Below are 226,514 nucleotides of genomic sequence, written 5' to 3' on the forward strand. Positions count from 1 at the left end.
CAACCTGTCCGAGCGGATCCTGTTCAACGAGCTGACCCCCGGTCAGATCGTGGTGGTCGACTGCGAGGGCGACCCGAACGACATCGACAAGTCCAAGCTCGTCTTCAAGGGCTCCGACCGGCCGGTCACCGTGCCGGACGCGGTCCCGGCCGACCTCGGCGGCAGCACCGCCGCGGCAGGCGCAGACGAGTAGGTAGTCGGCTGGTTCGACCAGCGGCGGCCCGGTGGCACCTGCCACCGGGCCGCCGTCGTGTGTCGCCGCTTCGGTGCGGATCCTCGAACCGGACAGTCGGATGCTTCAGCGCACCTGGTTACATTCCGCTCAACGAGGGCGCCGGAAGGACCCTGTCACCCGGCCGCCGGGCATGGGTCGGCACCCCGAGCGGTTGCACCGGGGGTGGCCGTGGTGGCTCTGGTGGCCAGGTAGTCGCGGCGCACCGCAGAGCGGGATCGGCGTACGCCCGGTAAGCCCGGAATGTGTGGCCTATCCGAGCCGTTGCACCCATGGCGGGGCACCCCACCGTTCGTGGTGTCACCTGCTTCTTCCCTCCGACGCGGCATCCACCCTCTCCGCAGTCCCGGGTGTCGTGTCGATCCCCCGAGCTGGAGGAATGACCATGACGACATTGATGCGTAAGGCCGCGCTGACCGCCGCCGGTGCCGTCTGTGCCGGTGGGATGATCAGCGGTCCGATGGCCGCGGTGGGGGCGACGAACAGCACCGACGCCCTGGCCACCGTGACGGAGCGCGGCCACGGCAAGGGCGAGCGGCAGCTGAAGGTCCGCTACCAGGCCCAGCCGAACTTCTACTACTGCGGTCCGGCCGCGGTGCGGAACGCCCTCAGCGTGATGGACAAGGACGTCTCGCAGGACGACCTGGCCCGCGAGATGGGCACCACCGAGCGGGGCACCGACTCGGCGTTCGTGATCACCAAGGCGTTGAACAACAAGGCCGGTAAGGACGTCTACCGCACCGTGGAGATCCCCGGCCAGGTCGCCGACGAGGCCGAGACCGAGCGGTTGCGCGAGGACATCGTCCGTACCGTCGACGACGACCGGAGCGTGGTGGCCAACGTCTTCGGCACCGCAGTCGACCTCGGCGGAGGCAGCCACTCGTTCGAGTCCGGCCACTACATCTCGGTGACCGGTTATCGGGACGGCGGCAGCCAGGTGAAGATCGCCGACTCGGCGGATCCCGCCAAGGCCGAGTACTGGATGGACACCGAGGTGCTGGCGGACTGGATCGCCAGCCGCGGCTACTCCGCCTGACCGAGCGACACCGACCGGGCCGGCATACCGGGACGGATCAGTGCCACACCAGGCAGAACTCTGCGGGCCGGCTCCTTACCCGGGAGCCGGCCCGCTACTGCGATCAGGTCGGGACCGGGGCCGGTGGACCGTCGCCGACCAGGCGGAACGCGCTTTCGCCGACCGGCTCGACCAGACCGTCGGTCACCAGACCGGCCAGTGCCCGCGCCCGCTGCACGTCGTCCGACCAGACCTGGTCCAGGCGTTGGTGCGGCACCGGGCCGGTCGCCTCGCGCAGCACCCCGAGCAGGAGGCCGCGTACCTGGCGGTCGGTGCCGGCGTACCGCTGCGGACGGCGCGTCGGGCCGTCCGGGGCGACCTGGCCGGACGCCCGCCACGCACAGGTCGCCTCGACCGGGCAGACACCGCAGCGAGGCGAGCGGGCGGTGCAGACCACCGCGCCCAGCTCCATGAAGGCGGCGCTGGCCAGGGCGGCGGCCGCCGGTTCGATCGGCAGCAGTTCCTCGGTGGCGACCAGGTCCGCCGGTCGGGTCGCCGGGCCGGCGTCCGGCTCCCCGGCGATCGCGCGGCAGACCACCCGCCGCACGTTGGTGTCGACCACCGGATGCCGCTGCCCGTACGCGAAGGCCGCCACCGCCCGCGCCGTGTACGTGCCGACCCCGGGCAGGGCGAGCAACTGCTCCAGTTGATCAGGGACCTGGCCGCCGTGCCGCTCCACGACGGCGACCGCGCACTCCCGCAGCCGGACCGCCCGGCGGGGGTAGCCGAGCCGCCCCCACATCCGGATCGCCTCGGCCGGGGTGTCCTGCGCCAGTGCCGCCGGAGTGGGCCAGCGTGCCAGCCACGCCTCCCATGCGGGCAGTACCCGGACCACCGGGGTCTGCTGGAGCATGACCTCGCTGACCAGGATGGCCCACGGGCTGACGTCGGGATGGCGCCACGGCAGGTCCCGCGCGTTGCGCTCGTACCACCGGCTCACCTGGCCGGCGAAGGTGGTTTCTGTCATCGCGTCGCCGATCATGCCACGGGTGCCGGATTCCGCCGACTGGACGGTCCGGGCGGGCCGCCACCGTCGGCGGACGTGGATCGGGGAGAATGCCCGGATGAACGAGCTCGCGATCACCGTCATCGGCCGGGACCGACCCGGCATCGTGGCCGACGTCGCCGAGGTGCTGGCCCGACTCGGGGCGAACCTCACCGACAGCACCATGACCCGGCTGCGCGGACACTTCGCGATGACCCTCATCTGTGTGGGCCCGGCCGCCGCCGAGGTGGAGGCCGCGTTGGTCACGCTGACCGCCGACGGTCAACTGCTGGCCACCGTACGCGAGGTGACGCCCGACGGGGAGACGGCTCCGGCCGGCGAGCCGTACGTGGTGGCGGTGCACGGGGCGGACCGGATGGGCATCGTGGCCGCGATGACCCGGGTGCTGACCGAGGCCGGCGGTAACGTCACCGACCTGAGTACCCGGTTGGTGGGGTCGCTCTACGTGGTGGTGGCGGAGGTCGAGGTGCCCCCGGGCGCGGCCGAGCCGCTCGCCGCCCGGCTGGCCGAGGCCGCCACTGATCTCGGTGTCGACGTCACTCTCCGTCCCGCCGAACCGGATCTGCTGTGAGCGGCGACGCGGGTACGCCGGACCTGACCGCCGAGGCGTACGCCGGGCTGGGGGAGTGGACGCCCGAGTCCCTGGGCACCGGCGCGGTGCTGCCGGTGGTCTCCGCCCCGCACACGGTGCTCAGCCGGGCCGGCGCGGAGGTCGACCCCACCGCCGAGGAGACCGTCCGGCTGGCGGCCGACCTGATCGCCACCATGAGGGTCTCGCCCGGCTGCGTCGGCCTGGCCGCACCGCAGGTGGGGGTGGGGGCACACGTGTTCGCGGTCAACGTGACGGGCCATTCCAAGGCGGTCACGGTGCACGGCACGTTCGCGCTCTGCAACGCCCGGGTGGTCGAGGCGACCCGGTGGAAGGCGGGCCGGGAGGGGTGCATGTCGGTGCCGGACCTGACCGGTGACGTCAAGCGTGCCAGCCGGCTCGTGGTCGAGGGGACGCTGCCGGGCAGCGGCGAGCTGGTTCGCCTGGTCACCGACGGTTTCGAGGCGCGGGCCCTGCAACACGAGATCGACCACTGCGCCGGGATGTTGTTCCTGGACCGGGTGGCCGGCGCGCACGCGATCTACCAACGCAAGGTGTATCTCTGACCGAGGGCGGGTCGATACGGTGAGTGACGAATCGGCGCTGCCGACGCCCCGCACCGTCGTGAATGGAGGGTGGGTTCCGATGGGTCCGGTCGACCCCGGCGCGTCGCTACCGTCCGTCGCGTGCGACGCCGCTACGGTGGTGGCATCATGCGTCTGACGGTCGGCCCCCTGTCTCCCGCGGTGTACTGGCGGCGTCGTGCCGTCGTGCTCGGCGCGGTCCTGCTCCTGCTGGTTGTCGTGCTCTACTCCTGCAACGGGCAGAGCAGCGAGCCCGGTGCGACCGGCGACGGTCAGCCCGATCCCGGGGTGTCGACCGGTGCGCCGGAGCCGACCGGGTCGGTGTTGACCCCGGAGACCGGCTCGCCTCCGTCAGGCGACGCCGGGACCGGCCCGACGACGCCCTCCGGCGATCCGGCGACCAGTCCGTCGACCGAGCCGTCGCTCAGTAACGACCCGCCGGTCAACAACACCTCGACCGATGACGGCACCTGCACCGACAGTGAGATCGTGGTGACCGCCCAGGCCCTGCCCGGCGAGGTGGTGCGCGGTGCCGCCGTCGATCTGCATCTGAAGATCCGCAACCGGTCGGAGCGGACGTGCAGTCGGGACGTCGGCGCGGACGCGCAGGAGATCTTCATCAAGTCCGGCGCCGAGGTGGTCTGGTCCTCGGACACCTGCGGTGCCGCCTCCGGGTCGGACACGCAGTCCTTCACGCCGGGCTTCGAGCGCTCCTACCAGGTCGGCTGGAACGGCAAGGACAGCAGCCGGTGCGCCGAGGGAGTGGCGAACGGCCCGGTCGTGCAGGCCGGGACGTACGAGGTCTTCGCGCGGGTGGGGACCCGGCTGAGTCAGCCGGCCAAGATCCGTCTGACGGGCTGACCGGGCGGGACCGGGCCGGGCCGGTGATCGCGGCCCGGGTCAGACGTAGCGTTCCAGGATGGACGCCTCGGCGAGCCGGGAGAGCCCCTCGCGTACGCCCCGGGCCCGCGCGTCGCCGACGCCCTCGACGGCCTGGAGGTCCTCGACCGTCGCGCCGAGCAGCCGCTGGAGGCTGCCGAAGTGCAGCACCAGCCGGTCCACCACCGCCACCGGCAGCCGGGGCACCTTGGCCAGCAGCCGGAAGCCGCGTGGGCTGACCGCTGCCTCCAGCGCGTCGGACGCGGCCGGGTAACCGATCGCCTTGGCGACGGAGACCAGGTCGATCAGCTCGGTGGCGCTGAGCAGGTCCAGCTCGACCAGGGCCTCGTCGAGGGTGCGGGGCTTACGGCCGGTGGGCAGGTAGTCCCGGATGACCAGGGTGCGGTCGGCGTCCACGCCGGCCATCAGCTCGTCGAGTTGCAGGGCGAGCAGTCGGCCGTCGGTGCCCAGCTCGACCACGTAGCCGGCGATCTCGTCGGCGATCCGGCGGACCATCTCCAGCCGCTGCACCACGGCGACCGCGTCCCGGACGGTGACCAGGTCCTCGATCTCCAGCGCGGAGAGGGTGCCGGAGACCTCGTCCAGCCGGAGCTTGTAGCGCTCCAGGGTGGCCAGCGCCTGGTTGGCCCGGGACAGGATGGCCGCCGAGTCGTCCAGCACGTGCCGCTGGCCGTTGACGTAGAGGCTGATGATCCGCATCGACTGGCTGACCGAGATCACCGGGTAGCCCGTCTGCCGGGCGACCCGCTCGGCGGTGCGGTGCCGGGTGCCCGACTCCTCGGTCGGGATCGTCGGGTCGGGCATCAGGTGCACCGCGGCCCGGACGATGCGGGTGCCGTCGCTGGAGAGCACCACCGCGCCGTCCATCTTGCACAGCTCACGGACCCGGGTCGCGGAGAACTCGACGTCCAGCGGGAAACCGCCGGTGCACAGACCCTCGACCACCTTGTCGTACCCGAGGACGATCAGTGCGCCGGTGCGACCGCGCAGGATGCGCTCCAGGCCGTCGCGAAGCGCGGTGCCCGGTGCCATCAGCGCCAGATTCGCGCGCAGCGGGTCGCCGACGCTGCCGCCCCCGGTCACGCTGACGCTGATCGGACGAGCGGGCGAGCCCACGGCACCGGTGCGGGCGTGGGGTGTCGCGCCGGCAGGCTTGGTGGCTTCGCGGTCGATCGGCACGGGCACAGTCTACGGACTGCCCTGCGGTGGGTGCTCCCGTGGTTACTGGGATGTGTCACGATTCGGCCCGTGCCGTCCGTCCCGTCCGTCGGAGACGCGGCTCACTCCGCCGAGGCCCGGGCTGCGGCCTGCAACGCCGCCCGGACGTCGCCCACCTCCACCACCCGCATCTGCTCCGGGCCGGCGCCGGTGCTCGCCGGGCCGCAACCAGGCGGCACCAGGGCCAGCCGGAACCCGAGCCGGGCCGCCTCGGACAGCCGGCGCGGCACCGCTCCCACCCGGCGTACCTCGCCGGTCAGGCCGACCTCGCCGATCGCCACCAGGTGCGGCGCGATCGCCAGGTTCAGGCCGCCGGAGGCGACCGCGAGCGCGACCGCCAGGTCCGCCGCCGGCTCCACTACCCGGATGCCGCCGACGGTGGCCGCGAAGACCTCCCGGTCGTGCAGGGTGAGCCGCTCGGTGCGGCGCTGGAGCACCGCCAGCACCATCGCCAGCCGGGCCGAGTCCAGCCCGGAGACGGTACGCCGGGGCGAACCGGCCACGGCGGCACCGATCAACGCCTGCACCTCGGTCACCAGTGCCCGGCGTCCCTCCATCGCCACCGTCACGCAGGTGCCCGGCACCGGCTCGCTGTAGCGGGTGAGGAACAGCCCGGACGGGTCGGCGAGGCTGCTGATGCCACCCTCGTGCATCTCGAAGCAGCCCACCTCGTCGGCGGCGCCGAACCGGTTCTTGACGCCGCGCACCATCCGTAGCGAGGAGTGCTTGTCGCCCTCGAAGTGCAGCACCACGTCGACCAGGTGCTCCAGCACCCGGGGACCCGCCACCTGACCGTCCTTGGTCACGTGCCCCACCAGCACGGTCGCGATGCCGCGCTCCTTGGCGACCGCCACCAGCGCGGCGGTGACCGCCCGCACCTGGGTCACCCCGCCGGGCACGCCCTCGGTGCCGGTGGTGGAGATGGTCTGGACCGAGTCGAGCACCAGCAGGCCCGGCTTGACCGCGTCGAGGTGGCCGAGCACCGCCGCGAGGTCGCTCTCGGCGGCGAGGTAGAGCTGGTCGTGCAGGGTGCCCATGCGTTCGGCCCGCAGGCGTACCTGGCTGACCGACTCCTCGCCGCTGACCACCAGCGAGGGGCTGCCCGCGCCGACGGCCCACTGCTGGGCCACGTCGAGCAGCAGGGTGGACTTGCCGACCCCGGGCTCACCGGCGAGCAGCACCACCGCCCCGGGCACCAGCCCGCCGCCGAGCACCCGGTCCAGCTCACTGACGCCGGTGGGGCGGGCGCGGGCCGGCGCGGCGCTGATGGTGGCGATGGGGCGGGCCGGCTCGGCGGGCATCCGGGAGCTGACCACACGGCCGGAGACGGTCGGGCCGGTGACGGTGCACTCGACCACCGAGCCCCATTCGCCGCACTCGGGGCAGCGGCCCACCCACTTGGGTGGCTGGTGCCCGCAGGCGTCGCACTCGTACGCGGGGCGGGGCTCGCGAGCGGCGGCCCTGCCGCGCCCGCCACCCGCTCCCCGGGCCGGGGTCGATCGGGAGATGCTCACCCGAGCGACGCTAACCCCCCGGTACGACGACGGCACCGTCGGCATGGGTTCACCACGCCGACGGTGCCGTCGGACATTCCGGCAGGACGGGTCAGTGCCCGCCTTCGCCCTCGAACTCGGTGTGCCGCTCGATGATCGGCGACGGCGGCGGAGCCGGGCTGAGCGGCACGGCCACCGGGGCCGGGCTGGTGATCGTGTTGCCGTCGCCGAAGTCGAAGCTGATCGTGACGTTCTGACCGGCGAGCAGTGCCGAGTTGAGCCCGAGGAGCTGGAGCACCTGCTCGCCCTCGGTGTTGAGCTGCACGTAGCTCAGCGGCGGGATCTCGATCCGGGCCGGGCCGCCGGCCGACGACTCGGTCTCGTCGGGGGAGGGCGTCTCGTCGGGGGAGGGCGTCTCGTCCGGCGACGGGGAACTGCCCGGGGAGGGGGTGCCCTCCGGGGACGGGTCCGGCGACGGGGAGCCGGTCGGCGAGGGCGAGGCGCTGGGCGAGGGGCTGGTCGCGGCCTGGACCGTGGTGAGCACGACCTCGCGGGCGTCCGACGAGGTGACGGTCACGGTGACCGGGTCGGGCGAGTCGTTGTAGAAGAGCGCGTTCAGGATCGCGTCGTCGCCGGCCTGGTAGCCCTCGACGCCGGGGTAGGAGATCAGCACGCTGCGGACGCCGTACCGGCCGTCCTCGGCCTGGAGGTCGACGCCCTGGATCGACGGGACCTTGTTCGCCGTCTCGGAGATCTGACCGGTGCCGCATCCCGACAGCAGCAGCATCCCGGCTGCCGCCGCGATCCCGGGCAGCAGTACGGCAGCCCGCCGGGAACCCCTGATCGAGCGCGTCACGTCGGTCCTCCTCGTCACGATCACACCCGGCGCCGTCGCCGGAACCGCTGGCCATGCCCCCGCACAGACCGCTTCCCAGCGTAGTTGGAGCTGATCGTGGCCCGCACGGCGACCCGGTGCTGCCACCTGCCGGGGGACGTGGTCAGACCAGTCGACCGCTCGTGACCAGCAGGACGACATCGATCAGGGCGACCAGCATGACCGCCCGGAAGGCCGCCGCCGAGCGGGCGCCGGGTCGGTCGGCGGTGCGTCCGGCGGACCAGGCGAGAACCAGGATGACCACGGCGGCGACGACCGCCGCGAGGCCCAGGCCGGACGGCGGACCGGGCGGACCCAGCACCAGCGTGACGGTCGCCGCGACGAGCAGCCCGACGGCGGCCGCCCGGCTGCCCGCCGGACCCACCCGGTGCGGCAGACCGCGCACCCCGGTCCGGGCATCGTCGGCGAAATCGGGCAGCACGTTGGCGAAGTGCGCACCGGCGCCGAGCAGGGCCGCTGCGGTGACCAGCCACCCCGGCGGCGTCGGCGCGCCGGGCAGCGCCAGCACCACGAAGGCGGGCAGCGCGCCGAAGGAGATCGCGTACGGCAGCACCGAGACCGGGGTCCACTTGAGCGGCCAGTCGTACAGCAGGGCCGAGACCAGCGCGACGACGGCGCAGAGGGCTGCGGCCGGGTTCGTGGTCAGGGCCAGCGCCACGGTGGTGGCGGCGGCCAGCACGGCGGCCACCGCGACGACCCGCCGGCTGACCGCACCGGCGGCCACCGGCTTGTCGGTACGCCCCACCGCGGCGTCCCGGTCGGCGTCGAGCGCGTCGTTCGTCCACCCCACCGCGAACTGGCTCGCCGCCACGGTCAGCGCCACCACGGCGATCCCGCCGGGCGGATGCCCGACGCCGGCCGCGAGCAGACCGGCCACTGTGGTGACGGCCGCCGTCGGTTCCGGATGGCTCGCTCTGACCAGCCCTAACACCGTGGACGACATAACGGAAGTCTGGTCGTTACCGGCTAGTCGTGCCACGCTCGGTGAATGCGTGACGCCGGCCTGAGCCTGCCCCGCAACGACCCGCGTCAGTACGACGACCTGGCCGGCGAATGGTGGCGACCGGACGGCGCGTTCGCCATGCTGCACTGGCTGGCCGAGGCGCGGGCGGCGATGGTCCCACCGGCGACGCGGCCCGACGCGCTCCTGGTCGACCTCGGGTGCGGCGCCGGTCTGCTCGCCCCGCACCTGGTCGGCAAGGGCTACCGGCACGTGGGGGTGGACCTGACCCGCTCCGCGCTGAACCAGGCCGCCGCGCACGGCGTGACGGTGGTCAACGGCGACGCCACCCGGGTGCCCCTCGTCGACGGCTGCGCCGACGTGGTGGCCGCCGGTGAGCTGCTGGAACACGTACCCGACTGGCGGGCCGTGGTGGCGCAGGCGTGTCGCCTGCTGCGTCCCGGCGGGCTGCTGGTGCTGGACACGCTCAACGACACCGCGCTGTGTCGGCTGGTCGCGGTCCGCATCGCCGAACGGCTGCCGACCGTGCCGCGCGGCATCCACGACCCACGGTTGTTCGTGGACCATCGTGAGCTGGTGGCCGAGTGCGCCCGGCACGGTGTGGACCTGCGGGTCCGGGGTGTGCGTCCGGCGGTGCCGGGCCTGCTGCGCTGGCTGCTCCGGCAGGTACGCGGCGCGGCGACCCCACCCGGCCAGACGCCGCGGATCGTGCCGACCGGTTCGCCGGCCGTGCTCTACCAGGGACGCGGGGTGTACGGCGGGTAGCCGGTCCGGGCGGGGGTAAGGGAAGCCGAGAAGGGGGTTCCATGAGTGAGCGTCAGCGAGCGAGTCGTCGGCTCGGTGCGTGGGTGTCTCATGGCGGCGCGGAGCGTAGCGGAGTGCCGGCATGAGTGAGCGTCAGCGAGCGAGTCGTCGGCTCGGTGCGTGGGTGTCTCATGGCGGCACGCAGCGCAGCGGAGTGCCGGCATGAGTGAAGCGTGGGACGCCGCGCGGAGGCTGTCGCCCCGGCTGGCCGCCCGGGCGGCGGAGCACGACCGGGACGGTTCGTTCCCGGTCGACGACTTCGCCGATCTCGGTGCGGCCGGGCTGTTCGGGCTGATGGTCCCCGCCGAGCTGGGCGGCATCGGGGCGACGTTCGCCGGGTACGCGGCCGTCGCCACCGAACTGGCGCGGGGCAACGGCGCCACGGCGCTGGTGTTCAACATGCACGCCTCGGTCACCGGCGCCCTGGGCGCGGTCACCGAGGAACTGGCCGAGGCGTTGGGCGTACCGGAGGAGGCGCTCGCCGCCCGCGACCGGTTGCTGCGGGCGGCGGCCGAGGGCGCGTGGTACGCGGTCGCGATGAGCGAGCGCGGCGCCGGTGCCCGGTTGTCCCAGCTCACCACGGTCTACGAGCCGGTCGACGGCGGCTGGCGGATCAAGGGCAGCAAGACCTTCTGCTCGGGTGCCGGTCACGCCGACGGTTACCTGGTGGCGGCCCGGAGCGCGGCCGACCCGTCGGTGGTCTCGCAGTTCCTGGTCCCGGCCGGTGACGGTCTGACCGTCGAGCCGACCTGGGACGCGCTCGGCATGCGCGCGACCGCCTCGCACGACCTGCACCTGGACGTCACCGTGCCCGCCGACCGGCTGCTCGGCGGGGTGGAGGGCCTGGCCCTGGTGGTCGCCCAGCTGATGCCGCACTGGCTGGTGGCCAGCTACGCCGCCGTCTACGTCGGGGTGGCGCAGGCGTCGATCGACGCGGCGGCGGAACACCTGCACGCCCGGGGTCTGACGCATCTGCCGGCGGTCCGTGCCCGGTTGGGGCGGGCCGACGCGGCGGTGGCGGCGGCGCAGCTCGCGGTCACCGAGGCGGCCCGTCGGGTGGACGAGGCGCCGGGTGACGCCGAGACGAACCGCTGGGTGTGGCGGGCCAAGCTGCTGGCCGGTACGACTGCGGCGGAGGTTGCCGCGTCCATGCTGGAGGCGGCCGGCACCTCCGCCACCCGGCGTGGTCACCCGTTGGAGCGCCTCTACCGGGACGCCCGTTGCGGATCACTGCACCCGGCCACCTCCGATGTCTGCGCCGACTGGTTGGGGATCGCCGCGCTCGGCGGTGACCCGGACCGTGACGGGTCGGCTCCTCGTTGGTGAGCGTGAGGAGCCCGAGCGAGCGGAAGGTGGGACGGTGACCGTACCGGTGATCGCGGGCGTGGGTACGGCTCATCCGCCCTCGGCCGACCAGCAGGAACTATGGGACAAGTTCTTCTCCCGGCACTACTCCGGCACCACCCGGGCGCTCGCCGAGCGGATCTTCGCGAACTCCGGGGTGACCCGCCGGCAGGCGGCGGTGAGTCCGCTGATCGAGGACGTCTCGGACTGGCCGACCGAGCGGCGGATGCGCCGCTACCAGGTGGAGGCGCTGCCGCTGGGCAAGGAGGCGGTCGGCCGTGCGCTGACCTCGGCCGGCCTGGACGCCGGGGACGTCGGTCTTTTCGTGGTCTGCTCCTGCACCGGGTACGCCACCCCGGGGCTGGACATCCTGCTCGCCCGTGACCTGGGTATGTCCCCGACGACGCAGCGGATGTTCGTCGGTCACATGGGGTGCTACGCGGCCCTGCCCGGGTTGGGTGCGGCGAGTGACTTCGTGGTCTCCCGGGGCCGCCCGGCGCTGCTGCTCTGCGCCGAGTTGACCAGCCTGCACCTGCAACCCTCGTCGGCCCGGGTGGACACCCAGCAGATCGTCTCCCACGCGCTCTTCTCGGACGCCGCCGTCGCCGCCGTGCTCCTGCCCGGTGGCCGGGGGTACGCGGTACGCGAGGTCACCTCGGTCACCGACACCTCCACCGCCGACCACATGACGTGGGACGTGACCGACACCGGCTTCCGGATGGGGCTCTCGCCGAAGGTGCCGCAGGTGCTGTCGACCCACGTACGCGGGTTGGTGGAGGACCTGCTGGCCCGGCACGGCGCCACGGTGTCCGGGGTGGACGGCTGGGCGGTGCACCCGGGCGGCCCGCGCATCCTCAACGTGGTGGAGCGCGAACTGGAGCTGCCGCCGACCGGGTTGGCGGCGTCCCGGGCGACGCTGGACGAGCACGGCAACTGCTCGTCCCCGACGGTGCTGCTGATCCTCGACCGTCTGATGCGGGCCGCGCCCTCGCCCCGCCGGGTGGTGATGCTCGCCTTCGGACCCGGTCTGACTCTCTACGCGGTGCTGCTGGAACGGCACATCTGACCGGGCGGGCGGCTACCCTGGAACTCATGCACGTCGATCCGGTGCATCGGCTGCGCGGCGCTCTGCTCGCCGGGATCGGTGCGGTCGCGCTGGTGCTCGGGGGCTGGTGGTGGCAGACGCAGGCACCGACCCCGAGCACCACGGTGTCGATCGGTTCCGGTGCCGCGGTCAGGCACGCGACGACGTGGCGGACGGCGCCCGGAGCGAGGATGAGCGTACTCGACTCGCGCACCGGCTCCGTCGTCTCGGTCTCTCCCGACCGGGCGTACGCGCCGCCCGACGGCCCGGCGGACGCCTCGTCCGACGCCGGCCATCGGAGCGTACGACGGGCGGAGGTCCAGAACGTGGTGTGGACCGAGTCGACGAAGCTCAGCGAGGGTGCGTCGGTGGTCCGACAGGCCCCGATCGGGTACGGCGAGTCGTTCCGGCTCCGCTTCCGGTGCGTCGGGCCGGGAGACCTGTTGGTGACGGTCGACGGAGCACGGGCGGCGGACCCGATCACGATCGGCTGCGACAGTGCGGTGGCCACGACGGAGGTGACCGGCACCGGCGGCCCGGTACGCATCTCGTTCTCCACCGCCGGTGCGGAGCCGTTGCACCTGGAGGCCCGCCTGATCGCCCCGTCCTGAGCCGTTCGGGCCTCTACTCTTCTCGGCATGCATGACGATCCCCGCCATCGGCTCCGAGGTGTCCTGCTGGCCGGTGTGGGGGTGGTGGCGCTGGCTGCCGGTGGCGTGTGGTGGCAGGCGACCGCACCGACCGGGTCGGGTGTCGGGGCCGGGCCCAGCAGCGTTTCCCAGGCGACCGGCTGGCGGGTGGATCCGCTCACCGGGGCCCGGCAGTATCGCGGTACCGACTCGCCCCAACCAGAGGTGACGGCGACGTTCCGGGTGGATCCAGCTACCGGCGCGTCGTTCTGGGTGGATCCGGCCACCGGTTCCTCGCTCGTGCTCGAAATGGATGGCGACAAGGTGCGCGTGCTGGCCGGGGCGGGTTCGGGTGACGTCAGCGCTCCCGAGACCGGAGAGTCGGGCCGGCGCCGGGGAGGCGGCGGCAACGTGGTGTGGTTCGACCGATCGGTGTTGCGCCCGGACGAGCCCGTGGTCCGCACGGCTCGGGTCGCCGAAGGTGACCAGTTGGTGTTGCGCGTCAGTTGCACCGGCTCGGGCGACGTCAACGTCGCCGTCGACGGTGCCCGGGGTGCGTTCTACCCACACCGGGTCGAGTGCACGGGGACGGTGTCGACGATCGGGATCACCGCTGCCGGTGGCCCGCTGCGGGTCACGTTCCATCCCGGCGAGGCGGCGCAGGCCCAACTGGTGGCCCGCCTGGTCTCCCGGTCCTGACATCGGTCGTGCAGGCCAGGCTGGGTATCGCGGCGGTGGCCGGGTCGGGTCCGGCCACCGACTCACCGGCCGGCTCTGCGAGGCGCGGTCGGTCAGCCCGCCAGGCGGGCCAGTTCGGCCTGGTAGTCGGTGAGGGAGCCGAGCTCGGGCACGACCAGGACGACCCGGCCGGTGCGGTCGGCGAGCAGGGCGGTCACGGTGTCCGGCCGGGCCGGCAGGTGCAGGAAGTCGCGGAGGCCGCCGGCCGGGTCGGCCAGCGCGCGGACGGCGGTGCCGGGCGGCGCGGCCCGGGGGCGGGTGGTGGCGACGGTGACCACGCTCACTCCGGGCGGTGCCGCCGCCGCTGCCTCGGCGACCCGCTCCGGGCAGGCGCAGCCGTCGACCAGCAGCACCACGGTCGGCACTAGGCCGCGTAGCGGCACCGGGGCCTGCCCGCCGTCGACCAGGTCCAGTGCGGGCAGTGACCGGCCGGTGAGCCGGACCGGTGCCGGGTCGGGGGTGCTGCTGGTGGTCGGTCCGGGCGAGCGGCCGGTGCGGGGCCAGGTGGCGGTGGCCAGACCGGCGACGGTCGCCACGACGGCGAGCAGCAGCGCGAGCACGGGCAACGCGGACGGACGCCACCGGCGGGCGTACCCGGCGGCTCGGCCGCGCAGCTCCCGGCGTAGCTCTTCGGCCTCGTCCGCGAGCGCGGCGGCATCGTCGGGTACGACCACCCGGCCCCACTCGGGCGGCAGGTCGGGCAACCCGGGACCGTCGGCGTCGGCCTTGTCCATCACCACCCCCTCGGACGGTTCCCGCGCCGCCTCCACCACCCTCTCGCCGGTCGCTCTCGACCGTCGCGGGTGCGCGTGCGCGGGCACCCTCCAGCGTCCCGTACCAGGCCCGGGTCCCGCTACCGCTGCCCACACTCCGCAACGGCGGGATATCATAGGGCGGGTGGCGTAGGCCCTGATGTGCGATGCCAGTCGTGATCTTCGATGTTCCTCACCGGACGACGTCCGGGGGTCATCTTCTGATTACGCAGAGTGGTCAAATCATTGTTTGGGCGGTCTGTCAAGCCGAAGAAATACCTCTCACAGGGCCCCTGAGCTGCGCCAACGGTCAGGACGGCGGTGAGACATCGGTGCCTGAGCGTGTTACCCTAGACACAGCGAAAGGGGTTTCGAACCTATGGTTTTCAGTGTCGGCGAGACCGTTGTTTACCCCCACCACGGGGCCGCACTCATCGAGGCAATCGAGACTCGGGTCATCAAGGGCGAGCCGAAGCAGTACCTCGTCCTGAGGGTCGCGCAGGGTGACCTGACGGTCCGGGTGCCCGCCGAGAACGCCGAGATCGTGGGTGTGCGCGAGGTGGTCGGCGAAGAGGGTCTCGGCAAGGTCTTCGACGTTCTCCGGGCTCCGCACACCGAGGAGCCGACCAACTGGTCGCGACGTTACAAGGCAAATCTGGAGAAGCTGGCCTCCGGTAACCCGCTGAAGGTGGCCGAGGTCGTGCGTGACCTGTGGCGCCGGGAGCGGGAGCGCGGGCTGTCCGCAGGTGAGAAGCGGATGCTCGCCAAGGCCCGCGACATTCTCGTCGGCGAGGTCGCGCTGGCCGAGAAGAGCACCAAGGACGAGGCGGAGACGCTGCTCGACAAGGTGCTGACCGAGGCCTAGTCCGCACAGCATCGTCGTACCCACTTCGTAGCGAAGAAACCATCGAGGACCGCGACGTGACCGCGCAGCTGAATCCGCGCGGTGACGTCGCGGTCCTCGTGCCTGCGGCCGGTGCCGGCGTACGCCTGGGGCCCGGCCGTCCGAAGGCACTCCGGCTGTTGGCCGGCGAGCCGCTGCTGGTGCACGCGGTCCGCCGGCTCGCCGCCGCCCCGTCGGTCCACACGATCGTGGTGGCCGCCCCGGTCGCCGACGTCGCGGCGGTACGCGAACTGCTCGCCCCGGTCGCGCCGGTGACGGTGGTGCCGGGCGGGGCGGAACGGCAGGCGTCGGTGGCCGCCGCCCTGGCCGCCGTGCCGGACGGCCCCGAGATCGTCCTGGTGCACGACGCGGCCCGTGCGTTGACCCCGCCGGCACTCGTGGAGTCGGTGGCCGCCGCGGTCCGGACCGGTCACGACGCGGTGATCCCCGTGCTGCCGGTGGTCGACACGATCAAGGAGGTCGACGCGGGCGAGGTGGTGCTCGGCACCGTCGACCGGGCCGCGTTGCGGGCCGTGCAGACCCCGCAGGGCTTCCGCCGGGCGGTGCTGACCGACGCGCACGCCGCCGCCGGTGACCCGCTCACCGACGATGCCGGGCTGGTCGAGAAGCGCGGGACACCGGTGTACTGCGTACCCGGGTCGGATCACGCCCTGAAGATCACCCGGCCCTTCGACCTGGCGCTGGCCGAGCACCTGCTCTCCGTCGGCGCCTAGCGCGTACCCTCGTTTCATGATCGTTCCTCGGGTGGCCATCGGCACCGACGTGCACGCCTTCGAGGCTGGTCGGCCGTGTTGGGTGGCCGGTCTGCACTGGCCCGACCAGGATGGCCTGGCGGGGCACTCGGACGCGGACGTCGCCGCCCACGCCGCCTGCAACGCGTTGCTCTCCGCCGCCGGTCTCGGTGATCTGGGCGCCAACTTCGGAGTGGACCAGCCCGAGTGGGCGGGTGCCAGCGGGGTGGCGCTGCTGACCGAGTCGGCCCGTCGGGTCCGGGCCGCCGGTTTCGCCATCGGCAACGTGTCGGTGCAGGTGGTGGGCGTACGCCCGAAGATCGGCCCGCGTCGCGCGGAGGCCGAGCGGGTGCTCTCCGAGGCGGTCGGCGCACCGGTCACCGTCTCCGCCGCCACCACCGACGGCCTGGGCTTCACCGGGCGCGGTGAGGGGCTCGCCGGCATCGCGGTGGCCCTGGTCCACGAGCAGGCGAGCTAGGCTCGCGCGATGTCCGCCGACGTCCCCACCGATCCGCCCGCCGCCGACGGCTACCTGGAGCGCGCCACCCTCCTCGGCGAATTGGGCCGTTACGACGAGGCCGCCGCCGAGCTGGGTTTCGCCCTCGCCCTCGACCCGGCCGCCGTCGAGGTGTCGACGATGCTGGCCCGGGTGCACCTGGCCGCAGGCCGCCCGGCCGAGGCGCTGACCGCCGCCGAGACCGCCGTGGCAGCCGCGCCGGGACAGCTCGCCCCACTCGTCGTGCGGGGCCTGGCCCTGGGCGACCTGGAACGGTACGCAGACGCCGCGCGTACCGCCGACGAGATCCTGGCGTTGGGGCCGGAGGACGCGTACGCGCAGCGCAGCGCGGCGGCGATCCTGGCCGGCTCCCGCAACGGACAGCCGGCGCTGAACGCGGCCTGGCACGGGGTGGAGCTGGCGCCCGAGGAGCCGCAGGCACATCTGGTGCTCGGCCTGGTGGCGGCCAACATGCAGATGTACGACCTGGCCGAGCGCGCGTACCGGGAGGCGCTGCGGCTGGACCCCCGGCTGGCCGAGGTGGGCGACGACGTCGGTGTGCTGCGGTTGGAGCAGCGCCGGTGGAGCGCGACGCTGGAACAGCTCGCGGAGGCGGCGGTGGCCAGCCTGCCGTCGAACGACCCGAACCGCCGCGACGGTACGCGAACCAACCCGAACCGGACCGACACCGTCCCGGACGACCTGAGCGGTCTCGACCAGTCCCGGAACGACCCGGAGACCCCGGACGGGCGGAAACCGGGCCAGAGTGGGCCTGGCGGGCCGACGGCGGGTCAGACCGGCCTGAGTTGGCCCACCGGCGGGCTGAGCTGGCCCACGGCGGGTCAGGGCGGGACAGGTCGGCCGGACCCCGTCACCGGCCAGCCGGACGGCCTGAGCGGGCCTGGCGGGGCCCAGGGCGGACCGGGTCAGGGTGGCGCGAATCAGGCCGGGGAGGGCGTCGGTCGGTCCGCCGACGGGCGGGACGAGCCGCCGACGTGGCCGTCCGAGAGCGGGTCGGCCGGCGGGTACCAGGGTGATCCCTTCGCCGCGCCGGGCGGCGCGGGTCCGGTGGGTCCGATCGCCGACCGCACCGTGCCGGCGGCGCTGCGGCAGCTCGTCGTCTGGGGCGCCGGATGGTCGGTGATCGCCGCCGTGCTGGTCGCCTGCTCGGCCGCCACCGGGTCCGGCTTCTCCCGCATGATGGCGCTGCTGGCCGCAGCCGGCGGCGGCTTCGTGGTGTGGCGGCAGGCGTCGCGGTTGCCCGGGCTGACCCGGACGGTCCTGCCGGTGCTGCGGCGCACCGACCGGACGCTCGCGTTCGCCGTCTACGGGGCCTGCGTGGCACCGGTGCTGATCCTGCTCTACGCCCTGCTGGGCACCCCGTGGCCGCTGGTGCTGGCGATCGGGGTGGCGATGGCCGCGCAACTCGCGATCATCACCCGACCGGTCGCCTGACCGGCCGGGTGGGTCGGGGCCGGGTCAGGGGCGGCGGGCCCAGGTCCAGGCGTACGCGTCGTCCTCGCACTCGCTCGCCGCGTCGCACAGGTCGAGTGGCCGGAACGTGTCGACCATGACCGCCAGCTCGTCGAAGAAGTCCACGCCGATCGAGCGCTCCGCGGCGCCGGGCTGCGGGCCGTGCGTGAAGCCGGACGGGTGCAGCGAGATGGACCCCTGCTCGATGCCGGAGCCGCGCCGGGCCTCGTAGTTGCCGCCGGTGTAGAAGAGCATCTCGTCGGAGTCGACGTTGTGGTGGTGGTACGGCACCGGGATGGCGCCCGGGTGGTAGTCGACCTTGCGCGGGACGAACGAGCAGATCACGAAGTTCGGCCCCTGGAACGTCTGGTGCACCGGTGGCGGCTGGTGGACCCGGCCGGTGATCGGCTCGAAGTCGTGGATGGAGAACGCCCACGGATACATGTGCCCGTCCCAGCCGACCACGTCGAACGGGTGGTTCGCGAAGACGTGTCGGGTCCACCCGCGACGGTGACGGACCAGCACGTCCACGTCGGTGCCGTCGACCAGCAGCGGCGTGTCCGGTCCCCGGACGTCGCGCTCGCAGTACGGCGAGTGCTCCAGGAACTGGCCGCGTACGGAGAGGTAGCGCTTGGGCGGGCCGATGTGGCCGGACGCCTCGACGGCGAGCAGCCGGGTCGGCGTGTCACCGGTCGGTACCAGCCGGTGCACCGTCGAGGTCGGGATGATCACGTAGTCGCCGGCGGTCACGTCCAGCACCCCGAAGGTCGACTCGACCCGTAGTGCCCCGGACTCGACGTAGAGGCAGTGGTCGCCGGTGGCGTCGCGGAACAGCGGGGAGGGCCGGTCGGCCAGCACGTACGCGATCCGGACGTCGTCGTTGGCGAGCAGGTAGCGCCGGCCGAGGACCGGGTCGGCGCCGGTGCCGTCGAGCTTGTGGGTCCGCAGGTGCCGGGGCTTGAGCGGCAGGTTGGGCGTACGGGTCACCGCCGGTGGGGTGAACTCCTCGGCGGCGACGATCGCGGTCGGCGCGTACCGGTGGTAGAGCAGGGACGAGTCGGAGGAGAAGCCCTCCTGGCCCATCAGCTCCTCGGTGTAGAGGCTGCCGTCGGGTTGCCGGAACTGGGTGTGACGTTTCCGTGGCACCTCACCGACGCTGCGGTAGTACGGCATCTCGCCTCCCGTCACCAGCGCGTCCGATAATCGGACGCTGTTGTCCGCTTCTTAGAGCGTCCCGTACATTCTTGTCTCGTGTCAACGCAGCTGCCCGCGCTCGTCACCGGACTGGTCGACGACGCCGCCGTCTTCCCGCCGGGCAGCGCGTCGCTGCCCGACGCCCTCGCCGCCCACCGGCAGCACCGCGCCGCCTGGTACGCCGACCTCGTCGGCCCGCTGCTGCTGCCGGCCTCGACCGTGGCCGCAGGTGAACTGGACGGACTCGTCGATCCCGGGCTCGCCATCGGGCTGATCGGCGACACCGGTCTCGACCGCCTGCCCCTCGCGCTCTCCTGCCTGCCTCCGCTCGGCGTGACCGCCCGGCAGATCGAGGCGCCCGTCGCGCGGCGTGGCGAGGACCCGCAGCCCGGCCTGGCCGAGCTGATGACGCTGACCGAACGGCTGGACGGCGTACCCGTCTATGCGGAGATCCCGCTGACCTTCGGGCTGATGGGGGCGCTGGACGCGCTGGCCGGGGCGCGGGCCGGTGGGCTGCCGGTCGCCGCGAAGTTCCGCACCGGCGGGCTCGCCGCCGAGCTGTTCCCCACCCCCGCCGAACTGGCCGCGGTGATCTGCGCCTGCCGGGACCGGCGGCTGCCGTTCAAGCTGACCGCCGGTCTGCACCACGCCGTGCGGCAGGTGGATCCGGAGACCGGTTTCACCCACCACGGCTTCGGCAACGTGCTGGCCGCCACGCTGGCCGCCGCCGACGGGGCCACGGTGGAGACCGTCGCCGATCTGCTCACCGTGCGCGACGAGCGACCGCTGGTCCAGGGCACCGAGGGACGCCACGACTCGGCGCGTCCGCTCTGGGTGGGCTTCGGCTCGTGCAGCATCAGTGAACCACTGACCGACCTGATCCGGCTCGGGCTGGTGAACGGAGGATTCGAGGCATGAGCGAGTGGGCACGGTGGAACGGAGGGTCGGCGTGAGCTGGGTGACGGGTGCCGAGGGCTCCGGGTACGGGACGCACCACCTGCCGTACGGGGTGTTCCGGGTGGATTCCGGCGAGCCCCGGATCGGCGTACGCGTCGGGGACCTCGTGTTGGACCTGGCGGGCGCGGAGGAGGCCGGCCTGGTGCTGGCCGGTGGCGCGTTGCGGCAGTCCACGCTCAACGCGTTCCTGGCGCTGGGTCGCCCGCAGTGGACCGCCGCCCGGCAGCGGATCACCGAGCTGCTCACCGACGAGGCCCACCGCGCGGCGGTGGAACCGCTGCTGGTGCCGCTGGCCGAGGTGACGATGGAACTGCCCTTCGAGGTGGCCGACTACGTCGACTTCTACTCCTCGGAGCACCACGCCTCGAACGTCGGACTGATCTTCCGGCCGGGCCAGCCGCCGCTGCTGCCGAACTGGAAGCACCTGCCGATCGGCTACCACGGCCGGGCCGGCACGGTGGTGGTCTCCGGCACCCCGGTGATCCGCCCGCACGGCCAGCGGCCCGGTCCGCAGGGGCCGGTCTACGGACCGTCCGCGCGCCTGGACATCGAGGCCGAGGTCGGGTTCGTGGTGGGCGTACCGAGTCCACTCGGCCGGCGGGTGGCCGCCGCCGACTTCGCCGACCACGTCTTCGGGGTGGTGCTGGTCAACGACTGGTCGGCCCGGGACATCCAGGCGTGGGAATACCAACCGCTCGGGCCCTTCCTCGGCAAGTCGTTCGCCACCTCGGTGGCCGCGTGGATCACTCCGTTGGACGCGCTGCGACACGCCTTCGTGCCCGCCCCGGAGCAGGACCCGCCGGTGGTCGACTACCTGCGTGAGGAGTCCCGCCTGGGGCTGGACCTGCGGCTCACGGTGCGCTGGAACGGCGAGGCGGTCAGCGAGCCGCCGTTCGCCGGCATGTACTGGACGCCGGCCCAGCAGTTGGCGCACCTGACCGTCAACGGCGCCTCGCTGCGCACCGGCGACCTGTACGCCTCCGGCACCGTCTCCGGCCCGCGCCGGGACCAGGTCGGTTCGTTCCTGGAACTCACCTGGGGAGGCACCGAGCCGGTCGTGGTCGACGGGGCGGAGCGCACCTTCCTCGCCGACGGGGACACGGTGACCGTCACCGCGACCGCTCCCGGACCGGACGGCAGCACCATCGAGCTGGGTGAGGTCACCGGCACGGTCACGCCCGCGAACTGACCCCAACCCGACACAATTCCTTGATCGCACTCGATGTGCGATCAAGGACCGTCACTCTCTTCGTTGATGCCCTCGGAATCGCGTCGCCACGACGCGCCGGGCCGGCCGGTGCCCCCCGTTCCGGTCGGCCCGGCCCGGTGGCGACACGTCACAAACCGAGGAGATGACGATGCACGAACTCGTGGGCGCGGTCTGGCGTACCAGCAGCCGCTCGAACGACCAGGGTCTCTGTGTGGAGGTGGCCGACAACCTGGCCCGTGTCCACGGTGTGGTGGGCATACGCGACTCCAAGGACCAGGCCGGGCCGGTCCTGGTGGTCAGCCCGCCGGACTGGACGTCGTTCGTCGGCGCGATCCGGTCCGGGCACTTCACCCGCTGACGCCGTCGGCCGTGTCCCGCGAGTGCCCCGCTCTCGTGGGACACGGCCGCTTCCCGGGACGCGTCGGCCCCGACCGGAGCGTGACGCCCGCACCCTCGGGGCCGTACCCCCGCGCACTCAGCCCGGCTGGATAGGGTGCCGGTCGGAGGTGCGGGATGGGGTTGACGACGGGCCGGCGACGGATCGTGGCGGTGGTGTCCGTGGCTGTCATGGTCGCGGTCACCGCGATCACCGCGTACCGCGTGCTCGCTCCGGCCGAGGTCAGCACGACCGCGCGGGGCGAGTATCCGGCCGCCGCCGACCGGGAGGCCGGGGTGGTCGGCCGGCTGCCGGTGGCGCCGCTGATCGTCGACGGCCGCCTCCGGGTGTACGCCGCACAGCGCCAGGTGTACGCCGACGGGCCGGTGGACGCCCGCCACCGGGGTACGCCGTACTGGTCGTACCGGCGGTGGCCGGCCGAGGTGAGCGGGGTCGTGGCGGACGGGACCACGGTGGTCAGCCACTGGTCGGACGGGAAGCTGGTGGCGCTGGACGCGCGTACCGGACGGGTGGCCTGGCAGGTCGACGGCCCGGTGCCCGCCGAGGGGTGGACCGCGCGCCGCACCGGTGCCGGGGCGGTCTGGAGCCCGGCCGGTCTCTTCCATACCGGAGCCGGCGGCGCGTCGACGCTCGTGGTCTCCGGGCCGGAGCGCCTCGCCGCCTTCGCGCTCGACGACGGCCGGCTCCTCTGGTCCACGGAGGTGGACGACGACTGCCGCAGCGACGTGGGCACCACCACGACCGGTCGGTTCGCCGTGGTGGACCGGTGCGGGGGGCCGACGGTGGTCGAGTTCCTCGACGTGCGCACGGGTACGCCGGTGGACCGCTGGGAGCCGCCGGGCGCCGCTGCCGAGTGGAGCGTCACGCCGGTCGGCTGCGTCACCGAGGGCGTGCGCTGTGGTGGCCTGCGCGTCACCGGCCCGGGTGACGACGGGGGGCGAGGTTGGCTGCTGGCCGCCGACGGCCCGGTGGCCGCACCCGCACTCGACCCGACCGACGCCGAACTGCACGGGGAGTGGGTCGTCCGGGCTGCGGACGGCGTGGTCACCGGACGCTCCGCCCGCGACGGCGACGAGGTCTGGCGGCGTGCCGACCTCGGGGCGGTCCGGATCGTGGCCGTCCAGCCCGGCCGCGTGCACCTGCTCACCGAGACGAACGACCTGATCACCGTGGACCCGGCCACCGGGGTCGAGCGGTCCCGCTTCGTGCTGAACGTGGGGGCCGACGGGGTGGGCTGGGCGCCCGGGGCGGCGTACGCGAGCGGCGGCTACCTGGCGCTGGAGCGGCTCCGGCAGCCGCCGGTTCCGGACGCCGACGACCAGCGCTACTTCCTCACCTCGGAGCCGCTGGTGCTGGCGGCTACCTGACCGGCGGGGCGACAGCGAGTCTCGGGCAAATCGGACAAAAGTTACGTATGCTCTCGGTGGGCTTCCGGGCCGGTCCGCTGGGGGATGGCGGATCGGCCCGGCACCGCTCGTGGTTCAGACCAGGGCGGACTCGGCGGCGGCCAGGAACGCGTCGTTCTCCTCCGGCGTACCGACGGTCACCCGCACCCCGTCACCCGCGAACGGCCGGACGATCACGCCCCGCGACTCGCACGCCTTGCCGAACGCCACCGACCGGTCGCCCAACGGCAGCCAGACGAAGTTCGCCTGACTGGTGGGCACGTCCGGGACGAGCTTGCGCAGCGCCTCGGTGACCCGGTCCCGCTCGGCCACCACCAGCGCACACCGTCGCTGCACCTCGTCGGCCTGGGCCAACGCGGCCAGCGCGCCCGCCTGCGCCGCCATGCTGGTGGAGAACGGCGTGACGACCTTGCGGACCGCCGCCGCCACCTGCGGCTGCGCGACGAGGAAACCGATCCGCAGACCCGCCAGGCCCCACGCCTTGGAGAGGGTGCGCAGCACCGCCACGTTCGGCCGGTCGGCGTAGGTCAGCCCGTCCGGCACCTCCGGATCCGTGACGAACTCCCGGTACGCCTCGTCGATGACCACCAGCACGTCGTCCGGTACGGCGTCCAGGAAGCGGTCCAGCTCGGCCCGGCGTACCGCGGTGCCGGTCGGGTTGTTCGGGTTGCAGACCAGGATCATCCGCGTCCGGTCGGTCACCGCCGTGGCCATCGCGGACAGGTCGTGCCCGTGCCCGGCCGCGTTGGGCACCTGCACGCTGGTCGCGCCGCTGGTCGCCGCGATGATCGGGTACGCCTCGAAGGAACGCCACGAGTAGACCAGCTCGTCACCGGGCAGACAGGTGGTCCGGACCAGGTGCTCGGCCAGCGCCACCGAGCCGCAGCCGGTCGCGATCCGGTCCGGGGCCACGTCGTACCGGTCGGCCAACGCCTGACGCAGCGCGACGACGCCCATGTCCGGGTAGCGGTGCACACCGGCGACCGCCTCGGCGACCGCCTCCACGACCCCGGGGAGCGGGCCGTACGGCACCTCGTTGCTGGCCAGCTTGATGGCCTCGGGCAGGCCCAGCTCCCGGGCCAGGTCGGCCGGGCTGCGTCCGGGTACGTAGTTGGGCAGTGCGTCCAGGTCGGCGCGGGTCAACCGGGGTGCCGGCTGTCGTCCGGTGTCGGTCATGGGGTGTCTCCCGATGTGTCGGCACGGTCGTCGGTGCTGCGGTGGTCGGGGCTGCGGTGGTCGGGGGTGCGGTCGTCGGGGGTGCGGGAAAGCTGGACCACCACGGTCTGTGCCCGCTTGTCGTGCAGGGCCTGCCGTAGCGGATGGTCGAAGAGCGGCGAGAGCGCGTCGATCAACTGGAGCAACAGGCCGAGGCCGCAGCAGTACCAGAGCAGCGTGGGCAGGCCGAGCGTGTTCCAGCGACGCAGAGCCCGACCGAAGCCCAGCGGTGCGTCCGCCTCCATCGGCACCGCCTTGACCCGGAGCAACCGCTTGCCGAAGGTCTGCCCGCTGGCCGCCATCGCCGGGACCTCGTACGCCAACCAGAGCGCGGTGGCCAGCAGCAGGATCACCACCACCAGCGAGCCGGCCTGGTCGCCCGCCGGGGGCAGCGGGTCGGTGGTGCGGTCCTGCGCCTCGACCCGCCGCCAGAACTCGTTCAGCGGAGTGGCGTACTCCTGCGCCAGCCGATAGACGAAGAAGCCGTTCACGAACACGTTGAGCAGGAAGACGATGCCGAAGTCGATCAGCCGGGCACCGAACCGGGCACCGAACGAGGCCAGCGGCAACCCGTGCGGCCGGGGCGGTGGTGGTGTGCCCGGCCAGGTCGGGTACGGCCAGCCGGGAGGCGGTCCCGAGCCGGGCGGCCAGCCCGATTGCTGTCCGGGGTGGCCGCCGTGCTGATCGGGTGTGCCGCCAGGTGGGCCCGGCTGTGGTCCGGGCGTGCCGCCGGGCTGGCCGGGCCAGCCGGGTGTGCCGGTGGGCTGGCCGGGCCAGGTGGTGTGCGGGCCCGGCTCGGCGGGTGCGCCGGTCGGCGAGGCGGTCCCGGCGGCCGGGGTCGCCGGCTCGGGTTCGGGCGTGGGCTCGGGTTCCGGCGGGGGTGGGCCTTCGGGTGGGGTGACGTCCACCGGGATGGGCGCGCCGATCCAACCCTCGCCGTCCCAGTACCTGCGGGTCTCGGGATCGGCGGGGTCGACGTACCAACCGGGTGCCACGCTCACGTCGCGGCCTCGCTGCGCTCGTTCACCTCGACACCTTAACGACGACGGTCCCGGCGAACTTGTCGTGGAGGCACTGCTGCCAGGGCTTGTCCCACAACTGCCAGAGCCCGTCGAGGTAACTGCCACCCGGCACCAGGGACCCGCCGACGAACTGCACGAGGTACCTCTTGCCGGCCGCCCGGCGGTCCAGGTCGTGCGTCGGGTCGAGCATCACCACCCGCAGGTTCATCACCCGCTTGCCGACGCTCTGCCCGCCGTTCCGGATCAGGTACTCCACGTGGTAGACCCAGTACAGCGCGAACATCACCACGAAGAGACCGACCTGGAGCAGCAGGAGCGGCAGCAGGAACTCGGTGAAGACCGTTCCCGGGTCCGGTTCGGCCAGGGTGCCGTCCGGGTTCGTCCGGGTCATCGCGCTGAACATCCGGAGCCAGATGAAGACGAAGGCCGGCACGAAGAGCACCATCAGCACCACGCCGGCGACCAACGAGTCGATCATGTACGCGGCCAGCCGCTCGCCGAAGCCGGCCAGCGGCTGCCCGCCCGGCCCGAGGACCGGTGGCGCCACTCCCGGTGCCCAGCCCGGCTGCTGCTGTCCGGGCGGACCCGCCCAGCCCGCGCCCGGCGGCTGCTGCGGTCCAGGTGGACCCGGCCAGCCGGGCGGTGGCGGATGACCGGGTGGCGAGTGGCCCGGTGGTGCGTACTGGGGCGGAATCGGATGCGGCGGGCCGAGGGGCGGCGGTGCGCCGCCGGCCGGGGGCGTAGGCCCGCCGGCCGGCGACGGGTGCACGGGAGGCTGGGTCACGCTGGACAGTGTTACAGGTTGCCGCGCTTCTCCTGCTCCCGCTCGATCGCCTCGAAGAGCGCCTTGAAGTTGCCCTTGCCGAAACCGAGGGAGCCGTGCCGCTCGATCAGCTCGAAGAAGACGGTCGGGCGGTCCTGCACCGGCTTGGTGAAGATCTGGAGCAGGTAGCCGTCCTCGTCCCGGTCGACCAGGATCTTGCGGGACTTCAACTCCTCGATCGGTACCCGGACCTCACCGATCCGGGCCCGCAGCTCCGGGTCCTCGTAGTACGAGTCCGGGGTGTCCAGGAAGTCGACCCCGGCGGCGCGCATCGCGTCGACGCTGGCCAGGATGTCGTTGGTGGCGACGGCGATGTGCTGCGCGCCCGGACCCTGGTAGAACTCCAGGTACTCGTCGATCTGCGACTTCTTCCGGGCGACCGCCGGCTCGTTGAGCGGGAACTTCACCTTGCGGGTGCCGTTCGCGACGACCTTGCTCATCAGGGCCGAGTAGTCGGTGGCGATGTCGTCGCCGACGAACTCCGCCATGTTGGTGAAGCCCATCACCCGCCGGTAGAACTCCACCCACTCGTCCATCCGGCCCAGCTCCACGTTGCCGACCACGTGGTCGACCGCCTGGAAGAAGCGCTTGGGCTGCACCCCGGCGTCGATCATCGGCTGCCGGTCCACGATCGGCTTGCGAGCGACGAAACCGGGCAGGAACGGGCCGGTGTACCGGGAACGGTCCACCAGGGTGTGCCGGGTCTCGCCGTAGGTGGCGATGGCGGCCAGCCGTACGGTGCCGTGCTCGTCGGTGACGTCGTGCGGCTCGGCCAGCCCCGTCGCGCCCTGGGCGGTGGCGTGCGCGTACGCGGCGTCCACGTCCGGCACCTCCAGCGCGATGTCCGAGACACCGTCACTGTGCCGGGCCACGTGCGCGGTGCCGGTGGCGTCGGGACGCACCGCCCCGGTGAGCACGAACCGGGCCGAACCGCTGGTCAGCACGTACTCGGCGTGATCGCGATAGCCCTGCTCCGGGCCCCGGTAGGCCACGCAGGTCATGCCGAACGCGGTGGAGTAGTAGTGCGCGGCCTGCTTGGCGTTGCCGACCAGGAAGCGCACGTGGTCCATGCCCTTGACCGGGAACGGGTCCTTGCTGGTGTCGTGGTCGACGGCGCCGACGAGGGCGTCGACGTCGACCTCCTCGGTCGACTGGGGTCGGTCGATCGCCTGGGTCATGGTGGCCTCCCTTGCGTACCGGCCGGCCTCGTGGGCCGACGGGGTCGTCTGCTGCTGCGAGCATCGCGGTGAGCGGGCTCACTGGGCAACACTCTCCGCCTACGCTGGTCAGGTTGCGCAAACGGTATGGTGTTCACGCATGAACCCTGGACAGGTTGTACAGCTCGATGCGCTGGACGCGAGACTGATCGAGTTGCTCGCGGAGGAACCGCGGATCGGTGTGCTGGAGTGCTCCCGCCGACTCCGGGTGGCCCGGGGCACCGTCCAGGCCCGGCTGGACAAGCTGGTCGGCCGGGGCGTGATCGCCGGCTTCGGACCGGACCTCGGACCCGCCGCCCTCGGCTTCACGGTGACCAGCTTCGTCACGCTGGAGATCAGCCAGCGGCTCGGGCACGACCCGGTGACCCGCCACCTCGCGGCGATCCCCGAGGTGCTGGAGGCGCACACCATCACCGGCTCGGGCGACGTGCTCTGCCGGATCGTGGCCCGGTCGAACACCGACCTCCAGCGGGTGATCGACCAGATCGTGGCGTACGAGGGGATCACCCGCGCCTCGACGATCATCGCGCTCGCCGAGCAGATCCCCTACCGCGTCCTCCCCCTGGTCCGCTCCGCCGTCGCATGAGCCCCCCGCCCAGCGGGTGCTGATGTAAGGAGGGGTGCTGATGTAAGGAGGGGTCCCCTGCTAACGCCTGGTGTATAGGAAGGGACCCCTGCTTACATCCGGGCGCGCTGCACGCGACGGTGCGGGAGTGGTCAGCGCTCGGCGAGGGCGTCGCCGAGCGGGGTGCGTCGGTAGCGGACGGCCCGGCCGGAACGTACCCGGCTGACCAGGCCCGCCCCGCGCAGCACGGTCAGGTGGTCACCGACCCCGCCCAGACTCAGCCCGAGTTGGGCGACGAGCTGACTGGTGGTGGCGGGCAGCGCGAGCGCCCGCAGCACCGCCGCACGGGACCGCCCGAGCAGGCGGTCCAGGTGGTCGTCCGGACGGCTCGGATCGGGTGGCCCGAGCAGTTCCGCCGCACCGTAGGCCGGGTAGACGATCGCGAACGGCCACGGCGGTTCGAGGTACTTGATCAGGATGCCGAATACGGTGGGGACGAAGAGAAGTCCCCGCCCGGCCAGCGAGTGCGTCTCCTCCTGGAGCGGGTCGTCGACCTCGATGGTGCCCACGTCGCCACCGGGCACCCAGCGCATCCGGGGATCCAGGCCCGCGATGGCCGCACCCCAGCCGTACGCGAGCAGCCGACCGGCCCGGTGCAGCAGGTCGCGTTCGAGAACCGCGCGCAGGCGGGGCCAGTCCGGCTGTACGAGTGTCGTCCAGGCCGCCTCGATCGCGTCCGCGAGCAGGTCCACCACGTGCGGCGACCGGTAGATCCGGAGGGCGTACCCGGGGGGTGTGGTGTGCGGGGCGACGAGGTTGCGGGCCAGCTCGTCCCGGGCCTGGGCGAGCGGGGTGGCCCGGACCACCGCCAGTTCGTCGGCGAAGTCCTGGGCGGTGTCGGCCGGTGGCGGATGGATGAAGTCGGCGTTGTAGCCGCCCCGGCGCATCAGCGCCAGCAGCGCGCCCACCTCCGGCAGCTCGCGCCGCAGCCGCTCGTACACCGGCCGTTGCCGGGCCACCCAGGGGGCGAGCCCGGGGGCGCTGTTCAGCCCGGCCAGCAGCCGCAGCGCGGAGACCGTCTCACCCAGCGGTGAGACGGCGAACCGGCTCGCCGCCAGGTCGGCCGGGGTCACCTCGATCCGCACACCACGACCTTTCGTTCCCTGGCGAAAGGATAGAGCCGGACCGGGTACGCGCACGAAGCTTGCCGGCGTGAACAGCACCAGCACCACCGCAGCTCAGCGGGCTGCCGAACGTCCGGCGACGTTCCGGGACGTCTTCGCCGTTAGCGAGTTCCGGGTGATCTTCGCCAGCTTCAGCGTCTTCATGATCGGCGAGACGGTGAAGATGCTCGCCCTGTCCGTGCTCGTCTACGAGCGCACCGGGTCCGGCCTGCTGGCCGCCCTGGCGTACGTGACCGGGTTCCTGCCGCACGCCCTGGGCGGGGTGTTCCTGCTGGCGCTGGCCGACCGGTGGCCGGCCCGAGCCATGATGGTCGGCTACGACCTGCTGCGGATGGTCATGGTGGCGGTACTCGCCGTCGGGGCGCTCTCCCCGTCGGCCATGCTCGGGCTGGTCGCGGTGGTGGCCCTCTTCGGCCCGGTCAGCAACGCCGCCCGCACCGCGCTGTTGCCCGAGGTGCTGCACGGCGACGCGTACGTGCTCGGACGCTCGCTGCTCTCGGTCGCCTCCGGCGGGACCCAGGTCGCCGGGTTCGCGGTCGGCGGGCTGCTACTCGGGCTCGTCGGCCCGTACGGTGCGCTCTGGCTGACTGCGGTGACCTGCGGGCTCTCGGCGCTGCTGGTGCGGATCGGTCTCACCCGACGCCCGGCCCGCATCCACTACGCCCCGATGGCGACCGACAAGCCGGCGCGCGGGGCGGTACGCGAGACCCTGCGGGTCAACCGGAGCCTGCTCGCCGACCGGCGGATCCGGGGACTGCTGCTCGCCCAGTGGCTGCCCGGCTCGCTGCTGGTGGGCGCGGAGGGGGTGGCCGTGCCGTACGCGGCCGACCTCGGGCCGGGCGCCAGCGCGGGCGTACTGCTGATGGCCGGGGCGGGCGGCATGCTCGTCGGTGACCTGCTGGTGGGGCGCTTCGTCGCGCCGGCCCGGCGGGAACGGTGGACGCCCTGGCTCGCGCTGCTGCTCGGCGTACCGATGCTCGCGTTCGTGGCCCGGCCGTCGCTGGTGCCGGCGGCAGCCCTGTTCGCGGTGGCGACCGCAGGCTTCGCCTACCAGCTCGGGTTGGCCCGACGGTTCCTCGACGCGGTGCCCGAAGGCCGGCGTGGGCAGGCGTTCGGGCTGGTGAGCACCGGCATGATGGCGATGCAGGGGCTGGCTGCGGCGGGTGCGGGCGCGCTCAGCGAGGTGCTCGCGCCGGGCCTCGTGATGGCGTTGGCCGGCGCGGCGTCGGCCACGGCGACGCTGATCCTGTGGCCGGTGCTCGCCCCGACCGGCCGCCCGCGTTCGGTCGGCGCGGGAGGTGCCGCCGCATGAGGTCGCGGCGTTCGGTCGCCGTGTGCTGCCGCCGTGCGCCGTCGCGGTGTGCGGTTGCGGTGTGCGGTTGCGGTGTGCGGTTGCGGTGTGCGGTTGCGGTGTGCGGTTAGGAAGGGACCCTTTTACCACCGGAGGCGTTAGCAAGGGTCCCTTCCTTTCACGACACGCGGGGTGGTGCGGGCGGTTGGGGGCGCGGGTGGCTACCGTGATCCGGTGGCGAAGGGCAGCGGGCTCGGCGTACGTGGCTGGCTGCTGCTCGGCCTCGCCACGGTGGTGGCGCTCGCCGCGACCGGCGTCTGGAACCCCTTCCCGACCATGTGGGACTGGGTGAACCGGCGACAGCCCATCTCCTCCCCTGATGTGCAGTGGCAGCAGCGCATCGGCGGCACCCCGCGCAGCGTCACGATCGCCGGTGAGGCGGTGATCGTCGAGCAGCGCACCCGCGTCGAGGCCCGCAGCCTGGCCACCGGCTCCCAGCTCTGGGAACGCAAGGCCGACTGGAGCGCGGTGGCCGGCGTCGGCCCGGAGTCCGTCGTCGCCGTGGGCAAGTTGCTGGTCAAGGGGTACGAGGTCCTCGACCCGAGTACCGGCGTGACGCGACGACGCGACGACGACGCGGTGGCCGTCTGGACGTACCGGAACCTGCTGCTCGACGCGCGCTGCGTGGAGGCCACCGACTGCACGCTGAGCGCCTGGGACCCGCGCGGCACCGCCCCGATCTGGACCGCGTTCCTGCCCGGGGTCAGCAGCGGCCTGCTCGCCGACAACCCGAACCTGCTGGACACCCGCCGCCTCGGCACGAACCGCATCCACGAGGAGGTGGCCGGCCCGGAGTCGGTGCCGCCGCTGCTCGGGTTCCCGGTCGACGGCCGGGTGCACGTGGTCGACACCGCCACCGGCCGGGTGCTCCAGAACGTCGAGCCCGGCCGGGACGAGCGGCTGGCCGTGATCGGCGGGCGCCTGCTGCACATCGCCGCCCGCTCGCAGGACGGCAACTGCTACTTCGCCATCACCGGCCGCGACCCGGCCACCGGCCAGGAGGCGTGGCGGCGGTCCGGGATCAACCTGCGGACCGCCGACAGCGCGGGCTGCGTGCAGCGGGAGGACCCGTACGGTGCCCGCAACGTGCTGATCGGAGTCGCGCCCGACGGCCGGGAGACGGTCCTCGACGGCTACGACGGGCGGCTGCTGCTGGTGGCCGCCGAGGGGGAGCGGGTACTGGCAGTCGACGACCGGTACGCCGTGGTGCGGACCGCCGACGGGGACACCGTCTCCGGCCGGGAACTCGGCACCGACCGGACCAGGTGGAACCGGCCCACCGGGGAGAAGACGGGCGCCGCGCTGACCCCGTACGCGACCGTGCTCACCGACGAGAAACCGAACCGGCTGGTGGCGCTCGATCCGCGTACCGGCCGGGAACTGGTCGTGCTGCGGACCTCCGCCAACGCCCTCGCGGTCGGCCCCGCCGGCATGGTGATCGGCGAGGGCCGCGAGATCGGGTACGTCCGCTTCGGCGCCACGGGCGACCCGGCACGCGACGGTAACGGGGGAGTACCGGGTCCCGCCGGTACCGGGCAGGTGCCGCAGCCCCAGGAAAGCTGCGGCCCCAAGAACGAACTCTGCACGGCTCCCGATTCCGGCAAGTGAGCCGGTCGGCGGGGCGGCCGAGTGCAACGCCCCACCACCTCACCCGGCGGGTGGGACCGACCGACCTGTCTGCCCTAGGCTTTGCGGTCATGAGCGAGCGCCAGCGAGCGAATCATCAATTCGGTGCGGTGATGGCCTCATGGCGGCACGCAGCGGAGCGGAGTGTCGTCATGAGCGAGCGCCAGCGAGCGAATAATCAGCGCAGTGCGGCGGTGCCTCATGGCGGCGCGGAGCGAAGCGGAGTGCGGTCATGAGCAGTGCCGTGGACTTCTCGTACGCCCCCCTGCTGCCGACCGGTCCCGACCAGACGGAGTACCGCCTGATCACCGACGAGGGCGTCGATGTCGTCAACGGGCCCGGTGGTCGGCGTTTCCTCACCGTGGACCCGGCGGCGCTGACCGCGTTGACCGCCGAGGCGATGCACGACATCGCGCACTTCCTGCGTCCGGCGCACCTGGCCCAGCTGCGGTCGATCGTCGACGACCCACAGGCCTCGCCGAACGATCGGTTCGTGGCGCTCGACCTGCTGCGCAACGCCAACATCGCGGCCGGCGGGGTGCTGCCGATGTGCCAGGACACCGGCACCGCGATCGTGATGGGCAAGCGTGGTCGGCACGTACTCACCGACGGCAGCGACGCCGAGGCGATCTCGCGGGGTGTGTGGCAGGCGTACACGAGGTTGAACCTGCGCTACTCCCAGCTCGCCCCGCTCACCATGTGGGAGGAGCGCAACACCGGCAGCAACCTCCCGGCCCAGGTGGATCTGTACGCGGAGGACCCGGATGGGCACCCGGACGCGTACAAGTTCCTGTTCATGGCCAAGGGGGGCGGTTCGGCCAACAAGTCGTATCTCTACCAGGAGACCAAGGCGCTGCTGAACCCCACGCGGATGATGCAGTTCCTGGACGAGAAGCTGCGGCTGATCGGCACCTCGGCCTGTCCGCCGTACCACCTGGCCGTAGTGATCGGCGGCACCAGCGCCGAGTACGCCCTGAAGACTGCCAAGTACGCCAGCGCCAAGTACCTCGACGCGTTGCCCACGTCCGGTTCGATGTCCGCGCACGGCTTCCGGGACCTGGAGCTGGAGGCCGAGGTGCTGGAGCTGACCCGCAACTTCGGCATCGGCGCGCAGTTCGGTGGGCGGTACTTCTGCCACGACGTGCGGGTGGTGCGGCTGCCCCGGCACGGGGCGTCCTGCCCGGTGGCGATCGCGGTGTCCTGCTCGGCCGACCGCCAGGCGGTTGCGAAGATCACCCCGTCGGGTGTCTGGCTGGAGCGACTCGAAACCGACCCGGCCCGCTACCTGCCCGATGTCACCGAGGGGCAGTTGGACGCCACCGAGGTGGTCCGAGTCGACCTGAACCGCCCGATGGACGAGATCCGCGCCGAGCTGTCGAAGTACCCGGTGAAGACGCGTCTGTCGTTGACCGGCCCGCTGGTGGTGGCCCGTGACATCGCGCACTCGAAGATCGCCGAGCGGCTGGACGCGGGCGAGTCGATGCCGCAGTACCTCCGCGACCACGCCGTCTACTACGCCGGTCCGGCGAAGACCCCGGAGGGGTACGCCTCCGGTTCGTTCGGCCCGACCACAGCCGGGCGGATGGACGCGTACGTGGAGAAGTTCCAGGCTGCCGGCGGCTCGATGGTGATGCTCGCGAAGGGCAACCGGTCGAACCAGGTGACCCGCTCCTGCGAGCAGCACGGCGGCTTCTACCTCGGCTCGATCGGCGGGCCGGCGGCCCGGCTCGCGCAGGACTGCATCAAGCACGTCGAGGTTCTGGAGTACGCGGAACTCGGCATGGAGGCGGTCTGGAAGATCGAGGTGGAGGACTTCCCGGCCTTCATCGTGGTCGACGACAAGGGCAACGACTTCTTCGCCGAGGTGACCAAGCCGGTCCTCAGCATCGGTCGCCGCTGAGCATTTGGAGTTTCTGTAGTTTCTGTAGTTTCTGCAGTTCGACATCTTCTCGTTTGAGCGGTATGCTCTCCGTCAAGCGAGAGGGAAGTTGATGCCGTCCATCGACGATATTGATGATGACACCGACCAGTACCTTGCCTTCGCGGCAGAGGTTGCTGGGCTGACCAAAGGACAGGTCGTCGCTAGGCTCGTGGTGGACGCGCGGAGGCGCGCGGGGGCGGGCAGGGAGGGACTCCGCCCCCCCGAGACTGACGAGCCGCATGCTGTTCGGGTCTATGCCGACTACGCAGGACACCGGACCTATGCGTCTTTCGTGCCGGGTCCCGGACGGATCGAGATCACCTCTGGGCCGCTCGCCGGGCAGATCTTCAGGACGCCGAGCCAGGCTGCTCGGAGGATCGTAGAGCACTACAAGCCTGATGTTTCCTCGTCGAGGAATGGTTGGGCCTTCTTCCTCGTCGAGGAGAGCGGCTTACCCCTCCAAAGCCTGCGGCATCGCTGAGGCCCGGCATGCGTGTGCACACCTTCGTTGACGAGACCAAGGAGCGCGGCCTGATCATGGCTGCCGCGACGCTCGGCCCCGACTCGCTGTCCAGAGCGCGCCAGGCGATCGCCAGGCTGACACTGCCGAACCAGCGCAGCATTCACTTCTGCAAAGAGCGCAACGACAGGCGCAGGTTGATAATCGCTGCTCTGCGCGTCTTGGATCCGATCATCGTGCTCTATGACGCGACCGGTCATCGTGATCTCCGGATCGGTCGGGAGCTGTGCCTACGGGCTCTGGTTGCGGACGCGGCAAAGATCGAGACCGAGCGACTTGTGTTGGAGCTCGACGACTCCCGTCGTGCCGCTGATGCTGCCGTGCTCAACCGGGAAATTCGGCTCGCGGGCATGATCGGGCAGATCCGCTATGACCATCTTCGTGCTTACGACGACCATCTGCTGGTGCTGCCCGACGCGATCGCATGGTCATGGGCCAGAGGCGGTGAGTGGCGCGCGATGGTGCGGCCCATGATCAGGGAAGTGCGCAATGTGTGAGAGGCAGGAGACGCGAGACCCGGCCCACCCACCGTCCGGAAGGCTGCCGGGTCCACTTTCAGGAGCTATTGCTCCTGACGGTTGAAGCATAACCCCTCTCGCTGACAGCCTCAACGGAACAGCCGGCAGCTCACCGTGCAGGCACAGGAATGCCAGGCGGGCGGTCCGGGCTGGCGAGGTGGCATCCTGCTGGGGCGATCATCTGCACGTCCCCGCCCGGCGGGGCAGGATGGAACGCGTGACGACTCCAGAGACGACGGGCTACCGGATCGAACGCGACTCGATGGGCGAGGTGGAGGTGCCCGCCGAGGCGCTCTGGCGGGCCCAGACGCAGCGGGCGGTGCAGAACTTCCCGATCTCGGGCCGGGGGATCGAGCCGGCGCAGATCCGGGCACTCGCGCAGATCAAGGGCGCGGCGGCCGAGGTCAACGGCGATCTGGGCGTGATCGACGCGAACGTGGCCGCCGCGATCGCCGCAGCCGCCGCGCACGTGGCCGACGGCGGGTACGACGACCAGTTCCCGGTCGACGTGTTCCAGACCGGCTCCGGCACGTCGTCCAACATGAACACCAACGAGGTGATCGCCACGCTGGCCGGGCGGGAACTGGGCAACGCCGTCCATCCCAACGACGACGTCAACGCCTCGCAGTCCAGCAACGACGTCTTCCCCTCCTCGATCCACCTGGCGGCCACCGAGGCCGTCGTACGGGACCTGCTACCGGCACTCGACCACCTGGCCGCCGCGCTGGAGGCGAAGGCGTCGGAGTTCGAGACCGTGGTCAAAGCCGGGCGTACCCACCTGATGGACGCCACGCCGGTGACCCTCGGGCAGGAGTTCGGCGGGTACGCCGCCCAGATCCGCTACGGCCTGGAGCGGGTGGAGGGCGTGCTGCCCCGGCTGGCCGAGCTGCCGCTGGGTGGTACGGCGGTGGGCACCGGCATCAACACGCCGCTCGGGTTCGCCGCCCGCGTGATCGACAAGCTGCGTGACTCGACCGGGCTGCCGCTGAGCGAGGCGCGGAACCACTTCGAGGCGCAGGGCGCCCGCGACGCCCTGGTGGAGACCTCGGGCCAGTTGCGGACCGTCGCGGTGGGGCTTTACAAGATCGCCAACGACATCCGCTGGATGGGCTCCGGTCCGCGCGCCGGCCTGCGCGAACTGCGCATCCCCGACCTCCAGCCGGGCTCGTCGATCATGCCGGGCAAGGTCAACCCGGTGGTCTGTGAGGCGGTCCGGCAGGTCTGCGCGCAGGTGATCGGTAACGACGCCACGGTGGCCTTCGCCGGCTCGCAGGGCGACTTCGAACTGAACGTCATGCTGCCGGTGATGGGCCGCAACCTCCTGGAGTCGATCCGGTTGATCGCCGCGTCGAGCCGCCTGCTCGCCGACCGCTGCGTGGTCGGCCTGGTCGCGGACGCCGAGGTCTGTCTGTCGTACGCCGAGGGCTCGCCGTCGATCGTCACCCCGCTCAACCGCCACCTCGGGTACGACGAGGCCGCCTCGATCGCCAAGGAGGCGCTGGAGAAGCAGGTCTCCATCCGGGAGGTGGTGGTCTCTCGTGGCCACGTCGAGTCCGGCAAACTCAGCGAAACCCAGTTGGACGAGGCGCTCGACCTGCTCCGGATGACCCACCCCTGAGGCCCCGCGAGGGACGGTTCTGCGGGGGTGCGGCGGGCCGCTGATTGCGGCGGATGCTGCGGAGCCAGGTCGCGCGGGCGGGCCAGGACACGGCACGGGTGTCCTGTCGAGCTGAGTCGGATATGCCATCGCCCCCGGCAGTGGGACCGCCCGGCCGGGGGAGCGGGCGGAGGGCGAGGCATGCTGTCCCGTCGGCTCCGTGTGCCTCGGGACGCCATGAACATGCTCGATCCAGGATCGAGTGGTCATCGCGGACGGCCGATGCCACTCGATCCTGGATCGAGCGTGACCTTGGCGGAGACACCGACCCCGCGTGGCCTTGGGGCAGGACCTCGACCCTGAGCGTGGCCTTGGTGGCTAGACCTTGACTCCGAGCTCAGCAGGACGGGGCGACGGGCAGCTTGGCGCGGTGGGCAGGACGGGGCGACGGGCAGGTCAGGTGCGGGCGGCGGCCTTGCGGGCGCGGTAGGCGCTGACGGCGGCCCGGTTGCCGCAACCCGCCTCGCAGAACCGGCGGGACCGGTTCTTCGAGAGGTCGACCAGTACGTTGTCGCAGGCGGGGTGGTCGCAGGTCCGCAGTCGGCGCAGCTCGCCGCCCCGGACCACGTCGGCGATCGCCATCGCCGCCTCGACCGCCATCCGGGTGGCCAGTGGGGCGTCGCGGGGGACGGCGTGCAGATGGTACGGCTCGTCGTCGTGCGTGATGAGCTGCGGCAGCGCGCGATGCTCGCGGAGCAGCCCGTTGACGATCTCGACGATCTCGTCGATGTCGGCGGACCAGAATCGTCGCAGCCGGGGGCGCAGGGCGCGTACCGCGCGGAGCTCGGCCTCGCTGTGCTCGTGCCGGCCGCTGTAGGAGTGGGTGACGTAGAACGCGTCCAGCGCGGCGACGTCGGGCAGCTTGTCGCCGTCCCGCCCGTCGGTGTTGACCAGCGCGGCGGCGGCGGTGAGCGAACATTCGGTGTCATGGGCGAAAAGCAACTTGACTCCTGTCGTGGCCCCGCTTTAGCGTCATCGGTGTAAGCCTAGTTTGCCCATGGCGGGCGACCGTGCCAAGGAGAGTCGATGCGTCATTCCCCCGTCGCGGGGGCCGGGCTCGCCCTGGCCCTGCTCTCCGCGGTCACGTTCGCCACCTCGGGCACCTTCGCCCGTTCGTTGATCAATGATGGCTGGTCCGCCGAGGCGGTCGTCGTCGCCCGGGTCGGCATCGCGGCTCTGGTGCTGGCCGGGCCGGCTCTGCTGGTGCTGCGGGGCCGGTGGGCGGTGCTGCGCCGCAACATCGCCTCGATCGGTGTCTTCGGGCTGCTCGGGGTGGCGCTCGCCCAGGTGTGCTTCTTCAACGCGGTCCGTTACCTGCCGGTCGGGGTCGCGCTGCTGCTGGAGTACCTCGGCATCATCCTCGTGGTCGGTTGGACCTGGCTGATCCAGGGGCAGCGCCCCCGCCGGCTGACCGTGGCCGGCTCGGCGGCTGCCCTCGCCGGCCTCTTCTTCGTGCTCGATCTCACCGGAGCCGGGCGGCTCGACCCGATCGGGGTGCTCTGGGGGTTGGGCGCGGCGGTCGGGCTGGCCGGCTACTTCGTACTGGCCGGCCGGGTCGACGCCGCACTGCCGTCGGTGGTCATGGCCAGTGGCGGGATGGCCGTCGGTGCCGGCGCACTGCTGCTGCTCGGCCTGCTCGGCGCGCTACCACTGCGGGCCGACTTCGGCACGGTCGAGTTCGCCGGGCGGGAGACGAGCTGGCTGGTGCCGATCGTCGGCCTCGCGCTGGTGGCGGCGGTGGTCGCATATCTGGCCGGGATCGCTGCGGCCCGCGTCCTCGGTGCCCGGATGGCCTCCTTCGTCGGGCTCACCGAGGTGATGTTCGCGGTGCTGATCGCCTGGCTGGTGCTGGGTGAGCTGCCGACGGTCGTGCAACTGCTCGGCGGGGCGTTGATCGTCGCCGGGGTGGCCCTGGTCCGCCTCGACGAACTGCGCGCACCCGTCATCCCCGACCAGGCGAAGGCGGCGGAGCCCGCCCTGACATGACACCCTTTTCGGCATGCTGAGCACGGTGGTGTTCGACGCCGACGAGACTCTGCTGGATCTGCGTCCGGCCGTCGCCGGCGGGTTGGTGACCGTACTCGACGAGATGCGGCGACTGACCCCGGCGGCGGCCGAGGTGTCGCTCGCCGACCTGGAGTCGGACTGGGACGCCGTCTTCGGTGATCTGGCCTCGGCGCCGGTGACGGAGATCCGTCGGGCGGCACTGGCCCGTTCGTTGGCCCGTGCGGACCTCGGCGGCCACCTGGACGAGTTGGCCGGGGTCTTCTTCGCCCGCCGCTTCGCGCTCACCCGGCCCTTCCCCGACGTGCTGCCCGCGCTCACCGCACTGCGGGCGCGGTGGGCGCTCGGCTTCGCGACGAACGGCAACAGCCGCGCGGAACGCTGCGGCCTGGCCGGTGAGTTCTCCTTCGAGGTGTACGCACACGAGGACGGCCTGCCCAAGAAGCCGGCGCCCGAGTTCTACGAAGCGGTGTGCGCAGCTGCCGGGGTGCCGCCGTCGCAGGTGGTGCACGTCGGGGACAACCCGGCGTTCGACGTGGTCGGGGCGCAGCGGGCCGGTCTGCGGGCGATCTGGCTGAACCGACGGGGCGACTCGCTCCCGGCCGGTGTGCTGCCGGACGCGACAGTGTCCTCGCTCGCGGAGTTGCCTGCCGTCCTGGTCGGCCTTTCCGGCGAAGCGGATCTTCCTCCGCGTAAGCGACGCCGGTCTGGCGAAACGTCATGCGTTGATGTCTGATGACGCCACGTCCCTCAAAGAGAGGATTCGATGTGGTGAGCAAGCGCTTCACCGTCGGTGTCGTCGCGACCGCGGCGGCACTGGCACTCACGGTGACGGGTTTGGGCGTGCCGGCCAGCGCCGAGCCGACGACCGTCCGAACGTTCACCGTGGTCGCGGAGGACGGGTTCTCCGCCGACGCGGCCCTCGCCGCGATCCGGTCGGCCGGCGGGACCGTGGTGTCCCGCACCGACGAGGTCGGCGTGTTCCAGGTGACCAGTGACCGGGCCGACTTCGCGACGAAGGCGACGGCCGCCGCTGCTCTGATCGGCGCCGCCGAGCAGAAGGCGATCGGCCGCAAGCCCAAGCTGGACCGGGTCGAGCAGGAACACCTGCTGGCCGTGGCCGCCGCGAAGGGGACCGCTAAGCAGCGGGGCAAGAAGCTGGACCCACTCGACGACAAGCTATGGGGCCTGGAGATGATCCGGGCCGACAAGGCGCGCAAGATCGAGCCGGGCGACCGTCGGGTGACCGTCGGTGTGCTGGACACCGGCGTCGACGCCGCCCACCCGGACATCGCGCCCAACTTCAACTGGGCCCTGTCGCGCAACTTCGCCCCGGACATCCCCGAGATCGACGGGGAGTGCGAGGTGGCGAGCTGCCTCGACCCGGCCGGCACCGACGACGGCGGGCACGGTACGCACGTCGCCGGCACCATCGGTGCCGCCGCCAACGGCTTCGGTCTCTCCGGCGTCGCCCCGAAGGTCTCCCTGGTCAACCTCAAGGGTGGCCAGGACTCCGGGTACTTCTTCCTGAACCCGGTGGTCAACGCGCTGCTGCACGCCGGCCGGTCGGGCCTGGACGTGGTGAACATGTCGTTCTACGTCGACCCGTGGCTCTATAACTGCACCGCCAACCCGGCCGACTCCCCGGAGGCGCAGGCGGCGCAGCGGGCCACCATCCGCGCCATGAAGCGGGCCCTGACCTATGCCCACAACCGGGGCGTGACCCTGGTCGGCGCGCTCGGCAACAACCACGAGGACCTGGGCGACCCCCGGACCGACGTGTCCAGCCCGAACTACGGTGACGTCGCGCCGTACCCCCGGGAGATCGACAACGACAGCTGCTGGGACCTGCCCGCCGAGGGGCCGCACGTGATCAGCGTGTCCTCGGTCGGCCCGTCCGGCAAGAAGGCCGACTACTCCAACTACGGCACCGAGCAGACGGCGGTGGCCGCACCGGGTGGATGGTTCCGCGACGGGTTCGGCACCGACACGTTCCGCACCGACGCCAACATGATCCTCTCCACCTACCCGAAGAAGGTGCTCCAGGAGGAGGGGACGGTCGACGAGGCCGGCAACGTGGTGCCGGGCGCCGAGACCTTCGTGTTCAAGGAGTGCAAGGCCAACGGGCAGTGCGGCTACTACACGTACCTCCAGGGCACCTCGATGGCCGCTCCGCACGCCTCCGGCGTGGCCGCGCTCATCGTGAGCAGGCACGGCAAGCCGCAGGGCCGGGGCGGCTTCGGCCTGGCTCCGAAGCTGGTCGAGAAGCACCTGCTCCGCACCGCCACCGAGCGGGCCTGCCCCGAACCTCGGTTGCAGACCTACACCGACGAGGGCCGGCCGGCCGAGTTCGACGCGTACTGCGACGGTTCGGTGAACTTCAACGGCTTCTACGGCCACGGCATCATCGACGCGTACGCGGCGGTGACCGCCCCGCTGCGCCGGTGACCGGGTAGGACACCCGCCCTCGACGGGCGAACACACGGCCCGGCCGGGTTGCCCCCGGCCGGGCCGTCCCCCGTTCTGCTCCGTCACCGGCGGTCACCGTCGAGAAGCGCGCTGCCGATCTCGCGAGCGACCCCGGGGAGGTCCTGGTGCAGGCGCCGGCCGGTCACATGTCGCACCAGCCAGCCCGCACCGACCAGTGGATAGAGCCGCTGACCGTCGAACTCCACCGCCACGCGCTGCTCAGGCCAGGCCAGGCCGGGCCGCAGCACCACACCGCCGGGCAGGGGCACCGGATGGTGGGCGACCGGGCGGGGCAGACCGGCCAACACCAGCCCGACCCGCAGCCGCGACTCGTCGGGGGACTGCGCGGCCGGGTCGGCCAGATCGAACACCCAGCGCGCCCGGCGTCCGCCGGGACGGTCGTCGTTCACGGCCGCCACCTCGTCCAACGCCGCCCGGGTGGTCAGCCCCCGGCCCAACAGCGCGTCCACGATGCCGACCGAGCGGCTCGGCTCCAACCACACCGCGCTCTCCCAGGCGGCGCGGGCGGTGTCGGTGTGCGGGGGGACGCCCTTGATCGTCAACCCGGCCAGCGACTGCGGGGGCTCGGTGTGCACCTGGAGCCCACGCTGACTGCGCAGCCCGGCCCGGGGCGGCACCAGGACGTGGACGGCCTGGTCGAAGTCGGCGGCGTGCCCGATGCCGTGCAGGTAGGCCGCGGAGGGCCCGGCGACGGCCGCCCCGGCGGGCAGTTGCAGGGCGGCCGCGCGGCAGGCCAGGGTGTGGTCGCGGTCGAGCCGCGCGTCGGCGTAGACGTCGTGCCGCAGTCGGACCCAGGCGGAGTTGCGGAGTTGGTGGGCGGTGAGCAGACCTCGGCGGACGACGTCCGACCCGCGGAAGACCTGCCACGCCAGGGCGTCCGGTGGCTGTGTGCGAACTGGCATGACAGCAGCCTGCGGTCCGGCTCACCGACCGGGCGACCCCTGTGGACAACCGCGACGACGACCGGGACCACCGCCTGTGGACAACGCTCACCGAGTGCGCGTGATGTGGTATGCGGTCAGCTCAGCGCGGTGGCGATCGCGGTGGCGGCGGCGAGCACCTGCGCACCGACCGCCTCGGCATCCAGTGGAGCCAGCGCGACGACCCCCACGCTCGCCTCCAGACCGGGCACCCCGAGCACCGGCGCGGCCACCCCGTACGCGCCGGGTTGCAGCTCACCGGCGGTGCTCACCGGGCCGACGGCGCCGGTCCGCCCGGCGAGGATGGCCTGCCCGGCGGCACCCCGCTCCAGCGGGTGCCGGGCCCCGGTCCGGTACGCGACGTGGAACGACGTCCAACTCGGCTCGACCACCGCCAGCGCCACCCCCTCGCCCCCCTCCACCACGGTCAGGTGGGCGGTGGCCCCGGCCTGCTCGGCCAGTCGACGCAGCGCGGGCAGCGCCCCCTCGGCGAGCAGCGGTTGGGCCCGCCGGGCCAGGTGCAGCACGCCGGCACCGAGGCGGAGTCGACCTGCGGCGTCCCGGCGCAGCATCCCGTGCCCGGCCAGCGGGCCGACCAGACGGTAGACGGCCGCCCGACCGATACCCAGCCGGGTCGCCGCCTCGGTGACCGTCAGCCCGCCCGACGCCTCCGCGACCAGGTGCAGCAGCCGCAGACCCCGGTCCAGCGTCTGCGACGTCTCGCCACCGGGTACGGCGGGTGACGGCGGATCGATGTCGGGTGTCGCTGCGGAGTCCACGAGCAGCAGCGTACGACCCGGCTCCGGCGGACCCGGAAAACGACGGACGGCTACCCTTGTACGGTGACGCTACGCCTGTATGACACCGCCACCCGATCGGTGCGGGACTTCGTCCCGCGGGAAGCCGGCAAGGTGGGGGTCTACCTGTGTGGTCTCACCCTCCAGGCACCGCCGCACATCGGCCATCTCCGTTCCGGCGTCAACTACGACGTGTTACGGCGTTGGCTGCTGGCCGCCGGTTTCGAGGTCACCTTCGTCCGCAACCTGACCGACATCGACGACAAGATCCTGGTCAAGGCGCAGGAGCAGGCGCAGCCGTTCTGGTCGATCGCGTACGCCAACGAGTTGAAGCTCGGCGAGGCGTACCGGGCGTTGAACGTGCTGCCGCCGACCTACGAACCGCGCGCCACCGGGCACATCCCGGAGATGCACCAGCTCATCGCGGAGTTGATCGACCGGGGGCACGCGTACCCGGCCACCGACGACTCCGGGGACGTCTACTTCGACGTGCGGTCCTGGTCGGCGTACGGCGCGTTGTCCAACCAGTCGCCGGACGACATGCTCTCCGTCTGCGAGGGCCCGGAACGCGGCAAGCGGGACCCGCGTGACTTCGCGCTCTGGAAGGGTGCGAAACCGGACGAGCCGACCGACGCCTACTGGTCGTCGCCGTGGGGACGGGGACGTCCCGGCTGGCACATCGAGTGCTCGGCGATGTGCTGGCGCTACCTCGGCGCCGAGTTCGACATCCACGGCGGCGGGCTGGACCTGATCTTCCCGCACCACGAGAACGAGCTGGCCCAGTCGCAGGCCGCCGACCTGCCGTTCGCCCGGTACTGGGTGCACCACGGCCTGCTCGGCATCGGCGGGACCAAGATGGGCAAGTCGCTGGGCAACACCCTCGACCTGGCCTACGTGGCCTCGCTCGGGGTACGCCCGGTCGAGCTGCGCTACTACTACGTGGCCGCGCACTACCGCTCCCGGATCGACTACTCCGAGGACGCGTTGCGGGAGGCTGCGGTCGCGTACCGGCGGATCGAGGGCTTCGTCCAGCGGGCCGTCGAACGGGTCGGGGTCGGCCAGGTCGGCGAGGTGCCGGCGGCGTTCGCGGCGGCGATGGACGACGACCTCAACACCTCGGCCGCGCTGGCCGTGCTGCACGACGTGCTGCGCGACGGCAACTCCGCGTTGGCGTGCGCGGACGATGTGACCGTCCGCACGACGCTCGCCGACGTCCGGGCCATGCTGGATATCCTCGGCGTCGACCCGCTCGACCCGGCGTGGGCGGGCGGCGCCCGGGCGAGCGACCTCCGTGGTGTGGTGGACTCCCTGGTCGCCCTGGCACTCGAACAGCGCGCACAGGCCCGGGTCCGCAAGGACTGGGCCGCCGCCGACGCGCTGCGGGATCAACTCAAGCGAGCCGGTGTGGTGGTCGAGGACACCCCGCAGGGCCCGCGTTGGACAATTGGAGAACATGACTGATGGCCGGCAATTCGCAACGCCGTGGCCGGCGGATGACGTCGAAGGCGGGGGCCCCGAAGGGCTCCGGCGGCAAGAACCGGGACTCCCTCGCCGGGCGTGGCCGGACCCTGCCGGCCGACGAACGTCCCTGGCACAAGGGTTACTCGGGCACCGAGAAGCTGCCCCAGCGCACCGCCTGGAAGCAGGAGAAGGAGCGTCGGGCGGCGGCCGAGGAGGGGCGCGCCCCCAAGATCGGCCAGCCCGGCAGCAAGGACACCACCTGGGGCCGGGGCGGCGGTCGGGGCACCCCTGCGGCCAAACCGGCCCGAGGTAAGCAGCCCGCCGGGCGTGGCGGCCCCCGGGTCGCGCCGGGCCGCAAGTCGAACCCGGCGAAGGACACGCCGGAGCTGCTGGTCGGGCGCAACCCGGTGCTGGAGGCGCTGCGCGCCCAGGTGCCGGCCACCGCGCTCTACACCGCGCAGGGCATCGACGTCGACGACCGGATGAAGGAGATCGTCCGGACGGCGGCCGACCGGGGCATCGCGATCCTTGAGGTCAGCCGCGCCGAGCTGGACCGGATGACCGGGGGCGTGCTGCACCAGGGCGTCGGCCTCCAGGTGCCGCCGTTCGCGTACCAGCCGTTCGAGGACCTGGTCGCGGCGGCGGTGGAGCAGGCGGCGCCGCTGCTGGTGGCGCTGGACGGCGTCACCGACCCGCGCAACCTCGGCGCGGTGATCCGCTCGGCCGCCGCGTTCGGCGCGCAGGGTGTCTTCGTACCCGAGCGGCGGGCTGCCGGGATCACCGCGACCGCCTGGCGGACCAGTGCCGGCGCGGCGGCCCGGGTGCCGGTGGCGCAGGTCACCAACCTGACCCGTTCGCTGAAGGCGTGCCAGGACGCCGGTTTCCTGGTCGTCGGCCTGGACGCCGACGGCGAGACGGACCTCTACGACCTGGAGGCCGCCGTCGGCCCGCTGGTCGTGGTGGTCGGCTCGGAGGGGCGCGGGCTGTCCCGGTTGGTCGGGCAGACCTGTGACCTGACGGTGAGCATCCCGATGATCTCCGAGGTGGAGTCGCTCAACGCGAGCGTCGCCGCCGCGGTGACGCTCGCCGAGGTGGCGCGTCGCCGCGCCGTCGAGCTCTGACCCCGTCACGAGCCACGAGGAGTACGCGGAAGGGGCGGCCCGCCGATCGGCGGGCCGCCCCTTCGCGGTTGCTACGTCAGATCCGCTTGCCGTTGGTGGCGTGGAAGACGTGGCTGCGGCCGGTACGCGGCTTCACGAAGATCGTGTCGCCCATGTTCGGGCTGTGCTGCCGGTCGGTCCGCACCACGAAGCGCTCGGAGGAGCCGTCCAGGGCGGCGTGCCCGTAGACGTTGGCGTCCGAACCGAGGTCCTCGACCAGCTCGACGACGACCGGCATGCCGCCCTCGGTCGGGCTGACGATGTCGCAGTCCTCCGGGCGGAAGCCCACGGTGACCTTGCCGTCGCCGCCCTCGGCGCGGGCCGCCTCGGCCTGCTCGCGGGTCAGCGGGACGAACAGCTCGGCGAACGCCGCGCCCTGCTCGGTGAGCGGCACGGTCTTGATGTTCATCGCGGGCGAGCCCATGAAGCCGGCGACGAAGACGTTGGCCGGGGTGTCGTAGAGCGCACGCGGGGTGTCCACCTGCTGGAGCACACCGTCGAGCATGACCGCCACCCGGTGACCCATGGTCATGGCCTCGACCTGGTCGTGCGTCACGTAGACGGTGGTGACGCCGAGCTTGGCCTGCAGCGAGGCGATCTGGGTACGGGTCTGCACCCGGAGCTTGGCGTCGAGGTTCGACAGCGGCTCGTCCATGAGGAAGACCTGGGGCTCCCGGACGATGGCCCGGCCCATCGCGACCCGCTGGCGCTGACCACCGGAGAGCGCCTTGGGCTTACGGCTGAGGTACTCCTCCAGCTGGAGCAGCGCCGCCGCCTCCTTGACCCGACGGTCGATCTCGGCCTTGGAGGTCTTGCGCAGCTTGAGCGCGAACGCCATGTTCTCGTACACCGTCATGTGCGGGTACAGGGCGTAGTTCTGGAAGACCATCGCGATGTCGCGGGCCTTCGGGGGGAGGTGCGTGACGTCCCGGTCGTCGATGTAGATCGCGCCGTCGTCGACGTCCTCCAGGCCGGCGAGCATGCGCAGGCTGGTGGACTTACCACAACCGGAGGGGCCGACCAGGACGAGGAACTCCCCGTCGCCGATCTGGAGGTCGAGCTGGTTGACCGCGGGGCGTTCGGTGCCCGGGTAGATCCGGGACGCCTTCGCGTACGTGACCGTAGCCATGAGGGGGTGCGCTTCCTTTCACCGGCAGGAACGTGCCGGACGATCCGAGTGAAGGAGCGACCGGCACAGGAGACCCGTACCGGCGCGACGGACGACGTGAGGCGAACCCCGGTGTCGTCCGTGTCACTGCACGGTAAACGGCTTTCGCCGCAATGCCAAGGTTCGGGACGATGCATGGGACTGAGAGCATTCGCATTCCGGTCACTCGGGCACGGTCGGACACGAATCGACGCCTGCGGGTCGGGATGTTGACGTTTCCCGTGCTCGGGACCCCTGCCGAGCGGGAAAAGCAGACGTCGGTCGCTATGCTGACCGGGAAACAACGCCCCTGTAGCTCAGCTGGCCAGAGCACCCGCCTTGTAAGCGGGATGTCGCCGGTTCGATCCCGGCCGGGGGCTCCATCCGTATCGCGCACGGAACACCGGGCGACACCTCGTCGTGGCCGGGCGTTCAGGCGGGCTGGTTACCGTCCGCCTGAACGCCCCCGCCACCCCAGGGACACCCACCGCCGTGCACCACGCGAACCACTACTACGGGCACTCCCACGTGCTGTCCCGCTACTGCGGACTCGACGACCGGGAGCCGCCCCGCGTACCCGGTTACCTGCAACACGGCTGGAACATCGGCGACGGGATGGCTCCCGACCACGAGTTCGTACCCGGGGTGCCGTTGTTCCTCTGGTCCGAGCGGACGCGTCGACGCGCCTGGTCCCTCGGGCACCGGCGGACGTACGTGGTCGGCGCGCCCTTCGCGTACCTGGCCGCCCTGACGCCCGAGGAGCCGTCCCGGCGGGAGGGCACCATCTGGTACCCCTTCCACGGCTGGGAGGGACAGCGGATCCTCGGCGACCACGGCCGGCTGGTCGACGAGATCCGGGCCGTGGAGCCGGGCCCGGTGACGGTCTGCCTCTACTGGCAGGAGCACCGGTCGAAGCGGGTCCGCACGTACTACGAGCGGGCCGGGTTCCGGGTCGTCTGCCACGGCTACCGGGGTGGCCGGTGGACCGACCTCGACCCGGAGTTCCTCGACCGGCAGCTCACCGAACTGCGCCGGCACCGGCGGGTCGCCTCCAACCGGCTGTGCAGCGCGATCCTCTACGGCGTCCTGGCCGGCTGCGAGCCCGCCGTGTACGGCGACCCGATGCAACTGGCCGGGGAGACTCCCGTCTGGGGCGGCCAGCCACGCATCCGTCGCCAGTGGGCCGACCTGCACGGCTCCCGGGTCGACGTGACCGTCGCCCGCGAACTGGCCGACGCCGAGCTGGGCGCCGACCGCCTGCTCACCTCCGCCGAACTGCGCCACCTGTTCCGCTGGCCGCACCCTGCCGTCGTACCGGCTCCGGTATGACCTCCGGAGCCCCGCGCCTGCTCGGCGGCGAGATGCTCGCCTGGTCGGACCTCGACGGATCGCGTGGCCCCGGCCCGGTGGGCGGTCCGACGTTGACCGGGCTGCTGACCGCCGTCGGCGGACGCACCCTGGTGGTCGGCCCGCACCACCCCGACCTGCTCGACGCGGTGCCGTCGCCCGACCTGACGATCCTGGTACGCGGGCTGCCGGACGCCGAGACACTGACCACCCGGTACGCCGATCGGCCGGAAGTCCAGGTGTACTGCGGCAGCCCCGAGAAGCTGCCCGCCTCGCCGCAGTACGACACCCTGGTCGCCCTGGACGGCCTGGGTCGGCTCACCTCGGTCGAAGGGTCGGATCTGAGCTGGACGGACCTGTTCGACCTGCTGGTGTCGATGCTGCGCCCCACCGGTCGACTGCTGCTCGGAGCGGAGAACCTCCTCGGGCTGCACCGGCTGCCGTGGCCGCCGCCGGAACGCACCGACTCCGACTGGACCGCGCCGGAGGAGTACGACCACACCCGCCCTGGCGGCCTGCCCCGGCTGCGGGACCGGCTGGCCGCGTCCGGTCTGTGGACCGTCGGCACCTGGGCCACGTTCCCCGGCCCGCGTACGCCGACCGCCCTGCTCGGTACCGACCTGCTGGCCGACACCGACCTGACCGGCTTTCTCCAGGCAGCCCTGAGCGCGACCGATCCGGGGCCTTCCGTGCCGCCGCCCGCCGACCTGGGCCCGCTCGCCGAACTGGGCCGATCCGTGCCGCCGCTCGCCGATCCGGCGCGGTTGGCCTTGGTGGCGCTCCGGCACGGGGGCGCCACGGAGCTGGCCCCCGGCTGGGTGGTGCTGGCCGAGCGACTCTCCGGCACCAACACCACTCCGGAACGGCATGACGACTCGGACGAGGGCGCCGATCCGGTCGGGAGTCGACCGCCGGCGGCGGTGCTGAGCTGGGGCGGCCGGCGGGGGCGAGAGGTCCACCGTGGTCCGGCTGGCGGATGGCGGTACGCCGACGGGGCGGTGGTGCCGTCGGGGCGTACCGCCGAGGATCTGGTGCTTGCGGCGACGGCGCGGCGGGAGGTGCCCGCGCTGCGTGCGCTGTTGACCGCCTGGCAGGCCGGTCCGCTCGCGGACGTGCCGGCGGACCAGGTGGTGGTCCCACCGCACGGTGCCTGGCACGCCGTGACGGCGGCCGAGCCGACCGAGGTGGTCCGGCGGGCGTACGCCGAGGCGACGGGCCGCACCGAGTCCCCGACCGGGCCGGTGGAGGGGGAGTCGCGGGAGGTCGGGTCGGACGTGGTGTTGCGCCGGTTGGCGTCCCGGATGACCGATGCCGGGCTGGCGTACCTCTGGCCGGCCGGTGAGCTGGCGTCCACTCTGGCCACCCTGGCGGGGCGGGATCCGGTGCCGTTCGCCGACGACCGTGCGCAGGCGGTCGCAGGGGGGTGGCGGGAACTGCTCGTCGACCGGGACGAGCTGGCCCGGGAGGTGGCCGAGGCCCGCGCCCTGGCGCAGTGGTACGAGCGGACGCTGACCGAGCGGGACCGCGAGTTGACCCGGTTGCGGCGGATCGTCTCGCTGGTGAGTGGCACCCCGACCGCCCGTGCCGGCCGAATCCTGCTGGCCGGTGCCCGCACCGCCCGTCGTACCGCCCGCACCGCCCTCCACCACCTCCGCCACCCCACCTGACCCCACCCCACCCGCCCCGCGCCGCCCGGATTCCGACGATCATGGAGTGGTGGTCAGTGCAAAGAGGGCTCAAAGGTGCGTATCGCCTACCACCACTCCATGATCGCCGAGGGAAGAGGGGCGGGGGCGGGGCGACGAGGTCAGCGGAGGGCGGCGTAGAGGGATTCCAGGGTGCGGGTTTGGCGGTGGAGGTCGAAGCGGGTGGCGGCGTGACGGTGGGCCTGGTCACCGAGACGGTGGCGTAGGCGTGTGTCGGTGAGGAGCCGACGGAGGTTGGCGGCGAGAGCGGGTGGATCGGCCTCGGGTCCGAGCAGGCCGTTCACCTCGTGCGTGACCGCTTCGGGAATGCCACTGTGGTACGTCGACACCACCGGTACGCCCAGACTCGCCGCCTCCAGGATCGTGGTGGGCAGCCCCTCGGTGTCGCCGTCGGCGGCGGTACGGGACGGGGCGGCGAGCACCCGGGATCCGGCGATGTGTCGCATCACCTCGTCCGGTGGCAGTGCCCCGGCGAAGGTGGCGTCTACTCCCGACCGTTCGGCCTGGGCGCGTACGTGGGCGTGCAGTGGACCGGTGCCGATGAGCAGTACCCGGGGGCGCAGATCGTCGAGCAGGCTCACGGCCTCGACGAGGTCGTCCACGCCCTTCTTCTCGACGAAGCGGCCGACGAAGACGACGTCCCAGTTCTTGGGGCCGGTGGGCGGCTCGGCCGGTACGGGTACGCCGGTGTGGTGGACACGTACCTTGGTCGGGTCCGCGCCCAGCTCCAGCGCCCGGTCGCGGATCGGGCCGGAGACGGCCAGGACCACCGCGGCCCGGTCGAAGGCGGTCCGGAGGTGACGCCGGTGGCGGGCGCCCCGCCAACCCGGGGTGGACGGCTGTCGGGTGACGTCCAGCCCGTGCAGGGTGATCACCAGCGGGATGCCGAGCCGGGTCGCGGTGCGGCTGACCAGCCAGCCGTCTCCGCCGAAGTGGGCGTGGACCACGTCGGGCCGGAGCCGGGCCAGCATCCGGTGCAGGCGGGGCAGCTCGCCGGTCAGCCGGAGCCGCAGCCAGTCCCGGCGGCCACGGGGGGTGTCCGGGCAGAGCAGGACGTCGGTGTCCCGGCTCAACGGCGAGTCGACCCGGACCGCACCCAGGTGGACCGCGCGCCAGGTGGGCAGCGCGTCGGCCTGGTGGCGGACGAACGTCTCCGACCCGGGCAGCAGGCAACTCCGCCAGACCACCACGACCCTATCGCCGGACATCGGCTCCGGGCTCCGCCGCCACCGGGGCCGAGGTGGGAGGCGGGGCAGGGACGGGGCGTACGGGTCGCCGGCCGAGGATGCGATCGCGTACCCGGTGGCGCAGGAACGGTGGGATCAGCCAGATCTGCGCGAACGTGAGGTAGTCGACCAGCCCCGGGTCGCCGTGCCGGTGTGCTTCGGCCAGCAGCAGGCGGAAGACCCGGAGACTGCGGGTGGGCGCGGCCATCGAGCTGATGATGCTCATCGTGATCGCCGCGTACGCGCGCGGGGTGATCAGCGGCCGGATGCCGCGCAGCCAGGCGAGTTGCTCCTCCCACGGCGAGCTGAGGCTGATCCGGGGACGATCCTCGTCCTGGTGCCACAGCACCAGCGGTTCGGCGGCGAAGACCAGTGCGACGTCGGGGTGGCCGGTGGCGCGGACGGTCCAGTCGAGTTCCTGCTGCCGGCGTAGGCCGACGGTGAACGGGACCCGGCGCAGCAACTCGGTCGGTGCCATGATCGTCGAGGTCTGGATGAAGCCGTCACCGTGGAACAGGCCCCGGCGCACGGTCAGGTACTCACTGATCGGCTCGCCCGGCTCGGGGAGGCGGCGGGGCAGCACGAACTCCGCCCGGGGCGTCTTGTTGATCAGACGGCTGGCCACGACCGGGCTGGGCACGCGGGTGCGTCGGGCCAGGTCGAGCTGGACGGCGAGCTTGGTGGGCAGCCATTCGTCGTCATCGTCGAGCAGTGCCGTCCACGGCGCGCGGGCCTCGCGTACGCCGGTGTTGCGGGCGTTCGGCGCGCCGCCCCGGCCGGGCAGCTCCACCACGCGTACCCGGGGGTCGCCGATCTCGGCGAGGGCCGCGCCGGTGGCGGCGTCCGGTCCGTCGACGACCACGATGACCTCGATGTCGGTCACGGTCTGGGCGAGGACGCTGCGGACCGCGCGGGTCACCAACGCGGGCCGGGCGAAGGTCGGCACGACCACGCTGACCTGGGGTGTGGAAACCATGCTCACCTGCTCGCTCGGGCCGGGTGGGAGGTGCGCGCAGGACGACGCTGTCAGGCGTGGGCGGCCCGCCGGTGAATACCGGGCAGCTACCAGGCGTACATCTCGGGTCACCGGACGGCCGACGGACCCGGCGGCGGTGCGGGTTACCCTCAGGCCGTCGGCAGGAGGGGGTGGACGGTGGCGGACGCGGAACTCGTGGTCGAGGTGACCGGCCCGGTGGCCACGGTGGTGATCCGCAACCCGGGTCGCCGCAACGCGATGACGACGGCGATGTGGCGGCAGTTGCCGGTGCTGCTCGACGGCCTGGAGGCCGATCCGGCGGTACGCGTCCTGGTGCTCACCGGCGCGGACGGCACCTTCTGCGCCGGTGCCGATCTGGGTGACCTCGACGAGGTGCTGGACCCCGGTGACGGCAACGTGGTGGACGTGGCGGAGCAACGGCTGGCCGACGTCGCCAAGCCGACCGTCGCCGCGGTGCGGGGTGCCTGCGTCGGCGGCGGCTGCCTGCTCGCCGTCGCCTGTGACCTGCGGCTGGCCGCCGACGACGCGCGGTTCGGCGTACCGCCTGCGCGGCTCGGCCTGGTCTATCCGGCGCCGGCCACCCGACGGCTGACCCGGCTGGTCGGCCCGTCGACGGCCAAACACCTGCTCTTCACCGGTGAGCTGGTCGACGCCGGCCGGGCGCTGCGGACCGGCCTGGTGGACGAGGTGCTGCCCGGCGACGGTCTGGCCGCCCGGGTCGACGCACTCACCGCGACGATCGCCGAGCGTTCACAGCTCAGCGTCGCCGCCGCCAAGGAGATCGTGGACGGTCGGGCCGACGCGGACCGCGTCGCCTGGTGGCACGGGCAGGCGCGGGACAGCGGCGAGGCTCGGGAGGGCGTCGCGGCCTTCCACGAACGGCGTCCGGCCCGGTTCGGCTGGACCCCGCCGACCACCGGCTGACCTGCTCGCCCCGACGGCTCAGGGGCGGGCGAGCAGACCTCGGGGGCGTACCGAGTGGATCGGCTCGGCCGCGCCGCCCTCGGCCCGCAGGATGTGGTTGGCGGCCAGGATGCCGGTGGCCGCGGACCGTTCCATCAGCGCGCTGGGGAAGTCGGTGCGGATGCCGTCGCCGGCCAGATAGAGCCCGGCGGCCTCGGTGCGTACCCCGGGCCGGCCGGGATGACTGCCGGGGGTGAAGGCGGGGGCCTTGGCCTCGACCCGGGCACGCCGCTCGCGGACCCGCAGCCGGTGCGCCTCCGGCCAGAGCGCGCCCAGCTCGGCCCACATCCGGTCGGCCACCTCGTCGGCGGGCACGTCCGGATCGCAGGCGTACGCGTGCAGCTCGATCACCGAGCCGCCGGTCTGCGCGGCCCAGCGTCGCGGCTCCTCCTCCAACCGGTGGTACAGCGTCACCGAGTCCAGGGTGGCCTGCCGGGACACCCCGTTGAAGGTCGCCCGACCCGGGTCCACGTCCCCGTCGCACCAGTGCCTCGCCACCGCGTACGGCGGGCCGGGCCGACCGTACGCGGGCATCGCCGCCGCCAGCGTCGGTGCCTCCTGGGCCAGTGCCGGTGCGGCGGCGACCAGGTCGGCCAGGGCCGGCGGGTCGAGGGCCAGCACCACGTGCCGGGCCGGGTACGAGCCGTCGGTGGTGCGTACCCGCCAGCCGGTGCCCTCGCGGTCCAGCGCGGTCGCCGCGACACCGGTGCGGACGCGACCGCCGTGACGCTCCACGTACCGGGTCAGCGGCTGCCAGATCGCGGTGGCGTAGTCCTCGTCCGGGCAGTCGAAGGCCAGCCCCTCGGGGTTGCCGAGCAGATAGAAGTGGAACTGCGCGATCATCTCGGCGGCCGACATCTGCGCCTCGTGGTTGAAGAACGAGTGCGAGAAGACCTCGAAGAGCATGGCCCGGGCGCGGTCCGGCAGCCGCAGCGAGGTGAGCAACTCGTCGGCGGTGCGGTGGTCGAACTCGGCGTAGGTGCGCTCCGGGTGGAAGGTCAGCAGCGGCAGGGCGGCGTCGCGGTCCATCGTGCGCAGGTCACGCAGCCGCAGGCTGGGGCTGCGGGCGAGCAGGGTGAGCAGGTTGGCCGGCGGGGCGGGTGGCAACCGTCCGAACTCCTCGGTCGGCCACTGCGCGCTGAGCACCGGGTAACCGGGCATCGGGCGCAGGAACCGCAGCGTCGGATCGACCCGACGCAGGATGTTGCGCCAGTTGTAGTACTGCCGGAAGAAGGCGTGGAAGCCGTGTTCGTCGACCTGCGGGGTGCCGTCGGCGAGCGCGTCGGGCCAGGCGCCGAGCCGGCCGCCGAGCGTCGGCGCGGCCTCCAGCACCGTCACCTCGACACCGCGTTCGGCGAGCACCACCGCCGCCGACATGCCGGCGATGCCGCCACCGACCACGACCGCCTGCACGGGACGCGGCACCCGGGTCGCGCCACCGCCGCCCGGGTCCACCTGGTGCGGCCGTACGCCGATGAGCCGACCGAACACCTGAGACAGCTTCACACCGCACCTCCCGATCGCCCCACAGTCTGCCCGACGCGGTCGGCAGCGCCCTGCCGCGTGTAAGGAGGGGACCCCTGTAATACACGAGGCGATAGCAGGGGGCCCTTCCTTACACGGCGGGGCGGCGGTCGGAGTCGGGCCAGACGTACTCGACGTCGATGGGGGTGTCGTCCCCGAAGATCGGGCGGTAGTGCGTGGGATCCTTGCGCAGCAGCGACGAGCGGTGGCTCAGGTGCAGGTCGGCGCGACCGAGCCAGGGCGGCAGCTCACCCGCCTCGGCCAGCTCCTGCTGAGTACGGACCCGCGTGATGTCCCGGGCGTCGGCGAGGTCGACGGTCAGCGTGGTGGCGCAGGTGTCGGCCCGTCCGGTGGCGCTCCAGACCGCGCAGACGTCCAGGCCGTACCGGGTGAGGGCCTCCTCGTAGCCGGTCCACATCTTCACCGCGGGGTGGTGCCGCCAGCCGTACCCGGGGCGGGTCAGTCCACGCAGCACCTGGATCGCCTCCACCCGCTGCTTGCCGAGCCGCCGTTGGTCCAGCGTGCCGGCGCTGGCCAGGAAGTCCGGGTACGGCAGGAAGGTCTGCATGGGGCTTGCCGTACCCGTCCTTGACCCGGACATGCCGGGCAGGGGTCTTCATGATCGTCGCGGGGCTGCGCGGACTGCGACCGGCTGTTTACCATGCGAAGCATGGCGGAGCCGCTGATCGATCGCGCCCGGCGGGCAGGCCGCCGGTTGCGGGTCAACGGCGAGCCACGGGCGCACTACGTGGTCTGCGGCCAGGATCCGCTGGCGTACTGGGTGGTGCGGGCGATGCTGGCCAGCGAGACGCAGACCGGGCGGTTGAGGATCACCCTCGTCGTGCCCGAGCGGCAGCGGTCGCCCGGCCCGGACGGGCGTGACCTGCCCGGCATCGAGGTGGTCCCGGCCGACCGGCTGGACGAGGCGACGTTCCGTCGGGCCGGGCTGGCCGGCGCGGCCGGGTTGGCCCTGTTGCACCAGGACGACGTGGGCAACATGCAGGCCGCCCTCTGCGCGCAGGAGGTCGAGCCCCGGCTGCGGCTGGTCGTGCGGATGTTCAACACCGGCCTGGCCAACGGCGTACGGCAGATCTTCCCCGACTCGTCGGTGCTCTCCGACGCCTCGATGGCCGCCCCGGCCTTCGTGGCCGCCGCGCTCGGCGAGGTCGCGCCGACGCACTTCCGACACGGCGGGCGCACCCTGTACGTGGCCCGCCGCGACGACGTCCGCCCGAGCGAGATCGTCTGCGGGGTGGCCGACACCCGCGACCCCCAGCAGGACCTGGTGCTTCCCGCCGACGACGAGGACGCCGACGTGGTGCTCGCGGAGGCCGTCGGCCGCCCGGCCGGCACCGAGTTGGCCGCCCGCCGGCTGGTCCGGGCCCGGCGTCGACGGCGCCCGGTGGCGATGCTGCTCGGGGCCGTACGCGGCTTCGCCACCCGCAAGATCGGCATCGCGGTGTTCGTGCTGCTCGCCGTGATCGCCGCGTTTGGTGCCCTCTACGGGCGCGCCGCTCACGTCTCCTGGGCCAATGCGCTCTACCTGACCATGGTCACCACGCTCACCGGGCAGGACCCGGACATCGAGAAGGACAGGGCCGAGAAGGTCATGCAGGTGGTGCTCAACCTCGCCGGGGTGGCCCTGATCCCGCTGATCACGGCGGTGGTCGTCGACGGTGTGGTCCGGGCGAGGCTGGCCCTGCACGCCGGGCGGAACTTTGTCGAGCGTTCCGGGCACGTCGTGGTGGTCGGCCTGGGCAACATCGGCACCCGGGTGATGGCCCAGCTCAACGACTTCGGCGTCGAGGTGGTCGCGATCGACAGCAACGCCGACGCCCGGGGTGCCGGGTTGGCCCGGCGGCTGGGCGTACCGCTGGTGGTGGGCGACGCGGCGCAGGAGGAGACGCTGCGCGCCGCCTCGATCGCCACCTGCCAGGCGCTGGTGGTGGTCTCCACCGACGACGGCGCCAACCTGCGGGCGGCGCTGAACGGCCGGACGGTGAACGACCAGCTCCGGGTGGTGCTGCGGCTCTTCGACGGCGACTTCGCCGAGCGGGTGCAGCGGGCCTTCGGCATCGGCACCTCCCGCAGCGTCTCCTATCTGGCGGCACCGTCGTTCGCGGCGGCCCTGCTGGACCGCGCGGTGATCGCCACCATCCCGGTCGGCCGGCACGCGCTGCTGGTCACCGAGGTCGCGGTGGCGGCCGGTTCGAGGCTGGACGGCCGGACACTCGCCAGCGTCGGCCGACCGGGCAGCGTCCGGTTGCTCGCGCACGCCCGGGTCGGGCAGCGTCTCGACTGGTCACCGGACCGGCGGATGATGGTCTCGGCGGGGGACCGGCTGACCGTGATGGCCCGCCGGGCCGGGCTGAACTCCCTGCTCCGCGAGGTCGCTCCACCCGAGCCGGAGCCGCCGGCACCGACCGGCCCACCGGTGCCGCGCGAGGCCGAGGAGTGACGGCACCGGCCACCACCGAGTGAGCAGCTCGGGTCAGGCGCGGGTGGGGCGCAGCGCGTACCAGGCGGCGCCGAGGGCGAGTACGCCGAGGCCGGCGAGCACGCTGGTCAGCGGCAGGTTGACCGCGAGCAGGACGCAGCCGACCAGCCCCAGCACGGCGAGGGCCCGCACCGGCAGTCTCCGCGCCGGGTCCCGGCCGAGGGTCAGCGCCGCCGCGTTGGTGATCGCGTAGTAGACCAGCACGGTGACGCTGGAGAAGCCGATCGCGGCCCGGACGTCACCGAGCGCCACCACCAGGATCACCACGGCGGCGACGGCCAGTTCGGCGCGGTGCGGCACCCGGTGTACGGGGTGCACGGCGGCCAGGGCGGCGGGCAGGTCGCGGCGGCGGGCCATCGCCAGCGTGGTGCGACCTACCCCGGCCAGCAGGGACAGCAGCACCCCGGTCACCGCGACGGTCGCCCCGGCGCGGACCACCCAGGCCAGGCCGGGCAGCCCGGCGGCGCTTACCACGTCGGCCAGCGGTGCGGTCGACCCGGCGAGCCGGTCCGGCCCGAGCACACCGAGTGCGATCACGGCCAGCACCAGGTAGACCACCAGCACCAGGCCGAGCGCCAGCGGCACCGCCCGGGGGATGGTCCGCTCCGGCTCCCGGACCTCCTCGCCGAGGGTGGCGATCCGGGCGTATCCGGCGAAGGCGAAGAAGAGCAGGCCGGCGGCGGTGAGCACGCCGCGCGCGGAGCCGCCGGGCTGGTCGATCCGAGCGAGCTGGACGCCGGTCGCGCCGGCCACCGCCACCAGGGCCAGCACCGCCAGCACGACCAGCACCAGGAGCCGGGTGGCGGTGGCGGTCTTGGCGACGCCGCGCAGGTTCACGCCGGTCACCGCGACGACGGCGGCGACGGCCACGAGCCGGGCCTGTCCGGGCCAGAGGTACGCCCCGACGGTCAGCGCCATCGCCGCGCAACTCGCCGTCTTGCCGACCACGAACCCCCAGCCGGCGACGAACCCGGCGAACGGGCCGAGCCGTTCCCGCCCGTAGACGTAGGTGCCGCCGGACTCCGGGTAGCGGGCCGCCAGCCGGGCCGAGCTGGTCGCGTTGCAGAACGCCACCGCACCGGCCAGCGCCAGCGCGACCAGCAGTCCGGTGCCGCCGGCTGCCGCGGCGGCCGGAGCGAAGACCACGAAGACGCCCGCGCCGAGCATCGAGCCCAGACCGATGACGACCGCATCCGGTACGCCCAGCCGCCGCACCAACCGTTCCACGGCCCGCAGCCTAGGGGCGTTCGGTGAACGGAGCGCTCCAGTGGCGTAGCCGTTCGGGGAGCGGCAACCCGTCCCAGGGCACCCGGTGCAGCAGCCGGTCCAGCAGCAGGCCCAGCAGCAGGGCGGCGAGCCCGTCGGTGAGCCAGTGGAAGTTCAGGTAGGTGGTGGTGACCAGCAGGATCGCCGGGGGCGCGTACCGGACCAGTCGGTAGAGCCCGGTCCGGAGCCGGCCGGCGGTCAGCGCGAGCAGCAGTGCGGCGATCACGCCGTACCAGACGATCGCGTTCGCGACGTGGCCCGACGGGTACGACAGCGAGTAGGTGTCCGGTGGCAGCTCGTGGAAGATCCGTACCGCCTCCTCCGGTGCCAGGAACGGCTCCTTGACCGAGGCGGTCGGGGCGGCCCGGTCGGTCCAGAGCTTGAGCGGACCGATCGTCAGCGTGGTGACCACGAGAGCGGCACCCACCAGCAGGAACGGCCGGATCGTACGGCGTCGCCAGGCCACCGCCACCGCGAGTCCGCCGGAGAGCGGCAGCAGCAGCCCACCGCCCTGACCGAGCAGGTTGAACGCTCGGGCGATCCAGTACAGCGGGGTGGGTGCGTGAGCGAAGGCCCACTCGCTCACCGCGAGGTCGAGGCCGTAGAACCGGCCGGTGGCGAGCGCGGCGGTCAGCGCCGCGAACCCGGCGATCAGCAGGGCGTCGCACCACCAGCCGGCCGGGCGTACCGGCGCCGGGCGCAGCCTCCGGGGTGTCGTTTCCCGCACCCCGCCACGCTACCGGGCCGTCGGGGTGGATCGACCGCGCCTCCGTCCCGGCACTGTGGGGCCGACCACGCGGGGAAGCGTTCCGGGCGGCGAGCCGTCAGACTTGACGCCGTGCGGATCACTTCGGCCCTCGTAGACCCGGCGTTGCTCGACCTGCCCTGGTCGACACCGTTGGAGGAGTGGCCGGCCGAACATCTGGTCGCACTTCCGCAGGGCATCTCCCGGCACGTGGTGCGTTTCGTCCGCCTCGGCGGGTTCGTCTACGCGGTCAAGGAGACCGGCGAGCGGGTGGCCGAGCGGGAGTACGACCTGCTGCGGGCGCTGGAACGGATCGACTTCCCGTCGGTGCAGGCGGTGGCGATCGTCGCCGACCGGCAGTCCGACGCCGGTGAGCCGCTCGACCCGGTGCTGATCACCCGGCACCTCCAGTTCTCCCTGCCGTACCGGGCGTTGTTCTCGCACACGCTGCGGCCGGAGACGATGGGCCGGCTGCTGGACGCGCTCGCCGCGCTGCTGGTCCGGATGCACCTGACCGGCTTCTTCTGGGGCGACTGCTCGCTGTCGAACACGCTGTTCCGGCGGGACGCGGGCGCGTTCGCCGCGTACCTGGTCGACGCCGAGACCGGGGCGCTGCGCAGCGCGCTCTCCAACGGCCAGCGTGGCGAGGACCTGGAGATCGCCCGGGTCAACATCTTCGGCGAGGCGCTCGACCTCGCCGCTGCCGGCCTGCTGCACGACTCGATCGACCCGGAGGTGGTCTGCGAGGAGGTCGTGCAGCGGTACGAGCGGCTCTGGCACGAGATCACCTACGAGCAGCAGGTGGAGCGGGACGGTCGGCACGACGTCGAGGGCCGGATCCGGCGACTCAACGAGATGGGCTTCGACGTGGCCGAGGTGGCCATGTCGACGATCGACAACGGGCGGTACCTCATCCGGCCGAAGGTGGTCGACGCCGGCTACCACCACCGGCGGCTGCTCCGGCTCACCGGTCTGGACGCCGAGGAGAACCAGGCCCGCCGGCTGCTCAACGACCTCGACGCGTACCGGGCGGAGAGCGACCTGATCGACGAGCAGCAGGCCGCGCACCGCTGGCTGACCGAGGTGTTCGAGCCGGTGGTCCGCGCCGTGCCCGCGCACCTGCGGCGCAAGCTGGAGCCGCAGGAGCTGTTCGCGCAGATCATCGAGCACAAGTGGCTGCTCTCCGAGGAGGCCGGGCGGGACGTCGGCATGCGGCACGCCGTGCACTCGTTCCTCGGCGACGTGCTGGTGCACCGCCCCGACGAGCAGGCGGTGCTCGGCGTGGAGATCCCGGCGCCCCGCTGACCGGCCAGGTCACTCGACCCAGTCGCCACCGCGCATCACCCGGACGACCCGCAGGTCGTCGTCGAGCACCACCAGGTCGGCGCGGAGGCCGGGCTGGAGGGCGCCGACCTGGTCGCCGAGGCCGATCGCGAGCGCCGGCGTGGTGGACACCATGCGCACCGCGTCGGGCACCGGGATCCCGGTGGCCACCGCGTTGCGCAGCGCCGCGTCCATGGTCAGGGTGCTGCCGGCGATCGCCCCGTCCCGGGCCAGCCGGGCCTCTCCGTCGGTCACGGTCACCGCCTGCCCGCCCAGCTCGTACTCGCCGTCGGGCATCCCGGCGGCGGCCATCGCATCGGTGATCAGCGCACAGCGTTCCGGACCGGCGGTGCCGGTGGCGAAGGTCAACGTGCCCTGGTGCAGGTGCACCCCGTCGGCGACCAGCTCGCACACGACGTTCGGGGCGGTCAGCAACGCCACCACCGGTCCCGGCTCGCGGTGGTGCACCGGACGCATCCCGTTGAACAGGTGGGTGCCGACGTTCGCCCCGGCCGCCACCGCGGCGACGGTCTGCTCGTACGTCGCGTCGGTGTGCCCGACGGCGGCGACCACGCCCTGCCGGGTGAGCAGCTCGATGGCCTCCAGCGCGCCCGGGCGCTCCGGGGCGAGGGTGACCATCCGCACCGCGCCGTCACCGAGCTTGATCAACTCGTTCAGCTCGTCCGTGGACGGATCGCGGAGGAACTCCGGGTTCTGCGCGCCGCACCGGGCGGCGGAGAGGTACGGCCCCTCGAAGTGGATACCGGCCAGCACGCCGTCGCCCACCAGCGGGGCGAACGCGGTGGTGGCCGCGCGCATCAGGTCGAACGGCGCGCTGACCAGGCTGGCGAGCAGGCTGGTGGTGCCGTGCCGCAGGTGGAACGCGGCGGCGGCACGGGCCTGGTCGGCGTCGCCGGTGGTGAAGGTGTGCCCACCGCCGCCGTGGGTGTGCATGTCGACGAAGCCGGGCACCACCCAGTGGCCGTCCTGGACCGACGGGTACTCGGCGACAGCGCTGATCCGGTCGTCCCGGACCTCGACGCAACCCTGCCGGATCACCCCGCTCGGGGTCACCACCTTGCCGTTAACCCGTACGGTCATCACGTCTCCAGCTGGTCGAGGGCGAGCAGGGCGGCACCGAGGCAGCCCGCCTCGTCGCCGAGGGCGGCCGGGACCAGTCGTGGCTCCCGGTGGAACGTCAGCCGGTCCCGCAGCGCGGCACGCAGCGGGTCGAACAGCCCGGCACCGGCCTGGGCGAGCCCACCGCCCAGGACGATCGTCTCCACGTCGAAGAGGGCCTGGCCGGTGGCCAGCCCGTCGGCCAATGCCGCGACGGCCTCCCGCCACACCCGGCTGGCGATCTCCTCACCGGCAGCCGCGCGGGCGGCCACCTCGGCGGCGCTCACCATCGTCGGCGGCGTACCGGAACCGGTGGCGCACCCGACGTCCGACCCGGCGGTGAGTGCGGCGTAGCGGCGGGCGACGGCCGAGGCGGAGGCGATCGACTCCAGGCAGCCGGCCCGGCCGCAGCCGCAGGGCGGGCCGTCCGGGCGGACCAGGATGTGGCCGAGTTCCCCGGCCGCGCCGTGTGCGCCGGTGGCGGCCGACCCGGCGACCACGTGCGCGGCGGCGATGCCGGTGCCGATGGCCACGAAGAGCACGTGCCCGGCGTCGCGGCCGGCGCCGAGGCGCGCCTCGGCGAGCCCGCCGGCCCGCACGTCGTGCCCGAGCGCCGTGGGCAGACCGAGGCGTGCCGTGGCCAGTTCCCGCAGGGGTACGTCCCGGAAGCCCACGTTCGCCGACCAGACCGCGACGCCGCGTGCCTCGTCGACGACGCCCGGTACCACGACGCCGAGCGCGGCCGGGGCGAGGCCGTCGGCGCGGGCCTTGTCGGCCAGCCCCTCGGCCACGGCGAGGATCGTGTCGACGACCGCCTCGGCACCCCGGGCCGCCTCGGTGGGGTGCCGTTCGGCGTGCACCACGGCACCGTCGGGCCGGATCAGCGCGCACTTCATCCCGGTGCCGCCGACGTCCAACGCGACGACGACCCGCTCGTGATCTGCGGTCACGTGAGTACCACGGACCTGCTCAGGTGCCGGGGTGCGTCGGGGTCGAGCCCGCGACTGGTGGCCAGGGCGACGGCGAAGCGTTGCGCCAGGATCAGGTCGGCCATCGGGTCGACCGGGGTACGCCCGGCGGCCCAGCGGCCCAGCACGGTACGGACACCGTGGGTGCGGCTGTGCGCGAAGGCGGCACCGGTGGCGGCGACGTCCTCGGGCAGCCCGTCGGGCAGCTCGCCGAAGGCCCAGACCAGCCGGCCCGGTGCGGCGACGGAGATCGGGCCGTGCCGGTAGTCCATCGCCGGGTACGCCTCGGCCCAGAAGGTGGCCGCCTCGCGGCACTTGAGCGCGGCCTCCTGGGCCAGCCCGATCGTCCAGCCTCGGCCGAGGAAGGTGACCTGCTCGATCAGGCTCGGGTCGATCGGCAGCGGGGCGCGGACCGCGACCTCCGCGTCGGCGACCAGCGCGGTGATGTTGTCACCCAGGTGGGCGCGGAGCAGCGCCAGCGCGGTGGTGGGGAAGCGGGTCTGGATCACCGCACGTTCGTCGGCGAAGGGCATGGTGACGCTGGCGTCGGCGATGTCGACGGCCGGTGCGGCGGGGTCGCCCACCAGCACGGTGGTCGGGATCTGTCCGCGTACGGCGGTGAGCAGGTCGAGGACCTCGGTCGTGGTGCCGGAGCGGGTGATCGCCAGCAGCCGGTCGTACCGCCGTCCGGCGGGGAACTCGCTGGCCTGGAAGGCGTCGGTCTCGCCGTGCCCGACGGCCTCGCGGCGGGCCGCGTACGCGGTGGCCATGAACCACGAGGTGCCACAGCCGACGACGGCGACCCGTTCGCCGGTGCGGGGGAGCCGGTCGACCACCGAGGGGGCCAGGTCGGCCGCCTGGCGCCAGCAGTCCGGCTGGCTCGTGATCTCCGCGGAAACGTACGCCATGAGAACTCCTCGCAGGCCAGTTCGCTGCGTCATGCCCTTCGTTGCGCAGTGCAGCTTGTCGCGTAGCACGGCTTGTTGCGCAGTGCGGCTCGACGTGCGTTGCCGCTGGCTGCGCAATACGGCTCGTTAACCGCATCTTTCGAGCGCCATTCTGCTCGAAACGCGGTGGTAATGGCAACCGCAGGGGTGAACGCGCAGCCAGAGGTTTTGCCTCATCGTAGTTTCGCGCACTACTGTGCACGCAACCAATCACGGATCGTGCAGTGACGGAGGCTCCGGGGTGGACCGCTACGCGAGATGGAACGCCCTGCTCGAAATGCTGACCGACTCCGGTCGGGTCACCGTCGAGGAGGCCGCCGAACGCCTGGACGTCTCGCAGGCCACCATCCGCCGCGACTTCGACCAGCTCGCCCAACAGCAGATGATCACGCGTACCCGGGGTGGTGCGGTCGCCAACGGTGTCTCGTACGACCTGCCGCTGCGCTACAAGACCGCCAAGCACTCCGCCGAGAAGCAGCGGATCGGCGCGGCCGCCGCCGCGCTGGTGTCCCCGGGCACCGTGGTCGGCCTCAATGGCGGCACCACCAGCACCGAGGTGGCGCGGGCGCTGGCCGTCCGCCCGGATCTCAACACCAATGCCGAGGGCGCGCAGCTGACCGTGGTCACCAACGCCCTGAACATCGCCAACGAGCTGCTGGTCCGGTCCCGGATGAAGGTCGTGGTGGCCGGCGGGGTGGTGCGGCCGAAGTCGTTCGAGCTGGTCGGCCCGTTGGGTGGGGCGCTGCTGCGCGAGGTCACTCTCGACGTGGCGCTGCTCGGCGTGGACGCCATCGATCCGCAGCTCGGCGCCGCCGCCCACCACGAGGGTGAGGCGGCGATGAACAACCTGATGGTGGCCCGCGCCAAGCGGGTCGTGATCATCGCGGACTCGTCCAAACTGGGCGGTCACGCCTTCGCCCGCATCTGCTCCGTGGAACGGGTCGAGACGCTGGTCACCGACTCGGGTGCGGCACCCGAGGTGGTCGATGCCTTCCGCGTCGCCGGTGTCCACGTCATCTGCGCCTGACGTGCAAGGAGGGGCCCCCTCCTAACGCCTCCGGTAGAGCAGGGGACCCCTGCTAACAACACCCCCGGCGTGGCACTGCATACCGGGTATTGCCTTCCGCTGCATACCGCGTATGGTGTCGTCGTCGCCCACACACCAACGGGGGAGGTGCAGCTTGCCAGCTGTCCTGGAAATCGAAGGTCTACGAAAGACGTACCGGAGCCGACGCCGTGGCACCCGCAACGCCTTGGACGGCTTCGACATGCGCGTCGAGGCGGGACAGGTGCACGGCTTCCTCGGCCCCAACGGGTCGGGCAAGACCACCACACTGCGTACGCTGCTCGGCCTGATCCGGCCCGACGGCGGCCGGATGGCGATCCTCGGGCACGAGGTGCCCGCAGCGCTGCCGCAGGTCGCCGGTCAGGTCGGCGCGATCGTGGAGAGCCCGCAGTTCTTCCCGCACTTCAGCGCCAAGGACACCCTGTCGCTGCTGGCCGGCGCCGGTGACGTGCCCGCGCAGCGGGTCGACGAGGTGCTGGAACTGGTCGGCTTGCGCGACCGGGCCGGGGAGCGGGTCAAGACGTACTCGCTCGGCATGAAGCAGCGGCTCGCGGTCGCCTCGGCGCTGCTCAAGAACCCACGGCTGCTGATCCTGGACGAGCCGGCCAACGGCCTCGACCCGGGCGGCATCCGGGAGATGCGCTCCCTGATGCGCAATCTCTCCGAATCCGGCATGACGGTGGTGCTGTCCAGCCACATCCTCGGCGAGATCCAGCTCATCTGCGACTCGGTCACCATCATCTCGTTGGGTCGTCGGGTCGCCTTCGGCCCGGTCGACGAGGTGCTGGCGCAGCACTCGTCGGGCGGGGTGCGGGTCCGGCTGGAGGCCGTGACCGACCTGCCGGTCGCCGCCGCCGCGCTGACCCAGGCGGGCGTACGGGTCACCACGAACGCCGACCACCTGATGCTCGCCGGGGTGGACAAGCCGGCCACCGTCACCCGGCTCCTCGCCGAGCAGGGGCTCTACGTCAGCGAACTCGCACCGATCGCGGTCGACCTGGAGAGCGTCTTCCTCGAACTGACCGCCACCGCACCGGTCCCCGGTCAGCACCGGCAGGTCGACCAGTCCGTACGAATCGATGGGGCGGCACCGTCCGCGCCCACCGCAGGAGGTTGGGGCGCGTGAGTCTCTTCCGTACCGAGCTGCGCCGGCTCGCCAAACGACGCTTCGCCCGCTGGATGGCGGTGGGGGGCCTGCTGGTGCTGGCCGTCGTCGTGGTCGGCATGTTCGTCAGCAACCAGAAGATCGGCCCGGACCAGTGGGCCGCGGCGGAACGGTCCGCCGACCGGCAGTACCAGGAGCAGGTCCGCTGGGCCGAGCAGGAGCGCGTCGCCTGCGAGCGGGCGAAGACGACGGGCGAGGAGTTCTACACCACCAACTGCGCGGAGATCAGCCCGCCGGCACGTGAGGACATCGAGGCGGAGTGGTTCCTGCCCTCGACGTTCGACTTCCGCGAGAGCTTCGGCGACATGCTGATCCCGCTCGCCGCGATCCTGGCCCTGATCGGGTTCGTGGTCGGCGCCTCCTTCGTGGGCGCCGAGTGGAGCACCGGCGGGATGATGAACCTGCTGCTCTGGCGACCGAAACGGCTGACCGTGCTGCTGACCAAGCTCGGCGCGCTGCTCACCGGGCTGCTCGCCCTGGCGCTGCCCGCCACGGTGGCCTGGTTCGGCAGCATGTGGCTGGTCGCCAACCTGCGCGGCAGCACCGAGCAGATGACCTCCGGCGCCTGGCAGTCGTTCCTGCTCACCGGGCTTCGCGGCATCGTGCTGGCACTGGTGGCGGCGACGGTGGGCTTCGCCCTGGCGTCGCTGGGTCGGCACACCGCGATGGCGCTCGGCGGAGCGATCGGGGTGCTGGTGGTCGGTCAGATGGCGATCGCCGTCCTGCTGAGCATGATCCAGGTGCGGTACCTCGACGCGTGGCTGCTGCCCACCTACGCGTACGCCTGGATGACCAAGGAGATCGAGCTCCAGGACTGGCGCTCCTGCGACGCCTCGTACACGGGCAACTGTGAGCCGGCGACGCTGGCGATCACCTGGCAGCACTCGTCGCTGCTGTTCACGGTCGGCGTCGTGCTCTTCCTCGGCGCGGCGATGTGGGCGATGCGCCGCCGCGACATCAACTGACTCGACCGACTGCGGACGCCACCGCCACCACCGCCCTCGGGTCGGTGGTGGCGGTGATGCGTACGCGTCGCGATGCGTCGGAAGATGCCCCTGGTTAGGCTGGTGGACCCGGTCGGCGCTGCTCGTGCCGGCCGCCCCTCGCAGAGGAGCCCCATGCAGCCCGCCGACGCCGCTGAGACAGCGGAGACCGGTCCGGACGCCGTCACGGTGCCGCCGCCACGGTCCGCCCCCGAGGTGGAGTCGACCCGGGCGCCGGACGCGGGTGTCGTCGGCCCCGAAGGACCCGAGGACACCGCCGAGGACGCCGCAGCGGAGAGTGCCCCCGAGGCAGCCGTTCCGCCCGCCGGGGGGCTCGCCGACCGGGACCGCGAGATCCTCGCCTTCGAACGCCAGTGGTGGCGACACGCCGGTGCGAAGGAACAGGCCATCCGGGACCGTTTCGGGCTCTCCGCGACCCGCTACTACCAGTTGCTGAACGCGTTGCTGGACAACCCGGCCGCGCTGGCGGCAGACCCGGTGCTGGTGGGCCGGCTGGTCCGGCTGCGCGCTTCCCGCGCACGCAACAGGCGCCGCTGACCGGGGAGAATGTCGGACCGTGCGGCGGGTAGCCGGGGCACGGAGGTGGCGACGATGACCGGATCAGGCCCGACGCGACCGGGGCGTACCGCACAGGTGACGTATCCGAGGACGGACGCGGGGCTGCCCGAGGCCGTCTCCGAGGAACGTCGGCGGGGCCCGGCGGTCGGTGCCGCGCCGACCATGCGGGTACGCTCCGCGTCCGCCCCGCCACCGGGCCGGGCGGTCAACGAGGACCTGGTGTTCCGGTTCGGCCCGCTGGTCGGGGTCCTGGACGGGGCGACCGTGCCGGAGGGCTTCGACACCGGCTGCGTACACGGGCCGCAGTGGTACGTCCGGCACCTGGCCGCCCGACTGGGGCTGGCCGAGGCGGCGCGCCCGGCGGCGACGCTGGTGAGCAACCTGGCGGCGGCGATCCTGGCGGTCCGCTCCGACCACGGCGGGCAGTGTGATCTCGACCACCCCGGAACGCCGTCGAGCACGGTGTGCCTGCTGCGCGACGGTGGTGACCAGGTCGACTACCTGGTGCTCTGCGACAGCCCCCTGGTGCTCGACATCGGTGGTCGGGTCGGGGTGGTCACCGACGACCGGTTGGCCGCCTCGGTGGCCCGGTTGCGCGCCGTCGCCACCGCACTGCCCGACTCGACGGACCGGGCGACCCGCTTCCGGCACGCCGTCACCGCGCAGCGCGAGCGGATGAACCGTACGCACGGTTACTGGGCCGCCGCCGCCGATCCGGACGCCGCCTACCAGGCGGTGGTCGGCACACTGCCCTTGCGGGGCCCGGAGGCGCTGCGGCGCGCGGTGCTGCTCACCGACGGGGCCTCCGCCGCCGTCGAGGAGTTCGGCCTCTTCGACTGGGCCGGCCTGCTGGACGTGGTGTCCACCGGCGGTCCGGGCGCGCTCGTCGACCTGGTCCGGTCGGCCGAGCGGGAGCACCCCGACCGGCTGCGCCGGCACAAGCCGGCCGACGACGCGTCTGCCGTCTACTGCGAATTCACTCGGTCGGACGACAGCGGAGCGTGAGGTCGGACGAAATCCGGTCCGACCGGTCGAACCCGTCCGCCGGAGGGGTCGGTCGACGCGGACCGGGTGGACTTGCGGCGTCGGGCGCGGGAGACTGCGGCACGTGACGGGTGCGGTCCGGTTGGAGCCGGTAGACGAGAAGAACCTCGAACCGTTGCTCTCCGTAGCGGCGGCCGAGGCGGAACCGGCCGAGGTGATGCCGCCGGTGGAGGCACCGGCGGGCTGGTCGCACGCGCGGCGGGAGGCGTTCCGGGAGTTCCACCGCGCCAGCTTCGGCGGGCTCGACGGGCCCACACGCACCGCCATGTACGCCATCCTGGCCGGCGGTGAGGTGGTCGGCATGATCCGGATGACCCGGCGGGACGCCCCGGACACCGTCGAGGTGGGCATGTGGCTGGGCCAGTCCGCCCGGGGCCAGGGCATCGGGCGGGCGGCGCTGTGCGAGCTGATGAACCTCGCGCCGGACGTCGGAGTGCGGACCGTGGTCGCGGACACCACGGCGGACAACCACGGTGCCCTGTACGTGCTGGAGAGGTGCGGCGCCAAACTGCGCGAGGACGGCGACCGGGTGTACGCCGAGATCGCCCTCAACCCCGCCCCCTGACCCCACCCCCGTGGTGGGGTCAGCTGCGTTTGTCGGCGTAGGCGGCCAGCCAGGCGACCTGGTCGGGGTCCAGGGACGGGCGTACCCGGGATCGGGCGGTGGCGACGTGGTCGGCGGTGACCGTGGCGGCGGTCAGCGACTCGCGCATCGCGGCCAGCGCCGCCTCCCGGACCAGCGCCGCGCAGTCGGCGGCGGAGAAGCCGTCCAGCTCCGCGCCGAGCGAGGGCAGGTCGACGTCCTCGGCGAGCGGTACGTTGCGGGCCGCGGCCCGCAGGATCGCCGTCCGCGCCTCGGCGTCCGGCGGCGGTACGTAGACCAGCCGTTCCAGCCGTCCGGGCCGCAGCAGCGCCGGGTCGATCAGGTCGGGCCGGTTCGTCGCGCCGATCACCACCACGTTGCGCAGTGACTCGACGCCGTCCATCTCGGTCAGCAGCGCGGCCACCACCCGGTCGGTGGTGCCGCCGTCGCTGGCCTGGCCGCGTACCGGGGCCAGGGCGTCCACCTCGTCCAGGAACACCAGCGTCGGCGCGGCTTCCCGGGCCCGCCGGAACAGTTCACGGACCGCGCGTTCGCTCTCGCCGACCCACTTCGACAGCAGTTCGGCGCCCTTGACCGAGAGCACGTTCGCCCGGCCGGACCCGGCCAGCGCGGTCACCAGGTACGTCTTGCCGCAGCCGGGCGGACCGTAGAGCAGGACGCCGCGCGGTGGCTGCACGCCGAGGCGGGCGAACGTGTCCGGGTAGGTCAGCGGCCACAGCACCGACTCGGTCAGCGTCTGCTTGACCTCGACCAGGTCACCGACGTCGTCGAGGGTCACCCGGGCCAGTTCGAGCGTGGAGGCGGCCATGGTGGTCGGCCGTACCACCTCCAACGCGGCGGTGAAGTCGGCCATCGCGACGGTCGGGTTCTCCACCGACTTCTGCCGCAGGGCCGCGCGCACGCCGGCCTCCCGCACCAGCGCGGCCAGGTCGGCGGCGACGAACCCGGGGGTACGCCCGGCGACCTCGTCGAGCCGTACGTCCTCGGCGAGCGGCACCGGGCGGGTCAGCACGGTGAGCTGTTCCCGGCGCAGGGCGGCGTCCGGCAGCGGGACGTCGATCCGCAGCGAGAGCAGGTCCGGGGCGCGGAGCGCCGGGTCCACGGCCTCCGGTCGGCCCGTGGTGCAGACCACCGCCGAGCCGGCCCGGACGACCTCGGCCAGGCACTGCCGGAACACGGTCGCGACCGGGCCGGGACTGTCCGCCGGGGCCAGCGCCTCCACGTCCGAGACCAACAGCACGGCCGGGCCTCCGGCGACCACCTCGGCGGTCACCGCCCGGAGCCGGGCCGCGGCCGAGGAGTTGGTCAGCGCCGCGACCTCGGGCGCCCAGAGCTGGTGCACCCTGGCACCGACCTGCGCGGCCACCGCCCGGACCAGCGCGGACTTCCCGGAGCCGGCCGGACCGGCGACGAGTACGCCGAGCGCGACGGTGGTGCCGAGTCGGCCGAGCACCTCACCGTGGTGGAAGCCCAGGTCCAGCAGTTCGGTCAGCTCCTCCGCCTGGGACCGCAGGCCGGGCAGCTCGTCCACCGACGGAAGGTGCTCCTGGTGCACCTCGCTGTCGGCCCAGACCTCGGCACCGGTCTCCGCGTCCGCGTCGGTGTGCCGGTCAGCGCCCACCGTCGTACGCCCACCGGTCGGTCGCCCGAGCCCGGCGGAGACGGCGGTCGCCGACCTGCGGGCGTCGGTCTCTCCCCGGGTCTCCGGGCCGTGCTCCCACCCGACCAGGGTGTCCATGGTGACCAGCGCCCCCGGGGCCGGGTCGGCGTCGACGACGCGGAGGAGCGTGCTGGTCCAGGCGTAGCCGACCCGGGTGGAGAGGCTGCGTCGGGCCGCCTCCACCAGCGTGCGCGTCGACGCGTCCGGGAGGACGTCCTGGGGCAGCAGGGAGACGTCGTCCCCGGCGGTGACCACCTTGCCGAGCAACGCCAGTCGCAGCATCTCCGGGGAGACCACCGCGACGATCTGGGCCGGGCCGGAGAGCAGCACCCGGCGGGCGGCGGTGACGGGTGCCGGGCGCACCGTGACCTCCCCGCCGTCGCGGACGCCGAGGTTGCCCAGCGTCAGGTCGTCGGCGTGCAGCAGGCCGGCACCGGAGCCCGGTTCGGCCTCGGCGGCGATGCCGGCGGTCACCCGCCTGCCGGTCAACCGGACCGGATCGCCTGGCCGCAGCGCGAGCGCGGTGAGCGCCTCGGGGTGCAGCCGGACGATGCCACGCCGGGCGTCCAGCGCGGCCGGACGCAGACTGGCGATCAGGGTCAACTCGGGTTCGCCCACCCGAGCGACCCTAACCGGCCCGGTCATCCCTCGTGCGATCAGCCCGGCTGATCCTCACCGGTGAGCAGCGACGGGTCACGACGGATCAGCTCGGCCAGCCGGGCCGCCGGGTCCGGCTGCGGTGCTTCCGGAGCGTCGGACCAGCCGGTCGCGTCGCTGATCGGTACCGGCCAGGCCGGCGGCGGCGTGGCGGGCTGCCCGCTGACCACGACCTCCTGGCCGATCCAGGCCACCCGCAGGTCGTACGCGGTGCCGTCGTGGTCGACCCGGGCGGTGACGCTGGTGCCCGGACGGGCCGCGACCACGGCGCGCAACGCCTCGGCCACCTCCTCCGCGACCTGCCGCGGAGACGTCCCGGGTACGCGTTCCGGCGCACCCGTCCAGCCGGGTCCCGCGTTCCGGCTGTCCGTCCGGCTCGCCGCCGCACCGGACGGCGCGTCCGGCCCCGGATCGGGCTGGTCGTCGGTCGACGGATCCGTGGACCGGCGGCGCAGCGCCTCCTCGCGCCGACGCATCCGGGCCAGTGTCTCGTCCAGTCCGCCCCTCATCCGCCTCACCCCTTCCCACGAGCGGCCGTGAGCCGGTCGGCTCAGGCCCGCTTGTCCCGGATCGCCCGGTCCAACGCCCGATCGAGGACGACCAGCAGGGCGTCCCGCACGGAGAGCCGGTCCCGGGCGTCGAACTGCACCAGAGGTACGTGCTCACCGATGGCCAGGGCCCACCGGATCGCGTTGAGGTCGTGCGCCAGCTGCCCGTCGAAGGCGTTCACCCCGACCACGAACGGTAGGCCGGCCCGCTCGAAGAAGTCGATCGCCGGGTAGCAGTCGTCCAGCCGGGCGCTGTCCACCACCACCAGCGCGCCGAGCGCGCCCCGGGCCAGGTCGTCCCACATGAAGCCGAAGCGGGCCTGGCCGGGCGTGCCGAACAGGTAGAGCTTCAGGCTGCGGTCGATGGTGACGCAGCCGAAGTCCATCGCCACGGTGGTCGTGGTCTTGTCCGAGCGCTGGCCGGGGTCGTCGACCCCGATACCGGCGATCGTCATCTCCGCCTCGGTGGTCAGCGGCACGATCTCCGAGATGGCACCCACGGTGGTCGTCTTACCCACCCCGAAGCCCCCGGCCACCAGGATCTTGACCGGGATCGGCGGGGTCCGGCGGTGCGCACCCCTTCCGCCGGTCGCCGCGGGCGGCCGGTACGGCGGTGGCGAAGCAACCGGTGCGGGGGGCGGCGGCGGGGTGGCCCGTCCCACCGACGGGGGGACCGGCGCGGAGCCGCCGTAGCGGGCCGTGGCGCTGTTGGCGGCGAGCGCGCCCTGCGGGGCGACCGGCCAGTCAGGAGATTGCACGAAGTCCATCAATCACTCGCAGGATGACGTCGGGGTCGAGGGCGTCGTCGGCGTCGTTGACGTGTACGTCCAGGTGGCCGGCGGCCCGCAGGTCGCCCACCAGGACCCGGGTCACACCGAAGTGCAACCGGGTCTTGGCGGAGATCTCGGCGACCGAGATCGGGTCGCCGCAGAGTGCCACGATCGCCTGGAGTTCCGGGGTCAGCCGCGCGGTCACACTGGTCCACGGCTCGGGGCCGGGCCGGGCGGTCACCTGGGTCTCCAGGCCGATCGACGGGTCGGCGCCGGCCACCCGCCCGGCCGTGAGCACGAACGGGCGGAGTCCGGTCGGACCGGCCGCCTCGGGTTCCGATCCGACGACCGACGCCGCCGCCGATCCGACCGCCGCCGGTGCGTCCACCGGGGCGGCGTCGCCGACCGAGGAGGGCTCACGCAGGTAGGGCCGGATCCGGAACACCGGCTCCTGTTCCGCACCGGCGGCGTCGGGGTTCATTGCTGAACGGAGTTCTTGAGTTCGGCGATCAGGCGCGGGGTGAGCGCGCTTCCGGCCCGACCGGCGAAGAGGGTCATCTCGTACGCGACGGTGCCGAGGTTGGCCGACCGGTCGGCGACCACACCGAGCACCGAGCCGCTGCTGATCGCGCTGATGAGCAGGTAGCCCTCGGCCATGTCCACCACGACCCGGTTCAGCCCGCCCAACGCGTACCAGCTGGCGGCGCCGCCGGCCAGGCTGGTCATGCCGGAGACCACTGCGGCGAGCCGCTCCGCGTTGGACCGGTCCTTGATCGCGGACATGGCCATCAGCAACCCGTCCGACGAGACGGCGATCGCCTCCAGCACCCCTGCCGTGCTCGAGGTGAAGGTGTCCAGGAGCCAGTTGAACGTGCGGGCCTCGGGGCTGAGGTCCCCGGCCGGGTGGCTCTGGTGGTCGAGGTTCTCGTGTACGTGCGGGCTGGTCAAAGTGGCGTTCCTTCTTCGTCGCTGTGGTCGGGACGGACATCGCGCAGAGCCCGGGCGACGCCGGTCTCGAACGCGTTGAGGAGATCGCGGACCTCGGCCGGGTCGCCGGGGTTCTGCGCCATCGTCTGGCGGGGCGTGGTGGCGATCAGGTTCGCGCCCGGCACCCGCCGACTCAGTTGGGTGGGTGCGCCGGAGGGCGCGGGCTCGACCGGCTGCGGAAGTGCCGCCGCCCGGCTCTGCTCGGCCCGCCGTACGCCCGACTCGAACTGCTCGACGAGGGCGCGGGCGGCGACCGGGTCGGCGCGGGTGGCGTCCACCGGACCCACCCGGGGTGCGCTCCTGGACAGGCTGGCGCCGGGCACCCGCTGCCGGATGCCGGGCACCGGACCGGTCGGAGCGGGCGGCGGGGTCTCCGCCGGTGCCGGCCCTCTCCCGGTCGGTACGGCGGTGTCGCCGTCGGCCGGTCGGTCCGGCGTGACGGTGCCGTCCGGTTCGACGGCGCCCGGAGCGGTGGCGAAGGCGTCCCAGGACGCACCCACCTCCATGCTCTCGGTGGCCCGGCTGAGCAGCTTCTGGTCGAAGCCGGGCAATGCGGCGGCCTCGGCCGGCAGGTGGGTCGGACCGCCCGCGCCGACGTGGACCGGCTCGGCCGGGGCCGGGCCGTCCAGCGTCGGCACCGGCGGCGACATCGGGATGCCGGGCTCGGGCTGGTGCCGGGTCGGCAGCGCGACGGGCACGCTGGCCCGGGCGGTGGGTGTCGCCCCGCCGGTGCCGAAGACCAGCGACGACCGGGGGATCAGCAGGGTGGCGGTGACGCCACCGCCCGGCGTCGCGGACAGGCCGACGCCCCAGCCGTGCCGGCGCGCCAGTCGACCCACCACGAAGAGTCCGAGCACCTCGGTCGGGGCGAGGTCGAGCCGTTCCCGGCGGGTGAGCCGGACGTTCTCGGCGGCCAGCCGCGCCTCGGTCATGCCGATCCCGTGGTCGACCACGGTCAGCCGGGCGCCGTCGTCGGTGATCTCACCGCCGACCACCACACGGGTGTGCGGCGGGGAGAAGACGGTGGCGTTCTCCATCAGCTCGGCCAGCGCCAGCACCAGGTCACCGATGATCGCCGGGGCCGCCGACACCTCGGCCGGGACCGCGACGTCGACCCGGGTGTAGTCCTCGATCTCACCGAGCGCGAGGCGGACCGCGTCGGCCAGCGGGACCGGCGCGACGTGGGTGACGTCGCCCGTCGCGCCGGAGAGCACCACCAGGTTCCCCGCGTTACGCCGCAGCCGGCTGGAGATGTGGTCGAGGCGGTACAGGCTCTCCAGCCGTCCCTGGTCGGCCTCCTGCTGCTCCAGCCGGTCGATCAGCGCGATCTGCCGACCGACCAGGTTCTGCGTACGTCGGCCGACGTGCCCGAACATCTGGGCCACGTTGCGCCGGCTGGCCACCTGGCGTTCCACCAGCAGGGCGGCGGTGCTCTGCACCCGCTCGAAGGCGCGGGCCAGGTCACCGATCTCGTCCCGGGCACGGACGTCGACCCGGTCGAGCCGGATCGGCTGGGCGGCGTCGGTCTCGTCGTCGGCGACCCGCACCAGTTCGGACTCGGCGACCCGGGCGACCCGGTCGGCGGAGCGGGTGAGCCGGGTGAGCGGCCGGGCGACGGTCCGGCCGATGGCGAGGGCGAGCAGCACCACCACGACCAGGATCAGCAGCACCAGGGCGGCCACCCAGTACGCCTCGGCGATCGCGTTCTGCCGGTCCGCCCGCACCTCGGCGGTCACGTCGGCGACCAGCTTCTTCTCCACGAACTGACCCAGCGTGATCAGGGAGGAGATGGTCGGATAGAGGACCTCGACGGGCGTCTGCGACACCGCGCCCACCGGGTCCAGCGAGCTCTGGTCCAGGAAGCCCGGCCCGGTCCGGGCGTCCAGGGCGGCCTGCTCGACGTCCATCAGCGCCAGTTGCTCGGGCGTGATCAGGCCGAGCAACTGGTTGGTCTCCGACTGGAGGGTGGCCATGTTGGCCACGAAGACGGTGGCGAGCTGTGGGCTGGGCTTGGCCGCGACCAGCACCAGCAGGGCGGCACCACTGCCGAGCCCCTCGCTCTTGCGCAGGATCCCGTCCAGCGCCAGCACCTGCCGTCCGGCCGAGGTGCGGGTGTCCACGTCGTACGGCAGCCGCAACGAGTCGATCAGCTTGAGGTGGACCGGCCCGTACGCGCCGATGACCTGGTCCGGGCTGGCCTGTCCGGCCAGCGTGGCGGTGCGTACCGGGGCGAGTTGCCGGACCCCGTCGAGCGCGGTCGACACGTCGGGGGACAGGTCGTCGGCCAACTCGGTGCGCAGGTCGACGATCAGGTCGTCCACCTCCGCGATCTCCTGCACCAGATCGGTGCGCTCGACCTGCCGCAGCAGCAGACCGATGGCGAGCATCCGCTCCCGCTGGAGGTGCTGGAGCAGGGTGCCGATCCGGCTGGCGACCTTGACGGTGCTCTCGATGTCGCCGGCCCGCTGGGCGACCCCGGCGCGCTCCCATACCACCGGAAACGTCAGCCCGAGCATGCAGAGCAGGGGAATGAGCACCAACAGGGCGAGTTTGCCCCGGATCCGGAGCCTATCGAGCAGCATCGAAGGGCCTCCACCGATCCGGGTCGTGGCCGTGTCCGACCGGCTGGAGCGCGCGGTCGCCCGGCGGACGAGCGGGCTCCCACCGGTCGTCGACGGGCTGCTCCGGGTCCCCGGCTGCGGCGTCGGTGGCATGCGGTCGACCGGTGGTGTCCCTCGAACGGGACAGCCATCCGGTCACCGCCAGGGCGATCAGCAGCAGACCGGCCACGCCGCCCGCGACCATGGTCAGCAGGTCGTCCCGGTCGAGCTGGTCGATCCGTTCCACCAGCAGCCGGTCGATCTCGTCGAGCAGGATCGGCTGGAGCTGCGTGGCGGCCCGCTGGGCGTCGTCCCGCGCACTGGTCAGCCGGACCAGGTTGATCGTGCCGGTCCGGTTGTCCGGCTGGGAGTGGACCGCCATCGCCTCGGTCGCCCGCTGGTAGGCGTCGAACGGCGTGAGTACGCTCGCGCCCAGGTCGGCGCTGGCCGAGCTGTCCACCACCGCGCGCAGGTTGTTCACCAGGTCGTTGGCGGGTTGCAGCGCGGCGAGCCGCAGGGTCGCCAGCTCGCTCAGGGTGCGTACCCGGTCGGCGACGGGCCGCTGCGCGGCCAGGACGGCCATGTCGACGAGCCGCCCGCCGGCCACCGTCGCCTCCGGCATCTCCTCGCCGACGCCGTCCTGGAGGAAGTACGAGGCGGCGCCGGAGTCCCGGATCAGGCCGGAGGTCTCGCGCACCTTGCCGTGCAGGGCCAGCAGCAGGTCCGTGACCTCCCGGTACGCGCCAAAGGCCGCCTCCGGGTCGAGCGATCGCTCGGGCAGCGCCTCCAGCTTGGCCCGGATCCCGGCCCACCGTTCGCTGGTGCTCAGCTCGGCACCGATGCGGGCGTCGACGGCGGCGGCCCGCTCGACGGCCTTCTGGAGGTTCTCCCGGGGTGGTTGGCGGTCGGCCACGGCGGCGCTCTGCGCGTCCACCAGCGCCTCGGTCACCGGTCCGAGGGCGCGCAGGTACTCCACGCCCAACCGCTCCTGCTTGAGGGCCTCCCGGTCGGCGTCGATGTACTGGTGGGCCCGTACGACGAGGAACGCCACCGGCAGCAGCAGCGCGGTGGCGAGTAGCAGCGGCAACAAGCGGCCCGGTGTCGGGGGCCGGCGACGGACCCGCGAAGCGGGAACGGTCATGGTTACTCCTCCGGGTGGCGCAACGATCGGGGGATGGCGTCAAGGAGCCGGTCCCGTGCGCCGGACCGGAAAACTAATCGAACCGGGACTGTCTGTATCGGTCTCTCCGGGTCAGGTTTGCGTCACTTCGAGCGATGTGACGGAGGATTAACTGATTGACTACGGTGGGTGGCTCTTTCCGTGGAGGTACGTCGTGGTTACGCGTATTTTCCAGTGAAAGGCATTAATTTCCATGATGCGAACTCATCCCAAAGGTTCGCCTGCGGAGGATGTGCGGTCGACCTCTTGCGGATGACGATCGGCCGAGTAGGACGGACGTACGGCGGATCTCAGCTACCACTCAGGTTGCGCGCCGTACCGTGTGCCGCATGAGATCGCCGTTCTCGGCCGCGCGGATCCGCCGTGCCCTGCCCACCAGCCGCTGGGCCGTCGCCGTGTCAGTGGCCGTCGCTCTGCTCGCGGCGGTCGTCGTCTGGGCGGTGTGGCCGGAGCGGCCGAGCTTCCGGACCGAGTCCGCGATGCTCACCGTGCGGTCCGGGCCGAACGGCGACGAGCCCGTCGACCTGGACACCACGCTGTACCTGCCGCGCGAGGCCGCCGCCGACCAGAAGGTGCCCGCGGTGCTGCTCGCGCACGGGTTCGGCGGCACCAAGAACTCGGTCCGCACCGACGCCGAGGACCTCGCCGACCGGGGCTACGCGGTGTTGACCTGGACCGCCCGGGGCTTCGGCCGCAGTGGTGGCCAGATCCACCTGGACAGCCCCGACCACGAGGTCCGCGACGCGCAACGACTGCTGGACTGGCTGGCCGACCGCCCGGAGATCCGGACCGACGCGACCGGCGACCCCCGGGTCGGCGTGGTCGGCGGCTCCTACGGCGGCGCGCTGGCGTTGTTGCTCGCCGCCCAGGACCAGCGGGTGGACGCGATCGTCCCGATGATCACCTGGAACGACCTGTCCCGCTCCTTCCTGCCGGAGAGCACCGGAGGGGAACCGACCGCCGGAGTGTTCAAGTCCGGCTGGGCCGGCATCTTCTTCGGTGGCGGCGGTGCCGCCGGCTCCGGACCGGCCGGGATCTCCGGCACCGGCGCCGAGTCGCCGGAGGGCGCGCCGGACGCCGGGCCGCCCAGCCCCGCGCCGGGCCAGGGACCGGGCACCGCGCCGGGCGCCCCGATGGCCGGCGGCCTGCCCGACCCCTCCTGCGGCCGCTTCGCCTCCGACGTCTGCGCCGCGTACCTGCGCATCGCCGCCACCGGTCAGGCCGACCAGGCCGCCGTCGACCTGCTGCGCCGGTCCAGCCCGGCCGGCGTACTGGACCGGATCGAGGCACCCACCCTGCTGGTCCAGGGCGCGGCGGACACCCTCTTCCCGCTCGGCGAGGCCGACGCCAACGCCCGGGGCATCGCCGCCAACGGCACCCCGGTGCGGGTCGCCTGGTTCACCGGCGGCCACGACGGCGGCTCCGGCCCGCAGACCGACTCCGACCGGGTGAAGTTCCTGACCGCGCAGTGGCTCGACCACTACGTCGCGGGAACCGGGGACGCGCCCGGCGACACCTTCACCTTCTCCCGGATCGCCGGCTTCGACGCGATGGACCGGGGGCTGGTCGCCACCGGCTACCGCACCGACGACTACCCCGGTCTCGGCGGCGACGCCCGCCGCGAGGTGACCGTGGCCGGGCCGCCCCAGCCGGTGGCCAACCCGCCCGGCGGCAACCCCGCCGCGATCTCCTCGGTGCCGTTCGCCGGCTCGTTGAGCTCACTGCTCAGTGGGGTGGCCGGTGACATACCCGGGCAGCACGCCCGGTTCGAGTCCGAGCCGTTGACCGAGGCGGTCGACATCGTCGGCGCGCCCACCGTGTCGGTGCGCGCCGCGTCGAGCAGCGGCGAGGCGGTCCTCTTCGCCAAGCTCTACGTGGTCGACCCGGAGGGGGCGGCCACCCTGCCCAGCGGACTCATCGCGCCGATCCGGCTCAGCGGTCTGCCGGCCACCGTCGACGCCGCCGCGCCGGTCACCGTGACCCTGCCGGCGATCGTGCACCGGGTGGAGGCCGGGCACCGGCTCCGGCTGGTGGTGGCCACCTCGGACCAGGCCTACACGACCCCGATCGAGCCGGCCGTGTACACGGTCGCGGTCGGTGACACACCGGTCAGCCTGCCGACGGTCGACAGCGACCCGATCCCCACCGAGGCGGCGCTCTGGCGCTGGGTACTGGTCGGGCTGATCGCCGCGATCGTGATCGGGCTCGTCGTGCTCGTGGCCGTGCTGCGCCTGCGGCACCGCCGCCAGGACACCTCGATCCATCCCGAGTACGCGGACACCCCGTTGGCCGTGCGCCACTTGCGCAAGGAGTACGCCGACGGCTTCGTGGCCGTCTCCGAGGTGGACTTCGAGGTGCACCCCGGTCAGGTGGTCGGCCTGCTCGGGCCCAACGGCGCCGGCAAGACCACCACCCTGCGGGTGCTGATGGGGCTGACCCAGCCGACCGCCGGGGAGATCTACGTCTTCGGGCACCGGCTGGTGCCGGGCTCGCCGGTGCTCTCCCGGATCGGCGCGCTCGTCGAGGGGCCCGGATTCCTGCCGCACCTCTCCGGCCTGGAGAACCTCAGGGCGTACTGGCGGGCGACCGGACGGCCGGAGGCCGACGCGCACTTCGAGCAGGCGCTGGAGATCGCCGGTCTGGGCTCGTCGGTGCACCGGCGGGTCCGCAAGTACAGCCACGGAATGCGGCAACGGTTGGCCATCGCCCAGGCCATGCTCGGCCTGCCCGAGCTGCTGGTGCTCGACGAGCCGACCGACGGGCTGGACCCGCCACAGATCGCCGAGATGCGCCGGGTGCTTCAGCGGTACGCCACCGACGGGCGCGCGGTGCTGGTCTCCAGTCACCTGCTCGCCGAGGTGGAGCAGACCTGCACCCACGCCGTGGTGGTCAACAAGGGCCGGATCGTGGCCTCCGGGCCGGTGGAGGACATCGTCGGTGACTCGCCCAGCGTGCTGTTCGAGGTGAGCGACCCGACCGCGGCCCGGGACGTGCTCAACGACCTCGGTGGCGTACGGGTGCTGGACGACGCCGATGGGCACCTGGTGGTGGACACCAACGGCACCGCGCGCAGCGAGGTGGTCGCCGAGTTGGTACGGGCCGGTATCGGAGTGGACCGGGTGGTGCCCCGGCGCCGCCTGGAGGACGCGTTCCTCGCCCTGGTGGGCGAGAACTCTCGGGGAAGCGGGGACCGGTGATGGCGGGATCGACCGTGCAGCCGACGCGGGAGGAGTCCGGGGTGGCTCCGTCGGGTGCCGCCGCCGGCTACCGGCCGTCGAGGACGTTGCCGTTCGGCGCCGAGTTCCGCCGTCAGGCGGCGCGGCGGCGTACCCAGTTGGCGCTCGGTTTCATGGTGCTGCTGCCGTTGATCATCCTGATCGCCTTCCAGTTCGACTCGGGTGACGACGACAGCGGCCGGGGCGAGTTCGGCAGCCTCGTCTCGTTCGCCACCTCCGGCGGACTGAACTTCACCCTGTTCACCATCTTCGTCTCCGCCTCGTTCCTGCTGGTCGTGGTGGTGGCGCTGTTCTGCGGCGACACGGTGGCCAGCGAGGCGAGCTGGGGCAGCCTGCGTTACCTGTTGGCGGTGCCGGTGCCCCGGGCCCGGCTGTTGACGGTGAAGCTGCTGGTGGCGCTCGCCTACTCGGCGTTCGCGCTGGTGCTGCTCGCCGGTACGGCCCTGCTGATCGGCACCCTGCGGTACGGCTGGTCGCCGCTGCGCAGCACGGTCGCCGCACAGCTCGAACCCGGCGAGGGTTTGCTCCGCCTGCTCGCGGTGCTCGGCTACCTGGCGGTCGTCCTGCTGGTCGTCGCCGGTCTGGCGTTCCTGCTCTCGGTGGTCACCGATGCCGCGCTGGGCGCGGTGGGTGGTGCGGTGCTGCTGTGGATCCTCTCCAGCATCCTGGACCAGATCACCGCGCTCGGCGCGATCCGGTCGTTCCTGCCGACCCACTACAGCACCGCCTGGCTGGGGTTGCTCTCCACGCCGGTGCAGACCGACGACATCGTCCGGGGCGCCGTCTCGGCGATCTGCTACGCCACCCTCTTCTGGGGGCTCGCCTTCTGGCGCTTCACCCGCAAGGACATCACCAGCTGAGTGCGGCGTCGACGCCGTCGTCCGCCGACTCGGTGGGCGTCGGCGTCGGGCCCGTCCGCTTCTTCCAGGCGCTGACTCCGATCCGGTCGGTGTTGCCGAGGTCGATCGGCCCCTCCATGTCGAGTTCCTGCCCCGGCTGCCCCTTGGCCGCCGCGATCTCCACCCGCGCGGCGTCGGTGGCGACCACGGTCGGATCGTCGACCAGGTTGCGCCAGATCACGGCCGCTCCGGCCGTGGCGCCCGGTGCCAGCACCAGCGGCCGGGGTGGGTCGTCGAAGCCCGAGGCGATTCCGGCCGCCCCCTCGACCACCCGGACGGTGATCGGTGCCCCCTCGCCGTCGAACAGACGCAGCGCCGGATAGCCGCGCAGCTTGTACGGGCGGTCGCCGCAGTTGACCAGCTCCACGCCCATCGCCCGGAGCCCCATGGCCGCGCTGACGCCGAGGTAGCGGATCCGTACCCCCGATTCGGGGCAGACCTCCGGCGCGTCCGGGCCGGCCGTGGTCGGGCTCGTGGCCGGGTCGGCCTGCTCCGTCGGTCCGTCACCCGGGACGTTGCCGGACGCGTCGGTCGGTGCGCAGCCGGCGAGCAGCGCGAAGGCGGTCAGCAGCGCGACGAGCCGAGGACGCCGGTAGGCCCGGCCTCCGTCGCCGCGTCTCGTGGTCGTATCCGGCATCGATCCCCCGTGGATTTCTCGCATCGGCCCATCGTCGCATCACGGTCCTCGATCGTTCGGCGGGCAGTCGGGGTGGCGAGGTGGGCGCTTCGGGACGGCCTCCCGGTCGGTCGGGGACCGCCCCGCGTACCGGCTGGTGGGACGACGGTGGCCGCTTCCGGACCCGGGTGGGCGCGCGGCCCCGGATCGGATGACCGCGACTTGTTGCCGTCAGATGTCCAGGGTGTACAGGGAGTCGTTACGGAGGGTGATCGAAATGATCTTCGCCGAGGGGGGTTCCCTCGGGAGTTCCAGTCGCTACCATCGATGTGGGAGCGTTCCCAAAGGAAGAGATTGCATCGACAAATATTTATCAGTCCCGCATTCTGGTTGCCCTCGTCCATCCACAATGGAGGTTCCGGAATGCGTACTGACCGGTTCGGCGGGCCGGCCCTGTCCCTGTTCCGCATGGTCATCGGCCTGCTGTTTCTCTGCCACGGGTTGTCGTCTCTGTTCGGCGTCTTCGGCGGTGCCCGGGGGAGCGGTGAACCCGTCCCGCTCGGCACCTGGCCGGGCTGGTGGGCCGCGCTGATCCAGGCCGTCTGCGGTGCCCTCGTGCTCCTCGGTCTCTTCACCCGACCGGCGGCACTGGTGGCGTCGGGCTCGATGGCCTACGCCTACTTCGTCGTCCACCAGCCCGAGGCGCTGCTGCCGCTGCGCAACCACGGCGAGCTGTCGGTGCTGTTCTGCTGGTCGTTCCTGCTGATCGCGGTGCTCGGCCCGGGTAGCTGGGCGCTGGACAACCTGCTGCGCCAGCGCAACGGTGCCGCACTGGACCTGAAGGCGGCCGAACGCAGGTCCGTACCGGCCTGACCCGGCCGGTGCGGTGACCGACCGACGCTCGTGCGCGACCCTGGACCAGGTCACCCCGGCGCTGCCGGGGCTGCCCGATCCAGGGTCGACGCGCTTGCGCGGGTGGTGGCGGCGGTGAGGAATCGCTCACAGGCTGAGATCGAACGCTGACGAGCGCGGCGGGATTGCCTAGACTCGGCGGCACAACTGAATACCTCATCCAGAGGGGCTGAGGGATACGGCCCGAAGACGCCCCGGCAACCACCCCGCGCGCTCATCGCTGAGCGTCCCGTGGGGCAGGTGCCAATTCCGTCCCCGCCGCAGGGTGCGATGTGGGGGAAGATGAGAGGACTCGGACATGACGTCGACGCTCGCCCCTACCGGGATCGACACCACCGCCAGCCCCGCCCGCGCCCTGGTCTGCCGCGCCTGTTCCGCCCGCTACCCGTTGGCCGCGCAGCACGCCTGTTACGAGTGTTTCGGCCCGCTGGAGGTCGACTACGACCCGGCGGCCCTCGCCACCGTGACCCGTGAGCAGATCGAGGCGGGCCCGCAGAACATCTGGCGCTACGCGGCGCTGCTCCCCGCCGGCCAGGACCCGGCCACCCGGGTCACCCTGGACCCCGGTTTCACGCCGCTGGTCGCCGCCGACCAGCTCGCCGCCGAGCTGGGCATCACCGGCCCGCTCTGGATCAAGGACGACAGCGCCAACCCCACCCACTCGTTCAAGGACCGGGTCGTCTCGGTCGCGCTGACCGCCGCCCGGGCGCTCGGCTTCGCCCGGTTCGCCTGCGCCTCCACCGGCAACCTGGCCAACTCCGTCGCCGCCCACGCGGCCCGCGCCGGCACCCCGTCGGTGGTGTTCATCCCCAGCGACCTGGAGCAGGGCAAGGTCGTGACCACCGCCGTCTACGGCGGCGAGCTGGTGGCCATCGACGGTTCGTACGACGACGTGAACCGGCTTTGCGGCGAGCTGGTGGAGACCGACGAGTTCGAGGACACCGCCTTCGTCAACGTCAACGTCCGGCCGTACTACGCGGAGGGCTCCAAGACGCTCGGCTACGAGGTCGCCGAGCAGCTCGGCTGGCGGATCCCGGCCCAGGTGGTCATCCCGATGGCCTCCGGTGAGCTGCTCACCAAGGTCGACAAGGCGTTCAGCGAACTGGTCGAGATCGGCCTGGTCGAGGCGCCGGCCGGCGGGTGGAAGGTCTTCGGCGCCCAGTCGGCCGGATGCAACCCGATCGCCACCGCCCTGCACGGCGGCGGTGACACCATCACCCCGGTCAAGCCGACCGGGATCGCCAAGTCGCTCAACATCGGCGACCCGGCGGCCGGTCTGTACGCCCTGGAGGCGGTACGCCGGACCGGCGGCTGGATGGACTACGCCGACGACGACGAGATCCGTGCCGCCGTGCGGCTGCTGGCGCGTACCACCGGGGTCTTCGCCGAGACGGCGGGCGGGGTGACCGTCGCGGTGCTGCGCAAGCTGGTCGAGTCCGGAAAGCTGGACCCGACCGCGGAGACGGTGGTCTACAACACCGGTGAGGGGCTCAAGACGCTCGACGCGGTCGCGGGCGAGGTCGGGCCGACCCACCGGATCAAGCCGTCGCTGCGGGCCGCCCGCGACGCCGGCCTGCTCGGCTGAGACACGCCGCGAGCCCGTCGCCCGAAGTGGCATGTTGCACGCCGACCGATCCGCCGGGTAACGGGCTTTTAGCGGTGAGTGCGGAAAACACGCCGTCGAGTACTTGACGGCAGGAACCGGGCGGCGCAAGATGCTTCGTGCGGGAGGGCGTTTCGCCGTAGACTTTCAGTCTTTACGACCCAGCGCCGGAGGCGTTGTGCGATCGTCCCTCCCGACCAAGCTTTCCGAAGGGGCCGGCGAATAATCGCTGGCCCCTTCGTCGGTCGTCCCGCAGGCTGCGGAGATGGCCATCACCATCACCTCCTTCGGTCCCGACGACGAGTCGGCCATCGAACAGGCGTACCGGATCGGTGCCGACTACACCGCGACCGACCTGCCGGACTACCCCCCGTTCAGTCGGCAGCGGTTCACCTCGCTGTTCCACCAGCCGATGCCGGGCACCGAGACCCTCGCCCTGCTGGCCCACGTCGACGGCACCCCGGCCGGCTACCTGCTGCTCGACCTGCCGCAACTCGACAACACCGAGAACGCCTCCGGCGAGTTGGTCGTGCACCCGGACCATCGCAGCCGGGGAGTCGGTCGGGCGCTGTTCGAGCGCGGCCTGCGCGTACTGCGCGAACGCGGGCGGAAACGGGTCAGTGCGTTGAGCCGGGCGCACCTGCGCGACGATCCCGACCACCCCGCCCCGGCCGCCCGGTTCGCCGCCACCGTCGGCGCGGTCGACGCCCTGGCCGACGTACGACGGCGACTGCACGTCGCCGAACTGGACCAGGCCGCCCTGGACGCGCTGCTGGCCGACGCACGATCCCGGGCCACCGGCTACGAGGTGCTGTTCTGGCGCGGGGGTACGCCGGACGATCTGATCGCCGACGTCGCGTACCTGGACGGGCGGCTGCTGGCCGACGCGCCCATGGGTGACCTGGCATGGGAGCCCGAGCAGGTCGACGCGGAGCGGGTACGCGGCACCGAGCGGGCGCTCGAAGCGCGCGGCAAACGGCGCTACCACGCGGGCGTACGGCATCAGGAGTCCGGTCGGCTGGTCGCCTGGACCCTGCTCGACATGTCACCGACCGCCGACTGGCACGCCTTCCAACAGATCACCATCGTCGACCCGGAGCACCGGGGCCGCCGCCTCGGCCTGCTCACGAAGATCGAGAACCTTCGTCACCTGCTCGCCCACGAACCCGCGATCCAGGTGATCGACACCTTCAACGCGGACAGCAACGATCACATGATCACGATCAACGAGCAGCTCGGTTTCCGGGTGATGGATCGCTGGAGCAACTGGCAACTCGACGTCTGAGCTGTGACACGCCCCTACTGATCGCGGGGCTTCCTGTTGCATGATGGCGGGCATGACGGAGACCCCGCACCCCCTGTACGACAGGCACGCCGAGACCCTCGACCGCGCGCTGACCGCGATCACGGAGCGCGGGTACTGGTCCGCCTACCCGGAATCACCCAGCCCCCGGGTGTACGGCGAGACCGCAGCCGCCGACGGCAAGGCCGCATTCGAGGCGTACCTGGGTGGAGACTTCCCGCTCGACCAGCCGGGCGACGGCGACCAGGTAGCCACCGAGACCAGCCCCTTCGGCGTCCCGCTGGACGTCCGCTACCCGCACGCCACCGCCGAACAGCTCGTCGCCGCCGCGTCCACGGCGCTGCCCGCGTGGCGGGACGCCGGTCCGCAGGCGCGGGTCGGGGTCTGCCTGGAGATCCTCGACCGGCTGCACAAGAACGTCTTCGAACTGGCCAACGCGGTGCAGTTCACCAGCGGGCAGGCATTCGTGATGGCCTTCCAGGCCGGCGGCGCGCACGCGCTCGACCGGGCGCTGGAGGCCGTCGCCTACGCGTACGCGGAGATGACCCGCCACCCGGGGACCGCCGCCTGGGAGAAGGCCGCCGGTAAGGGCGACCCGCTGCGGATGACCAAGACGTTCCATGTGGTGCCGCGAGGAGTCGCCCTGGTCATCGGCTGCAACACGTTCCCGACCTGGAACTCCTACCCGGGCTTGTTCGCGTCGCTGGTCACCGGCAACCCGGTGGTCGTCAAGCCGCACCCGCGCGCCGTACTCCCGCTGGCCGTGACGGTGCGCTACGCCCGGCAGGTGCTCGCCGAGGCCGGTTTCGACCCGAACCTGGTCCTGCTCGCCCCGGAGGCGCCCGGCGAGAAGCTGGCCTCGACCCTGGCCCTGCACCCGGCCGTCAAGATCGTGGACTTCACCGGTTCCACCGAGTACGGCGACTGGCTGGAGGCCAACGCCCGCCAGGCGGCGGTCTACACCGAGAAGGCCGGACTCAACACGGTGGTGGTCGACTCCACCGACGACTTCGCCGGCATGTGCCGCAACCTCGGGTTCACCCTGACGCTCTACAGCGGCCAGATGTGCACCACCTCGCAGAACATCCTCATTCCCCGCGACGGCATCGACACCGACCAGGGACACAAGAGCTTCGACGAGGTGGCCGCCGGGATCGCCGCCGCCGTCGGCAAGCTCACCGCCGACCCGGCGCGTGGGGTCGAGCTGACCGGCGCCATCGTCAACGACGGCGTCCTGGACCGCCTCGACGAGGTCACCAAGGTCGGTACGCCGGTGCTGGAGTCGCGTACCGTCACGCACCCGTCGTTCCCGGACGCGGTGGTCCGTACGCCCACCGTCGTCAAGCTGGACGCCGGCGACACCGCGACCTACTCGCGGGAGTGGTTCGGACCCATCTCCTTCGCCATCGCCACCGACTCCACCACGCACAGCCTGGACATCCTCCGGGCGACCGTGGGGGAGAAGGGCGCGCTCACGGCAGCCGTCTACTCCACCGACGAGGCGGTGCTGGACGCCGCCGAGAACGCCGCGATCGAGGTCGGAGTGCACCTGTCCGGCAACCTCACCGGCGGCGTCTTCGTGAACCAGTCGGCGGCGTTCTCCGACTTCCACGGCAGCGGGGCGAACGCGGCGGCCAACTCGGCACTCACCGACGGGGCGTACGTCGCCAACCGTTTCCGCATCGTGCAGAGTCGGCGGCACGCCTAGGTCTGCTGCTCACGGTGGGGGGTTCGGGTCTTCTCACGGTGGGGGTTCCGGGGCAGCCTGACCCGCTCCGGGCGGTCAGGCTTGATCCCTGCGCGGGTCAGGCTGCCCCGGAACCCTGCTGGGTCACCGTTGGAGCATGAGCTGAGTTGAGCTGAGTTGAGCTTGGGCGGTTCGGCTCGGGGCGGTTCGGGGCGGGGTGGGGCGGAGGCGGACGGTGGGCGGCGGTACTGCGCCTTGCCGCCTTTGCTCTGCTTCACTCCACGCAATACTTTCGGGAGAACGCACCGGTTCTGGTCAATTGTCATGGCTTTGCCAGTGCGGCATTTGCCAGGAGGAACGAATCGCCCTGTTCGTTGCGTGGGTTGAAGCAGAGCAAAGGCGGCGCGGGAGACCTGGCACCCGCCGCATCCGCCGGACACCCTGGCCAGCCCGCGACCGTCGCTACCGAGCAGGGCGAGGGGAGTGGGTCGGTCCGATCCGAGGGCAGGCCCACCCGACCAGCCGGACCACGTCGGGTTTCCGGGCAGCCCACCCTGCGGAGGGATCAAGCCTGACCGCCCGGAGCAGGGTGGGCTGCCCGGAAACCCCCACCCACACCTACTACGCCCGGCGGCGCATCTGGAGTTCGCGGAGGGCGGGGACGGTCGGGTGCGGCACCCGTACGCCGGTGTCGGCGAAGCCGATCCGCTGGTAGGCGCGGTAGGCACGGTCGTTGCCCACCACGACTTCGAGCATCAGCTCCTGCCGCCCGCACTCCCGTGACCAGGCGCCGACCGCATCGATCAGGGATGCGAGCAGGCCCGTGCCGCGCCACGTCGGGGTGACGTAGACCGCGTAGACCACGGTGACCGCGAGTTCCGTGGGATGGGCGACGCCACCTGCGTGCCCGACCAGTCGGCCACCGGGGTCCGCCACGAACTGGGCGGTGTGGGTGCCGGCCGAGACCTGGGCGACGCGGGCGGCGTACTCGGCGTGCGGGCGCGCGGCGGCCTCCGCGATCGTCTCCAGGAAGGCCAGCGGGGCGTCGGCGAGCATCTCCAGACGGAGGGCCCGCATCCGGGCGGCGTCCGCCGGCTCGACCCGACGGACGTCCGCCCGCAGGGTGCTGGTCTCGTCGAGCGCGCTGGTCATGTCGGCATGCTTACCACAATGACGTACGGCGATGCCGTCAGTCGGAATATGCCCGATTTGTGGTCGTGCGCGGTCGTCACGCCTCGTGTACCGTGCGATTTCGGTCACCGTTTTTCGGGGTCGTCGCGGATCGCTGAAACCGGTGGTCTCCGGGTGTTCGGCGTGCCGGTGCCCGGAGTTGTGGTACGCCGCGCAGAGTGAGGACAACACCGTGGCACAGGGCACCGTGAAGTGGTTCAACGCCGAAAAGGGTTACGGCTTCATCGCCGTCGACGGCGGGCAGGACGTCTTCGTTCACTTCTCCGCGATCGAGATGGACGGCTACAAGGCGCTGGACGACGGCCAGCGGGTGGAGTTCGAGATCGGCCAGGGCCAGAAGGGCCCGCAGGCCGAGCGGGTCCGCGCCATCTGAGTCACCCGCCGCGTCCACCTCGCCGGCTGATCCTCGGGTGGGGTTATGGGATCGTGGCCGGTGCAGGGCAGCGGCGCCGGGGCCGACCAGGGAAGATCATGGGCCGATCCAGCCATCGCTGAGGAGCGTCCATGTCCGACCAGCCGCCCCCGGCGGGTCCGTCCTCGTCCCCCGACGAGCCGGCCCGGCCTTCGCCGGCGAACGAGCCGACCCCGCCGGCGAACGAGCCCGATCGGGGTGACGGGCGGCCACCGGTCGACCCGACCGCCCCCTATCCGGGCCAGCCCTATCCCGGTCAGCCGTACCCGGGTCAGGTCGGGGGGCCGGTGCCCTACCCGGGCCAGCCATATCCGACGTCGCCCTACGGTGGGTACCCGCAACCGGGGTACGGCCTCGACCCGGCCAGCCCGTTGGTGAATCCGCCCGGTGCCGGTGTAGGTGGTTGGTACGCGCGCTGTGTCGGCGCGCTCCGCCGGGGCTGGTCGCTCCTGCTGCCAATCGTCCTGCTGACCCAGGTGCTGCCGGCGGTGGTGCTGGCGGTGCTCGCGCTGGTGATCGACCCCACCGCGCGCTGGGAGGAGCAGCTTGCCGACGACAGCAGCGCGCTGCCCTCCGGATTCTGGGCCGACAGCCTCGTGTGGGTGGGCAGCCTCTTCGGGGCGGGTCTGATCGCGAGCCTGGTGCAGTGTGTGGGCTGGGCGGCCGGGACCTGGGTGATCGCCCGGCAGGCGGCCGGTACGCCGGTCGACCTGGGCGCGGCCATGCGCTACGGGGTCCGGCGGGCGCTCGGGCTCTGGGGATGGACCCTGCTGTTCGGCATGATCGTGCTGTTCGGCCTCTGCCTCTGCTTCCTGCCCGGCATCTACGCGGTGTTCGCGCTGGCCATGGTCGGCCCGGTCTACCTGTTCGAGCGGGACAACCCGATCGGCCGCTCGCACCAGATGCTGCGGCAGCGCCTGGGCCTGCTGCTCGGCCGGTTGGCGCTGGTGATCGGCGCGGTGATCGCCGTGTCGTTGGTCGCGGCTGCGATCGAGCAGGTGGGCCTGCTGCTGATCGGCACCGGCCCGATGGAGACCCGGACTGTGACGGCGGGCACGGTCGTAGTGACGGTGCTGGCGGCGCTGCTCACCCTGCCGGGCCAGCTTGCCCAGTTGGTCGGGCTGGTCGTCACGTACGCCGAGCAGCGGGGACACGAGGGGCCGGTGAACGACGCCCAACTGGCCCATGAACTCGGCTGATCACGGCGGTCGTGCTTGCACTCGGCAGGGCAGAGTGCTAAACAAGTCATTGGCACTCGCATGGCGTGAGTGCCAGTTGGTCGGGACGGTGGGGCCACCGTCGCACCCGGGGGATCACCTCGGGCGGGGCAGTGGCCGGTCGTCGCGGGCTATCCGGCCCGGCCGAGGAGACGTCGCCGTCGCCAGGTGGCGACGTCCCAAGGTGCGTACACCAGACGGCCCGTCCGGGGCACACCCCGGCTGGTCCGTGAGTGTCCAGGAGGACAACGCCGTATGGCCAAGATGATCGCGTTCGACGAAGAGGCTCGCCGCGGCCTCGAGCGGGGCATGAACCAGCTCGCCGACGCCGTGAAGGTGACCCTCGGCCCCAAGGGCCGCAACGTCGTGCTCGAGAAGAAGTGGGGTGCCCCCACCATCACCAACGATGGTGTGAGCATCGCCAAGGAGATCGAGCTCGAGGACCCGTACGAGAAGATCGGCGCCGAGCTGGTCAAGGAGGTCGCCAAGAAGACCGACGACGTCGCCGGTGACGGCACGACGACGGCGACCGTCCTGGCCCAGGCTCTCGTTCGCGAGGGTCTGCGCAACGTGGCTGCCGGTGCCAACCCGATGGCCCTGAAGCGTGGCATCGAGTCCGCCGTGGCCAGCGTCTCGGAGGAGCTGCTGAAGCTCGCCAAGGACGTCGAGACCAAGGAGCAGATCGCCTCCACCGCCTCCATCTCCGCCGGTGACAACACCGTCGGTGAGATCATCGCCGAGGCGATGGACAAGGTGGGCAAGGAAGGCGTCATCACCGTCGAGGAGAGCAACACCTTCGGGCTGGAGCTGGAGCTCACCGAGGGTATGCGCTTCGACAAGGGCTACATCTCGGCCTACTTCATGACCGACCCGGAGCGTATGGAGGCCGTCTTCGACGACCCGTACATCCTGATCGCCAACAGCAAGATCTCGTCGGTCAAGGACCTGCTCCCGATCCTGGAGAAGGTCATGCAGGGCGGCAAGCCGCTGCTGATTATCGCCGAGGACCTGGAGGGCGAGGCCCTGGCCACCCTGGTGGTCAACAAGGTCCGGGGCACCTTCAAGTCGGTCGCCGTCAAGGCGCCGGGCTTCGGTGACCGCCGCAAGGCCATGCTGACCGACATCGCCATCCTCACCGGTGGTCAGGTCATCAGCGAGGAGGTCGGCCTCAAGCTGGACGCCGCCGGTCTCGACATGCTGGGCCGCGCCCGCAAGGTCGTGGTGACCAAGGACGAGACCACCATCGTCGACGGTGCCGGTGACGCCGAGCAGATCCAGGGCCGGGTGAACCAGATCCGGGCCGAGATCGACAAGAGCGACTCCGACTACGACCGGGAGAAGCTGCAGGAGCGCCTGGCCAAGCTGGCCGGCGGTGTTGCGGTGATCAAGGTCGGCGCGGCCACCGAGGTCGAGCTCAAGGAGCGCAAGCACCGCATCGAGGACGCCGTCCGCAACGCCAAGGCCGCCGTCGAGGAGGGCATCGTCCCGGGTGGTGGTGTCGCGCTGGTGCAGGCCGGCAAGACCGCCTTCGACAAGCTGGACCTGGCCGGCGACGAGGCGACCGGCGCGCAGATCGTCAAGATCGCGCTGGACGCCCCGCTGCGGCAGATCGCCGTCAACGCCGGCCTGGAGGGTGGCGTCGTCGTCGAGCGCGTCCGCAACCTCGACGCCGGTCACGGCCTGAACGCCGCGTCGGGTGAGTACGTGGACCTGCTGGCCGCGGGCATCATCGACCCGGCCAAGGTGACCCGCTCGGCGCTGCAGAACGCCGCGTCGATCGCCGCGCTGTTCCTCACCACCGAGGCCGTCGTGGCGGACAAGCCGGAGAAGACCCCGGCCGCCCCGGCTGGTCCGGGTGGCGGGGACATGGACTTCTGAGTCCAGCTCCACACGCCGGAAAGGGCGGGCCGCGTCAGCGGTCCGCCCTTTTCCTATGTCGGTAGCGGCCGCTCGTCGCGCCGCTGCTGCGCCCGGTCGTACGGTGGGCGGTGCGGTGCCGGTTCGTCGACCAGGATGAGCGGCTCCTCGGGTGGTTCGGCTGCACCGGTCATCTCCGCCAACTGCTCGGCGTCGCCGTAGTCCAGCCGGTCGATCGGCAGTTGGGCCGGGAGTTCGGGAACCGCGACCAAGGGCACCGCCAGGGTGTCCCGGGTCTGCTCGTCATCCGTGGTCATGGCTGCCTCCTCTACGCAAAACCGTAGGGGGCGTCGATGACCGGGGAGGGTGAACGGTGGTATCGGCGCCTATGCGCCGGTTGACTCGTTCGGGCTGCCGAGCGCCCTGCGGTACAGGAAGAAGACCTGCTCGATCCGGGCACCCGCGCTGCGCGAGTAGAAGGGCACCGGACCGACCCAGCCGATCTGCGCGAACTCGATGCCGGCCGTCCGCTGGTCCCGCAGGCAGCGTCGCAGCAGGACGCCGCCGATGCCGGACCCCTCGGCAGCGGGGACGGTGCCCATCGGCCCGAACCAGCTCGGCCGGGACGATCCGTACGCGGCGAAGCCGAGCAGCTCACCGTCGCGCTCGGCCAGATGGCAGCCGGCGTCGGGGCGACCCACCGAACCGGCCAGCTCGCCGTCCCACGCCCCGCCGAAGGTGGTACGGGCGAAGGTGGTGAGCGCCGGCAGGTCGCTCGGCTCGGCCCGGCGTACCGTCACGCCCTGCCCGGCCAGCCGGGCCTCGGCCGCCTCGGTGGCGCGCAGCGCCGGTGACGAGTCGGACGACAGGTCGGCGGTCATGTTCCACGCGGTGCGGTCCTGGCGGTAGCCGAGGGCGAGCGCGAGACAGATCGCCGGGGTGTAGCGGACGTCGATGCCGGGCCAGCCGTAGTACGGCGGGTTGCCGGCGAGCACCATCTCGACCGCGCCCGACTCGGCCAGCGCCCGTTCGGCGTGCCCGAGCAGGGCCCGGGCCACGCCCTGACGGCGTACCCGCGGGTGCACGGCCAGCAGGTCGACGTGCCCCGCCTCGCCGGAGTGCGATCCGATCAGGACCCCGACCAGGTCGTCACCCCGGTACGCGCCGAACACCCGCACCGGCCGGTCGACGGCGGCCCGGTGCCAGAGCGTCGCCACGAGCGGTTCCGCCTCGGCCGCGTCCTCCGGCAGGTCGAGCGCCCGGCGACAGAGCTCGACCACCTCGGCGGCCCGCTCGACGGTCAACTCGGCGATGGTGGTCGCGTCCATGGCAGCCGACCCTAGATCACATCGAGTCCGGTGTCAGTCCGTGATCCGGCGTCAGTCCCGGGCGGCCTCGACGGCGGCGTACGCGTCGACCAGCCCGGCGCCGGCCACGTTCGCCGTACCGCCGCAGTTGCCGGAGCCGGTCGGGGCGTCGATCGGGGTGGCCGTCTCGCGCAGGATCCGCCGGGTCCGGTCCAGGTCACCGACGAGGTCCGGGTTGGCCGACCACATCAACGCCACCACGCCGGCCACCTGCGGGGTCGCCATCGACGTACCGGCGAGCGTGGCGTAACCGCCCCCGGGCATCGCGGAGAGGACGTCCGCCCCCGGTGCCACCAGGTCCGGCTTGTTCACGCCCGACGGGGCGGGTCCCCGGGACGAGAAGTCGGTGACCCGCCGCCGCTCGTCCACCGCACCGACCGTCAGCACGTCCGGGTACGGGGCCGGCGGGTCCTGGATGGACCGGCAGTACGGGCCGGTGTTGCCGGCGGCGGCCACCACCAGGATCCCGGCGGCCTCCAGCGCGTCGACGGCCGGCAGCAGCACCCGGGGGTCGCAGCCCTCGATCGGTGGGCAGCCCCACGAGTTGGTCAGGATCTCCGGGGCCCGGGCCGGGCGCCCCTGCGCGAACGGGTCGCCGCCGGGCGGGAAGGGCGCCAGCATGAACTGGAGGCAGTCCAGGTACGCGGCGGGGCTGCCCAGGTTGCGGTCGAGGTTCACGCAGCCCACCCATTGCGCCCCCGGTGCCACACCGATACCACCCCGCCCGACGGCGCTGCCCGCCGTGTGGGTGCCGTGCCCGCTGCGGTCGGTCGGCGTACGGGTGTCGTTCCAGGGGTCGAACCACGAGTCGTCACCGCCCCGGAAACCCGGGGCGAGGGTCGGATGTCCACCGTCCACTCCGGAGTCCGAACTCCCCACCGTCACCCCGGCGCCGGTCACCGCCAGCTCGGACCAGACGCGGTCCGCACCGATCATGGTGATGTTCCAGGGTGGGCCGGTCGGCGCGGACGCGTCGCCGCGCGTCGTACCGTCCGGCACCGGTAGCGGACGCAGCCGCTGGCTGACCAGGACCTTCGCCACCTCGGGTCGGGTCGACAACCAGGCTCGCGTCACCGGCCCGCCGTCCACCTCGATCGCGTTGACCAGGTAGTAGGCGGTGTGGTCCAGCCGTAGCCGGCGCAGGTCCCGGCGCAAATCGGCCTGGGTCCGCTCGGCGGTGTCGACCAGACGCCGGTAGACCTCCTCGGCGCGGGCGTCCCGACCTGCCTTCCCCGCCCCGGCGGGCAGACCGGTCAGATCGGCCTGCTCACGCAGCACCACGAACAACCGTTCCCCGTGCAGCCCGGGCTGGCCGGCGACGACGCCACCGACGCCGACCGTCAGCAGCATCACCACGGCGGTCGTCCAGGCGGTGGCCCGGCGCGGCGGGCGCGCCGAGGGCCGGGCCAGCACCACCGCGTACGCGGTCGACAGCAGCAGCGCGACGAGGAGCCCGGCGCCGGTGGTGACGGCCACCCAGAACGGGATGTCCCGGCTGCCCGACAGGAGCAGGGTGACCTCCTCCGGGTCGGTGAAGGCCAGCGGACCGAACACGCCCAGCCCGACCAGCCAGGCGGTGGGGAGGCGACCGTGCCGCCGGTCGGCACGCCGGGCCAGGGCCCGCAGCGCGGCCAGCGCGAAGGCGGCCGGTGGCAGGGTCAGCAGCAGCGGCAACTGGGCACCCGACTGACCGGTACCGGCGCCGACCAGCAGCAGCACCACGCCGGCGACCAGCCCGCCGAGCAGCACCAGCCGGGCCGGTCGGGGTGGCTCGCCGACCTCGTGGTGGCCCCAGAAGCGGGCGTCCAGCAGTTCGGCGGCCAGCGCGCCCACGGCGGCGGCGGCCAGCCCGGCCAGCACCGTCTCCAGCAGCCCGCCGAGCGCGCCGAACCGGACCCAGGGCATCAGCAGGACCAGCCCGCCCGCGATGCCGAGCAGGGTCACCGGGGTCGGCCGGGAAGCCGGGGGAGCGGCCGGGTCGGGTCCGGCCGTGCCCGGCGGATCACCCACCGGCTCGGCCCGATCGCCGCCCGGCGCGGGGACGGCCTGCTCGCCGAACGACTCCGGCCCCGCCCCGGTCGGACCTGGCGGCGTCGTGGGCCAACCCGGCGGTGTGGTGTGCCACCCGGGCGGCGGGAGTGGACCGGGACGGGCCGGGCGGGGAGCGGGGGCCAGACGGGGGGAGAGCCGGTGGGCGAGCAGCGCCAGCAGCGCGGCGGTCACGGCCAGCGCGGCCAGGTACGCCTCGTGGTGCACCGGGGGGATCGTCCGCAGCAGCCCGAGCACGCCCATCGCGAGCGCCCCGACCAGCCAGCCCCGGCCGGCGGCGCGGATCGTCGTCGAGCGGGGGACCAGGGCCAGCGGCAGCGTGGCGGCACCGATCAGGAGCACGGTGAACAGTGCGGCCAGCGGCCAGAGCGGCACGAACCGGTCCAGCCCGCTGAGCAGCAGCACCTGGTCGACCAGCCAGCCACCGGCCTGTGTCAACAGGGCGATGGTGACTGTCGCCCCGCCGACCAGCACCGCCGCGACAACGGCCCAGGGGCTCCCGGCGTCACCGGACGTCAAGTGATCGTCACGCATCCGCACACCCTACGGTCCGGCCTCCACCGGTCGTCCCCGGCGGCCGTGGCATGCCACCAGGTGATCGCTGCGGCTACCGTGGACGGGTGCGCGATCCCCACGTCTTGCGATCCGTTGCCGGCCAGCTCTCGCCCGCCCGCCGGGCCGACGACCTGCGTCGGCTACGGGCCGAGCGCTTCGACGTTCTGGTCATCGGCGGTGGTGTGACCGGTGCCGGTGCCGCCGTCGACGCGGCCTCCCGGGGGCTGAAGGTGGCCCTGGTCGAGGCCCGCGACTTCGCGGCCGGCACGTCCAGCCGGTCCAGCAAACTGATCCACGGCGGCCTGCGCTACCTGGAGCAGTTGGAGTTCCACCTGGTGCACGAGGCGCTCACCGAGCGGGGTCTGCTGGCCACCCGGCTGGCGCCGCACCTGGTGCGTCCGGTGCCGATCCTGGTGCCGCTTCCCGCCGGGCAGGGCGTACGCGATCTTCCGGCCCGGGTGCTGCGGCGGGCCTACTACGGCGCCGGGGTGGCCGCGTACGACGCCTTCGCGGGTCTCTTCGGCGGTGGCCGGGGCATGCCGTTGCACCGGCACCTCAGCCGCGAGGGCGCCCGCAGGGTCTTCCCGAGCCTGCGGACCGAGGGACTGGCCGGCGCGATCCGCTACTACGACGGTCAGGTGGACGACGCCCGCCTGGTGGTGACGCTGGCCCGGACCGCGGCGAGCCTGGGTGCGACGGTGGTGAGCAGCACCCGGGCGGTCGGGTTGATCCGGCAGGCCCGGGAGGTGACCGGGGTGCGGGTCCGTGACCTGGAGTCGCCCGCCGGGTCCCCGGAGGGCGAGTTCGAGGTACGCGCCCGCACCGTGATCGCCGCCACCGGCGTGTGGACCGACGACATGTCACGGATGCTCGACGACGTCGGGTTGCGACGTGGCATCCGGGTCCGGGCGTCCAAGGGGGTGCACCTGGTGGTGCCCCGCTCGGCGATCACCGGTGAGACCGGGCTGATCCTGCGTACCGCCCGGAGCGTGTTGTTCGTGATCCCGTGGGGCGGGCACTGGATCATCGGCACCACGGACACCGACTGGCAGTTGGACCGCTCGCATCCGGCGGCCTCCGCCAGCGACATCGACTATCTGCTACAACAGGTGAACACCGTGCTGGACCGGCCGCTCACCACGGCCGACATCGAGGGCGTCTACGCCGGGCTGCGCCCGTTGCTGGCCGGCGAGGCCGACTCCACCTCGAAGCTGTCCCGGGAGCACGCCGTCATCGAGCCGATGCTCGGGTTGTTGCTGGTGGCCGGCGGCAAGTACACGACGTACCGGGTGATGGCCTCGGACGTGGTCGACCGGGCCGCGCACCGGCTCGGGGCACGTCCCTCGCGCACCGCCGACCTGCCGTTGCTCGGCGCGGACGGGTACGCGTCGATGTGGCGGGACCGGGCCGACCTGGCCCGCCGGCACGGGGTGCCGGTCGGTGTGGTCGAGCACCTGCTGGAGCGTTACGGCAGCCTGGCCCTGGACCTGCTCGCCCTGATCGACGCCGACCCGTTGCAGGCGTCTCCGCTGGCCGGTGCGCCGGAGTACCTCGCGGCGGAGGTGACCTACGCGGCCCGTGCCGAGGGCGCGCTGCACCTGGAGGACGTGCTCACCCGGCGTACCCGGGTCTCCTTCGAGACCACGCACCGGGGGCTGGAGTCGGCCGGACACGCGGCCGAGTTGATGGGTGCGGTGCTGGGCTGGGACGAGGCACGGCGGGAGCGTGAGGTGACGCACTACCGGGCACGGGTGGAGGCGGAGCGGCAGTCGCAGTTGATGCCGGACGACGCGACGGCGGACGCCGCCCGGCTGGGTGCGCCGGACGTGCGCGGCTATCCGGCGGACCGTGGTGCCGACGACGGGGCGGCGGGGCTGCCGCGCTGACCAGGTCCATTCTGGATATCGCTGCCGGTGGATGTCCGTCCGGACGGTTCCGTGTCCTACCTACGGTAAGGTAAGTTCCGCGCGTGATAGCGCAACCCTGGTCACGGCTGCTGTCCCTGCCCGTCACCGCCCTGGTGGTGGTCGCCCTGAGCGGATGCGCCCCGTTCGGCCAGCGCGCCGAACCGGAGACGTCGGTGAGCGGACCGGCCGCCGACCAGCCGGGTTCCGGCGGCGCCGCGACCAGCGGCCAGGGGCGGGTCAGCCTGTTGCAGAACCTCGGCAGCGACGGGCCGCTGCGCACCCTGAACGTGACCCCCGACGGCCGCTGGGAGTGCATCGACTGTGCCGGCGACGGCGTCACCTCGACCGGCACACTCAACGAGGAACTCCGCGAGCGGTTGCAGCAGTTGCTCGCCGATCCGAGGCTGGCCCGGGAGACCGACGAGGCCCGGGGTTACCGGGTCACCTGCGTCGGCGCGTTGACGTCCAGCCTGCTCACCTCGGCGGGCCTGATCACCTCGCAGGACTGCCCCGGCGAGGAACGACCCGAGGTGGCCGAGGAGATCCTGCTGCTGCTCACCCAGAACACCCCGGCCGAGATGGTCGGCTGAGGCGGCCCGTCAGAAACACCCCGCCCCCGGACGGCCCGGATCAGAGCACCTTGCCGGGGTTGAGCAGCCCGGCCGGGTCGAGTGCGTCCTTGATCGCCTGATGCACCCGGACGCCCACCGGCCCGATCTCGCGGGCCAGCCACTCCCGCTTGAGCAGCCCGACGCCGTGCTCGCCGGTGCAGGTGCCGCCGAGTGCCAGGCCGAGTCGCATGATCTCGTCGAAGGCCCGGCGGCCCCGCTCCAGACTGGCCGGATCGGCCCGGTCGACCACGATGTTGGGGTGCATGTTGCCGTCACCGGCGTGACCGACCACACCGATCGGCACCCGGCACTCGGCGGCGATCCGGGCGACCCCGTCGAGCAGCGCGGCCAACGCCGCCCGGGGTACCGCCACGTCGTCGATGATCAGCCCACCGTTGCCGTCCGGATACGTGTCCGAGGCGTACTTCTCCATCGCCGGGTGCGCCAGGCGTCGGGCCTGCAGGAGGGCGGCGGCCTCCACCGCGTCGGTGGCCGCGTACACCTCGGCGGCACCGGCCGCCGTGCAGACGGCGGCCAGCTCGGCGAGGTCCTCGGCGGCGCGGGGACCGGTGTCGGCGGCGGCCAGCAGCAGCGCCTCGGCGTCGGTGCGCAACCCCATCGGCCGGTACGCCTCGATCGCCACCAGGTGGGTGCGGTCGAGCAGTTCGAGCAGGCTGGGGGAGAGGCCACGGGCGGCGATCCGGGCCACCGCGTCGCCCGCCTCGGCGGTGGAGCCGAAGACCGCCACCATCGTCAACGACTCCGCCGGAGCGGGCCGCAGCGCCACGGTCACCTCGGTGACCACCCCGAGGGTGCCCTCGGAGCCGACGAAGAGCCGGGTGAGGTCGTACCCGGCGACCCCCTTGGCGGTACGCCGGCCGGTGCGCAGCACCTCACCGGAGGCGAGCACCACCTCCAGGCCGAGCACGTACTCGGTGGTGACGCCGTACTTGACGCAGCACATCCCGCCCGCGTTGGTGGCGACGTTGCCGCCGATCGTGGACGACTCCCAGGAACCCGGGTCCGGCGGATACCACAGGCCCTGCTCGGCCACGGCGGCGCTGAGCGCCGCGTTGACCACGCCGGGCTGGACCACCGCGATCCGACTCACCGGGTCGATCTCCAGGATGGTGTCCATCGCCACCGTGCTCAACACCACCGCGCCCGCGACGGCGTTCGCCGCACCGGCCAGACCGGTCCGCGCGCCCTGCGGCACCACGGGTACGCCGTGCCGCCCGGCCGCCCGGACCACGGCGGCCACCTCCTCGGTGCTGCGCGGCCGGACGACCGCCAGTGGGGTGCCGGACGCGCACAGGTCGGCCTCGTCCCGCTCGTGCCCGCGCAGCAGGTCCGGGTCGGTGAGGACCGCGTCCGGGCCGAGCGCGGCGCGGAGGTCGTCGAGGAGGCTGGCCATGGGGCCGAGGCTACGACCGGCCGATGGTGATCATCAACCTCGGGGCCGTGCCGGGTACCGTGGCTGCCGTGATCTACGTGGACCGGCCGGCCTGGCCGGCACGGGGCCGACTCTGGTCCCACCTGATCAGTGACGTCTCCGTCGCCGAGCTGCACGCCTTCGCCGAGGCGCTGGGCGCTCCCCGGCGTGGCTTCGACCGGGACCACTACGACATCCCGGCGGAACGCTTCGCGATGGCGGTCTGGCTCGGCGCGCAGGTGGTGCCGAGTCGCGAGATCGCCCGGCTCCTGCGGGCCACCGGCCTACGTCGCCCCAAACACCTCGCCGCCCGGGTCCCGGCCGGTGAGGGCGGCCAGCTCGCGGGTCAGGTTGGCCCGGGCCCGCGCCTGTCCGGCGTCGGCCAGCGGAGCTGACCGGAACAGCGCGGGCAGGGCGATCAGCCCGGAGAGCACCCGGGCCCGACCGACCCGGTAGTCCGGCTCCGGCACGTGGGCGTACTCCCGCCGGATCGCCGCCGCGTACCTGTCGTACTCCGGCTCGGGTGCGGCCAGCACCGCCAGGTCGGCGTCGCAGAGCAGTACGCCGTCGGCGTCCGCCGGGTCCACCGCGTGCCCGGCGGTGAGCAGGACCAACCGGCCGACCTCGGCCACCTCGGCGGCGGGCAGCCCGACCCGGGTGAGCAGGACCTCCGCGAGCGCCGCGCTGTCACGTTCGTTGCGGTCGCCGGGCGCCCGGGGGTCGTACACCGCGTCGTGGCACCAGGCGGCGAGCCGGACCAGATCGGGCTGGTGCGCGGCGGGTGCGTACCGGTCGACGACGTCGAGCACGGTGGTCAGGTGGTCGAGGGTGTGGTAGTGGCGGTGCGGCTCCTGCCACCGGGCGACCAGCTCGGCCCCGGCGTCGTCCACCGCCGTCGGCCGGGTCGCGCCCGCCGAGAGGGCGGCAGCGCGCCACCGGTGCGTCAACCCCGTCACCCGGACGAGTCTGCCGCACCGGCCGGGAGTCCGCGTCGCGGCGGTTCCGGATCCGTGCCGGCCCGGCCCGAACCGCCTCCGGCGGGCGTCGCGTCCGGCAGTGTTCCGGGACGGGCGGACCGTCACCCGACGGGAGGATGCACCCGGTCGGCGAGGAATGTCCCGACGTGCGGCGGGTAGTCGCGGCCATGGCGGTGGCCCGGGACCGACGATTCACCCTGCTACGCGGCAACCGCATGCGGGACGGCCTGTCGGACGTGGACACCCAGCGGATCGCGGAGACGGTGGCGCAACTGCACCACCGGGGCAAGGCCACCCTCAAGGACCGCCTGCACCGGGTCCGGATGTCGCTCGCCCTGGCCCTCCAGGCGGGTCTCGCGGCCGGGCTGGCCTGGGTGGCCGCGCACGAACTGCTGGGCAACCCGCAGCCGGTCTTCGCCCCGATCTCGGCGGTCGGCACCCTCGCCGTCTCGGTGGGCCAGCGGTTCCGCCGGACCGCCGAGCTGATCATCGGGGTGGGTGTCGGGGTGTTCGTCGGCGACCTGCTGGTCTATTTCCTGGGCACCGGTCCGTGGCAGCTCGCGTTGATCGTCACCTCGGCGATCCTGCTCACCATCTTCGCCGGTGGCAGCGTCGCCATCGTCATCCAGGCGGCGGCCACCGCGGTGCTGATCGCGACGCTCAGCCCCTCCGTCGAGGACCTGGAGATCCCCCGGTTCATCGACGCGCTCGTCGGCGGCAGCATCGCGTTGCTGGTCACCGCCGTCCTGCTGCCGCTCAACCCGCTACGGGTGCTCAACCGCGCCGCCCGGCCGGCCCTGGACCTGCTCGCCGAGCAACTCGACAACGCCGCCGACGGCCTGCGCGACCGGGACCGCGACCGGATCCAGGAGGCGCTGGACCGGCTGCGGAACAACAAGGAGGAACTGTCCGCACTCAGCGAGGCGATCGAGGGGGCGAAGGAGACCGCCCTGCTCTCCCCGGCACGCTGGCACCGGCGCAGCGAACTGACCCACTATGCGGAGGCGGCCGAGCCGATCGACCGGGCGATGCGCAACAGCGGCACGCTGATCCGGCGGGCCGTCACCCTCGTCGAGGACGACGAACCGGTCCCGGGGCCGATGCCGGACGCGATCGCACACCTCGCCGAGTCGGTCCGTCTGCTCAAGAAGGAGTTCGCCCAGGGCGAGGAGCCCGAGCAGGCCCGGGAACGGTCGCTGCGCGCGGTCAGCGAGGCCGGCCGGGCGTACGCCGAGGGGGTCGGGTTCTCCGGCAGCGTGGTGGTGGCCCAGGTGCGTACCACCGCCAGCGACCTGATGGTGGCGTCGGGGATCAGCCAGGAGGAGGCGAACCGGCTGGTCCGGCAGTCCTTCGGTGAGCTGGACCGGCCGGGTGCGCCGTCCGGCCCGGAACCGGCCGCCAAGGCGCCCACCGCACCCCCGGTCGGCTGAGCCGGGGGCGGTGTGCCGATGCGCCGGGCCGGGTGGGCTCGGCATGACTACGCTGACCGCATGGCCGACACCCCGTCCGGCGGATACCTGCCGCCGTCGCCTCCCGTGCCCGGCGCGCCACCCGGTGGCCCCGGTACGCCCGGCATGCCGCGTCGCCGGTTCCGCTGGCGGCGGGCGCTGGTGCTGGCCGGGGTGATCCTGGTGATCGCGGCCAGCGCGATCTTCATCATCTTCACGCTCGGTGCCAGTCTCGGCGGGGAGGCGTTGCTGGTCGGTACGGCCGCCGCGATCCTGCCGGTCCCGGTGCTGGTGGCCTGCTTTCTCTGGCTCGACCGGTACGAGCCGGAGCCGTTGAAATACCTCGTCTTCTGCTTCGCGTGGGGTGCCTTCGTCTCCACCTCGATCTCGTTGCTGGTGAACGAGACGGCCGCCAACTGGTTCGACGACCAGGGACTGCCCGCCGGTCTGACCGCGGTGCTGGTCGCGCCGTTCATCGAGGAGCTGACCAAGACCCTCGGCCCGATCCTGCTGCTGATCTTCCGGCGGCGGGAGTGGTCGGGCATCACCGACGGGCTGGTCTACTGCGGACTCTCCGCGATCGGCTTCGCGATGGTGGAGAACATCCTCTACCTCGGCGGCCTCGGGTACGCCTCCGGCGTCGAGCAGTACGGCCCGGCGACCGGTGCGCAGCAGGTCATCGCCATCTTCATCGGCCGGATCCTGCTGTTCGGCTTCGCCCACCCACTGTTCACCTCGTTGGCGGGTATCGGGCTCGGTATCGCCGCCCGGGCGGCGGACCGGCGGGTCCGTTTCTTCGCCCCGGTCGCCGGTCTGCTGCTGGCGATGATGCTGCACGGCGCGTGGAACCTGCTGCCGACGCTGGCCGAGGCCACCGGCGAGGTGCTGATCTCGGTGGTCGGCATCGTCGGGGTGATGGTGCCGATCTTCTTCGGCATGGTCGGTTTCGCGGTCTGGCTGCGGGCCTGGGAGGGCCGGCTCACCGAGCGGACCCTGCCCGACTACGTCCGCGCCGGCTGGCTGACCCCGCCGGAGGTGGCGGCGTTGAGCAGCCTCGGGCGGCGGCACGCGGCCCGGGTGTGGGCCCAGCGGGTGGGTGGCGAGGCCGGGCTGCGGGCGATGCGCGGCTACCAGTTCGCGGCGACCCGGTTGGCGCTGCTGCGCGACGGCGTGACGCGGGGTCTGGACCGTCGGCCCGCCGACCGGGAACGGACGGCGCGGGAGGAACGGGAGCTACTGGACTCGATCAGCCTGTACCGGTCGTACTTCGTGGGCCGGGATCCGCAGACCCCGGTGGGAGTCTGGGACGGCGAGCGGTACCACCTGCGCTTCCCGGACGGCTCCCAGCGGGCGGTCGAGGCACCGGACGAGCCGGTGGTGCCCATCCCGGTGGTGCTCACGCCGCCGCAGCCACCACCGCCGCCCGCCTACCCCGCCGGGTACGGCCCGTACGGCTGGCACGGGCAGCACCCGCCCGCGCACTGGCCGCCGGGCCACCGCTGAGCGGACGGGTGCCCGGTCAGGCCATCAGGCTGGTCAGGAAGTCCCCGAGCCCCTGCGCCATCATCATCAGGGCCGCTCCGATCGACCGGAACATCTGGGCGGCGCCCTCCGGCCGGAAGGCCATGAAATAGATCAGGAACGCGAGGCTGCCCCAGGCCAGCACCTTCTTCACGAATACCGGCATCGTCCCTCCCCAGGGCCGGTGGTGCGGCTGGCTTCCCGCCGGGGAGCGTGGCAAACGACGCGGACGGTGTCAGTGCCGTCCGGGGACGGTCGGGCAGCCCACGAGGGGCGCAGTCGTCGCCGGGTGTCCTGGTGCCTTCGGGTGTCTCGGTGCCGCCGGGGTCACAGATAGAGCCCGGTGGCGTCCTCCTCGACCCGCTCGGCGGCCACCGCGTGCACGTCGCGCTCGCGCAGCAGCACGTAGCCGCGCCCGTGCAACTCCACCTCCGAGCGGTCGTCCGGGTCGAAGAGCACCCGGTCGCCGGAGACGATCGAGCGTACGTGCGGCCCGACTCCCACGGCGGTGGCCCAGGCCAGGCGCTTGCCCACGGCCGCGGTCGCGGGGATCACGATGCCGGCGGTGGAACGGCGCTCGCCCTCGCTTCCCTCCACCCGCACCAGCACGCGGTCGTGCAGCAGCCGGATGGGCAGGCCGGAGTCGAGATTCGGGTCCGCTGTCACGCCGCAGACGCTACCGTGTCGCCTCCGGCGCGCCGCCGGTGGTCACCCGGGTTGGGCAGCCGTCCGTGGGGGCAATGTGTGGCGGAAGTTTGCCCTACCGTGGAGCGGTCGGACGTATCCTGTCCGCCCCTGGCGCCCATGCGCGGGCCGAAATCTGCCTGGAGGTGCCCGTGAGCCGGTTCGAGCGGATCCGCAGCCGCGTGCGTCGCGCGTACGAGTCGGGTCGGGATTCGGTGCGTACCGCCCGGAACCGGCCGCCGGACGTCCCGGAGCCCGCCGCTACGGCCTCGCCGTCGCGGCCCGGTCCGGTGGCGTCGCCGACCGCCACCGTGGTCGACGAGGAGTCCCCGGAGCCCGGGCCCGCCTCCACCTCCAGTCGTGACGACGCGGACGTGCCGCACGCGTTACGCATCGCCGCCGGCTGGTCGTGGCGGTTGATCGTGGTCGGTGTCGTGTTCTGGGCGCTGGTGAAGGTCGTCAGCACGATCAGCATCGTGATCATTCCGCTCGCCGTCGCCCTGCTGCTGTCGGCGTTGCTGGCGCCTGCCGTCGGGTGGCTGCTGCGGGCCCGGTTCCCGAGGTCGCTGGCGACGGCGGTGGTGCTGGTCGCCGGCCTGGCCGCGGTGATCGGCACGTTGACCCTGGTGGTCAACGAGTTCATCAAGGGCGTACCGGAGCTGGCCGCGAAGTCGACCCAGGGCCTGCAACAGATCCAGGACTGGCTCAAGACCGGGCCGCTGCACCTCTCCGACAACGACCTCGACCGGTACATCGAGGAGGTCCAGCAGTTCGTCAACAACAACACCGAGCGCTTCACCAGCGGCGCCCTCTCCACCGCCGCGACCCTGGCCGAGGTGCTGACCGGCACGGTCCTGGTGCTCTTCGCGGCGTTCTTCTTCCTCCGCGACGGCACCGTCATCTGGCGGTTCCTGGTCCGGTTGCTGCCGGTGGCGGCACGCTGGAAGGTCGACGACGCCGGCCGGGCCTCCTGGGCGACCCTGGGCGCCTACGTCCGGGCCACGGTGCTGGTCGCGTTCATCGACGCCGTCGGCATCGGCATCTTCCTCGTCATCTTCGACATCCCGTTCGCGTTCCCGCTGGCCGCGCTGGTCTTCCTCGGTGCGTTCATCCCGATCGTCGGCGCCACCCTCTCCGGTGGCGTGGCGGTGCTGGTGGCGCTGGTCGACAGCGGCCCGGTGACCGCGCTGATCATCCTCGGCGTGGTGATCGGCGTACAGCAGGTGGAGGGGCACATCCTCCAGCCGCTGATCATGGGCCGGGCGGTGGCCATCCACCCGCTCGCGGTGATCATCGGGCTGGCCGCCGGCGTGGTGCTCGCCGGGATCACCGGCGCCCTGGTCGCCGTGCCGTTGATCGCGGTGCTCAACACGGCGGTCCGCCGCCTCGCCGCGCGCACCGTGCCGGACACCCCGCCGGACGCGGTGGTCGTCGCCTCCCGCGCTCCCTGACCCGCAGCGCCGGGCCGGGCCCTGCCCGGCCCGGTCAGTCGGCGGCGAGCCGGGTCAGCGCGCCCTGGACCACCTCACGGCGGGTCGTGTACCAGAACGGCGGCAGCGACCGGCGCAGGAACGGCCCGTACCCACGGGCGGTCTCCAGCCGCGAGTCGAGCACCGCCACCACGCCCCGGTCACCATTGGCCCGGATCAGCCGCCCGACCCCCTGGGCCAGGCGGACCGCCGCGATGGGGACGCTGACGGCGGCGAAGCCGGAGCCGCCCTGGGCGTCCACCGCCGCCGCCCGCGCGGCGGCCAGCGGCTCGTCCGGCCGGGGGAAGGGCAACCGGTCGATCACCACCAGTTGGCACGAGTCGCCGGGCACGTCCACCCCCTGCCACAGCGACATCACCCCGAACAGGCAGCTCGACCGCTCCTCGCGGAACCTGCGCACCAGCAGCGGCAGCGCCTCCTCGCCCTGGAGCAGCACCGGCAGGTCGGTGCGTGCCCGCAGCAACTCCGCCGCCTGCTGCGCGGCCCGCCGGGAGGAGAACAGCCCGAGCGTACGGCCACCGAGCGCGGTGACCAGCGAGAGCAACTCCTCCCCGGCGGCGTCCGGTAGCCCGGAGACACCGGGCCGGGGCAGGTGCGCGGCCACATAGAGGATGCCCTGGCGGGGATAGTCGAAGGGAGATCCGACGTCCAGCGACCGCCAGCCGGAGCCGGAGTCAGTCGCCGCGCCGGACCCGACGGGAGCGCCGCCCGACCCGGTCTCGGCGGGGGCCGCGTCACCCGGTGCCGTCCGGGGTCGACGGGTGGTGTCGGCGAGCGCGGCGGCGGCCGGCGTCGGCGGGGTGGGCGGCGGCGCGTCCAGACCCAGGGCACGGGCCACGGTGTCGAATCGCCCACCCAGGGCCAGGGTCGCCGAGGTGGCCACCACGGTCCGCTCGTCGTAGAGGTGGGTGGCGAGCGTGCCGGCGACCGAGAGGGGCGCGACGACGAGGGCCCGCCGCCCGGTGTTGTCGTTGCGCTCCACCCACGCCACGTCGTGCTCCGCCTCGTCCAGCAGCCGCTGGGCGGTGGTGGAGAGTTCGTCCAGCACGGACTTGGCCTGCTGTTTGCGTACCGGGTCGGGGTCGTCGGCCTTGATGTCGCCGATGCCGTCCAGCGCCGCGCGGGTCGCCGCGTCGAGCAGCGTGCAGGCATTCCGCAGCGGGTCGGGCAGGCCGTCGGTGATCCGTCCGGCCGGTGCCTCGGCCAGCCCGACCGCGAGGGCGTCACCGGACGCGGTCAGCGCCTCGGCGGTCTCCGGCCGCAGCAACGGACGGGCCCGCCGGGCGGAACGGTCGATCAGCTCCGGGGTCAGCTCGGCCTGGGCCGCGGAGGAGACCCGGTCGGCCAGCTCGTGCGCCTCGTCCACCACCAGCAGCTTGTGCGGCGGGACGATGTGCCGTCCGGCGAGCATGTCGACGGCGAGCAGGCTGTGGTTGGTCACCACGATGTCGGCCTCGCGGGCGCGGGCCCGGGACGCCTCCGCGAAGCACTCCGCGCCGTACGGGCAGCGGCTCGCGCCGACACACTCCCGGGCCGGCATGGAGACCAGCCGCCAGGACTGGTCGTCGACGCCGGGGTCGAGTTCGTCCCGGTCACCGGTGTCGGTCTCCATGGCCCAGTCCCGCAGGCGCTGGATCTGCTTGCCGAGCCGACCGGCCTCGCCCAGCCACTTGGCGCCACCGCCGGGGCGCTCGGTGGGGGCGTCGAAGAGGGTGTCCTCCGGCTCGTCCTCGTTGGAGTTCTCCAACCGGGCCAGGCAGAGGTAGTGGTGGCGGCCCTTGAGCACGGCGAAGGTCGGCCGCCGACCGAGCACCGGCTCCACCGCGTCGGCCAGTCGCGGCAGGTCGTGCTCGACCAGTTGGGACTGCAACGCCAGGGTGGCGGTGGAGACCACCACCGGCCCGTCGACGGTCAGGGCGGGCGCCAGGTAGGCCAGGGACTTGCCGGTCCCGGTGCCGGCCTGCACCAGCAGGTGGTCGCCGGAGGCGACGCACTCCTCGATCGCCGTGGCCATCTGCTGCTGCCCGGGGCGGGCGGCCCCGCCGGGCACCGCGCCGACGGCGGCGGCCAGCAGGTCGGCCCCGCCGGGCCGGTCACCTCGACGGCGGGCCTTGGCGCGGGCGGAGCCGGTGGCGGCGCGGGGCGGAGTCACCGTGGCACGGTACCCGGCGGGGCTGACGCGGGCCGTACCGATCGGCCGTGTTGCGGCGTCACGGTGCGACACATATCTCCCCGTCGTCCGGTAACTTCCTGACGGCGACGGGTGGGCGAAATCGGTTAGGGTGCGACTCATGCCGAGCGACGTGGTCCGCGTGATCTACCGCAAGTACGACGGCAGCGCCCACCGCGACTACCCGGCCCGCCGACTGACCGAGGACGACCTCGGGGTCTGGCTCGGCGTGTCGGCCGGCACCAGCTCCGTCTACCACGGCCGCCCGTCGGTCGAGCAGATCCCGTTCGTGCTGCTCGTGCCGCATCACGCCTGGTGGACCGGCATGTTCAACCCGCCCCCGCGCACCAGCGAGGTCTACTGCGACATCACCAGCCCGGCCCGCTGGGACGGCGAGGACACGGTGCACCTGATCGACCTGGACCTGGACGTGGTCCGGCGGCGGGAGACCGGCCTGGTCGAGCTGCGCGACGAGGACGAGTTCGCCGAGCACCGGGCCCGCTTCGGCTACCCCGACGACCTGGTGGCGGAGGCCGAGGCGGCGGCACGGTGGCTGCTCGGCGCCCTGGGTGACGGCACCGAGCCGTTCGCCTCCTCGTACCGCAAGTGGTTGGCTCTGGTGGTCTGAGCCCGACCGGCTCCGGCGTCGCCGCGCGCCACCACCGTCGGCGCGCGATGATGCTGCGATGGGCGACGACGGTGGAACTGACGTGGTGGCGCCGATCGGCGGCACCGTACGCGACCTGCTCCGGGTGCCACCCGGAGCGCCGGTCGACCTCGGGGCGACAAACCCGCGCGCGACGCCCGGGTTGCCCGGCTCGGAGGTGACCGGGCCGGATCGCAAGGGGTGGGCCCGTCGGCAGGTCAGGTACGTCGGTGCCGGACTGGCCCGCCAGCAGGAGATGCTGTTCGCGGGTGCGAAGGCCGACCCGGGGTCGGGGCGGCGGGTGCTGCTGGTCCTCCAGGCGATGGACTGCGGTGGCAAGGACGGCACGGTCAAGCGGGTGGTCGGCGCGATGAACCCGCTCGGCGTGCACATCCGGGCGTTCGGGCCGCCGACCGCCGAGGAACTCCGACACCATTTCCTGTGGCGAATCCGACAGGCGCTGCCGCCGGCGGGGCACCTGGGGGTGTTCAACCGCTCGCACTACGAGGACATCCTGGTGCCCCGGGTGCAGGAACGCGCACCGGAGAACGTCTGGCGCCCCCGGTACGTCGAGATCGACGACTTCGAGCGGGAGTTGACCGACGACGGGGTGGCGATCGTCAAGGTCTTCCTGCACATCTCCCACACCGAGCAGGCGCGTCGGCTGCTGGCCCGGCTGGACGATCCGACGAAGCACTGGAAGTACCACCCCTCCGACATCGACGCCCGCGCCCGCTGGGACGACTACCAGTCCGCGTACGCGGAGCTGCTGGGCCGCGCCGGCAGCGACGCCGCGCCCTGGTACGCGGTGCCGGCGGACCGGAAGTGGTACCGGGACTGGGCGGTGGCGCACCTGCTGCGTGAGACGTTCGACACCCTCCCGCTGGGGTATCCGCCCGCGGACTTCGACATCGCGGGGGAACGGGAGCGATTGCTGAGGACAACGGGTCTGCTGAAGGTGAACGGAAGTTGAACGAGCGGTGAATGGCACCTGGCCAGGGGTGGGCCGCCGAAGGTCCGCTCGGGGGGTTCCCTAGCATTCCCTCAGCAGGGCGCCGGACGGCGGCTGCACCCCTACCACCGACACGACGAGGTCCGTGCTGTGAGGTTTTCATTTCGCCCCAACGAGGGCGCCTTCTACGAGCTCTTCACCAGGGCTGCGCAGAACCTGGTCCGGGGTACCGCGCTGCTGAACGAGCTGGCCCTGCCCGACGTCGAGGTGCAGTCGGTCAGTGAGCGGCTCACCGAGGTCGAGCACGACAGTGACAAGATCACACATGAGTTGTTCAAGAAGATCAACTCGACCTTCGTCACTCCGTTCGACCGGGAGGACATCTACCGGTTGGGGTCGCTGCTGGACGACGTGATGGACCACCTGGAGGCGGTCGGCAACCTGCTCTACCTCTACGGGCTGACCAAGCTGCCCTCGCTGCCCCGGGAGATGCACGAGCTGGTGCACGTCCTCGACCAGCAGGCCAAGTTGACCGCCGAGGCGATGCCCCGGTTGAAGTCGATGAAGGACCTGGAGGACTACTGGATCGAGATCAACCGGCTGGAGAACGACGGCGACCAGGCGTACCGGATGCTGCTGGTGCGACTCTTCTCCGGCGAGTACGACGCCTTGACCGTGCTGAAGATGAAGGAGGTCGCCGACGAGCTGGAGGCCGCCTGCGACGCCTTCGAGCACGTGGCGAACACCGTCGAGACCATCGCGGTCAAGGAGTCCTGATCCTGTGAGTCCCGAGCTCATCGCGGTGCTGGCGGTGATCGGGGTGGCCCTGGTGTTCGACTACACCAACGGCTTCCACGATGCCGCCAACGCGATCGCGACCAGCATCTCCACCCGGGCGCTCACACCCCGGGTCGCGCTCGCCATGGCGGCGGTCGGCAACTTCATCGGCGCGCACTTCGGCGCCGAGGTCGCCAAGACCGTCGGCAGCGGGCTGGTGGACCTGCCCACCGGTGTGTCCAGCCTCGGTATCGTCTTCGCCGGTGTGATCGGCGCGATCACCTGGAACATCATCACCTGGTACTTCGGACTTCCCTCGTCCTCCTCGCACGCCCTGATCGGTGGTCTGGTCGGCTCGACCGTCGCGGCCTCGGGCACCGTGCTCTGGAAGGGCATCGGCGAGAGCGTGATCATCCCGATGATCCTCTCGCCGATGGTCGGTTTCATCCTCGGCTACATCGCGATGATCGCCGTGCAGTGGATCTTCCGGAAGGGGCACCCGGGCAAGCTCAACCGGGGCTTCCGCTGGGCGCAGACCGCCTCGGCGGCGGCCATGTCGGTCGGCCACGGCATGCAGGACGCCGCCAAGACCATCGGCATCGTGGTGCTCGCCCTCTTCGTCGGTGGTTACCAGGACGACGCCACCTACATCCCGGAGTGGGCGTTCTGGACCTCCGCCGCCGTGCTGGCCGCCGGCACGTACGCCGGTGGATGGCGGATCATCCGGACCCTCGGTCGGAAGATCATCGACCTGCGCCCGCCGGAGGGCTTCGCGGCCGAGACCGTGGCCAGCGGCGTGCTCTACTTCAACGCGCTGGTGCTCGGCGCGCCCATCTCCACCACGCACACGATCACCTCGGCGATCATGGGCGTCGGGGCGACCAAGCGGCTCTCCGCCGTGCGGTGGGGCGTGGCCGGCAACATCGTCGGCGCCTGGATCCTGACGTTCCCGGCCGCCGGTTCGATCGGCGCGCTGATGTACTTCATCGTCCGCCCCCTGTTCAGCTGAGATGAAAGGAAGGGTCCCCTGCTAACGCCTCGCGTATAGCAGGGGACCCTTCCTAACATCGCTCAGAGGTAGGAGACGCCGATCTGGGCGCGGACGTCGTCCAGCAGGGTCATGATCTCCAGGGTCGCCGAGTGCGGCACCAACGGGCTCTCGGTCAGCCCCTCGGCCAGGCAGCGCTGCACCTCGATCGCCTCGTACTGGTAGCCGTTGCCGACCAGCTCGGCGGTGATCGTCTCGGCCGGCGCGTCCGCCCGGTGCAGGGTGAAGCCGTCCGGCCGGAAGAACGGATCGGGCAGCTCGATCCGCCCGGTCGTGCCGACGATCGAGGCGGTCAGCCCGGTCGCCCCGACCATGCCGCAGCTCAGCGTGGCGACGGCACCGGAGTCGTACCCGAGCACGATGCCGGTGTTCTCGTCCGTGCCCTCCGGCCCCAGCTTCGCCCACGACCGAAGGTGCTGCGGCACACCGAGGATCAGGTGGGCCAGGCTCACCGGGTAGACGCCCAGGTCGAGCAGGGCACCCCCACCCAATGCCCGGGCCCGCATCCGGTGCTCGGGCGGGAACGGCCCGGCCACGCCGAAGTCGGCCCGTACGCCGGTGACGGTGCCGATCGCCCCCTCGGCGATCAGCTCACAGGCACGCAGGATGAGCGGGTTGCACCGCATCCACATGGCCTCCATCAGGAAGACGTTGCCCGCGCGCGCGATCTCCACCAGCTCGGTGCTGGTGGCCAGGTCGAGCGTGAACGGCTTCTCCACCAGCGCCGGCTTGCCGGCCACCAGGCAGGTGCGGGCCGCCTCGTGGTGGGCGGCGTGCGGGGTGGCGACGTAGATCACGTCCACCTCGGGGTCGGCGACCAGATCGTCCCAGGTGCCGTACGCCCGCGTCGCGCCGTGCTGCTCGGCGAAGCGCTCGGCGCTGGCGGTGGTCCGTGAGCCGACCGCGACCAGTTCCGCGCCCGGCACCAGGCGGAGGTCTTCGGCGAAGCGGGCGGCGATGTGGCCGGTGGCCAGGATGCCCCAACGAGTCATGGCGTGACGCTACCGAAGATCACCTCCGGGCGGCACCGCTGATCCACCGGCCGGGACATCGCTCTAAGCTCGGCGTATGACCCTGGACCGTGGTTATCCCGCGCCGCCCGCACTGGTGGAGCACGCCCGCCGGTTCCAGGCGTCGGGCGGGGTTCCCACGGTGCCCCGGACGGCCGCCACCGTGCTGCTGCTTCGTCCCGCCGACGAGGGTTTCGAGGTCTACCTGATCCGCCGGGTCGCGGCGATGGCCTTCGGCGGCATGTACGCCTTCCCCGGCGGCGGGGTCGACCCCTCGGACTCGACCGCGCACCTCGACTGGGCGGGGCCCGAACCGGCCGACTGGGGCGTACGCCTCGGCGTGCCGCCGCAGGCCGCGCAGGCGGTGGTCTGCGCGGCGGCCCGGGAGGTGTTCGAGGAGGCCGGGGTGCTGCTCGCCGGTCCGGACGCGGAACGGGTGGTCGGCGACGTCAGCGACGACGGCTGGGAGGCCGCCCGGGTCGACCTGGAGCAGCGCCGGACCGGCTTCGCCGAGTTGCTTGCCGCGCGGGACCTGACGCTCCGGTCCGATCTGCTGCTGCCGTGGAGCCGGTGGGTGACCCCGGACTTCGAGCCGCGCCGCTTCGACACGTACTTCTTCGTCGCGTTGCTGCCCGAGGGGCAGCGGACCCGGGAGGTCTCCGGCGAGGCCGACCACGCCCTGTGGATCAGGCCCGGCGACGCCTGCGAGCGCGCGGCGGCCGGTGAGTTGACGATGCTGCCGCCGACCCAGGTCACCCTCGCCGAGGTGGCCGCCTGTGCCGACCTGGCGGCGGTGGCGCGGGCGGCGGCGGCCCGGGACGCGGGCAGCCCGATCACGCCGGTCCTGGACCTCTCTGACGAGGCCGATCCCCGCTTCTATCTGGAGACCCCGCCGACGCGCTGACCCACCTCAGCCGAGGTGGTAGTTGACGTGGGCGGACCAGCGGGCGAACCCGGTCCGCTCGTAGAGCGCCACCGCGCCGGTGTTGGACTCGTCCACGTAGAGCATCACCCGGTCCAGCCCGCGCTGCTCCCGCAGGTACGCCAGCCCGGCCGTGGTCAGCGCCCGACCGAGCCCGCCGCCGTGCGCGGTGGGCTCGACCCCGAGTACGTAGACCTCGCCGATGCGCGCCGACCCTTCCCGCGCGTGCACCTTCGTCCAGTGGAAGCCGAGCAGCCGCCCGGTCGACGATTCGACGGCGAGCAGGAAACCGGCCGGGTCGAACCACGGCTCGTCGAGGCGTACGCGCAGGTCGTCAGCGGTCCAGCGGCCCTGTTCGGGATGGTCGGCGAAGGCGCGGGCGTTCAGGGCCAGCCAGGCGTCGTCGTCCTGACCTGGTCGGAACGCGCGCAGTTCCACCCCGTCGGGCAGGCGCGGCGGGTCCAGTGGTGCGGTCAGCGGTCGACGCAGTTGCCAGAGCACCCGGGCACGGCGGAAACCGAGGTCCACCGCGAGCGCGGCGGCCGACGGGTGGTCGCCGTGGGCCCAGGCGCGCAGTGGCCCGGTGGCGGCGACGACCATCTCGCGGGCCAGCGCCCGACCGATGCCGCGTCGGCGGTACGCGGGGTGCACCACGAGTTCCGCGCCGATCCCGTCGGCCGGGTCGCCGGTGTCCAGGTGGGCGTATCCGGTGAGGGTGTCGTCGTCGGCGCGGGTCAGCAGGTGGATCGCGGGTGCCCGCTCGTCGCGCAGCCGGAGCAGGACGTGTTCGTCCAACGGGTCCGCGCCGTCGGTGTCGCCCGCCGTACGGGCCAGCGCCAGCACCTCGGCGATCTCCGTGGGCCCGAGCCGTTCGGTGCGCTGGACCTGGTCGCCGGTCGATCGAGTGCCGCTCATCCCGTCACCGTATCCGGGTCACCGGCGACATCGCGGCGGTGGGCGGGCCGGCGCCGGTCAGGATCCGTGACGCGGTAGCGCCTGGACGTCGAGTCGGCCACGCAGTTCGGGCAGGATGCGGTACAAAGCGTCCACTGTGCCCTGTCGGTCGCCTCCGGCGTCGTGCAGCAGCACGATCGAGCCGGGTTGCACCCCGTCGAGCACCGACGCGGCGATCCGGTTCGCGCCGGGCCGCTGCCAGTCGGAGGTGTCCAGCGTCCAGTGCAGCGGCGTCATGCCGAGTTCCCGGGCGGTGGCGATCAGCGAGTACGTCCAGGCGCCGCCGGGCTGGCGATACCAGGCGATCGGGGCGTCCGGCACGGCGGCGCGGATCGCCTCGCTGGTGCGCAGCAGGTCGTTCCGGATCCGTTCCGGTGACCGCGCGCCCAGCGTCACGTCGTGTTCCCAGCTGTGGTTGCACAGCGTGTGGCCGTCGGCCACGATCTGCTGGACGAGCCACGGGTACGCCTGGGCGTTCTGGCCCACCAGGCAGAAGGTCGCGGTGACCCGGTGCTCCCGCAGCAGGGCGAGCACCTGCGGGGTGTAGTCCGGGTTCGGCCCGTCGTCGAAGGTGAGGGCGACGGTGCCGGTGCCGGTGGTGACCCGGGTGCCCATCGGACCGAAGTTGGGGTCCTGGGCCTCGCCCTGGTCCGGGTCGTGCGGGACGCCGCTGGGCGGGACGGCGCCGGGCGTGCCGGTGGGTGCGGGGGCGTCCGCCGAGGGCGGGACCTGGTCGGCGTACTCGGGATGCTCGGCACCGGTCGCGGTGACCGCGGAGTTGTCGCGCGGCTCCTGGGGCAGCAGGTTGCGCCCGAGCAGGTACGTCGAGCCGAGCACCGCGGACACCACGAGCACGATGATGCCGACCGCCTGTGTCGTACTCACCGGCCGTCGTGCCGAGCTCCCGAAATACGTGCCCACCGCAGCCCCTTTTGCTGGTCAACTCGGCAGTCACCATAAGGCTGACGAGTTGCCCAAAAGGGGCATATGGGGGAATTAGCCCTCGACGGTGAGAGGGTGCAACGCCAGGGACGCGTGCTCGGTGGCCTCGGCCAGCGCCCGGTTCGACGGTACGACGAACTTGTAGCCCACCTGGCGCACGGTGCCGATCATCGACTCGTACTCGGAGCCGAGCTTGGCCCGCAGCCGACGCACGTGCACGTCCACCGTCCGGGTGCCGCCGAAGTAGTCGTAGCCCCAGACCTCGCGCAGCAACTGGTCGCGGGTGAACACCCGGCCCGGGTGCTGGGCCAGGAACTTCAGCAGCTCGAACTCCTTGTAGGTGAGGTCGAGCGGGCGGCCCTTGAGCTTGGCGGCGTACGTGTCGGGGTCGATCATCAGCTCGCCGGCCCGGATCGAGCCGCCGGCACCGGCCGTGGCGTTGCTCAACCGGCCGACCGCGAGCCGCAGCCTGGCCTCCACCTCGGCCGGACCGGCGGAGGCGAGGATGACGTCGTCCACGCCCCAGTCGGCGTTGAGCGCGATCAGGCCGGCCTCGGTGACGACCGCGACCAGCGGTACGCCCAGCCCGGTGGCGTGCAGCATGCGGCAGGTCGCCCGGGCCTCGCTGAGTTCGGAGCGGGCGTCGACGAGCACGGCGTCCGGGCTCGGACCGGCGACCAGGGTGCGGACGTCGCGTGGTGCGGTGCGCACCGAGTGCGGCAGCAGGTCGAGTGCGGGCAGCACAGCGGATGGTTCGCCTGCCCGTGCGGTCACCAGCAGCAGGATCTCCACGATCACCTCCGTCCCGGCGGCCGGTGTGGCCGCACGCGACCAGCGGCACTCAGGGCGAGTGGGCGCTGGGAACTTCCGTGGGTCCCGGCGTCGCTGACGGGCGGGTTTCGGCTTGAGAGTAGCCGATGGCCCTGCTTGGACCGCGTAATGGTTTCCGGTTTGCCCCTTCTGCCCATGATCGCGGCCAAGGTTTTAACGTCGTGGAAACCGTGGCACCCGAGTTGTGCATCTGGTCTGGCACGATCGGTGCGTGTTTCCCTCCAACTCGCCCGAGGCCGACCGCGAACAGTGGGTGGACGACGTGCCCCCCGGGGACGGCTCGGCACCGCGTACCGGTCCGGCCGTGGATACCGAGGAGCGGGGCCGCTCCCGGGGCCCGCGACGCCTCAGGCGCGGCGGCTCGCCCCGGCGTGCCGACGACGCGCTCGACGAGGAGGAGGACGAGTACGACGAGCCACCGGTCGAGGTCCCCACGAAGCTCTCCCTCGCCGTCGGCGGGTTCGCCGCGCTGCTCGGCATCGGTCTGATCATCGGCGCGCAGACCTCCGGACCCGGCGACCGGGTGCCCTTCGCCATCGTCGTGTTCCTCGTGCAGGTGCTGTTCGTGCTGGTCTGGACGGTGGTGAACCGGCCGCCCGCCGCCGCGGTGGTGATCGGTGCCGGCGTACTGGCCGCCGCCGTGGCCGACACCGTGGCCATCCGGACGGCCGAACCCCGCATCCTGCCGCTGTTCTACGTCGCGGCCGGTGGGGTGCTCGTGGCGGTGCTCGGCCAGTTGGTCCGGCGGGTGGACCGGCTACGGGTGACCGACTCGGTGCGGACCACCGCGACCATCGTGCTCGGCCCGGTCGCCTTCGCCACGCTCATCGTGCTCACCCGGGTTCCCGCCGGCACCCAGGCGATTGTGGTCTGCCTCGCCGCGAGCGCGGTCGCGCTCACCGTGGCCCGGCTGACCGACGCCGTCGCGGCCTGGCCCCGGCTCGCCCCCCAGGTGCCGCGAGGGGCCGCCGGGGTGGTCGGTGGCGCGATGGTGGGTACGCTCGGGAGCGCGTTGCTCGGCGGCTATCTGGTCACCCCGTTCACCCCGACCCGGGCCGCGATCATCGCCCTGGTCACCGCAGTCGTCGCCGTGCTGGCCGACCTGGCCTCCGGGTACGCCGAGGCCGGTCGACTGATGGCGGGCGAACTGCCCGACGCGTGGGCGGCGCGGCACGTGCAGGGGCCGCTCGCCGGCTTCGCGATGGCCGCCCCGGCCGCGTACCTGATGTGCCGACTGGTGTTGTAGCCGGCCGCTGCGGCGGGCGGTTGAGGAATCCGGACATCGGGTAACACCGGTGCGCCGCCGGGCGTACCGGCGATTCGGCCGGGATCGACGTGCGACAGGACAAGGAGAAGGTGTGGAGCACGAGCAGACCTATGGACGGCGCCCGCGGCGACGGGGGCGCAAGGTACTGATCGGCTTCGTCGTCCTGCTGGTCGTACTCGTCGGTCTGCTCGCGATCGCCGACCGGGTCGCGGCCAACGTGGCCGAACGCACCATCGCCGACGAGGTCCGCCAGCAGGTGGCCCAGCAGGGTGCGCAGTCCTCCCCGCCCGAGGTCGAGCTGGGCGGGTTCCCCTTCCTCACCCAGGTGCTCGACGGCCGCTACGAGCGGGTCACCATCCGGCTGCGGGACGTACAGGGCTCGGTGCAGGGGGACGCGGTCGCGCTGCCCAGCCTGGACGTGGACGCCCGCAACGTCCGCGCCAGCCTGGACACGCTGCGTACCGGCCAGGGCGACGTGGTGGCCGAGACGGTCAACGGGACCGGCACCATCGACTACCAGAGTCTCGCCGCGTTGCTCGACCGGGAGGGGCTGACCCTCGGCGAGCAGGACGGCAAGCTCTCGGTGACCGCCCCGCTGGACGTGCTCGGCCAGCGCCTCACGGTCACCGGCACCGCCGAGATCGTCGTCGGTGAGCAGGGGCAGATCGCGCTCCGCTTCGACGACCTGGACGCCGAGGGCCTGCCCAGCCTGCCGATCGCCCGCACCCTGCTGAACAATTTCGCCCGCAGCATCTCGGTCGACGTACCCCTGCCGGAGCTGCCGTTCCAGCTCACCGTCCGGGAGGTCGTGCCGAGGCCGGAGGGGCTGACGGTGACGGCGGACGCACGGGACGTGCCGATCAACTCGGTCGGCTGATCCCGGCGCCCACGTCCCGGATGCTGGTCGGGCCGGTGGAGATTCGTGAGATCGCTGATAGGCTCCCTGGTCATGGGGACGCTCCTCACCAAACGGCGCGCGGTCGACCTGTGCCGCGTGGCCACCTGCCTGTGTCGCCCCGTCATCTGACGGCGGGGCTGTTTCGGGCCGCCTAGCGGCCTTCGGCACTTGGGGTACGCGTACCTGATCCCGGTGCACCCCACCGGACGCCCGGCAGCGGCGCCGTCGCACGAATCCCGTGATCCGTTCCTAGCTATGGGTCCCGCGCGTGGTGCGACTCCTTCATCACAGCGAATTCCGCGCGCTGGCTCACCATCCATCCTCACCAGGGAGTGATCTGATGAGTCGCGACACCGCACTCGTCTCGGCCGAGTGGGCCGAGAAGAACCTCGACGCCCCGGGCGTCGTCTTCGTCGAGGTCGACGAGGACACCTCGGCCTACCACACCGGTCACATCGCCGGTGCGATCAAGCTCGACTGGAAGACCGACCTGCAGGACCCGGTCCGCCGGGACTTCGTCAACAAGACCCAGTTCGAGGCGCTGCTCTCCGAGCGTGGCGTCGGCAACGACGACGTCGTCGTCCTGTACGGCGGCAACAACAACTGGTTCGCCGCGTACGCGTACTGGTACTTCAAGCTCTACGGCCACGGCGACGTCAAGCTGCTCGACGGCGGTCGCAAGAAGTGGGAGCTGGACGGCCGTCCGCTGGTCCGGGACGAGGTGACCCGCTCGGCGACCCAGTACGTCGCGCAGGAGCCGGACAACAGCATCCGGGCCTTCCGCGACGAGGTCGTCGCCGCGATCGGCACCAAGAACCTGGTCGACGTGCGCAGCCCCGACGAGTTCGCCGGTCGCCTGCTCGCCCCCGCCCACCTGCCGCAGGAGCAGGCCCAGCGGGGTGGCCACATCCCCACCGCGATCAGCGTGCCGTGGTCGAAGGCGGCCAACGAGGACGGCACCTTCAAGTCCGACGACGAGCTGCGCAAGATCTACGGCGAGGCCGGGCTGGACGACGGCAAGGAGACCATCGCGTACTGCCGGATCGGCGAGCGCTCCTCGCACACCTGGTTCGTGCTCCAGGAGCTGCTCGGCCACCGCAACGTGAAGAACTACGACGGATCCTGGACCGAGTACGGCTCGCTGGTCGGCGTGCCGGTGGCGCTCGGCGACGAGCCCGGGGAGGCCTGAGATGACCGCACCGACCGCCGCCGGTTGCGCCGCACCGGATCAGGCCGCGCCGTTGCCGGCCAGCATCGACCTGGAGAAGGAGACGGTCATCACCGGCCTCGTCCGCTCCACCGAGGGTGAGCCGGTGCCGGGTGCCTACGTCCGGCTGCTCGACTCGACCGGCGAGTTCACCGCCGAGGTGGTGACCTCTCCGGCCGGTCAGTTCCGGTTCTTCGCCGCTCCCGGCAACTGGACCCTGCGGGCGCTGTCCCGGCACGGCAACGGCGACACCGCCGTCACCGCCGGACGGGGTGTCAACGAGGTGACCGTCACGGTCACCGACTGACCCACGCTCTGATCGGCCTCGTGGCCCGCGTCCCCCATACCACCGGGGGACCCGGGCCACGAGCCGTCTGCGCCCTTCCGCGACGCGGTACGTCAGCCGACCTTGCGGCGGGCCTTGGCGCCCCACTTGGCGGCGGTCACCAGCAGGGCGCCGAGCCCCAGCAGGATGCTGCCGAGCAGGCCGACGGTGGCGGTGGAGGCGCCGGTCAGCGGGAGGTCCTGGTTCGCGGACATGTTGTCACCTCCCTCAGCCCTTCACGCCGACCGCCATGCGCGCCGGGGAATCCCAGACGCACCGGTCGACCGTCGGCTGTCGGATCGCCTTCACCAGGGCGTGCACCAGGATCACCCGGTACAGCAGGTCGGCGAAGACGATCACGGGGAGGAACAGCGGTAGGCGGGGGCGCCGGAGCCGCCAGGCGGCCAGCCCGACCCAGAGGCTCTGCCCGGCCAGCATGAGACCCAGCCCGGCCAACAGCCCCGGACCGGCGGTGGCGAGCAGCCAGAGGGTCATCGGGGCGCCGGCCACATAGAGCACCCAGTGCAGCATCAGCAGCAGGTACGCGAAGTCGAAGCGGCTCGTGTGCCGACCCACCCGGTGCCCGATGACGCCCTGGAAGGTGCCCCACATCCAGCGCAGGTTCTGCCGGTACCAGTCGGGCAGCGTGGTCGGGTCCTGGAGGTGTGCCAGTGCGCGCGGCGCGTACACCACCCGGCCGAGGTGGCGCCGGTGCGTCTCCAGCACCCAGTACGTGTCGTCGACGATGTAGGGCGGCTGCTGCGGCAGCACGGCGTCCAGCAGTTCGGTGCGGTACACCGAGTTCGAGCCGGAGATGCAGTTCATGACGTTGAAGTGGCTCTGGATCCGGCGGATCACCGCCTGATACATCCAGTAGCTGTAGGCGCGCTTGGCCAGCCACGGGTTCCACCGCCGTTCCGGCGGCCACCACGTGACGTTGTGGCCCACCGCGATGCCGACCTCCTCGGTCAGCTCGGCCAGGGCGGCGCTGACGAAGTCCGGCGCGACCACCACGTCGTCGTCGAGGATGGCGACCGCGCGGTAGTGCGTACCGAGACCGAACTCGACGTATCCGGCGTGCAGGGCGGCCGGCTTGCCGACGTTGCGGGCCAGGGCCAGCACCCGGGCGCCGACGGACTCGGCGAGGTGAGCGGTGTCGTCGGTCGAGGCGTCGGAGACGAGGTACACGTCGCTGCCGGTGGCGCGTGCCGCGCGTACCGTCTCGGCGATGGTCGCGGCGCCGTTACGGCAGGCGATCAGGACGGCCACCTGGTCCGGGCGTACCGGGCCGTAGCGCGGCGACCGGAGCGCGTGACGCGGCCGGTAGGCCACCTCGGGGCGGACGAAGCCGTAGCCGAAAGACCCGACGATCAGCAGCAGCGCGACGGCACTCACAGTGATGGTCGAGGCCAGGAGGACTTCCAGCATGACAGCCAATCCGCAGGCGGGAGGGGATGTGAACGCCGCTCGCGTTGAGGCGTGCTGCTAACGCTAAGTGACGGACCGTCGGTCGCCAAGAGCCGTGATCGCTTTCGTCCGTTCGGCCCACGGCCGGATGGCCCTCCGGTCGGTCGGAAACGCCGATGACCAGGAGAAACAGTCGGGTGGTCGGACGCGCGACAGGGCTGGACGCCGCCCGGTGGCTGGACGGCGGCGGTGGGTGGACGGCGGCGGTGGGTTGCGGGTGCGCACCCTGTCGGGTCGGGTCCTTTCGAGCTGACGGCGACAACGGTTCAGGCGTCATGCCGCAGTCCGGTTTCGTCCGCCCGACCGCGATGCGCCCGCCGGTCATTCGTCCGACGGTCACGCGCCCTGCCGCCATGGTCCGGCGTGCCGCCATTGGTCCGGCTACCGCCATTGGTCCGGCGTTCATACGTCCGGCTGGCATTGACTCGGCTGCCTTCGCCCGGTTCTCAACCGCCCGGGTTCCCCGCGCTTCTGCTCGCCTTGAGGCGCTCGAAATGATCGACAGGCGGCAGGGCAAGGGTGTTGTCGTGACCGTCCGAGCACCTGGCTTCGCAAGCCCTGACCTGTATTCCGGGCGGACAGGGCGGCGATGGCCGCCGGTTCGTGACGAACCGGCGGCCACCAGGGGTAGTGCGTCAGATACCGGTCGCTCTGGTGCAGGTGGATGCCGGATCAAGGGCGAAGTCGAGGGAGCCGACGATGCCCGCCTCGATCTGGTGCCGCTTGACCTGCGGCACCCAGCCGTCCTTGGCCACGATCACCTCGTACCGGCCCTTCGGCAGCCACCAGGCGTACGTGCCGTCGGCGCCGGAGGTCAACGTCGTGCCGGTGCCGGCCGAGATCAGGTTCACCCGGACGGTCGCCGCCACCGTCACCGTCACCCCACCGCAGGTGGTGCCGGTGACGGTGCCCTGGACCTTGCCCCAGCTCGACGGCGGCGAGACGTTCATCTCCACCGACACCGGCGTCACCGGGTACGGGGTGTCCGAGGCGACCACCAGTTCGGCGTCGTACCGTCCCGGCTGTTGCAGTCCGGCCGCCGCCGTCGCGGTGAGCGTCACCGTCACCGTCCGGGACGCGCCCGGTGCCAGCGTGAAGGTCGCCGGCGAGCTGGACAGCCAGGGCACGTCCGCTGCGGCGGCACACTGCTCCAGACCACCGAGCAGCTCGCTGTCCGCCGAGCCCACGAAGGAACTGGGCGAACCACCGATCTTGTACGCGCCGCAGGCGGCGGCGCCCCGGTACCGGCCGAACTGGGCGTTGGGCAGGTCACGCCAGGCCCCGGTGGCGGGGTCGTAGGCGATGGTGCGGTTGCTGACCGCCGTCGAACCGGCCGTCACGCCACCGGCCAGCACGAGCATCCCGCCGGCTGCCGCGTACTGGGAGCCCCACAGCTCGGTCGGCATGCTCGGCAGCGGGCTCCACGCGTCGGCCGTCGGGTCGTACCGGTAGGCGTCGGTGTACTCGGTGCTGCCGGTGCCACCGGCGCAGTGCACCGTCTCGCCGAGCCCACCGCAGGCCAGCCAGGACACCGGGTGCGGGTAGGCCGCCCGGGTGCCGAACGTGGCGGTCGCCGGGTCGAAGACCACCAGTCGGTCGGAGTCCGTGCAGGTGGCGTCGGCACAGCCGCCCACCAGGTAGACCTTCCCGTCGACCACCGCCCCACCGGCCGCTGCGGTCGGTGCCGGGTTCGTCGCCCCCGGCACGGTGCTCCAGGTGCCGGCGACCGGGTCGAAGACGTCGACGGTGGCCACCGGACGGTCGTCCGCGCCCCAGCCCCCGAACACGTACAGCTTGCCGTTGACCGCTGCCGCGACCGGCTTGGAGCGCGCCACCGGCAGGTCCGGCAGGGCGGTCCAGGCGTCGGCACCCGGGTCGTACGCCCAGGCCCGCCGCTCGGTGCCGGTGTCACCGCCACCACCGACGGAGTAGATCTTCCCGCCCAGCCACGCGGCGGCGTTGTCGTAGATCGCGGCCGGCAGCTTGGCGATCGGGCTCCACGCGTCGTCGGCCGTGGTGCGCACCTCGGGTGCCGCCCCGCCGTACGCGACTCCGGTGTGGGCCTTGCTGATGCCCTTCATCTTCTGTTCCCGCAGCGGTGCGCCGGACTGGCGGAGCAGCTCGAACGCGCCGGTGCGTTCCAGCAGCTCGACGGCGGCCGGCGCGCTGCCGGTGTTGCGGACGGTCAGCTTGGTGGTCCGGGTGCTGTTGTAGGGCTGGTGCGCCACGACGGACGCGGGGCTGACCGTGAGCCGCCCGGCGCCGAGGGCGAAGTCGGCCCGCTTGACCCGGTCGGCCTCGACCGTGACCTGCTTGGTGGCCGGTTGGTACGGCGGACGACTGGCGGTGAACGGGTGGGCGCCGGTCAGACCGGAGAAGAGCCAGTAGAAGCCGTCCGGCTCGGCGGTGTCCTCCGGGGTCGCCGCCGACACGGCCCGATCCTGCGGCCGGTCGTCGCTGACCACGGTCACCCCGTCCACGGGTGCCCCGGTGTTGCGGTCGGTGGTGGTGCCCACCACCAGACCACCGGGCACCGGCGTGCACTCGCGGTTGACCACCTCCACGTCGTCCACCTGCCACCACCAGGCGAAGGTGCCCTTGAACCGGAAGCGGACCAGGGCCGAGGCGGCGTTCGCGGCCGGGGTCAGTGCCACCTCCTCGACGCGGGGGCCACGCCGGCTGGTGGTCTGGTGCCAGACGGTGGTCCAGGTGGCGCCGGAGTCGACGGAGACGTCGACGTCCGCGGTGTCGGAGATCCCGACGGCCCGCCAGTCGCTGCGGAAACGCAGCACCGGTGCGGCGGTGCCGGAGAAGTCCAGCGGCGGGGTGACCAGGTCGGTGTCCTGGCTGTTGCCACTGCCGAGGGCGTCACTGTCGACGATGGCGAACCCGCCGGCACCACCGGTCAGGTTGCCGCGCGACCGGGCGTCGGTGAAGGTCCAGCCACCGGAGGCGGTGCGGTTGTCGACCCGCCAGCCGGCCGGGGTGCCGGTGCCCTCGAAGCTCTGGGTCAGCAGCGGGGTCCCGAACCGTCCGGTGTAACCGGCGGCGGTGCACCCGGCATCGACCGGAACGGCCACGTCGACCGTGGTGGCCGCGCCGCCGACCGGCACCTCCCGGGTCACCGTGCGGTAGCCCGGGTAGCGGGCCGTGACGGTGAGCCGGTACGTGGTGTCGCCCGGTGCGGTGAACGAGTAGCGACCGGTGACCGGGTCGGTGAAGACCGGCCCGCCGGGCCGTCCGGCCACCTCGACCTTCGCGTACAGCGGCCAGCCGTGTCCGGAACCGTCGGTGACCTTGCCGCTGACCGTGACCGTCGGGGTGGCCGCCAGCGCGAAGTTCCGGGTGACGGCCCCGCCCTCGGCCACCGTGACGGTCGCCGACTGACCGGCGTAGCCGTAGGCGCTGACGGTCAGGCGGGTCTCGCCGGCCGGCACGTTCAACGCGTACCGGCCGTCGGTGCCGGTGGTGGCGCTGCGGGTGCCGTCGGTCACCGTGGCTCCGGCCACCGGGTCGTCGTCGGCCGCGTCGGTGACGATGCCGCTGACCCGGCCCACCGGGCCGCGCGGGGCGTCCCGCACCGCCGCGTACGCGTCCAGACGTCCCTCGCCGAAGACGTTGTTGTCGGCCGGGGTGCCGCCGCAGGTGGTGGCGTCGACGTCCCGGGCGGTGCGGTCGAGCAGTTCCTCGGTGCCGGCCACGTCGCCGCGCAGGCTCGGTGCCGCCGCCCAGACCAGCGCGATCGTCCCGGCCACGTGCGGGGCGGCCATCGAGGTGCCGCTGAACGAGGCGTACCCGCCGTTGCGGACGCTGGACCGCACGTTGCTGCCGGGTGCGGCGATGTTCGGCTTGATCAGGTCGGTGCCGAAGCCCCGGCCGGAGAAGTCGGCGATGGCGTTGTTCACGTCGTACGCGCCGACCGCGTACGAGTCGGCGTTGTCGCCGGGAGAGCCGGCGCTGCCGCAGGCCGGTCCGTCGTTACCGGAGGAGAAGACCGGGAACATGCCGGCGGCCCGCCAGGCCGCGACGGTCTGCTGGTACCACGGGTCGCCCCCGTCGCCGCCCCAGGAGTTGTTGACGATGTCGGGGCGCAGGTCCGGTCGGGGGTTCTGCCCGGCGGCGTCGGTCGGCGCGAGCACCCACTGCCCGGCGGCGAGCAACGAGGCGTCCGCGCAGCTGTTCGTGCCGCAGCCCTTGGCGGCGATCCACCGGGCTCCCGGGGCCACGCCGATCTGGTTGCCGGCGCCGTCGTCGCCGACCATGGTGCCCATGGTGTGCGTGCCGTGGTCGTTGTTGTCGCAGGGCGCGGTGCCCGCGCAGACGCCGGTCGGGTCGAACCAGTTGTACGCGTGGTCGAAGCCGTCGCCGAGGTTGCCCCGGTAGGAGCCGACCAGCGCGGGGTGGTCGTAGCGCACGCCGCTGTCGATGTTGGCGACCACGACGCCCTCGCCACGGTCGCCGAACTCGTCCCAGGCCCGGGGCGCGCCGATGTTGGTCAGGCCCCACTCGACGGCCGTGGTGCGGGCCCGGGTGGTGTCGGTGGCGGTCGGCCGGACCAGCGGGTAGCTGCGGCTGGGGGAGATCCGGGCCACCTCGGGCCGCCGGGCGATCTCGTCCAGCAGCGCCTTGTCGCCCTCGACCCGGATCGCGTTGGCGATCCAGTACGCGGTGTGCGGCACCTTGCGCTCGTCGAGCATCGCCCGCAGGTCGTGTTGGGTACGGCTGGCGGTGCCGGTCAGCAGCCGGTGCACCTCGTCCGCCCGGCGGTCGGCGTCACGCAGCCGGGCGGCGTCGGCCAGTGTGGCGGTCTCGCGCAGGTACACCAGGAACGTCGCGGTCGACGCGGTGTCGAACCGGTCGATCAGGCCCTGGTCGACGGCGGCCCGGTGTGCCGTCGGCTGTGGGGCCGGTGCGGCGACGGCGGGCTGGGCGGTGACGGCGAGTACGGCGGCGGCCAGCAACGTCACCGCCCGCCACCGTGATGACCGTGCGGATGGTCGTGTGAACAAGGTTCCTCCCCCACGTCGTCGGTCCCGATCCGTTCGGGGCCCGGACAACCCGCGCGCCGGCTTACGACGTCGCGGAGCGGACGGGGCGATGTGGGTGGCTGATGGTGAGCGCCCGCCCGCTGAGAGTCATGCTCTTGCCCCGACAGTCGGTGATCAATGGACGGCGTCGGTCAGTACTCGGTCAGTGACGGGGCGGGTTGCTGACCGTTAGTCTTCAGGCGGGGGCTCCATCGGTGACTATCGTTGGCGATTAATGGAAAGTCGCAGGTCAGCACGGTGCTCTCGGGGGAGGCAACGTGTCCGTTGAGGAGATACCGATCCTGGTCTGCGTCAGCTCCGACGCCTCGGTGCGACAACGGGTCATGCAGCGGTTGGACGGCGTGGGACCGGTGGTGATCTGTAGTGACCTCGCGCAGTTGCGCGCGATTTTCCCGGCTCCGCTGGCCGAGCCCGCCGCGCTGCCCGACGAGTCGAACGGCCGACCGACGAACTGGGGCGACCTCGTGGTGGACCGGGCCGGGCACCTGGTCACCTGGCGGGGCGTGCCGTTGGGTCTGACGCGTACCGAGCGGGAGCTGCTGGCCCGGCTGATGAGCCCGCCGCTCGCGCTCTGGAGCTACGAGCGGCTCTTCGCCTCCGTCTGGGGCGGCGCGTACCTCGGTGACACGGCGATCCTGCACTCGGCGGTGAAGCGGTTGCGGCGCAAGCTGCGGGCGTTGCCCGGCGGCCCGCAGGTGCAGACGGTCCGTGGGGTGGGCTACCGGCTGAGCACGCCGCCGGAGGGCGCCGACGGGCGCCCCGGCGAGGCGGTACACCACGCGTGACACCATGACCCGGTGAGCGGTGCTGTCCAGACGGGGTATTTCCCGCCCGCAAGTCCCCGGCCGCCGGCCCCCGGCCCCCGGTGGCCGCGCTGGCTGATCGTGGCGACCGTGGCCTGGGCGGTGCTGCTCGCCGGTCTCACCTGGCGCTCCGCCCGGAACGATCCGCCGACCGTCCGCGAGCAGCGCACGCTCGCCGAGGCCGGCCCGGTGGTGGACGCCGCCATCGGCGAGCTGGTGGCGGCGAGCTGGGGTGCGGTGCCCGCGCTCGTCGGTCCCGAGGTGGACCGGGGCTGCCGGATCACCCCCTTCGCGGAGGGCGCGGAGCTGATCCGCGCCGTCGACCTGGCGGTGCCGGTGGGTGAGGAACGGGCCGCGCTACAGGAGATCTCCGACCGGCTGCCCACGGCGTGGCGGGCCGGTGTCCGGGTCACCTCCGAGGGACCCCGGTTGCGCGCCGACGCGGGCGAGTTCGTCACCGTGCAGGGGCGGGTCGTCGCCGACGGCCGGATCCGGCTGACCGCGGACACCGGGTGCCGGATGATCGGCGACGACTACGCCGCGCCGGGAGCGGACGCCGCCGGAGCCGAGGTGGGTGCCCTGACCGAGGCGCTGCGCACGCTCGGCAGCACGGCGACAGAGCCCGACGAGGTGGTGGCCGCGCCGTGTCCGGGCGGGGGGTCGGCGCGTACCGTCCGGTCCGCTGCGGGCGCGTTGCCCGCGTCGCCGCAGGCCACGCTCGCGCCGCTGGCCGGCGGCACGCCGGTGGTCGACACCGACGAGGTGTACGCCTTCCGGCGCGACGGCGTCGCGGTCCTCGCCGACCTCGGCGCGGACGAGGTGGTGCTCTCCGCCACCACCGGCTGCGCCGGCTGATCTCCTACACCGGCTGACCGTTCCCGTCGTCCCGCCTACGGCTGCGGCCCAGCGCGTCCGCGCGACCCCAGCGCCCGGGGATGTCCAGCAGCTCGACCCGCCCGACCCCCTGCGGCACGTGCGGGTCGACGATCAGGTGCTCGCCCTGCGGTTCGAGCCCGAGCATCACCCGCAGCAACATCAACGGCGTCCCCGCCGACCAGGCCTGCGGGCTGCACGCGGTCGGGTACTGCACCGGGTACTCGGTGAGGTCGCGCTCGTACCCGGCGAACGCCTCCGGCAGTCGGCCGTCGAAGTAGCGCGCCGCCGTCAGGATCGACTCGCAGATCTGCCCGGCCTGCTCGCGGAAGCCGTACTTCCACAGCCCCCAGGCGATGATCGAGTTGTCGAAGGGCCAGACCGTGCCGACGTGGTAGCCGATCGGGTTGTACCGCCCCTGGTCGTCGGCGAGGGTGCGGACACCCCAGCCGGAGAAGAGTCGCGGCCCGACGAGGTGGTCGGCGATCCGTCGGGCCCTCGACTCCTCGACGATGCCGCTCCAGAGCAGGTGCCCGATGTTGGAACTGAGCGCATCCACCGGCGTGCCGTCGGCGTCCAGGGCCAGCGCGTAGTACTCCTTCTCGGGCAACCAGAAGTCCCGGTTGAACCGTTCCTTCAGCTCGGCGGCCTCCCGTTCCAGCCGGTCGGCGTACTCCGGGTCGTTCCAGAACAGCCGGGCCATCCGGGCGCCGCGCAGCTTGGCGTCGTACGCGTAGCCCTGCTGTTCGCAGGTGGCCCGGGGGAAGCTCGGCAGCCGGCCGTCGGAGTAGGAGATCGCGTCCCACGAGTCTTTCCAGCACTGGTTCTCCAGGCCGGTCTTCGGGTTGCGGGTCTGGTACCAGAGGTAACCGGTGCCGAGCAGGTCGCCGTACGTGTCGATCCAGGCCAGTGCGCCCCTCACGGCCAGTTCCAGCCGTTTGACAAGTGCCACGTCGCCGGTCCACCGCTCGTACTCGTCGAGCAGGATCACGAACAGCGGCGTCGAGTCGGCGGCGCCGTAGTAGGGCGAGTGCGGCTGCTCCTCGAAGCCGGCGGTCTCGCCGTAGCGCAGCTCGTGCAGGATCTTGCCGGGCTCCTCGTCGCGGAAGTCGTCCAGCCGGTGCCCCTGGAGACCGGCCAGCATCGTGAGCGTGGGCGGGATCAGTTCCGGCTGGAACGGCAGGACCTGGAGCGAGGTGATGATGCTGTCCCGGCCGAACAGGGTCATGAACCAGGGCAGGCCGGTGGCCAGCAGTCGTACGCCGAGCGCGATCGACTCGTACCGGAGCGCGGCCAGGTCGTCGAGGCTGCGCCGGTACGCCTCGGTCAGCGGTTGGTAGTCGCAGCTCAGCTTCGGTGCCTTGGCGATGAACTCGGCGTGCTCGGCCTGGATGACGGCGGTCGTCCGGCTACCGGAGAAGGGGAGTTGGCTGCGGACGTCCTCGCCCCGGGCGCCGTAGATCGTGGTGGTGACGGCGAGCCGGGTGGTCCACTCGCCGTGCGGCCCGATCTCGATCGCGAAGGTCATCCCGGTCAGGTCGACCTCCGCCGGTGCGCTGCTGCTGATCACCGTCTCCCGGTGGAACGCCTCCCGGCGGTAGTCCAGGCGCAGCGCGTTCTCGCCGGGGGTGGCGGTGTGCTCGCCGCGCTTGCGCTGGGTGTCCTTGATCTCGAAGAGGTCCGCGAAGTCGGCACCCATCTCGATCCGGACGGTGAACATCATCGACTGCCCGGAGTGGTTGAGCACGGTCAGCTCCTCCTCGAAGCTGCCGCTGATGGCCCGGCTGCGGATCACCGAGACCTTGGCGTCCAGGAAGTGGGTGGGCTCGCCCGGCACCAGGAAGTAGCGGGTCCGGTGCGACTCCGAGTCGTCGAGCGACAGTGCGTGCAGCCGTTCGCCGTCGAGCAGCAGCAGCCAGGTGGAGAGGAACCGGGTGTCGAAGGAGAAAAGGCCGGTGGGGAAGTCGAGGGCCGGCTCGATGTCGCCGCGCCGGTCGCTGACCAGGAAGGTGTTGCCGTCCAGGATGCTGACGAGTTCTTTCACCGGGTCCGCCTGACGTGCTCGCGGGCCACCTCGCGCGGGTCCCGGGTGCCGGGGGGCGGGGGGAAGAAGCGCCGGAAGGCGAGGAACAGGACCACGTCCCCGGTGTACGTGCTCTCGTTGCGGAACACCGCGGAGATGCTCTGCGACTGGCCGGTGACCAGCCGGTCGAACAGGTGCACGCCGCAGTACCAGACGGCGTCGGCGGCCTCCGGACCCTGACTCACCTCCGCCGCGCCCGGTCGCATCCGGACCAGCCAGTGTTCGGTGTGGTGGCCGTCGGAGAGGTCGATCCGGAGCGTGCCCGCCACGGGGGCGCGGAGTACCTCCGGGGCCCGGGCCGGCAGCGCCGCGAAGAACTGCTCGGTCGCCTCGGTCACACCCGAATCGTAGGCATTAGTCCGAGTTGTCGGGCCAGTTCCGGCGCGCAGGCCGGCGATGTCAGTACACGAGCGCCTGTGCACCCTCGGCCATCGTCTCCTCCACGAAGACGGCGGCACCGGCGATCCGTACGCCGGGGATCACGTCACCCGTGCCGATGTCCCGGCGGGCGGCGCACTGGGTGCAGGCGGTCACCGTGCCGGTGGAGAGGATCACGTGCAGCAGCTCGGCCAGGGGCGCCGAGTGCGGCAGCTCGAAGTTCTGTGCGTGACCGGGCAACGCGAACCAGGTCGACTCACCGGTGAGCCAGAGCGAGACGGGTACCCCGGCTGCCGCCGCAGTGGCGGCGACGGTGAACGCCTGGGCGCAACGCTCCGGCGAGTCGGCGCCGGCGGTGGCCTTGACGACGAGAGTGCGGGCCATACCGCCCAGCATAGGATGAGCCGGATGGTCACCGAGATCGGGTTCGTCAGCCTGCTGGTCGCCGGCCTGGGCGCGCTCGCCGGTGGCCTGGTCTACATGGCGGTACTCATAGCGAGAGGTAGACAGTGAGCGCGAGGAGTGAGCCGGGTTTGCGAGCCCCGCAGTCGCGAACGAAAGAGGCACAGTGAGCGCGTCGGACGACAATCCGCTGGCACCGCCGCCGTGGCTGAACGCGCCGCCGGTCGAGCCGTACCCCTTCGAGGAGAGCCACGACCTGCGGGTCGGGCCGAAGCTGCACCCGAGCCTGGACGGGCTGCTGCCGTACGTCGGTGTCTGGCGGGGACGCGGCCGGGGCGGTTTCCCCACCATCGAGGACTTCGACTTCGCCCAGGAGATCCGGATCAGCCACGACGGCCGACCGTTCCTGCACTACGAGTCGCGGGCGTGGATCCTCGACGAGCAGAGCCAGCCGGTGCGCCCGGCCGGGCGTGAGGTCGGCTGGTGGCGTCCGGTGCTCGACGGTGACCGGGTCACCGACGAGCTGGAGGCGCTGCTCACCGTCCCCACCGGGGTGATGGAGCTGCACGTCGGGCGGCGCAAGGGTACGCAGATCGAGTTCGTCACCGACGCCGTGGTGCGGACCTCCACCGCCAAGGAGGTGACGGCCGGGCACCGGCTCTTCGGCATCGTCGAGGGGGCGCTGCTCTACGCGCAGGACATGGCGGCGGTCGGTCAGCCGCTCACGCCGCACCTGTCGGCACGCCTGATCCGGGTGGCCGGCTGAGCCGTCCGGCATCCGGCGGTCGGCCGTCGGGTGGTCGGCTTGCGGCGATAGCCGTCAGGGCAGCGGGAACCCGAGCAGTTCCTGCACCGCCCCGGTACGCGTACCGGCCGGCAGCGGCGTGCCGTCGAGACTGCGGACCGCCACCGCGCCGCGTACGGACGAGGTGAGCCAGACGCCGTCGGCGGTGCGCAGACCGGCCGGCGTGACCATCCGTTCGTCGGCCGTGCAGCCCAGCTCGGCGGCGTGCGCCAGCAGCCACGCGACGGTGGTGCCGGGCAGGATGCCGGTCCGGCGGGCCGGCACCGTGCAGAGGACGTCCCCGTCCAGCCAGACCACGTTGGCGGTCGGCCCCTCCAGCACGTACCCGTCGGAGGAGACCCAGAGCACGTCGTCGACGCCGGTCCGGGCCGCCCAACGGCGGGCGGCGGTGCTCGCCCGGTACGAGGTCGACTTGAGGCCGGCGGGGAGCCAGTCGAGCTCGGGGCGGGCCTGCGCGGGGACGCCCAGCGGGAGGGTGGCCACCCGTACCCCGTCCCGGCGGGCCTGCCGCGCCGTCGCCGGCACCTCGGCGAGGGTGGCGTACACGGTGGGTCCTCCGCCGCCCTCGGGGCCGCGGGTGCAGACCAGCCGGAGCGCGCCCTCGACCTCGGTCGGCCAGCCGGCGGCGACGTCGTCCAGCAGCGCGACCAGCTCGGCGTCGGGAGGCAGGGGCAGCTCGACGGAGGCCGCGCCGGCCCGCATCCGGGCCAGGTGCTCCTGCCGTAGCCACGGCCGACCGCCGCGCAGATGCATGGTCTCGAACAGTCCGTCGCCGTGCAGGACCCCGAGATCGTCGCCGCGCAGCAGCGGCTCGCCGGGCGGTCGCAGGCCCTGTCCCAGTACGCCGATCCGCGACGCCACCATGCGGCCGAGCCTAGTGCCGACGCCCGCACCCGCAGGTACGCGTACCGCCGAACTATGATCGGAGGGTGTCCGAATCCTCCCTGGCGGAACTGCTCCGCGCCCGTGGGCTGCGGCTGACGGCGCAGCGGCAGCTGATCCTGCAAGCGGTGCTGGACCTGGGGCACGCCACCCCGGAGCAGGTGCACACGGCGGTCCGCGAGGTCGCCGCCGGTGTCAACATCACCACCATCTATCGCACGCTGGAGCTGCTGGAGCGGCTCGGCCTGGTCACCCACACCCATCTGTCGCACGGTTCGCCGACCTACCACGCCGCCGGGGAGGACCAGCACGTCCACCTGGTCTGCCGGGAGTGCGGCGCGATCGACGAGATGGAACCCGAGCTGTTGCGCCCGCTGGCCGACCAGTTGGCGACCGAGCGGGGCTTCCGGGTCGACATCGGCCACGTCTCCTTCTTCGGCGTGTGCGAGCGGTGCGGAGACGGGGACGGGGACCAGAAATGATCGACATCGCGGGTGCGGTGGCCGTGGAGAGCATCGACGAGGCCAGCCGGGACCAGCCGGAGCCGGCGCACGCGGCAGCCGGCGTACGGTCGGTGGCCGCGCACTACGGCGACCCGATGCGTGAGCAGCGGCTGCTCGACACCGAGGTCGGCCTGGTGGACCGCTCGCACCGGGGCGTCGTCGCGGTGCCGGGCGCGGAGCGGATCTCCTGGCTGCACACCCTCACCACCCAGCACCTGGCGCAGCTCGGCCCCTGGCAGGGCACCGAGTTGCTGGTGCTCTCCCCGCACGGGCACGTCGAGCAGCACGCCATGGTGACCGAGGACGGCGACACCACCTGGCTGGACACCGAGCCCGGCGCCACCGGGAGCCTGCTGGGTTACCTGGAGAAGATGCGCTTCTTCAGCCGGGTCGAGCCCCGCGACGCCACCGCCGAGTACGCGCTGCTGTCACTGGTCGGGCCGAAGACACCCGACGCGGTGGCCCTGCTGGACGTGCCGCCGCTCGCCGAGCCCGAGGTGCTCGACGTACCGGGTGCCAAGTTCCGCGCCGGTGAACTGCCCGCCCGCCCGAGCGCCCGGTACGACGTCACGCCGCTGCCCGGCGGCGGATGGGCCCGTCGGGTGCCGCTCGGGGTGGACCTGCTGGTGCCCCGGGCCTCGATGGAGCAGGTGGTGAACCGGCTGCGCGACGGCGGTGTGCGGCCCGCCGGCCTGTGGGCGTACGAGGCGGTGCGGGTCGCCGCCCACCGGGCCCGGGTCGGCGTCGACACCGATCACCGGACCATCCCCGCCGAGGTGGACCTGATCGCCCCCGCCGTACACCTGGACAAGGGCTGCTACCGGGGGCAGGAGACGGTCGCCCGGGTGCACAACATGGGGCGCCCGCCGCGTCGGCTGGTCCTGCTGCACCTCGACGGGGTGATGACCGACCAGCTCCCGGCCGCCGGTACCCCGATCACGCTGGGCGACCGGACGGTCGGCTTCGTCGGCACCGCCGTGCATCACCACGAGCAGGGCCAGATCGCGCTGGCCGTGGTGAAGCGCTCGGTCGCCGACGACGCCACGCTCCGGGTCGGCGAGAGCACCGCCGCCATCGACCCGGAGTAAGGAAGGGCACCTTATTAACGCCTGCGGTATAGCAGGGGTCCCCTGCTAACACCTGCTCCCGGCTCCCAGCCGCTCCCCGCCAGCGCTGACGGCACCTGCCTGCGCCGGAGGTCGGGCCGGGGGTTCTAGGATCGCCGGCATGACGACAGCGACGTTGATCACGGTTGCCCCCACCGGCGCGGAGTCGGCCAAGACGGAGGTGCCGGCGCTGCCGGTGACCCTGGACGAGCTGCTGCTCACCGCCAAGGAGTGCGAGGCACTGGGCGCCTCCGTGATCCACGTCCACATCCGCGACGGCCAGGCGCGCCCGACGCTGGACCCGGGACGGCTACGGGAGACCGTGGCGGCGCTGCGGGAGAGCACCGACCTGATCGTGCAGCTCTCCACTGGTGGGGCGGTCACCGACCCGGAGTCCGACCGGCTGGCCGTGCTGGAGGCGGGACCGGACATGGCCTCGTGCACCATGGGCACGGTCAACTTCGGCGACGACGTGTTCCTCAACCGCTGGGAGTTCATCGTCGACCTGCACACCCGGATGCAGGAGCGGGGCGTCGTGCCCGAGTACGAGATCTTCGACCTCGGCCACCTGACCGCGTTGCAGCGGCTGCTCGGCCGGTACGGGCTGCCGCACGGCGGTCATGTGCACGTCGACTTCGTGATGGGGGTGCCGGGCGGGATGCCGGGCACCACGGCGACCCTGGTGGCGGCGCAGCAGATGCTGCGGGACCTGCCCGAGGGGACCACGTTCTCGGCGACCGGCGTCGGCCGTACCAGCATTCCGGTGCTGCTCGCCAGTCTGTCGGCCGGTGGTCACCTACGGGTCGGCATGGAGGACACCGTCACGTACGCCAAGGGGCGGCCGGTGGAGTCCAACATGCAGCTCGTCGCCCGCGCGGTCGGGTTCGCCCAGCTCGCGCAGCGTCCGCCGATGACCACCGCCGAGGCGCGCGAGATGCTCGGTATGTAAGGGGGAGACTCCCCACCGTTGCTGTACACCCGGAGGTGGCGTACCTGCTCACCCCGGTGTCGGCCCTGCCTGCATCGTGGGTAGCGTCCACGTTGTGGGAGAGACGTACGAGGGCGGCGTGGCCCTCGCCGAGGTGGTCCGGTCCGGGTTCGTGGAGGGCGTACACCGGGGGTCGGTGGTGGTGCTCGACGCCGATGGCGCGGTGGTCGCCGCCGCAGGTGACGTGACCTCGCCGATCTTCCCGCGTTCCGCCAGCAAACCGATGCAGACGGTCGGGATGATCGGCGCCGGGTTGCCGCTGACCGAGTCGGCCGACCTGGCTCTGGTGTCGGCCAGCCACGCGGGGGAGGAGTTCCACCTGGCCCGGGTGGCCGGGCTGCTCGCCACCGTCGGTCTGGACGAGGACGCGCTGCACTGCCCGCCGGACCTGCCGGTCGGTGAGCAGGCCCGCGAGGCGGTGCTGCGGGCCGGCGGCGGTCCCACCCGGCTCCAGATGAACTGTTCCGGCAAGCACGCCGGGATGGTGCTGACCTGCCGGGCCGCCGGATGGCCGGTGGACGGGTACTGGCGTCCGGAGCACCCGCTCCAGCAGCGGGTACGCGACGCGGTCGAGGAGTCGACCGGTGAACGGGCCGTGGCGGTCGGGGTGGACGGCTGCGGCGCACCGGTGCTGTCGGCGTCGCTGACCGGGCTGGCCGGGGCGTACCTGCGGCTGGTGACGGCGGAGGAGGGCACGGCGTCGCGTACGGTGGCCGACGCCGTGCGCGGGCACCCGGAGATCGTCGGCGGTACGGAGGCCGACGACACCCGGCTGATGCGGGGCGTACCGGGGCTGCTGGCGAAGGTGGGCGCGGAGGGCGTGATCGCGACGGCGCTGCCCCGGGTCGGTGCTGTTGCCCTGAAGATCGACGACGGCGCTGGTCGTCCTCGGATGCCGGTGCTGGTCTCCGCGCTGCGTCGGCTCGGTGTCGACGCGCCGGTGCTGACGGAGTTCGCCGAGGTGCCGCTCTTCGGTGGTGGCCTGCCGGTCGGTGCCGTCCGTCCGCTCTGGTGACGCCCGCTCCTCGGCAACGGCCGTCGACCGCTGCCGGGTGGATGTGGGGTGGATGTGTGGGGTGGATGTTAGGAGGGGACCCGTGCTCTACCGCAGGCGTTAGCAGGGGACCCTTCCTTACACCAAACCCTTACGGCGAAGGCAGGAAGTCGAGCAGGGCGGCGTTGACCGGGGTCGGCCGCTCCAGGGGCAGCAGGTGGGCGGCGTCCGGGACGTCGGGCAGCCGGACCGCGTGTGGGGCCTCCGCCGCGATGCGGTCGGCCAGATGCCGGATGTCGGGTACGTCCGCCGCGCCCGCCATGACCAGTACGGGCATGGTCAGCTCGCCGAGTCGCCCGGTGGCCGGCGGATCCAGTTCGGCGATGTCCACCGCGCTGAGCGCCAGTTCGGCCGCGAGTGCGCGTTCGTCCATGGCGGTGGCGAACGCCAGCAGGTGCGGGTCGACGTCCGACGGGTCCCGTTCCGGGCCCACCACCCAGAACCGCACCTCACCGGCGGCGGTGGCGGCGAAGTCCTCCGGGTCCACCTCGCCGACCAGGTTCTCCCACAGGTCGTTCGTCTGCTCGGACCACTCGTGGCCGGAGACGGCGGTGCCGAGCAGGGCGAGTGCGCCGACCCGTGCCGGGTATGCCAGTGCGGTGTCGATCGCCACCGCGCCGCCGAACGAGCAGCCGACCAGGGCGGCCCGGGGCAGGTCGAGCGCGTCGAGCAGGCCGGCCACGTCGTGGTGGTGGGCGAAGGCGGTGCCCGGCAACTCGGACTCGCCGTAGCCACGCAGGTCGACGGCGATCACCCGGTGCCGGACGGCGAGCGCGTCGAGTTGCGCGTGCCACATCCGGCGGTCCGCGATGCCGGCGTGCAGCAGGACGACCGGTGATCCGGAGCCCGTCTCGTCGTACGCCAACCGTGCGCCATTCACTTCGATCTTGGTCACGGCGAGACGGTACGACCGGCCGCGCGTGGGCGCAAACCTGCACGCGGCGGGACGGTGCGACCGGCGGTCACCTGCCCGTTGAGACCTTGCTAACTCAGGCTAGCGTTTTGCTTGCAGCAGCTAGCAGGGCCGGTTAGCGTGGGGTCATGGCCACTTCCAAGGACCTTCCCGACGTCGGCGGGTTCATACGTGACCTGCGGCGGAACGCGAAGATCTCGCTGCGGCAGCTCGCCGAGCAGGCCGGGGTCAGCAACCCCTACCTGAGCCAGATAGAGCGGGGTCTGCGCCGCCCGAGCGCCGAGGTGCTCCAGCAGCTCGCGAGCGCCCTGCGGGTCTCCACCCCGGCGATGTACCTGCGCGCCGGGCTCCTCGACGACAAGGAGGGCCAGGGCGTACTGGCGGCCATCGCGGTCGACCAGGACCTGACCATGGCCCAGAAGCAGTCCCTGACCCAGATCTACGAGACGTTCCGCCGGGAGAACGCCCGGCTCGCCGATGCCAGCGCCGAGGCGGACGCCGCACGGGAGGGCACCGCCGACACCGACGTGTCCACCGGGCCGAACGCCGCGAACGACGGTCCCGACCTCACCTCGCCCGATCTGGCGAACCTGGCCGCCACCGGCCCTACCACCGCCGAGGGCTCGCCGACCGAGGCCGTCCTCGAATCGGTCGCCGTGACGGAGGCCGGTCAGGCCCCCGCGCCGACCCGCACCCCAGCCAAGAAGACCGCCCGCACGGTCGTCAGCGAGGCCGCCGACGCGGCTCAGGAGGAGACGTCATGACCCAGCCGAAGACCGACCGCATTCCCGCCCCGCTCTACGCCGCCGCCGGTGCCGGCGACCTCGCCCTGAAGCAGTTGCGCCGACTGCCGACGGTGGTCGGCGAGCTGCGTGACCGGGTTGCCACCGACGGTGGCCGGGTCGTGAGCGACCTCGGCGGCAAGGCTGTCGTCGCCGGGTTCGAGCTGCGGCAGAAGGCCAACGACGCGCTGCGCAACGCCAACCAGACCGCCGAGTCGCTGCGGCAGAAGGCCACTCCGGTCGCCGACCTCCACCGGCTGCGCGAGGTCGCCGACCCGGCGAAGCTGCGCGAGGCCGCCGACGTGCAGAAGCTGCGTGAGGCCACCGACCTCGACCGGCTGCGGGAGCTGGCGACCCGCAACGCCGCCGTGGTCGTCGCCGGTGCCCACGCCGCCCAGGAGCGGGCGCTGGCCGCGTACGGCGCGCTGGTCGCGCACGGTGAGCGGGTCGTCGGTGCGGGCGTGGTGGAGGCCGCCGAGACGGTGAACGCCGACATCGACGCCACCGAGGCCACGGTGGAGCCCACCGCGATCACGCCGGACGCCGCGCCGGTGACGCGGCGCAAGAAAGCCGAGGTGCCCAGCCCGGCCGAGGTCGCCGAGATCGTGGAGGCCAAGCCGGCCGTCGCCAATAAGGCCACCCGGGCCAAGGCGGGCACCGGACAGCCGGCCGCCAAGCGGACCACGCCGTCGGCGAAGCTGCCCCGGGCCACGAAGCGGACCCGCCCCGCCGCCGAGTGACGACGACAGACGCATAGACCACCGCGACCCCGGTCACCGTCCTGTCGGACGGAACCGGGGTCGCCAGCATAAGCTTGCCGTCATGGCCAACGCCGCGCCGATCTTCGTCTTCGACGTCCGCTACGTAATCGAATTGATCCTGTTCGTGTTCGCACTGGTCGTGCAGGGGGTGGCACTCGTGCACTCCGTCACCCAGCGCTCCGACGCCTTCCCCGCCATCGGCACCCTGCCGAAGGGCGGGTGGATCGCGATCCTGGCGGTCACCACCCTGCTGACCCTGCTGACCCGCAGCACGCTGAGCATCTTCGGGCTGATCGGTGTCGCCGCCGCCCTCATCTACCTGCTCGACGTGCGCGTCGGCCTGCGTGAACTGGGCAACGGTAGAGGATCCTGGTGAGGGCCTTCCGCTGGCCACCACCACCGGACGGCGGACCACGCACCTGCGGGCCGGGGCCCGGCGCACCGCGTACCGGTCGCCCGCCGCTGCCGGACCCGGAGACCGAACTGCTCGACACCCCGCACGGCGTACGCCTGGAGCGGCTGGTCACCGGCGTCGGTGACCCGGTGACCGTGTTCGCGCACGGGTTCGGCAGCGGCATCGCCACCACCCGCCCGTTCGGCAGCGGGGTGAATGGGCGCAAGGTCTTCTTCCAGTTCCGTGGCCACGGTCGCTCGGACGCGCCGGACGGCCCGTGGAGCTATCTCGACCTCGCCCGTGACCTGCGCGCCGTCGCCGATCTCAGCGCGGCGACCCGCGCCCTCGGGGTCAGTCTCGGCGCGGGCGCGCTGTGCCGCCTGCTGGTGGAGAGCCCGGACCGCTTCGACCGGTTGGTCTTCTTCCTGCCCGCCGCGCTGGACCGGCCCCGTGGGCCGATGGCCCACGCCCGGCTGACCGAGCTGCTCGCGGCGGTGGAGGTCGGGGACGCCTCGGCGGTGGCCGAGGTGGTCTCGGCCGAGATGCCGCCGGCCGTCCGCAACACTCCGGCCGGCTGGGCGTACCTGCGGCAGCGGCTGGACCACCTGCTCCGCGACGGACTCGCCGCCGGACTGGCCGACCTGCCGGGGCAGGTGCCGGTGCCGGACGCCACGGCGCTGGCGGCGGTGACCACACCGGCCCTGGTGATCGCCGCCGAGGGCGACGACCTGCACCCGGTGGAGGTGGCCGAGGAAATCGCCGCCGTGCTGCCGAATGCCACCCTGCACCGGTACGCCCGCCCCGGCGTGCTGTGGACGGACCGCGCCGATCTGCGCGGACGGATCTCCGAGTTCCTGAACGGGTGACCTGGGGCCCGAAGGCCCCACGTGGCGTCGATGGCACAGATCGGCCAGGTTCGGGTGGTCATGGTCGAGAGCGAGGGTCGGGCCAGCCGCCGGGTCCGCATCCTCCTCGCCGACTAGCCGTTAGCCGGTGCACGCTGGGCCGACTCGGCATCCTTTACCCGATCGTCGCGACAGGTTACAAGATCATCTCATCTTTCGCGGCGATTTCTGCTGTACGGTCTGTGGGTGAGAACCGAGCGTCACTGGTGGAACGGCGACCGCACCGTGCGTGGTCGTCGCGACGTGTTCATCCGCACCGACGGCGAGTCGTGGGAGGTCGAGGCCCGGGCTGGCGGCGGCGCCGGCGGGTCGAAGATCATTCCCTGTCCGGGCCTACGGTCGGCGGAAATCCTGGCCGGAGCGTGGATGGACGGCCAGCGCAAGTGGCAGGACGTCGCGACCTGAGCAGATCGTGCTCCCACACGTCGACGGGCGGCAGGGGGTAGACTGACCGTGCGGCCCTGTCCTGGCGGGCCGGTTCGATGTCCCAGGCCACGCGCCGCGGCCAACTAGCGGTCAGCGCCGGGCGGGGATCTTTCTTCGACGTTCGGAGCATTCATGGCGGCACGCCGCCCACAGCAGCAGAACACCTCCTCGACCACTTCGACCTTCGCCGACCTCGGCGTGCCCGAGGCGCTCACCCGCGTCCTCGCCGTCACCGGGGTGGACCGGCCCTTCCCGATCCAGGCGGCGACGCTGCCCGACGCGATCGCCGGGCGCGACGTGCTCGGCCGTGGCCGCACCGGTTCGGGCAAGACCTACGCCTTCGTGCTGGCGGTGCTGACCCGTCTGGCGGCCACTCCCGCGCCCCGTCGGGCCGGGCGTCCCCGGGCGCTGATCCTCGCGCCCACCCGTGAGCTGGCCTCCCAGATCGACGCCGTGATGGCGCCGCTGGCGCAGGCCCTGTCGCTGCGCACGATGACCGTCTTCGGCGGCGTGGCCGCCGGCCCGCAGATCAAGGGGCTGCGTGCCGGGGTCGACGTCGTGGTGGCCTGTCCGGGCCGCCTCGCCGATCACGTCGACTCGGGCCACGCACACCTGGACGCGGTCGAGATCACCGTGCTCGACGAGGCCGACCACATGGCCGACCTCGGCTTCCTGCCCACCGTGCGACGGTTGATGGACCAGACCCCACGCGACGGTCAGCGCCTGCTCTTCTCCGCCACCCTGGACGCCGGTGTCGACGTGCTCGTCCGCCGGTTCCTCACCGACCCGATCACGCACAGTGTCGACTCGGCGCAGTCCCCGGTCACCGCGATGACGCACCACGTGCTGCACGTGCTCGCCGACGAGCGGTTCGCCGTGCTGGTGGACCTGGTCGCCACGCCGGGGCGCAGCGTGGTGTTCACCCGGACCAAGCGGGGAGCCAAGACGCTCACCCGTCGACTGGTCGCCGCCGGGGTGAAGTCCGTGGAGCTGCACGGCAACCTGGCCCAGGGGGCGCGGGCCCGCAATCTCCAGGCGTTCTCCGACGGTGAGGTGCAGACGCTCGTCGCCACCGACATCGCCGCCCGGGGCATCCACATCGACGACGTGGCCCTCGTGGTGCACGCCGACCCGCCCGCCGAGCACAAGGCATACCTGCACCGGTCGGGGCGTACCGCCCGGGCGGGCGCTGCCGGCACCGTCGTCACGTTGATGACCGACCAGCAGGCGTCCGAGGTGCGGGAGTTGACCCGCAAGGCGGGCATCCGGGCGACCACCACCCGGCTGCGTCCGGGTGACGCGCTGTTGCGCGAGATCGCCCCGGGGGAGCGGACGCTGGTCGCCCTGCCGGTGGAGTCCGCCGAGTCGGCACGCGAGCCACGGTCGAACCGGGGCGGCCGTCGCGGCGGCACGTCGGCACCGGCCACGAGCGGTGGGGCCCGATCCCAGACGGCACAGCCCGGCACCGGGCGGTCCCATGGCGGCCAGGCGGGCACCGGGCGGTCCCGTGGCGCGCAGACCAGCCTGGGCCGGTCCTCGGAAACCCAGACCGGTGCGGGCCGGGCCCAGGGGGCGCAGACCGGTTCCGGTCGTTCCCAGGGCGGGCGGTCGCAGTCGGCCCGAGCCGGTGCGGCTCCGGTCGGCGGGACACGCACCGGAGCGGCGGCCTTCTCCGCCCGTGCCCGGCCCGGCGGACGCCGCCGGCAGGGCTGACGGCAGGACCGTTGACGGCGGCACCGCCAGGTCCGGCTCGTCGCGAAGAACCGGCGGGATGTGGTCGGCAAAGCTGACGTCGGTTGTCAGGTATCCCTGGCAACGTGACCGTCATGACGACATCGTTGACGGGAAAGGTGGCGCTGGTCGCCGGGGCCACCCGGGGAGCCGGCCGGCAGATCGCGGTGCAACTCGGCGCGGCCGGCGCCACCGTGTACGCCACCGGGCGCAGCAGCCGGGCGGCGCGCTCCGAGCTGAACCGGCCGGAGACCATCGAGGAGACCGCCGAGCTGGTGACCGCCGCCGGGGGCACCGGGATCGCGGTCCGGACCGATCATCTGGTACCGGACGAGGTGCGGGCCCTGGTCGAGCGGATCGACGCCGAGCAGGGCCGACTCGACGTGCTGGTCAACGACGTGTGGGGCGCCGACCCGCTGATCACCTGGGAGAAGCCGGTCTGGGAGCAGCCGCTCGACGCCGGTTTCCGGACGCTGCGGCTGGCGGTGGAGACCCACGTGGTCACCAGCCACTTCGCGTTGGCGCTGCTGACCCGCAGCCCGGGTGGGCTGGTCGTGGAGATCGGCGACGGCACGAAGGCGTACAACGACGACAACTACCGGTTGTCGGTCTTCTACGACCTGGCCAAGACCTCGGTCAACCGGCTCGCCTTCATCTGGGCGCACGAGCTGAAGGAGTACGGCGGCACGGCCGTCGCGCTCAGCCCGGGGTGGCTGCGGTCGGAGGCGATGCTGGAGCACTTCGGCGTCACCGAGGAGAACTGGCGCGACGGTGCCGCCACCGACCCGCACTTCCTCATCTCCGAGACACCCGCCTTCGTCGGCCGGGCGGTCGCCGCACTCGCCACCGACTCCGACCGGCACCGCTGGAACGGCCGGTCCGTCTCCGCCGGTGAGCTGGCCCAGGTGTACGGCTTCACCGACGTCGACGGCAGCCAGCCGGACGCCTTCCGATACATCAGCGAGGTGGTCGACGCCGGCCGTCCCGCCGACGTCACCGGCTACCGCTGACCGTCCACCGCCGACCGGCCGTGCGCGCCGGTCGGCGGCTCACGGCCCGCTGTCTCCATCGGTGGGTGACTGACGGCCTGTGGCGTAGAGGGCGACCGTCCGGGCCGCCGCCTCGGCCAGTCGGGCCCGCAACTCGGGCGGGTCGCAGACCTCCACCTCCGGCCCGAGCCCGAGCAGTTGGGCGTAGGCCACGTCGACGGACTCGACGGGCAGCCGGATCGTCGACCAGCCCTGGTCGTCGGGTCCGTCGGCGGCGGCGACCGCCTCGTCGTACCCGAAGGGGGCGTCGACCAGGTGCCGGAGCACGCGCAGACCGACCGGGCTCAGCCGGAGCGTCACCTCGGCCCGCAGCATGCTCCGCAGGAACGCCGCCGCCTGGCGCTGCCAGTACGCCGCCAGGTCGAAGTCCGGTTCCCGGTCGAAGGTCTCCTCGTCCGCCGCGACGGCGGTGACCCGGTCCACCCGGTAGGTGCGGACGTCCGCACCGACCCGGCCGACGAGATACCAGGTCCCGCTCTTGAGCACGAGGCCGTACGGGCAGATCCGGCGGGTCACCTCGTGCTCTCCACGCCGGTAGCGCAGCGTCACCACACGGTCCCGCCAGACCGCTCCGGCCAGCTCGGTCAGCCACGTCGGCGGTGCGGTCCGGTGGTGGTACCAGCCCGGCACGTCCAGGTGGAACCGCTGTCCGGTGCGGGCCGGGGCGTCGCGCAGGCTCGGTGGCAGCGCGGCGAGCACCTTGAGTTCCGCCGCCGCCACCGCGTCGGCGAGTCCCATCTCACCGGCCGGGCCGGGCAGTCCGGCCAGGAAGAGGGCCTCCGCCTCGTCCCGGGTCATCCCGGTCAACCGGGTCCGGTAGCCGCCGAGCAGCCGGTAGCCGCCCGTCGGCCCCCGGTCGGCATAGACCGGCACCCCGGCGGCGGAGAGCGCCACCACGTCCCGGTAGACGGTGCGTTCGGATACCTCCAGCTCACGGGCCAGCTCCGCCGCCGTCATCACCTCCCGGGCCTGCAACAACAGCAGCAACGAGATCAGGCGGGCGGCGCGCACCGGTCACCGCCCGCCGGGGGTGAGCAGGCCCCGGTCGTACGCGGCGGCCACCGCCGCCGCCCGGTCGTTGACGCCGAGCTTGGCGTACACGTGCAGCAGGTGCGTCTTGACGGTGGCCTCGCTGATGAACAGCCGGGCGGCGGCCTCGCGGTTCGACGAACCTCGGGCCACCAGCGTGAGTACGTCGAGTTCCCGCTGGCTCAGCGGCTCCTCGGCCGGCGTACGCGGCGACCGCAGCCGCCCCATCAACCGCCCGGCGACGCTGGGGGAGAGCACCGACTCGCCCCGGGCGGCGGCGCGTACCGCCCGGACCAGTTCCTCCCGGGGTGCGTCCTTGAGCAGGTAGCCGGTGGCACCCGCCTCGATCGCCGGCAGCACGTCGGCGTCGGTGTCGTAGGTGGTCAGCACCAGCACCTTCGCCGGTCGTCCGGAGGCGGCCAGCCGCCTGATCGCGGTCACCCCGTCCATGCCCGGCATCCGCAGGTCCATCAGCACCACGTCCGGCCGCAGCGCCTCGGCCAGGGTGAGCGCCTCGGCGCCGTCCGCCGCCTCGCCGAGCACCTCGAAGCCGGGGTCGCCGGTGAACATGCCCCGCAGCCCGTCCCGCACCACCGGGTGGTCGTCGACGATGAGCAGGCGTACCGGGCCGGTCATGCGGCGGCTCCGGGCAGAGCCGGCACGGACGCGGAGACAGCGGTGCCGGTACCCGGTTCGGACTCGACGGCGAGCCGCCCGCCGACCCGCGTCACCCGTTGCCGCATCGCGGTCAGGCCGTAGCCGCCGTCCCGGTCCGGTACGGCGCCACCGTCGACGTCGAACCCCGACCCGTCGTCGCGGACGTCCAACGTCACCACGTCCGACATGTACGACAGGGTGAGCCCGACCCGGGACGCGGCGGCGTGTCGGGCCACGTTCGCCAGCGCCTCCTGGGCGGCCCGGAGCAGCGTCACCTCGATCTCCGGATGCAGCGGGCGGGGCGTACCGGTGGTGCTGACGCTGGCCGCCACCCCGTGCCGGGCCGACCAGCGCCCACCCAGCTCGGCGAGCACGTCGGGCAGCCGGGCGGTCTCCAGCGGCTCCGGACGCACCGCCCGCACCGACCGGCGCGCCTCGGTCAGACTCTCCCGTGCCAGGTCCAGCGCGTTGTCCACGTGCCGCTGCCAGTCGGTGGAGCGGTCCCGGGACTGCTCGGCCGCCTCCAACTGGGTGATGATGCCGGTCAGCCCCTGGGCCAGGGTGTCGTGGATCTCCCGGGCCATCCGCTGGCGTTCGTCCCGCACACCGGCCTCCCGCGCCTGCGTGACGAGCTGCGCGTGCAGCCCCTCGTTCTCCCGTACGGTCTCGGCGAGCCGTTCGTTGGCCGAGGTCAGCTCCGCCACCAGCCGCTTGCGCTTCTCGCCCTCCCGTTCGGCCACGAAGGCGAACCAGCTCACGCCCCCGGCGACCACCAGGTTGAACAGCACCATCACCAGCCAGACCAACCAGTGCGAGGCGAGCACCGGCAGCCCACCGCTCTGCGACGTGCCGAGCAGCGCGGCGGTGACGACCACCCCGGCCATCGGCCAGCGGCCCGGCAGGACGAACGCGTACACGAAGCCGACCCAGGCGAAGAAGCCGTACCACGGGCTGGCGATCACCAGCGTGGTGGCGAACCCCAGCAGCCCCACGTAGAAGAAGGTCATCGGGCCGCGTCGCTCGTACCAGTGCGGGTGCAGGGTGACGAACCAGGCGATCCAGCAGGCGGCGGCTGTGACGACGGGCAGGATGATCGTGAGCGGGAGACTGTGCGGGGTCGGTGCGAGAACGGTCAGCAGGGTGCCCACGGCGAGCCCGCCGAAGGGCAGCATCCGGTAGAGCCGCTCCTGCCAGACCTCCGGCCGATGCCCGGTCTCGCTGCTGCTGGTCATCCGGCCCCCGCTCACTGCCAGCGGAACAGTTTCGCCGCGACGGTGCCGGCCGTCAGGGCGATCGTCGCCATTATCCCCAGGTGCAGCGGGTCCGGTGCGGTGCCGGTCCAGGCGTCCAGCAGGGCCTGCACGCCGGGCGGCAGATAGGCACCGAGGTCGGCCAGCACGTCGGGCAGCAGGAAGCGGGGCAGGTAGACCCCGCCGAAGAACATCACCACCATGAACAGCGGCACCGACATCGCCTGCGCCGACCGGCCGGAGCCGGCCACCGCCGCGATCACCAGGCCCAACGCCAGCAGGGCCGCCGTACCCAGGACCAGGGCGGCGGCGAACCCCACCGGATGCTGCGGCAACGGTGAACCGAACGCGAACCGGGCGACCAGGGCGAGCAGCACCGCGCTGGTCAGGATCCCGGCGAGGGCGAGGACGAGCTGGGCGACCAGCAGCGCCGCCGGGCTGGCCGGGGTGGTCGCCAACCGCCGCAGGATGCCGCGCTCGCGATAGGTGGCCAGCACCGACGGGAGTACGTTCACCCCGACCATCGCCACCGAGGCGACCAGCAGCGACGGAGTGAAGTACGTGAGGAAGGACTGCCCACCGAGGTTCGGGTCCGGTTCGCGGAACGACGGAACCAGCCCGAGCACCGTCAGGATCCCGGTGGGCAGCAGGACGGTGAGCAGGAGAGTCGGGAGGTCCCGCAGATAGAGCCTGGTCTCGGTCCTGAGGATCTGGCCGAAGGCATGCATGGTCGTCCCTTCAGTCGGTGAGCCGGTGCCCGGTCAGCTCGACGAACGCGTCGTCGAGCGTCGCCTGCTCCAGCCGCAGGTCGGCGGCGGTGATCCGGTGGCGGGCGAGTATCGAGGTGACCGCGTGCAGCAGGTCGCCGGTGCCGCTGACCACCACCTGCGTGCCGGTCCGCGTCACGGCGCTGACCTGCGGGAGGTCGGTGAGCAGCCGGTCGTCCAGCGGCGCCGAGGGCCGGAACCGTACCCGCTGCTCCGGTGCCACCGTCGCGACCAGCCCGGCCGGCGTGTCCAGCGCCGCCACCCGGCCCCGGTCGATCACCGCCACCCGGTCGCAGAGCCGTTCGGCCTCCGCCATGAAGTGGGTGACCAGCACGATCGTCACGCCCCGGTCGCGTACCCGCTCGATCAGGCCCCAGGTGTCCCGCCGCGCCTGCGGGTCCAGGCCGGTGGTCAGCTCGTCGAGGATGGCGATCCGGGGCCTGCCGACCAGGGCCAGCGCGATCGACAGCCGCTGCTTCTGCCCGCCGGAGAGCTTCGCGTACGGGGTGTGCCGCTTCTCGCCGAGGCCGAGTTCGTCGATCAGCCGGGCCGGGTCGTCCGGCTCGCGGTAGAACGCCGCGTACAACTCCAGCGCCTCCGTGACCCGCAACCGGTCCGGCAGTTGGCTCTCCTGGAGTTGCACCCCGACCTGCTGGCGCAGCCGGGCCCCGTCCCGGCGGGGGTCGAGCCCGAGGACCGACACCCCGCCCCCGTCAGGGACGCGCAGCCCGGCGACGCACTCCACCGTGGTGCTCTTGCCGGCGCCGTTCGGCCCGAGTACGCCGAAGATCTCCCCGGCCGCCACGGTGAAGGAGACGTCCGCCACCGCCACCGTCTCGCCGTACCGCTTGTGCAGACTGGTCACCTCGATGACCGACATGCCGCCTCCCGCCGCCGTGTTCGCGTACCCCTCAAGCGTCGTGGCGGCGGCCCGGCGGCGGATCGACCAACGGGCGATGCTCGGCGACGGCCCCGGTTGATCCCGGCGATCCGTCAACTGGTTGATGTGGCGGCGGTGACTAGGCTCTGCGACGTGAACGCATCCGCGATCCCCGGCGCCGCCGTGGGCAGCGCCCGCCGGTTCGTCGGCGGCGCCACGCTGCTGCTGCGCGGTCTCGCCCTGTACGTCCGCAGCCCCGGCCTGATGCTGCTCGGCATCGTGCCCGCGCTGATCTCCGGGACGATCTTCCTCGCCGTGTACGCCACGCTGGTGTACTTCGTCGGCGACCTGGCCCGATTCGTGACGCCGTTCGCCGACGACTGGGCGACGACCGGACGCAACGCGGTCCGGGTGATCGCCGGCCTGGCGATCCTCGGCCTCGGCGGCCTGCTCACGGTGCTCACCTTCACGGCGGTCACGCTGGTCATCGGCGACCCGTTCTACGAGAAGATCTCCGAGCGGGTGGAGCAGCGGTACGGCGGCACCCCCGACGCGGTCGAGGTGCCGTTCTGGTCGTCGCTGCGGCGCAGCGTCGCCGACTCGCTCCGGCTGGTGGCGCTGGCCGTCCTGGTCGGCATCCCGCTGTTCGCCGCCGGGTTCATCCCGCTGCTCGGCCAGACCGTCGTACCTGTGGTCGGCGCGGCGGTCGGCGGCTGGCTGCTCGCCGTGGAGCTGGTCGGCGCGCCCTTCTATCGTCGGGGCAAGGGGCTGCGGGACCGTCGGGCCGTGCTGAAGGCGGACCGCCCCACCGCGCTCGGCTTCGGCGTGGCCGTCTTCGTCTGCTTCCTGATCCCGCTCGGTGCCGTCCTGCTGATGCCGGCGGCGGTCGCCGGTGCGGCCCTGCTGGCCCGCCGCTCGCTCGGCCAACCCATCACGGAGGCGTGACGGTGGACGTCACGCTGGTCGAGGGGGACATCACCGCCGAGCGGGCGGACGCGATCGTCAACGCCGCCAACTCGTCGCTGCTCGGCGGCGGGGGAGTCGACGGCGCCATCCACCGCCGGGGCGGACCGGCCATCCTCGCCGAGTGCCGTGCGTTGCGCGCGTCCCGGTACGGCCGGGGCCTGCCGACCGGGCAGGCCGTGGCCACCACCGCCGGTGACCTGCCGGCCCGCTGGGTGGTGCACACCGTCGGCCCGGTGTGGACGGACACCGAGGACCGCTCGCCGCTGCTGCGCGCCTGCTACGCCAACAGCCTGGCGGTCGCCGACGACCTGGGCGCGACCACCGTCGCCTTCCCGCTGATCTCCGCCGGGATCTACGGCTGGCCGGTCGACGACGCGGTCCGCCAGGCACTCTCGGTGCTGCGCGCGGCCAGCCCGACGACGATCACCGAGGCCCGACTGGTGCTGTTCGGTGCGGACACGTTGGCTGTCGCCGAGCGCGTCCAGGCGACCGGCTGACGCCTGCCGGCAGGGGCGGGACGGCCATGCCGCCCCGCCCCTTCTCGACCGTTGCGGACCCGCCTCAGCGGGCCATCAGTGCGAAGACCCCCCAGCCCAGGTACTCACGCTGGTACCGCGTGTAGCGGACAGGCTCGGTGGTGAGCTCCGCCCGCACCGTCGCGGTCAGCTCGTCATCGGGGTTGTCGTCGAGCCAGCGGCGAAGGTTGAGCCACTGTGCCGCCTGGTAACGGTCCCAGCTGTCCTGGTCGGCGAGCACCATCTCCACGACGTCGTACCCGAGGTCGCCGAACCGTTGGACCAGCTCCGGCAGCAGCAGGAAGTCCTCCACGTCCTGCGCCAGACACGCTCTGGCGGTCTCCTGGTCCGGCACCTCCCGACGCCAGTACGGCTCGCCGACGAGCATCAGACCGCCGGGGCGGAGACTGTTGCCCAGCAACTCGACGGTGCCGGTGACGCCGCCACCGATCCACGTGGCGCCGACGCAGGCCACCAGGTCGACCGGCTCGTCCGCGACGTACCCGGAGGCGTCGTCGTGCACGAAGGAGACCCGGTCGGCGACGCCGAGTTCAGTGGCGCGGGCACGGGCCTGCCTGGTGAATACCGTGCTGATGTCCACCCCGGTCCCGGTGATCCGATGGTCGCGGGCCCAGGTGCACAGCATCTCGCCCGAACCGCTGGCGAGGTCGAGCACGCGGGTGCCGGGGGCGAGGCGCAGCGCCTGCCCCAGGGCGGCTAGCTTGCCGGGAGTGAACGGGTTGTGAATGCGATGGTTACTCTCGCGAATGGTGAAGATACGTGGCAGGTCCACGGGAGGTGCTCCTCGCGTTCGATGAGGTCAGGGCGTCTGGAAAGGGCGGTCGACCGGAGCCGGTCGCCGCTGCTCGGACCGTCATCAATGCACCTCACTCGGAACATCCGCTGGAATCCGGCCAGCGTAGGCGTGCTGTCCCCGACGCTTCCACCGATTTGCGTCGGAGCCGTCCGCCCCGCATCCGGCTCGGCCACTGTTCACAGCTCCCGTACGCAGGACCACTGGGTGGCGACCTGCCGATAACCGAGCCGGGTGTTGACCGCCAACATCGGCGCGTTCGCCGCATCGTTCCCGGTGTACGCGGTGGTGACCCCGTCCTGCGCCGCGCGGTGCAGCGCAGCCAGCTTGACCAGCCGGGCCAGTCCACGTCCCCGGTGCTGCGGCACCGTGCCGGTGTAATCCGACCACATCCGCGTACCGTCCCGCTTCACCAGGCTGATCGCGGCCAGCTCGCCGTCGACCTCGGCCCCGGCGCTGGCCTCCCGGTCCAGGCCGACGTTGTCCCAGGTCGTGGCGAGCCAGTCGGCGTAGCCGATCGCGCCGGACACGACGTCGCCCGGCTCGTCGGCACTGGCCAGCACGTCCACCCGGTGCACGTGGCGCGGGTCGACGTCCGCCAGCGGGACCAGCCGGACGCCGTCGGGAGGCGTCGGCAAGGGCGGCAACGTGTGCAGGTCCAGGGCCGAGAAGTGCTCCTGGCGGCTCGGCGTGAAATGGTGCCGGCGGGCGAACGGCAGCGCCTCCGGCAGCGCACGCCCGTGCAACCGGGTCAGACCGAGCGGGGCGAGGTGCCTCTCCGCCTCGGCCAGCAGCGCACTGCCGATCCCGCGCCGCCTCTGGTCAGGGTGTACGTGCAGCAGCGACACCTCGCCGACCGCCTCGGCCGTGTGCTCGTTGCGGGACGCGCACACCCAGCCCACGATCTGCCCGTCGACCTCGGCCACGAAGCCGGTCCAGTGCAGACCCGGGGGCGGTGTGGCGATCAGTTGCCGGGTGGACGCGACGCCCCGCAGCAGGAAGGGGAACACGAGTCTCCGCAGCGCGACCACCGCCGGGGCGTCGTCGGGGCGGGCCGGGCGGATGAGGAACGGTGCTTCAGGCATCCGGCGGAGGCTAGCGGGTCCACCGCCGGCTCCGCCTCGGGTTATCGCGGGAGGTGGGGAGAGTTGTTGTCGTTCCAGCGACAACAACTCTCCCCACCTCACCCGTCAGCCTCGATGTCGGGCGGCCCGTCGGGCTGCGGCCGGGCGGTGCCCGCGACGTGGGGCTGCGGCCGAGCGGTGCCGCGACGTGGGGCTGTGGCCGGGCGGTGCCCGCGACGTGGGCCTTGCCATCCGGCGGTCTGCGGGTGTGCGGGCGGCGCTGGGCAGCGCGGCGCGACCGTGCTGTGGCCGCGACGTCGGGTCACGTCGACGGGCGGTTCGCCGGGTTGCGGCTGGGCGGTGCCGCGACGTGGGGCCTTGCCAATCGGTGGACCCAGAGAGCTGGGTGCGATCTGACGACCCCGACCGCCCTGTCCGCACCGACCCCTGGTCTTTTGAGGTGTTAGGAAGGGACCCTTCCTAACAGCTCAGGCTTCGCCGATCGGACTTCGGCCGTACCCACACCCTCAGCCCTGCCAGCCGGCGGCCTCCAGGGCCGCGCGGAGCTGGGCCACCACCTCGGCCGGGCGGTGTCGGACGTCGAAGGCGGTGAAGCGGAGGATGCGGTCGCCCTCGATCCAGATCCGGTTCTGTCGGCGCAGGTCAGCAGCCCAGTGTCGGACGTCCATGTGGTGCCCGCCGTCGATCTCCACATGCAGCCGCCAGCGCGGCCAGTAGGCGTCCAGATAGCGCACCCGCCCGTCGGTGTCCCGCCGCCGATGTTGTCCCTGCGGCGGCGGCAGCCCGTGGCGACGGCACAGCCGGGTCAGGTCGATCTCGGAGAGCGCCTCCGCGCCGCCCGCGATGTCGTGCAGCGTCTCCCGGATCAGCGCGCCCCGGCGGGCCTGGGGCATCCGGTCCAACACCGCCCCGATCTCCGCCGGGGTCACCCGCCGCTGTTGGCAGCCGGCCGCGAGGATCAGTTGCGCCTCGTCGTCGGTACGCACCCACTGCGCCGCGTCGACCAGGGATCGTGCCATCGACGTACGGTCGGGGCGGCCCCGCTGGCGGTCGGTGTCGGGCAGGTGTCGAGCCCGGCGTACCCGGACCGCAGGCAGGCCCAGCGGAAGCCGGCGCAGCAGGTCGGCGCGCTGCCGATCGTGCGGGATCAGCACGTCGACGATGTCGTAGCGATAGGTGCCGCGCAGCCCGCCGGCTGTCGCTGCTGCCAACCCGGCGAGGATCGCGCCCTCCCCGGCCGCGAGCACCGCCACCCACCATGCCTGCGTCACCGGGTACGGCCCACCGGGCGGCTCCGCCCGCAGGATGCCCCGGCACACCCGACCCCATCGCCCGGACGCCAGCAGGTGGCGCACCTTGGCTGGGCTCAGCGCGGCCGTGGCCTGCGCCCAGGTGAGGATCCCCGACTGCTCGAACAGCAGCCACTGCAACGGGTCGGCGTCGTCTCGGGGCATCCGCACGAATCGATTGAACCCCGAGGTGGGTAGATCTGTTGTCGCTGGAACGACAATAAATCTCCCCACCTTCGTGGTCGCCCCGCCTTCGCATACCCGGGGAGAGCCGGGGTGCGGCAACAGGCGGCGTTCAGGGTGGGCGCCAGCCGGGTGCGGCGGAGCAGCGCACGAACCGGTTCCTGGGCGTAGGCCGGAGACGGTCACCGGCTACGACGTCTGCCGGCTGCGAGGTCAGCCGGCCGGCACGGCGGCGATCGCCTCGACCTCGACGAGCTGGTCGTCGTAGCCGAGCACCGCCACGCCGAGCAGCGTGCTCGGTGCGTCGTGGTCGCCGAAGGCGTCGCGTACCACCTCCCACGTCGCGACCAGGTCGGCCTGCTGGGACGACGCCACGTAGACGGTGCTCTTGACCACGTCGGCGAGGGTGGCACCGGCGGCGCGCAGGGCGGTCTCCAGGTTGGCCATGACCTGCCGGGCCTGGGCTGCGTAGTCACCGGGGGCGACGGTGTTCCCGTCGGCGTCCAGCGGGCAGGCTCCTGCGGTGTAGACCAGCCGGGTGGAGGGTTCCACGGTGGTCAGGTAGGCGTAGGGGGCGGCGCTGAGAGCGGGTACGGGCAGCAATCGGATGGAACTGGACATGCGCGGCAGGCTAACCAGTCCGGCGAGCCGCTTGCCACCTGGTTTCGATGTTAGGAAGGGACCCTTTCTATACACGAGGCGTTAATAAGGTGCCCTTCCTTGCACCAAGAGCGCGAAGCACGAAGCCGTCAGGCGGACTCGCGGATGATCAGCTCGGTGGGGAGGATCAGCGCCGGCTCGACGTCCTCCCCGGCGGCCAGGCGCAGCAGCAGGCGGGTGCCCTGCCGGCCCAGCTCGACTATCGGCTGCCGCACGGTGGTCAGCGGCGGATCGGTGTAGGCGGCGGTCTCGATGTCGTCGAAGCCGATCACCGCCACGTCGTCCGGCACCCGCCGTCCCGTCTCGCGGAGCGTGCGCATGGCGGCGTGTGCCATCAGGTCCGACGCGGCGAAGACGGCGTCCAGGTCGGGGTGGGCGTCGAGCAGTTGCCGCATCGCCGCCGCCCCGGACTCGCGGGTGAAGTCACCGACGGCCACCATCTCCGTCAGTCCGGCGGCGGCCACGGTCTCCCGGTATCCGGTCAACCGCTCGATCCCGGCGACCATGTCCTGTGGGCCGGCGATGGTGGCGATCCGGCGGCGGCCCCCGTCGATCAGGTGCCGTACCGCGCGGGTCACGCCGGCCACCTGGTCGACGTCGACGTACGGGATGTCCGCCCCGTCGAGGGGCCGGCCGCTGCACACCACCGGGATGCCGAGCGCGGCCAGCTTGGCCGGGAGCGGGTCGGCACCGTGCAGGGAGGCGAACAGCACCCCGTCGACGTGCCGACCGGTGGTGTACCGCTCCACCCGCTCGTGACCGGCCGGTGAGCCGGCCAGCATCAGCACGAGCTGCTTGTCGGCGGCCTCCAACTCCTGCGCGGCGCCCCGGATGATGCCGGGGAACACCTGGTCGTCGGAGAAGACCCGGGTGGCCTCCTCCGGCATGACCAGGGCGATCGAGTCGGTGCGTTGGGTGACGAGGGTGCGGGCGGCCAGGTTCGGCACGTACCCCAACTCGGCCACCGCCTGGCGGACCGCCTCCTGGATCGGCTCGGCGACCGTGGTCGAGCCGTTGACCACCCGGGAGACGGTGGCCCGGGACACCCCGGCCCGTCGTGCCACCGCTTCCAGAGTGGGCCGCTGCGCCCCCGTCATAGGAGAAACCACCATCTCGTCACAGCCCGTTCCGGGAGATCACCTCCTGGTACCACCGGGCACTCGCCTTCGGTGTACGCCGCTGGGTGAGGTAGTCGACGTGCACGATGCCGAACCGCTTCCGGTACCCCTCGGCCCACTCGAAGTTGTCCAGCAATGACCATACGAGATAGCCCCGCAGGTCGACGCCCCGGGCGATGGCCTCGTGCGCGGCACGCAGGTGGCCGTCGAGATAGGCGACGCGGTCGGAGTCCTGGAGCGGGCTCGTCGGGTCGGCGTTCTTGTCCGGAAAAGCCGCACCGTTCTCGGTGATCAGCAACGGCACACCGGGGTAGTCGGCGGCGATCCGCGTCAGCAGCCGGGTCAACCCGGCGGGCTCGATCATCCACCCCATGTCGGTCAGCGGACCGACCGCCGGTAGGAACTCCACCGCGCCCTCGGTGCCCGGGTACGCGCCGCCGCCCCCGCCGCCGTCCGGACGGCCCGCCACGTACGTGGGCGAGTAGTAGTTGATGCCGAGCAGGTCGATCGGCGCCGCGATGATCTTCTCGTCGCCGTCCCGGACGAAGGTCGGCTCGACCAGCCGTGCCACGTGCTCACGGACGTCGTCCGGGTACCCGCCGACCAGCAGTGGATCGAGGAAGATCCGGTTGTGCAGGCCGTCGACCAGGCGTACGGCGGCGGCGTCGGCCGCGCTGTCCGCGTCGGCGGGCTGCACGTCGGCGGGGTTGAGCGTGATGCCGACCCGGGCCGCCCCGCCGGTCCGCAGCGCCTGGGCGGCCAGGCCGTGCGCGAGCAGCAGATGGTGTACGGCGGAGAAGGCCGCCCCGGCGTCCTGCACCCCGGGCGCGTGCACCCCGTTGCCGTACCCGAGGTAGGCGGAGCACCACGGCTCGTTGAGCGTCGTCCAGGTGTCGATCCGGTCGCCGAGCCGGGTGTGCACGGCACTGGCGTAGGTGGCGAAGTGCTCGGCGGTGTCCCGGTCCGTCCAGCCGCCCCGGTCCTGCAACGTCTGCGGCAGGTCCCAGTGGTACAGGGTGACGATCGGGTCGATGCCCCGACCGAGCAGCGCATCGGTCAGCCGGTCGTAGAAGTCCAGGCCGCGCGGGTTGACCGGCCCGCTGCCGTCGGGCTGGATGCGGGGCCAGGACACCGAGAAGCGGTACGCCTGGAGGCCCAGCTCGGCCATCATCGCCACGTCGTCGGCGTACCGGTGGTAGTGGTCGCAGGCGACGTCACCGGTGTGCCCGGCGTGGACCTTGCCCGGCGTACGGCTGAACGTGTCCCAGATCGAGTCGCCGCGCCCGTCGTCGCGGGCCGCCCCCTCGATCTGGTACGCCGCCGTGGCCGCACCCCACAGGAAATTGTCCGGAAAACTCAACTCGCTCATGCCGGCACTCCGCTTCGCTGCGTGCCGCCACGAGGCACGGCCCTGTGTTGATGGTTCGCTCGCTGACGCTGGCTCATGCCGGCACTCCGCTTCGCTGCGTGCCTGCCTGAGCCACCCTGTGTTGATGGCTCGCTCGCTGACGCTCGCTCACGCCTTCACCGCACCTTCCATGATCCCGCCGATGATCTGGCGGCCGAACAGGACGAACACCAGCAGCAACGGCAGCGTGGCGATGGCCGTACCGGTGAACACCTGGGACATGTCCTGGTAGTAGCCGTCGGACAGGGCCCGCAGCGACAACTGCACGGTGGGATTCTCCGGGTCGTTGAGCACCGCGTACGGCCAGAGGAAATCGTTCCACGTGGTCATGAAGGTGAGCAGGCCGAGCACGGCGGCGGCCGGCCGCAGTGCCGGTACCACCACGTTCCAGTAGATCCGGGCGGTGCCGCATCCGTCCACCCGGGCCGCCTCGATCAGCTCGGTGCTGACCGCCTGACCGGCGTACTGACGCATCATGAACACGCCGAAACCGGTGACCAGGGCGGGCAGGATCACGGCGGGCAGCCGGTCGTTCAGGTTCAGCTTCGTCATCAGGATGTACAGCGGAATGACGCCGAGCTGGGTGGGCACCATCATGGTGGCGATGATGACCATCAGCATCGCGTTGCGGCCCCGGAACCGCAGCTTGGCGAAGGCGAACCCGGCCAGGCTGCAGAAGAACACCACCGAGACGGTGACCGTGGTCGCCACGATCGCCGAGTTGATCAGACCGGTCAGGAAGTAGGCGTCGGTGTTGTCGAAGAGCCGGGCGATGTTGGCGCCGAGGTTGCCGCCGGGCGTCATCGGTGGCGGCAACTGCCCCATCGCGTCGCTGCTGCGGCTGGCGACCACGAACATCCAGTAGATCGGGAAGAGCGACATCACGGTGGCGGCGATCAGCGCGCAGTACGTGAGCGGGCTGGCCCGCCAGAGCCGGCTCATCGCGCCACCTCGCTTCGCTCGGCGTCGCGACGAGCTACCGACGCGCTGCACCGAATGATTCGCTCGCTGCGCTCGCTCATCGCGCCACCTCGCTTCGCTCGGCGTCGCGACGAGGCCCCAACGCGCTGCACCGAATGATTCGCTCGCTGCGCTCGCTCATCGCGGGCCTCCCTTCCGCCCGCCGATTTTCGGGCGGGCACCGGCCCCGAGCCGGCGGATGATCAGTACGTTGATCGCGGCGACGATGGCGATCAGGGCGAAAAGCAGCCACGCCACCGCCGAGCCGTAGCCGAAGTTGTAGTAGGGCGCGAACGCGTTCTCGAACATGTACATGGTCAGCGTCTGCGACTCGCGCATCGGGCCGCCCCGGATCGCGTTGGTGCCGGAGTGGAACAGCCGTGGCTCGGTGAAGAGTTGGAGCCCGCCGATGGTGGAGATGATGACGCAGAAGATGATCGTGGGCTTGAGCAGCGGCACGGTGACGGCCCAGAACTGGCGGGCCCGGTTCGCGCCGTCGATCGCCGCCGCCTCGTACAGGTCGCGGGGGATGGCCTGCATGGCGGCCAGGAAGATCAGCGCGTTGTAGCCGGTCCAGCGCCAGTCGACCATGGCGGAGATGGCCACCCAGGAGGCGAACCGGTCGGACTTCCACCCGATCGGGTCGAGGCCCACCAGGTCGAGCATCCAGTTGACCATGCCGAACTCGCGACCGAACAGCACCCCGAAGACGATCGCCACGGCGGCCGTGGAGGTGACGTTGGGGACCAGCACCGCCATCCGCCACCCGGTCCGGAAGCGCAGGTGCCGGTTGAGCAGGTTGGCCAGCCAGAGCGCCAGGAGCAGCTGCGGCACGGTGCTGATCACGAAGATGCCGAGCGTGTTCACCACCGAGTGCCAGAAGTCGCTGTCGACCAGCAGCTGGGTGTAGTTGTCCGCGCCGATGAAGGTGGGATCGGTGCCGAGCAGGTCCCAGTCGTGCAGCGAGACCCAGAAGGTGTACGCCAGGGGCCACGCCCCGAAGATCGCGAAGATCACGAAGAACGGGGCGATGTAGAGGTAGGGCGAGTACTTCGCGTCGATCCGGCTCAGCCGGCCGGACCGGGGCGGGCGGGTTTTCCGCGGTGCCGGGGTGGCCGGCGGGTGCGCGTCGAGCTGCAACGCCATGACCCGTGACTCCTTTCCACGCCCCCGCCCCGCGCCGATCCAGGTTCGCCGTCGCGTCGACGTGGACGCGTCGGGTCCGGTGGATCGGCGACGGGGTGGGGACCGTCGGGCCGGCTACTTGGCGGCGGCCTTCTTGGCGTTGGCGATCGCGTCCTGCCACCCCTGCTCGGGGTTGCGCTGTCCCAGCTCGACGGTGCGCACGGCGTTCTCGACCTCGGTGCGTACGGCCTGGTTCTTCGGGCCCATGTAGACCGGCTTGAGGGTCTTGGCGCCCTCGCCGAAGATCCGGCCGACCGGCGCGCCGGAGAAGTACGCGTTGGTGGCCTCGGTGATGGCCGAGTCCTCCAGCGCCTGCGGCGACGACGGCAGCGGGCCCTTGGCCTTGAAGGCGCCGATGTGGCCCTCGGCGCTGGTCAGGAACTTGACCAGCTTGATCGCCTCTTCCTGGTTCTTGCTCTGGCGCGGCACGGCGAGGTGCGAGCCGCCCCAGTTGCCGCCGTCACCGGGCACCCGGGCGATGTCCCACTTGCCGTTGGCCTCCGGCCCGGCGTTGCCCTCGATCACCCCGGTCATCCAGGCGGGGCAGGCGATGGTGGCGAACTTGGACTGCTTGAAGGCGGAGACCCACTCGTCGGACCAGGAGCCGTACTTGCCGGACAGCCCGGCGTTGATGATCGCCATGGTGGTGTCCCAGGCCTGCTTCACCGCCGGGTTGCTGTCCACCACGAGGTTGTCGCTGGTGTCGTAGTAGTGGTAGCCCTGCGCGTTGCCGGCGGTCTGGAGCACGATCGTGTTGAACGTGTTGGTCGCCGCGTCCAGGAACGCGGCACCGGTGTTCGCCGCCTTGAACTTCTCACCGGTGGCGATGTACTCCTGCCAGGTCGGCCAGAGCTTCGAGACCTCTTCGCGGTCGGTCGGCAGCCCGGCCTTGTCGAACAGGTCGGTGCGGTAGCACATGGCCATGCCGCCGACGTCGGTGCCGAGGCCGATCAGCTTCTGGCCGTCGGCGGTGAGCCCCTGGTTCCACTTCCACTCCAGGAAGTTGCCCTTGAGGTCGGCGGCACCGTGGTCGAGGAGGTTGACGAAGTTGTCCGGGTTGGCCTTGTACTCGACCATCAGACCCTCTTCGATGGCGACCACGTCACCGGCGCCCTTGCCCGCCGCGAGCCACTGGGTCAGCTTCGGCGAGTACTCGTCGAGGTTGCCGCCGGTGCCCCGCTCGACGATCTTCACGCCGGGGTTGGCGTCCATGTACTGCTTGTACAGCTCCTCGTAGCCGAACTGTCCGAAGACGTCGACGGTGAGGGTTGTCGTGCCGTCCTCGGCGTCGTCGCCGCCACCGCAGCCGCTGGTGACGAGCAACGCGCCGACGGCGGCCAGGGCGGCCGCAGCGAGGCGGTGGCGCGGGAAGGTGCCCATGGTCTGGTGACCCCTCTCAGGTCGGGGTGGTGGTGGATTAAGTCCAGAGAGCGCTCTCACGAAGCTTGCGGTCCGCCCTCGATCGATGTCAAGAGAGCGCTCTCTCGGTGAGGTCACAGATCGGCCACGGGCGGCCCTCCCGATCGGAAGGGCCGCCCGTGGCGTGTCGGTGCGGTGGGGCTCAGGCGGCGCGGATCCCCTCCAGCAGGGCGCGGTCGCCCGCCACGGTCAGGGTGTCGAAGCTGACCCGTCCCCAGAGCGCCAGCAGCAGGTCGCTCGCGGTGGCGTTGACGTGTACCCGGGCATGGTGGTCGTCGTGGTCGAGGATGGTGCCGGTGTCGAGCAGGGCCACCCCCTCGCCGCGCAGCCGCAGATACCACTCCTGGGCGGCGTCGATCGCGCTCAACCGCACCACGCCGCGCCACTCCCCGGTCGCCGCCCGCCGACCCGCCGGCAGCCAGGTGTCCAGCACCTCACTCACCCCGTCGGCCGCGAGCTTGGCCTCGACCGGTTCGCCGGCGGCGATGGCGAGCTGGGCGTCCCAGCGGTGCACCGCGGTCTCGTGGGCCATCCGACGCGGCCAGAAGCCCGCCTTCTTCGGCTGCGGTGCCCAGTTCCACGCCGGAGCCTCGGGGTCGAGGGCGTCGAAGAGGGTCATCAGCTCGTCGTACGCCTGCTGCCACTGCGCCGCCGCGGTCACACCCGGCACCGGCTCGACCGGCTGTGCCCGGCGCTCCGGTGCGGTCGTCCCGCCCGAACCCACGATCGCGTGCGCCCAGCGGTAGACGCCGGCGAGATGCAGGGCCAGGTCGGCGACCGTCCAGCCGGGGCAGGAGAGCACGGGTGTCTCAGGCGGGGCCTCGGCCACCGCAGCGGCGAACGCCGGCCCCTCCGTCCGAAGCGCGCCGATCCAGAAGTCCTTGCTGCCCTGCAATCTGCTCATCGCCATCCTCCCGGGGGTGACCCGGCCACCAATGGGTGCCGCGGCTACCCACCAGCCTAGGGTGAAAGGCGTGTTCGACGCCTACGCCCAGCCGACAGTCGCCACTGAACCCGCCAGCACCGGCGATCTGGCGCAATACACGACATTACGCTTGGGTGGCCCGGCTCGCCGGATCGTCACCGCCACCACCGAGGACGAGATCGTCGCCCGGGTACGCGAGGCGCAGGACGACGTTCTCCTGCTCGCGGGCGGTAGCAACGTGGTGGTCGGCGATGCCGGCTTCCCCGGCACCGTGGTCCTCGTCCGGTCCCGGGGACTGCGCGTGCTCGCCGAAGACGAGGCGAACGTCACCGTACGCGTCGAGGCCGGCGAGCCGTGGGACGACCTGGTCGCCGCGACCGTGGCCAACGGCTGGTCCGGGTTGGAGTGCCTCTCCGGCATCCCCGGCTCGACCGGAGCGACCCCGATCCAGAACGTCGGGGCGTACGGGCAGGAGGTCGCGGACACCATCGTCGGCGTACGCGTCCACGACCGGGTCACCGGTGAGGTGACCACGGTCCCCACGGTGGACTGTGGCTTCGCCTACCGGGCCAGCGTCTTCAAGTACAGCGAGCGGTTGGTGGTGCTCTCGGTCGACTTCCGACTGACCCGCTCGCCGCTGTCCGGCCCGGTGCGCTACGCGGAACTGGCCCGGACGCTCGGTGTCTCGGTCGGCGACCGGGTGCCGGCGGCCCAGGCACGCGCCACCGTGCTGCGGCTGCGCGCCGGCAAGGGCATGGTGCTGGACCCGACCGACCCGGACACCCGCTCGGTCGGCTCGTTCTTCACCAACCCGGTGCTGGACACCGCCGGCTACGAACTGCTGAGGCAGCGGGCCGCCGACATCGGTGAGCCACCGGCCTGGCCGGGCGCCGGGGACCGGGTCAAGATCAGTGCGGCCTGGCTGATCGACAAGGCGGGCTTCGGCAAGGGCCACCCCGGCCCCGAGGGCGTCGCCATCTCCAGCAAGCACACCCTGGCGCTGACCAACCAGTCCGGCACCGCCAGCACCGACGCCCTGATCACGCTGGCCCGCGAGATCCGCGACACGGTCGAGGCCCGCTTCGCCGTGACGCTCCACCCCGAACCCGTCCTCGTCAACTGCACCATCTGACCCCGCACCACACCCGCCCGCCGCGCCGCGTGGTCGTCGGTGGGTGCGGCCGAGATGTAAGGAAGGGACCCTTCCTATACGCGAGGCGTTAGTAGGGGACCCCTCCTTACACGCGTCCCTGCCCGCGGCCTCGCGGGGCGACGGCGGGCCAGGGGATCGTCAGCTGGCCCTGACGCCACTCGCGGGGGCGGCGCAGCACGGGCCAGCCCTGGGTGCGGACCGTGGAGACCGCGCGCAGCCAGCGTTGGCGCGGGCCGAAGGGGGCGTAGCCGGCGGCAGCCCGCCAGGCGTCGTCGAGAGCCCGGATCAGGTCGTGGATCGGCTCGCCCGGCACGTTCCGGTGGATCAGCGCCTTGGGCAGCCGTTCGGCCAACTCGGCCGGACTCTCCAGGGTGGTCGGCCGGGCGGCCAGGGTCAGCGTACGAGGGCCGGTGGAGTCGAGCAGGATCCAGCTGCCGAGTCGGCCCGGCTCGTCGCAGGTGCCCTCCACCAGCAGGCCGCCCGGGGCCAGCCCGGCGAGCACGGTGGCCCAGGCGGCGGCCACCTCGCTCTCGTCGTACTGCCGCAGCACGTTGAAGGCGCGGACCACGGTGGGCCGGAGCCCGGCCAGCTCGAAGCCGCCCCGGGCGAAGGTGAGTCCGGGCGGGTCGGCGGCGGGCTGGGCGGCGTCGACGCGTACCGGATCGATCTCCAGCCCGACCACCCGCACGTCGGTACGGACCCGCGCGGCCAGCCGGGCGCGCAGCTCCACGGCCGTCACCGGCGTGGCACCGTACCCGAGGTCGACCACCAGCGGGTCCGGCGCGGCCCGCAGCGCGTCCGCGCAGTTCTCCACCATCCAGTTGTCCACCCGGCGCAGCCGGTTGGGATTCGTGGTGCCCCGGGTCACCACACCGAGCGGCCGGGATGCCCGCGTCGCCATCGTGCGAACCGGCTCAGCTCGCCCGGTGGACCCTGGGCCGCGCTGCCGGTGCGACGAGGAGGTGGCGGCCCTCGTGAGCCGGTCGACGGGCGGTGGCCGCGCCGACCCCGCTGGCGGCTCCGGTGACGTCGGCGACACGACTCATCCGGCCATTCTCGCCTCTCCTGTGGTCGCCGGAAGCGGCACCCTGGTGATGAGGTCGGTCACGCCGGGGCACCTGGACGGCGTATTTCCGGCCGCCGATCGGGAAGATGACATCCGGCGTGGAGGTTGACGCAGGAGCGCCGGTCGTGCGCGACGGCATCAACCGTGGCAAAGGGAGCGGACGTGGCGGAAATGCACACCGGTGTAGGACGTCAGCGCGGTGCCCTGCCGTGGCCCCGCCCCCGGCGGATCGCGACGCTCTCGGTGCACACCTCACCCCTGCACCAGCCGGGTACCGGCGACGCGGGCGGTATGAACGTCTACATCCTGGAGGTCGCCCGGCGGCTCGCCGAGGCGGACGTGGCGGTGGAGATCTTCACCCGCGCCACCTCCGGCGACCTGCCCCCGGTGGTGGAAGTCGCCCCGGGCGTGCAGGTACGGCACGTGATGGCCGGTCCGCTCGAAGGACTGACCAAGGAGGAACTGCCCGGCCAGCTCTGCGCCTTCACCGCCGGAGTGCTGCGTGCCGAGGCGGCCCGCCCACCGGGCCACTACGACCTGATCCACTCCCACTACTGGCTCTCCGGCCAGGTCGGCTGGCTGGCCAAGGAGCGCTGGGGCGTACCGCTGGTGCACACCGCGCACACCCTGGCCAAGGTGAAGAACGCGCGGCTCGCCGCCGGGGACCGGCCGGAACCCAAGGCCCGGGTGATCGGCGAGGAACAGGTGGTCGCCGAGTCCGACCGGCTGGTGGCCAACACCGAGGTCGAGGCCCGGGATCTGATCGACAGGTACGACGCCGACCCGACCCGGGTCGCGGTCGTCGAACCCGGCGTGGACCTCGACCGGTTCCGGCCGCTCTCCGGCGACCGGGAGGCCGCCACCGTCGCCGCCCGTACCCGGCTCGGCCTGCCCGTCCAGGGCCACCTGGTCGCCTTCGTCGGCCGGATCCAGCCACTCAAGGCCCCGGACGTGCTGATCCGCGCGATCGCAGCGCTACGTGACCGGGACCCGGTCCTGGCGCAGGAGGTGGCGGTGGTGATCTGCGGCGGCCCCAGCGGCAGCGGACTGGACCGGCCCACGGCGCTGATCGAACTGGCCGCCACGCTCGGTGTCACCGACCGGGTGCACTTCCTGCCGCCGCGCACCGGCGCCGACCTGCCCCTGCTCTACCAGGCAGCCGATCTGGTCGCGGTGCCGTCGTACAACGAGAGTTTCGGGCTGGTCGCGCTGGAGGCCCAGGCCTGCGGTACGCCGGTGGTGGCCGCCGCCGTGGGCGGTCTGGTGACCGCCGTACGCGATCAGGTCAGCGGCGTACTGGTCCGTGGGCACGACCCCGTCGACTGGGCGCGTACGCTCGGCCGCCTGCTGCCGGACCGGGCCCGCCGGGCCGAGCTGTCCGTGGCGGCGGCTCGACACGCTCGCGACTTCTCCTGGCACCGCACCGCCGCCAGCCTGCTGACGGTCTACGGCGAGGCGATGGCTGCCCACCGTGCCCGCCTCACCGCCGAGCTGACCGCGTCCCGCGCCTGGTAGCGGCACCCGCGAGAGCTCGCACCTTACGTGTAAGGAAGGGACCCCTGCTAACGCCTCGTGCATAGCAGGGGTCCCTTCCTAACACCTCGGCAGCACGGCGTACGGACAGTGCCGGCCGTAGAGTTGATCCGATGAGTGACCTTGGGGCCCTGATCGAGTCGGTCTGCGCCGAACGGGAGTTGGACTGGGAGTCCACCGGTCCGGGGTCGTACGCGGTGACCCTGCCCGGCACGCACAAACTCAAGACGGTCTGCAACCTGATCGTCGGCGAGCACGCACTGCGGATCGAGGCGTTCGTGATGCGCCAGCCGGACGAGCGGCGCGAGGAACTGTGGGCGTGGCTGTTGCAGCGCAACGCCCGGATGTACGGGGTGTCGTTCTCCGTCGACGCGGTCGGCGACGTCTACCTGACCGGTCGGGTCAACCCCGCCGGTGTCGACGCCGACGAACTCGACCGACTGCTCGGCGCGGTACTCACCTACGCCGACGAGTCCTTCGACACGATGCTGGAGATCGGCTTTGGCAGTTCGATCCGGCGGGAGTGGGAGTGGCGGGTCAAGCGGGGCGAATCCACCGCGAACCTCGCGGCCTTCGCGCACCTGTTCGAGCCGTCGCCGCAGCAGGTCGAGCCATCATCGCAGGACGAGGTGTCTCCGCAGCCCGAGCCGTCTGCGCATGGCGAGGCACAGCCGTAGCCTGGCGGGCCCTCCTCACCACTGCACGTCGAGCTGTCTCCGCAGCCCGAGCCGTCTCCACAAGGCGAGACGTCCCTGCGGGGCGAGCCGCAGCCGTACCGGGGTGAGGGGTGTCCGCAGGGCGAGCTGTCGCCGTAGCTGAGTGAGGCGTCCCCGCAGGGGGCGGGTCCTCCGGCGACGACCGGGGATTCGGATCGCTTCTGGCGGGTAAGCCGCCGCACCGCGCGGTGCGGCGTTCGGGACCCGCCGCGCCGAGACCAAGTGTCGAGGAGCGTGAGCGTCCATGGCTCAGCGAAGCAGCTCGGGTCGCGGCGGGACCGCGACCAGCACCACCCGACGGAGCAGTAGCAGCGGACGGATGTCGGAGTCGGATATCTCGCAGATGCGGGCGGAGGACATCCGGGGCCAGTTGCGGCGGTACGGCGTCTCGGGCATCTCCGCGTTGCGCAAGCCGGAGCTGGTGAAGGCGCTGGCGAAGACCCTGCGGTCCGGTGGTGCCGCCCGTCGCAGCAGTGGTCCGGCCGGTCGGGCCAAGGCGACGAAGGCGTCCGGTACGCGGCAGACCACGTCGTCCCGCATCGCTCCGGGCCGGGCGAAGGCGGCACCGGCTAAGCGCGCAGCGTCGGCCCGGAAGGCGACGACCGCAACGACCCGCAAGGCGGCCACCGCCCGGAAGAGCACCAGCGCGGCCCGGAGCACCAGCGCGGCCCGGAGCACCACCTCGGCCCGCAAGACCAGCACCGTGGCCGGCAAGGCGACCACCGCCCGCAGGTCGACTCCGGCCCGCAAGGCCACGCCCGCCCGGAAGGCGGCCACGGCCCGCAAGGCGACGACCGCCCGGAAGGCGATTCCGGCCCGGAAGGCGACCACGGCCCGGACGACCACGACGGCCCGCAGGACCACGTCGGGCCCGGCGCGAAAGACGACCACCGCCCGCAAGACGACATCGGCCAGCAAGGCGACGACAGGCCGCAAGACGACGTCGGCCCGCAAGGCGACCACCGCCCGCAAGGCGCCATCGGCCAGCAAGGCGACGTCGACCCGGAAGGCGACGGCAGCCAGCAGGGCGACGGCAGCCGCCAAGGCGACGACGGCCCGGAAGACGGCCACCGCCGCCAAGGCGACGACGGCCGGCAGGACGACGGCGGCCCGGAAGACGACAGCGGCCCGGAAGACGACAGCGGCCCGGAAGACGACGGCGGGTCCGGGCCGGAACACGACCGGTGCGGCCCGCACGAGCACGGCCCGGAAGGCCACGTCGGGCCGCACCGGGGCGGCGAAGGCCACGTCGTCGCGGGGCGGGGCGGTGCGTACCGGTGGGTCGACCGCGCGGTCGGTCCGGTCGTCGCAGGTTATCTCCTCGCTCCAGGACCGGCCGGAGCGTCCCGGTCGCAGCCTGGTCACCACCGACCACGACGTGATCCGGCGGTGGGCCCAGGCGCGCGGTGCGAAGCCGGCGACCATCAACGGTACCGAGCGGGACGGTCGGGCCGGGGTGCTGACGTTCAACATCCCGGGTTACCGGGAGAGCAGCCGGATCCGCGAGATCACCTGGGAGGAGTGGTTCCGCACCTTCGATCTGCGGAGGCTGAACCTGATCTTCCAGGAGCAGCTGCGGGACGGTCGACCGAGCAACTTCTTCCGGACGGAGTCGCCCGATCGGGAGGACGGCTGAGGTTTGCGGGAATCTCGGTCGGGTACCCGCTGTTGGCGCCAAGCAGGGGCAAACACGCAGCTCAGGGGACTCCCACTGCGCGTTGTGACGGGCGAGACAGCCGTTCGAGTTGAATCGCCCCCGCTGGCCGAACTAGCTTTATTACACCGCGCCACGCTCGGAAACGTTCGGGGGAGCGGCGGATCGATCAGGTCCGTGCACCGAGTGGGGTGTCGGGGGACGGGTGGATCAACACCGTTGGGGGACGGTGCCCCACCTGTTTGGACCGGCGGCGTGAGCGGGCGTCGCTTACGGGGGTGAGTGCCGCCCGCCGCCGCCGGTCGTACGACGCGAGTGCCCGGTACGCCCCGCGTACCGGGCACCACGCGTTCTCGGGGCCGGCCGTGTCTCAGGATGCGGCGGCGACCGAGGTGGCGACCGGCTCGGCCGGGGCCCGCCGTAGCGCGGCCACCCGGCGGTCCCGGGCCGGTCCGGCGAGCAGGTGGCCGCCGGCCGCCGCCAGCCCCAGCGCGCCGACGATCAGCCAGTGCCCGTCGCCCCACTGCTGGAGGCTGAAGCCGCCGAGCGTCGGCGCCACGAACGACGCCGCCGGGAAGGCCAGGTAGAACACCGACTGGTAGCGGGCCCGCAGCGCCGGTGGGGCCAGGTCAGCGTTGATCTGCGCGTTCGGCGGCGCGGCGAGCATGGAGCCGACCGTCCAGACCACGCAGGCGCCCAGGTAGAAGGCGAGGCGGTCGGCGAACGCCAACGCCCCGAAGCCGACCGCCAGCAACGCCGTGGAGGCGGCGAGGACGGTGCCCTTGCGGTGCCGGTCGATGAGCCGGGGTACGAAGAGTTGCCCCAGCACGATCAGCACCCCGCCGAGAGCCACCACCGAGCCGTACGCGGAGGGGCCGAGCCCGTCCGCGCGCATCGCCAGCGGCATGATCGTCGACGCCTGCATGGTCAGGACCGCCAGCACGAAGGTCAGCCCGACGAAGACCAGGAAGTGCCGGTCGGTGAGCGCGGTGTGCAGCCCGGGGCGGCGGGTACGTCGCCGGACGGAGGTCGGCGGCGGTGGTGCCGTACCCGCCGGTGGTGTGGACCTGGCGGGCATCGTCTCCGGGACCTTCCACGCGATCAGCAGCGCGGTGGCCAGCGTGGCGGCGGCGTCCACCAGGAAGAGCGCGACGTAGCTCGCCTCGGCCAGCAGTCCGGCCAGCAGCGAGGCCACCGCCATGCCCAGGTTGAACGCCCAGAACTGGAGGTTGAAGGCGCGCGAGCGGCGGTGTTCCGGCACCACGTCGACGATCGCCGCGACGAACGCCGGGCTGGGCATCGAGTGCGTCACGCCGACCAGCAGGGCGAGCGCCGCGATGACCGCGAGATGCTGGCTCAGTGCCAACGCGACCATCAGCCCGGCGGTGACCAGGTGCGCGGCCACCAGAGTCGACCGGCGGCCCCAGCGGTCGGCCAGCACCCCGCCGAGCAGTACCCCGATCGCCCCACCGGCCCCGTACGCCCCGACCACCACCCCGGCCAGCGACGCGCTGGCTCCTCGGGCGGCGGTCAGGTAGAGCGACAGGAAGAGCATCGCGAACGCGCCGGCTCGGTTGATCAGCAGCCCGGCCCAGAGGTACCAGAAGGTGGCGGGCAGTCCACCTGCCGTGTCGGCGAGCCAGCGGCGCGGCCCGGCGGCCGTACCGCGCTCGTGCTGGTCTGCGGCCCGCACCCCGACCTCCCGATCTGTTCGGTTACCTAACAGATCTTGCCCGAGCCGGTCGGAGGGGTGGGACGAGGGGCGGACTCAGCTCCGGGTGGTCGCCACCGGCTCGGCCGCCTGGGGCGCCGCCGGCTGCGGTGCGGTCGACTGGACGGTCACCACGGGGGCGGCACCGGCGGTCCGCAGCGCCAGCGCACGCCGCTCCCGGGCCGGTCCGGAGACCAGGTGGCCGACCGCCATCACGGCACCGATGGCGGCACAGCCCAGCCAGAGGGTGGCGTTGCCGGCCTGCTCCCGCACCAGGCCGCCGAGGATCGGTGCGGCGGCTCCGGCGAGCTGCCAGGAGAGCGAGAAGACGCCCTGGTATCGGCCACGCAGCTCGCCGGGGGAGAGTTCGGCGATGAGGGTGGCGTTGGACGGCGAGTTGAGCATCTCGCCCACCGTCCAGATCAGCACGGTGAGCCCGAAGAACCAGGCCACGTCGGCGAAGGCGGTCAGCCCGAAGCCGACGCCCATCACCACCGCCGCCAGGGCGAGCACGTGCGAGCGGTTGCGGCCCCGGATCAGCCGGGGTACGAAGAGCTGGCCGGCGACGATGAGGACCCCGTTGAGCGCGATCACCGAGCCGTACGTGGCGGGGCTCAGGCCCGAGTCGGCCATCGCGATCGGCAGCATCGAGATGTGCTGGAGGAAGACCAGCGCCCCGAGCAGGTTCAGTGCCACGAAGCCCAGGTACACCCGGTCGGTGAGGATGGTGCGCAGGGCGCCGGGGCGCTTGCCGTCGCGGGGCATCCCCACGCTCACGGTGCGCGTCTCCCGTACCCGGATGAAGATGATCAGTGCGGTGACCAGTGTGGTCGACGCGTTCACCACGAACAGCAGCAGGTAACCGGCCTGGGCGGCGAAGCCGGCCAGCACCGCCGCGCAGGCGAAGCCGAGGTTGATCGCCCAGTAGTTGAGCGAGAACGCGCGCAACCGGTCCCGCTCCGGCACGACGTCGATCATCATGGCGCCGAACGCCGGCCGGGCCGCCTCGGCGAAGAGGCCGAGCAGCAGCGCTCCCGCCGCGAGGGTCGACAGGTCCCGGGCGAAGCCGAGGGCGAGCATCATGGTCGCCGCGCCGAGGTGGGCGGTGAGCAGGGTGGGTCGCCGTCCCCACCGGTCGGTGAGCGTACCGCCGGCGGTGGTGCCGACCGCGCCCCCGACGCCCCACGCGCCGATCACCAGGCCCGCCTGGGAGGCCGAGAAGCCGCGTTCCTGGGTCAGGTAGATCGCGAGGAAGACGAGGACGAACGAGCCGAGGCGGTTGATCAGCGTTCCGGTCCAGAGGTACCAGAAGGTCGTCGGTAGACCGCCTGTGGTGTCCCGGAACCAGCCCCGTATCGCGCGCACCTGGGCGCACCCCCGTTTCGGTAATGACCAATGATCGAGATGATCCCTTACAACTTAGATGTCGGCCGGAAGCCCGGTCACGCCGTTTTCCACGTGGTGGTCGTCACCCCCCTTCCCGCGCGTCCACTCGCGGGTTGCGGCAGGATGATCCGCATGACAGCTAGCGAGGGACCCACCGTCGGGACGCTGGTCCTGCTGCGGCACGGCGAAAGCGACTGGAACGCCAAGAACCTCTTCACCGGCTGGGTCGACGTGGACCTGACCGCGAAGGGGGAGAACGAGGCGCGCCGCGGCGGCGAGCTGCTGCGCGAGCACGACCTGCTCCCCGACGTGGTGCACACGAGTGTGATGCGCCGCGCCATCCGCACCGCCGAGCTGGCGTTGAACGCCGCCGACCGGCACTGGATCGCGGTGCGCCGGTCGTGGCGGCTCAACGAGCGGCACTACGGCGCCCTGCAGGGCAAGGACAAGAAGCAGACCCTGAACGAGTACGGCGAGGAGCAGTTCATGCTCTGGCGCCGCTCGTACGACACCCCGCCGCCGCCTATCGCGGACGACGACGAGTGGTCGCAGGTCGGTGACCCGCGGTACGCGCTGCTGCCGACCGAGTTGATGCCCCGCACCGAGTGCCTCAAGGACGTCGTCGACCGGATGCTGCCCTACTGGTACGACTCGATCGTGCCGGACATCCTGGCCGGTCGGACCGTGCTGGTGGCGGCGCACGGCAACTCGCTGCGGGCGCTGGTGAAGCACCTGGACCAGATCAGTGACGAGGCGATCGCCAAGCTCAACATCCCGACCGGGATTCCGCTGCGCTACGACCTGGACCCGCAGCTGCGTCCGCAGACGCTGGGCGGCACCTACCTCGACCCGGAGGCCGCCAAGGCTGCCGCCGCCGCGGTGGCCAACCAGGGCCGCTGACGCCCGCACCCGGCCCGTCGGGCTCGGACGTTAGGAAGGGCCCCCTGCTATACGCGAGGCGTTAGCAGGGGGCCCTTCCTTCGCTCTCAGGCCGGGGTGACGGGCTCGCCGGTGATCAGGTAGACCACGTGCTCGCCGCTGTTCACCGCGTGGTCGGCGAACCGCTCGTAGAAGCGTCCGAGCAGGGTGGCGTCGATGGCCGTCTCCACGCCGTACGGCCAGTCCTCGCCGAGTAGCACCCCGAACAACCCCTTGTGCAGCTCGTCCATCGCGTCGTCGTCGCTGTCCAGCTCGGCGGCGACGGTGGCGTCGGGACGCGCCAGCACCGAGGCGATCTTCTCGGCCATCCGGTCGGCGATGCCGGCCATGTCGGTGAAGACCGGCCGCAGCTCCGCCGGCACGGCCGGCGACGGGTGCCGGCGCAGCGCGGTCTTGGCGACGTGGTCGGCCAGGTCGCCCATCCGTTCCAGGTCGGCGGCGACGTGTAGGGCGGTGATCATGGCGCGCAGGTCCGACGCGACCGGTGCCTGGCGGGCCAGCAGGTCACAGACCCGCTCCTCCACCTGCCGGTAGAGCGCGTCGATCCCGGCGTCCCCCGCGATCACCGATTCGGCTGCCTGCCGGTCGGCGGTGAGCAGGGCCCGGGTGGCCTGGCGCAGCGCCGCCCGCACCCCCTCGGCCATCTCCACCAGCATCTGGCTGACCGTTTCGAGATCGGCCCGGAACTCGTCGCGCATGCTCACGTCCTGTCGGTCGGCGCCGGCACCGCGCCGGCGAGGGTTCGTGCAGGTACGCCGCCCAAGCTAGGAGCACCGGGAGGACCTCAGGTGAACGCCGGTGAACTGAGCCGGACGCGCAGGTGAACTTTCCCGGAAGTGAGAGTGCTTCGTCCCGTTCCGTACGGTAGCCGGGTCGACAATGACCCTACGATCGCCGGGTGACGTGGGCGGTGACGGTGGGAGTGGCCTCGGCCCTGGTGGTCGGGCTGGTCGCCGGACTGTCGCTGTCCCGGTTCGTCCCGGCGGCGCGCCGGTCGGCGGGCTCCGCCGGACGTGGGTGGGCCGGTCTCCGGCTCGGTAGGGGGAGGCACACGATCGTCGACGAGGTGCAGGTCGGGCTCGGCCGCCGCGCGATCGACTCGCTGCGTGCCGGAGTGGTGGTGCTCGACCCCGAGGACGTACCCGTGCTCGTCAATCCGGCGGCCCGGGCCCTGGGCCTGCTACGGACCGGTGGCCGGCCGGGCTCGATCATCGCCCACCCGCTGGTCCGTACGCTGGCCGGGCAGGTACGCCGCACCGGCGTACGCCGCGAGATCGAGCTGGACCTGCCCCGGGGCCGCGACAACGCCGGGGACAACCCGCTCGGCGTGCACCTGCGGGCGATGGGCCTGGGCGGCGGTTACATCGCCGTGGAGGCGACCGACGTGACCGAGTCGCACCGGCTGGCCCGGGTGCGACGCGACTTCGTGGCCAACGTCAGCCACGAGCTGAAGACCCCGATCGGCGCGCTGCAACTGCTCGCCGAGGCGCTGCTCGACGCCACCGAACCGGCCGGCGGTGACCGGCCGGACCTCTCCGAGGACATGGTGGCGGCCCGGCGGTTCGCCGAGCGGATCCAGCACGAGTCGACCCGCTTGGGGCGGCTGGTGCAGGAACTGCTGGAGCTGACCCGCCTCCAGGGCGCCGAGCCGCAGCCGGCCCCCGAACCGGTCGCGGTGGACTGGGTCGTCTCCGAGGTGGTGGACCGGACCCGGACCACGGCCGCCGCCCGCCGGGTCCGGGTGACGGCCGACTCCGGCCGGGGGCTGACCGTGTACGGCAGCGACAGCCAACTGGCCACGGCGGTGGCGAACCTGGTGGAGAACGCCGTGAACTACTCGGGCGAGGACACCACGGTACGGATCACCACGCGGGCCACCGACGATCACGTGGAGATCGCCGTGGCGGACCAGGGCATCGGGATCGCGCCCACCGACGTGGACCGGATCTTCGAACGGTTCTACCGGGCCGACCAGGCCCGGTCCCGCTCCACCGGCGGTACCGGCCTGGGGCTGGCCATCGTCAAACACATCGCGAGCAACCATGGCGGCCGGGTGTACGTGACGAGCACTCTTGGTGGTGGGTCGACGTTCACCCTCCGGCTGCCGGCCCGACCGCCGGACGACCTGCTGGCGGCACTGCCGGCCGGTGGGATCGAGGCCGGCCCGGCCGACCTCCGGCAGGTCTGAACCACACATGGATCAGGCCGGGCACCGCCCGGTCCGACCCGGATCGAAGGGAAACACCGTTGAGCCGCGTACTGGTGGTCGAGGACGAGGAGTCCTTCTCCGACGCCCTGTCGTACATGCTCCGCAAGGAGGGGTTCGAGGTCTCCGTGGCCGCCACGGGCACGTCGGCGCTGACCGAGTTCGACCGGACCGGGGCCGACATCGTCCTGCTCGACCTGATGCTGCCCGAGATGTCCGGGACCGAGGTCTGCCGGCAGCTCCGGCAGCGGTCGCACGTGCCGATCATCATGGTCACCGCCCGGGACAGCGAGATCGACAAGGTGGTCGGCCTGGAGATCGGTGCCGACGACTACGTCACCAAGCCGTACTCTCCCCGCGAACTGGTCGCCCGGATCCGGGCGGTGCTGCGCCGGCAGACCGTCGAGACGACCGAGTCGGGCCTGCCGACGCTGGCCGCCGGCCCGGTCCGGATGGACATCGAACGGCACGTGGTGACCGTCGACGGGGGCGCGGTGCAGTTGCCGCTCAAGGAGTTCGAGCTGCTCGAACTGCTGCTGCGCAACGCCGGCCGGGTGCTGACCCGGGGACAGTTGATCGACCGCGTCTGGGGCGCCGACTACGTGGGCGACACGAAGACGCTAGACGTCCACGTCAAGCGCCTGCGCTCCAAGATCGAGCCGGAGCCGTCCACGCCGCGCCACATCGTGACGGTGCGCGGTCTGGGCTACAAGTTCGAGCCGTGATCCACCGACCGGCGACCGGTCGTCAGGCCGGGTCGGCCGGGTGCGGGGCGACCAGGCCCTGCCGGACCCGCGCCGCGCACAGCTCGGCCAGCCGGGCGTACGCGGCGGCGCCGACCAGGGCGGTCAGCTCAGGCCCGTAGGAGAGGTACATCGGTTCGCTGCCGACGTGGGCGTCGGTGGAGGACGTGCACCACCAGTCGAGGTCATGCCCGCCCGCGCCCCAGCCCCGCCGGTCGAACTCGGCCAACGTGGAGACCAGCACCTTGGTGTTGTCCGGCCGCTTCACCCACTCCTGGTCCCGCCGGACCGGCAACTGCCAGCAGACGTCCGGCTTGTACTCCAGCGGGTGCACCCCGTCGCGCAGCGCCTGGGCGTGCAGCGCGCATCCGCCGCCGCCGGGGAAGTCGGCGTCGTTGAGAAAGACGCACGGTGCGTCCGGACCCTGGGTGGCGGTACGCCGCGCCGGGTTCTTGCCGTCCACGGTGTCGTTCTCGGTCCAGTTCTTGGTGCCGCGCCGGTAGTGCTGCCAGGTCTGCGGGGTCAGCCGCTTCACCGCGCCGCGTACCCGCTTCTCGTCGTCGGAGTCGGTGAAGAACGCGCCGTGCGAGCAGCAGCCGTCGGCGGAGCGGCCGGCGATGATGCCGTGGCAGCCCTGCCCGAAGACGCAGGTCCACCGGGACAGCAGCCAGGTGAGGTCGGCCCGGATCAGGTGCCGCTCGTCGGCCGGGTCGACGAACTCGATCCACTCCCGAGGGAAGTCCAGCGGCACCTCACGGCTGCGCGGGTCCGCCGGGTCGTCCACCAGCACGCGGAGTTCGATCTGCCCTGTCACTCGGCCCAGCGTACGCGTGGTGCAGGGGGATGGCCGGTGAGTGACGCGAACCGTGGCCCTAGTGTTTCCCCATGCGACTGGGTGTCCTCGATGTCGGTTCGAACACGGTGCACCTGCTGGTGGTGGACGCCCATCGCGGCGCGCACCCGTGGCCGGCGCACTCGGAGAAGGTGGTGCTGCGGCTCGCCGAGCAGATCGGCCCGGACGGCGCACTCCGCGACACCGGTGCGGACGCCCTGGTGGAGGCCGTCGGCGCGGCCCGCGCCTCAGCCGATGCCCTGGGCGTGGACGAGCTGCTCGCCTTCGCCACCTCGGCGGTACGCGAGGCCACCAACGCCGCCGAGGTGCTGGCGCGGGTCCGGGAGGCGACCGGCGTACGCCTGGAGGTCCTGCCCGGCGCGGACGAGGCGCGGATGACGTTCCTCGCCGTGCGGCGGTGGTTCGGCTGGTCCGCCGGTCGGCTGCTGGTGCTGGACATCGGCGGCGGCTCGCTGGAGATCGCGGCCGGCATCGACGAGAACCCGGACCTGGCGGTCTCGCTGCCGCTGGGTGCCGGTCGGCTGACCCGGGACCGGCTCGGTGTGGACCCTCAGAGCGGCCGTCCGCCCGCGCCGGAGACCGTGGACGAGCTGCGCGAGTACGTCGACGGCCTGTTGGAGCCGGTGGTCGAGCGGATGACCGGGGTGGGCTGGGACCGGTCGGTGGCCACCTCCAAGACGTTCCGCACGCTGGCCCGGCTCGCCGGCGCCGCGCCCAGCGGTGCCGGGCTCTGGGCCCGGCGTCGGCTGACCCGCTCGGGGCTGCGGCAGGTGCTCGGCTTCATCCGGCACATCCCACCGGCCCAGCTCGTCGAGTTGGAGGGGGTGAGCGCCGGCCGGTCGCACCAGCTCCTGGCCGGTGCCGTGGTGGCCGAGGCGGTCATGCGCCGACTCGGAGTCGACTCGCTGGACATCTGCCCCTGGGCGCTGCGCGAGGGCGTGATCCTGGACCGGTTGGATCGGCTCGCGCCGGTGTGAGACCGGGCCGCGACCCGATGTGACACCAGGTGTCCGTAGAATCCGATTCACGGATTAACATCGGATTAGTGCAATGGCCGGGGGCTACCCTCGGTGGTGTGACTTCCCGCGTCCCGGTGCTCCTGTCCAGTTCCTCGGTCTTCCCTGAGCGGACCGCGGCGGCGTTCCAACTCGCCGCGGAGCTCGGCTACGACGGGATCGAGGTGATGGTCTGGACCGACGCCGTCAGCCAGGACGCCGGCGCGCTGCGCGGGTTGTCCGACCACTACGGCGTGCCGGTGCTCAGCGTGCACGCCCCCTGCCTGCTGGTGACCCAGCGGGTGTGGAGCACCGACCCGTGGGAGCGGCTGCGCCGGGCGGCGATGCTGGCCGAGACGCTCCAGGCACCGACCGTGGTGGTGCACCCGCCGTTCACCTGGCAGCGGGACTACGCCCGCAGCTTCGCCGAGGGGCTGGACACGGTGGCCGACGAGTTCGGCGGGCTGCGGTTCGCGGTGGAGAACATGTACCCGGTGCGGATGGCCGGGCGGCAGTTCGTGCCGTACGCGCCCGGTTGGGATCCGACCGAGACGGGTCACCGCTCGTACACGCTCGACCTGTCGCACTGCGCCGCCTCGCACACCGACGCCCTGGAGATGGCCGACCGGATGGGTGCCGGGCTGGCGCACGTGCACCTCGGTGACGGCACCGGTGAGGGTCGCGACGAGCACCTGGTGCCCGGGCGCGGCACCCAGCCCTGCGCCGAGCTGCTGCGCTCGCTGGCCGGTCGGGGCTTCACCGGCTCGGTGGCGGTCGAGGTGACCACCCGGGGCGCGAAGAGTCGACAGGTGCGCGAGGCGGACCTGCGGGAGGCGCTGGCCTTCGCCCGCCAGCACCTGAACACCCCGTCCCCGGTCGAGGCGGCCTGACTCGGTCGCGTCTCGTCGGGAAGGACCGGCTTCGGCCGCGTCCGGCCCGGACGGCGCCGGAGGTCGCGTCCGACGACGCGGGACCGGTCAGGAGACCGACGTCAGCGGATCGCTCTGGGCCGGCACGGCGGCCCGCTTGCGGGCACGGTGGGCGGCCACGTGCGAGCGGGTGGCGCAGCGTTCCGAGCAGAACCGGCGGCAGCAGTTCGACGAGGTGTCCAGGTAGACGTTGCCGCAGCGGTCGTCGGCGCAGACCCCGAAACGGGCACTGCCGTACTCGCAGAGCCAGACCGACAGGCCCCAGACCGCGCCGGCCAGGTACTCCGAGCTGACCGAGGCGCCCCGGCCGGTGGCGTGCATGTGCCAGTCGCTGGAGTCGTGCCCCGAGATGCGGGGCTGCACCGGGTGGACCTCCAGCAGCGAGTTCAGCTCGGCGACCGCCTGGCCGTCCCGCCCGGTGGTGCCGTACTCGAAGACGTCCCGCAGCCGCTTCTGTGCGCGCCGGAAGGTGGCAAGATCCCGTTCCGCGACCTCGTCGCGCATCCACTCGTGGTCGTCGCAGAAGATGGCCCGCAGGTCGTCGAGGTCGTCCAGGCGGGCGTTGACAAGGTCAACTCCGGTCCGGGCGTACGCGTCGAAGTTCACACTCCAACGGTAGACGACTCACCCCGGACGTGGCGCGTCGATGTAGTGCGGAAGGAATCTGGCGTAACCATCAGTGATCAGGCTGGCGCTCTCTCGCAACCCCACCCCGGCCGATTCGCCGTCCACCACCCATGCGCCCAGGACCAGGTGACTCCCGTCGAATTGGGGCAGTGCACGGAACTCCTGATAGCAGAACCCCTCACTGCCATAATCGCCCGGATTCGTGATCTCCTCACTTTCCGTGACGATCCGCACGGCGGCGCCCTCCCGACCGAGCAGGGGCTTGGCGACGTACTCGGTCATGCCGCGCGGCGAGTCCAGGTACGCCGGCAGCAGCAGCTCGTGCCCCGGGTACAGCTCCCAGAGCACAGCCAACAACGCCTTGTTCGACAGCAGCAGCTTCCAGGCCGGCTCGATCCAGGTGGTCGGCGTACCCGGATCCAGCGCCAGCGGCCCGTACGGCTCGGCCAGCATCCACTCCCACGGGTAGAGCTTGAAGCAGGTGGTGACCGGTCGGTCGGCGGTGTCGACGAAGCGACGGCCGTCCCAACCGATCTCCTGGATCGGCAGCAGCTCCACGTCCAGCCCGGCCTGGCGGGCGGTCTCGGCCAGGTAACCGGCCGTCATGTGGTCCTCGCCGCTCTCCTCCTCGTTCGACCAGACCACGTGCACCCGGCGGTCGTGCAGGCCGGCGCCGATCTTCGCCCAGGCGCCCACCAGCCGCTCGTGCAGGCTGTTCCACTGGTCCAGCTCCGGGCGGGTCTGCTCCAGCCAGTACCACTGGATGATGCTCGCCTCGACCAGCGCGGTCGGGGTGTCCGCGTTGTACTCCAGCAGCTTCGGCGGCCAACTGCCGTCATACCAGAGGTCGAACCGGCCGTAGAGGGTCGGCGGTGACTCCCGCAGCGACCGGGCCACCGCCTCGGCCGCCCACTGCGGGATCCCGAACTCTTCGTACCGGTCACGGGCCACCACGTGCTCGGCGGCGGCCACCGACATCCGGTGCAACTCCTCGGTGGCCTCCTCCAGACGCAGCACCTCGTCCAGGTCGAAGGCGTACGCGGCGGTCTCGTCCCAGTACGACATGACCCCGCCGTCGGGCAGCTCGGTGTCGACGTACACCAGCCCCTGCGCGCGGATCGTCGCGTCCCAGTCGGGTCGCGGGGTGACCTGCTCCCGACGCACGCTCAGCCGCCGCAGGAGGCGAGATGGGTGCCGAAGCCGCCATGGTCCGGCACGGACGCGCCGACCGGCTCCGGGGCGCCCCGCGTGACAGCCGTGCCGACCGACGGTGCCGGGGTGTGCAGGGCCAGGGCGACTGTCTCACCGCCCCCGGTCGGGCCCATGGCGCAGTCGTCATCGTCGTCGTCGGAAGACATGTTGCAGCCGGAGAGGGCGAGCGCGAGGGCGGTGAGCGCGCCGAGCTGCACGGAGGCCGACCGGAGCCGGCGGCGGGGGCGGTTTTCCACGTCCATCGTTGTAACCGATGCACGCCACGCCCGCCGCCCGGGGTACTGGTACGCAGTCCGTAGTACGGATTTTTGTAAGGAAGGGCACCCTGTTAACGCCTCAGGTATAGAAGGGTTCCCTTCTCACACCTGAGTGTTAACAGGGGGCCCTTCCTTACACCTCGGGCGGGCGCGGTGGGGGGTGGCTCGGGCGTTACGCTCGGCTCATGCTCCGTTCCGTCATTCTCGCCGCCTCCCGGTCAACCCGGGTCGAGCGGCTCGTCGCGACGGCCCCGTTCTCCCGGGACGTCGTGCGTCGGTTCGTCGCCGGCGCCGGGACCGACGACGCGCTGCGCGTGACCCGCGTACTCGTCGACGACGGTCTCGCGGTCACCCTCGACAACCTCGGTGAGGACACCGTCACCCCCGAGCAGGCCAACGCCACCCGGGACGAGTACCTCACCCTGCTGCGGAGTCTCGCCGGGGCGGGCCTGACGCCGGCCGCCGAGGTGAGCGTCAAACTGTCCGCGCTCGGCCAGGCCTTCGACGAGCACCTGGCGTACGACAACGCGCGGGCGATCTGCGCCGCCGCCGTCGACGCAGGCACCACGGTCACCCTGGACATGGAGGACCACACCACCACCGATTCGACGCTGGACGTCCTGGCTGACCTGCGCAAGGACTTTCCGTCGACCGGGGCGGTGCTCCAGGCGTACCTGCGGCGGACCGAGTCGGACTGCCGTGAGCTGGCCTCGGCCGGGTCGCGGGTCCGGCTCTGCAAGGGCGCCTACAAGGAGCCGGAGTCGGTGGCGTACCAGTCGCCCCGCGAGGTGGACAAGTCCTACGTGCGCTGCATGAACATCCTGATGTCCGGTGACGGCTACCCGATGCTGGCCACCCACGACCCGCGCCTGATCGCCATCGGCGAGGACCGGGCCCGCTGGTTCGACCGGGGACCCGACCGCTTCGAGTTCCAGATGCTGTACGGCATCCGGCCGGATGAGCAGGCCCGTCTGGTCGGCGAGGGTTACGCGGTCCGCACCTACGTCCCCTACGGCGACGACTGGTACGGCTACCTGATGCGGCGGCTCGCCGAGCGCCCTGCCAACCTGGCCTTCTTCGCCCGCGCCGTGGCCTCCCGCAAGTAACCCCGGCCTCCCGGAGCCAGCCCGGCCTCCCGGAGCCAGCCCGGCCTCCCGGAGCCAGCCCGGCCTCCCGGGATCGACCGTCTTCCACCGGCCCCGGACCGTCGACCGACGATCCGGGGCCGTCGCCTTGACGAAAGTGGCTAATGGGGTTAGCTTTCTAGCTATGGCTGTTAGCTTTGTCGCGCGCGACGGTGGACGTGTCGCCTACGAGGTGCACGGGCAGGGGCCGCTGGTCGTCCTGTCGCACGGCATGGGGGAGAACCGGCACTCCTACCGGCACCTGGTCCCACTGCTGGTGTCGGCGGGGTACCGGGTGGCGTCGGTCGACGTCCGGGGGCACGGCGACTCCAGCGTCGGGTGGCCGTCGTACGCCCCGGCGGAGGTCGGCGCCGACCTGCTGGCGGTGGTCCGGGACATCGGCGGTGGCCCGGCCACCCTGGTCGGCAACTCGTCCAGCGGCGCGGCCGTCGTCTTCGCCGCGACCGAGGCACCGGACCTGGTCGAGGGCATCGTGCTGGTCGGCGCGTTCGTCGAGCAGCGCAAGCTCAACCCGTTCATGCGGCTGGCCATCGGTGCGGTGCTGCGCAGTGCCCGCCTGTTCGGGCTCTTCCACCGCACCCTCTTCCCGGTCCACCGGCCCGCCGACGACGCGGCCTACCGCACGGCGATGGTGGCGGCGCTGCGCCGGCCCGGCCGGATGGCGGCGGTACGCGGCCTGATCGTCCCGGTCGAGCCGTACTGGACCGCCGTCGCGCCCCGGGTGCGGCAGCCGGTGCTGGTGCTGATGGGTACGAAGGACCCGGACTTCGCCGACCCGGCCGCCGAGGCGCGTGCCGCCCGACGACTCTTCCCGGTCGCCGAGGCGCGCATGATCAGCGAGGCCGGCCACTACCCGCACGCCGACCGTCCGGAGGCGATGGCCGGTGAGCTGACCGAGTTCCTCGCGGTGATCGACCGTGCCTAGGGCCGGGCTCAACCCCCAGGTGGTGGTACGCGAGGCGGCGAGGCTGGCGGACGAGGTCGGCTACCACAAGCTCACGCTCGCCGCGTTGGCCGGCCGGCTCGGCGTCGCCCTGCCCAGCCTCTACAAGCACGTCAGGGGCGCCGACGCGCTCGCGCAGCAACTCTCCGCACTGGCCACCGCCGAGATCGCCGACGAGATGACGACGGCTGCCGCCGGTCGCAGTGGCGAGGACGCGTTGCGTGCCGTCGCCGTCGCCTACCGGTCGTACGCCCGCCGTCATCCCGGCCGCTACCCGGCCACGCAGCGGGTACCGGACCCGGACGACCCCGCGCACGTGGCCGCCGGTCGGCGCGCGGTGGAGGTGGTCTACGCCATTCTGCGCGGGTACGGGATCGAGGGCGACGCGGCGGTGGACGGGGTGCGGATGTTCCGTGCCGCCGTGCACGGCTTCGTCTCGCTGGAGGCGGGCGGTGACTTCGGCCTGCCGCGCGAGGTCGACCGCTCGTTCGACCAGATGGTGACCGCCCTCGGCGTCGCCTACCGGAGTTGGCCCGGGTCCGAGGGCTGACCGCCCCACACCCGGCGCACCGCGGCACTTCCGCCCGCGCAGGTGGACCCGTACTCTGCGCCGGTGACCGACGGGGGATCCACGGCCGACGACCATCCGACGCCGGCTGACGTGACGCAAGCGCCAACGACGCCGGCCGCAACGACATCGGCTGACGCGACGCCGGCTGACGCGACGCCGCGCCGACGATGGCCACTCTGGACGGCACTGGTCGCGGGAGTGCTGGTGCTGGCCTGCGGCGTACCGGTGGTGCTGCTGGCCGGCGGGCTGCCCGACACCGACCTCGGGAAGCCCGCCACCGCCGCCTCGCCGACCGAGAATCCGACCACGATCGCCGCCCGGCAGGCGGCCGAGCGGATCACCGCGCAGTTGGAGAAGCAGTCGGCGGCGCTGCTCGGTCGGGACCGGGCCGGCTTCCTGGCGATCGCCGCACCCGCCGCGCAGAAGGACCTGCGCCGCCGGTACGGCGCACTGACCGCGCTGCGGGTCACCCGCTGGGAGGCGCGCCCGAGCGGGCTGCCCACCTCGGCCGGACGGGCGGGCGAATGGCGGTTGCCGGTCGAGTACCGGTACTGCTTCGTGCTGCCGGACTGCACGCCCAGCCCGGTGGTGATCGAGACCCGGTGGCGCGACGGCGCGGAGCCCCGCCTGCTCGCGCTCTCCAGGTCGAAGCCCGCGCACCACGTCAGCGGCCGGTCCAACGGGCAGCCCGGCAGCCTGCCCTGGGAGGTCAGCGACCTGGTCGTGGCGGTGGGCGAGCGTACGGTCGTGGCGACCACGCCGGCGTACCGCAAGCGGCTGCCGGGCCTGCTGCGGCGGGCCGAGGCGGCGGCGACGGTGGCCGACGCGTACGTGGTCGCGGGCAGCCCGCCCGACCGGTACCGGATCTTCTACGCCGGGCCGAAGGAGTGGAAACGCTGGTACGGCGGTGAGCAGCCGGAGTGGGGTGCCGGGTACGCGATCAACGTCGGCGGTGGCCACTACGAGATCGTGCTCGGCCCGGAGAGCTTCGAGTACGGCCCCTACCTGGACGAGTTGCTGCGACACGAGCTGGCCCACGCCGCGTCGTTGCCGGAGAAGAACTACGCGGACGATTCGACGTGGTGGCTGAGCGAGGGACTGGCCGAGCAGGCGGGCGTCGACGGCCAGCCGGTCGGGCGGTACGAGGGGCTGGACGCGGTCCGTGAGCTGGTCGAGGGGGACTGGGACGGGAAACTGGAGAGCCTGATCCCCGACGCGGACACGCAGGAGCTGGTCAACGGCAGCTACGGCACCGCCTTCCTGGCGGTCCGCTACCTCGTCGACCGGTTCGGTGAGGAGCGGGTGCTCGCCTTCGCCAAGGCCGTGCTGCACGACCTTCGTGTGCCGGCACAGGTCAGCGAGGAGATCTTCGAGGAGGAGTGGAGCACCCTGCACAAGGAGTGTGTCGCGTACATCCGCGCCACGGTGCGCTGACCACGGCGGCGCGCCGCAGGTCTGACGGGGGCGACTCGTAGCATGGGCGGGTGCGCCGCACCGACTCGCCGCGGCTGCCCGCAGTCACGCGGCCCCGCCTGCTCACCGCCCTGACCGCCGTCGCCGTCCTGACCCTCACCGGTGCCGCCTCGTGCGGCGAGGATCCGCCCTCGATCTCGCTCGCCTCGGCCGTGCTCGCCCCGGTGGCCGAGGAGATCGACGCCCCGGCCACCGTGACCGCCCGCGCGGCGGCCACCCTCACCGCCCCCGCCGACGGCACCCTGGCCAGCCTCCGTGTCGAGCCGGGCGAACGCGTCCGGCGCGGCCAGGTGCTCGCCGTGGTCGAGTCACCCGCCGCGCGGGAGCGGCTCCGGCAGGCGCGCGCCGCGCTCACCGCCGCCAGACGGGCCGGGCCCGGCGGTGGTGGCGGCGACCTCGCCGGCAGCCTGCGCGGCACCGACCGCGCGGCCGACGAGGCACACGAGGCGGCCCGCGCCGCCGCCCGCAAGATCAGCGATCCGACGTTGCGCAAGGCGCTGCTGGCCCAGGTCAAGGCCGCGCAGAAGCGGTACGACGCCGCCGCCCGCACCGCCGACCAGGCGGTACGCGAGGTGCAGCGCGGCGTACGCAACCTGAACTCCGCCGTCGGCGCGCTCGCCACCGCCCAGCGCCTCCAGGCCCAGCAGGCGTACGACCTGGCCAAGTCGACCGTCGACGCGTTGACGTTGCGGGCGCCGATCGCCGGAGTGGTGCAGCCGGGCGGCGTCGCTGCCGGAGGCGATCCGTCCGGTGCGCTCGCCGGTCTGCTCGAATCGGGCGGGCTGCCGCCCGGGCTCGACCCGGCCGCGCTCGGTGGCGCTCCGGCGGGACCCCCGGCCGGCGTGGACACCGCCGTCCCGGTCGGCGGCCGGGTCACCGCCGGCACTCCGGTGCTGACCGTGGTGGACACCGGCGAGCTGGGTCTGCTGGCCGAGGTCGACGAGACCGACGTGCTGCTGGTCCGGACCGGTCTGACCGGCACGGTGGAGCTGGACGCGGTGACCGGCGCCGTGTACGACGCCACCGTGAAGTCGATCGACGTGCTGCCGAGCACCTCGGCCCGGGGCGGGGTCAGCTATCGCGTCCGGCTCTCTCTCGGCCCGGGGCGGTTCGGCGAGGCGGAACCGGCTCCGGCGCCGCGCCCCGGCATGAACGCGGTGGTGCGGCTGCGGGTCCGGGAGGCGGCGGACGCGGTGACCGTACCCGCCTCGGCGGTCTTCTCGGTCGACGGGCGGGACACGGTCTGGCTGATCCGCGAGGGTCGGGCCGGCCAGGCGGCGGTCACCGTCGGCGTGCAGGGCCAGGACCTGGTGCAGATCGTCGACGGGGTGCAGCCCGGCGACCGGATCGTGGTGCGCGGCACCGACCAGGTCCGGGACGGCCAGGAGGTCGGGTGAGCCGGGTTCCGGCGATCGAGGCGGTGGACGTCTCCCGGACGTACCAGCTCGACGGGATCTCGGTACCCGCCCTGCGCGGCGTCACGCTGACCGTGGCGGTCGGTGACTACGTGGCGCTGATCGGGCCGTCCGGTTCGGGCAAGTCCACGCTGATGCACCTGCTCGGCGGCCTGGACCGGCCGACCGGTGGTCGGCTGGCGATCGACGGGCGGCAGGTCGGCGCGCTCTCCGCACCCGAGCTGGCCCGGCTGCGCAACGAGACCATCGGCTTCGTCTTCCAGGCGTTCCACCTGCTGCCGCGTACCTCGGCGGTGGAGAACGTGGCGTTGCCCCTGGTGTATCGGGGGGTGGGGGCCCGCGAGCGCCGCACGCGGGCCGCCGCGATGCTCGGGCGGGTCGGTCTGGGGCACCGGTTGGACCACCGTCCCAACCAGCTCTCCGGCGGTGAGCAGCAGCGGGTGGCGATCGCGCGGGCGCTGGTCACCGACCCGACGGTGCTGCTCGCCGACGAGCCGACCGGCAACCTGGACAGCACCACCGGCGCGGCCGTCCTGGAACTGCTGGAACAGCTCAACGTCGAGTCCGGCGTGGCGCTGGTGATGGTCACCCACGACGCGGAGGTGGCGGCCCGGGCCCGCCGCCGGATCACGATGCGCGACGGGGTGATGGTCGCGGACAGCGCGGCCGGCACGGACGACGGGGTACGCCGGTGAGGCTCGCGGAGGCATGGCGGGTGGCCTGGGACGCGCTGCGCGCGAACCGGATGCGCAGCGCGCTGACCATGCTCGGGGTGATTATCGGCGTCGCCTCGGTGGTGCTGCTGGTGGCGATCGGCACCGGCACCAAACAGACGGTGGAACAGCAGGTCGAGGGGCTCGGCTCCAACCTGCTGCTGGTCGTGCCGGGGCGCCTCGACGTCGGGTCGGCCCCGGCGGTGTCGCCGCTGACCCTCAAGGACGTGGACGCGGTCGGCCGGGTGGTCGGGGATCCCAGCCGGGTGGCCGTGACGGTCGCCTCCGGCGCCACCGTGCGGGCCGGGACCCGGCAGGACTTCACCACCGTGCAGGGGGTGCTGGAGACCACCCCGGAGGTCTTCGCCCGGGAGTTGGGCCGGGGCCGCTACCTGACCCGGTCCGACGTGGACACCGGGCGGCGGGTCGCGGTGCTCGGCGACTCGGTCGCCCGGGCGCTCTTCCCCGACCGGGAGGCGGTCGGCCAGCAGGTCACCGTGGCCGGCGTACGGTTCCGGGTGATCGGGGTCTTCACGCCGCTGGGGCAGAGCCTCGGCGTGGACCGGGACGACGAGGTGCACATCCCGGTGACGGCGGCCCAACGGTTGTACGGCACCCAGCGGGTCGACGCGATCGCGGTCAAGGCCCCGGACCGGGAGCGCATCGACGAACTGGGCGAGCGGATCGTGGCCGAGTTGAACGGCCGGCATCCGGGCACCGAGTTCAGCGCGGTCACCCAGGAGCAGATCCTCGGCGTACTCGGTGACATCCTCGGCATCCTGACCGGCGTACTCGCCGCCATCGCCGGGATCTCGCTGCTGGTCGGCGGCGTCGGGGTCTCCAACATCATGCTCGTCTCGGTGCGCGAGCGGACCCGGGAGATCGGGCTGCGCAAGGCGGTGGGCGCCCGTCCGCGCGACATCGGCGTGCAGTTCCTGCTGGAGGCGGTGCTGTTGACCTCGGTCGGCGGGCTGACCGGGATGGCCCTGGGAATCGGCGGGGCGCTGCTGGTGTCCGCCCTGTCGCCGATCCCGGCGGCGGTGACCTGGTGGTCGTTGGCGCTGGCCTTCGGTGTCTCGGCCGCGGTCGGGATCGTCTTCGGAGTGTTGCCCGCACAGCGGGCCGGTCGGCTCGACCCGGTGGTGGCGCTGCGCGCCGAGTGACGGTTCCCGTCAGGTGGCCGAGGATGATCGGTTGCCGGATCCGCTCGCATCCACCCGACCAGGGGTTTTTCGCCCCAGTGCCCCGGTCGAATCATGATCAGTTGCAGGAAGGGATCGCGCCGGTCACAGCCGTCCCGCTACCGTACTGGTAACACGCGCGTCGCCGGCCGCGCGGGAGGACCCGTGGGGCGGCACGCGCCGGGCATGGGATGGGTCGGTGAGCCATGGCCGGGTCGCAGTCCGATGGTCGGCTGTCGGATGTCAAGTTCCTGACCGTCGCCGAGGTGGCAACGGTCATGCGGGTCTCCAAGATGACGGTCTACCGTCTCGTGCACAGCGGTGAGCTGACCGCGGTGCGGGTGGGCAGGTCGTTCCGGGTGCCCGAGCACGCGGTGCACGAATATCTCCGTGGCGCCTTCCAGGAGACCGCCTGATCCACGGGGCCGACCCGGTCGCTGCGGGCCCGGTGAACGGGCATCGACCGGGGGCGCGTTGGTCCTGCTGACGCATCCCCGCTACGCTGGACTGGAGATCGTGACCGCTGGTGCGCTCTGCCGCCCACTCCGCCGGTCCGGTCCGCTGTCCGCAAGCGGTCGCCGACACCACGGACTCGTGGTGTCTTACCGGTCGCGCCGCACGTTGCATCGAAAGGCTTTCGTATGGGCTCGGTGGTCAAGAAGCGCCGCAAGCGCATGGCTAAGAAGAAGCACCGCAAGCTGCTGCGCAAGACCCGCGTCCAGCGTCGCCGTCTCGGCAAGTGACCGTGTGCCGGGCCCTGGCCCGGCATTCGTCGCTTGCCAACTGTCGACCCTCGGAGGCTCAGGTGATCAGGCCGTGGCTGTCCCGGCTCGGTCCCGTAGGCCGGGGTAGGTGCGAGACATGACCCCCGGTGGCTCATCGAGCCCTCCGGGGGTTGTCGTCGTGACCGGGGTCAGTCGATACCTCGGCGCGCACGTCGCCGCCCGCCTCGCGGGCGATCCCCGGATCGCCCGGGTCATCGGCGTCGACCTGGCCGAGCCCGGCCCCGAGGTGGCCGAGCTGTTGGCGCAGGTGGAACGGGTCCGGGTGGACGCCGGGTCGATCGGCGGTCTGCTCGCCGACCTCGACGTCGACACCGTGGTGCACCTGGCCCTGGTCAGCGCCCCGGATTCGCAGCACGGCGGGCGTGCGGCGATGAAGGAACAGAACGTCATCGGCACCATGCAACTGCTCGCCGCGTGTCAGCGGGCGCCACGGTTGCGCAAGATCGTGGTCCGGTCCTCCACTGCGGCGTACGGCGCCTCGTTCCGCGACCCGGCCGTCTTCACCGAGGAGACCGAACCCCGCGAGGTGCCGCGCGGCGGTTTCGGCCGCGACATCCTCGACATCGAGGGGTACGTGCGCGGCTTCCGTCGCCGGCGCTCCGACGTCACCGCCACGGTGCTGCGCTTCGCCCCCTTCATCGGCTCGACCGCCGACACCACGCTGACCCGGTACTTCTCCCAACCGGTGGTGCCGACCATCTTCGGCCGGGACGCCCGGTTGCAGTTCCTGCACTTCGACGACGCCCTCGAAGTGCTGCACCGGTCGGTCGTCGAGGACCATCCGGGCACCTACAACGTGGCCGGTCCCGGTGTGCTCGCGCTGTCCCAGGCGATTCGGCGGGCCGGCCGGATCTCGGTGCCGGTCCTGGAACCGGGCGTCGCCGGTGCCGTCGCGTTGGCCCGGACGATGGGCTTCGGGCGGTACGGGCTCGATCAGGTCGACCTCTTCGTGCACGGCCGGGTGGTGGACATCTCCCGCCTGGAACAGGAGTACGGCTTCACCCCCCGCTCGACCGCCGCCGCCTTCGACGACTTCATCCGCGCCCACCACGGCCGGGCCGTGGTGACCCGGGAACAGTTGGCCGTCGCCGAGCAGATGGTGCTCGACAGCATCCGCCAGGCCCGGGCCGCCGTACGGGAGCGTTCGTGACCGGGCCGGAGGAGCAGCGCGACGAGGCGCACCTGGACGACCGGTACGCCCCGTCCCCGGTGCCGGCGGAGCTCGACCCCGTCCGGCGCAACGGGCACCGTCCCGCCGAGGCGGCGGTGCCGGACCGGACCGGTGACGTCTGGGACCGGCGGGTCGCCGGCGGGCTCGCGTTCCTGCGTCGGCGGTTGGCCGGCGACTACGAGGTGGACGAGTTCGGCTTCGACCCGGAGCTGACCGAGGCGGTCTTCCATCCGCTGCTGCGCCGCCTCTATCGCGACTGGTTCCGGACCGAGGTCACGGGGCTTGCGAACGTACCCGCCGACGGGGCGGGACTGGTGGTCGGCAACCACTCCGGCACCGTGGCGCTGGACGCGCTGATCCTCTCCACGGCGCTGCACCACGAGCACCCCGCCAACCGGTATCTTCGCCTGCTCGGCGCCGACCTGGTCTTCCGGATGCCGGTGGTCTCCGAGATCGCCCGCAAGACCGGTGGCACGGTGGCCTGCAACCCGGACGCCGAACGACTGCTGCGCGGCGGCGAGCTGGTGGGCGTCTTCCCGGAGGGCTTCAAGGGCATCGGCAAGCTGTACGCGGACCGCTACAAGCTGCAACGCTTCGGGCGGGGCGGGTTCGTGTCGGCGGCACTGCGCACCGGCACCCCGATCATCCCGGTGGCGATCGTCGGTGGCGAGGAGACCTATCCGATGCTCGCCGACCTCAAGCCGCTCGCCCGACTGCTCAAACTTCCGTACTTCCCCGTGACACCGACCTTCCCCTGGCTCGGGCCGCTGGGCATGGTGCCGCTGCCGAGCAAGTGGCTGATCGAGTTCTGTCCGCCGATCCCGACGGCCCACCTGGTCGACTCGGCGGACGACCCGCTGGTCGTGTTCAATCTCGCCGACCAGGTGCGGGAGACCATCCAGCAGACCGTGCTCCAACTGCTCGAACGCCGTCCGGACCCGTTCGGCCCGTAGCCGTCCCCGGCCGCCGGCCTCGACCCGGTGCGTGGCGTCGACCCGGTCTAGGGTGCGGTGCCGCGTCGGGTGCGTCCGGAGGGGGCGTCGGCCGCGCGGCGGCGGCGTTGGAGGGCGACTCCGGCGGTGACCGCTCCGGCGACGAGTCCCGCTGCTGCCGTGGACGGGAGAGCGATCTTGACCGCCCGACGGCCGGTGCGGAAGTCGCGTACCTCCCAGCCGCGCTGCCGGGCCTGGCGCAGCAACGTGCCGTCCGGGTTGACCGCCACCGCGCGCCCCACCAGCGACAACATCGGCAGGTCGTTGGCGGAGTCGCTGTAGGCAGCGCACCGGGTCAGGTCGAGGCCCTCCACCGCGGCGAGCTGGGCGACCGCCTCGGCCTTGAGCGGGCCGTGCATCAGGTCACCGACCAACCGACCGGTGTACGCCCCGTCGACGATCTCGGCGACCGTACCGATCGCGCCGGTCAACCCGAGCCGGGTGGCGATCACCCGACCGATCTCCACCGGGGCGGCGCTGACCAGCCACACCCGTTCACCGGTGTCCAGGTGGCCCTGCGCCAGCCGGCGGGTCCCGGCCCAGATCCTCGGCGCCATCAGCTCGTCGAAGATCTCCTCGGCGAGCCGTTCGACGTCCTGGACCCGCCAGCCCTCGACGAAGGCGAGTGCGGCCTCCTTGGCCTGGGAGATGTCCCCGGCGTGTTCGCGGGCGAGCAGCCGGAACCGCAACTGCTGCCAGGCGAACCGGGCCAGGTCCCCCGTGGTGAAGTAGTTGCGTGCGGCGAGCCCACGGGCGAACCAGTAGATCGAGGCGCCCTGCATCATCGTGTTGTCCACGTCGAAGAAGGCGGCGGCGCGGGGATCCGGCGCGGCCGGGGGAGCGGGCTCGGTCTGCGCCCAACCGGTGGTGTGCCCGTGCACGTCGGTGCTGACGGTCACCTTGCGGCTGCGCGCCACCTGCACCCCCTCATGTCGCCCACCCTGAGCCCACTGTCCTCAGCGAGGGTATCCGGAGCAGCGGTCACCGCCGCCGGACGCGGGGACGGCGTACGCCCGCCGGGTCAGGCGCAGGCGCCGGGGGTGGGGCCGAGGTCGTCGCTGGCGGTGCCACCCGACCGGCCGCAGGCGATGGCGGCGCGCAGGGCCTCGGTGCGCTCCGCGACCATGTCCAGCAGCTCCAACGACTCGGCGGTCCGCTCCCGGTCGGCGCGGGAACCCCGCTCGGCCAGCGCGTCGAGTGTGCGGCGCTGCCCGGTGAGGAAAGCGTCGACGGTGTTCAGCGCCGTCGGGTCCGCGCGCCGGACGGCGGCACCGGTGAGTTGGCGTACGCCCTGGCGGATGTCCGCGTCCATGTCGTCCAGCACGCCGCGGTAGCCGGCGCGGCTGCCGTTGAGCGAGGACGCCTCGGCCAGCCGGGTCCGGGCGAAGTCGAGGAAGAGCTGCCCACGGCTGATCTCGGAGCTGGCGAGCGCCAACTGGGCGCGCTCGGTGCTGCGCTTCATGCCGTACAGCGCGTCACCGGGCACCGCGTTCTCGCTGGCGGCGGAGATGCCGGAGACGGCGATGGCGCCGGCCGCGATGCCGACCAGGATCGCGCCCCGGGCGCGGGCCCGCCGGGCGGTGACGGCCGGTAGCAGCGATCCGCGACCGGTGGTGGTCTTCGCGGCCGGTGCGGCGACGGTGGCCCCGATGCCCTCCCGGTCGGCGGTGGCCAGCAGCATCGCCCGCAGGCCGGTCCGGAACTCCGGGTCGACCTCGGTACGCGGCGGGTTGGCACCGAGTTGTCGGCCGAGCGCGACGAGCGGCGCGAGCTGTTCGTCGGCGCGGGACCGGACGTGATGACGTAGGCCACCGTTGGCTTCGTCGAGAAGCTGCGCGAAGCGCTCGGTGCGCCGACGGGAGAAGAGGGCGTTGTCCACCGTGGCACCTCCTCTCGCTGGTCGCGGCCGGTCGGCCGCGTTCACCACCAGCGACCGACCACCGCATGACACCGGAGACGGAAACCCTCGTCGGCACCGCCGCCGGTCCACCTCGGAGGTTTCCGGCCGGTCATCGGTCGCACCCGGAGAAACGCGCCGTGCCGGGGCCGGGTTACGGGCCGGCCGGCGGCGAAATCACCCAACGTGATCGGCTACGGCTGGAAACCGTCCGGGAGAAGTCGGGCCAGCGCCCGCACCGCGCGGTACTGCAACGCCTTGATCGCGCCCTCGTTCTTGCCCATCGCACGGGCGGTCTCGGCGACCGAGAACCCCTGGAGGAACCGCAGCACGATGCACTCCTGCTGCTCCGGGTTGAGCCGCTTGACCGCTGTCAACAAGGCGACGTTCGTGATGTGCTCCACCACCGCCGCCTCCGGGCTGCCCTCGGGGCCGCGGTCCTCGCGGTCGGCGTCGAGGACGTCGCCGGTGGTGACCTCCAGCCGGTACCGGCCGGACTTGAAGTGGTCGGCGACCAGGTTGCGGGCGATCGTCACCAGCCAGGCGCCGAGATCCCGGCCCTGCCAGGTGAAACTGCCGATCCGCTTGAGCGCCCGCAGGAACGTGTCCGAGGTGAGGTCCTCGGCGAGTTGCCGGTTGCCGACCCGGAAGTAGACGAAGCGGAAGACCGTGTCGACGTACCGGTCGTAGATCAGCCCGAACGCCTCGGACTCACCGGCCTGGGCGCGCTCGACCAGGGCCCAGACCTCGGTGGCGGGGTCGGAGGGGTCGGGACGGCTCGGGAACCCGGTGGAGGTGCCGGCCGAGGAGACTGCGGGCAGCACCGCCGTCTCCGAGGTGGACACCTCGGTGACCGGGGCGTCCCCGCTGCGGCGGGCCTGGGCCGGCATGGTCGGTCGACTCGGTGAGGCGACCCGGCCTCCGGCGGGTTTCGCGTTCCCGCCGGGCGTCGGTGGTCGGGGTGGCGGATCGTTCTGATGTGGTCTGCTGCCCACCCGCGTCACGGCGCTCTCGCCGCGTGGGGGCAGGTTCCCCGTGCTGTCCTGCTGGCCGTGAGCGTTGCCGCGCTCGTTGACCGGCGTACGTGCCAGTGGGCCGGGTAGGCCGACCGGGCGGGATGCGAAGCCGAAGGCGGTCATCGGGCCGCCTCCGTTGCACCGGCCGTCGCGCCGACGGTGCCCGGTCGATCGATCGGGCCTCCGTCGGGCAGGGCGGCTCCGGGGTGTGCCGACGGGCGGCAGTTCCCCTTGAGGTGCTGGTCCAATGCGCTCACGGGCACGGGGGCCTCCTCGGGCTGAGGGGTGTCGACTCACGGCAAAATGGGGTGAGCCGACCCGAGTGATGATAGGGCCAACGTCACCCGCGCGTGGCAAGTCCGTTACACAGGGCCAAAGTATTTCCCGGCGGGTCGCACACCTGGCGGACCGGTTGTCCGTCGGGGGTTGTTGACAACTGGCCGACGAGCTGGTTGGACATGTATCCCCAGGTCAGAGTCGTGGTGGGACGGTGCGTACAGCGACCTGCGTGCCTGCGGCGGTGCCGGACGCGGCCGGCTGCGGCGACAATCCGGCGGGGCTGTCGCACACCGTCGGTGACCCCTCGGGAGTTCCGTGCACGGGACCGGGGCACGTCCCCGATGGCCGGTGCGGCGGAGTCCGAACGGGACCGCGCCGGGACCGACCGGTGGGGGCGATGCGCCGGTGTTCCCGGATCGGCGTCGGTCACCGCCCGCGAGGCATGGCCGGGCGGCGCCGGCTGTGCCAGACTCAGCCACCGTGCAGGACCGAGACGCAGCCGTCGGGCCGGGGTCGCACCCCGCCGCCGACGAGGACGCAGGCACTGCCGCCCGGCCGCAGGTGGCCGACGGCACCGGGCCGAATCTCGCCGAACGTCTGACCCGGGCGGCCCGGAGTAGTCCGGACAAGCCGGCGCTGTGTTCCTCCGACCGGACGATCACCTGGTCCGAACTGGACGAGGCGGTGACCGGGGTCGCCCGGGCGCTGGCTCAGACGGTCCCGGACGCTGGCGGCAGACCGGCGCGGGTGGCCGTGGCGCTGCCCAACTCACCGGACTTCGTGGTCGGTCTGCTCGGTGCGCTGCGGGCCGGACTGACGGCGGTGCCGGTCAACCCCACGCTGACGGCCCGCGAGCTGCGGCAGGTGCTGGCCGACTCGGCCGCGTCCGTGCTGATCTGCACCGAACGTCTTCGTGACCTGGTGGCCGACGTCGAGCTGCCCGCGCTGCGCGCCGTACACCTCAGACCTCCCGTCGCCGACGGGGGGCCGCAGACCTTCCCGGCGCGGTCCGCCGACGACCTGGCGGTGCTGCTCTACACCTCGGGCACCGAGGGGCGGCCGAAGGGCGCCATGCTCTCGCACGGCGCCCTGGCGGCCAACCACGACCAGGTCGGCCGGATCGTGCCGCCGGTGGTCGGGCCGGACGACGTGGTGCTGCTGGCGTTGCCGCTGTTCCACGCGTACGGGCTGAACACCGGACTCGGTGCGGTGCTGCACCACGGCGCGACCGGCGTACTCGTCGACGATCTTGGTGCCGACGCGGCGCTGGCCGAGATCGCCCGGCACCGGGCCACCGTGCTGGTCGGCGTGCCGTCGATGGTGCAGTCCTGGTCACGGGCGGACGCCGAGGTGCTGGCCGAGGCGATGGCGGCGGTGCGGGTCGTGGTCTGCGGCGCGGCGCCGCTCGACCCGGCCGACGCGGCGCGTTTCATCGAGGCCGCCGGTAGGCCGGTGCAGATCGGCTACGGCCTGACCGAGACCGCCCCGGTGCTCACCTCGACCCTGGTCGGCGGGGAGCCGAAGCCGGGCTCTATCGGCCGCCCGCTGCCCGGCGTCGACCTGCGGCTGGTCGGGGCGGACGGGAGCGAGCTGTGGCGCGACGGCCTGGCCGCGCCCGACGACGACGCGGAGGAGTGGGACCTCTCCGACCCGGTGGCCGGCACCGACCCCGGTCAGATTGTGGTGCGCGGGGCGAACCTCTTCTCCGGGTACTGGCCGGACGGCACGGGTGGGCCCGACCGGGACGGCTGGTGGCCCACCGGCGACGTCGCGTACGCCGACGCCGACGGTGATCTCTTCCTGGTCGACCGGCTCGGCGAGCTGATCCTGGTCAACGGCTTCAACGTGTACCCGCACGAGGTCGAGTCGGTGCTCTGCGCCCATCCGGCGGTGGCGGAGTCGGCGGTAGTGGGGGTGCCGCACCCCCGGACCGGGGAGACTGTCCGGGCGTACGTGGTGGCGGCGGCGGGGCATCGGGCGACCGGTGCCGAGCTGATCGCGCACTGCGCGCGTAATCTGGCCAGATTCAAGTGCCCCACCGACGTCGAGTTCGTCGACCTGCTGCCGCGCTCGGTGATCGGGAAGGTACGCAAGACCCTGCTCCGACCCACCGCCACGACGGAGGAGACCGATGCGTGAGCCCCGCCTGACCCTGATCACCCGACCTGGCTGCCACCTCTGCGAGGACGCCAAGGCGGCCCTCGACCGGGTCGTCGCGGTCACCGGCGACCGGTGGATCGAGCAGGACGTGAGCGGCGACGCCGAAATGGAACGGGAGTACGGCGACCGGCTGCCGGTGGTGCTGCTCGACGGCAAGGAGCACGGCTACTGGCGCGTCGAGGAGCAGCGGCTGCTGAAGGATCTGACCACCCCGCAGCTCTGAGGCCGCCGGTAGGGTGCGCTGATGACCCCTGCGCGCACCCATCTGGTGTGGGACTGGAACGGCACCCTGCTCAATGATCTCGATCTGGTGGTGGCCTGCACCAACGCCGCCTTCGGCAGCGCGGGCGGGCCGTCGGTGACGGTCGCCGAGCACCGGGTGCGGTTCCGCCGACCGATCGCCGACTACTACGCGGACGTACTCGGCCGGGCCGTGGACGAGCAGGACTTCGGACGCCTCGACAAGATCTTCCACGACGCGTACCGGCGGGGGTTGACCGGCTGTGAGCTGGCCCACGACGCCGCCGACGCGATGGCCGCCTGGCCGGGCAGCCAGTCGCTGTTGTCCATGTGGTTCCACGACGAGCTGGTGCCGGCGGTCCGGACGTACGGGCTGACCGGCCGGTTCGTCCGGGTCGACGGATGGCGGGACCAGGTCGGCGGGGACCGCAAGGCCGAGTCGCTGGCCCGCCACCTGGCCGAGATCGGGGTGGACGGCCGGTCGGTGGTGGTGATCGGGGACTCGATCGACGACGCCGACGCGGCGCACGCCGTCGGTGGGCGTGCCGTGCTCTACAGCGGCGGATTCACCGACCGGTCCCGGCTGGTGGACTCCGGCCACCCGGTCGCCGACACCCTGGTCGAGGCCGTGACGCTCGCCACCGCGCTGGCCGATGTACCGACGGTGGAATCGCCCAGCTGAGTCGAAACGGGTGTCACCGTGTGTGGTCGCGGTCTTCCGATCTCCGCATTCGATCAATGATTGGCGTGTGTGATTAGTCAGAGAAGTCGGGATTGAGTAATAATCGCGCCGGTAGTCGTGATGCGGGGATCTCCGGTCGATCTTGCGGGACGGAGGGGCTGGTGAGGGCGCGGCGTGTGCCGACAAGATCGCGATTTGTGCACGTCTTCACAAGCGCCTACTCTGTAATTCCGACGCGCCCTGCTAGCACAGCCGGCAATTTCGGTCGCCAGCGGGAGTCCCGAAACGACCGGCCGGTGGAGTTGGTCGAGGATCGCACCGCACGGAGTCTCATGAGTCAGCACCGTCACCCAGGCGCGCCCGGCCGCGCCGGTGCCGTACCGGCGCTCCCGGACCTGCCCGAGGCGACGGTCGCCCGGCTCCCCGAGTACCTCCGTGCCCTGCACAACCTCGCCGAAACCGGCCACGAGACGATCTCCAGCGAGGGGCTGGCCAACGCCGCCGGGGTGAACTCCGCGAAACTCCGCAAGGACCTGTCCCACCTCGGCTCGTACGGCACCCGGGGCGTCGGTTACGACGTGGCGCTGCTGGTCGAGCAGATCGAGTACGTGCTCGGGCTCACCCAGCGTCGGGCGGTCGCCCTGGTCGGCGTCGGTAACCTCGGTCACGCGCTGGCCGGCTACGACGGGTTCACCGGTCGCGGATTCCGGATCGTCGCCCTCTTCGACGCCGACCCGCGCCGCATCGGTGAGGAGATCAACGGGCTCGTCGTGCGGGACATCGACGAGTTGCCCGAGGTCGCCGCCGCCGAGGCCGTCGCCATCGGCGTCATCGCCACCCCGGCCACCGCCGCCCAGCGGGTCGCCGACCAGTTGGTCGCCGTCGGCGTGACGAGCATCCTGAACTTCGCACCGTGCGTACTCTCGGTTCCCGAGGGGGTCGACGTCCGCAAGGTCGACCTCGCCATCGAGCTGCAGATCCTGTCGTTCCACGAGCACCGCAAGGCAGCCCTGACCGCGCTCCCCGCCGCCGGTGGGTCCGCTCTCACCGCCCTGCCGGGCGGCTTCGCGGTCACCGAGAGCCAGGAGGCGATCGGCACGTGAAACTCATCGTCGTCGGCGCCTCCTACCGCACCGCGCCGGTCGCCACCCTGGAACGGCTCGCGGTGCCGGCGGCTGATCTCGGCGCCACCCTCGACCGCCTGATGGCGCAGCCGTACGTCAGCGAGGTCGTCCTCGTCTCCACCTGCAACCGGGTGGAGGTGTACGCGGCCGTCTCCGGCTTCCACGGCGGCCTCGGTGACATCTGCGCCGTCCTCGCCGAGCAGGCCGGCTGCCCGCCCACCGCGCTGGCCAACAACCTCTACGTGCACTTCGACTCCGCCGCGGTCGAGCACGTCTTCCGGGTCGCCGCCGGGCTGGACTCCATGGTCATCGGCGAGGCGCAGATCCTCGGGCAGCTCCGGGACGCCTACCACTGGGCCGGCGAGTCCGACGCCGCCGGCCGGCTGCTGCACGAGCTGATGCAGCAGGCCCTGCGGGTGGGCAAGCGGGCCCACTCCGAGACCGGCATCGACCGGGCCGGGCAGAGCGTGGTCACCGCCGCGCTGGGGCTGGCCGCCGGTCATCTCGGCAACGACCTCGTCGGCCGTCCCGCACTGGTGGTCGGCGCCGGGGCGATGGGCTCGCTGGGCGTGGCGACGCTGTCCCGGCTCGGCGCCGGGCCGGTGACCGTGACCAACCGCAGCGCCGACCGGGCCGTCCGGCTGGCCGAGTCGTACGGTGCCGCCGCGCGGGAGCTCACCGAGCTGGCCGACACACTGTCCACGGTGGACATCGTAGTGGCCGCCACCGCGTCCACGGAGCCGGTCCTCACCCGTCCGGTCGTCGCCGAGGCGGTGGCCGCACGAGCGCCGGAGCGCGGCCCGTTGGTCCTGCTGGACCTGGCCGTACCTCGCGATGTCGGGCCCGGCGTGGCCGAGCTGCCCGGCGTCGAGGTGATCGACATCGACCGGATGGCGGCCCTGCTCGCCGAAGGCCCGGTCGCCGCCGACGCCGCCGCCGTCGAAAGGATCGTGACCGGCGAGGTCGAGTCCTTCCTCACCTGGCTGCGCGGCGCCGACGTGGCACCGACCGTGGCCGCCCTGCGTGGCCGTGCCGACGACGTGGTCACCGCCGAGCTGCGCCGACTCGCGCAGCGCCGCCCCGACCTCACCGACGACCAGCGCGCCGAGGTGGCCCGGACCGTGCACCGGGTGGTCCAGCGACTGCTGCACCAGCCGACCGTGCGGGTCCGGCAACTCGCCGCCGAACCCGGCGGCGACCAGTACGCCGCCCTGCTGCGCGAGCTCTTCGACCTCCAGGTCCCGCAGACCTCGCCGGTGGACACCGTCCCCGACATCACCCCACCCGGAGGTGAGCAATGAGCGAGCGCCAGCGAGTGAATCGTCAGCTCAGTGCGAAGGTGCCTCATGGTGGCACGCAGCGGAGCGGAGGGCCGGCATGAGCGAGCACCGCTTGAGCGCCGCCCCACTGCGTCTCGGTACCCGGGGCAGCAAGCTGGCGATGGCCCAGTCCGGGCAGGTCGCCGAGGCCCTGACCGCCCGTACCGGGAGGCCGGTCGAACTGGTCGAGGTGGTCACCGCCGGCGACCGGTCCAGCGCTCCGGTGCACCGGCTCGGGGTCGGCGTGTTCGTCTCCGCGCTGCGGGACGCGCTGGTCGCCGGGACGATCGACTTCGCCGTCCACTCGTACAAGGACCTGCCCACCGCCACCGCGGCCGGGCTGCACATCGCCGCGGTCCCGCCGCGGCAGGACCCGCGCGACGCGCTCATCGCCCGCGACGGGAAGACGTTGGCCGAGCTCGCCCCCGGAGCGAACGTCGGCACCGGTGCCCTGCGCCGGATCGCCCAGCTGCACGCGCTGGGTCTGCAACTGTCGGTCACCCCCATCCGGGGCAACGTCGACACCCGGCTGGCCCGGGTGCTCGGCCCGGAGGCCGACCTGGACGCCGTCGTCCTGGCCCGGGCGGGCCTCGCCCGCCTGGACCGGACCGACGTCATCACCGAGACGCTCGACCCGATGCTGATGCTGCCCGCCCCCGCGCAGGGAGCGCTGGCGGTGGAGTGCCGGGTCGACGACCCGGACCTGGTCGAACTGCTCGCCACGCTCGACGACGCACCGTCGCGCGCTGCGGTCATCGCGGAGCGGGCGATGCTGGCCACCCTGGAGGCCGGATGCTCTGCCCCGGTCGCCGCCTACGCCGAACTCGCCGAGGGCGAGACCGGTGATGAGATCTACCTGCGCGGGGCGGTGATCAGCCCGGACGGCACCCGTGACATCCGGCTGTCCCGCACCGGAACGCCCGCCGATGCGGCGGAGATCGGCAAGGCACTCGCCGCCGAACTCCTCGACCTCGGCGCCGACTCGATCCTCGGCCCGCAAGGACACGACGGCCCGGGGACCCAGCAATTTTGGGAGCACAGAATGACCCGCACCCGTAAGCCCGTAGGCCGGATCGCATTCGTCGGTGCCGGTCCCGGCGACCCGGGCCTGCTCACCCGCCGGGCGCACGACGCCCTGGTCGACGCCGACCAGGTGGTGTACGACCGGGGAGTCCCCGAGTCGCTGCTCGACGTCGTCCGGGCCGAGGCCAGGGAAGACGCCCAGTTCACCCCCGCCGAGGGCGCCCCGGGTGACGTGGCGAAGGTACTGATCTCGGCTGCCCGCTCCGGGCAGAACGCGGTGCACCTGGTGGCCGGCGACCCGTTCGGCCACGACTCGGTGGTCAAGGAGGTGCAGGCGGTGGCACGTACCGCCGCGCACTTCGAGGTGGTGCCCGGCGTCGGCCAGGCCGAGGGCGTGGCCGCGTACGCGGGTGTGCCGCTGCCCGGCGTACGCACCGCCGCCGACGTCGAGGACGTCGGCTCGCTGGACTTCGAGGCGCTGGCCGCAGCCGTGCAGCGCGGCTCGCTGGCGCTCGCGGTGGACGCCGGTGACCTGGCCGCCATCCGCGACGGGCTGCTCGCCGCCGGGGTCGACGGCACCACCGACGTCGGGGTGACCGGGGACGGCACCGGGGAGACGCAGTACACCACCACGTCGACCGTGGACTCCTTCGTCGCGGCGGCACTCGGCTTCACCGGCCGGGTCGTGCTGACCCTCGGCGAGGGCGTGGGCCAGCGCGACAAGCTGAGCTGGTGGGAGAACCGCCCGCTGTACGGCTGGAAGGTGCTGGTGCCCCGCACCAAGGAGCAGGCCGGCGCGATGAGTGCCCGGCTGCGCGCGTACGGAGCCATCCCGTGCGAGGTGCCGACGATCGCGGTGGAGCCGCCGCGTACCCCGGCGCAGATGGAGCGTGCGGTCAAGGGTCTGGTCGACGGCAGGTACGCCTGGGTCATCTTCACCTCGGTCAACGCGGTGCGCGCGGTCTGGGAGAAGTTCGCCGAGCACGGCCTGGACGCCCGGCACTTCGGTGGCGTCAAGATCGCTTGTATCGGTGAGGCCACCGCCGACGCGGTCCGTGCCTTCGGCATCCAGCCGGAGCTGATCCCCTCCGGGGAGCAGTCGTCCGAGGGGCTGCTGGCCGAGTTCTCGCCGCACGACGAGGTGCTCGACCCGGTCGGCCGGGTGCTGCTGCCGCGCGCCGACATCGCCACCGAGACGCTCGCCGCCGGGCTCACCGAGCGCGGCTGGGAGGTCGACGACGTGACCGCGTACCGGACGGTCCGGGCGGCCCCGCCGCCCGCCGAGATCCGCGACGCGATCAAGTCGGGCGGGTTCGACGCGGTGCTGTTCACCTCGTCGTCCACGGTCCGGAACCTGGTCGGCATCGCCGGCAAGCCGCACGCGCGTACCGTGGTAGCCGTCATCGGGCCCAAGACCGCGGAGACCGCGACGGAGTTCGGCCTGCGGGTCGACGTCCAGCCGCCGCACGCATCCGTGCCGGACCTGGTGGAGGCGCTCGCCGGCTACGCCGTCGAACTGCGGGAGAAGCTCGCCGCGATGCCGGCGAAGCAGCGCCGTGGCTCGAAGGTCCAGGGGCCGACCGCGCTCAGGTTCCGGTAGTAGTCGTCAGGGAGGGCACCGTGCCGTACCCCGAGAACCGCCCCCGCCGGCTGCGGCGTACCGCAGCCGTGCGGCGGCTGGTCTCCGAGACCCGTCTCGACCCGGCCGAGCTGATCGTGCCGATGTTCGTCAAGGAGGGGCTGACCGAGCCTCGGGCCATCGGTTCGCTGCCCGGCGTGCTCCAGCACTCCCGTGACTCGCTGCGCAAGGCGGCTGTCGAGGCGGTACGCGCCGGCGTCGGCGGGATCATGCTGTTCGGGGTGCCGACGTCGCGCGACGAGCGGGGGTCCGGCGGGCTCGACCCGAACGGGATCCTCAACGTCGCCATCCGGGACGTGGTCTCCGAGGTGGGTGACTCCACCGTCGTGATGAGCGACCTCTGCCTGGACGAGTTCACCTCGCACGGGCACTGCGGCCTGCTCCGGCCGGACGGATCGGTGGACAACGACGCCACGCTGGGGGCGTACGCCGAGATGGCGGTGGCCCAGGCCGACGCCGGGGCCGGCATGGTCGGCCCGTCCGGGATGATGGACGGCCAGGTCGGCGTGGCACGCCGGGCGCTCGACACGGCCGGGCACACCGACGTCGCGGTGCTGGCCTACACCGCCAAGTACGCCTCGGCGTTCTATGGTCCGTTCCGCGACGCGGTCGAGTCGGCGCTCGACGGCGACCGCCGGTCGTACCAGCAGGATCCGGCGAACCTACGCGAGTCCCTGCGTGAGGTCGAGCTGGACGTGGCCGAGGGCGCGGACATCGTGATGGTCAAGCCGGCCCTGCCCTACCTCGACGTGGTCGCCGCGGTCCGGGCCGCGGTCGACGTCCCGGTCGCCGCCTACCAGGTCTCCGGCGAGTACGCCATGGTCGAGGCCGCCGCCGCCAACGGCTGGATCGATCGCGAGAAGGTGATGCTGGAGACGCTCACCTCGATCCGCCGCGCCGGTGCGCAGATCATCCTCACCTACTGGGCCGTGGAAGCCGCCGGCCTGCTCCGCGACCGCTACTGACCCCTCCCGGCACCCGGCCCGGCCGGCACGGAGCGCCGCTGGTCGCGCTGGTCGGCACTGCTGGCCGGTCCGTCCCGGTCAAAGCTCGTCGCGCTCCGCTGTGTGGTCGGGCCCGGCTCCTGATGTCCCGGCGGTCCTGGTCGCCCCGATGTCCCGACGGTCCTGGTGGCCTGGCAGGGGCCGGCGCCGTCGTCGGTTGCGCGATGTTGATCGACGCGGCCTTCAAGATCGACCAGTGGTGTCGCGGATGTGGTGGACGTCGTGCATGTCGCGGTGTTCCCGTCGGCTCCGGGTAGCCCCTTGGCGCCCTTTGCTCTGCTTCAACCCACGCATCAGTTCCGCGCCGAATCCGTTGCGTGGGTTGAAGCAGAGCAAAGGGGCCGATGAGGTAGTCCGGGAGGGGCGGAACCGGGCGGGCTGCCGCAAGTTTTCCACAGGTTTATCCACAGGGGTTGCGGCGGGTTCTGGGGGTCGGCGAGGGTCGCCGGTATGTCTTCCATCTTCGAGCCCACAGACCGCGGCCCTACCCTCGGCGCGTTTCCCATCGCTGGTCTGGTGCGGCGTGTCCGGCGGATCGTCGGGCTCAGTCAGACGCGGATGGCCCGGTTCGCGAGGGTGGCGCCCTCCACCGTCGCCCGGGTCGAGTCCGGCACCTTGACTCCGAGTCTCGCGGTGCTGGAACGCCTGATCGGCGCCGCCGGGCTCTACCTCGTCGTGGTCGACCAGGACGGGCACGTGATCCTGCCGATGGAGGTGTGGGACGACACCCTGGACGGGGCTGGCCGCCGTTACCCGGCACATCTCGACACGATTCTCGACCCGAAGCCGGGCGAGTGGTGGGCGGACATCTACGGACTCGCCCGTCCGCCGGAGACGTTCAAGCGGTGCCGCTTCGAGCGAGAGGCCCGTCGGCGGCGCAGCCAGTGGGAGGTACGGGTGGCGAAGTACCGCAACGATCCGCCGCCCCCGGACCCCCGATCCTGGTACTACTGACCGACCGCGACCCGGCGGAGCGGCCCGAGCTTTAGCGGGCGGCGTCGAGGCGGTGCACCAACTCGGCCACGTCGACGCTGTACTCGCACCACTCCCGGTCGGGCCGGTAGCCCAGCTCCGCGTTGACCTTGAGCATGGCCTCGTTGGCCTGGGCGTTCCAGGTCTGGACCTCGGTCAGATGCGGCTCGGCCGAGCGCAACTCCAGCAGCATCCGAGCCTTGATGGCGCGGTCGATCCCGTAGCCGCGGTGCTCCTGCACCACGATCGTGTCGTACTGGTCCGCGCGGGTCGGGTGCTGCGCCGGCACGACCACCTCGGTCAGGCCCGCCACCTCGCCGGTCTTCTCGTGCAGGGCGAGCACGATGTACGGCTTCATTCCCCGCCGGTGCAGGCAGTCGAGACTGTCACGTAGCCGCTGCGGGTCGTACGAGCTGGGTCGTAGCTCGCCGTCCTCGACGTCCCGGATCTCGGCCTTGGCCCGGGCGTACGCCTCGATCAGGTCGTCCGGCGGCCCGCCGGGGTGGAACTGCACGTGGTAGCCGGCGCCGACACCGGTCGACATCTCGGCCAACTCGGTCCAGTCGACACCGGCCAGGTCGAGCACGCTCCGGGTCTCGACGTACTCCCGGCTGAAGCCCAGCGACTCGTAGAAGGCGACGGCCGGGGTGTCACCCACCACCTCGACGCCGATCGACTCGAAGCCCTCCTGGTAGACCCGACGGGAGGCGCGCAGGACCAGGTCACGGCCGAGGCCCCTGCGCCGGTGGTCGGGGTGTACCAGCACCTCCAGCACGCCGATGCTGCCGAGCAGCAACACGTGCACCTGACCCAGGATCGGGCCGGGCGTCCCGTCGGCGGCCGACTCGGCCTGGGCCACCCAGGCGATCCGTCGTTCGCCGGGCATCACCTCGGTGAGGTACTCCCGCACGGAACTCTCCCGCCATGGCGGATCCTGCGGAAGATCGACCGCCAGGACCGCGTTCAGCGTGTCCAACAGCGACGCGATCTCGGCGGACGACGCGGTCCTGGGGTCCCACTCGCGCACCATCACGCGTCTAGCTTGCCGTTAACGGCTGCCGGGGGGAAGTGTCCAGTCCTCCAATGTGCGCGGACGATCACTTCACGTGCGACTGGCCTGTCCGTACCGGTTGGCCGTTTCGAAGACGGCCTGGGCATACCGACCGACGTTGTTGTACGACAAGATGGCGTTCCACCAGTCACCCGGAACGGTGAGGTTGCGGCCCCCCTTGCAGAGGTACATTCCGGCAGCCAGCGCGGCGTCGTGGATGTTGTGCGGGTCCTTGATCCCGTCGCCGTCCGCGTCGGCGCCGTTCTCCTCCCAGGTCGTCGGGATGAACTGCATCGGTCCGACCGCTCGGTCGTAGGTGGTGTCCCGGTCCAGCTCGCCCCGGTCGGTGTCGGCGATCCGCATCCGACCGCCCTGCCCGTCCAGCGGCAGTCCGATGATCTCCGGAGTGGCCCTGCCGTCCGGCCCGAGTCGCGCGTTGTTGGCCTGCCCGTGTCGGGATTCGACGAAGCCGATCGCGGCCAGCGTGGTCCAGCTCAGGCCGCAGGCCCGGTTGGTCTCGGCGAGCACCAGCTCGGCGTAGCCGTACGCCTGCACCGCGATCGGGTCGATGCCGGTCTTGGCACCCACGTCGCCGGCCCAGCCGGCCAGAGCGTCGGAGGGGCGCCCGCGCACCGGCGCGGTACCACCCGTCGCGCCCGGGAACGGCGTCGCGCCCGGCGGCAGCGTCCCGGTGCCCGGCGGGACGGCGCCGATCGGCGGGGCCTCGGTCAGCGGTGTGATGCCGTCGGTCGTCTCCGGCCCGGCGGTCGCGTCGGCCGCCACCGGACGCGGTGCGCCGACGGTCTTCGGCACCACCAGCGCGCCGGCCGTCGCGGTCGCGATGACCAGCGCGAGCAGGAACACCCCGGGCAGGGTCAGTCGCCCGCCGGGCCGCCGCGACCAGTCCCGGGTCGCGAGGGCGGCGGCCCGTGGACCCGGCACGCGTACGGCATGCGCGAAGCGCACCCGGCGACGCCGGGCTCGCGGCGGCCGGGTACCCGTCCCGTCCCCCGCCTTCTCGTCGGTCGTCCCGGACGGGCCGACCGTGGCCGCCGCCTCACCGTCGGTCTTGGTGGGAGTCTCGGCTTTGGCCGACGGGTCCTTGGTGGCGGTCTCGGTCGTGGCCGTCGGTTCGCCGACCGCCCTGGTGGCTTCCTTGCCGTCAGCCGTGGTCGCAGGCTTGGCCTCGGCCGTGGGGTCAGCCTTCGCGTCGGCCGTGGGCTCGGGCTCGGCCGGTTGCTCGGGCGCGGGTGTGGCGGCCCTGATCGTCGGCGCGCTGGTGGCCGCGTCGGCCCCGGTGGTGGGCGACCCGTCGGCCGGTCCGCCGGAGTCCAGCCACGGTCGACGCGGCCGGGGTACCGCGCTGACCGGTCTGTCCGTAGTGGCACCGGTTTGGGCGCCCGGCGCGGCCGGTCGCAGGGGTCGAAGGGTTCTCCGCTCTTCGCCGTCTGCCACCCGTCGAGTATCACCCATGTCGCCGCCACCGTCAGGTCCGGTCGTACCCTGATGCCATGCCCCGGTACGAGTTCCGATGCCGCGCCTGTGGTGACACCTTCGAGGTCAACCGGCCGATGGCCCAGGCGGGCGAGCCCGCATCCTGCCCGAAGGGGCACTCCGACACGGTGAAGTTGTTGTCGACGGTCGCGGTCACAGGACGGGGTTCCGGTGCCTCCGGCGGCCCGCCCGCGCTCTCCGGCGGCGGCTGCTGCGGTGGCGGCTGCGGCTGTTGAACGCCGTTGGCGGCGGTGGCCGGTCGGACGTGGTCGGACCGGCCGGAGGGTCGTCGTACGTGGTGGGACGGGTGATGTCGGTCTTGCCCGGACGCCGGGTGCGATGGCACCTTGGGGCGGAGTCTCGGCCGACCGTTCTCACGATGCGTGATGATCTGGTTTCGGGAAGTATGAAGCCGAGGTCAGGGGGGAGGTTCCACGCATGCCGCCACGGATCCACCTCCCTAGTGGCTGGGTGACCTTCGTCTTCACCGACATCGAGGGCTCCACGCGACTGGCGCAGATGCTCGGCTCCGGGTATAGCCCGGTGCTGCGGGAGCATCGCCGCCTGCTGCGCCGGACGATCGCCGCGACCGAGGGCGCCGAGCTGCTGACCGAGGGCGACTCGTTCTTCCTGGCCTTCGGGGACGCCGGTGCTGCGCTGACCGCCTGCCTGACCGCGCAACGCGCGCTCGGCGAGCACGAGTGGCCGACGCCGGAGGCGGCACCCCGGGTGCGGATGGGCCTGCACACCGGGTGGGCGGAGCCGCGTGACGGCGAGTACGCCAGTCCGGAGGTGCACCGGGCCGCCCGGGTCGCCGCCGCCGCGCACGGCGGGCAGGTGCTCTGCTCCGCCGCGACCGCCCGGCACGCCGATCCGCTGCCGTTCGGCGCGTCCCTGATCGACCTGGGGCTGCACCGGTTGCGCGGTTTCGACGACCGGGAACGCCTCTTCCAACTCGTCGCGCCCGGCCTGGAGCGGCAGTTCCCGCGTCCGCGTACGGCCGACGCGGTGGCGCACAACCTGCCGATCCCGGTCACCTCGTTCGTCGGCCGGCAGGTCGAACGGGCCGAGTTGCGCGAGCTGGTGGCCGGACACCGGTTGGTCACCGTGCTCGGTGCCGGTGGTGGCGGCAAGACCCGGTTGGCCGTGGAACTCTCCATCGACCTGGTGGACGAGTACCCCGACGGAGTCTGGTTCGTCGACATCGCCTCGGTGACCGATCCGGGACTGGTGGCGTTCGCGATCGCCGCGGTGCTCGGGCTGCGTCCCGAACCGGGTCGTCCCATGGTGGACACCCTGGTCGAGTACGCGGCCGGTCGCCGGATGCTGATCGTCCTCGACACCTGCGACGTGCAGCCGACGGCCTGCGCCGAGGCGGTGTCCCGGCTGCTCTCCGGCGGCAGCGGGGTGAAGGTGCTGGCGACCACCCGGGAACCCCTGGCGTTGCCGGGCGAGGTGGTGTGGCGCATCCCGCCGCTCTCGGTCGACCCGTCACCGGACGGCACCGAGAGCGACGCGGTCGCGTTGCTGCTGGACCGGACCGCCGCCGCCCGTGGTGGACGACGTCCGGACCCGGTCGAGTCGGCGGATCTGCGCCGGGTGGTACGCCGGCTGGACGGGTTGCCGTTGGCCATCGAGCTGGCGGCCGCGCGGCTGCGGGTGCTCTCGGTCGGGCAGCTCGCCGAACGCCTCGACGACGTGCTGGGCACTCTGGACGCCGGTCGGGACGACCCGGAGCCGCCTCCGGCCGACCACGGCAACTCCGGCAACCAGCGGGACACGGTGGACCTAGTGGCGGCGGCGACCGGGACGAGTCCGCAGACCCCGGCGATGCGGGCGGTGGCGCGGTCGGCGATCGAACGTCACCTGACCATGCAGGCGACCGTGACCTGGTCGTACCGCACTCTCGGTCCCCGGGCCGCGCGGTTGCTGCGCTGGCTTGCGGTGTTCGCCGGCCCGGTCGACCTGCCCAGCGTGGAGTGGCTGCTCGACGACGACCCGCTCGACCCGCTCTCGGTGCTGGTGGACAAGTCCATGGTGCTGGCGGAGCCGCAGGCCGGCGGCTGCACGTACCGGATGCTCGACCCGATAAGGGCGTACGCGGCCCGCCGGCTCGCCGAGGCCGGTGAGGAGCGGGACGCGCGCAACCGGCACGTGAGCTGGTCGGCGCACGCCCTGGAACGGGCGCACCTGGGCCCGGACGGCCAACCGGTGACGCTGTCGCTGTACGCGCTCGATCCACTCGCCGGTGAGCTGCGGGCCGCCCTGCGCTGGTGCGCCACCGGCGGCAGTGCCCGGGCGGGCCTGCGGTTGGCCGGTGGCCTCGACCAGTGGTGGCGTGAACGCGGGTTGGCCCGGGAGGGGCGGCTGTGGCTGTTCCGGCTCTACAGCCGGATCGCCGAGACCGGGGAGGTGATCCCCGAGGCCGAGCTGGCGGCGGCGTACCACATGCACTCGCTGCACGCCGGTGGCGACGGCGAGTACGCCGAGGAGCTGCGCTACTCGCAGCGGGCCGAGGCGGCGGCACGGCAGGCCGGGGACGCCGGGCTGCTGGCCCGGGTGCTCGCCGGCCGGGCGGCGCCGCTGGTGGACATGGGGCAGTTCGCCGAGGCCGAACGGATCTGCCGGGAGGTCATCGACTGGGCCCGTGAGCAGGGGGTGGAGTCGGACGCGCTGTTCGCGGTGTTCCGGCTGGCCGAGTTGCTCTGGCGGCGGGGCGCCCTGGACGAGGCGGCCGACCTGCTCGCGGCGGCGCGACCGGTGGAGGCGGCCCGCCCGGTCGACCGGGGTCGGCGTTCGGTGGACATGCTGCTCGGCATGGTGGCGTTGGCCCGGGGCGACCTGGTGGCCGCGCACGAGCACCTGCTGGCGGCGTTGCGGTCCCGGATGAACCACGGTTTCCACGGTCGGGCCTGCGACACGCTCAACGCGATCGCGGTGCGCTGCCTCGCGGGGGGCGAACCGCTGACCTCGGCTCGGTTGTTCGGTGCGGCGCAGGCGACCCGGGCGGGGCTGCGGTCGACCACCGGCATCTACGACGGCTACTGGAACGAGCGGCAGGTGGCGCTGCGCCGGACGTTGGGCGACGTCGCCTTCGACGAGGCGTACGGTGAAGGCTCCGAACTGGGCCTGGACGAGGCCGTGGCGTTGGCACTCGGCGTCCAGCATCCCGACCTGACCGGCGAGTCGGCCCGGTTCGCGGCGCGGGCGGGCCGGGCGACGCCCCGGCAGTCGACCGCCGCCGCCGACCGGCACACCGAACACGCCTGACCGAGGGGCCCGCGTCGGACGCGGACCCCTCGGCGCGCGGGTCAGGTGCGGGCGAGGAGTTCGGCCTCGGCCTTCATCCGGGCGGCCCGGTCGATGTCGGACTGCTGGACGGAGGCGGCCGAGCCGAAGACACTCACCGCCTGGTAGTAGGTCCAGGCCAGGCTGAGGCAGGCCGGTCGGACGACCGAGTTGTACGTGGCGCAGACCCGCTTGAGGTCCTCGTAGAAGGCGCTGTCCAGGCGGGACTTGTTGGCGCTGAACTGGCCGACCGCCTTGTAGTTGCGGTAGCCGAAGTCGTGTCGGTGGCAGGAGAGGGAGAAGCGGAACCCGAGCGGGTTGTCCGGGCTGGACGAGCAGAAGTCGGTGGACCAGTCGAAGTTGTAGCCGGCCCACGGCGTCCGGTTCTGCCGGGCCGAGTTCCAGGCGTTGTAGCTGCTGGCGCTGGTCTGGGTCCAGCTCGACAGGACGGACAGCTTCTGGGCGGGCGTGACGGCCGCAGCCGCCGGGGACGCCACGGCGAGCGTGGCGGCCAGCGCGACCGCGCCGGAGGCCAGGACGGTGGTGAGACGTCTGAGCACGGGGGATACCTCCGCGGGGGTGTGCGGTGGGGGCAGTGGTTACCGGCGAGTACCCGGAGTTCGAACAGTCTCGATCAAGGTCCTGGTATCCGGGTGTAGCCACTGAGAAATATTGGTGACCGTGCTGAAACAGACGAATGCCCCGGACGTCGACGACGTCCGGGGCATTCGCGGGCCGGTCGGCCCGATTCGCCGCTCAGTGCCGGGTGGACCGGTGGGTGGTCAGTCGAAGAAGCGGGCCATGTGGGCGGGGGAGGGGCCGTCGTCGTCCACGCCCAACGGCGTGAGGTCGGCGAAGATCGAGGCGCCGTCGGTGCCGGCGTGCAACGGGTGCCAGCGCGGTGTGCCCGGTGGACGCATCGCGCAGACCCCCTTGATGGTCTGTACGTCCAGCAGTCGGACGTGGGTCGGGTCGGCGACCGCGTTCACATGCCCCCACCAGGGGCTCATCACGTGCAGGACGCCGCCGGGGCGCAGCACCCGGTGGCACTCGTCGAGCAGTGGCAGGAAGTCGATCAGGTGCTCCAGGATGTGCACCGCGAACAGGACGTCCACCGAGTCGGCGGCCAGCGGCAGCGAGCCGGAGAGGTCGGCCACCGCGTCCACGCCGGGCGCCGGATAGATGTCCAGCCCGAGGTTGCCCGGCCACTGCTTGGTGCCGCCGCAGCCGAGGTCCACCACCACCGGGTCGCGTCCGCCGACACGTACCCGGCACCAGACGCCGAAGACCCCGGCGAGTCGGCCGACCTGTTCGCGTACCAGGCGGAGCTGGGCCGGTTCGTCGACCTCGCCGGTCAGGTGGGCGACGCCCCGGTCGAAGCGGACCTCCACGGCCAGCGGTCGCAGTCTCTCGTCGTGGCGGGCCTGGTCCGCCCATGCCTCCGCGAGGAACCCGTCGACCGCCCGCAGCCGTTCGGCCGAGGGCGGGGTGTGTGCCAACGCGACCATTCGCCCACCTCCGGCCGGCGCGATACCCCGATCGCTGCCCGTTATGGGCAACTTAGCCCAGAAGGCGGCGCTCCGGTGGGCCGTCGGCCGGACCGGTGCGCCGGGAAGGGGCCGGTCAGCCCGGTGTGGCGGGCCGGGATCAGGACTCGGCGATCCGCCCGGCGTCGACCCGCAGACGGCGGTCCACGCGTACCGCGTCCAACATCCGCCGGTCGTGCGTCACCAGCAGCAACGTGCCCGGGTAGCCGGCCAGCGCCGACTCCAACTGCTCGATCGCCGGCAGGTCCAGGTGGTTGGTCGGCTCGTCGAGCACCAGCAGGTTGACCCCGCGCCCCTGCAACAGCGCCAACGCGGCCCGGGTCCGCTCGCCCGGCGAGAGCGTCGCGGCGGGGCGCAGCACGTGCTGGGCGCGCAGGCCGAACTTGGCCAGCAGCGTCCGCGCGTCGGCCGGCGACAGGTCCGGTACGGCGACCCGGAAGGCGTCCAGCAGCGGGGCGTCCCCGAGGAACGACCCGCGTGCCTGGTCCACCTCGCCGACCACCACACCCGGGCCCAGCGCGGCCTGACCGGTGTCCAGCGGCAGCCGGCCCAGCAGGGCGGCGAGCAGCGTCGACTTGCCGGAGCCGTTCGCCCCGGTGATCGCCACCCGGTCGGCCCAGTCGATCTGCAGGTGCACCGGACCGAGGGTGAAGTCGCCCCGGCGTACCACCGCGTCGCGGAGAGTGGCCACGACGGCGCCGGCACGGGGCGCGGCGGCGATCTCCATCCGCAGCTCCCACTCCTTGCGTGGCTCCTCGACCACGTCCAGCCGTTCGATCAACCGTTCGGTCTGTCGGGCCTTCGCCGCCTGCTTCTCGCTCGCCTCGGAGCGGAACTTGCGGCCGATCTTGTCGTTGTCGGTGGCCTTGCGCCGGGCGTTGCGGACACCCTTCTCCATCCAGGATCGCTGCGTGCGCGCCCGCGCCTCCAACGACGACCTGGTGTCGGCGTACTCCTCGAACTCGGCGCGTGCCTGGCGGCGCGCCACCTCCCGTTCCTCCAGGTACGCCGCGTAGCCGCCACCGAAGTGGTTGACCTGCTGCTGATGCAGGTCCAGCTCCAGCACCCGGGTCACCGTCCGGGTCAGGAACTCCCGGTCGTGGCTGACCAGCACCGTGCCGGCCCGCAACCCGGTGACGAACTGCTCCAGACGCTCCAACCCGGCCAGGTCCAGGTCGTTGGTGGGCTCGTCGAGCAGGAAGACGTCGTACCGACTGAGCAGCAGCGACGCGAGCCCGGCGCGGGCGGCCTGTCCGCCGGAGAGCCCGGTCATCTCGTGGTCGAGGTCGACGGCGAGACCCAGCTCCGCAGCGACCTCCTCGGCCCGCTCGTCCAGGTCGGCTCCGCCCAGGCCGAGCCAACTCTCCAACGCGGTGGCGTACGCGTCGTCGGCGCCCGGTGCACCGGTGGTCAGCGCCTCGGTGGCCGCGTCGAGAGCGGCCTGCGCCCGGGCCACCCCGGTCCGCCGGGCCAGGAACGCCCGGATCGTCTCGCCGGGACGGCGGTCCGGCTCCTGAGGCAGGTGCCCGACGCTCGCGCCGGGCGGACTCACCGCGACACTGCCGGCCTCCACCGGCAACAGCCCGGCGAGCGTACGCAGCAGCGTCGACTTGCCCGCCCCGTTCGGCCCGACCAGGCCGATCACGTCCCCGGGGGCGACCACCAGGTCCAGCCCGGTGAACAGCGTCCGTTCCCCGTGCCCGGCGGCCAGGTCCTTGGCGATCAACGTGGCGCTCACAAGCAGCCGAGCCTACCCGCCGGCGTGGTTGGTGTGGCCCGCCATGCCCGGAAGCGGCACACGAGGCAGACTCACGGTCGTGCAGACCACTCTGGCGATCGACTGCGGCGGTGGCGGGATCAAGGCGTCCGTCCTGGACGCCGCCGGCACCATGCGGGCCCAACCGATGCGGGTGCCCACCCCCTACCCGCTACCGCCCGAGCTGTTCGTGCGGACCCTGCGGGAACTCGGCGACCGGCTCCCCTCCGCCGACCGGGTGACCGTCGGCATGCCGGGCATGATCCGGCACGGCGTGGTGGTCACCACCCCGCACTACGTGACCCGCTCCGGCCCGCGCAGCCGGGTCGACCCGGCGCTGAACGCCCAGTGGTCCGGGTACGACGCCCGCAGCGCCCTCGCCGCCGCGTTCGAGCTGCCCACGCTGGTGCTCAACGACGCCGAGGTGCACGGTGCCGGGGTGGTCGCGGGCACCGGCTGCGAGCTGGTGCTGACCCTCGGCACCGGGCTGGGCAGCGCCCTCTTCGACGGTGGTGTGCTCGCCCCGCACCTGGAGCTGTCGCACGCCCCGGTGCGGTGGGGCACCACCTACGACACGTACGTGGGCGAGCCGGAACGCCGCCGGTTGGGCGACGCGTTCTGGTCCCGACGGATCCGGCAGGTGGTGGAGGGGCTGCGCCCGGTGTTCCGCTGGGACCGGCTCTATCTGGGCGGCGGCAACTCCCGGCTGATCCGCCCCGAGCAACTCGCCCGGATGGGCGACGACGTGGTGGTGGTGCCCAACAGCGCCGGCATCGTCGGTGGTGTCCGCGCCTGGGACCTGGTGTAAGCAGGGGTCCCCTGCTAACGCCTGCGGCATAGCAGGGGACCCCTGCTAACACGTGCAGCCGCCCCACCCCCGGCCGAAGCCGCGCGGGAACACTCGCGCGCCCGCCGGTGTTGTGCCAGCGTCAGGGCAGTGGTGCGAACTAGGGGGTGGGCAGAATGGATCTTCTGGCTGAGTACCGGCGAGCGACCCTGTTCTTCGAGTCGGGCGACCCGAGCGGAGCGGCCCGGCTGCTCGAGCCGATCGTCGAGGCCGAGCCCGACAACTCCGCCGTCCGCCAGTTGCTGGCCCGGGCGTACTTCCAGTCGGCCCAGCTCCGGCGGGCCGAGGAGCAGTTGCAGGAGTTGATCGACCGCAACCCCAGCGACCACTACGCCCACCACGTGCTGGGCCGGACGCTGGAGCGGCTGAACCGGTATACCGACGCGCTGCGGCACCTGCGCATCGCGGCGGCCATGCACTCCGCCAACGACGACTACACGACCGCGCTGCGGCGGGTCGAGACCCGGGTCGGCGGTAGCCGCTGAGGCGGCGTACGCGACACGACGACGAGAGGGCGGCCCGGACGGGCCGCCCTCTCGTCGTCTCCGGGCCCTGCCGGCGACGTGCCTACGATGGCCGCATGGGAGCCGACCGGACGGTGGACGGGGCATGAAGCTGAAGCTGGACCTGCACGAGATCTTCAACAAGGGCCACGACATCGACCGGGCACTGCGCGGGATCATGGACGAGGCGGTGGCCAAGAAGGCCACCCTCGTGGAGATCATCCCGGGCAAGGGCTCCGGTCAGCTCAAGAAGCGGGTGCTGCGCTTCCTCGACCAGAAGGACGTCAAGCAGCTCTACCACCGGGTCGAGAAGGACTCCAAGAACTTCGGCCGACTCTTCGTGCACTTCCGCTGGAAGTAGGCCAGACCCGCCGCAGCACGGGCGGCGGGACCGCGCCAGCGGGCGCCCGGCCCACCGGCCGGGCAGCCCGCTCACAGCGGATAGGTGCGGGCCACGGCGAGCATCTCGGAGCTGTGCGAGCCGGCGACACCGACGTCCGGCGGTCGGGGCCGGAAACCGGGTACCGCGTCCAGCCCGTCGCTGGCGTCCATCGCGCGGAACGCGACCTGCGGGGCCTTCGGCGCGACGGTCAGCGTGATCTCGATGCCCTCCGGCGGTGGGGCGTGGAAGACCACCCCGAAACCCCACCGGCCGTCGCGGACCTCGACCGGCACCGGCCGCCCCGCCACCTGCGCGCTGCGGACCGTCGCGGTGGAGGTGTCGACGTGCAGGGTGGTCAGGCGTACCGGGCGCTGCGGGGTGAGCCGTAGCCGCAGGGTGCGCTCGTCGGCGGTGCCGGTGTCGGCCAGCACCTCCAGTCGGGGCGCGGGCAGGGCCGCCGCCTGCGCCGGACCGGCGAGCAGTTCCTCGGCGCCGATGCCGGGGAACTCGTCGGCGATCCGGATGGTCTCGTCCACGTACTCGTCGGTCCAGGGTTGCGGGGTCGACTCGTGACTGAGCCAGCGGGCCGTGCCGGTGTCGGTGTCCAGGGCGTACATCAGGTGGGTGGGCACCGGGTGCGCGGCGTCGAAGCGGTCGGCGGCGAAGCCGGTGGCGGCGAGGACGACGGTGACCAGCGCGGCGGCCCCGGCCGGCAGGGCGCCGAGTCGGCGCGCCCGCAGCGCCACCATGCCGCGCTGGCCCCCGGCCTCCGGGTGCAGCAGGTCCACGACCGGGAGCGCGGCCAGGCCGAGCAGCACGGCGAAGAGGGCGGCCACGCCGCCCATCCCCATGCCGAGGGCCGGGAAGAGCAGCACCACGGTGGGCAACAGCACGATCACCGCCACCGCCGCGCCGAGGGTGACGGCGACCACCGGCACCGGGCCGTCGCGACGGGTGGCGACCGCGACCAGGCCGGCGAGCGCGCCTGCCAGGGCCGGCAGCGTCGCCAGGTACGCCCCGCCGGGCACCAGCACGGCGAGGAGTACGCCGAGCAGCGCCAGCCAGCCGAGCCCTCCGACGGCCAGCGCGGCGGGACCGACCCGGCGACGGGTGAGCGCGTACCAGGTGAACAGGACGGTGGTGGCGAGCGCCAGCACGGCCAGCCGGTAGAGGGTCGGCCGGTACGGGTCGAGGAGTTCGGCGTACCCGGGCTGCAGGGCGGTGATCGCCACCCAGAGCAGTTGTGCGCCGACCGGCGCGACCACGATCGGCACCAGCCCCAGGGCGAAGCCGGCGGCCAGCCGACCGGTGGTGACCCGACCTCGGCGGCGGGCCAGCCAGCCGAGGGCGACGACGGCCGCCAGCGCCAGCAGCGCCAGCGGCAGCACCAGCGTGCCGGGGTAACGGACCAGCCCGCCCGGCACCGGAAAGTAGGTGGCGTCGTGGCCGGCACGCAGGTCGCCGAGGTCGATCGCGCCGAACTCGCGGGCGAGTCCCAACGTGTTGTCGCCGTGGTGCTGGAGGCTGGCCCGGTCCATCGAGGCCGGGGTGTCCAGCGGGGTGTGATAGATCGCCCCGCCGTCCAGGTACGCCGAGTTCAGCCCGACGAACTCGGCGTCGAGGAAGGCGGTGAAGTCGGTGTCGTTGGGCAGCGCCCGGTAGACCTCCACGGCGAACGAGGTGCCCACCGGATGCGGTGCGGCCCGACCGAAGACGTCGACCAGCGCGGCGTTCCGGGGCGACGTCTCGAACATGATCACCGGCCCGGTCCGCCCGCGCGCCTCCAGGTTGAGCACCACTCCCTTGCCGGCGGCGAGCGGGTGCTCGGTGGCGAAGGCCGAGGCTCCGCAGAGGCACGCCTCCTCGGCGTCGGTGAGCACGAACACGATGTCGTTGCGCGGGGCGGGGCCGTCGGTCAGGGCCCGGGCCACCTCCAGGATGGTGGCGACACCGGCGCCGTCGTCGTTGCCGCCCGGGCCGGTCTGCACCGCGTCGTAGTGGGCGACCAGGAACACCGTGCCGGTGGAGGCGGTGCCGGGCAGCCGGGCCACCACGTTGCGTACCCGGGCCAGCGTGGCCCCGCCCGCCGCCCCGCTGAGCTGACCGGCCTCCTCGGCGACCGTGTCCTGCACCTCGGTCTGTAGGCCGAGACCGCGCAGCACCGTCTCCAGGTGGGCGCGGACCTCGTCGTTGGCCGGGCTGCCCGCGACGTGCGGCCGGCTCGCCACCTGCTGCACGTGCGGGTACGCCCGCCCGGCGCTGAACTCACCGGCCGGCGCGTCGGCCGGACGGGGTGCCGGGGGCCGGATGTCGAGCAGCGCGGCGGTGCCGACGGCGACCAGCGCGACGAGTGCCGCGAGCGCGGCCAGGGGTCGCCGGGCCGGTCGGGAGAGGGCACGGTCGGCGGCGGGGCTGGGGGGAACGCCCACGGGTGGCTCCTCGGGGGTGGGACCTGGGGGTGGACATCATCCTCCATGCCGGGCCGGGCCGCCCCCTCGTGTTGTGTGCGAACGTTGTCTAATACAGGATCAGCAGGGCACTCGGAAGGAGCCCGACATCGCCAACGACCTCCCGCCCGTGGCGGCGGTGACCCGGCCGCACCGGGGGACCGGTGTGACCGGTCCCTCCGTCGTGTCGTGGCCGTATCCGCAGGGCGGTCTCGGCGGCAATCCCAACCTGCCGCCCGGTGAGCGACTCCGGGTGCTGCTGGTCGAGGACGACGAGGCAGACGCGTTCCTCGTGGGCGAGCTGCTCGCCGAGACCAACTCGGGAATCGACCTGCTGGTCGCGACGAGCCTGCGCGAGGCCCGCAAACGCGTCGCCGGGGTCGACTGCGTCCTGCTCGACCTCGGGCTGCCCGACGCGCAGGGGCTGGACGGGCTGCGGCAGGTGCTGGAGATGTCCGGCAGCGCGGCGGTGTGCGTACTCACCGGGCGCTCGGACGAGCACCTGGGCATCGTGGCGGTCGCCGAGGGGGCACAGGACTACCTGGTCAAGGGCCAGGTCGACGGGGTGCTGCTGACCCGGGCGCTGCGGTACGCGGTGGAACGCAAGCGGGCCGACGAGAACGCCCGCCGGCTGCGCGAGGTCGAGCTGCGCCAGGCCGAGTCGGCGCGTCTGGAGCGCGGCCTGCTGCCCCAGCCGCTGATGTCGACCGACGAGATCGCGGTGCACACGTTCTACCGCCCCGGTCGGCACGCCGCCCTGATCGGCGGGGACTTCTACGACGTGGTGCAGACCCGCCCGGACCGGGTCGACCTGATCGTCGGGGACGTCTGCGGGCACGGGGTGGACGAGGCGGCGCTCGGCGTCGAACTCCGGGTGGCCTGGCGGGCGCTGGTCCTCGCCGGGGTGCCCGACGACGAGGTGCTGCCCGCGTTGGAGCAGGTGCTGATGAGCGAGCGCCGGCTCCAGGAGATCTTCGCCACGGTCGCGGCGGTCCGCCTCGACCTGGCGGCCAACCGGGCGACCGTCCGGCTGGCGGGTCATCCCCCGCCGGTGATGCTCACCGGTGGGCGGGTGGTGCCCGTACCCGCACCGGGTGGTCTGTTGCTCGGTGTACGGCCGCGCCGGCCGACTGCCTTCGACCTGGAGTTCGACACCGATGAGTGGTCCCTGTTGATGTACACCGACGGCCTGATCGAGGGCCGGGTGGGCGATGGTGACGAACGCCTCGACGTGCCCGGCCTCACCCGCCTGCTCGCCGAGCCGGACAGCCGCAAGCTCCCGCTCTCCGAGATGCCGGCCTGGCTGGTCGGTCGGGCCGAGCAGCTCAACGGTGGCCCGTTCGCGGACGACGTGGCGATGCTGCTGGTCTCCCGGGGCGGCGGCCGATGAACCTGGTGGCGAGTGCGTGGACGCTGCGTCGCCGGGTGCTGGTGATGCTCGGCGTGGTCGGCGCGATCCTGCTCAGCGTCGCGGGCGCGGAGGCGGTCGTGGCCACCAAGAACCGCGAGTACACCGACGTGCTGCTGATGCAGGTCGGACCGCTGCGGGTGCAGGGCCAGGAGATGCTCAACGCGCTTCTCGACCAGGAGACCGGGGTACGCGGTTACGCGGTCACCGGTGATCCGGAGGACCTGGGCCCGTACGAGCAGGGACTGGCGCGGGAGCAGGCGACAGCCCGGGAGATCCGGGAGCTGTCCGGCAAGTACCCGGCCATCGTGGACGACCTCGTGGTGGTCGAGCAGCAGGCACAGGAGTGGCGGCGCACCGTCGCCCAGCCGGTGATCGACACCACGAACAGCAGCGGCACGGCGGCCGGGCAGGCCCTGTTGACCGACGAGAGCCGTCAGCGGTTCGACGAGTTGCGCGCTTCGGTCGCCGCGTTGCAGGACGAGATCTTCACCGCCCGGGAGGCGACCGCCCGCGACGTCGAGCGGACCGGCAACCTGCTCGTCGTGCTGCTCATCGTCGCCGCGTTGGTGGTCGCGCTGGCCGGCATCGCGCTGCTGCTCTCGTTGGACCGGATGGTGCTGCGTCCGCTGACCACGCTGGCCGGGCAGGTCCGTCAGGTGGCCACCGGCGACTACTCGCACCGGATCACCGGTGCCGGGCCGCCGGAGTTCCAGCGTCTCGGCGAGGACGTGGACGCGATGCGCCAGAAGATCGCCGCGGACCTGGCCGAGGTACGCGAGGCGCGGGAACGGATCGAGTGGGTCAACACCCAGTTGCAGAAGCAGGCGGAGGAGCTGACCCGGTCCAACCGTGACCTGGAGCAGTTCGCCTACGTCGCCTCGCACGACCTGCAGGAGCCGCTGCGCAAGGTGGCCAGCTTCTGCCAGCTGCTCCAGCGCCGGTACGCCGGCCGCCTCGACGAGCGGGCCGACCAGTACATCGCCTTCGCCGTGGACGGCGCGCAGCGGATGCAGCGGCTGATCAACGACCTGCTGGCGTTCTCCCGGATCGGCCGGATCACCGCCGGGTTCACCGAGGTGGACCTGAACCGCCTGATGGGCGAGGTGTCGGCGCAGACCGAGCCGGCCCGCCAGTACGCCGACGCGGAGCTGACCTGGGGCGACCTGCCGGTGATCCGGGGCGAGGAGCCGCTGCTCACCAATCTGCTGGTGAACCTGGTCAGCAACTCGGTGAAGTTCCGCCGGCCGGACGTCACCCCGAAGGTGCACGTCTCGGCCCGGCTGGTCGACGACGAGTGGGAGATCACCTGCCAGGACAACGGCATCGGGATCGAGCCGGAGTTCGCCGAGAAGATCTTCGTGATCTTCCAGCGGCTGCATGCCAAGGACGCGTACCCGGGCACCGGCATCGGGCTGGCGATCGTCAAGAAGATCGTGGAGTACCACGGCGGCCGGGTCTGGGTGGACACCGACGTGCCGGAGGGCACCGCGATCCGCTTCACCCTGCCGGCGCTCCCCGCCGACATCGAGCGCGCCAGGCAGACCGCCGGTGCGGACGGATCGACCGCCGAGGCGGCGTCGGACGCGGATGGCGCCGGGCCGGACGCGGCGGAGCGGCCCGGTGACGGGCCGTCGACGGCCGGGGCCACCGGCGTCGACGCGGGGTCGTCGCGCGGTGACGGAGCCGGATCGGGTGCGGAAACCCCAGGTGACGGCGGTACGGTCGGCGAAGAGGTGGGTGCGGGGCGGCCCTCGTCCGGCGTCGCGCAGCGCACCGGCGGGTCGCCCGACGACGGCGGACCGCAGGCCCCGGACGGGGCGGCGGGCAACGGAACTGGTGGCATGAAGGAGGCGGTGAGATGACCGCGCCGGCTGACGGCAACAGCCCGATCGAGGTGCTGCTGGTCGAGGACGACCCGGGCGACGTGCTGATGACCCGGGAGGCCTTCGAGGAGCACAAGCTGCGCAACCGGCTGAGCGTGGTCTCCGACGGCGCCGAGGCGCTGGCCTACCTGCGCCGCGAGGGCGAGTACGCGGACGCGCCGATGCCCGACCTGATCCTGCTCGACCTGAACCTGCCGCGCCGGGACGGCCGGGAGGTGCTGGAGGAGATCAAGAAGGACGAGCAGCTCCGCCGCATCCCGGTCGTGGTGCTCACCACCTCGCAGGCCGACGAGGACATACTGCGCAGCTACCAGTTGCACGCCAACGCGTACGTCGCCAAGCCGGTGGACTTCGAGCGGTTCATCGCGGTGGTCCGACAGATCGACGAGTTCTTCGTCAGCGTGGTGAAGCTGCCGCCGCGTGGCTGACACCCTGGTCGACGACGTCGCCGGGTTGCTGCGGGAGACCGCCGACCGGGTGGTGCTACCGCTTTTCCGGCACCTCGACGACGCCGACGTGACCGAGAAGGCCCCCGGTGAACTGGTCACCGTCGCCGACCGCCGGTCCGAGGACATGATCAGTGCCGGGCTGCGTCGGCTACGCCCCAATTCGGTGGTGGTCGGCGAGGAGGCGGTGGCCGACGATCCGGGCCTGCTGCGGCACCTGGGTTCCTCGGGCGAGGTGTGGTTGGTGGACCCGATCGACGGCACCGCCAACTTCGCGGCCGGCAAGTCCCCGTTCGCGTTGATGGTCTCCCTGCTCACCGAGGGGCGTCCGACGGCCGCGTGGATCCTCGATCCGGTCGCCGGGACGCTGGCCACCGCGCAGGACGGCGCGGGCGCGTACGTCGACGGTGCGCCGTTGCGCCTGCCCGCCGACGCGCCACCCGTCGGTGAGCTGCGGGGGGCCGCGATGACCAAGTTCCTGCCGGGGCCGTCCCAGCGGACGGTCGTGGCCGGCAGTTCCCGGATCGGCGAGTTGCTGCCCGGCCAGCACTGCGCCGGCCGCGAGTATCTCGACGTGCTCACCGGGCGGCAGCAGTTCGTGCTGTTCTGGCGCACCCTGCCCTGGGACCACGGCCCCGGCACGCTGCTGGTCCGGGCGGCCGGTGGGGTGGCCCGTCGTCTCGACGGCACCGACTACCACCCGGCCGACACCGAGCCGGGTCTGCTGGTGGCCGCCAGCGACAAGGTGTGGACCGAGGTGCACAACACGCTCCTGGCACCCTGACCGCTGGCATCGGGAGATCCACGACCGCTCGCACGCCGTGACCGACGTGAATGCGAGTGCGCTGGGTGAGGGCGTGGTGTCGGTGTGTCGACGGTGCGGCCGGTGCGGGGTTCGGGGGCGTGGTTCTGCGGGTCCGGTCCGGTATCCTGACCGGCGGTCTTCGCCAGCAGGCCGCCGACCGGCGTCGGCGGCGGCCGACGCCGCGCAGCGCCCCATCGGGGGCCGGCGGCCGACGGAAGGATGCTTTCGTGCGCAGGTCCATGCCCATCGGGCGGCGGGCTCTCCGGCCGCTGGTCGCCCTGCTCGCCGCGGTGGCGCTGCTGTTCGGCCTCGGGGCCGTCCCGGCGTACGCCGAGCCCAACGAGGGGGGCAGCAAGAAGCTGCGGGACGCCCTGGAGTCGACCGCCAAGGCGCACATCGAGGCCAAGCGGAAGCTTCAGGGCTCGGAGAAGCGGCAGAAGGAGATGGCCGCGCAGTTGGCCGACGTGGAGGGCCGGCTCGGCGAGCTGACCGATCTGGTCGGCGAGGTGGCCGCGCAGTCCTACCGGGTCGGCCGGCTGAGCGCGGCGGCCGCGTTGCTGGACAGCGGCACCCCGGAGGCCTTCGTGCAGCGGGCCGCCAGCCTGGACATGATGGCCCAGCGGGACGGTCGCCGGGTGCGCGAGCTGACCGCGGCCCGCGAGGAGGCCCGGCAGGCGAAGCTCGCGATCAACGCCGAGGTGCGCGAGCAGCGCAAGCAGCTCGCCGTCATGGCGAAGAAGAAGAAGGAGGCCGAGACGGCCCTGGCCGCCGTCAGCTCGGGCGGCAGTGGCGGTTTCAGCGGCGGCAACTCCAGCTCGGCCAGCCCGGCACCGCGCAACTCCGACGGCTCCTGGCCCGGTGAGTCGTGCTCGGTGAACGACCCGACGACCTCCGGCTGCATCACTGCGCGCACGCTGCACATGCTCAACCAAACCAAGGCGGCCGGTTACAAGCGGCACGTCTCCTGTTACCGCAGCGGCGGCTCGGGTGAGCACCCGAAGGGCCGGGCCTGCGACTTCTCGGCCGCCACGAACGGGTTCGAGGACCGCACGGCCACCGGCGGCGACAAGTCGTACGGGGACAGCCTGGCCGCCTGGCACGTCCGCAACGCCGACCGGCTCGGTGTGCTCTACGTGATCTGGTACCGACAGATCTGGCACCCGGGGACCGGCTGGCGGGCGTACGGCGGCAGTGGCAGTCCGGCCGCGGATCACACGAACCATGTTCACACTTCGATGTACTGACCCGGCGCCCCTTTCCCGCTGCGTACCATCGCCACGATGAACTCTCCATCGCCTGAGGTGGCGGTGCCCGCCGTGCCCTCCGAACCGGAGGCACCCCGGGCACTGCCCAACGGGCTCGCCGCGTTCCTGGTCTTCTACTCCAGCGGAGCCGTCCTGGTCCTGGAGACCGCCGCGTTGCGCCTCGTCGGGCCGTACGTGGGGGTCACTCTCCAGGTGACCAGCTCGGTCATCGGCATCGCGTTGGCCGCGATCGCGTACGGGGCGTGGGCGGGCGGCTGGCTGGCCGACCGGCGCAATCCGCGAACGCTGCTGGCGCCCGCGCTGGTGCTCTCCGGCATCGCCACCGCGATCACCCTGCCGGCGGTGCGGTACGCCGGTGAGGTGCTGCGTGGCGGCGCGGAGAGCGCGATCCTGCTGCTCGTGGTGGTCGCCGTCTTCGCGCCCGCGATGCTGCTCTCCTCGGTCAGCCCGCTGGTGATCAAGCTTCAGCTCGCCGACCTGCGCCGGACCGGTCAGGTGGTCGGCCGGCTCTCCGGCATCGGCACCCTGGGTGCGGTGACGGCCACCCTGGTCACCGGCTTCGTGCTGGTCGCTGCGCTGCCGAGCACGGTCATCCTGTTCGGGCTGGCCGCCTCGCTGGGCATCACCGGGATCGCGCTCGGGGTGTACCTGCACCGGCAGGACCGGGCCGGCCTGCCGGGTCCGGCCCGGACCAGGGCCGCGCTGGCGGTGCTGGGGCTGGTCGGGGTGGGACTGACCGTGGTGGCGCCGGACCCGTGCGACGTGGAGACGGCGTACCACTGCGCCCGGGTGGAGGCGGATCCCGGCCGGTCCACCGGGCGGACGCTGCTGCTGAACTCGGCCCAACACTCGTACGTCGACCTGGCCGACCCGACCCACCTGGAGTACGCGTACACCCGGTGGATCGGGGCGGTGGCGGACGTGATGGCGCCGGAGGGCCAGCGGCTCGACGCGTTGCACCTGGGCGGCGGCGGGTTCACCGTGCCGCGTTACCTGACCGCCACCCGGCCCGGCACCGACAACCTGGTCTTCGAGATCGACGGCGGGCTGGTCGAGTTGGGTGAGCGCCACCTCGGCGTACGGCAGGGACCGGACCTGCGGGCCGCGGTGGGCGACGCCCGGATGCTGGTGGTCGCGGAGGGCACCGACACGCGGGACTTCGTGGTCGGCGACGCGTTCGGCCACCTGGTGGTGCCGTGGCACCTGGCGACCCGGGAGATGGCGGCCGAGGTGCGGCGGGTCGTCCGGCCCGGCGGGGTGTACGTGCAGAACGTGATCGACTACCCGCCGCTGCGCTTCGTCCGCAGCGAGGTCGCCACCGTCTCCGCCGAGTTCCGGCACGTCGCGCTGATCGCCCCGCCGGAGGCGCTGGCGGGGGAGCGGGGCGCCAACTTCCTGATCGTCGCCTCGGACACGCCGCTGCCGCTGGCCGCCGTGCGGGCCCGGCTGGACGACCGCAACGAGGCGGTCAGCCTGCTCTCCGGCGGCGACCTGACTGATTTCGTCGGTGACGCACTGGTGTTGACCGATGACTACGCGCCGGTGGACCAATTGCTCGCGACCGCCTGATCGGGTGAGATCCTGACCGAATCCGACCAGAAAGGTGTAGGCGGGTTCGTGCCGGGCAACAACGCCGACCATGGGTGGTGGCCAACGCAGGGGCACGCAACTGGTCGGTGAGCGGTACCGACTGATCGAGCAGGTCGGCACCGGCGGGATGTCGGTGGTCTGGCGCGGCTACGACGAGGTGCTCGGCCGCCAGGTGGCGGTCAAGGTCCTCGCGTCCCGGCTGGCCAGCGACCGGGCGTTCCGGCACCGGATCCGGATCGAGGCACAGGCCGCCGCCCGGCTCTGCCACCCCAACATCACCAACGTGTACGACTACGGGGAGTCCGAGCAGGTCGGGCTGACCGTGCCGTACGTGGTGATGGAACTCATCGACGGCGCTCCGCTGACCGCACGACTGCGCCGCGACGCCCGGCTGCCGTGGCGGGAGGCGGTGACGGTGGCGGCGGAGGTGGCCTCCGCACTGGCCACCGCGCACGCCCGGGGTGTGGTGCACCGGGACGTGACGCCCGGCAACGTGATGCTGACCCCGACCGGCGTCAAGGTCGTCGACTTCGGCATCTCGGCGCTGGTCGGGGAGAGCGAGAAGGGGCCGGACGGCACACTGCTCGGCACCCCCGCCTACCTCGCCCCGGAACGGCTCGACAACGGCCAGGTCAGCCCGGCCACCGACGTGTACGCGGTCGGCCTGCTGCTCTACCGGATGCTCACCGGGCGGCTGCCCTGGGAGGCGAACACCACCACGCAGATGCTGCGGGCGCACCTCTACCGCGAACCCGAGCCGATGCCGGACGTGCCGGGGCTGCCCGACGGCGTCGCCGCGCTGGTGCACCGCTGCCTCGCGAAGTGCCCGGAGGACCGGCCGCGTACCGCCGAACTGGCCCGGTGCCTCGCCGAGGCGGTCGGCAAGGTGACCGCGCGGGCCGAGGACGAACGGGCCCCCGCGCCGATGATGCTGGCCAGCGTCGGCACCACGATTCTGCCCTGGTCCGCCGCGACCGACGCGCTGCCCTTCGCCGGCCAGCGGACCCGCCGTGCCACGACCCGCCGCCGCCGGATCGAGGCGGCGGTGGCCGCCACCGCGTTGATCGGCGTCACGGCGATGGTCTGGACGATGACCTCGCGCAGCCCGGCCAGTGGCGGCATCGATCAGCTCACCCAGGCCCGGATGGGCATCGAGGAGACGGTCCCCTGCCAGGTCAGCTACGCGTTGCGGACGGACTCGGGCACCGAGTTCACCGCCGAGCTGAGCCTGACCAACTCCGGCGAGCGGGAACTGCGCGACTGGACGATGAGTTTCACCTTCCCCGGGAAGCAGAAGGTGACCAAGGCGAGCCCGGCGCAGGCCCGCCAGCAGGGCCGATCGGTCGCCGTACAACCGGCGTCGGGGAAGCCGACGTTGGCGCCGGGAGCCACCGAGAAGATGAGCCTGACCGGCCGGTACACCGGACCGAACCCGCTGCCGGTGGAGTTCCGGGTCGGCGACGCGCGGTGCGGGGTGCAGGTCTCCGGGGTCGCCGGGAGCGCCCCGGCAGCCGGTAAGCCGGTGAAGGCCACCACCACGACGTCGAAGGCCGGTTCGGGCGGCTCCGGCGGCACCAGGGCCAAGGGCGGGGCGGAGAAGAAGCCGGCCGGCACGAAGACCAAGCCCGGCAAGGAGAAGCCCGGTAAGGAGAAGGCGGGCAAGGACAAGCAACCCGGCAAGGACAAGCCGAAGAAGGGCAAGCCCGGCAAGGGGTGACACCGACCTCAGGTGACCAGGGAGAACCGCTGTACGTGCTCGATGGTCCCCTCGACGATGAGCGTGCTGTCCCGGACCAGTTCCAGCCCGTCGGAGACGTAGCGGAAGCGGCTCTCCCCGGGCGGCTTGATACCGATCACGCGTACGCCGTAGCGGTCCAGCAGCCGTACCTCGCTGATCGCCTGTCCCACCAGCGACTCCGGTACGCGGAGCTTGGCGATGGCGAACGCGTCGTCGAACTCCACGAAGTCGAGCATCCGGCTGACGATCAGGTGGGCCAGCCGCTCGCCGGTCTCCGCCTCGGGGAAGATCACGTGCTGCGCGCCGACCGAGGAGAGGATCTTCGCGTGCTGCGCGGAGGTGGCCCGCGCCCAGATCTGCGGTACGCCGAGCTCGACCAGAGCCAGCACGGTCAACACACTGGCCTGCACCGAGGCGCCGATGGCCACCACCACGCGTTGCAGGTCGGCGACGCCGAGCTGGCGCAGCGCGTCCTCGTCGGTGGAGTCGGCCTGGGCCACCTCGTCGAGCTGGGCCGACCACTTCTGCACCTGCTGGGCGTTGCGGTCGATGGCCAGCACGTCGTGCCCGAGGGCGCTGAGCGACTCGGCCAGGTGACAGCCGAAACGGCCCAGCCCGATCACGGCGATGGTCTCGTCGTCGGATCTTCTAGCCGACAATGGGTTGCTCCTCCGGGTAGCGGTAGAGACGGCGACGGGTGTTCAGGGCGATCGCCGAGCCGAGGGTGAGCGGACCCACCCGGCCGATGTACATCAGGACGGTCAGCAGGAACACGCCCCCGTCCTCCAACGACGACGTCAGCCCGACCGTGAGCCCGGTGGTGCTGAACGCCGAGGTGATCTCGAACAGCGTGCTGGTGAGCGGTAACCCGTCGGTGAGCAGGATCAACACGCTGGTGCCGGCGGCCACCATCGCGACGCTGAGCAGGGTGACGGTCAACGCCTGCCGCTGGCTCGACGTGGCGATGCGCCGGTGCCCGACCGTGACGTCCGGCTCGCCCCGGATCTCCGCCCACATGATGAAGGCGAGCAGGAAGAACGTGGACACCTTGATGCCACCGGCGGTGCTGGCGCTGCCGCCGCCGACGAACATCAACGCGATCAGCAGCGGGTAGCTCTCCTCCCGCAACCGGTCGATCGGCATCACCTCGAAGCCGCCGGTGCGGGAGAACGTGATCTGGGTGAACGCGGCGTTCACCTTGCCCGGAACGTCGTACTGGCCGATGGTCCAGGGGTTGGACCACTCGCTGGCCAGCAGGATCACGAACCCGACGGCCACCAGCACGACGCTGCCCCAGATGGTCAGCTTGGTGGCCACCGACCAGCGTACCGGCCGCCGCCACTGGCGGACCGCCTCGAACAGCGCCGGGAACCCCAGCCCGCCGACGATCGAACCGAGAGCCAGCGGCAGGGTCACCCAGGGGTCCCGGGCGAAGGCCAGCAGCCCGTCGGAGTAGAGCGAGAAGCCGGAGTTGTTGAACGCCTGGATCGAGTGGAAGGACGCCGACCAGAGCGCTCGCCGCAGGGGATACTCGTAGCCGAGCCAGAGCCGGGCGGTGAGCACGACCGTCATCACCACCTCGCAGACCAGCACCGTGGTCCCGATGCGCATCAGCAGCCGGCGTACGTCACCCAGTCCGTACTCCAGGGTCTCGGCCTGGACCAGCATCCGGTTGTGCAGACCGAGCCGCCGGGACACGGTCAGGACCACCAGCGCGGCGAGCGTCAGGATGCCGAGTCCGCCGACCTGGGTCAGCACCGTGATCACCACCAGTCCGGTCTCGGACCAGTAGTTCGGCGTGTCGGTGATG

208 protein-coding genes, 1 tRNA gene, 5 pseudogenes and 1 riboswitch (1 of these 215 running past the window's edge) are annotated in these 226,514 nt (G+C 72.5%); of the genes and pseudogenes, 125 read left to right on the plus strand and 89 right to left on the minus strand.

From position 1 onward, the window contains the following. Nucleotides 1-193 (plus strand): annotated as a pseudogene (locus ACFYTT_RS15630) (AAA family ATPase); the annotation flags it as partial. Between the two features lie 418 nt (nt 194-611). Next, nucleotides 612-1,268: a C39 family peptidase gene (locus tag ACFYTT_RS15635; RefSeq protein ID WP_131053722.1), complete on the plus strand. Its 657-nt coding sequence runs from the start codon at nt 612-614 to the stop codon at nt 1,266-1,268. 103 nt (nt 1,269-1,371) lie between these two features. Here the strand turns inward: ACFYTT_RS15635 and ACFYTT_RS15640 are convergent, their stop codons facing one another. Beyond that, on the minus strand, nt 1,372-2,274 hold the full coding sequence (locus ACFYTT_RS15640) for an A/G-specific adenine glycosylase (RefSeq protein ID WP_176096042.1): 903 nt from the start codon (nt 2,272-2,274) through the stop codon (nt 1,372-1,374). Between the two features lie 97 nt (nt 2,275-2,371). Between ACFYTT_RS15640 and ACFYTT_RS15645 the strand changes: the two genes are divergently transcribed. The 3 genes from ACFYTT_RS15645 to ACFYTT_RS15655 all read left to right on the plus strand — a co-directional run bounded on the left by ACFYTT_RS15645 (nt 2,372) and on the right by ACFYTT_RS15655 (nt 4,347). Continuing rightward, complete coding sequence (locus ACFYTT_RS15645) at nt 2,372-2,884, plus strand: glycine cleavage system protein R (protein ID WP_387259814.1); 513 nt, start codon at nt 2,372-2,374, stop codon at nt 2,882-2,884. Between the two features lie 23 nt (nt 2,885-2,907). After that, a complete protein-coding gene (locus tag ACFYTT_RS15650; RefSeq protein WP_387260436.1) occupies nt 2,908-3,468 on the plus strand; it encodes a peptide deformylase in 561 nt (186 codons plus the stop codon). 147 nt (nt 3,469-3,615) lie between these two features. Next, nucleotides 3,616-4,347 (plus strand): hypothetical protein, encoded by a 732-nt coding sequence (locus tag ACFYTT_RS15655; RefSeq protein ID WP_387260438.1) that lies wholly within the window; start codon nt 3,616-3,618, stop codon nt 4,345-4,347. 39 nt (nt 4,348-4,386) lie between these two features. On the opposite strand, the gene disA is transcribed toward ACFYTT_RS15655, so the two are convergent. The 4 genes from disA to ACFYTT_RS15675 form a co-directional block, all read right to left on the minus strand. Then, on the minus strand, nt 4,387-5,565 hold the full coding sequence (gene disA, locus ACFYTT_RS15660) for a DNA integrity scanning diadenylate cyclase DisA (protein WP_131056261.1): 1,179 nt from the start codon (nt 5,563-5,565) through the stop codon (nt 4,387-4,389). Between the two features lie 101 nt (nt 5,566-5,666). Further along, on the minus strand, nt 5,667-7,118 hold the full coding sequence (radA, locus tag ACFYTT_RS15665) for a DNA repair protein RadA (RefSeq protein WP_176095409.1): 1,452 nt from the start codon (nt 7,116-7,118) through the stop codon (nt 5,667-5,669). 91 nt (nt 7,119-7,209) lie between these two features. Further along, a complete protein-coding gene (locus ACFYTT_RS15670) occupies nt 7,210-7,953 on the minus strand; it encodes a hypothetical protein (protein WP_176095408.1) in 744 nt (247 codons plus the stop codon). Nucleotides 7,954-8,095: 142 nt separating this feature from the next. After that, nucleotides 8,096-8,935, minus strand: coding sequence for a UbiA family prenyltransferase (locus ACFYTT_RS15675; protein WP_387259818.1), 840 nt, complete (start codon nt 8,933-8,935; stop codon nt 8,096-8,098). Nucleotides 8,936-8,980: 45 nt separating this feature from the next. On the opposite strand from ACFYTT_RS15675, the gene ACFYTT_RS15680 reads away from it, so the two are divergent. The 5 genes from ACFYTT_RS15680 (at nt 8,981) to ACFYTT_RS15700 (ending at nt 13,513) form a co-directional block, all read left to right on the plus strand. Beyond that, the gene (locus ACFYTT_RS15680; RefSeq protein WP_387259821.1) at nt 8,981-9,718 is read left to right on the plus strand and encodes a class I SAM-dependent methyltransferase; all 738 of its coding nucleotides are present in this window, start codon (nt 8,981-8,983) and stop codon (nt 9,716-9,718) included. A 201-nt stretch (nt 9,719-9,919) separates the two neighbouring features. After that, entirely contained in the window at nt 9,920-11,083 is a 1,164-nt protein-coding gene (locus tag ACFYTT_RS15685; protein ID WP_176095405.1) for an acyl-CoA dehydrogenase family protein, read from the plus strand. 34 nt (nt 11,084-11,117) lie between these two features. Continuing rightward, a complete protein-coding gene (locus tag ACFYTT_RS15690; RefSeq protein WP_387259824.1) occupies nt 11,118-12,167 on the plus strand; it encodes a type III polyketide synthase in 1,050 nt (349 codons plus the stop codon). A 26-nt stretch (nt 12,168-12,193) separates the two neighbouring features. After that, the gene (locus tag ACFYTT_RS15695) at nt 12,194-12,796 is read left to right on the plus strand and encodes a hypothetical protein (protein ID WP_176095403.1); all 603 of its coding nucleotides are present in this window, start codon (nt 12,194-12,196) and stop codon (nt 12,794-12,796) included. A 27-nt stretch (nt 12,797-12,823) separates the two neighbouring features. Continuing rightward, the gene (locus ACFYTT_RS15700; protein WP_387259827.1) at nt 12,824-13,513 is read left to right on the plus strand and encodes a hypothetical protein; all 690 of its coding nucleotides are present in this window, start codon (nt 12,824-12,826) and stop codon (nt 13,511-13,513) included. A 92-nt stretch (nt 13,514-13,605) separates the two neighbouring features. Here ACFYTT_RS15700 and ACFYTT_RS15705 read toward each other — a convergent pair whose 3' ends face one another. Beyond that, entirely contained in the window at nt 13,606-14,286 is a 681-nt protein-coding gene (locus ACFYTT_RS15705) for a hypothetical protein (protein WP_387259830.1), read from the minus strand. Between the two features lie 397 nt (nt 14,287-14,683). Between ACFYTT_RS15705 and ACFYTT_RS15710 the strand changes: the two genes are divergently transcribed. From ACFYTT_RS15710 to ACFYTT_RS15725, 4 genes and pseudogenes are all read left to right on the plus strand, one after another. Continuing rightward, the gene (locus ACFYTT_RS15710; protein WP_007073334.1) at nt 14,684-15,169 is read left to right on the plus strand and encodes a CarD family transcriptional regulator; all 486 of its coding nucleotides are present in this window, start codon (nt 14,684-14,686) and stop codon (nt 15,167-15,169) included. Between the two features lie 56 nt (nt 15,170-15,225). After that, on the plus strand, nt 15,226-15,921 hold the full coding sequence (ispD, locus tag ACFYTT_RS15715) for a 2-C-methyl-D-erythritol 4-phosphate cytidylyltransferase (RefSeq protein WP_131057667.1): 696 nt from the start codon (nt 15,226-15,228) through the stop codon (nt 15,919-15,921). Between the two features lie 16 nt (nt 15,922-15,937). After that, a complete protein-coding gene (ispF, locus tag ACFYTT_RS15720) occupies nt 15,938-16,417 on the plus strand; it encodes a 2-C-methyl-D-erythritol 2,4-cyclodiphosphate synthase (protein ID WP_131057666.1) in 480 nt (159 codons plus the stop codon). Nucleotides 16,418-16,426: 9 nt separating this feature from the next. Further along, a pseudogene (locus tag ACFYTT_RS15725) lies at nt 16,427-17,104 on the plus strand (tetratricopeptide repeat protein); the annotation flags it as partial. Nucleotides 17,105-17,914: 810 nt separating this feature from the next. On the opposite strand, the gene ACFYTT_RS15730 reads toward ACFYTT_RS15725, so the two are convergent. Continuing rightward, nucleotides 17,915-19,081 carry a homogentisate 1,2-dioxygenase gene (locus ACFYTT_RS15730; RefSeq protein WP_131054733.1) on the minus strand — a complete coding sequence of 389 codons (1,167 nt, stop codon included), beginning with the start codon at nt 19,079-19,081 and terminating at the stop codon, nt 17,915-17,917. A 78-nt stretch (nt 19,082-19,159) separates the two neighbouring features. On the opposite strand from ACFYTT_RS15730, the gene ACFYTT_RS15735 reads away from it, so the two are divergent. The 4 genes from ACFYTT_RS15735 (at nt 19,160) to ACFYTT_RS15750 (ending at nt 23,033) form a co-directional block, all read left to right on the plus strand. Beyond that, on the plus strand, nt 19,160-20,020 hold the full coding sequence (locus tag ACFYTT_RS15735; protein WP_387259834.1) for a hypothetical protein: 861 nt from the start codon (nt 19,160-19,162) through the stop codon (nt 20,018-20,020). Between the two features lie 31 nt (nt 20,021-20,051). Continuing rightward, entirely contained in the window at nt 20,052-21,248 is a 1,197-nt protein-coding gene (gene fahA, locus ACFYTT_RS15740) for a fumarylacetoacetase (protein WP_387259837.1), read from the plus strand. Between the two features lie 169 nt (nt 21,249-21,417). Continuing rightward, entirely contained in the window at nt 21,418-21,627 is a 210-nt protein-coding gene (locus ACFYTT_RS15745; RefSeq protein WP_387259840.1) for a DUF397 domain-containing protein, read from the plus strand. A gap of 155 nt (nt 21,628-21,782) precedes the next feature. Further along, entirely contained in the window at nt 21,783-23,033 is a 1,251-nt protein-coding gene (locus tag ACFYTT_RS15750; protein WP_387259843.1) for a PQQ-binding-like beta-propeller repeat protein, read from the plus strand. A gap of 114 nt (nt 23,034-23,147) precedes the next feature. Here ACFYTT_RS15750 and hisC read toward each other — a convergent pair whose 3' ends face one another. The 4 genes from hisC to hppD form a co-directional block, all read right to left on the minus strand. Continuing rightward, a complete protein-coding gene (gene hisC / locus ACFYTT_RS15755) occupies nt 23,148-24,248 on the minus strand; it encodes a histidinol-phosphate transaminase (protein WP_176095397.1) in 1,101 nt (366 codons plus the stop codon). Beyond that, nucleotides 24,245-25,288, minus strand: a complete 1,044-nt coding sequence (locus tag ACFYTT_RS15760) for an RDD family protein (RefSeq protein ID WP_387259846.1) — start codon at nt 25,286-25,288, stop codon at nt 24,245-24,247. The genes hisC and ACFYTT_RS15760 overlap by 4 nt, the downstream gene beginning before the upstream one ends. A gap of 22 nt (nt 25,289-25,310) precedes the next feature. Continuing rightward, complete coding sequence (locus ACFYTT_RS15765) at nt 25,311-25,856, minus strand: RDD family protein (RefSeq protein ID WP_387259849.1); 546 nt, start codon at nt 25,854-25,856, stop codon at nt 25,311-25,313. Nucleotides 25,857-26,104: 248 nt separating this feature from the next. Beyond that, nucleotides 26,105-27,310, minus strand: coding sequence for a 4-hydroxyphenylpyruvate dioxygenase (gene hppD, locus ACFYTT_RS15770; protein WP_131051643.1), 1,206 nt, complete (start codon nt 27,308-27,310; stop codon nt 26,105-26,107). A 139-nt stretch (nt 27,311-27,449) separates the two neighbouring features. On the opposite strand from hppD, the gene ACFYTT_RS15775 reads away from it, so the two are divergent. Next, nucleotides 27,450-27,935, plus strand: coding sequence for an Lrp/AsnC family transcriptional regulator (locus ACFYTT_RS15775; RefSeq protein WP_131051642.1), 486 nt, complete (start codon nt 27,450-27,452; stop codon nt 27,933-27,935). A 131-nt stretch (nt 27,936-28,066) separates the two neighbouring features. On the opposite strand, the gene ACFYTT_RS15780 is transcribed toward ACFYTT_RS15775, so the two are convergent. Continuing rightward, complete coding sequence (locus tag ACFYTT_RS15780; protein ID WP_176095394.1) at nt 28,067-29,059, minus strand: helix-turn-helix domain-containing protein; 993 nt, start codon at nt 29,057-29,059, stop codon at nt 28,067-28,069. Between the two features lie 67 nt (nt 29,060-29,126). Between ACFYTT_RS15780 and ACFYTT_RS15785 the strand changes: the two genes are divergently transcribed. The 6 genes from ACFYTT_RS15785 (at nt 29,127) to ACFYTT_RS15810 (ending at nt 36,652) form a co-directional block, all read left to right on the plus strand. Continuing rightward, nucleotides 29,127-30,410, plus strand: coding sequence for an MFS transporter (locus ACFYTT_RS15785; RefSeq protein WP_387259853.1), 1,284 nt, complete (start codon nt 29,127-29,129; stop codon nt 30,408-30,410). 213 nt (nt 30,411-30,623) lie between these two features. After that, nucleotides 30,624-32,057 carry a PQQ-binding-like beta-propeller repeat protein gene (locus tag ACFYTT_RS15790; protein ID WP_131051639.1) on the plus strand — a complete coding sequence of 478 codons (1,434 nt, stop codon included), beginning with the start codon at nt 30,624-30,626 and terminating at the stop codon, nt 32,055-32,057. Between the two features lie 250 nt (nt 32,058-32,307). Continuing rightward, nucleotides 32,308-33,975 carry a fumarate hydratase gene (locus ACFYTT_RS15795; RefSeq protein ID WP_176095392.1) on the plus strand — a complete coding sequence of 556 codons (1,668 nt, stop codon included), beginning with the start codon at nt 32,308-32,310 and terminating at the stop codon, nt 33,973-33,975. Nucleotides 33,976-34,066: 91 nt separating this feature from the next. After that, a complete protein-coding gene (locus tag ACFYTT_RS15800; protein ID WP_387259856.1) occupies nt 34,067-34,477 on the plus strand; it encodes a hypothetical protein in 411 nt (136 codons plus the stop codon). An 8-nt stretch (nt 34,478-34,485) separates the two neighbouring features. After that, nucleotides 34,486-35,013: a hypothetical protein gene (locus ACFYTT_RS15805; protein WP_278177213.1), complete on the plus strand. Its 528-nt coding sequence runs from the start codon at nt 34,486-34,488 to the stop codon at nt 35,011-35,013. 238 nt (nt 35,014-35,251) lie between these two features. Continuing rightward, nucleotides 35,252-36,652 carry a class II fumarate hydratase gene (locus ACFYTT_RS15810; protein ID WP_131051637.1) on the plus strand — a complete coding sequence of 467 codons (1,401 nt, stop codon included), beginning with the start codon at nt 35,252-35,254 and terminating at the stop codon, nt 36,650-36,652. Nucleotides 36,653-37,087: 435 nt separating this feature from the next. Here ACFYTT_RS15810 and ACFYTT_RS15815 read toward each other — a convergent pair whose 3' ends face one another. Then, nucleotides 37,088-37,633, minus strand: a complete 546-nt coding sequence (locus tag ACFYTT_RS15815; RefSeq protein ID WP_176095389.1) for a CGNR zinc finger domain-containing protein — start codon at nt 37,631-37,633, stop codon at nt 37,088-37,090. A gap of 84 nt (nt 37,634-37,717) precedes the next feature. On the opposite strand from ACFYTT_RS15815, the gene ACFYTT_RS15820 reads away from it, so the two are divergent. The 3 genes from ACFYTT_RS15820 to ACFYTT_RS15830 are packed head-to-tail and all read left to right on the plus strand — an operon-like array spanning nt 37,718 to nt 41,143. Beyond that, complete coding sequence (locus ACFYTT_RS15820; protein WP_176095388.1) at nt 37,718-38,677, plus strand: DMT family transporter; 960 nt, start codon at nt 37,718-37,720, stop codon at nt 38,675-38,677. 13 nt (nt 38,678-38,690) lie between these two features. Further along, on the plus strand, nt 38,691-39,431 hold the full coding sequence (locus ACFYTT_RS15825) for an HAD family hydrolase (protein WP_176095387.1): 741 nt from the start codon (nt 38,691-38,693) through the stop codon (nt 39,429-39,431). A gap of 35 nt (nt 39,432-39,466) precedes the next feature. Continuing rightward, nucleotides 39,467-41,143: a S8 family serine peptidase gene (locus tag ACFYTT_RS15830; RefSeq protein ID WP_387259861.1), complete on the plus strand. Its 1,677-nt coding sequence runs from the start codon at nt 39,467-39,469 to the stop codon at nt 41,141-41,143. 83 nt (nt 41,144-41,226) lie between these two features. Here ACFYTT_RS15830 and ACFYTT_RS15835 read toward each other — a convergent pair whose 3' ends face one another. Beyond that, nucleotides 41,227-42,087, minus strand: coding sequence for a hypothetical protein (locus ACFYTT_RS15835; protein WP_131051632.1), 861 nt, complete (start codon nt 42,085-42,087; stop codon nt 41,227-41,229). 116 nt (nt 42,088-42,203) lie between these two features. Continuing rightward, the gene (locus ACFYTT_RS15840; protein ID WP_236145580.1) at nt 42,204-42,884 is read right to left on the minus strand and encodes an IclR family transcriptional regulator; all 681 of its coding nucleotides are present in this window, start codon (nt 42,882-42,884) and stop codon (nt 42,204-42,206) included. Between the two features lie 63 nt (nt 42,885-42,947). Between ACFYTT_RS15840 and cysS the strand changes: the two genes are divergently transcribed. Beyond that, complete coding sequence (gene cysS / locus ACFYTT_RS15845; RefSeq protein WP_131051631.1) at nt 42,948-44,363, plus strand: cysteine--tRNA ligase; 1,416 nt, start codon at nt 42,948-42,950, stop codon at nt 44,361-44,363. Then, a complete protein-coding gene (gene rlmB, locus ACFYTT_RS15850) occupies nt 44,363-45,484 on the plus strand; it encodes a 23S rRNA (guanosine(2251)-2'-O)-methyltransferase RlmB (protein ID WP_131051630.1) in 1,122 nt (373 codons plus the stop codon). The genes cysS and rlmB overlap by 1 nt, the downstream gene beginning before the upstream one ends. Before the next feature lie 76 nt (nt 45,485-45,560). On the opposite strand, the gene ACFYTT_RS15855 is transcribed toward rlmB, so the two are convergent. Next, nucleotides 45,561-46,652: an ABC transporter ATP-binding protein gene (locus ACFYTT_RS15855; RefSeq protein WP_131051629.1), complete on the minus strand. Its 1,092-nt coding sequence runs from the start codon at nt 46,650-46,652 to the stop codon at nt 45,561-45,563. A 324-nt stretch (nt 46,653-46,976) separates the two neighbouring features. Between ACFYTT_RS15855 and ACFYTT_RS15860 the strand changes: the two genes are divergently transcribed. From ACFYTT_RS15860 to ACFYTT_RS15870, 3 genes are all read left to right on the plus strand, one after another. Next, nucleotides 46,977-47,053: transfer RNA gene (locus tag ACFYTT_RS15860), tRNA-Thr, on the plus strand. A gap of 109 nt (nt 47,054-47,162) precedes the next feature. Beyond that, nucleotides 47,163-47,999, plus strand: coding sequence for a hypothetical protein (locus ACFYTT_RS15865; protein WP_387259865.1), 837 nt, complete (start codon nt 47,163-47,165; stop codon nt 47,997-47,999). Next, nucleotides 47,996-49,684: a hypothetical protein gene (locus ACFYTT_RS15870; protein ID WP_387259868.1), complete on the plus strand. Its 1,689-nt coding sequence runs from the start codon at nt 47,996-47,998 to the stop codon at nt 49,682-49,684. The genes ACFYTT_RS15865 and ACFYTT_RS15870 overlap by 4 nt, the downstream gene beginning before the upstream one ends. A 140-nt stretch (nt 49,685-49,824) precedes the next feature. On the opposite strand, the gene ACFYTT_RS15875 is transcribed toward ACFYTT_RS15870, so the two are convergent. Further along, complete coding sequence (locus ACFYTT_RS15875; protein WP_387259870.1) at nt 49,825-50,931, minus strand: glycosyltransferase; 1,107 nt, start codon at nt 50,929-50,931, stop codon at nt 49,825-49,827. Continuing rightward, nucleotides 50,918-51,925, minus strand: coding sequence for a glycosyltransferase family 2 protein (locus ACFYTT_RS15880; RefSeq protein WP_387259873.1), 1,008 nt, complete (start codon nt 51,923-51,925; stop codon nt 50,918-50,920). The genes ACFYTT_RS15875 and ACFYTT_RS15880 overlap by 14 nt, the downstream gene beginning before the upstream one ends. Before the next feature lie 177 nt (nt 51,926-52,102). On the opposite strand from ACFYTT_RS15880, the gene ACFYTT_RS15885 reads away from it, so the two are divergent. Beyond that, nucleotides 52,103-52,870 carry an enoyl-CoA hydratase/isomerase family protein gene (locus tag ACFYTT_RS15885; protein ID WP_387259876.1) on the plus strand — a complete coding sequence of 256 codons (768 nt, stop codon included), beginning with the start codon at nt 52,103-52,105 and terminating at the stop codon, nt 52,868-52,870. 18 nt (nt 52,871-52,888) lie between these two features. On the opposite strand, the gene ACFYTT_RS15890 is transcribed toward ACFYTT_RS15885, so the two are convergent. Both ACFYTT_RS15890 and ACFYTT_RS15895 read right to left on the minus strand, forming a co-directional pair. Next, nucleotides 52,889-54,415, minus strand: coding sequence for an FAD-dependent oxidoreductase (locus ACFYTT_RS15890; protein ID WP_387259879.1), 1,527 nt, complete (start codon nt 54,413-54,415; stop codon nt 52,889-52,891). A 109-nt stretch (nt 54,416-54,524) separates the two neighbouring features. Then, entirely contained in the window at nt 54,525-55,001 is a 477-nt protein-coding gene (locus ACFYTT_RS15895; RefSeq protein ID WP_387259882.1) for an MSMEG_6728 family protein, read from the minus strand. Between the two features lie 102 nt (nt 55,002-55,103). Here ACFYTT_RS15895 and ACFYTT_RS15900 point away from each other — a divergent pair, with 102 nt between their 5' ends. After that, on the plus strand, nt 55,104-56,891 hold the full coding sequence (locus ACFYTT_RS15900; RefSeq protein ID WP_387259884.1) for a potassium channel family protein: 1,788 nt from the start codon (nt 55,104-55,106) through the stop codon (nt 56,889-56,891). A 33-nt stretch (nt 56,892-56,924) separates the two neighbouring features. On the opposite strand, the gene ACFYTT_RS15905 is transcribed toward ACFYTT_RS15900, so the two are convergent. Together ACFYTT_RS15905 and ACFYTT_RS15910 are read right to left on the minus strand one after the other, a co-directional pair. After that, complete coding sequence (locus ACFYTT_RS15905; protein ID WP_387259886.1) at nt 56,925-58,157, minus strand: APC family permease; 1,233 nt, start codon at nt 58,155-58,157, stop codon at nt 56,925-56,927. A gap of 10 nt (nt 58,158-58,167) precedes the next feature. Continuing rightward, entirely contained in the window at nt 58,168-58,923 is a 756-nt protein-coding gene (locus ACFYTT_RS15910) for a phosphatase PAP2 family protein (RefSeq protein ID WP_387259889.1), read from the minus strand. Between the two features lie 111 nt (nt 58,924-59,034). On the opposite strand from ACFYTT_RS15910, the gene ACFYTT_RS15915 reads away from it, so the two are divergent. Continuing rightward, complete coding sequence (locus tag ACFYTT_RS15915; protein ID WP_131055663.1) at nt 59,035-60,246, plus strand: DUF4032 domain-containing protein; 1,212 nt, start codon at nt 59,035-59,037, stop codon at nt 60,244-60,246. 9 nt (nt 60,247-60,255) lie between these two features. On the opposite strand, the gene nagA is transcribed toward ACFYTT_RS15915, so the two are convergent. The 3 genes from nagA to ACFYTT_RS15930 are packed head-to-tail and all read right to left on the minus strand — an operon-like array spanning nt 60,256 to nt 63,259. Then, nucleotides 60,256-61,365, minus strand: coding sequence for an N-acetylglucosamine-6-phosphate deacetylase (gene nagA, locus ACFYTT_RS15920; RefSeq protein ID WP_387259892.1), 1,110 nt, complete (start codon nt 61,363-61,365; stop codon nt 60,256-60,258). Continuing rightward, nucleotides 61,365-62,279 (minus strand): ROK family protein, encoded by a 915-nt coding sequence (locus ACFYTT_RS15925; protein ID WP_176096038.1) that lies wholly within the window; start codon nt 62,277-62,279, stop codon nt 61,365-61,367. Before ACFYTT_RS15925 ends, nagA begins: the two co-directional genes overlap by 1 nt. A gap of 50 nt (nt 62,280-62,329) precedes the next feature. Then, nucleotides 62,330-63,259, minus strand: coding sequence for an SIS domain-containing protein (locus ACFYTT_RS15930; RefSeq protein WP_176095376.1), 930 nt, complete (start codon nt 63,257-63,259; stop codon nt 62,330-62,332). 280 nt (nt 63,260-63,539) lie between these two features. On the opposite strand from ACFYTT_RS15930, the gene ACFYTT_RS15935 reads away from it, so the two are divergent. The 6 genes from ACFYTT_RS15935 (at nt 63,540) to ACFYTT_RS15960 (ending at nt 68,700) form a co-directional block, all read left to right on the plus strand. Continuing rightward, entirely contained in the window at nt 63,540-64,325 is a 786-nt protein-coding gene (locus tag ACFYTT_RS15935; protein ID WP_131054335.1) for a DeoR/GlpR family DNA-binding transcription regulator, read from the plus strand. A gap of 154 nt (nt 64,326-64,479) precedes the next feature. Then, complete coding sequence (locus tag ACFYTT_RS15940; RefSeq protein WP_303393508.1) at nt 64,480-65,490, plus strand: ABC transporter ATP-binding protein; 1,011 nt, start codon at nt 64,480-64,482, stop codon at nt 65,488-65,490. Continuing rightward, complete coding sequence (locus ACFYTT_RS15945) at nt 65,487-66,494, plus strand: ABC transporter permease subunit (protein WP_131054337.1); 1,008 nt, start codon at nt 65,487-65,489, stop codon at nt 66,492-66,494. The genes ACFYTT_RS15940 and ACFYTT_RS15945 overlap by 4 nt, the downstream gene beginning before the upstream one ends. 153 nt (nt 66,495-66,647) lie before the next feature. Beyond that, entirely contained in the window at nt 66,648-67,070 is a 423-nt protein-coding gene (locus tag ACFYTT_RS15950; RefSeq protein ID WP_387259897.1) for a DUF3263 domain-containing protein, read from the plus strand. Between the two features lie 54 nt (nt 67,071-67,124). Continuing rightward, nucleotides 67,125-68,096 carry a hypothetical protein gene (locus ACFYTT_RS15955; protein WP_387259900.1) on the plus strand — a complete coding sequence of 324 codons (972 nt, stop codon included), beginning with the start codon at nt 67,125-67,127 and terminating at the stop codon, nt 68,094-68,096. Between the two features lie 103 nt (nt 68,097-68,199). Then, a complete protein-coding gene (locus ACFYTT_RS15960; protein WP_131054339.1) occupies nt 68,200-68,700 on the plus strand; it encodes a GNAT family N-acetyltransferase in 501 nt (166 codons plus the stop codon). A 19-nt stretch (nt 68,701-68,719) separates the two neighbouring features. On the opposite strand, the gene ACFYTT_RS15965 is transcribed toward ACFYTT_RS15960, so the two are convergent. From ACFYTT_RS15965 to ACFYTT_RS15995, 7 genes are read right to left on the minus strand one after another with little or no spacing between them, the layout of a single operon-like run. After that, the gene (locus tag ACFYTT_RS15965) at nt 68,720-71,017 is read right to left on the minus strand and encodes an AAA family ATPase (RefSeq protein ID WP_387259904.1); all 2,298 of its coding nucleotides are present in this window, start codon (nt 71,015-71,017) and stop codon (nt 68,720-68,722) included. A 38-nt stretch (nt 71,018-71,055) separates the two neighbouring features. Further along, on the minus strand, nt 71,056-71,565 hold the full coding sequence (locus ACFYTT_RS15970; protein WP_176095373.1) for a hypothetical protein: 510 nt from the start codon (nt 71,563-71,565) through the stop codon (nt 71,056-71,058). Between the two features lie 41 nt (nt 71,566-71,606). Beyond that, on the minus strand, nt 71,607-72,371 hold the full coding sequence (locus ACFYTT_RS15975; RefSeq protein ID WP_254876993.1) for an ATP/GTP-binding protein: 765 nt from the start codon (nt 72,369-72,371) through the stop codon (nt 71,607-71,609). Beyond that, nucleotides 72,349-72,855, minus strand: a complete 507-nt coding sequence (locus ACFYTT_RS15980; protein ID WP_131055731.1) for a DUF742 domain-containing protein — start codon at nt 72,853-72,855, stop codon at nt 72,349-72,351. The genes ACFYTT_RS15975 and ACFYTT_RS15980 overlap by 23 nt, the downstream gene beginning before the upstream one ends. Continuing rightward, entirely contained in the window at nt 72,852-73,322 is a 471-nt protein-coding gene (locus ACFYTT_RS15985) for a roadblock/LC7 domain-containing protein (RefSeq protein WP_131055729.1), read from the minus strand. The genes ACFYTT_RS15980 and ACFYTT_RS15985 overlap by 4 nt, the downstream gene beginning before the upstream one ends. Continuing rightward, nucleotides 73,319-75,943: a nitrate- and nitrite sensing domain-containing protein gene (locus tag ACFYTT_RS15990; RefSeq protein ID WP_387259909.1), complete on the minus strand. Its 2,625-nt coding sequence runs from the start codon at nt 75,941-75,943 to the stop codon at nt 73,319-73,321. Before ACFYTT_RS15990 ends, ACFYTT_RS15985 begins: the two co-directional genes overlap by 4 nt. Beyond that, a complete protein-coding gene (locus ACFYTT_RS15995; protein WP_176095371.1) occupies nt 75,930-77,102 on the minus strand; it encodes a hypothetical protein in 1,173 nt (390 codons plus the stop codon). The genes ACFYTT_RS15990 and ACFYTT_RS15995 overlap by 14 nt, the downstream gene beginning before the upstream one ends. 368 nt (nt 77,103-77,470) lie before the next feature. On the opposite strand from ACFYTT_RS15995, the gene ACFYTT_RS16000 reads away from it, so the two are divergent. Then, nucleotides 77,471-80,338: an alpha/beta fold hydrolase gene (locus tag ACFYTT_RS16000; RefSeq protein ID WP_387259912.1), complete on the plus strand. Its 2,868-nt coding sequence runs from the start codon at nt 77,471-77,473 to the stop codon at nt 80,336-80,338. Further along, nucleotides 80,338-81,237: an ABC transporter permease gene (locus tag ACFYTT_RS16005; protein ID WP_131053060.1), complete on the plus strand. Its 900-nt coding sequence runs from the start codon at nt 80,338-80,340 to the stop codon at nt 81,235-81,237. The genes ACFYTT_RS16000 and ACFYTT_RS16005 overlap by 1 nt, the downstream gene beginning before the upstream one ends. Here ACFYTT_RS16005 and ACFYTT_RS16010 read toward each other — a convergent pair. Beyond that, a complete protein-coding gene (locus tag ACFYTT_RS16010) occupies nt 81,227-81,913 on the minus strand; it encodes a DUF4232 domain-containing protein (protein ID WP_176095369.1) in 687 nt (228 codons plus the stop codon). The two genes, ACFYTT_RS16005 and ACFYTT_RS16010, sit on opposite strands and share 11 nt — an antisense overlap. A gap of 402 nt (nt 81,914-82,315) precedes the next feature. Here ACFYTT_RS16010 and ACFYTT_RS16015 point away from each other — a divergent pair, with 402 nt between their 5' ends. The 4 genes from ACFYTT_RS16015 to paaN all read left to right on the plus strand — a co-directional run bounded on the left by ACFYTT_RS16015 (nt 82,316) and on the right by paaN (nt 87,418). After that, nucleotides 82,316-82,765, plus strand: a complete 450-nt coding sequence (locus ACFYTT_RS16015; RefSeq protein ID WP_131053058.1) for a DoxX family protein — start codon at nt 82,316-82,318, stop codon at nt 82,763-82,765. 192 nt (nt 82,766-82,957) lie between these two features. Next, nucleotides 82,958-83,093: riboswitch (SAM riboswitch) on the plus strand. Nucleotides 83,094-83,102: 9 nt separating this feature from the next. Next, complete coding sequence (gene thrC / locus ACFYTT_RS16020; RefSeq protein ID WP_131053057.1) at nt 83,103-84,389, plus strand: threonine synthase; 1,287 nt, start codon at nt 83,103-83,105, stop codon at nt 84,387-84,389. 283 nt (nt 84,390-84,672) lie between these two features. Further along, nucleotides 84,673-85,692, plus strand: coding sequence for a GNAT family N-acetyltransferase (locus ACFYTT_RS16025; protein ID WP_176095367.1), 1,020 nt, complete (start codon nt 84,673-84,675; stop codon nt 85,690-85,692). A gap of 52 nt (nt 85,693-85,744) precedes the next feature. Further along, nucleotides 85,745-87,418, plus strand: coding sequence for a phenylacetic acid degradation protein PaaN (gene paaN / locus ACFYTT_RS16030; protein ID WP_387259917.1), 1,674 nt, complete (start codon nt 85,745-85,747; stop codon nt 87,416-87,418). A 600-nt stretch (nt 87,419-88,018) separates the two neighbouring features. Here paaN and ACFYTT_RS16035 read toward each other — a convergent pair. After that, a complete protein-coding gene (locus ACFYTT_RS16035) occupies nt 88,019-88,549 on the minus strand; it encodes a GNAT family N-acetyltransferase (RefSeq protein ID WP_357210235.1) in 531 nt (176 codons plus the stop codon). A 211-nt stretch (nt 88,550-88,760) separates the two neighbouring features. Here ACFYTT_RS16035 and ACFYTT_RS16040 point away from each other — a divergent pair, with 211 nt between their 5' ends. The 3 genes from ACFYTT_RS16040 to groL all read left to right on the plus strand — a co-directional run bounded on the left by ACFYTT_RS16040 (nt 88,761) and on the right by groL (nt 92,095). After that, the gene (locus ACFYTT_RS16040) at nt 88,761-88,961 is read left to right on the plus strand and encodes a cold-shock protein (RefSeq protein WP_131053053.1); all 201 of its coding nucleotides are present in this window, start codon (nt 88,761-88,763) and stop codon (nt 88,959-88,961) included. A gap of 131 nt (nt 88,962-89,092) precedes the next feature. After that, nucleotides 89,093-90,199: a hypothetical protein gene (locus ACFYTT_RS16045; RefSeq protein WP_387259921.1), complete on the plus strand. Its 1,107-nt coding sequence runs from the start codon at nt 89,093-89,095 to the stop codon at nt 90,197-90,199. 273 nt (nt 90,200-90,472) lie between these two features. Next, complete coding sequence (groL, locus tag ACFYTT_RS16050) at nt 90,473-92,095, plus strand: chaperonin GroEL (RefSeq protein ID WP_131053051.1); 1,623 nt, start codon at nt 90,473-90,475, stop codon at nt 92,093-92,095. 53 nt (nt 92,096-92,148) lie between these two features. On the opposite strand, the gene ACFYTT_RS16055 is transcribed toward groL, so the two are convergent. The 3 genes from ACFYTT_RS16055 to ACFYTT_RS16065 form a co-directional block, all read right to left on the minus strand. Continuing rightward, on the minus strand, nt 92,149-92,391 hold the full coding sequence (locus ACFYTT_RS16055) for a hypothetical protein (RefSeq protein ID WP_236145715.1): 243 nt from the start codon (nt 92,389-92,391) through the stop codon (nt 92,149-92,151). A 69-nt stretch (nt 92,392-92,460) separates the two neighbouring features. Continuing rightward, a complete protein-coding gene (locus ACFYTT_RS16060; protein WP_387259924.1) occupies nt 92,461-93,402 on the minus strand; it encodes a GNAT family N-acetyltransferase in 942 nt (313 codons plus the stop codon). Between the two features lie 51 nt (nt 93,403-93,453). Further along, complete coding sequence (locus ACFYTT_RS16065; protein WP_387259927.1) at nt 93,454-96,024, minus strand: S8 family serine peptidase; 2,571 nt, start codon at nt 96,022-96,024, stop codon at nt 93,454-93,456. A 50-nt stretch (nt 96,025-96,074) separates the two neighbouring features. On the opposite strand from ACFYTT_RS16065, the gene ACFYTT_RS16070 reads away from it, so the two are divergent. Further along, a complete protein-coding gene (locus ACFYTT_RS16070; RefSeq protein ID WP_387259930.1) occupies nt 96,075-97,931 on the plus strand; it encodes a glycerol-3-phosphate dehydrogenase/oxidase in 1,857 nt (618 codons plus the stop codon). Between the two features lie 83 nt (nt 97,932-98,014). Next, nucleotides 98,015-98,542, plus strand: coding sequence for a hypothetical protein (locus ACFYTT_RS16075; RefSeq protein WP_387259933.1), 528 nt, complete (start codon nt 98,015-98,017; stop codon nt 98,540-98,542). A 40-nt stretch (nt 98,543-98,582) separates the two neighbouring features. On the opposite strand, the gene ACFYTT_RS16080 is transcribed toward ACFYTT_RS16075, so the two are convergent. Further along, entirely contained in the window at nt 98,583-99,977 is a 1,395-nt protein-coding gene (locus ACFYTT_RS16080; RefSeq protein WP_131054856.1) for an FAD-binding oxidoreductase, read from the minus strand. A gap of 23 nt (nt 99,978-100,000) precedes the next feature. Here ACFYTT_RS16080 and ACFYTT_RS16085 point away from each other — a divergent pair, with 23 nt between their 5' ends. Continuing rightward, nucleotides 100,001-100,390 (plus strand): DUF4031 domain-containing protein, encoded by a 390-nt coding sequence (locus ACFYTT_RS16085; RefSeq protein ID WP_387259936.1) that lies wholly within the window; start codon nt 100,001-100,003, stop codon nt 100,388-100,390. Here the strand turns inward: ACFYTT_RS16085 and ACFYTT_RS16090 are convergent. Next, entirely contained in the window at nt 100,280-100,951 is a 672-nt protein-coding gene (locus tag ACFYTT_RS16090) for a metal-dependent phosphohydrolase (RefSeq protein WP_387259939.1), read from the minus strand. The genes ACFYTT_RS16085 and ACFYTT_RS16090 overlap by 111 nt on opposite strands. 236 nt (nt 100,952-101,187) lie before the next feature. Here ACFYTT_RS16090 and ACFYTT_RS16095 point away from each other — a divergent pair, with 236 nt between their 5' ends. Together ACFYTT_RS16095 and ACFYTT_RS16100 are read left to right on the plus strand one after the other, a co-directional pair. After that, entirely contained in the window at nt 101,188-102,402 is a 1,215-nt protein-coding gene (locus ACFYTT_RS16095; protein ID WP_236145890.1) for an aromatic acid exporter family protein, read from the plus strand. A gap of 18 nt (nt 102,403-102,420) precedes the next feature. Beyond that, nucleotides 102,421-103,923: a PrsW family intramembrane metalloprotease gene (locus ACFYTT_RS16100; protein ID WP_357210252.1), complete on the plus strand. Its 1,503-nt coding sequence runs from the start codon at nt 102,421-102,423 to the stop codon at nt 103,921-103,923. Between the two features lie 16 nt (nt 103,924-103,939). Here ACFYTT_RS16100 and ACFYTT_RS16105 read toward each other — a convergent pair whose 3' ends face one another. Both ACFYTT_RS16105 and ACFYTT_RS16110 read right to left on the minus strand, forming a co-directional pair. Beyond that, nucleotides 103,940-104,107, minus strand: coding sequence for a hypothetical protein (locus ACFYTT_RS16105; RefSeq protein ID WP_162854396.1), 168 nt, complete (start codon nt 104,105-104,107; stop codon nt 103,940-103,942). 161 nt (nt 104,108-104,268) lie between these two features. Continuing rightward, nucleotides 104,269-104,607: a co-chaperone GroES gene (locus ACFYTT_RS16110; RefSeq protein WP_131057469.1), complete on the minus strand. Its 339-nt coding sequence runs from the start codon at nt 104,605-104,607 to the stop codon at nt 104,269-104,271. Nucleotides 104,608-104,723: 116 nt separating this feature from the next. Here ACFYTT_RS16110 and ACFYTT_RS16115 point away from each other — a divergent pair, with 116 nt between their 5' ends. After that, entirely contained in the window at nt 104,724-106,076 is a 1,353-nt protein-coding gene (locus ACFYTT_RS16115) for an AI-2E family transporter (protein ID WP_387260440.1), read from the plus strand. Nucleotides 106,077-106,110: 34 nt separating this feature from the next. Here ACFYTT_RS16115 and ACFYTT_RS16120 read toward each other — a convergent pair. Together ACFYTT_RS16120 and ACFYTT_RS16125 are read right to left on the minus strand one after the other, a co-directional pair. After that, a pseudogene (locus ACFYTT_RS16120) lies at nt 106,111-106,788 on the minus strand (ATP-dependent DNA helicase); the annotation flags it as partial. A 117-nt stretch (nt 106,789-106,905) separates the two neighbouring features. Next, nucleotides 106,906-108,339 (minus strand): annotated as a pseudogene (locus ACFYTT_RS16125) (ATP-dependent DNA helicase); the annotation flags it as partial. A 67-nt stretch (nt 108,340-108,406) separates the two neighbouring features. Here ACFYTT_RS16125 and ACFYTT_RS16130 point away from each other — a divergent pair. From ACFYTT_RS16130 to ACFYTT_RS16145, 4 genes are all read left to right on the plus strand, one after another. After that, on the plus strand, nt 108,407-108,913 hold the full coding sequence (locus ACFYTT_RS16130; protein WP_131052739.1) for a DUF402 domain-containing protein: 507 nt from the start codon (nt 108,407-108,409) through the stop codon (nt 108,911-108,913). A 58-nt stretch (nt 108,914-108,971) separates the two neighbouring features. After that, on the plus strand, nt 108,972-109,904 hold the full coding sequence (locus tag ACFYTT_RS16135; RefSeq protein WP_387259945.1) for a PPK2 family polyphosphate kinase: 933 nt from the start codon (nt 108,972-108,974) through the stop codon (nt 109,902-109,904). Between the two features lie 129 nt (nt 109,905-110,033). Further along, entirely contained in the window at nt 110,034-110,660 is a 627-nt protein-coding gene (locus ACFYTT_RS16140; protein ID WP_131052737.1) for a DUF47 domain-containing protein, read from the plus strand. Nucleotides 110,661-110,664: 4 nt separating this feature from the next. Continuing rightward, nucleotides 110,665-111,669, plus strand: a complete 1,005-nt coding sequence (locus ACFYTT_RS16145; RefSeq protein ID WP_176095356.1) for an inorganic phosphate transporter — start codon at nt 110,665-110,667, stop codon at nt 111,667-111,669. 62 nt (nt 111,670-111,731) lie between these two features. Here ACFYTT_RS16145 and ACFYTT_RS16150 read toward each other — a convergent pair whose 3' ends face one another. Then, nucleotides 111,732-112,700, minus strand: coding sequence for a Gfo/Idh/MocA family protein (locus ACFYTT_RS16150; RefSeq protein WP_387259949.1), 969 nt, complete (start codon nt 112,698-112,700; stop codon nt 111,732-111,734). A gap of 76 nt (nt 112,701-112,776) precedes the next feature. Between ACFYTT_RS16150 and ACFYTT_RS16155 the strand changes: the two genes are divergently transcribed. After that, complete coding sequence (locus ACFYTT_RS16155; RefSeq protein WP_387259950.1) at nt 112,777-113,622, plus strand: NUDIX hydrolase; 846 nt, start codon at nt 112,777-112,779, stop codon at nt 113,620-113,622. A 6-nt stretch (nt 113,623-113,628) separates the two neighbouring features. Here ACFYTT_RS16155 and mshD read toward each other — a convergent pair whose 3' ends face one another. The 3 genes from mshD to ACFYTT_RS16170 form a co-directional block, all read right to left on the minus strand. After that, a complete protein-coding gene (gene mshD, locus ACFYTT_RS16160) occupies nt 113,629-114,555 on the minus strand; it encodes a mycothiol synthase (RefSeq protein ID WP_387259952.1) in 927 nt (308 codons plus the stop codon). Between the two features lie 57 nt (nt 114,556-114,612). Next, nucleotides 114,613-115,479, minus strand: a complete 867-nt coding sequence (locus tag ACFYTT_RS16165) for a polysaccharide deacetylase family protein (protein WP_387259955.1) — start codon at nt 115,477-115,479, stop codon at nt 114,613-114,615. A gap of 111 nt (nt 115,480-115,590) precedes the next feature. Further along, nucleotides 115,591-116,328, minus strand: coding sequence for a response regulator transcription factor (locus ACFYTT_RS16170; protein WP_131052731.1), 738 nt, complete (start codon nt 116,326-116,328; stop codon nt 115,591-115,593). A gap of 250 nt (nt 116,329-116,578) precedes the next feature. Between ACFYTT_RS16170 and ACFYTT_RS16175 the strand changes: the two genes are divergently transcribed. The 5 genes from ACFYTT_RS16175 to ACFYTT_RS16195 all read left to right on the plus strand — a co-directional run bounded on the left by ACFYTT_RS16175 (nt 116,579) and on the right by ACFYTT_RS16195 (nt 120,046). Further along, nucleotides 116,579-117,613 (plus strand): hypothetical protein, encoded by a 1,035-nt coding sequence (locus ACFYTT_RS16175; protein WP_131052730.1) that lies wholly within the window; start codon nt 116,579-116,581, stop codon nt 117,611-117,613. A 112-nt stretch (nt 117,614-117,725) separates the two neighbouring features. Then, nucleotides 117,726-118,511, plus strand: a complete 786-nt coding sequence (locus ACFYTT_RS16180; protein ID WP_131052729.1) for a DUF2993 domain-containing protein — start codon at nt 117,726-117,728, stop codon at nt 118,509-118,511. A 72-nt stretch (nt 118,512-118,583) separates the two neighbouring features. Next, entirely contained in the window at nt 118,584-118,661 is a 78-nt protein-coding gene (locus tag ACFYTT_RS16185) for an Ms5788A family Cys-rich leader peptide (RefSeq protein ID WP_311202345.1), read from the plus strand. A gap of 211 nt (nt 118,662-118,872) precedes the next feature. Then, nucleotides 118,873-119,721 (plus strand): sulfurtransferase, encoded by an 849-nt coding sequence (locus tag ACFYTT_RS16190; protein WP_387259959.1) that lies wholly within the window; start codon nt 118,873-118,875, stop codon nt 119,719-119,721. A gap of 1 nt (nt 119,722) precedes the next feature. Continuing rightward, nucleotides 119,723-120,046 carry a DUF1416 domain-containing protein gene (locus ACFYTT_RS16195; RefSeq protein ID WP_131052727.1) on the plus strand — a complete coding sequence of 108 codons (324 nt, stop codon included), beginning with the start codon at nt 119,723-119,725 and terminating at the stop codon, nt 120,044-120,046. A gap of 92 nt (nt 120,047-120,138) precedes the next feature. Here ACFYTT_RS16195 and ACFYTT_RS16200 read toward each other — a convergent pair whose 3' ends face one another. From ACFYTT_RS16200 to ACFYTT_RS16210, 3 genes are all read right to left on the minus strand, one after another. Further along, nucleotides 120,139-120,279 (minus strand): hypothetical protein, encoded by a 141-nt coding sequence (locus ACFYTT_RS16200; protein WP_162854347.1) that lies wholly within the window; start codon nt 120,277-120,279, stop codon nt 120,139-120,141. A 13-nt stretch (nt 120,280-120,292) separates the two neighbouring features. Then, complete coding sequence (locus tag ACFYTT_RS16205; RefSeq protein WP_254876992.1) at nt 120,293-121,492, minus strand: glycosyltransferase family 2 protein; 1,200 nt, start codon at nt 121,490-121,492, stop codon at nt 120,293-120,295. 674 nt (nt 121,493-122,166) lie between these two features. Further along, nucleotides 122,167-126,540, minus strand: a complete 4,374-nt coding sequence (locus ACFYTT_RS16210; protein WP_387259962.1) for a S8 family serine peptidase — start codon at nt 126,538-126,540, stop codon at nt 122,167-122,169. A 296-nt stretch (nt 126,541-126,836) separates the two neighbouring features. Here ACFYTT_RS16210 and ACFYTT_RS16215 point away from each other — a divergent pair, with 296 nt between their 5' ends. Next, nucleotides 126,837-127,364: a winged helix-turn-helix domain-containing protein gene (locus ACFYTT_RS16215; RefSeq protein ID WP_387259965.1), complete on the plus strand. Its 528-nt coding sequence runs from the start codon at nt 126,837-126,839 to the stop codon at nt 127,362-127,364. 12 nt (nt 127,365-127,376) lie between these two features. After that, on the plus strand, nt 127,377-128,237 hold the full coding sequence (locus tag ACFYTT_RS16220; protein ID WP_387259967.1) for a hypothetical protein: 861 nt from the start codon (nt 127,377-127,379) through the stop codon (nt 128,235-128,237). Between the two features lie 4 nt (nt 128,238-128,241). On the opposite strand, the gene ACFYTT_RS16225 is transcribed toward ACFYTT_RS16220, so the two are convergent. The 3 genes from ACFYTT_RS16225 to ACFYTT_RS16235 all read right to left on the minus strand — a co-directional run bounded on the left by ACFYTT_RS16225 (nt 128,242) and on the right by ACFYTT_RS16235 (nt 131,112). Then, nucleotides 128,242-130,299, minus strand: coding sequence for a glycogen debranching N-terminal domain-containing protein (locus tag ACFYTT_RS16225; RefSeq protein WP_131051513.1), 2,058 nt, complete (start codon nt 130,297-130,299; stop codon nt 128,242-128,244). Further along, nucleotides 130,296-130,676 (minus strand): SCP2 sterol-binding domain-containing protein, encoded by a 381-nt coding sequence (locus tag ACFYTT_RS16230; protein WP_131051514.1) that lies wholly within the window; start codon nt 130,674-130,676, stop codon nt 130,296-130,298. Before ACFYTT_RS16230 ends, ACFYTT_RS16225 begins: the two co-directional genes overlap by 4 nt. A 61-nt stretch (nt 130,677-130,737) precedes the next feature. Beyond that, nucleotides 130,738-131,112, minus strand: coding sequence for a DsrE family protein (locus ACFYTT_RS16235; RefSeq protein ID WP_131051515.1), 375 nt, complete (start codon nt 131,110-131,112; stop codon nt 130,738-130,740). 12 nt (nt 131,113-131,124) lie between these two features. On the opposite strand from ACFYTT_RS16235, the gene mtfM reads away from it, so the two are divergent. Both mtfM and ACFYTT_RS16245 read left to right on the plus strand, forming a co-directional pair. After that, on the plus strand, nt 131,125-131,229 hold the full coding sequence (gene mtfM / locus ACFYTT_RS16240) for a small membrane protein MtfM (RefSeq protein WP_387259971.1): 105 nt from the start codon (nt 131,125-131,127) through the stop codon (nt 131,227-131,229). 55 nt (nt 131,230-131,284) lie between these two features. Beyond that, entirely contained in the window at nt 131,285-131,884 is a 600-nt protein-coding gene (locus ACFYTT_RS16245) for an FABP family protein (protein ID WP_131051516.1), read from the plus strand. A gap of 54 nt (nt 131,885-131,938) precedes the next feature. Here the strand turns inward: ACFYTT_RS16245 and ACFYTT_RS16250 are convergent, their stop codons facing one another. Next, complete coding sequence (locus tag ACFYTT_RS16250) at nt 131,939-132,787, minus strand: aminotransferase class IV (protein WP_176095349.1); 849 nt, start codon at nt 132,785-132,787, stop codon at nt 131,939-131,941. Between the two features lie 65 nt (nt 132,788-132,852). Here ACFYTT_RS16250 and ACFYTT_RS16255 point away from each other — a divergent pair, with 65 nt between their 5' ends. From ACFYTT_RS16255 to ACFYTT_RS16270, 4 genes are all read left to right on the plus strand, one after another. Then, the gene (locus tag ACFYTT_RS16255; RefSeq protein ID WP_131051518.1) at nt 132,853-133,287 is read left to right on the plus strand and encodes a Fur family transcriptional regulator; all 435 of its coding nucleotides are present in this window, start codon (nt 132,853-132,855) and stop codon (nt 133,285-133,287) included. After that, nucleotides 133,284-134,396 (plus strand): folate-binding protein YgfZ, encoded by a 1,113-nt coding sequence (locus ACFYTT_RS16260; RefSeq protein ID WP_131051519.1) that lies wholly within the window; start codon nt 133,284-133,286, stop codon nt 134,394-134,396. The genes ACFYTT_RS16255 and ACFYTT_RS16260 overlap by 4 nt, the downstream gene beginning before the upstream one ends. Before the next feature lie 139 nt (nt 134,397-134,535). Next, nucleotides 134,536-135,363 (plus strand): 3-keto-5-aminohexanoate cleavage protein, encoded by an 828-nt coding sequence (locus ACFYTT_RS16265; protein ID WP_131051520.1) that lies wholly within the window; start codon nt 134,536-134,538, stop codon nt 135,361-135,363. A gap of 73 nt (nt 135,364-135,436) precedes the next feature. Beyond that, nucleotides 135,437-136,417: an asparaginase gene (locus tag ACFYTT_RS16270; RefSeq protein WP_387260443.1), complete on the plus strand. Its 981-nt coding sequence runs from the start codon at nt 135,437-135,439 to the stop codon at nt 136,415-136,417. 130 nt (nt 136,418-136,547) lie between these two features. On the opposite strand, the gene ACFYTT_RS16275 is transcribed toward ACFYTT_RS16270, so the two are convergent. Further along, nucleotides 136,548-137,351 carry an alpha/beta fold hydrolase gene (locus ACFYTT_RS16275; RefSeq protein WP_387259976.1) on the minus strand — a complete coding sequence of 268 codons (804 nt, stop codon included), beginning with the start codon at nt 137,349-137,351 and terminating at the stop codon, nt 136,548-136,550. Nucleotides 137,352-137,497: 146 nt separating this feature from the next. Between ACFYTT_RS16275 and ACFYTT_RS16280 the strand changes: the two genes are divergently transcribed. The 7 genes from ACFYTT_RS16280 (at nt 137,498) to ACFYTT_RS16310 (ending at nt 143,378) form a co-directional block, all read left to right on the plus strand. Continuing rightward, entirely contained in the window at nt 137,498-138,133 is a 636-nt protein-coding gene (locus ACFYTT_RS16280) for a helix-turn-helix domain-containing protein (RefSeq protein ID WP_387259978.1), read from the plus strand. Further along, the gene (locus tag ACFYTT_RS16285; protein WP_387259981.1) at nt 138,130-138,891 is read left to right on the plus strand and encodes a hypothetical protein; all 762 of its coding nucleotides are present in this window, start codon (nt 138,130-138,132) and stop codon (nt 138,889-138,891) included. The genes ACFYTT_RS16280 and ACFYTT_RS16285 overlap by 4 nt, the downstream gene beginning before the upstream one ends. 82 nt (nt 138,892-138,973) lie before the next feature. Beyond that, the gene (locus ACFYTT_RS16290; RefSeq protein ID WP_131051525.1) at nt 138,974-139,288 is read left to right on the plus strand and encodes a DUF2516 family protein; all 315 of its coding nucleotides are present in this window, start codon (nt 138,974-138,976) and stop codon (nt 139,286-139,288) included. Next, the gene (locus ACFYTT_RS16295; RefSeq protein ID WP_387259984.1) at nt 139,285-140,172 is read left to right on the plus strand and encodes an alpha/beta fold hydrolase; all 888 of its coding nucleotides are present in this window, start codon (nt 139,285-139,287) and stop codon (nt 140,170-140,172) included. Before ACFYTT_RS16290 ends, ACFYTT_RS16295 begins: the two co-directional genes overlap by 4 nt. Nucleotides 140,173-140,397: 225 nt before the next feature. Continuing rightward, entirely contained in the window at nt 140,398-140,616 is a 219-nt protein-coding gene (locus tag ACFYTT_RS16300) for a hypothetical protein (protein WP_117229133.1), read from the plus strand. Nucleotides 140,617-140,769: 153 nt separating this feature from the next. Beyond that, a complete protein-coding gene (locus tag ACFYTT_RS16305) occupies nt 140,770-142,350 on the plus strand; it encodes a DEAD/DEAH box helicase (protein ID WP_387259987.1) in 1,581 nt (526 codons plus the stop codon). A 113-nt stretch (nt 142,351-142,463) separates the two neighbouring features. Continuing rightward, on the plus strand, nt 142,464-143,378 hold the full coding sequence (locus ACFYTT_RS16310; protein ID WP_176095343.1) for an SDR family oxidoreductase: 915 nt from the start codon (nt 142,464-142,466) through the stop codon (nt 143,376-143,378). 39 nt (nt 143,379-143,417) lie between these two features. Here the strand turns inward: ACFYTT_RS16310 and ACFYTT_RS16315 are convergent, their stop codons facing one another. The 5 genes from ACFYTT_RS16315 to ACFYTT_RS16335 are packed head-to-tail and all read right to left on the minus strand — an operon-like array spanning nt 143,418 to nt 148,000. Further along, on the minus strand, nt 143,418-144,428 hold the full coding sequence (locus ACFYTT_RS16315; protein ID WP_176095342.1) for a YafY family protein: 1,011 nt from the start codon (nt 144,426-144,428) through the stop codon (nt 143,418-143,420). A gap of 3 nt (nt 144,429-144,431) precedes the next feature. Further along, the gene (locus ACFYTT_RS16320; protein WP_387259990.1) at nt 144,432-145,082 is read right to left on the minus strand and encodes a response regulator; all 651 of its coding nucleotides are present in this window, start codon (nt 145,080-145,082) and stop codon (nt 144,432-144,434) included. After that, nucleotides 145,079-146,335, minus strand: coding sequence for a sensor histidine kinase (locus ACFYTT_RS16325; protein ID WP_387259993.1), 1,257 nt, complete (start codon nt 146,333-146,335; stop codon nt 145,079-145,081). The genes ACFYTT_RS16320 and ACFYTT_RS16325 overlap by 4 nt, the downstream gene beginning before the upstream one ends. 11 nt (nt 146,336-146,346) lie before the next feature. Next, the gene (locus tag ACFYTT_RS16330) at nt 146,347-147,081 is read right to left on the minus strand and encodes an ABC transporter permease (protein ID WP_176095339.1); all 735 of its coding nucleotides are present in this window, start codon (nt 147,079-147,081) and stop codon (nt 146,347-146,349) included. A 10-nt stretch (nt 147,082-147,091) separates the two neighbouring features. Further along, nucleotides 147,092-148,000 (minus strand): ABC transporter ATP-binding protein, encoded by a 909-nt coding sequence (locus ACFYTT_RS16335; protein WP_176095338.1) that lies wholly within the window; start codon nt 147,998-148,000, stop codon nt 147,092-147,094. A 153-nt stretch (nt 148,001-148,153) separates the two neighbouring features. On the opposite strand from ACFYTT_RS16335, the gene ACFYTT_RS16340 reads away from it, so the two are divergent. Then, nucleotides 148,154-148,945 (plus strand): EI24 domain-containing protein, encoded by a 792-nt coding sequence (locus ACFYTT_RS16340; protein ID WP_176095337.1) that lies wholly within the window; start codon nt 148,154-148,156, stop codon nt 148,943-148,945. 2 nt (nt 148,946-148,947) lie between these two features. After that, the gene (locus tag ACFYTT_RS16345; protein WP_387260445.1) at nt 148,948-149,463 is read left to right on the plus strand and encodes an O-acetyl-ADP-ribose deacetylase; all 516 of its coding nucleotides are present in this window, start codon (nt 148,948-148,950) and stop codon (nt 149,461-149,463) included. Between the two features lie 64 nt (nt 149,464-149,527). Here ACFYTT_RS16345 and ACFYTT_RS16350 read toward each other — a convergent pair whose 3' ends face one another. The 10 genes from ACFYTT_RS16350 to ACFYTT_RS16395 all read right to left on the minus strand — a co-directional run bounded on the left by ACFYTT_RS16350 (nt 149,528) and on the right by ACFYTT_RS16395 (nt 160,506). Then, a complete protein-coding gene (locus tag ACFYTT_RS16350) occupies nt 149,528-150,274 on the minus strand; it encodes a cyclopropane-fatty-acyl-phospholipid synthase family protein (protein ID WP_176095336.1) in 747 nt (248 codons plus the stop codon). A gap of 200 nt (nt 150,275-150,474) precedes the next feature. Further along, the gene (locus ACFYTT_RS16355) at nt 150,475-151,380 is read right to left on the minus strand and encodes a GNAT family N-acetyltransferase (protein WP_387259997.1); all 906 of its coding nucleotides are present in this window, start codon (nt 151,378-151,380) and stop codon (nt 150,475-150,477) included. A 506-nt stretch (nt 151,381-151,886) separates the two neighbouring features. Continuing rightward, entirely contained in the window at nt 151,887-152,834 is a 948-nt protein-coding gene (locus tag ACFYTT_RS16360) for an endonuclease domain-containing protein (RefSeq protein WP_387260448.1), read from the minus strand. Between the two features lie 231 nt (nt 152,835-153,065). After that, nucleotides 153,066-153,473, minus strand: a complete 408-nt coding sequence (locus ACFYTT_RS16365; RefSeq protein ID WP_176095334.1) for a RidA family protein — start codon at nt 153,471-153,473, stop codon at nt 153,066-153,068. Between the two features lie 128 nt (nt 153,474-153,601). Then, complete coding sequence (locus ACFYTT_RS16370; protein ID WP_131051538.1) at nt 153,602-154,609, minus strand: LacI family DNA-binding transcriptional regulator; 1,008 nt, start codon at nt 154,607-154,609, stop codon at nt 153,602-153,604. A gap of 19 nt (nt 154,610-154,628) precedes the next feature. Further along, on the minus strand, nt 154,629-155,999 hold the full coding sequence (locus tag ACFYTT_RS16375; RefSeq protein WP_131051539.1) for a GH1 family beta-glucosidase: 1,371 nt from the start codon (nt 155,997-155,999) through the stop codon (nt 154,629-154,631). A gap of 147 nt (nt 156,000-156,146) precedes the next feature. Next, the gene (locus ACFYTT_RS16380) at nt 156,147-156,980 is read right to left on the minus strand and encodes a carbohydrate ABC transporter permease (protein WP_131051540.1); all 834 of its coding nucleotides are present in this window, start codon (nt 156,978-156,980) and stop codon (nt 156,147-156,149) included. A 156-nt stretch (nt 156,981-157,136) separates the two neighbouring features. Continuing rightward, nucleotides 157,137-158,144 carry a carbohydrate ABC transporter permease gene (locus ACFYTT_RS16385; RefSeq protein ID WP_387260002.1) on the minus strand — a complete coding sequence of 336 codons (1,008 nt, stop codon included), beginning with the start codon at nt 158,142-158,144 and terminating at the stop codon, nt 157,137-157,139. Nucleotides 158,145-158,258: 114 nt separating this feature from the next. After that, the gene (locus tag ACFYTT_RS16390; protein ID WP_387260004.1) at nt 158,259-159,563 is read right to left on the minus strand and encodes an ABC transporter substrate-binding protein; all 1,305 of its coding nucleotides are present in this window, start codon (nt 159,561-159,563) and stop codon (nt 158,259-158,261) included. Between the two features lie 181 nt (nt 159,564-159,744). Continuing rightward, entirely contained in the window at nt 159,745-160,506 is a 762-nt protein-coding gene (locus ACFYTT_RS16395; RefSeq protein WP_387260007.1) for a maleylpyruvate isomerase family mycothiol-dependent enzyme, read from the minus strand. Nucleotides 160,507-160,576: 70 nt separating this feature from the next. Between ACFYTT_RS16395 and ACFYTT_RS16400 the strand changes: the two genes are divergently transcribed. Continuing rightward, nucleotides 160,577-161,659: a UDP-N-acetylmuramate dehydrogenase gene (locus ACFYTT_RS16400; RefSeq protein WP_255446595.1), complete on the plus strand. Its 1,083-nt coding sequence runs from the start codon at nt 160,577-160,579 to the stop codon at nt 161,657-161,659. A gap of 106 nt (nt 161,660-161,765) precedes the next feature. Here ACFYTT_RS16400 and ACFYTT_RS16405 read toward each other — a convergent pair whose 3' ends face one another. Continuing rightward, complete coding sequence (locus ACFYTT_RS16405) at nt 161,766-162,581, minus strand: class I SAM-dependent methyltransferase (protein WP_176095333.1); 816 nt, start codon at nt 162,579-162,581, stop codon at nt 161,766-161,768. 327 nt (nt 162,582-162,908) lie between these two features. Here ACFYTT_RS16405 and mshA point away from each other — a divergent pair, with 327 nt between their 5' ends. The 3 genes from mshA to ACFYTT_RS16420 all read left to right on the plus strand — a co-directional run bounded on the left by mshA (nt 162,909) and on the right by ACFYTT_RS16420 (nt 166,631). Continuing rightward, the gene (gene mshA / locus ACFYTT_RS16410; RefSeq protein ID WP_387260011.1) at nt 162,909-164,261 is read left to right on the plus strand and encodes a D-inositol-3-phosphate glycosyltransferase; all 1,353 of its coding nucleotides are present in this window, start codon (nt 162,909-162,911) and stop codon (nt 164,259-164,261) included. Nucleotides 164,262-164,392: 131 nt separating this feature from the next. After that, nucleotides 164,393-164,956: a YbjN domain-containing protein gene (locus ACFYTT_RS16415; RefSeq protein ID WP_387260014.1), complete on the plus strand. Its 564-nt coding sequence runs from the start codon at nt 164,393-164,395 to the stop codon at nt 164,954-164,956. An 847-nt stretch (nt 164,957-165,803) separates the two neighbouring features. Continuing rightward, nucleotides 165,804-166,631, plus strand: coding sequence for a hypothetical protein (locus ACFYTT_RS16420; RefSeq protein WP_387260451.1), 828 nt, complete (start codon nt 165,804-165,806; stop codon nt 166,629-166,631). Nucleotides 166,632-167,019: 388 nt separating this feature from the next. Here the strand turns inward: ACFYTT_RS16420 and ACFYTT_RS16425 are convergent, their stop codons facing one another. Together ACFYTT_RS16425 and ACFYTT_RS16430 are read right to left on the minus strand one after the other, a co-directional pair. Further along, on the minus strand, nt 167,020-168,342 hold the full coding sequence (locus ACFYTT_RS16425) for an MFS transporter (protein ID WP_387260017.1): 1,323 nt from the start codon (nt 168,340-168,342) through the stop codon (nt 167,020-167,022). A 75-nt stretch (nt 168,343-168,417) separates the two neighbouring features. After that, the gene (locus ACFYTT_RS16430) at nt 168,418-169,725 is read right to left on the minus strand and encodes an MFS transporter (RefSeq protein ID WP_131054817.1); all 1,308 of its coding nucleotides are present in this window, start codon (nt 169,723-169,725) and stop codon (nt 168,418-168,420) included. A gap of 153 nt (nt 169,726-169,878) precedes the next feature. Between ACFYTT_RS16430 and ACFYTT_RS16435 the strand changes: the two genes are divergently transcribed. Beyond that, the gene (locus ACFYTT_RS16435) at nt 169,879-170,646 is read left to right on the plus strand and encodes a phosphoglyceromutase (RefSeq protein WP_131054816.1); all 768 of its coding nucleotides are present in this window, start codon (nt 169,879-169,881) and stop codon (nt 170,644-170,646) included. Nucleotides 170,647-170,732: 86 nt separating this feature from the next. On the opposite strand, the gene phoU is transcribed toward ACFYTT_RS16435, so the two are convergent. Then, nucleotides 170,733-171,383 (minus strand): phosphate signaling complex protein PhoU, encoded by a 651-nt coding sequence (gene phoU / locus ACFYTT_RS16440; protein ID WP_131054815.1) that lies wholly within the window; start codon nt 171,381-171,383, stop codon nt 170,733-170,735. A gap of 200 nt (nt 171,384-171,583) precedes the next feature. Here phoU and ACFYTT_RS16445 point away from each other — a divergent pair, with 200 nt between their 5' ends. Continuing rightward, nucleotides 171,584-172,873, plus strand: a complete 1,290-nt coding sequence (locus ACFYTT_RS16445; RefSeq protein WP_387260022.1) for an ATP-binding protein — start codon at nt 171,584-171,586, stop codon at nt 172,871-172,873. 59 nt (nt 172,874-172,932) lie between these two features. Then, nucleotides 172,933-173,616, plus strand: a complete 684-nt coding sequence (locus ACFYTT_RS16450; protein ID WP_131054814.1) for a response regulator transcription factor — start codon at nt 172,933-172,935, stop codon at nt 173,614-173,616. A gap of 22 nt (nt 173,617-173,638) precedes the next feature. Here ACFYTT_RS16450 and ACFYTT_RS16455 read toward each other — a convergent pair whose 3' ends face one another. After that, on the minus strand, nt 173,639-174,448 hold the full coding sequence (locus ACFYTT_RS16455; RefSeq protein ID WP_131054813.1) for a hypothetical protein: 810 nt from the start codon (nt 174,446-174,448) through the stop codon (nt 173,639-173,641). A gap of 71 nt (nt 174,449-174,519) precedes the next feature. Between ACFYTT_RS16455 and ACFYTT_RS16460 the strand changes: the two genes are divergently transcribed. Then, nucleotides 174,520-175,464, plus strand: a complete 945-nt coding sequence (locus ACFYTT_RS16460) for a Ppx/GppA phosphatase family protein (protein ID WP_176095329.1) — start codon at nt 174,520-174,522, stop codon at nt 175,462-175,464. 98 nt (nt 175,465-175,562) lie between these two features. Beyond that, complete coding sequence (locus ACFYTT_RS16465) at nt 175,563-176,372, plus strand: sugar phosphate isomerase/epimerase family protein (protein ID WP_387260026.1); 810 nt, start codon at nt 175,563-175,565, stop codon at nt 176,370-176,372. Between the two features lie 87 nt (nt 176,373-176,459). Here ACFYTT_RS16465 and ACFYTT_RS16470 read toward each other — a convergent pair whose 3' ends face one another. From ACFYTT_RS16470 to ACFYTT_RS16480, 3 genes are read right to left on the minus strand one after another with little or no spacing between them, the layout of a single operon-like run. Next, nucleotides 176,460-177,017, minus strand: coding sequence for a CGNR zinc finger domain-containing protein (locus tag ACFYTT_RS16470; RefSeq protein ID WP_131054778.1), 558 nt, complete (start codon nt 177,015-177,017; stop codon nt 176,460-176,462). A gap of 18 nt (nt 177,018-177,035) precedes the next feature. Continuing rightward, a complete protein-coding gene (locus ACFYTT_RS16475; RefSeq protein ID WP_131054777.1) occupies nt 177,036-178,202 on the minus strand; it encodes a glutathionylspermidine synthase family protein in 1,167 nt (388 codons plus the stop codon). A gap of 2 nt (nt 178,203-178,204) precedes the next feature. Next, nucleotides 178,205-178,486, minus strand: a complete 282-nt coding sequence (locus ACFYTT_RS16480) for a hypothetical protein (RefSeq protein WP_387260030.1) — start codon at nt 178,484-178,486, stop codon at nt 178,205-178,207. A 206-nt stretch (nt 178,487-178,692) separates the two neighbouring features. Between ACFYTT_RS16480 and ACFYTT_RS16485 the strand changes: the two genes are divergently transcribed. The 11 genes from ACFYTT_RS16485 to ACFYTT_RS16535 all read left to right on the plus strand — a co-directional run bounded on the left by ACFYTT_RS16485 (nt 178,693) and on the right by ACFYTT_RS16535 (nt 188,857). After that, nucleotides 178,693-179,613 (plus strand): proline dehydrogenase family protein, encoded by a 921-nt coding sequence (locus ACFYTT_RS16485; RefSeq protein ID WP_387260032.1) that lies wholly within the window; start codon nt 178,693-178,695, stop codon nt 179,611-179,613. A gap of 163 nt (nt 179,614-179,776) precedes the next feature. Next, nucleotides 179,777-180,577 (plus strand): alpha/beta fold hydrolase, encoded by an 801-nt coding sequence (locus tag ACFYTT_RS16490; protein ID WP_387260035.1) that lies wholly within the window; start codon nt 179,777-179,779, stop codon nt 180,575-180,577. Then, nucleotides 180,570-181,145 carry a TetR/AcrR family transcriptional regulator gene (locus ACFYTT_RS16495; protein WP_131054774.1) on the plus strand — a complete coding sequence of 192 codons (576 nt, stop codon included), beginning with the start codon at nt 180,570-180,572 and terminating at the stop codon, nt 181,143-181,145. The genes ACFYTT_RS16490 and ACFYTT_RS16495 overlap by 8 nt, the downstream gene beginning before the upstream one ends. 111 nt (nt 181,146-181,256) lie before the next feature. Next, nucleotides 181,257-182,600 (plus strand): hypothetical protein, encoded by a 1,344-nt coding sequence (locus ACFYTT_RS16500; RefSeq protein ID WP_387260038.1) that lies wholly within the window; start codon nt 181,257-181,259, stop codon nt 182,598-182,600. Between the two features lie 50 nt (nt 182,601-182,650). After that, the gene (locus ACFYTT_RS16505; protein ID WP_387260041.1) at nt 182,651-184,036 is read left to right on the plus strand and encodes an efflux RND transporter periplasmic adaptor subunit; all 1,386 of its coding nucleotides are present in this window, start codon (nt 182,651-182,653) and stop codon (nt 184,034-184,036) included. Then, complete coding sequence (locus tag ACFYTT_RS16510) at nt 184,033-184,749, plus strand: ABC transporter ATP-binding protein (RefSeq protein ID WP_387260044.1); 717 nt, start codon at nt 184,033-184,035, stop codon at nt 184,747-184,749. Before ACFYTT_RS16505 ends, ACFYTT_RS16510 begins: the two co-directional genes overlap by 4 nt. Next, nucleotides 184,746-185,930: an ABC transporter permease gene (locus ACFYTT_RS16515; RefSeq protein ID WP_387260047.1), complete on the plus strand. Its 1,185-nt coding sequence runs from the start codon at nt 184,746-184,748 to the stop codon at nt 185,928-185,930. The genes ACFYTT_RS16510 and ACFYTT_RS16515 overlap by 4 nt, the downstream gene beginning before the upstream one ends. 224 nt (nt 185,931-186,154) lie before the next feature. Next, nucleotides 186,155-186,364 carry a helix-turn-helix domain-containing protein gene (locus ACFYTT_RS16520; RefSeq protein WP_091079691.1) on the plus strand — a complete coding sequence of 70 codons (210 nt, stop codon included), beginning with the start codon at nt 186,155-186,157 and terminating at the stop codon, nt 186,362-186,364. Nucleotides 186,365-186,589: 225 nt separating this feature from the next. Next, a complete protein-coding gene (locus ACFYTT_RS16525) occupies nt 186,590-186,691 on the plus strand; it encodes a 30S ribosomal protein bS22 (RefSeq protein ID WP_007465623.1) in 102 nt (33 codons plus the stop codon). A gap of 118 nt (nt 186,692-186,809) precedes the next feature. Then, complete coding sequence (locus ACFYTT_RS16530; RefSeq protein ID WP_131051862.1) at nt 186,810-187,883, plus strand: NAD-dependent epimerase/dehydratase family protein; 1,074 nt, start codon at nt 186,810-186,812, stop codon at nt 187,881-187,883. A gap of 116 nt (nt 187,884-187,999) precedes the next feature. After that, nucleotides 188,000-188,857 (plus strand): lysophospholipid acyltransferase family protein, encoded by an 858-nt coding sequence (locus ACFYTT_RS16535; protein ID WP_201272296.1) that lies wholly within the window; start codon nt 188,000-188,002, stop codon nt 188,855-188,857. A gap of 47 nt (nt 188,858-188,904) precedes the next feature. Here the strand turns inward: ACFYTT_RS16535 and ACFYTT_RS16540 are convergent, their stop codons facing one another. The 3 genes from ACFYTT_RS16540 to ACFYTT_RS16550 all read right to left on the minus strand — a co-directional run bounded on the left by ACFYTT_RS16540 (nt 188,905) and on the right by ACFYTT_RS16550 (nt 191,932). Then, complete coding sequence (locus ACFYTT_RS16540; RefSeq protein ID WP_176095286.1) at nt 188,905-189,813, minus strand: HAD family phosphatase; 909 nt, start codon at nt 189,811-189,813, stop codon at nt 188,905-188,907. 104 nt (nt 189,814-189,917) lie between these two features. Beyond that, nucleotides 189,918-190,775, minus strand: a complete 858-nt coding sequence (locus ACFYTT_RS16545; RefSeq protein WP_387260052.1) for a DUF5667 domain-containing protein — start codon at nt 190,773-190,775, stop codon at nt 189,918-189,920. 212 nt (nt 190,776-190,987) lie between these two features. Beyond that, nucleotides 190,988-191,932, minus strand: coding sequence for an ECF subfamily RNA polymerase sigma factor, BldN family (locus tag ACFYTT_RS16550; protein WP_131051865.1), 945 nt, complete (start codon nt 191,930-191,932; stop codon nt 190,988-190,990). A 636-nt stretch (nt 191,933-192,568) separates the two neighbouring features. Here ACFYTT_RS16550 and ACFYTT_RS16555 point away from each other — a divergent pair. The 9 genes and pseudogenes from ACFYTT_RS16555 (at nt 192,569) to ACFYTT_RS16595 (ending at nt 202,233) form a co-directional block, all read left to right on the plus strand. Further along, on the plus strand, nt 192,569-194,227 hold the full coding sequence (locus ACFYTT_RS16555) for an AMP-binding protein (RefSeq protein WP_387260055.1): 1,659 nt from the start codon (nt 192,569-192,571) through the stop codon (nt 194,225-194,227). Continuing rightward, a complete protein-coding gene (locus ACFYTT_RS16560; protein WP_131051867.1) occupies nt 194,220-194,471 on the plus strand; it encodes a glutaredoxin family protein in 252 nt (83 codons plus the stop codon). The genes ACFYTT_RS16555 and ACFYTT_RS16560 overlap by 8 nt, the downstream gene beginning before the upstream one ends. Nucleotides 194,472-194,492: 21 nt before the next feature. After that, nucleotides 194,493-195,170 carry an HAD family hydrolase gene (locus tag ACFYTT_RS16565; RefSeq protein WP_131051868.1) on the plus strand — a complete coding sequence of 226 codons (678 nt, stop codon included), beginning with the start codon at nt 194,493-194,495 and terminating at the stop codon, nt 195,168-195,170. A 332-nt stretch (nt 195,171-195,502) separates the two neighbouring features. Beyond that, a complete protein-coding gene (locus ACFYTT_RS16570) occupies nt 195,503-196,273 on the plus strand; it encodes a redox-sensing transcriptional repressor Rex (RefSeq protein ID WP_131051869.1) in 771 nt (256 codons plus the stop codon). Next, entirely contained in the window at nt 196,270-197,595 is a 1,326-nt protein-coding gene (locus ACFYTT_RS16575; protein ID WP_387260059.1) for a glutamyl-tRNA reductase, read from the plus strand. The genes ACFYTT_RS16570 and ACFYTT_RS16575 overlap by 4 nt, the downstream gene beginning before the upstream one ends. A gap of 76 nt (nt 197,596-197,671) precedes the next feature. Beyond that, a pseudogene (gene hemC, locus ACFYTT_RS16580) lies at nt 197,672-198,643 on the plus strand (hydroxymethylbilane synthase); the annotation flags it as partial. A gap of 12 nt (nt 198,644-198,655) precedes the next feature. Further along, nucleotides 198,656-200,236, plus strand: coding sequence for a uroporphyrinogen-III synthase (locus ACFYTT_RS16585; RefSeq protein WP_176095283.1), 1,581 nt, complete (start codon nt 198,656-198,658; stop codon nt 200,234-200,236). A 20-nt stretch (nt 200,237-200,256) separates the two neighbouring features. Continuing rightward, nucleotides 200,257-201,240, plus strand: coding sequence for a porphobilinogen synthase (hemB, locus tag ACFYTT_RS16590; protein WP_387260062.1), 984 nt, complete (start codon nt 200,257-200,259; stop codon nt 201,238-201,240). Nucleotides 201,241-201,795: 555 nt separating this feature from the next. Beyond that, nucleotides 201,796-202,233 carry a helix-turn-helix transcriptional regulator gene (locus ACFYTT_RS16595; protein ID WP_254876982.1) on the plus strand — a complete coding sequence of 146 codons (438 nt, stop codon included), beginning with the start codon at nt 201,796-201,798 and terminating at the stop codon, nt 202,231-202,233. 31 nt (nt 202,234-202,264) lie between these two features. Here the strand turns inward: ACFYTT_RS16595 and ACFYTT_RS16600 are convergent, their stop codons facing one another. Beyond that, on the minus strand, nt 202,265-203,281 hold the full coding sequence (locus ACFYTT_RS16600; RefSeq protein ID WP_176096019.1) for a GNAT family N-acetyltransferase: 1,017 nt from the start codon (nt 203,279-203,281) through the stop codon (nt 202,265-202,267). A 72-nt stretch (nt 203,282-203,353) separates the two neighbouring features. After that, a complete protein-coding gene (locus ACFYTT_RS16605; RefSeq protein WP_387260066.1) occupies nt 203,354-204,757 on the minus strand; it encodes a lytic murein transglycosylase in 1,404 nt (467 codons plus the stop codon). Between the two features lie 56 nt (nt 204,758-204,813). Between ACFYTT_RS16605 and ACFYTT_RS16610 the strand changes: the two genes are divergently transcribed. Together ACFYTT_RS16610 and ACFYTT_RS16615 are read left to right on the plus strand one after the other, a co-directional pair. Further along, nucleotides 204,814-205,032 (plus strand): zinc ribbon domain-containing protein, encoded by a 219-nt coding sequence (locus ACFYTT_RS16610; protein WP_131051875.1) that lies wholly within the window; start codon nt 204,814-204,816, stop codon nt 205,030-205,032. Between the two features lie 202 nt (nt 205,033-205,234). Then, on the plus strand, nt 205,235-208,066 hold the full coding sequence (locus ACFYTT_RS16615) for an ATP-binding protein (RefSeq protein ID WP_387260070.1): 2,832 nt from the start codon (nt 205,235-205,237) through the stop codon (nt 208,064-208,066). A 41-nt stretch (nt 208,067-208,107) separates the two neighbouring features. On the opposite strand, the gene ACFYTT_RS16620 is transcribed toward ACFYTT_RS16615, so the two are convergent. From ACFYTT_RS16620 to ACFYTT_RS16630, 3 genes are all read right to left on the minus strand, one after another. After that, nucleotides 208,108-208,644, minus strand: coding sequence for a phospholipase (locus ACFYTT_RS16620; RefSeq protein ID WP_387260073.1), 537 nt, complete (start codon nt 208,642-208,644; stop codon nt 208,108-208,110). 222 nt (nt 208,645-208,866) lie between these two features. Continuing rightward, nucleotides 208,867-209,592 (minus strand): methyltransferase domain-containing protein, encoded by a 726-nt coding sequence (locus tag ACFYTT_RS16625; protein WP_176095280.1) that lies wholly within the window; start codon nt 209,590-209,592, stop codon nt 208,867-208,869. A 139-nt stretch (nt 209,593-209,731) separates the two neighbouring features. Further along, entirely contained in the window at nt 209,732-211,369 is a 1,638-nt protein-coding gene (locus ACFYTT_RS16630; RefSeq protein ID WP_387260077.1) for an ABC-F family ATP-binding cassette domain-containing protein, read from the minus strand. Between the two features lie 79 nt (nt 211,370-211,448). Between ACFYTT_RS16630 and ACFYTT_RS16635 the strand changes: the two genes are divergently transcribed. The 3 genes from ACFYTT_RS16635 to ACFYTT_RS16645 all read left to right on the plus strand — a co-directional run bounded on the left by ACFYTT_RS16635 (nt 211,449) and on the right by ACFYTT_RS16645 (nt 213,098). Further along, nucleotides 211,449-212,195, plus strand: a complete 747-nt coding sequence (locus ACFYTT_RS16635; RefSeq protein ID WP_176095279.1) for an ROK family protein — start codon at nt 211,449-211,451, stop codon at nt 212,193-212,195. Between the two features lie 155 nt (nt 212,196-212,350). Further along, on the plus strand, nt 212,351-212,719 hold the full coding sequence (locus ACFYTT_RS16640; RefSeq protein ID WP_117226333.1) for a M48 family metallopeptidase: 369 nt from the start codon (nt 212,351-212,353) through the stop codon (nt 212,717-212,719). Nucleotides 212,720-212,843: 124 nt separating this feature from the next. After that, nucleotides 212,844-213,098: a Smr/MutS family protein gene (locus ACFYTT_RS16645; RefSeq protein WP_030329768.1), complete on the plus strand. Its 255-nt coding sequence runs from the start codon at nt 212,844-212,846 to the stop codon at nt 213,096-213,098. A 71-nt stretch (nt 213,099-213,169) separates the two neighbouring features. On the opposite strand, the gene ACFYTT_RS16650 is transcribed toward ACFYTT_RS16645, so the two are convergent. Beyond that, nucleotides 213,170-215,548, minus strand: a complete 2,379-nt coding sequence (locus tag ACFYTT_RS16650) for a M28 family peptidase (RefSeq protein WP_387260080.1) — start codon at nt 215,546-215,548, stop codon at nt 213,170-213,172. 202 nt (nt 215,549-215,750) lie between these two features. Here ACFYTT_RS16650 and ACFYTT_RS16655 point away from each other — a divergent pair, with 202 nt between their 5' ends. The 7 genes from ACFYTT_RS16655 to ACFYTT_RS16685 all read left to right on the plus strand — a co-directional run bounded on the left by ACFYTT_RS16655 (nt 215,751) and on the right by ACFYTT_RS16685 (nt 224,683). Continuing rightward, nucleotides 215,751-216,956 (plus strand): PP2C family protein-serine/threonine phosphatase, encoded by a 1,206-nt coding sequence (locus ACFYTT_RS16655; protein ID WP_131055480.1) that lies wholly within the window; start codon nt 215,751-215,753, stop codon nt 216,954-216,956. Next, nucleotides 216,953-218,839: an ATP-binding protein gene (locus ACFYTT_RS16660; RefSeq protein ID WP_131055474.1), complete on the plus strand. Its 1,887-nt coding sequence runs from the start codon at nt 216,953-216,955 to the stop codon at nt 218,837-218,839. Before ACFYTT_RS16655 ends, ACFYTT_RS16660 begins: the two co-directional genes overlap by 4 nt. Next, complete coding sequence (locus tag ACFYTT_RS16665) at nt 218,836-219,288, plus strand: response regulator (protein WP_131055476.1); 453 nt, start codon at nt 218,836-218,838, stop codon at nt 219,286-219,288. Before ACFYTT_RS16660 ends, ACFYTT_RS16665 begins: the two co-directional genes overlap by 4 nt. Continuing rightward, nucleotides 219,281-220,090 (plus strand): inositol monophosphatase family protein, encoded by an 810-nt coding sequence (locus ACFYTT_RS16670; protein WP_176095276.1) that lies wholly within the window; start codon nt 219,281-219,283, stop codon nt 220,088-220,090. The genes ACFYTT_RS16665 and ACFYTT_RS16670 overlap by 8 nt, the downstream gene beginning before the upstream one ends. Nucleotides 220,091-220,350: 260 nt before the next feature. Next, on the plus strand, nt 220,351-221,355 hold the full coding sequence (locus tag ACFYTT_RS16675) for a coiled-coil domain-containing protein (RefSeq protein WP_387260456.1): 1,005 nt from the start codon (nt 220,351-220,353) through the stop codon (nt 221,353-221,355). A 36-nt stretch (nt 221,356-221,391) separates the two neighbouring features. Beyond that, on the plus strand, nt 221,392-222,945 hold the full coding sequence (locus tag ACFYTT_RS16680; protein ID WP_387260085.1) for a fused MFS/spermidine synthase: 1,554 nt from the start codon (nt 221,392-221,394) through the stop codon (nt 222,943-222,945). 70 nt (nt 222,946-223,015) lie between these two features. Further along, nucleotides 223,016-224,683 (plus strand): serine/threonine-protein kinase, encoded by a 1,668-nt coding sequence (locus ACFYTT_RS16685; protein WP_387260088.1) that lies wholly within the window; start codon nt 223,016-223,018, stop codon nt 224,681-224,683. A gap of 8 nt (nt 224,684-224,691) precedes the next feature. Here ACFYTT_RS16685 and ACFYTT_RS16690 read toward each other — a convergent pair whose 3' ends face one another. Both ACFYTT_RS16690 and ACFYTT_RS16695 read right to left on the minus strand, forming a co-directional pair. Beyond that, nucleotides 224,692-225,363, minus strand: a complete 672-nt coding sequence (locus ACFYTT_RS16690; protein ID WP_131054300.1) for a TrkA family potassium uptake protein — start codon at nt 225,361-225,363, stop codon at nt 224,692-224,694. After that, nucleotides 225,353-226,514, minus strand: the 3' portion of a protein-coding gene (locus tag ACFYTT_RS16695; protein ID WP_176095273.1) for a TrkH family potassium uptake protein. Its footprint extends 173 nt past the window's final position; 1,162 of the gene's 1,335 nt are visible here — the last part of the coding sequence; the start codon falls outside the window, past its right edge; its stop codon occupies nt 225,353-225,355. Before ACFYTT_RS16695 ends, ACFYTT_RS16690 begins: the two co-directional genes overlap by 11 nt.

Origin of the sequence: Micromonospora sp. NPDC003816 (assembly GCF_042874705.1) — a bacterium.
Lineage (GTDB): Bacteria > Actinomycetota > Actinomycetes > Mycobacteriales > Micromonosporaceae > Micromonospora.

Excerpts from the sequence above, each read along its gene's own strand:
- ACFYTT_RS16185 (WP_311202345.1), top strand. The coding sequence starts at position 118,584 with ATGGGGACGCTCCTCACCAAACGGCGCGCGGTCGACCTGTGCCGCGTG.
- ACFYTT_RS16320 (WP_387259990.1), bottom strand. The coding sequence starts at position 145,082 with ATGACCGGCCCGGTACGCCTGCTCATCGTCGACGACCACCCGGTGGTG.
- ACFYTT_RS15655 (WP_387260438.1), top strand. The coding sequence starts at position 3,616 with ATGCGTCTGACGGTCGGCCCCCTGTCTCCCGCGGTGTACTGGCGGCGT.
- ACFYTT_RS16280 (WP_387259978.1), top strand. The coding sequence starts at position 137,498 with ATGGCCACTTCCAAGGACCTTCCCGACGTCGGCGGGTTCATACGTGAC.
- ACFYTT_RS15795 (WP_176095392.1), top strand. The coding sequence starts at position 32,308 with ATGAGCAGTGCCGTGGACTTCTCGTACGCCCCCCTGCTGCCGACCGGT.
- ACFYTT_RS16015 (WP_131053058.1), top strand. The coding sequence starts at position 82,316 with ATGCGTACTGACCGGTTCGGCGGGCCGGCCCTGTCCCTGTTCCGCATG.
- ACFYTT_RS16685 (WP_387260088.1), top strand. The coding sequence starts at position 223,016 with ATGGGTGGTGGCCAACGCAGGGGCACGCAACTGGTCGGTGAGCGGTAC.
- ACFYTT_RS15640 (WP_176096042.1), bottom strand. The coding sequence starts at position 2,274 with ATGACAGAAACCACCTTCGCCGGCCAGGTGAGCCGGTGGTACGAGCGC.
- ACFYTT_RS16080 (WP_131054856.1), bottom strand. The coding sequence starts at position 99,977 with ATGGCCAGCCTCCTCGACGACCTCCGCGCCGCGCTCGGCCCGGACGCG.
- ACFYTT_RS15835 (WP_131051632.1), bottom strand. The coding sequence starts at position 42,087 with ATGCCAGTTCGCACACAGCCACCGGACGCCCTGGCGTGGCAGGTCTTC.
- ACFYTT_RS15695 (WP_176095403.1), top strand. The coding sequence starts at position 12,194 with ATGCACGTCGATCCGGTGCATCGGCTGCGCGGCGCTCTGCTCGCCGGG.
- ACFYTT_RS16375 (WP_131051539.1), bottom strand. The coding sequence starts at position 155,999 with ATGAGCGAGTTGAGTTTTCCGGACAATTTCCTGTGGGGTGCGGCCACG.
- ACFYTT_RS16095 (WP_236145890.1), top strand. The coding sequence starts at position 101,188 with ATGCGGGACGGCCTGTCGGACGTGGACACCCAGCGGATCGCGGAGACG.
- ACFYTT_RS15675 (WP_387259818.1), bottom strand. The coding sequence starts at position 8,935 with ATGTCGTCCACGGTGTTAGGGCTGGTCAGAGCGAGCCATCCGGAACCG.
- ACFYTT_RS16290 (WP_131051525.1), top strand. The coding sequence starts at position 138,974 with ATGGCCAACGCCGCGCCGATCTTCGTCTTCGACGTCCGCTACGTAATC.
- ACFYTT_RS15955 (WP_387259900.1), top strand. The coding sequence starts at position 67,125 with ATGACCGGATCAGGCCCGACGCGACCGGGGCGTACCGCACAGGTGACG.
- ACFYTT_RS16035 (WP_357210235.1), bottom strand. The coding sequence starts at position 88,549 with ATGACCAGCGCGCTCGACGAGACCAGCACCCTGCGGGCGGACGTCCGT.
- ACFYTT_RS16640 (WP_117226333.1), top strand. The coding sequence starts at position 212,351 with ATGGATCTTCTGGCTGAGTACCGGCGAGCGACCCTGTTCTTCGAGTCG.
- ACFYTT_RS16285 (WP_387259981.1), top strand. The coding sequence starts at position 138,130 with ATGACCCAGCCGAAGACCGACCGCATTCCCGCCCCGCTCTACGCCGCC.
- ACFYTT_RS16325 (WP_387259993.1), bottom strand. The coding sequence starts at position 146,335 with ATGACCAGCAGCAGCGAGACCGGGCATCGGCCGGAGGTCTGGCAGGAG.
- hisC (WP_176095397.1), bottom strand. The coding sequence starts at position 24,248 with ATGACCGACACCGGACGACAGCCGGCACCCCGGTTGACCCGCGCCGAC.
- ACFYTT_RS15635 (WP_131053722.1), top strand. The coding sequence starts at position 612 with ATGACCATGACGACATTGATGCGTAAGGCCGCGCTGACCGCCGCCGGT.
- ACFYTT_RS16570 (WP_131051869.1), top strand. The coding sequence starts at position 195,503 with ATGAGTCAGCACCGTCACCCAGGCGCGCCCGGCCGCGCCGGTGCCGTA.
- ACFYTT_RS16355 (WP_387259997.1), bottom strand. The coding sequence starts at position 151,380 with ATGCCTGAAGCACCGTTCCTCATCCGCCCGGCCCGCCCCGACGACGCC.
- ACFYTT_RS16585 (WP_176095283.1), top strand. The coding sequence starts at position 198,656 with ATGACCCGCACCCGTAAGCCCGTAGGCCGGATCGCATTCGTCGGTGCC.
- ACFYTT_RS16560 (WP_131051867.1), top strand. The coding sequence starts at position 194,220 with ATGCGTGAGCCCCGCCTGACCCTGATCACCCGACCTGGCTGCCACCTC.
- ACFYTT_RS15705 (WP_387259830.1), bottom strand. The coding sequence starts at position 14,286 with ATGGACAAGGCCGACGCCGACGGTCCCGGGTTGCCCGACCTGCCGCCC.
- ACFYTT_RS16265 (WP_131051520.1), top strand. The coding sequence starts at position 134,536 with ATGACGACAGCGACGTTGATCACGGTTGCCCCCACCGGCGCGGAGTCG.
- ACFYTT_RS16660 (WP_131055474.1), top strand. The coding sequence starts at position 216,953 with ATGAACCTGGTGGCGAGTGCGTGGACGCTGCGTCGCCGGGTGCTGGTG.
- ACFYTT_RS16195 (WP_131052727.1), top strand. The coding sequence starts at position 119,723 with ATGACCGCACCGACCGCCGCCGGTTGCGCCGCACCGGATCAGGCCGCG.
- ACFYTT_RS15980 (WP_131055731.1), bottom strand. The coding sequence starts at position 72,855 with ATGAACCCCGACGCCGCCGGTGCGGAACAGGAGCCGGTGTTCCGGATC.
- ACFYTT_RS16130 (WP_131052739.1), top strand. The coding sequence starts at position 108,407 with ATGCCGAGCGACGTGGTCCGCGTGATCTACCGCAAGTACGACGGCAGC.
- ispF (WP_131057666.1), top strand. The coding sequence starts at position 15,938 with ATGATCGTTCCTCGGGTGGCCATCGGCACCGACGTGCACGCCTTCGAG.
- ACFYTT_RS16385 (WP_387260002.1), bottom strand. The coding sequence starts at position 158,144 with ATGGCGTTGCAGCTCGACGCGCACCCGCCGGCCACCCCGGCACCGCGG.
- ACFYTT_RS15820 (WP_176095388.1), top strand. The coding sequence starts at position 37,718 with ATGCGTCATTCCCCCGTCGCGGGGGCCGGGCTCGCCCTGGCCCTGCTC.
- ACFYTT_RS16055 (WP_236145715.1), bottom strand. The coding sequence starts at position 92,391 with ATGACCACGGATGACGAGCAGACCCGGGACACCCTGGCGGTGCCCTTG.
- ACFYTT_RS15800 (WP_387259856.1), top strand. The coding sequence starts at position 34,067 with ATGCCGTCCATCGACGATATTGATGATGACACCGACCAGTACCTTGCC.
- ACFYTT_RS16370 (WP_131051538.1), bottom strand. The coding sequence starts at position 154,609 with ATGACGGGGGCGCAGCGGCCCACTCTGGAAGCGGTGGCACGACGGGCC.
- ACFYTT_RS16335 (WP_176095338.1), bottom strand. The coding sequence starts at position 148,000 with ATGTCGGTCATCGAGGTGACCAGTCTGCACAAGCGGTACGGCGAGACG.
- ACFYTT_RS16305 (WP_387259987.1), top strand. The coding sequence starts at position 140,770 with ATGGCGGCACGCCGCCCACAGCAGCAGAACACCTCCTCGACCACTTCG.
- ACFYTT_RS16190 (WP_387259959.1), top strand. The coding sequence starts at position 118,873 with ATGAGTCGCGACACCGCACTCGTCTCGGCCGAGTGGGCCGAGAAGAAC.
- ACFYTT_RS16525 (WP_007465623.1), top strand. The coding sequence starts at position 186,590 with ATGGGCTCGGTGGTCAAGAAGCGCCGCAAGCGCATGGCTAAGAAGAAG.
- ACFYTT_RS15990 (WP_387259909.1), bottom strand. The coding sequence starts at position 75,943 with ATGCTGCTCGATAGGCTCCGGATCCGGGGCAAACTCGCCCTGTTGGTG.
- ACFYTT_RS16380 (WP_131051540.1), bottom strand. The coding sequence starts at position 156,980 with ATGAGCCGGCTCTGGCGGGCCAGCCCGCTCACGTACTGCGCGCTGATC.
- ACFYTT_RS15950 (WP_387259897.1), top strand. The coding sequence starts at position 66,648 with ATGCAGCCCGCCGACGCCGCTGAGACAGCGGAGACCGGTCCGGACGCC.
- ACFYTT_RS16485 (WP_387260032.1), top strand. The coding sequence starts at position 178,693 with ATGCTCCGTTCCGTCATTCTCGCCGCCTCCCGGTCAACCCGGGTCGAG.
- ACFYTT_RS16395 (WP_387260007.1), bottom strand. The coding sequence starts at position 160,506 with ATGAGCAGATTGCAGGGCAGCAAGGACTTCTGGATCGGCGCGCTTCGG.
- ACFYTT_RS16085 (WP_387259936.1), top strand. The coding sequence starts at position 100,001 with ATGGTGATCATCAACCTCGGGGCCGTGCCGGGTACCGTGGCTGCCGTG.
- ACFYTT_RS16155 (WP_387259950.1), top strand. The coding sequence starts at position 112,777 with ATGACCCTGGACCGTGGTTATCCCGCGCCGCCCGCACTGGTGGAGCAC.
- ACFYTT_RS15710 (WP_007073334.1), top strand. The coding sequence starts at position 14,684 with ATGGTTTTCAGTGTCGGCGAGACCGTTGTTTACCCCCACCACGGGGCC.
- ACFYTT_RS16260 (WP_131051519.1), top strand. The coding sequence starts at position 133,284 with ATGATCGACATCGCGGGTGCGGTGGCCGTGGAGAGCATCGACGAGGCC.
- mtfM (WP_387259971.1), top strand. The coding sequence starts at position 131,125 with ATGGTCACCGAGATCGGGTTCGTCAGCCTGCTGGTCGCCGGCCTGGGC.
- ACFYTT_RS15730 (WP_131054733.1), bottom strand. The coding sequence starts at position 19,081 with ATGCCGTACTACCGCAGCGTCGGTGAGGTGCCACGGAAACGTCACACC.
- ACFYTT_RS16205 (WP_254876992.1), bottom strand. The coding sequence starts at position 121,492 with ATGCTGGAAGTCCTCCTGGCCTCGACCATCACTGTGAGTGCCGTCGCG.
- ACFYTT_RS16045 (WP_387259921.1), top strand. The coding sequence starts at position 89,093 with ATGTCCGACCAGCCGCCCCCGGCGGGTCCGTCCTCGTCCCCCGACGAG.
- ACFYTT_RS15685 (WP_176095405.1), top strand. The coding sequence starts at position 9,920 with ATGAGTGAAGCGTGGGACGCCGCGCGGAGGCTGTCGCCCCGGCTGGCC.
- groL (WP_131053051.1), top strand. The coding sequence starts at position 90,473 with ATGGCCAAGATGATCGCGTTCGACGAAGAGGCTCGCCGCGGCCTCGAG.
- ACFYTT_RS15870 (WP_387259868.1), top strand. The coding sequence starts at position 47,996 with ATGACCTCCGGAGCCCCGCGCCTGCTCGGCGGCGAGATGCTCGCCTGG.
- ACFYTT_RS16415 (WP_387260014.1), top strand. The coding sequence starts at position 164,393 with ATGAGTGACCTTGGGGCCCTGATCGAGTCGGTCTGCGCCGAACGGGAG.
- ACFYTT_RS16200 (WP_162854347.1), bottom strand. The coding sequence starts at position 120,279 with ATGTCCGCGAACCAGGACCTCCCGCTGACCGGCGCCTCCACCGCCACC.
- ACFYTT_RS15895 (WP_387259882.1), bottom strand. The coding sequence starts at position 55,001 with ATGCAGACCTTCCTGCCGTACCCGGACTTCCTGGCCAGCGCCGGCACG.
- ACFYTT_RS16390 (WP_387260004.1), bottom strand. The coding sequence starts at position 159,563 with ATGGGCACCTTCCCGCGCCACCGCCTCGCTGCGGCCGCCCTGGCCGCC.
- ACFYTT_RS16100 (WP_357210252.1), top strand. The coding sequence starts at position 102,421 with ATGCGCCGGGCCGGGTGGGCTCGGCATGACTACGCTGACCGCATGGCC.
- ACFYTT_RS16625 (WP_176095280.1), bottom strand. The coding sequence starts at position 209,592 with ATGGTCGCGTTGGCACACACCCCGCCCTCGGCCGAACGGCTGCGGGCG.
- ACFYTT_RS16610 (WP_131051875.1), top strand. The coding sequence starts at position 204,814 with ATGCCCCGGTACGAGTTCCGATGCCGCGCCTGTGGTGACACCTTCGAG.
- ACFYTT_RS16680 (WP_387260085.1), top strand. The coding sequence starts at position 221,392 with ATGAACTCTCCATCGCCTGAGGTGGCGGTGCCCGCCGTGCCCTCCGAA.
- ACFYTT_RS16150 (WP_387259949.1), bottom strand. The coding sequence starts at position 112,700 with ATGACTCGTTGGGGCATCCTGGCCACCGGCCACATCGCCGCCCGCTTC.
- ACFYTT_RS16435 (WP_131054816.1), top strand. The coding sequence starts at position 169,879 with ATGACAGCTAGCGAGGGACCCACCGTCGGGACGCTGGTCCTGCTGCGG.
- ACFYTT_RS16460 (WP_176095329.1), top strand. The coding sequence starts at position 174,520 with ATGCGACTGGGTGTCCTCGATGTCGGTTCGAACACGGTGCACCTGCTG.
- ACFYTT_RS16600 (WP_176096019.1), bottom strand. The coding sequence starts at position 203,281 with ATGGTGCGCGAGTGGGACCCCAGGACCGCGTCGTCCGCCGAGATCGCG.
- ACFYTT_RS16010 (WP_176095369.1), bottom strand. The coding sequence starts at position 81,913 with ATGCCGGATACGACCACGAGACGCGGCGACGGAGGCCGGGCCTACCGG.
- ACFYTT_RS15805 (WP_278177213.1), top strand. The coding sequence starts at position 34,486 with ATGCGTGTGCACACCTTCGTTGACGAGACCAAGGAGCGCGGCCTGATC.
- ACFYTT_RS15855 (WP_131051629.1), bottom strand. The coding sequence starts at position 46,652 with ATGGCTACGGTCACGTACGCGAAGGCGTCCCGGATCTACCCGGGCACC.
- ACFYTT_RS16565 (WP_131051868.1), top strand. The coding sequence starts at position 194,493 with ATGACCCCTGCGCGCACCCATCTGGTGTGGGACTGGAACGGCACCCTG.
- ACFYTT_RS16250 (WP_176095349.1), bottom strand. The coding sequence starts at position 132,787 with ATGGTGGCGTCGCGGATCGGCGTACTGGGACAGGGCCTGCGACCGCCC.
- ACFYTT_RS15645 (WP_387259814.1), top strand. The coding sequence starts at position 2,372 with ATGAACGAGCTCGCGATCACCGTCATCGGCCGGGACCGACCCGGCATC.
- ACFYTT_RS16675 (WP_387260456.1), top strand. The coding sequence starts at position 220,351 with ATGCCCATCGGGCGGCGGGCTCTCCGGCCGCTGGTCGCCCTGCTCGCC.
- ACFYTT_RS15825 (WP_176095387.1), top strand. The coding sequence starts at position 38,691 with ATGCTGAGCACGGTGGTGTTCGACGCCGACGAGACTCTGCTGGATCTG.
- mshD (WP_387259952.1), bottom strand. The coding sequence starts at position 114,555 with ATGAGCGGCACTCGATCGACCGGCGACCAGGTCCAGCGCACCGAACGG.
- ACFYTT_RS16065 (WP_387259927.1), bottom strand. The coding sequence starts at position 96,024 with ATGCGTGACGATCACTTGACGTCCGGTGACGCCGGGAGCCCCTGGGCC.
- ACFYTT_RS15970 (WP_176095373.1), bottom strand. The coding sequence starts at position 71,565 with ATGAGGGGCGGACTGGACGAGACACTGGCCCGGATGCGTCGGCGCGAG.
- nagA (WP_387259892.1), bottom strand. The coding sequence starts at position 61,365 with ATGACCGTACGGGTTAACGGCAAGGTGGTGACCCCGAGCGGGGTGATC.
- ACFYTT_RS15880 (WP_387259873.1), bottom strand. The coding sequence starts at position 51,925 with ATGGTTTCCACACCCCAGGTCAGCGTGGTCGTGCCGACCTTCGCCCGG.
- ACFYTT_RS15925 (WP_176096038.1), bottom strand. The coding sequence starts at position 62,279 with ATGAAGTGCGCGCTGATCCGGCCCGACGGTGCCGTGGTGCACGCCGAA.
- ACFYTT_RS16105 (WP_162854396.1), bottom strand. The coding sequence starts at position 104,107 with ATGCCGGTATTCGTGAAGAAGGTGCTGGCCTGGGGCAGCCTCGCGTTC.
- ACFYTT_RS16520 (WP_091079691.1), top strand. The coding sequence starts at position 186,155 with ATGGCCGGGTCGCAGTCCGATGGTCGGCTGTCGGATGTCAAGTTCCTG.
- ACFYTT_RS15930 (WP_176095376.1), bottom strand. The coding sequence starts at position 63,259 with ATGGCGTACGTTTCCGCGGAGATCACGAGCCAGCCGGACTGCTGGCGC.
- ACFYTT_RS15875 (WP_387259870.1), bottom strand. The coding sequence starts at position 50,931 with ATGTCCGGCGATAGGGTCGTGGTGGTCTGGCGGAGTTGCCTGCTGCCC.
- ACFYTT_RS16070 (WP_387259930.1), top strand. The coding sequence starts at position 96,075 with ATGCCACCAGGTGATCGCTGCGGCTACCGTGGACGGGTGCGCGATCCC.
- ACFYTT_RS15995 (WP_176095371.1), bottom strand. The coding sequence starts at position 77,102 with ATGACCGTTCCCGCTTCGCGGGTCCGTCGCCGGCCCCCGACACCGGGC.
- ACFYTT_RS16530 (WP_131051862.1), top strand. The coding sequence starts at position 186,810 with ATGACCCCCGGTGGCTCATCGAGCCCTCCGGGGGTTGTCGTCGTGACC.
- ACFYTT_RS15750 (WP_387259843.1), top strand. The coding sequence starts at position 21,783 with ATGGGGTTGACGACGGGCCGGCGACGGATCGTGGCGGTGGTGTCCGTG.
- ACFYTT_RS16550 (WP_131051865.1), bottom strand. The coding sequence starts at position 191,932 with ATGACCGCCTTCGGCTTCGCATCCCGCCCGGTCGGCCTACCCGGCCCA.
- ACFYTT_RS15745 (WP_387259840.1), top strand. The coding sequence starts at position 21,418 with ATGCACGAACTCGTGGGCGCGGTCTGGCGTACCAGCAGCCGCTCGAAC.
- rlmB (WP_131051630.1), top strand. The coding sequence starts at position 44,363 with ATGGCCGGCAATTCGCAACGCCGTGGCCGGCGGATGACGTCGAAGGCG.
- ACFYTT_RS16405 (WP_176095333.1), bottom strand. The coding sequence starts at position 162,581 with ATGGCGACGCGGGCATCCCGGCCGCTCGGTGTGGTGACCCGGGGCACC.
- thrC (WP_131053057.1), top strand. The coding sequence starts at position 83,103 with ATGACGTCGACGCTCGCCCCTACCGGGATCGACACCACCGCCAGCCCC.
- ACFYTT_RS16360 (WP_387260448.1), bottom strand. The coding sequence starts at position 152,834 with ATGCCCCGAGACGACGCCGACCCGTTGCAGTGGCTGCTGTTCGAGCAG.
- ACFYTT_RS16645 (WP_030329768.1), top strand. The coding sequence starts at position 212,844 with ATGAAGCTGAAGCTGGACCTGCACGAGATCTTCAACAAGGGCCACGAC.
- ACFYTT_RS15680 (WP_387259821.1), top strand. The coding sequence starts at position 8,981 with ATGCGTGACGCCGGCCTGAGCCTGCCCCGCAACGACCCGCGTCAGTAC.
- ACFYTT_RS16060 (WP_387259924.1), bottom strand. The coding sequence starts at position 93,402 with ATGGACGCGACCACCATCGCCGAGTTGACCGTCGAGCGGGCCGCCGAG.
- ACFYTT_RS16005 (WP_131053060.1), top strand. The coding sequence starts at position 80,338 with ATGGCGGGATCGACCGTGCAGCCGACGCGGGAGGAGTCCGGGGTGGCT.
- ACFYTT_RS16490 (WP_387260035.1), top strand. The coding sequence starts at position 179,777 with ATGGCTGTTAGCTTTGTCGCGCGCGACGGTGGACGTGTCGCCTACGAG.
- ACFYTT_RS16135 (WP_387259945.1), top strand. The coding sequence starts at position 108,972 with ATGGGCGACGACGGTGGAACTGACGTGGTGGCGCCGATCGGCGGCACC.
- ACFYTT_RS16665 (WP_131055476.1), top strand. The coding sequence starts at position 218,836 with ATGACCGCGCCGGCTGACGGCAACAGCCCGATCGAGGTGCTGCTGGTC.
- ACFYTT_RS16330 (WP_176095339.1), bottom strand. The coding sequence starts at position 147,081 with ATGCATGCCTTCGGCCAGATCCTCAGGACCGAGACCAGGCTCTATCTG.
- ACFYTT_RS15775 (WP_131051642.1), top strand. The coding sequence starts at position 27,450 with ATGAACCCTGGACAGGTTGTACAGCTCGATGCGCTGGACGCGAGACTG.
- ACFYTT_RS16615 (WP_387260070.1), top strand. The coding sequence starts at position 205,235 with ATGCCGCCACGGATCCACCTCCCTAGTGGCTGGGTGACCTTCGTCTTC.
- paaN (WP_387259917.1), top strand. The coding sequence starts at position 85,745 with ATGACGGAGACCCCGCACCCCCTGTACGACAGGCACGCCGAGACCCTC.
- ACFYTT_RS16025 (WP_176095367.1), top strand. The coding sequence starts at position 84,673 with ATGGCCATCACCATCACCTCCTTCGGTCCCGACGACGAGTCGGCCATC.
- ACFYTT_RS15975 (WP_254876993.1), bottom strand. The coding sequence starts at position 72,371 with ATGGACTTCGTGCAATCTCCTGACTGGCCGGTCGCCCCGCAGGGCGCG.
- ACFYTT_RS16365 (WP_176095334.1), bottom strand. The coding sequence starts at position 153,473 with ATGTCCAGTTCCATCCGATTGCTGCCCGTACCCGCTCTCAGCGCCGCC.
- ACFYTT_RS16310 (WP_176095343.1), top strand. The coding sequence starts at position 142,464 with ATGACGACATCGTTGACGGGAAAGGTGGCGCTGGTCGCCGGGGCCACC.
- phoU (WP_131054815.1), bottom strand. The coding sequence starts at position 171,383 with ATGCGCGACGAGTTCCGGGCCGATCTCGAAACGGTCAGCCAGATGCTG.
- ACFYTT_RS16000 (WP_387259912.1), top strand. The coding sequence starts at position 77,471 with ATGAGATCGCCGTTCTCGGCCGCGCGGATCCGCCGTGCCCTGCCCACC.
- ACFYTT_RS15900 (WP_387259884.1), top strand. The coding sequence starts at position 55,104 with ATGGCGGAGCCGCTGATCGATCGCGCCCGGCGGGCAGGCCGCCGGTTG.
- ACFYTT_RS15700 (WP_387259827.1), top strand. The coding sequence starts at position 12,824 with ATGCATGACGATCCCCGCCATCGGCTCCGAGGTGTCCTGCTGGCCGGT.
- ACFYTT_RS16235 (WP_131051515.1), bottom strand. The coding sequence starts at position 131,112 with ATGCTGGGCGGTATGGCCCGCACTCTCGTCGTCAAGGCCACCGCCGGC.
- hppD (WP_131051643.1), bottom strand. The coding sequence starts at position 27,310 with ATGACCCAGGCGATCGACCGACCCCAGTCGACCGAGGAGGTCGACGTC.